Below are 203,003 nucleotides of genomic sequence, written 5' to 3'. Positions count from 1 at the left end.
GTCAACCGCCAGGGCATCCGGGCGAGCAAGCCGTTTCAAGAGGCGCAGTGCTACTTGAGCAACTTAACCCTCGATGCCCCTGAATTCCTAGAATTGATGGCAAATTGAAAATGGGTTGCACTGGGTCAAAGATGTCACCTTACACGAAGATGATCCGCCTCGACGGGGTGGGTATGCCCCGATTAGTTGGGCGATCTTCAATTCGTTCCTGATTACCCTTGCCCGTCGTTTGGGTTGCCGTACTCTCCCAGATTGCATTCGTCATCTAGCCAATCAAGTCCATCAGGTTTTTCGCTGGCTAACTTGAAACCACCCTGCCTTGTATCTTGAGAGAGTGGTAGACCGTCCCCCCTAAGATTCTTGAAATCGAGATTTAGCTAGGGTCACCACAGTGCTTAAACTCAGAACCACCTCGAATTATCGGCAGGGAACTGAGACCGTCTGAGTATCCCGTATGACGCAAGGTAGAGGAACCTCTGAGACTCCTGTCATCCCCTTCATCCTACTGAGAGCAATCTAGATGAGCGACCCTCTCCATTCAATTGGCATTGATGTGTGTAAACGGTTTCTGGATATTCATGTTTGTCCCACGGGCAAGTGCTGGCGCGTTCCCAATAGCATCGTTGGATTGTTATCGGTGCAGTCGCAGTTTCCCGAACCCGACAGCGTCAAGCGAGTCGTCCCAGAATCGACGGGAGGCTATGAACGAGAAGCGGCTTTGTGGTTGAGTCAAGCGGGCTACCCTGTGGGAGTGATTAATGCCCGTCAAGGACGTAACTTTGCTCGGGCGATGAATCAACAGGCAAAAACGGACAAAGTCGATGCTCAAGTTTTAGCGTTGTTTGGCGACAAGATTACCCCCGCTGTGCGACCTTTGGCGAGTGAAGCCCAGCAGCAACTCGATGATTTAGTCACCCGTCGTCGTCAGTTGGTGGACATTCTCACCGCCGAGCGCAATCGCATGGCTCTATTACGAGGAAAAGCGCAAGCGAACGTGGAAGGTCACATTGAATGGCTCACGGAGCAGATAAAAGAACTCGATGGCGAAATCGAAGCTCAAATTCAAGCCTGTCAAGCGTGGCGACACACTCAAGAATTAGTTCTGAGCGTGTCCGGTGTGGGAAAAGTCATGGCTTCCACGCTGGTTTCTGCCTTACCGGAGTTGGGCAAGCTGAGCCACAAGCAAATCGCTGCTTTAGTGGGCGTTGCTCCCTTTAACGATGACAGCGGGCAAATGAGAGGAAAGCGTCGGGTCTCGGGGGGGCGTGCCAACGTCCGACAGTTGTTGTTTATGTCGGCAATGGTGGCGGTTCGCTACAATCCTGTCCTGAAGGAGTTTTATAGTCGATTATTGCAGCGCGGTAAAGAGAAGAAGGTTGCCTTGGTGGCTTATATGCACAAGCTGCTCACCACTTTGAATGCAATCGTCAAGCAGGGTAAGGCTTGGGTGTCTCCTATCGCAGAGGCTGAAACCGAAAAAGTTGCCCTTTCCGCTTGACATTTACGATAATCGCTAAATCCCTCTCCCAAATTTGGGAGAGGGACTTTGAAATCCGGCTCCCCTTCTCCCAAGCTTGGGTTGGGGGATGAGGCAGGGCAAACGCGTGAAAACTGAATGGTTGAATAGGTAAGGCTTCTAGAATTGAGTATTTTTGCTTATCAACTTTTGAATCCTATGCCAGTCAACAACTCCAAAATTTTCATGCGTTCGCCCTGGGGGATGAGGGCATCTTCGGACTTTTGCAAGAAGTTTAATGAGACAATGGATGGCAAATTACTCACGAACTACTCCATTGTCAATTCAATCAACTTATGGAATCGCGATTCATACGAGCAGTCCTGACTTAGGGTTAGCGATCGACGATTTTGCAGGCGACGATCGTCATCGAGTTTGGCAATTAGGACGCGATCTTTCAACCCATCTTCACCCACTGCTATCCGATTTTTTGCAGCCACAGTCTTGGGCAGATTTGGCGTTTATCGCTGTCGCCACCGGACCGGGAGGCTTCACCGGAACGCGAATCGGAGTTGTAACCGCGAGAACTCTAGCGCAGCAGCTACAGATTCCGTTATTTGGGGTGTCGAGCTTGGCGGCGATTGCTCACTCGGCGCGTGAAGGCACGATCGCTGTTCAAATGCCAGCCCAGCGCGGAGAGCTATACGCCGCCATTTATCAAAATTCTTCAGTCGGGTTGACGGCTCTTTTTGCAGATGCTGTACTCACCTACGAGGCGTGGCAGCAAATTCTCGCGACCTGGAACACACCCTATCAGCTAATCAACGCAGAAGCCGAGCAGGGTGAGCGAGTCACAACGATGCTTAAACTCGCTCACCAGCAATGGGAAAAAGGACATCGCCCCGATTGGTCAGAGGTGCTTCCGTTCTATGGTCAGCACCCCGTCCAGCGTTAACCCTGTTTCTTAAAGCTGTCGAAGGTGTCTTCTACTTTGTTGACCAATTTGTCGATCGCAGTTTCAGCCCGCTCTTGATGATCGTTCTTAACGGTCTCCGAGGTGCGACTCGATGCGCTTGACGTATTAGCATTCGTCGATAGATTGGCTTTTGCAGGTTCGCCTGGGCTGTTTACGACATTGCGCTTGCCTTCATAGAGAGTCTTTTGCTTTTCACTAGGGCTATCAGGTGCACCAGGCGAGCCTGCTTGAGCCGCAGGAGCGATCGCAAAAAGCAGCAGACCCATCAACAAAACAGACACAACTACCCGACGAAAATGATTGAGAATTGAACGAACGCTAACCATAAAACTTATCCTTTTAGTAACTTAAAGCATCAACAATGCTACAAAGGATGTGCTGTGGCTACGTCTTTCTAGAGACGGGTTTTTATGACAGACCCTTATTCTCTGTGTTGTCTTCAGGCAAACCTGATTACCTCTGAAAGCTTTCAACGTTATGGTCAACTGATCAGCGCATCAGAGGATGGCAAAGTCTTTGATCAGCAGGATGCTCAATTAAAGATTCAAAACGGCATTCCCCGGTTTTATATCATGCGGCTGCACGATCGAGGTCGCAAGTTTCACCACATCACGCGTCATCGACACTGTACCCAATGTCTGGGTTCGCTTGAGGGAGAAGAATGGCTGATGGCAGTGGCGATCGGGGTGGACAATCGTCCTAGTTTAGAAAGCCTCAAAGCGTTCCGCATCCCCGGCAACTGCTTTATTAAGCTAAACGTAGATATCTGGCACGCCGGACCTTATTTTGACACCGATGCTGTAGACTTCTATAACCTTGAACTCAGCGACACTAACATCACTGATCACGAGACTTGCGATTTGTTAGAAACCTACAGTGTTGAATGTCAAATTGTTTAGCCAACTTTCATATCATCTAAAATCATCAAACCGTGGGTTTCTACCGTCAATGCGCCATGAACTTCTAATGCAACGCTGACTAAACGAGCTAACAGTTGCCAGTTAGAAATTCGACCCAGTAAAATGATGACTCTACCTCGTTGCAACACTCGCAGTTGCTCAAGTTCACTGGCTTCAAAGTGTTCTTCAAAAGCAAACACTACCCGTTTTACTAATCCACTATGGTCATATTCTCCGTCTAAACCCACTCGCTCAGGAGGAATCAGTCTAAAGAAGGGAACGGCAGGCTTAGAAGTGCGCTCTAGTTGTCGCATCGACTGAGCTGAGTTTAGCCGCGATGTCTGCACCCAGGAATTCATAGATTTTCAGGTTTCTAGAAAGGACGATCGGTTGATGCTTTCATTTATTAAAGATTTGGAAAAGATTTTCCACAATCCATCTCAAGATAGAGGTTAAAGGAGTATTTTCTAAGGGTATCTATCAATACGTTTTATCTATACACTAACGATTAATTTATTTTTTAGCGCCGTGTTAAATCTATCTTTCGTTACTACTCTATCAGCTATTTTTTGCAAAAGAAGTTCAACTAAAAACGTCACCTTTTCGGGTGATTTTCTTAGCTGAAGCTGGAGAAAGTTGCTTCTGAAAGACCGTTTATTAGCGCACAATTTGTTTCATATAGTCGCCCCAAAGTTGAGCCGCTTGCCCGCTATTTCCGCCCGTAGGAGCGTTGTTGTCATTGCCTAACCAAACGCCCGTCACCAACGACTGACTGGGCACATAGCCAATAAACCATAAATCAACGTTGTCGTTTGTGGTTCCCGTTTTTCCGGCTTCTCCTAATCCCAATGCGGCACTCCTTCCCGTCCCGCTTTGCACGACCCCTTGAAGGAGAGTCGTCATCGTGTCTGCCACGGCTGGTTCAAGAACCGTTTGATTTTGATCCCCATCTTTTTGAGCGTTATAGATCTCTCGACAGGTGTTGAGATTTTTGCGATCGGGGCAGTCATTACTATCTAAAATGCGGCTGATGGTGTGGGGACGATTGCGAATTCCGCGATTTGCCAGCACCGAGAAGGCTCCCGTCATCTCTAAAGGGGTGACTTCACTTTGACCTAGAACCAGCCCCGGCACTGGGTTTAACTTTGACTGAATGCCCATTTTCTGAGCCGTCTCGACGAGCTTTCCTAACCCGACTTCTTGAGCGATTCTCAGCGCGATCACATTTTCCGATCGTGCCACTCCGCTATACATATCCAGGCTACCGTCGCCGCCATGACAGCCCTCATAATACTGTCCGCTCCAGTTTAGCGGGGCACACGAATAGGCAGTGCTGGGTGAAATGCCTTGAGCGATCGCCGCCGTATAGGCGAAAATCTTGAAGGTCGAACCGGGTTGGCGATGTGCCTGAGTGACGCGATTAAATTCACTTTCTTGATAGTCATAGCCCCCGACCATTGAGCGAATCTCACCTGTTTTTGCATCGATCGTCACCAGCGATCCCTGAGAATATCCGGCACTGGCTCCGTTATTCGCGATCGCGCTTCGCAGACTCGTTTCGGCTTTGGTTTGCATCTGAGTATCAAGTCCGGTTTGCACAATGAAGTTGCCTTCTTGAGCAAGTTGGTTGCCCAGCAAATCTTCTAACTCGTTGAAAACCTGACTGTAGTAGTAAGGAGCGATCGTGCTTTGCAGTTCTTGGCGCGCTTTGGGGCTGATGTCAATTCGCGATCGTCGAGCGCGTTGAGCCTCTTCTTGAGAGACTGAACCTTGCTCTGCCATGCGGCTAATCACGCGATCGCGATATTCGATCGCGGCTTTATAGTTCCGCACTGGGTTAAAGCTGTTGGGTGCAGGCAAAATGCCGACTAGAGTGGCGGCTTCTGAGAGGCTCAGTTCCTTAGCAGATTTTGCAAAATAGAACTGCGCCGCGTCTTCAAAGCCATAGATGCCGCTGCCTAAATAGACTCGATTCAGGTAGGTTCGCAGCAAAAATTCTTTGCTATAGACGGTTTCGAGTTTTAGAGCCACGATCGCTTCTCGAATCTTGCGACCTGCCGAATCTTGACGACCGACATATTCGCTCAGCAGATTTCGGGCAAGCTGCTGAGTAACCGTGCTGCCTCCCTCACGAATCTCGCCGCCCCGAATGTTGGCGACCAGGGCGCGGAGGGTTCCGATCGGGTCTACGCCGAGATGCCAATAGTAGCGAGAGTCTTCAGATGCCATAATTGCTCTCGGCAAGTAGGGTGAGAAGTCTCTAAGCTGAGGCAGTTCAGCGTGAGTTTGGGTGCGAGGAGTGCGAAGGGTTTGTCCTTCTCTCGAAAACACCACAACCGGACCTTGAACCGATATCGGAAGCGGATAGACCGTAAATCGTTGCCACTCAAACCCGATCGCCAGCACCGCCAGCGCAGTTACACCACCGATTCCAAATAGCCCATATCGAATCGCCTGCACATACCAGGGACGGGGATCAACATATTGCAGCCGAACCGCCGCCGCTAGCTCTGGCGGACCGAGCGACAGCACATCGCCATCATAGAGCGTAGTCGATTTGAGTCTGCGCTTGCCGCGATAAACGCCGTTAGTCGAGTTTTCGTCTCTTAGCTCAAATCGAGTTCGCCCCAACAGCCCTAAAATCTTGTGCCGTCGCTGCCGATGTAGCGACAGATGCACCTGACTCACGACCGAATTTCGCACCACGATGTCGCAGGATTTAGAACTGCGCCCCAAGAGATAACGATCGCCCAACAGTGGAAATTTGTCTGCTGTGGGTGCATCTGCTTCTTGCAGCAAAAGCTCTGGCACTCGCGCATTGGGCTTGAGCCGCAGCTTTGAGAAGTTGATTTTGGTCAGCGTTTGCACCGCTTGGGTAAGGCTCCCCAAGAGGGTCTGCGATCTGCGGGGCGGAAGGGGCGGCTGAGTCATGCGGGGAGACGGCACAGGTAAAAATTCACGGGATGCTCACAAATCATTCTAGTCAATCATTGGAATCGGACGCGATCGTTTACTTCACGTCTCTGCATCCAATTCCTGACATTACTTATTAAAAGGATCGTGCTCGGTCAGCATTTTTTCGAGTTTGGCTTCATCAACTCTTGACACTAAGCGCTTTGACTCATAAACATCGCGGCTCGTTTTCGCCAAACTAAACGTCGAACCGACCGAGAACAAAACTCCCATTCCCATATAGCCTTTAACCCAGTCATTTGCAGGAAGATTGAGGATGCCAAGTGTGGTTGCTGAGGCTGAAAGCACGAAGGAAGCCCAGACTTGAATGATCCAAGCACTGGTTGGAGCCTCTTGATGAGTGCCGTATTTTTGCATGACTTTTTCTAGGTAAAGGATTGATCAATTTGAGCCGCAAAAGATTCTTTTAAATCTTTCTAGAACCGTATCAAATCTCTCCGTAGAAATCGCTAGAAATAGACACTATCCTGCTCTGGCACGTTGTCTATCATTATTCTTCCGACATTAGTAAGTCAAAAAATGATTGATTAAGTCTGACGATCGAGATTTTCTAAAAAATTGTTTGATCCCCGTAACGAGAGCTACTCAGATCCCTGACAAGGCTGATTAAACTGGTAAAAGTAAGTATGGTTAGGCGATGGCTCCTTTCGATCGGTTTCTGCTCAATTCTCGATCCATTCCTTACTAAGCTCAGAATCTTTCATAGACACCTAATGGATAACTCAACTGAACAGCCACCGAAGCATCGGGTCGTGATCATTGGCGGCGGATTTGGTGGACTCTACGCCGCAAAAGCCTTGCGCCACGCTCCTGTAGAGGTCACGCTCGTTGACAAACGCAATTTTCATCTGTTTCAGCCGCTTCTCTACCAGGTCGCAACCGGAACGCTCTCTCCCGCCGATATTTCCTCGCCATTGCGATCGATTCTCAGCCACAGCAAAAATACGAGCGTGCTGATGGAGGAGGTCGCAGATATCGATGCCGATCGCCAAGTTGTGACGCTGCGAGAGCAAGAATTGCCCTACGACACCCTGATTGTGGCAACGGGAGTCAGCCATCACTATTTCGGCAACGAGCATTGGAAAGACAGCGCACCGGGCTTAAAAACCGTCGAAGATGCCCTAGAAATGCGTCGTCGCATCTTTCTAGCGTTTGAAGCTGCCGAAAAGGAACCGGACCCCGAAAAGCGTAAAGCCTGGTTGACGTTTGTGATTGTGGGAGGTGGTCCGACGGGTGTCGAATTGGCGGGTGCGATCGCTGAACTGGCATACAAGACGCTCAGAGAAGACTTCCGCAGCATTGACACCACCGAAGCTCGAATTTTGCTGATTGAAGGACTCGATCGAGTGCTGCCTCCCTACTCGCCTGACCTGTCAGCAAAAGCAGAAGAAACGCTGACCGCGCGCGGCGTGACGGTGCAAACCAAAACCAAAGTCACCAACATTGCCGATCATATCGTCACGATCGAGCGAGAAACCGGAGTCGAGCAGATTCCATCTCGAACGATTCTCTGGGCGGCTGGGGTGAAAGCATCTGCGATGGGCGAAGTGTTGGCAAAGCGAGCCGGGGCAAGTCTTGACCGATCGGGGCGCGTCATCGTCGAACCCGATTTGAGTGTGCCAAACCATCCCAATATTCTTGTGATTGGCGATCTGGCGCACTTTGCTCACCAAACTGAAAAGCCTTTACCAGGGGTCGCTCCGGTAGCCATGCAGCAGGGTAAATATGTTGCAAAACTGATCCAAAAGCGCTTGAAAGAAAAAGTGATGCCCGCTTTCTCTTATTTTGAGGTGGGCAGTTTGGCAGTGATTGGGCAAAATGCGGCGGTCGTTGACTTAGGGTTCATCCGCTTTTCTGGAATCATTGCCTGGTTTGTGTGGGTGGTGGCTCACATCTACTTTTTAATCGAGTTTGATAGCAAGCTGATTGTGATGATTCAGTGGGGGTGGAATTATTTCACTCGCAATCGAGGTGCCCGACTGATTACTCTCCGAGATGCAGTAGGGCAACAGCCTGAAGAGGAACCGCGAGTCGCTGCTGAGCCAAAGATGTCTGTTGAGGTTTGACCTAATATTTGTTGAGACATTACTATTTCGCCGTTGAGAAAAACTTGAGGATAGTTTGAATATTTGTTAACTTTATTAAAGAAGCAGTAGAATGCTCCTCTGAAGCAACAACTATTTTTTGGGCATCATGTCTCAACAATGCGCCCCACTTCCTTTAAATTCACAGTCGTTAGAAGACCTAGAAACGGCTAATCTGCGGAATCAAATCAAGTCTCAACAGAAGTTAGTCACCGCGATCGAGCGGCGAGTCGGGCGATCGCTCACCTCGATTCAGACTCATTTGACCCAACTCAATCAATTGCTTCACGACTCGTCTGAGTGGCAGATTAACATCGCATCAATGGCAGCCGAGCTTCATCAGCTAGGAGATCTGCTTGCCGATGCCACCCTGCTGCAAAAAATAGAAGCTGGAAAAGTCAGCGTCCAGCTAGAAATTTTAGATTTGCGCCTGCTTTTAGACTGTGTGAGCCGTCATCTTCTTGCCCCTAAAGACCAGACCCCGCGCTTGATTTGCAAATTCCCTGCGGTTTTGCCATTTATTATTGCCGATCGAGACTTAATCGAGGAAGTGTTGGCTGATTTGTTAGGGCGATCGCTGAAATATTCTGACCCTGACTCGATGATCATTTTAGATGTCGCTTGTTGTGAGTCACAGGTGGTAATTAGCATTACGGCGCAGCGATTTGTTGCATTAGGTGAGCGCGATTATGCTCCAGAAATTGCCCTTTGTTGTAAACGCGTCGAAGTTCAAAATGGCGAAGTCACCTGTCAGATGGGGCTAGATGGCTCTACGCAAGTAACCATAAAGCTAGCGATCGCAGACTCGCGATCGACGTGTTCTTGAAGCAAAAAGAAGCCAGTCTTCTCTGATTCTCTGAATAATTGGCGAGTTCCTGAGTCTTCTACTGAGAAAGTCTAAGTGTCGACTTTTGACTAGAACTCTCAAGATTATGTAATGTCACACAGAAGACTTTAAAGAACTCGTAAACTCTTTGGAAGCTTCCAAAGAAATAGTTGAACTTATCGTAAATCAAAGAGTTTTATTGACGATTACTGAAGTAAATTAACGGAGTTTATAGAGACTTTTTATAGATTTGATGTCAAGAAGATCGAGGCAAAATTGTTAGTAAGTTCAGTATTTTCTCTCAAAGGAATTGCCCTATTGTTGCGCTCATAATGACGGTTGAAAGGTCAGCCATAGGAAAAATCCGAAACAATGAAACTCATCAATGTCTTTTACATTGCAGCATTAAGCACGATCGCAGCCCTGGGCTACTCAAGTTCTGCTCAAGCAATCTCGTTTAAGATCACCAGCGGCGCTCCCGGTTTGAACGGGGAAACAAATCAAGGTGCCTTCTCTGAATTTTCTAAGTTAAAAGAGACCACCACGATCGACTTCAACTCAGGCAGCGCGCCAACCGCTGGTTTTGCTAAATACTCGTTTGCAAACAACACAGGCGCTAGCAGCGTTCGGTCTGACCAGTGGGCACCTGCTGGCTCAACCGGGGAGCGAAATGGCTCCAAGTATCTGGCGGTTTTTAACGGCGATGCCGCAACCATCAAGCTAGACAAAACTCTCAACTATTTTGGGATCGACTGGGGCGCGGTGAGCGAGAACAACACGTTTTCCTTCTACCAGAGCGTCAAAGATGGCAAAGATGCATTGGTCAAGTCTTTCACCAGCGCCGACCTTCTCAACAACAAGGCTTTGTTCAACGCCTCGTGGCAAGGTGGACAGGGCAATGGCTACGTCCATTTCTACTCTGACAGCATCGCAGACAACTTTAACAAAATTGTCATTTCTCAATCCAGCACTGTCGGGGGCGGTTTTGAATCTGACAATCACTCGTTCCATCAGGGCACCGGAAAGTTTAATTTTGACGACAATCTGAAGGCGAAGTCGGTTCCTGAACCAGGCATCGTGTTGGGACTGTTGGCAACAGGCGGCATGTTTCTACGGAAACGCAGTCAGAAGCTTTCCCAGGAATAGGGTAGAGAAGCCTCTCAGCCAGACTAGATAACGTTTATTTAAGGTGCACCTCTTGCTAGGGGTGCATTTCTTTTTGGAGGCGGCTTTGAGATTAAGCCCCTATATGAGACAGCAGACGAAGCGATCGAGGGCATTGCCATCATTGCCTAACCCACCCCGTAGAGACGTTTCGATGAAACGTCTCCGCGAAATCCATAAAACTCAACCAAGAATTAGCCATTGACATCCATCAGCGCGATCGCCAATCATCTGCAAGAACGTCCGGCAGTGGCGATGTCACTTCAACTAAATTCTGTGTAGTCGGGTGTCTAAAGGTCAACTGCATCGCGTGTAGATGATAACCACAATCCCCCGGAACAGACAATTCACCCGTCTCTGAAGGCGTAAACGTTTTGGGGATGCCTCCGATCGTGTACAGCGGATCGCCCACTAAAGGATATCCCGCCGCCGCTAAATGAATCCGAATTTGATGCGGTCGCCCCGTCAGAATATTCACCTCTAACAGTGCGGTATCTGGATCGCGACGCAGCACTTGACAATCACTACGGGCAGCCAGTCCGTCAGCGTGGGCAGCATAGATGTAGCCCAAAACTGGATAGGGAAGTTTGCCGATCGGGTGCGTCACCGTGAAGCGATCGGGCATCGAGTGTCCAGTCACCAACGTGCGATAGATTTTTTGCATCTGCTGAGTTCGCATTTGATGGCTAAGAGATGCGCGGGCTTGGCTCGATCGTGCCAACAACACCAGTCCTGATGTGCCGCGACCCAAGCGATGGATTGGCATCGGCGTGTTGTGCGGATAGCGGTGCCGAAGTTGTCCTAATAACGTGTGTTCTAAAAATCCGCCGCCCGGTAAGACGGGCAGCCCTGACGGTTTGGAGACGACTAAAACATCGGCATCTTCAAGCATGATCTCAAAGGTGAGCGGCACGTCTGGCTCTTGCCAAGGCGGACGATTGTAGAGGAGCTGATCGCCTCGTTTTAAGAGCGTGTGCCCGATCGTTGCCGCTCCATTCAATAAAACCTCACCTGTTGCAATTCGGGTTTGCCATTCTGCACCATTAGAATGCCGATGGTGTTGCGTATAGTAGTCTAAAACCGTGCAGCCTGCTGTTGATTTACTGATTCGATCGCGATAGGTCCAGCCGTGATTCATCGCTTGCGTTTGCATAAGTAGGATATGGGAGCTTAGAAGTCAGAGAGGAATAACGGTCATCGAGCTGAACGATTTATTAGAATGATTCATCAACGCTATTGTCTTTTATTTAGAAACTTCTTCACAAGGATAAAAATGAGCAAGCAACCTGACATTGTGCGGCATTTAGAAAACTGGCAAGACGAAATTGAAAGTGCCTATCTCTATCGGGCGTTAGCCAAAGCCGAACCTAAACCCGCACTGGCTGAAGTCTACCGTCGTCTTGCCCTCACCGAGCAGTCTCATGCCCAAATTTGGGAAGATAAATTGCGTCAGGCAGGTTACCCCATTCCCAAACGTCGGATTGGTTGGCGCACTCGATCGCTAGCACTCTTTGCCCAGTGGTTTAGCCCTCAGTTTGTGTTGCCGACTATCAACGCGATGGAGCAAGTCGACAGCCACAGCTATGATGCTCAACCCGATGCCCACAATACCCAACTCCCCACTGAAGAACGCTCTCACGCTCGACTGCTGCAAGCCATCGCATCGCCCAGCAACGCCGGGATGGATGGCAACACCCTGGCTCAAATCGAAGGAAGACATCGCACCCTTGGAGGTAATTCTCTCCGCGCCGCCGTGCTAGGAGCCAGCGATGGGCTACTGTCTAACCTGAGCTTGGTGATGGGCGTAGCGGGAGCCAACCTTGCGAGCAAGTCGATCTTAGTCACCGGAATTGCGGGACTTTTGGCAGGGGCTTGCTCAATGGCGTTAGGCGAATGGCTCTCGGTACAGAGTTCTCGTGAGCTTTATGAACGGCAGATCGCGATCGAGCGTCGAGAAGTCGAAGAAGTGCCCGATGAGGAAGCAGAAGAACTCGCTCTTATCTACCAAGCTAAAGGACTTCCAGAAGCACAAGCAAAGTCTTTGGCGGCAAAAATGATGGCAAATCAAGCCACTGCTTTAGACACGCTTTCTCGCGAAGAGTTGGGCATTGACCCCGATGAGTTAGGCGGGTCAGCTTGGGCAGCCGCGATTACGTCGTTCTTTTTGTTTGCGATCGGTGCCATCATTCCAGTTGCCCCATTCATGGTTTTAACGGGCAGTCTTGCCGTTTATGTCAGTCTTCTATCGAGTGGGATTGGACTGTTTGTAATTGGGGCTGGAATCACTCTACTAACTGGACGCAGCATTCTCTATTCAGGAATGCGTCAAGTCGTGTTTGGCTTTGCTGCGGCAGCCATTACGTTTGGAGTCGGGCGATTGATTGGAGTGGCAATTCAGTAATCGCTCGTCCGTTGCAATTCGAGTTCGCTGTTCTGCTATCCCTTCGCACTAATCTGCAAAAGTTGGTTCCCCCCTTTCTGAAATTCGTAAGGCACCTGTTTAATCTGTATCGAGTAACCTTGTGCGGTTAATTTTTGCATAACAGGTTCTAGAAAAGGCGATGTTTCCCCAGTCATATTGACGAGTAAGGGAAACACTCGGACGATCGCAGCGACTCGACACATCTCGACGATCGACGCAAGGTGAAACTCAAACGATAACTGATCAGAGTATAGAAATAAGAAATGAGAACACAACGCTAAATCAAACTGCTGAGAATCAAACGGTAAATCAGGCAATGATTCATTCTGATAACGCCCTTGTTGCAGCCCTAATGGGAAATCGGCTAAAAATTGCTGCATCGCCGCCATGCGAATCTGTCCCAGTTTTTCAGGAGAGGGAATGGTTGTCCAGACAAAGCGATCGCGGTTAATCTCGGTGCCGTTAAGGACGACTGGATAAGTTTCATCAATCCGTTGAGAGATCTCATCGACTGAGAACTGATAAAGCGGATCGCACGAAATTACGGACTTGTCTTGTTGAGTCATCTCGGCATTAAAGCTGGCAGGACCGCCGCCACAGTCGAGAATTTTTGACTGCAACTCTGTCTCGGTGAGATCAAACATTCGACAATATTCTTCGAGCGATCGACCCCAAGGCACTACTTGTTCGAGTCGCATAAGTCTCTCTCTGTTAGGTCGGTTCTGGAACGAGAAGCCGTCCGGTATAGCCTGCTTTGCGATAGGACTCTAGCACGGTTTTGGCGATCTCAATTGCCTTGCCTTCAGTCACGAGTGCCACGCACGCGCCGCCAAATCCTGCCCCGGTGAGACGCGCCCCAAACACGTCAGGCGTAGATTGCAGAATCGATACGAGTCGATCGAGTCCGGCGATCGAGACTTGATAATCATCTCGCAAACTCGCATGAGAGTCATTCATTAAGTCTCCAAATCGAGCCGCCGTGATCCCTTGTTTAGCTTCTAACACGCGATTGTTTTCAGTAATGACGTGTCTCGCTCGTTTTTTTAGTAGTTCAGGTAGTGTTTCCAACTGTGTTATGTCGATGATATCTCGCAGTGCTTTGACTCCCAATTGCCTTGCAGCTTCTTCACATTCTGCGCGGCGTTGGTTATGGCCACTTTCTGCCAATGTTCGCGGAATGCCGCTATCGATTACGAGAATTTCTGAACCTATAGGGAATGGGAGCAGTTGACGATCGAGCGATCGCGTGTCCAAAAATAACAAATGTTGAGTATCGGCAAGACTAGATGCCATCTGATCCATGATGCCGCACTGCACACCCGCGTATTCAATCTCGGCTTGTTGAGCGAGTTGGGCGATGCGGATATCGTCAAAATCAAGCGAGAAGAGCGATCGCAGTCCTCGCAGAAAGGCGACTTCTAAGGCGGCACTGCTCGATAAACCAGACCCGATCGGCACTGAAGAATTTACATAAACATTCAGTGGTGGAACCGTATATTTAGCTTGCTCTACGACTCGGAGGCAGCCAAACAAATAACGCGCAAAGCTTTGAGGAGTCGGATCAGTCGTCGTTAAACTCACCAATTCTTCAAGCTCGTGAGAGTAGAAATGATGCTGACGATCGGGGCTAAAACCGAGATGCACGATCGTCGTTTGAGGAATTGCTGTCGGCAAGACAAATCCGTCGTTATAATCCGTGTGTTCGCCCAAGAGATTGACTCTGCCAGGAGCACTCGCGTTCACTCCGGTTTTCTCTAACGAATCGCAGAGCAACCTTAGCGTTAGGCTAATTTCTCTCGGTCGTAAATTCATGATGGGTTTAGTGATTCTTCTAGCGTTACCGATACTGACTGCAATTCTTTCGCTTTCTCTTCTGGAAGCGCATCATTCGCAAACATTCCGGCGGCGAGTTCAGTGCCCGCCAAATATTTAAGGCGATCGCTCGTTCGATAAGGCGGATAAAACTCGGCGTGAAGATGACATTCTGGATGGGGCTGACTATCGGTAGGAGCCTGAAACCAAGCCATCAAATAAGGAAACGGACGATTCCATAAACCATCAAACTTCAGAGTCACGGTTTTTAGAGCTTTTGCCAAACTCGATCGCTGCTCAGAAGTCAGATCCAAAAAACTCGCAGCGGGTTGGATCGGCGCAACCCAAACCTCATAGGGATATCGAGCGCAGACTGGGACAAACGCGATCGCCCATTCATCTTGATACAAAATTCGCCGATCGTCCTTGATTTCTCGCTGAATCAGATCGGCTAACAGTCCACGCTGATGCGTTTGATAATACGATCGCTGACACTCCAACATCTTGGCAGGCACAGGCGGCACAAACGGATAGGCATAAATTTGCCCATGCGGATGATTGAGCGTCACGCCCACTTCAACGCCCTTGTTTTCAAACGGCAACACATATTGAATGTGAGGATGCTGACTGAGCGCACGAGTCCGATCGCCCCAGACTTGCAGCAACAACTCCAGGTGACTCAGATCTAACGAACCGAGAGACGCTTGCGGATCTTGGGTAAAGACGACGACCTCACACGCCCCATTTGCCGGAAGCGTCTCCACAATCTCGATCGGAGCCGTCTCAACCTCTAGAGTCATTGACGGAAACCGATTATCAAACACCGCCACGTCATATTTCCCCGGCGGCAACTCGGTCGGAAAATTTGGATCAGTCGTCGGCGCGAGGGGGTTATATTCAGGCGGCGGCAAAAACGTGCGCCCCTGACGATGACTCGCATACGCCACCCATTCCCCTCGCAGAGGATGCCACCTTAAATGAGGGGTTGCCTTGATCGGCTCACTACCAGGGCTGGGAGCCGGAGTGTCCACTACAATGGAGCACCGACTGTATAGGGTGAGCCTCCGTCCATCCGGCTTGAGCAGTTCCTGGAAGTACATTTTCAGCCTCTGACCATGTTCCGGGAACGGGTGCCGTTAGTATAGCGCTGTCGTCGAGCCGTTCATCCCTACCCAGGGTGGCAGCCGCGATCGCGTCTAGCGGAAATTTGGGCGTACGATCGATATACAATAACCCGTTTGCCTCCTGAAAAGTATCGGTCAACTGCGTGTAGCAAAAGCCACTAAAGATTTCAACCCGATTTACCGCGCCCAGCAGTGACGCATAGCGATGCTGAAGATCGGACGTGTGACCGCCCTCATGTTCGCCTACAAACTGATGATTGACCCACACACGAGCGCGATAATCGACGGCTCCAAAATGCAGCAGCACTCGATTAGAGTCTTGACCTGGCTCTAAATCAAACGATCGCTCATACCAGCAGTTGGAATGGAACCCTGTATCGTGAATGCCGCTGCACTTAGATTCTGGCGCGAAGGGGACGACGATCGTCTGGTTCCATTCTGAGACATGGCTGGGTTGTTTCCACTGCCCATCATCGTCGTAGGCAAACTTCCAGTCGCCGTTGAGGTTGAGCCAGTTGCCACGCTGAAGCTGGGGACGAGGATAGGAGGTTTCGAGTTGTCGAATCATTGCGATCGCGCCCCGATCAGAAGGGCAAGCATTTTCTAGACATCTACCGAGTAATCTCATCGACTTGAACCTTCAAGATTGAGAGGATATTTTTTGAACGAACCATGGCGGCTCATCGCCCAGCAAGGGTCGCTCGGACGAATCTAAAAATCTGTACAAAGTTAGATACACCATGCAAACAGGTCTTAACGCCCAACTGGACATTAAGAACGGAGACAATCAGTGCCTAAAAACTTTTCTTACTTAGATCCTAGCTCAACTTACGCATCACTCTAAAGATAGAAAAAAGTTTATTTTTGTTCGGTCTACAAAAAACTTAGGGTCGTGGATTAAATAACTTCGGGAACTGTACAAGCCGGATTCGCCCTCCTCACGAAGTGGAGCAAAGCCCTTGCCTAACCCCGTTTGCTCCCTCTCCTTGGAGAGAGGGTTGGGGCGAGGTCAAATCCGGCTCTTAATTTAATCCACGATCCTGAGCGGCTTGTTTGGGTTTTTTGGATTGCGGTTGTTCTGTTGTGAGATCACCGCACCTGACTGGACTGAAGAGCGATCGCTCAGCATAGAGTTTTTTCTACTCACTTAATTGAGAATTAGTTGCAGTAGCTTTATTGACTTAAATTCCTAAAAAGCCTTACGATTCTTCTAGCTTCATCGTGAATCGATCGCAGCGACAAAAGGCACCATTCATCGTAGGATACGTCATGGTTTTAGGCAAAAAACGGCTGTTGGGCACAAGTGTGGGATTGATTGGGTTGAGCAGCTTGATGATTTCTTGTAGCAATAATGGCTTGGATATCGCGACACAACCTGCTGCACAATCTTCCCCGATACAATCACAAACCGTCAGCGAGCAAGCCACTCTAAAACAATTGAGGGTTGTTTTTCCGTCTCGGACGGGAAGTACAGAGGTTCAGCGCAAAGCCGATGCGATCGCAAAGCTCCTCTCAACCGAACTCAAAATGCCTGTTGAAGCGATCGTGGCAGACGACACCGCAGCCGTCGAAGCCCTAAAATCAGGTCGGGCTGAGGTGGCATTTTTGAGCAGTCGTCCTGCTCTCAAAGCTGAGAAGCTGGCAGGGGCAAAGCTTTACCTGGCAGAAGTGCGAAATGATTATTCGGGAGGGCATACCTACCGATCGGTGTTTGTGGTTCGCGATGATAGCGAGTTGCAAAAGAAAGGCGATAGCAAAGAGAATTTAGAGCAGCTAAAAGGCAAAAAAATGTCGTTTACTTCTCCTACGTCGGGTTCAGGCTTTATTTTTCCGGTCGGTGAATTGGTCAAACAAGGGCTGGTGCCCGATCGCGATCGCTTAAAGGGTTTCTTTAGCCAAGTCAGCTATGGTGGAAACTATGGCGGTGCCCTGCAAGCGGTTCTGCGGGGTCAGGCAGACGTGGCAGCCGTGTCTGAATATGCCCTCAAAGCTCCGTATATTACTGAAGGAGAGGGCAAGCGACTGCGAGTTTTGCATGAAATTTCTGGGGTGCCTGCTCACGGAGTAGCGATCGACGATCGGGTTTCTGAATCAATGCGCGCTCAGGTGATCGCGGCGCTGCAAACGTTGAACGAACCTGCAAATAATGCGTTGCTAAAAGCACTCTACAATTCAGATCGATTGATCAAGGTTGAACACGATTCGCATTTGGCACCCGTCAAGGAGGCGCTGCAAAAAGTGGGAATGGAATAGAAAAGCGATAGAGAACCCCACTTTGCAAGAAGGCACGAGATGAAAACTAACCGAGTCATGCAAATTCAGCCTTTGACTTCTTTGGCGATCGCTTGCTCAAATCTGCACTCGCCCTTTTTGGCGACGTTGAAGCGTCCGGCGTTGAATGGCGTGAACTGTGCGATTCGAGCCGGGGAGTTTGTCACCTTAGTGGGGTTAAATGGGGCAGGAAAATCGACGTTGCTGCGATCGCTGGTTGGCTTAGTGCCGATTCAAAAAGGCACCATTCACATCAATGGGGTAGCGGTCAGTTTCAAGTCATTGCGGCAGCGTCAAGAAGTTAGCATTCTGTTTCAGGGTGGCGGTTTGGTGCCTCAGCTCACTGCTCTAGAAAATGTGCTGTGTGGCAGTTTGGGGCAGCGATCGACCTGGCAGACGTTGACAGGATTTCGGCGCAGCGATCGCCTGCATGCCCTGCAACTGCTGCAAGAATTGGGATTAGACGCTCAAATTTACCAAAAAACCAGCCACCTGAGTGGAGGGCAACGGCAGCGAGTTGCGATCGCCCGAATCTTGATGCAATCGCCCAAAATTCTACTCGTTGATGAGCCGATTACAGGATTGGATGTGCTGGCAGCCACGCAAGTGATGGATGTTTTTTCTCAACTGCATCGGCAAGGCATCACGATCGTTTCTGTCTTGCACGACTTGACAATCGCAGCTAATTACGCCCAGAGAGCGATCGTTTTGAATGCAGGGCGCGTAGTTTATGATGGCATTTGTGAGAATTTGCCTGCTCATCTTTCTGTAGGCAGGTCATGAAGTTTTTTGCGTCTCGGTTCAAATCTGCCTGGTCAAAGCGGCTACTAATTCTAGGTGGGCTAATTCTCGTTTATGGATGGGCACTGCGAGGACTCAAACTCGACCTGGAAATGCTCAATCAGAGTGTGCCCTACACGATCGATTTCATCTCGCGATTGCTGCCTCCAGATTGGTCAGTCATTGATGTCGCTGTTAATGCACTCGTTGAGACTATTCAAATGTCATTGTGGGGAACGACGATCGGTGCACTCCTTTCTATCCCGATCGCGCTTCTCTCTGCCCACAATCTCACGCCTAGTTGGGTGCGCTGGATTGCAAATTTAGTGCAAAATGCGGTGCGTTCAGTGCCCTCGATCGTGCTCGGTTTATTTTTCGTTTCAGCGACAGGGTTGGGCGCGCCTGCGGGAACATTGGCATTGGGAATCTATACCATTGGCTATTTGGCGAAGTTATATCAAGAAGCGATCGAATCAGTCGATCCAAGCTCTATTGAATCGCTGCGAGTGAGTGGGGCTTCCTGGTTACAGATCGCTCAGTATGGAATTTTCCCCCAAGTGCTGCCGCTAGGATTGGGATATACCCTCTATATGTTCGAGTACAACATCCGCTCTGCCTCAGTGCTTGGGGTCGTTGGAGCTGGAGGAATTGGCTTTGAGTTGGTCAATTATATTCGAGGTTTTGAGTACAACAAGGCGACAACAATGATGCTGGTTTTGTTGGTTGTGGTCATCATGATTGATGGGGTCAGCAATCAGTTGCGGCGGCGATTAGAGACGCTGTGACCGGGTGATTGTGCGGTCAGACATCACTCAATAGACGTGTTGTAAACGTCTCTGCCCTCACCCTAGATCCCTCTCCTCATCTCTATTGTGTACACACAAGTCGGTTGATCGGTCACTGCCAAGATCTTTCGCCCCCTAAATCCCCTATTCTGAGGGACTTTGAGCCAGAAAAAGGTTCAAAGTCCCTCAGAATAGGGGATTTAGGGTGAGGGCAAAGACTTTTGCAAGAGGTCTATTGGAGTTGCCATGATTGAACGTTTTGATCTGCGTTGTCGATCTTCTCAATTTGAAAAGATGGCTTCTTTAATTTCACCTGACTTTCCAAACACCCGATCGGGCTTTTGATTCGATGAAACCATCAGCGATCCCGCATTTTCTGCCTGTAGAATGATTTGCTGGTTGGCTTTCCAAGTTCGGCGAGTTCCTTTCGATAAGGTGCCTTGAAACACCTGTGTTCCGTCTACCGTGATTAAGATCTGAGCGTGATCGATCGTCGAAATCGAAACCTGAACTGGCGAGCGAGGAACCGCGATCGTGGCACGCTGAACCGTGGGTTTTACAAAATGTTTGGGTGGGCGAGACGGTGGAGCGAGCGATCGAGACACGCTCATCATAAAGACTGGCAAACTCAACACAATCAGCGCTGCCGGAAATGACCAATTACTCACTCTTGACGGGTGATGTGAAGCAGATCGCTTCGCCATCTTTGATGTAGAAATCGATGAGATTCTGGCTAGCTGATCATTGAGAACGATCGGCGGAACCTCTAGATTCTCGACCCTGTACCGAGGAGTCATCTTTGGCGGAGATAAATCAGCGAGGACTGACTCTGCCGATCGATAGCGTCGATTCGTCGCACTTTCTAACAGTTTGTCCAAAACAGTTGCCAGAGCATTGCTAACAGGAGTAGTGACATAATCGCGCCAAATCCACCGCCCTTCGGTGCCGTCAAATAAGTCAAACGGCGACATCTGTGTCAGGAGATGAACGCACGTCACGCCCAGGCTATAAAGATCACTCGAAAATAATGCCTTGCCGCGAATCTGCTCTGGAGCCGTATATTCCGCACTGCCAATCATCGTCCCCGTTTTGAGCAGCGCCGTCCCGGTGGCAAATTTAGCAGCCCCCAAATCGACCAAAACAAGGGTTCGATCGTCATAGCGACGAATGATATTAGCGGGTTTTATATCGCGATGAATAACGTGATGATCGTGAATAAACTGCAAGACGGGCAGCAAATCTTGCAAGAGTTGATGAATCTGATCTTCCGTAAACGCCCCGCTCTCTAATTCTTGTTCTAACGTCTCTCCATCAATCCATTCTTGAACTAAATATTGGTGATTATCGCGTTCTAAATAAGCCAGTAATGTCGGAATTTGAGCATGATGTCCTAATTGCTTTAACCGTTTAGCTTCCTGCTGAAATAGCTGAGAGGCAGTTTTAAGAAGATTTGGATCTTGCTGTTGAGGAAAAAACTGTTTGATCACGCAGCGCGGTTTGAGAAGCTCTGCCTCATTCACCGCTAGAAACGTTCTACCAAATCCACCTTGGGCGATCGGACTCAGCGCCAGATAGTGATGCAATCGCAACGGCGAGCCGCAGTGATCACAGTCGGCACCATCAAGATTTTGCGGTTTGGCACAGGTGAGATTTAGGCAATAACTCATGGCAGCACCCAAACGTTAAAAAGACTGGATTTATCTAGATTCGTCTGGCGCGATCGCAATCCGTAGAGTTTAGCGATCGACTACTCTTTCTGCTGTTTCTCGATCGTCGCTTGTCTAAACCCCAGCACGACCAAAATATTAGAAAGCGTCAAAAACGATTCTGCGCTTCCATGCAGCCAGTCTACATTAGCCAACTGGTCGTGATAAGCCACCTGAGCATAAATGCCAGCAGGAATCGTAACGGCAACAAAAACCAGGGTCATATAGAAGCCGATTAGCGCTAGACGAGGCGTCGCTTTGGAGCGAGTTAGAAACCACAAAAATGCGAGGTAGGGAAACAGCGAGAGTCCGAATAGAGTTTCTTTAGTCATGGTTGAGCGGCTCTTGATGACCGGATTCTTGAGGTGATTTGTTGGACGATCGCCAAATCCACCAGCCTGCGATCGCTAATGTGCAATTTCCGACAACCGTCATCGCGGCTTGCACGGTCACGACCCACTCTAACGAGGCGGGGTTGTCGAAAAAATGCCAGGTGCAAGCACACATCGCGCTGACCAGAGCAGGCAACATCCCCAACGAGAGCGATCGCCACGCGAGATTTCCACTGACTTCGGCATAGCGCCAAATCAGCCAGATTGCCGCGATCCATTCAACAACGCTAGAAACATGAATCACCCAGGTCGGAATCGAGAGAACGTGCATAAAAGTTTGTGGAGTTAGGACGGGCGGCGATCGATCGTCGTTAGGATCGTGGATTAAATAACCTGCATTATGAACAGCCCTGCATGATGCTAACTTGCCTAACGGTCGCCCCCTAAATCCCCCAATCTGGGGGATTTAGAACTCTGGCTCCCCCAGATTGGGGGTTGGGGGGCGACCTCTGGGCATCACACGATAATAAACTCACGATCGCTATGAGATTTGAGGCAGCAAGGAAATAAAATTGTGTTCTTATCAGCTTAAGGTGAGTTGTCCCTACAAGCTTGATTCAAAACTCAAACCTTCTAACAATGGATAAGCGTCGTGCGGTGCTGTGTGGCTATTACGGCATGGGAAACGGCGGCGATGAGGCGCTGCTGGCTTCTCTGCTGCAAATGTTGCCTCCGCAAATCGAGCCTTTCGTTCTGTCAGGCAACCCTCAACAGACCCACGATCGCTATGGAGTTGCAAGCTGCGATCGTAAGTCCCTCATATCCGTCGTTCAAGCGTTGCGGCAGTCGGATATCTTCATCTGGGGCGGCGGTAGCCTAATGCAGGATGCGACCAGTTCACTCAGCCCTTTTTATTATGGCGGCTTGATGAAACTTGCCCAAGCGATGGGATTGACGACGATCGCGTGGGCACAGGGCATTGGTCCTTTAAATCGATCGCTGACTCGATCGCTGACGCAGCAAGTCTTAAAGCAGTGTGCCGGAGTGAGTGTGCGCGATCGCGCCTCTGCCACGCTGCTTCACGAATGGGGCATCTCGTCGGTGCTGGCTCCCGATCCCGTTTGGGCGATGGAGTCAGAAGCCGTACCGGGACTGTGGAATTTGCCTGCGCCCAGAGTTGCGGTGAATCTACGATCGCATCCGCTGTTAACGCCCGATCGAGTGACCGTTCTGACTCGCGCCTTAATTGACTTTCAAAAAGCAACGCAGGTCTGTTTATTGCTCTTACCCTTTCAAGCGAGTCAAGATTTAGCGATCGCCCAAGCCATTCAACCTCAGCTTCCAGGAGTGAGCAAAATTCTCGTGCTCGAAAACCCGCAGGAGTTAAAAGGCGTGTTTCGTGGGGTAGAAATGGCGATCGCGATGCGGCTGCATGGGCTGATTATGGCGGCGGCTGAAGGGTGTCGCTGTTTTGCGTTGAGCTATGACCCCAAAGTGAGCCGACTGATGGATGAGCTAGACATCCCAGGATGTGAGTTGGTAGATCTGCCGCTAGATGCGAGTCAGATTAGTCAAACCTGGCTAGAGATTTATGCAAACGGCGCAGCTCTTTCAGACGATCAGATTCATTCATTGGTCGATCGAGCCTTGATGCATCAAGAGTTACTGCAAGAAATCCTAAAAGAACCTAAAAGATAAAATATTTGCTTTGAAGATCTGATCAATCAAATTGTGTGGTAAAAGATTGTTTTATATTAAGTTTGCACTCGTTCTTTAAAACTGAAACTGATGGGCAGAAATCTTAGATAGATGGTTCAATTTTAAGCAACTGTCGGTATAACTAAGTCTGGAGAACTCAAACGTTGATTTGCGTCTCAAACTCTCAGCCAACCAGCGATCGTAAGGTTCCTTTCCTCTAGGGTAAACAGTGATGAGTGAAGCCGAAAATTCAAACAATAATCCCCGCTTGTTTGAGTCCGTTCCCCCGTCTGAGCCAGTCGAGCCAGACTCGCTTGCAGAAGAATGGACAACGGTTGATTTTCCCAATGCGCTGCCCGTGGACGAAATTCCTCACGCAACTCCTGAGAACCCCGACCAGAGTGAATTGCTGCAATCCCTGAGCGATCGTATCCAGGCATTAGAGCACCAAAATCAAGATCTTCACCGACAGAAAGACGATCTGGTTGGCGTGTTAGAAAAACAAGACCAAGAATTTCATGCCCAAGTCGCAAATTTAAACAAAGCGCTGCAACAAACTCGCAATATGCTGCGGCTAGAGCGACGACACTGGGAGTCACAATCGAGTCAAATCAAACGGCGATCGCACGAGCAAACTGCCCACATCGCCCAACAAACCCAAGAATTAACGACCACTCAAGAACAGGTTGTGAAGCTGTTTCGAGAGTTAGAGCACTCTCAGCAAACCGCTCAAAGACAGCAAATCTTAGTCGAGACGCTGACTGATCAGCTAGAAGCCAGTCAAGAACAAGTCGCTCAGCTAGAGCGAGAATGTGCCCTGACTCAGCAGCGCTACACCGACCAGACGCAGGTCGTGCATCAAACCGAGAACGCTTGTAGAGATCTGCGATCGCGCCTCCTTCGGCAGCAGCGTTACACGATGCAGTTTAAGACGGCTTTAGAGAAGTGTCTTGATGTTCCGGTTGCTAAATCGATTGATAGTTTAGATGACTTATCGCTCAACATCAGAGCAGAGCATTTCAAGCACGACCCGATCCATCGCCCCTCTGACCTGTTAGCGCCAAAAGCGCAACCTGTCCAGCCCTGGTCAGCCCAACCCGAATTTGCAGAACTCGACCCTCTGCTAGAAAACCCTCAACCCGACTATATTCCGTCTCCTTGGGATGAGGAACCTATCTTTGGCGAGAGTGACGATCGGGCATTCTATCAGGAGATTGATCACGCGCCTATGGCAGCGATCGAGGAGGAGTTATTTGAGCTTCCGGTTACGGATGCGCCCAAAATTAATCCGCCGATGGTGAGTTACACGATTCAGCGATCGACCCTCTCAGACTACGAGTCATCGCCTTCCCCCGAAATCCAATTATTTACGCCCGACGAATCACTGCCTGTTGAAACTCAGGAAGTAGAGTTAATGCACATAGATCAAACCTCACCTGCGATCGAACTCGATTTAGAACAAAAATTTGAGGATGCTCTGCAATCGTTTGAATCTGCGGCTGACCCTTTCGTCTCGGCGGCTGATTTTGCAGATTCACTTCAGGACGATCAGGAAATTTTGAACGAAATTCACGCGATCGAAGAGTCGGCTAACCCACAAGAGCCTGATTTGCTTGAGTCTGTGGCACCTCAATTGGACGCGATCGAGCAAACGTCATCTGAGTGGGCGCGATCTTCATCACCTTTTATCACGCTGCGATCGAGAGTGACTCACCACCCTATTCAAGAAGAGGGTGAAATGCCTCTAGTTACGAGTGGACCGTCTCCGATCGTCTATCCTCTCCGATCTGCTAAAAAGCTGAAGTCTCTTGCTGCTGTCGACTTGCCCTCTTTCCCACGCCGCAGCAATTAAACAAAAGTCTCCCAAGTTTGGGCAATACTGCGCTGAGTCCTCGACTATTCAAATTCATCTCCTCAGCTTCTGAGTGAACGAAGATCTCTATGCCGAAGAGGGATGATCTCGTTGAGCTAGACAGCTATGCTCTTGACGACTAAACAGATAGCTGAGAGCGCAGTAGCCGCACACGGAAACTATAAATATCGGAGACTAGCAGCAATGGATTGGGAAAAGGGGCGTAGAAGCACAAACGTTGAAGACCAACGCGGTAGAGGAGGAGTGTCTGCCCCCATCATTGGCGGTGGCATTGGGACGATCATCTTGGCGCTCGTGGTGACCTTCTTAGGAGGCGACCCCAGCGTCATTCTCAATCAAGGCAATCCGTCTGGCGATCGTCCGGTTCCTGCTGCACCGCAGTCTCGATCGCCTCGAACGACAGATGCGCCCCGAACCGATAAAATGTCTGACTTTGTGTCCGTCGTTTTAGCAGATACCGAGGATACGTGGAGCGATATTTTTAGACAAAGCGGTGGCAATTATGTGAAGCCAAAACTGGTTCTTTACTCAGATGTCGTGCGGTCTGCCTGCGGGTCTGCACAATCGGCAATGGGTCCTTTCTACTGTCCACGAGATCAGAAGGTCTACATCGATTTGAGTTTCTATCGTGACCTGAAGAATAAGTACCAGGCACCCGGAGACTTTGCTCAGGCTTATGTGATTGCTCATGAAGTAGGGCACCATGTCCAAAATCTACTGGGCATCTCTGACAAGGTACAATCCCTTCAAAGTCGCTCAAGTAAAGCAGAAGCCAATAAGCTATCAGTCAGGCTAGAGCTACAGGCAGACTGTTTTGCCGGGGTTTGGGGAAATCGCGCCCAACGATCGCGAAAAATCTTGGAGCAGGGTGATATTGAAGAAGCGCTCACAGCCGCCAGTGCAATTGGGGACGATAACTTGCAAAAACGCGCAAGAGGCTATGTGGTGCCAGAATCTTTCACGCACGGCAGTGCAGCCCAGCGAGTCCAGTGGTTTAAAAAGGGCATTCAGACGGGTAATCCAGAGCAATGCAACACCTTTGCAGGAACCAATCTCTAGATTAGGAGCTTTCCTTTAATGAATTTACCTATCTTCCTCCGAGGGTTCTGAACGTCAGAATCCCCCAGAATTGGAGGACTTGGGGCTTTCCAAGATTGGTAATTCCTTTGCCAGAAATCTCCTTACTGAGCACGCAGCCCGATCGGGTCGAAAAAGATCATCAACCCTTCTCGACTCGATTTTGATTTCTCTAAGGATCGTGGATTAAATAACCTGGAAGATTTGTGAGCGTCTTCTGCCCTCCTCACGGAGTGGTGCAAGCCCTCGCCAACCCTTCTCTCCAAGGAGAAGGGAGCGAGAGTCTTGTTCCCTCTCCTTGGGGAGAGGGCTAGGGTGAGAAGTTGCACTTTAATCAATCCATGTTCCTAAGAATCGCTAGCTTGTAACCTGACTTTCTCGCGTCGTCGCGCTTGGATCTGGATGAGACTCTGATAACTCAGAAACCAATCTACGCGCCGAGAACCTGGGCTTTAGCATCGCTTGTGGTTTACCCATGCCGTAAGTAATGGCGTATGCCTGAGACAACAGCCACAGCCACAAAGCCGGAAAACGCGGCTCTAACCAAGGCTGCACTTGATGCAAAACGCCAGGAAGCCAGCCTGCAAAAATCCAGCTTAACAAGGCGTTAAATCCAAAATTGAAATAACTGCCAAGCCAGCGAATCAGGTCTTTTGCGCCTGCCATTTCCCAGATCCACAGCAGCAGCATCGGATTTTTCCACGCCGCAATAATTGCCATCTGGTTAAACCGCAGCCACGTCACGCGGTCTTTGATAAACGCCTCCGCAATATCAGGCGGCTGAACGGCTAACACATCAAAAAACGTGTTGAGCATTGCATTCACCTGCTGCGGCGGCAGAGACTTGCCAGTGGGCACCATCATGCCCTTTGAGAATAGCCAAGTGACCGCAACGTTGCTTTGATAGGCACGAATCCGATCGAGCTGTTTTGCCTTTAATAAATCGTGCTTAAGAGCCGTATCGAGCAGATGAGTCATGCGCGTCAGGTTTCTCACGAGCGACCCGAACCCAGTAAACACAAGCGGCGACTGTAGCGAGGCTGCATCTCCGATCGCCATCAGTCGATCAAATGCCACATGGCGATCGCGATCGTTCACGCTGAAGTGACCCGGAATGTAGCCGAAGGTCGGCTTGCTCCACACCAACTCGTCCACGTCACAGCGGCGATATTCAGGAACGATCGTAAAGAAATCTTCATACATCTCCAGCAGCGAACCGGGGTTTTCGGGATGCACTTGATGATAGTGAAACAGATAAAACGTTAAGTCGTTGCCTTCTCCCGGAAATAGCTCCCAAATCAGTTGTCGCCCCCGTGAGATATCGCCGTGGCTGTTGAGAACATCCCCAAACTGAGAATCCCAAACTCCTGGCTCAAACCCGCCGCTAATCACGGCTCCAACTGTCGGACAAACACTATCAAAGGCGCGACCTCCGTTGAGTTGCCACGCGATCGGAGAAGCCGTTCCCATTGCGTCGATCAATAAGCGTCCTGTCACCTGCTTTTCACTTTGAGACGGCAAATGCTTCGCCTGAATCGTGACCTCATGAGCGCGAATGTCTGCCCTCAGAAACTCGGTTTCCTCCCAAATCTCGCCGCCACACTCGCGCAGTTTTTCACCGCAGAGTTTGAGCAGCTTATCGGAGTCGATCGCCACATTTAAAACCGTGGGCGTGTGCAGCACTCGCGCCTTTGCCTGAGGCGGATTGTTAGCATCAAAAAACTTATGAAATCCATCGACATATTCTCTAGCAATGACCCGATCGAACTCCGCCAGAGTAAAGAGCCCCAAATCAATCAAACTCTGAAACTCACTGCGAGAAATATTCCATTCGCGGTTCATCCGTCCAAAGGGCAAACGCTCGATCAACAGCACCCGATAGCCCAACCGAGCCATCACCGCCGCATGAATGATGCCGAGTGCGCCCCCCACATAAATTAAGTCGTAGGAGGGTAAGGAATAAGGAGTTTTCTCCTTCTCTCTAAAAATGACCTGCCTCGGCTGCTGCGGATTTTTTACACCTTCTCGCCAGCGCTGCTCCCACCAATAGACGCGGGTGAGGTCATATTCCCCATTGGGCATTTTTTGAAAATATTTGACCGTTTGCGGATAGGCGGCAGCTAGTGCCTCAAAAATAGTCTGCTTTGAGAGGTCAATTTGAGGCGGTGATGGATACTTTTCTGGAAAGTGTGTTCTAATCGCTTGGGTCAGGTGCCGCACAACCGATTTTTCGTGAGGCAGCGATCGCTCTCCCCACCGAAATACTTTGAGATAAGTGGTGCGTTGAAGCGTCCAAATGAAGACCGAAAGTTCGTCACTCGTCTCAAACTTTGAAGTTGTTTGGTTACCAATCCTGATGGTTTCTACTGAGTTTAGAGGAGTCAACCGCAGCCGAAACCCCGCTGCTGTCAGCACTTTCTCCCCTTTCTCAGGCTGATACTCTTGCTGAAGCCAGTGTATCACTTGATCTGAGTCTGGGGTAGGAACCTCTAAATAAAGAATCTCTTTCATTTGGGGGATCTAAACTCCGATAAATTTACTGAGGGAGAGGGGCTTGACAGGGGATCAAAATGCGATAGACTCCTGAATACCAAGCTTTCTAAAGAAACTTTACAACTCTCTCATAATTGACTGCAATTACAACGTCGTGTAACCCCGCTATGAACTATCCTATTCCAGCAAATCCCCAAGAAATCGCTGCACTTCAACAAAAACCCGTCAATGAAGAACTCATTGTCGCCGCGATCGCCGGGGTTGTGCAAATTGCGCGGGCAAAAGGGCAGTCTCTAGAGGAGTTGTTGTCAGAGGTTTTGGCAGATGACAGCCTGTTAGAGCAGGGGCAACGACGCTGGTTGAGCGAAATTGTCGCCCAGGCTTGGAAGCGGTTGCCTTAAAGGTCATATAAAGTCTAAAGTTTCCGCATAGGATCGGCGGAAACGGACAGACGATGGAATTGACGAATGAGACTCAAGTTTTAGGCATCGATCTAGGTGGAACGGCAATCAAGTTAGGGCGATTTGGGCGAGACGGCGTATGTCTACAATCTTTAACAGTTCCCACGCCCCAGCCTGCAACGCCAGAGGCTGTGTTAGTCACAATGGTAACTGCGATCGAGCAAATCGATCTCGATCGTAAAAGCCGCGCGATCGGTGTTGGAACCCCCGGACCTGCGGATGCAGACGGACGCATTGCACGAGTCGCCATTAATTTAGCGGGTTGGCAAAATGTCCCGTTGGCTGACTGGCTAGAAGCAAAAACCGGACGGATGACGGTGTTAGCCAATGATGCGAACTGTGCAGGGTTGGGTGAAGCTTGGCTGGGAGCGGGGCGATCGTTCCGCGACTTAATCCTGTTGACGTTGGGCACTGGGGTTGGCGGCGCAATTATTTTGAACGGCAACTTGTTTGTCGGGCGAGACGGCTCGGCGGGAGAATTGGGCTTGATTGCTCTCAGTCCGGCTGACGACGCGCCTTTGTGCAACAGTGGCAATCGCGGCTCTTTAGAACAATATGCTGCCATTCCAGCGATTCGTCGGCGCACGGGGCTAGAGCCTGACCAACTCGGCAATCTTGCCCAAGCAGGAGATCTTGACGCGCTGGAATTCTGGCGGCTCTATGGGCGCGATTTAGGAATCGGACTGAGTAGTCTAATTTATGTGTTGACTCCTGAAGCGATCGTGATTGGCGGCGGCATCAGCGCCAGTGCAAAGTTCTTCTTTCCAGCCATTTTGTCAGAAATCAATCGGCGGGTGCTGCCTAGCTCTCGTCAGGGCTTGCAGCTTTTGCCAGCAACATTAGGAAATCAAGCAGGCATGGTCGGAGCGGCAAAATTAGCTTTAGAGAGGTTAAAAAAATCGGGAAAAGTTAGTCGTTAAAGGTGTGCCCGGTGGTGTTCTCGACGTAATTCAAAATAATCTGATAAGTGTCTGGGTCTTTCTGCTGGTTGACCACGATCGTCATACTTTCATCGGGGACTCCAAACGCAACTCGACCCCTTGAGGTTTGAGAAAAGGCAGCAATGCGGTCTAGGTCAATGATATAGATGGTGCGATCGAAGGTCAGCTTGATCCAGAAAGCCACACAGTTTCCCCATAGTCTAGTCTTTCAGCATTCCAGATCTGCTGCAATTTCTCAAGCGCAGCGTTTGAAATTGATGAAATGACGTTGCAAGCAGTCCCATCAAAAAGCCCCTGAAAGGAAGCACCTTAGCAGGGGCAGACTGAAAGAGGCAAGTCTCCTTGAAGGACTGCCTCTGGAAATTAGACGCGTGCTGAAGCGGGTTGAGCCAACGCCTCTTTTAGCACCACCACTTTATCGGTTTGCTCCCAGGGAAGCTCAAGATCAGTGCGCCCAAAGTGACCATAAGCTGCCAAATCTTGATAAAAGCGACCGCCCCGCTCACTCGGCAACCCTCTCAGGTTAAACGTCTGAATAATGCCCGCCGGACGCAACTCAAAGTGTTGCTTGACCAACTCTAGAAGCTGATCGTCATCGACCTTGCCCGTGCCAAAGGTTTCGATCATGATGCTGACTGGGCGAGCCACGCCGATCGCATAGCTTAACTGCACTTCGCACTTGTCAGCTAACCCAGCGGCGACGATATTTTTCGCGACATAGCGGCAGGCATACGCCGCGCTGCGATCGACTTTCGTGGGGTCTTTGCCGGAGAATGCGCCGCCCCCGTGACGCGAATAACCGCCGTAGGTGTCTACGATGATTTTGCGCCCGGTTAAGCCAGAGTCGCCTTGAGGTCCACCAATCACAAACTTGCCTGTGGGGTTAACCAAAAAGCGCGTATTGGCATCGGGCTTAATCTTAATATCGCCAAATGTTGGCTCAACGACCAGCGCCCACAAATCTTCTTTGATTTTCGCCAAAATTGCGGCATCGTCAGTGATGTCGCCGATCGTCGCCGTGTGCTGCGTCGAGATCAGAATCGTGTCAATCCCAATCGGACGATCGTTCTCATAAAGAACGGTGACTTGGGTTTTGCCATCAGGACGCAGATAAGGCAGTTGACCCGTTTTGCGGACGGCTGCTAGTTTGCGCGAGATGCGGTGAGCCAAACTGATCGGCAACGGCATCAGTTCAGGAGTCTCATTGCAGGCAAAGCCAAACATAATTCCCTGGTCGCCTGCACCGATCGCATCGAGCGCTTCTTGACTGGATTCTTCGCGAGATTCGTGAGCCGCGTTGACCCCTTGAGCAATGTCGGGCGACTGCTCGTCAACGGCAATCAGCACCGCGCAACTGTTGGCTGAGAAGCCATTTTCAGCGCCCGTGTAGCCGATTTCTGCGATCTTTTTGCGGGCTAAATCGATGAAGTTAACGTGTGCTTTGGAGGTAATCTCACCTGTAATGAGAACCAACCCAGTGTTGACCACGACTTCAGCAGCCACGCGGCTTTTGGGATCTTGGGCTAACAGGGCATCGAGAATTGTGTCAGAAATCTGATCACAAATCTTATCGGGATGCCCTTCTGTAACCGATTCTGATGTAAAAAAATATCGTCGTGACAAGGAATTCTCCTCTTGACTAGATAAAGGGTAGAGACAGTCTAAATTGCTGGAGGAATTATATCACTCAGCTTTAGTCAGATGAGCAGCGATCGTGCCTCCTTAAGATCGCTGGCTTTTTGCCACTCATTTAGGGCGAACCTGATAGAGATCTGTGGTGGCATCCTAACAATTGCACGGTGAAGAGTGTTCTCTCTAAGAATCGCCTTATTGCAAAAGTGGGAAAAAATGCCCGACGGGTCCTTGACCTTTGCCGATGTTGAGGGAATAACCGAGGGCGCTCGTCACGTAATCTTTGGCTAATCGGGTTGCCTCGATCGTCGTTCTCCCCAGAGCAAGATTGGCGGCGATCGCCGCTGACAAGGTGCATCCTGTTCCGTGGGTGTTTTCCGTGTCCACCCTCTGGGTCTTCAGCGTTTCTAAGTGATTCCCATCGAACCAGACATCTACACCTCGCAGATCGCCTGTCATGCCGCCGCCTTTCACTAAGACTGCCTTGGCTCCGAGCTGATAAATGCGCTGCGCTGCTTCTTGCATAGCTTCTAGTGTGTCAATCTCTAGCCCACTGAGAATCTGAGCCTCATAGCGATTGGGCGTTAACACAACGGCGTGGGGAATCAGTCGTCGCAGCGTCGCGATCGCCACATCGTCAATCAGTTGTGCGCCTGTGCGAGACACCATCACCGGATCGACGACTAAATTCTGAATGTTGAGGGTTTCAATCTGTTCTGAAACAGCGGCGATAATCTCCTGATTGAGCAGCATTCCCGTTTTTGCTGCCTGTACGCCAATATCTTGGACAACGGCTTGCATTTGAGCCACCACTGCTTCGGCAGATAGCGCATCGACGCGGGTTACGCCCAGAGTGTTTTGCGCAGTCACACAGGTGAGGGCACTGGTTCCATGAACTTGATGAAACGCAAAAGTGCGTAAATCTGCCTGAATCCCGGCTCCGCCACCGCTATCTGAGCCAGCGATCGTTAACGCAACAGGGACAAGAGCAATTTTAGAAGTCATACACCGCCACTCAGGAGATTGATCACCATCCTAATCGGTTCTGCCAAGGCTGAGCAAGGCGATCGGGTCTGACAAGATTACGTCGTCTTTTTGAAGCTCAGGCTGAGATTGATTTTGCGCGGCGAGTCTTTGTTTTATACACTTCTTCACCCGCATAATAGAGCGAAATGTGGCGCACACCCAAGGTTTGACGAGCCGAGTCGAGTAGATGATCAGCATCGTCAATGATGCGATCGACCAGCCAAGGTTCGGGGCAGTGCACTCGCAGCGTGTCGTTGTTATCTAACTTGAGTAGGCAAAGACCCAACGTTTTTGGGAAGAGTTGACGCAGCCGCTGGATTCGATACTTTTCTAACAGGCGTAGATCTTGACGAGTTAACTGATGGGACATAGGAGCAACCCAGAAGTAATGTACAGATTGAACCCGATCTGCGATCGAGTCCATACTGTAGAATTTGGGATATTCTACTGACCCGCTCACTGCCAATATTCGTAGTTCTACTGAGTCTTGATTATGACTGCTTGATGAAGTTTTGTTGACCTACCTAAAGGAGGGTTTGTGGCTCGATCGAGGTTTTCTCTCGGTTTCAAAAAACCCTTGTCTTGTGAGAGATGCCTTTGAACATGGATCTTTAAGTCTGTTAAGCACTTAGATAGATTTTCACAGAACTCTCGACTACCAGAATGAGATGGCATGTATGGTAGAGTCTCGATCCCATTGGGTCGATGAGCGTCTAGAATTTCGTAAGAATTTAGGCGAATCGTTGGACTGATTGACTAAGAGATTGTTTGAGAATGAGTGATTCTAAAGAGATAAGAGTGCAGCGTCTGGCGTGGCTAGAAGGAATTCGTATTTTTGCAGCCGTAATGCTGCTGCTCTATCACTCTCAGCTATTATTTACTCACTATAGTTATACGCCTCAACCGACTGGACTGTGGAGCAATGGGCAACAGATTTTAAGCGCTGCTCATCATCTGGGTTCAGGTTTTTTTGCTCAACTTGCTAGCGTTCCTGTCTGGTTTGGCTTTCAGTTTGTAGACGTTTTTGTATTGATTAGTGGCTTCAGCTTAGTATTGTCGCTGAAGGGAAAGCCCTTAGAAATTAAACCCTTTCTCAATCGACGATCGCTGCGAATTCTTTTACCGTTTTGGACGGTAGCATGGCTAGCTTATCCTGTGCTGTGGGCGATCGGTAAAATTACGAATAGCTATGCACCCGATGCTTGGCACACCTTTGGAGGACTGACTTTTCCGCTGTTGTTTGATTACAGTGGAGGTGTGCTATTACCTACGAGCGGACCTTGGTGGTTTGTTCCACTGATCCTCAGCCTTACATTGGTCTTCCCATTACTGTGGCACTTTCTTCAGCGTTGGGGGGCGCGTAATCTATTGACGATTAGCCTTTTAATAACGCTAATCTACCGAGCTTTTGCAGTTTATGTCTTTGGTGGACATCCAACCTACATTATTCTGGATACGCCAAGCGATTGGCAACCTTTTCTTCCATTCATTGCAAAACTGAGCACTTTTGTGGTGGGAATGGTGGTTGCACAATCTTATTTACAAGGCAAAGGTGCAGTTTACTGGAAGCCTTCTAAAGCATTACTCGTCGGAATCCCAATTTATGGTCTTGGGTTTATCTGTCAGTTTTATCGATTTGGCTGGATTTTTTCTGATTTCTTAATCGCGATCGGGCTAACGCTCTGCTGCATGGTGATTTTTCGTTCTATTTCTAAAACGTTTCGGCTCCAGTCCATCATGGTTTGGCTAGGAATTCATAGCTATAGCTATTTTCTGATTCACAATTTCGTGGTCGGTCGAGTTATCGATCTACTGGTTCACGATCAGCTTGCGTTGTATTATCAATCCCTTCCCATTATGGCGATCGTGACTTTAGGTTTGGCAATCTTGGCAGACTCAGCAACTCCTTGGCTTCAGCGAGGAGCGATTGGTCTAGGGCGATCGCTCGATTCGATTTTGGTGCATACGTCTCAACAGCAAACTTGCGCGTTTAAAGTGGGCGATCGAGTTCACTATCGCGGTGGTGAGGGTTGGGAGGTTATCAAAGTCGAGCAGGTGATTCACGATGGGGCTTTTTATCTCTGCCAAATTTCTGATGGTCACAAAGCGCTTTGGGTCAACGAGAATGATCTTGAGCCAGATCTCGATCGCTCTAAACAAGCCAAAATCCATTAATTATGAATCCCTACTCTCAATTTCTGCTGCCTCGATTGTTAGATTGGGCAATGTCAGATCAGACGTTCTCGCAGTATCGCGGAGAGCTTTTATCTCAGGTCACAGGAGACACTTTAGAGATCGGGTTTGGGACGGGGTTAAATTTGCCCTACTATCCGTCTGATCTGCAAAAGTTAACTGCCATTGATGCAAACCCTGGCATGAGTGCGATCGCACAGAAACGCATCCGAGAATCAGGAATTGTCGTCGATCATCGAGTTTTAAATGGTGAAAGCTTGCCGATCGGCGATTGTCAGTTTGATAGCGTCGTCAGCACCTGGACTCTGTGCAGCATTGCCAAAGTCGAGCAAGCCCTGCAAGAGATTCACCGAGTTCTCAAGCCTGGAGGACGGTTCTTTTTTGTTGAACATGGGCTGAGTCGCGATGCTAAAACTCAGGTGTGGCAGCATCGTCTAACGCCGATTCAGAAAGTGATTGCCGATGGGTGTCACCTCGATCGAGACATCCGACAGTTGGTTGAGCGTCAGTTTGGGCAAGTGACGATCGACGAATTTCAACCACAAGATTTGTCCGCAGTCATCGGTTATTTTTACAAAGGGGTTGCTATTAAATAAATTTCTCAGATGCGTGTTGAAAATGCTGAACGGTTATGATTCTTGAAGTCGCAATTCTCACGATTAAATCAGGATTGAGCGGTGAATTTGAGACTGCTTTTAGAAAAGCCTCTCCCATCATCGCTTCAATGCCGGGATATTTATCTCACGATCTGAAAAAGTGCGTCGAGGTAGACGATCGCTATCTCTTACTCGTGCGGTGGGAGACCCTGGAAGCACACACGATCGGGTTTCGCCAATCCCCCGATTATCAAACCTGGAAACAGCGACTCCACTGTTTTTATGACCCGTTTCCCGTGGTGGAGCATTACACCGAGATTCTTGGATAAACTATTTAAGTAGTCAGAGAGCAAAAAACGATGCGGTTGGATGCCGGATGTGAAATCTTATTTGAAGCGAGTGCTCCAACGCCTTTAATTCTCATGCTCAGACCTCGAAGCGGGTTAGGACAATGGGTTTTTCGTGAAGAATATTTGCTAGAGCCAAGCGTCCCGATGGTGGAATATACCGACAGCTATGGCAATTTGTGTCAACGATTGCTGACTCCTCAAGGTGCGTTTCGAGTCCGCGCGATCGCCAGCGCAGAAACCGCCGACCAAATCGATGTCGCCCCAGGTGCCCCGTTCGTCCCGGTGCAATACGTCCCCGATGATGTGCTTCAGTTTTTGCTGCCGAGTCGCTATTGCCCCTCCGATCGCTTGGGTGATTTGGCGACCGAGATTGTGGGCGATCGGACTCCTGGATATGACCAGGTAGAAGCCATTCGAGACTGGATTCACACCCAAATTAAATATCAATATGGCACCAGCGATGCCTCGACTTCAGCCTATGAGACGGCGCACGATCGGGTCGGAGTCTGTCGAGATTTTGCCCATTTGGGAATCGCTCTCTGTCGAAGTCTCAACATTGCAGCAAGAATGGTCGTAGGCTATCTCTATCAGCTTGACCCAATGGATCTCCATGCGTGGTTTGAGGCATTTGTCGGCGAAATGCAAAGTGACACTCCGCAGGGGCGTTGGTTTACGTTTGATGCCACTCAATCACAACCGCGAGGAAATCGAGTCGCGATCGCCTATGGGCGAGATGCCGCCGATGTCGCTCTAGCCACCCAGTTTGGACCGTTGCAACTCACTGAAATGAGAGTGTGGGTTGAGCCTTCGACCTGAATCTAGTGACGCGATTCTGTCCTGTTCTCATAACACACTCAATAAAACTATCCACAAACTTTTGTATAAACTCGTTAGAATGGGATGCTGATGAAAACTCGATAGTGTTCTCCTTCAGCCCAATTTTTTCACCCCTCATCCCTCCTTGCTTATGTCCTTGCCTATTGTTGCTATCATTGGTCGTCCCAACGTGGGCAAGTCAACCCTCGTCAACCGTTTCGCGAAGGTGCAAGACGCGATCGTCTTTGATGAACCTGGCGTAACCCGCGATCGGACTTATAAAAACGCCTTCTGGGGCGATCGAGACTTCTTAGTCGTTGATACAGGCGGCTTGGTGTTTGACGACGACACCGAGTTTTTGCCTCTGATTCGTGAACAAGCCTTAGCAGCCTTGGCAGAGTCGAGCGCGGCGATCTTTATCGTGGATGGCAAAGAGGGCTTAACCACTGCCGACGAAGAAATCGCTCGATGGTTACGTCAACAGCCCGTTCCCGTTTTGCTGGCAGTCAACAAATGTGAATCGCTAGAGAGTGGGCTGACTCAAGCCGCCGAGTTTTGGAGTCTGGGCATCGGTGAACCCTTCCCGGTCTCTGGCATTCACGGCAACGGCACAGGCGAATTGATGGAGCAACTCCTAACTCATCTGCCTGAAAATAGTGAAATCGAAGAACCCCAAGAGACTCGCGTCGCGATCGTCGGTCGCCCCAACGTGGGCAAATCTAGCTTGCTCAACGCTTTTGTCGGAGAAAAGCGATCGATCGTCAGTCCGATTTCTGGCACGACGCGAGACGCGATCGATATGGTCGTCGAGCGTGGAGACAAGTCCTATCGCCTCATCGATACCGCCGGAATTCGCAAGAAAAAGAACGTCGAATATGGACCTGAATTCTTTGGCATCAACCGAGCATTCAAAGCGATCGATCGCTCCGACGTGGTGCTGTTTGTTTTAGATGCCGTTGATGGAGTCACCGAGCAAGACCAAAAACTTGCGGGACGCATCGCAGACGAAGGTCGCGGCTGCATTATCGTCGTGAATAAATGGGACGCGATCGAGAAAGACTCGACCACTATTTATGAATATGAAAAGCTGATCGGCAGTCGCTTGCACTTCCTCGAATGGGCAGAAACCATTTTCATTAGTGCCGAAACGGGTCAGCGAGTCGAGAAGATTTTTGAACTGGTCGATATTGCTGCCGAACAGCACAAGCGCCGAGTCAGCACCTCTGTAATCAACGAAGTGCTAGAAGACGCGGCTAGATGGCACTCACCGCCTACCACGCGCCAAGGTCGTCAAGGCAGAATCTACTATGGCACGCAAGTCAGCACCCGTCCGCCGACGATCGCGCTATTTGTCAACGATCCCACCTTATTTGGCGAAGCCTATCGTCGCTATGTTGAGCGGCAGTTCCGTCAATCTCTAGGATTTAAAGGCACGCCGATTCGTCTCTTATGGCGCGGCAAGAAGGTGCGCGAGATGGAACGCGGCAGTGTGAACCGAGCGATCAAGGTGAGAACAAAGGTCTAAGAGTTTAGCAAGTCTTAGACAACAGATTTCAATCTGAACTCTGAAATCTGATGTGAAATTCCTCAATCCAGAATCCAAACCCAAATGGATTTACTCCGATCGCTCCCCCTCGGTCTCTATCTAGAACACCCCATTACCTGGCTGCACCGACTTGATCCCCGCGTCAAGCTGGCGTGGCTGATGAGTTTTTTGGCGACTCCTCTGCTGGCAAGCCCAGAGTGGCGGATCTTTCTGGTGGCTTTTTTGGTGCTGCTCACTCTGTCGGCGATGATTCCTCTGCGAGTGTGGAAGCAGCAGATTGGGTGGCTGGCGCTGCTGGCGCTCTATGTGTTTTCGCTGGTGTCGATCGCGCCGGATGGTTTAAACGCCAATCATCAATCTCGACTGCCCGAAAACGAACTGGCATTTGTTCAGCAATCGAGTACGCTGTCTGCACCTGTGCCACCTCCCGCTTGGTATAACCCGTTTAACCTTGGCAAACCTACTGCTCAAAACGCGGCGACTGAAGCGCTTAAACGTCCTGATCTGCCTCAACCTACTGACTATCACTACGTCTTGCTGAAGCGAGGTCCGTTGACAGTAACGCGGCGATCGCTCGACCTCGCTATCCGGCTCAGCACCCTTTTATTCACCCTCCTCTACAGCACCAATCTTTATCTCCTCACCACTGCCCCTGAAGAAATCACTGCCGGAATCGAAGATTTAATGAGTCCTCTGCGACGATTTGGGGTGCCCGTTACCGAGATTGCGCTGACGCTGACGCTTTCCCTGCGCTTTATTCCTCTCGTGCTAGAGGAGTTTCAGAACTTAGTCCGATCGATTAAAACTCGTGCAATCAACTGGAAAAAACTTGGATTTCGTCGCGGCGTACAGGTTTGGATGTTAGTTGCAGAACGGCTCTTAGAAAACTTGCTGCTGCGGGCAGAGCAAATCTCTAGCGCGATGAAAGTGCGGGGGTTTACCAGCCCCGATCGTCACCGCGTTGAGTGGCATCAGTTGCGGCTTAAGCGAGCTGACTGGTTCGCGATCGCGGCATTAGCGCTGCTTTGGACGGCAAGATTTATCTAAATCGTGAACCGAGATGATCAAACCGATCGCCCTCTTCCCCTAAAATCAAGGATGAAGAATCAGCGATGATCTGCAATTTAGTGTTTCATCCCTCATTCCTCATCTCTTTTTTACGTCGCTTGGAGAACCGCAGTGGATTTAACTCGCATTCCCGCCCAGCCTAAGCCAGGTTTAATCAACGTCCTGGTCGAAATTCCCGCAGGCAGCAAAAATAAATATGAATTTGACAAAGATTTGAATGCCTTCGCGCTCGATCGCGTCCTTTACGCCTCGGTGCAATATCCCTATGATTATGGCTTCATCCCCAACACGCTGGCAGATGATGGCGATCCTTTAGACGGCATGGTAATTATGGATCAGCCGACCTTCCCCGGCTGCGTAATTGCGGCTCGTCCGATCGGGATGTTAGAAATGATCGATGGCGGCGATCGCGACGAAAAAATCTTGTGTGTTCCTGACAAAGATCCTCGCTATGTCAATGTCAAATCCCTCAATGATCTGGCATCTCACCGTCTGGATGAGATCGCCGAATTTTTCAGAACCTATAAGAATCTAGAGAAAAAAGTGACCGAAATCCTCGGCTGGCAGGATGTTGATAAAGTTCTGCCCTTAGTAGAGCAGTGCATCAAAGCCTATCGCCAATAGCCCACATCTCGCCTTAGAAGGCTCAAGAACTTCTTGAGCCTTTGACCTATCAATAAAGTTTGAATTCTGATTGAATTGGTAACAACGGAATCGAGATGGGTAGCATAAAGAATAACCAACCCAGGTTGGGCAACCGTTTCGATAAATGGTTGGAGTGTGACTTCGATCGTGAACCCTTCATCTAGCAGTTTGTGACTAATCCACAAATTTGACTAAAATGTTTCATCCAGACTGCTCCAAATCCAGCTCAGCAGACGCTCTTGAGACAAGTACAAATCTAGAAATGATTAATCCTTCAGAATTTGTGATTCAGTTTTGGGGCGTTCGGGGCAGCATTCCCGCTCCGGGAGGTGAAACCGTCCGCTATGGAGGCAACACTTCCTGTCTAGAGATGCGAGTTGGCGGTAAACGCCTGATCTTTGATGGAGGAACAGGTCTGCGGGTTTTAGGTCAGCACCTGCTAAAGCAGCCGCCTGTCGAAGCACACCTGTTTTTCAGCCATTCTCACTGGGATCACATTCAAGGATTTCCATTTTTTGTGCCTGCGTTTGTGCCAGGTAACTGCTTCCACATCTATGGAGGCGTGGCACCCAATGGCGCGACGATGAAGCAGCGTCTCAGTGATCAGATGCATCACCCCAACTTTCCAGTGCCGATGCAGGTGATGAAGTCTGATATGAAGTTTCACGATTTGATGCCGGGTGATGTCATTCAGCTAGACGATATTACCATTGAGACCGGTCCGTTAAATCACCCAAACTCGGCATTGGGCTATCGGGTGACGTGGCGGGGTCGCACTGCCGTCTATGCCACCGACACTGAGCACTATCCTGACCGCATCGACGAAAATCTGGTCTACCTGTCGCGCGATGCAGACGTTTTGGTTTATGACGCGTGCTACACCGACGAAGAATATTACGACCCCAAAACCCCCAAGATTGGCTGGGGTCATTCCACCTGGCAAGAAGCGCTGAAAGTCGCTCAGGTGGCGGGTGTCAAGAGAGCCGTGATGTTTCACCACGACCCCAGCCACGACGATGATTTTCTCGATCAAGTCGAGTCTGACGTGCAGGTGATATTCCCAAACAGTTTGTTGGCGAAGGAAGGCATGATCTTACCCGTCGGCTAGAAGCGGTTAAGACTTGACGGATGCTAAAGATTTAGTGACTTTGCAGATCTGACTGAGCTTTTGAGCCGCGATACCTTGAGTCAGAATGGCTTCAGCCTTGGCAAGCCCTGCGGTGAGATCGGGGCAAACGCCACAGCGCCACAGATAGAAACCGCCATTCCAGACTGCGGCCTGCGTTAGCTCAGAGGGCTTGCCTCCTAAGACGGCTTGCACTGCCACGCCCCAGTCGTGCGTCGAGGTTAAAGGGACTTCTTTTGCAGCAAACCCATAGTCGCGAGGAACGAGATTCTGCCGTTCAAACTCAGATGTGTGGATGCCGATGATGGCAGTGCGATCGCGCGGCAAGTCACAGCTTCCTTCTAACCCTTTGACGGTGGTGAAGTTCGTTGTTCCGCGTCGAGCAAAGGCATCGCGAAACATATTTTCAGTAGGCGGATGCACAAAGCCACAGACCACATGAGCGTCTCCTGCATAGGGCGACCACATCAGCTCTAATGTAGAAAACGGGGGACGTTTGCCAATTTGATCGCGATACGTCACCAGTCCCGATGCAAGCGGAAAGTGATTTGTCAAGTAAACAAATCCTAGCCCTGTTGTTTCTAAAACGCGCTGGACTTGATCGAGCGACAGCCGTTCCCAATGTACGCCCAATTCTTGCCAAAGCTCGATCAACGGCACGCCTTCTTTTGTGGGCATCCGATCGCCACCATGCAGAATCACAGACACGCCTGCACTCGTCAAAATCAGAGCCGTTAATGGGCTAATCGGAGCCGTGCGCGATCGACCATCGTAAGGCAAACACAGAACCGTGACGGGGTAGGCAGACTCGATCGGCTGAAGACTCGGTCCCAACTCTTGATAAGCGTCTAGCATTCCCGCCAGTTCTTCCCCAGTTGGGCGCTTGATGCGATGGGCAATCATAAACGCCCCAATCTGAGCCGGAGTTGCCTCTTGCAGCAGCATCATCCGAGTTGCCGCTTTTGCCTGGTCGCGGCTCAAATCTTCCCCGGTGTGAGGTCCACTGCCCACTTTTCGCAGTAGCTCTCTAAACGCATTGCTCATAATTTCTATCCAGCAACCTTAAGAATTTTGTTTCAGACGTTTATCTTTCCACGACTTGAGAAGAGACGTGCTTTACAGTTTTTGGCGACACTAAGGAGGGGATTACTACACTGGGCTGACGCATTAACTCATGCACTAGCGATCGAAAGCGATGAATCGGAGGAATTTGCAGCCGATCATGGGTCGTCACCAGCACAACCTGTCGAGTCAAGGTCGGGGCAGCCGTCGCTCGTGATGCCAACGTTGGGTCGAGATGAATGTCATGAATCGCGCCTTGAGGCAGCAGAGCAATCAGTTCTCCTTGACGAACGATGCCGCGAAATGCGTCTAATGTGTTGAGTTCTAGAACGGCGTTGAGGGCAACCCCCTGACGCTGAAACTGTTCTTGAACGAGTCGCTGCATTCCATAGCCATCTTTGAAGACGACTTGGGGATAGCGCACCAATTCTGTCCAGGGCACCGCGTCATACTGGGTAAGTGGGTGATTTGCCGCCATTAGAATTTTGACAGGCTCGTCATATAAGACATCGACAACCATTTCAGGACTATTAGTCAGAAAGCGGTTATTCATGACGATCGCCAGATCGACCAGCCCATCTTTCAGCACTTTGAGGGCACGATCGCTGCCTAATGATGTCACCCGCAACTGCACTTCTGGATGCTCTTTGCAAAACCGTTGCAGCACAGGCGGCAAGTGAAACGCACAGACCGAATGAATCGCCGCCACACACAGTTCGGGTTGCTTGCCTTCTAGCAAGTCTGCGAGTTCTTGAGTGGCGGTGCCCCACTCGTTCCAAATTTTGCGGGCGTGAGGCAGGAAGCGATCGCCCGCAATGGTCAATTTTGCTTGAGCCGTGCGGTGCAGCAGCGGCAGCCCAACTTCTGCTTCAAGTCCTTGAATCTGACGACTGATAGTAGATTGCGTCACATTACATTTTCGGGCGGCTTGTTGAAAGCTCCCGGTTTCTGCAACTGCGAGAAATGCCTGCAACTGCTCTAGACGCATGAACTTGTAGTGAGTGTGACACTTCCTATAGACCTTAACGAATTTGATTAAAAACTTTAGTAAGAGTTGATACAGGTTGAGGGTAAGGAATCGATGAGTTTGTCGCTCAAAACTTATCGCTAAACCTCACGATTCTTTAAAAGTGCCACTCTTCAAGAGCGATCGCCACACCGCGTCCCAGTTCTGAACCAGAGTGTTCACTTTGAAACAGTTGCTTTAGGCGTTGATGGGCGGCTTCAGGGGCGAGAGATTTGAGGGCAGCAATCACGTGCAGTCTGACGCTGACGTGGGGATCGGCAAGAAGATTAATTAACGGATTGAGCGCCGCCGGGTCGCCCAGTTGTTTTAGAGCGAGGGCGATCGCTTGTCGGGCTGAAGCCGATTGAGCAAAGGTGCCGTCTTGTTGCAATAAATCGAGCAAGATTTGGGTTGCCTGACGTTTTTGGTCGGGATGGTCAACTCGCCCCAACACCACCAAGATTTCTTGACAAACAGATGCCAGCGGGAGTTGGATCAGCGAGCGCTGCAAATTGTGCAGTGCGTCTGACGTGCCGATCCAGCCCAAGGCTCTGACAAGCTCGATCGCTAATGATTCCGGCGTGTTGAGAGATTGCAGCGTTTGAAACAAGACGCTGGTTGCCGCAGGGGTGCCTAACCGACCAAGGGCGATCGCGGTTTGTCTGCACACGTCTAGATTCAAATCGAGCAAGAGCGGACGCAGATGCGAGGCGAGATCCAGTTCTGTGACTTCGGCAGTGCAAAAGCCGAGTCCGATCACGGCGGCTCGTCTGACGGGTGTGCTCGGATCTCTAAGCGCCTGGATCAGAATTCTTGTAATGTCTGGGGTGTGGAAACTGCTGAGAGCTTCGATCGCCGTTGCTCGCACTTTAGCCTCTCGATCGTGAACAATCTCAATCAGCAAGGGCACTGTTGCAGGGTGACGAATCTGAGACAGGGTTTGAGTCGCTAATCGGCGCGTGTTGTCTTGATCGAGCAACGGGGTGAGAATCTCGATCGCGCTACTGCCCATCGCCGCGAGAGTGTTAACTGCCATCGCGTTCAGGTCTTCGTTGGTGGATGTTTTGAGCAGATCGACTAACGCGGTGACGACACTGGGATGGTTAAAGCTACTTAAGATTCGAATCGCGAACCACTGCGCCTCTGAGTCAGCGTCTTGATCTTGAAGCAGATCGAGCAGGGGGGCGATCGCGCCAACGCCAAAACTTGGAAAGAGTTTAGCGACATCCCATCGGTCTTGAAAGTCTCCAGACTCTAAACTCTGTAATGCTAGATCTAATAGAAGAGCGGATAGATCTGCATCAAAAGAGCAAGAGGAATAATCTCCGCTTAACAAGTGCTGGAGATGTTGATTGAGCAATGCCCAGTCTGCTCGATAGGCGGCGGTTTGAGCTTGCTGCAAAAGTTCAAAATGAGTTGGCTGCACGGTTCCTCGGCGGGTAATGACTGAACCGCTTACTCACAAAACTGTGGAGTACGCTTAAGTTTGCTTTTGCACATCCTAAACCAACTGCGGCGCGATCGGGCACTTTAACTAAGGAGTCTGGATTAAATAAAACCGGGATTTGCCTTCATCTTGGAGACAGGGCTTTACCGCTTCGTTTGAATCATCGGAAAACCCCCAAATCCTCAACTCGTGGGAGACTTTGACTCTCAGGTCAGGGCTGAAACGTTGATCTTGCTGTCTCAAAGTCCTCCGGAATGGGGAATTTAGAGGGCGAAGAAGCGGTGCAATTGTCGGAGGTGTTTAATCCACAATCCTAAGATGCCCGATCGTGTCGATAATCTCGGTCTAACCCGACGGGCTGCCTTTCTGCATCACTTCTTGCAGATGATGACGAATCTCTTAAACCGTTTTCATATCATCGTCTTTCAATCTGCGAAACAGCTTTACGCAAGGCTGAAAACTCATCTATACCGAAGTCGAAGCCGTCAATCCAACACTCAACTCGTTATACCTTTTTCACCAAAACCGAATTCCCTTCAATTTTCGCCAGGTAAGTCCCTAATGGCTTACGCGCCGGACCCTGAATCACCGCTCCATCTGCTGTGAAGGCGGCACTGTGACAGGGACACGCAAAAGATTTGCGCTCACTCTTCCACGCCACTAGACACCCTTGATGCGTGCAGGTCGGATTCACCGCCAGCACCGCAGTGGGCGTAGTCGGGCTGCGAACCACTAGCACCGGACCGATCGCAGATTGCTCACTCAAGATCTGATTATTTTTATCGAGATCGGCAACTGATCCGATTAACTGAAAGCCATCACTTTTGGCAACATTGATTGCAGTTGCACTCGGTAGAGCAGCCGAATCAGAGTTCTTAATGCAGCCAGCCAGCCCCGAAACAATCGCAGTCATCGCGACGGGCAGACGACTGACCGCCCAACCCAGCCCAAACCACGAGAGAAACGATCGACGATTCATAGGGTGCTCCTTACCGAAATTAGCGCAATGTGAAGTTTTATCCTAACAGCAGATGCAGCGCGAGCAGAACTCTCCCATTCGATGCTGAAATCGCATCATATCCATGCACAAACTTCATACTTGGAAATATTTAGTAACTAAATATACGAATCTCCCCTGTGATCTCGCCTACCTTGGCTTCATGAGCAAATTGTCAAGCCTTAAATGTACTGAAAGTTGAAATCTGTATGACGACTCGTTGACAGATTTAACTTTAAAGTTTGACTCACCTCGCAACAGAATTAGTTTCTTGATCGTTCGTGTTCAGCGCGGACACCCATTACCATCAGGCTCATCATGACAGACACCATTTCATCAGCCGTAACTCTCAATAAGTTTGAAAAATTGAAAGCCGAGAAAGACGGGCTTGCGGTGAGGGCTGAACTGGATTATTTTGCTCAGATCGGCTGGGAAGCGATGGATGAAACCGATCGTGACCATCGCCTCAAATGGATGGGGGTTTTCTTCCGTCCGGTGACTCCGGGCAAGTTTATGCTGCGGATGCGGTTGCCAAATGGCATTATCACCAGTGGACAGACGCGGCTGTTGGCAGAAATCGTGCAGCGCTACGGCGAAGACGGCTATGCCGATGTGACCACTCGCCAAAACCTGCAACTGCGCGGCATTCGGATCGAAGATGTGCCCGACATTTTTAACCGATTTGAGAAAGCGGGGCTGACCAGCATTCAGTCGGGAATGGATAATGTTCGCAACATTACGGGTTCTCCGGTCGCCGGGATTGATGGCGATGAACTGTTCGACACGCGTGAGTTGGCAGTTCAAGTGCAAGACATGATCACCAATCATGGTCAGGGCAATCCTGAATTTACCAATCTGCCTCGCAAGTTTAATATCGCGATCGCGGGCTGTCGAGATAACTCTGTTCACGCTGAAATCAACGACATCGCCTTTGTTCCCGCTTATCAAGACGGCATATTCGGCTTCAACGTTTTGGTCGGTGGCTTCTTTTCTGCCAAACGATGCGAAGCCGCCGTGCCGATGGACGTGTGGGTGACTCCTGGCGAAGTGGTCGCGATGTGTGAATCGATTCTCACGGTCTATCGCAATCATGGACTGCGCGCCAACCGTCAAAAATCTCGTCTGATGTGGCTGATCGACGAATGGGGCATCGAGAAGTTCCGCTCTGAAGTTGAGCAGGACATCGGACATTCACTGCGTCCGGCGGCTCTTAAAGATGAGATCCTTTGGGACAAGCGCGACCACATCGGAGTCTATTCCCAAAAACAACCCGGCTTGAATTATGTGGGGCTACACGTTCCGGTAGGGCGGCTGTTTGCCCAGGATATGTTTGACTTAGCGCGACTCGCCGAAGTCTATGGAAGTGAAGAACTTCGCCTCACGGTCGAGCAAAATGTGATCGTGCCCAACGTTCCCGACTCCCGACTCTCAGCATTGCTCGAAGAAGCGATCGTTGAGCGGTTTTCCCACAGACCCAACAATCTTTCTCGTGCGCTCGTGTCGTGTACTGGCTCGCAGTTCTGCAACTTTGCCTTGATTGAAACCAAAAATCGCGCCGTTGCATTGATTAAAGAACTCGAAGCCGAACTGACGTGCGATCGTCCCGTTCGCATTCACTGGACGGGGTGCCCCAACTCATGCGGTCAGCCTCAAGTTGCCGATATTGGCTTGATGGGCACCAAAGTCCGCAAAGACGGGCGCACGCTGGAAGGGGTAGACCTTTATATGGGTGGCACCGTGGGCAAAGACGCTCATCTGGGCACCTGTGTTCGGAAAGGCATTCCCTGTGAGGATTTGAAGCCGATTCTGCGAGATATCTTGGTTGAGCAATTTGGTGCTCATCTCACCGCAGAAATGCCTGTTGGTCAGCCTTCTCAAATTGAAGTGACTGTCGAAGACGAGTTACCAACCAGTCTTCAGTTTCTTCAGCAGTCTCAGAGTTCCGCCCCTGCAATCGCGGCTCCTGCCACGGTTCAGTTTGCAAAATCTGGTCAATCAGTCACCTCGATCGAAGGTGGCTCGATTCTAGAGATGGCTGAACACGCAGGAATTGACCTCGACAGTAGCTGTCGATCGGGAACGTGTGGCACCTGCAGGCAAACGCTGTTAGCAGGTGAAGTTCGATATGACGGCGACCCTGCCGCACTAGATGATGACGATCGCGCCGCTAGAACTATTCTGACGTGCATCGCTCATCCGGTGGGTCAGGTATCGATCGAGGCTTGATTGGTAATCAAGTCCATTTACCAGACTGTTAACCGGGCAGTTAAACGCTATTCTCGGCTGCCCATTGACACCGTTCCTCCTCACACGCTGCAAGTTCCCCCTTGCGGCAAATCAAACTCAGCGAAACCACTGGAATAGGATTAATGAGCAATCTCTCAAGACGGAACTTTATCATCACCGCAGGCGCGACCGCTGCCGGAACGCTGCTTGTTCATGGGTGCAGCAGCCCTAATAAATCTGCGACAGGTGGAGGCACTCCTAACGCGGTTCCGGCTGTGAATTCTGGCACGGCAGATGCGCCAGAAGTGACCACTGCCAAGCTCGGATTTATCTCCCTGACCGATTGCGCCCCGTTGGTCATCGCCAAAGAAAAAGGCTATTTCGAGAAGTATGGGATGAAAGATGTCTCAGTCACTAAGCAAACTTCTTGGGCAGTGACTCGTGACAACCTCGAACTCGGCTCTGACAAAGGCGGCATTGATGGGGCACACATTCTGACCCCCATGCCTTACCTGATGTCAGCAGGCAAGATCACCAAGGGCAACACGCCGCTGCCCATGTATATTTTGGCGCGTCTCAACCTCAACGGGCAAGGCATCTCGCTGTCTAACGACTATGCAGACTTGAAAGTTGGAGTAGATAGCTCATTGCTCAAGGCAAAAGTCGATGCGGCAAAGGCGGCTGGCAAAAAATTCAAGGCAGCCGTCACGTTTCCCGGTGGCACCCACGACTTGTGGATGCGCTATTGGTTAGCGGCAGGGGGCATCGATCCTGACAACGACGTGGATCTGGTCGTGATTCCGCCGCCTCAGATGGTTGCCAACATGGAAACCAAAACGATGGATGCGTTTTGCGTCGGTGAACCTTGGAACAGTCGTCTGGTCAACAAAAAACTTGGCTATAGTGCCCTGACGACAGGCGAAATGTGGAAGGGGCACCCCGAAAAAGCGTTCTCAATGCGGGCAGATTGGGTTGACAAAAATCCTAAAGCGGCGAAGGCGCTGTTGATGGCGATTCAAGAAGCTCAAGTTTGGTGTGATAAAGACGAAAATAAGCAGGAAATGTGTGAGATTGTGTCGGCTGATAAATACATCAAAGCTCCCGTAAAAGACATCATCGATCGCGCCAAAGGCAACTTTGATTTTGGCGATGGTCGCACCCTGCAAAACAGCGATTTGCTGATGAAATTCTGGCGGGATGGAGCTTCCTATCCGTTTAAGAATCACGATGCCTGGTTTATCACCGAAAGCATTCGCTGGGGTAAGTTTGCGGCGGATACCAACATCAAAGAGATGGTCGACAAAGTGAACCGTGAAGACCTGTGGAAAGCTGCTGCGAAGGCGATCGGGCAAGAAGCCGCGATTCCCAAAGATTCGTCGCGTGGGGTCGAGACGTTCTTTAATGGCACCAAATTTGACGCAAATGATACCGCAGGATATTTGAGTAGCCTCAAGATTAAGAAAGCGTAGTCAAGGCGTTAGGGGCACGACAAGATCATGCCCCTAACCAAAAGTTTTTGTTCTTGCATTCTCTGAACCCTCTGCAACTCCCTATGACTATTCATCCTTCCCTTCGTCCAGCGTCGTCGTCTGCGTTTGTTGAAACGATTCAAAAACACGCCAAACTTTTGATTCCGCCGATCGTATGTACGGCGGTGCTTTTAACGGTTTGGCAGTTGTTGTGTCTTGCGCCCGATACCAAGATGCCGGGTCCGATTCGGGTTTTGCAGCAAACCTATGAGTTGATTCTCAACCCGTTTTATGACGATGGCGGCACCTCTAAAGGGTTAGGCTGGCAGATTTGGATCAGTTTGCAGCGGGTGATGATCGGGTATTCGCTCGCGGCGATCGTGGGCATTGCCCTCGGTGTGTTAATCGGGATGAGTCAATTTATGCGGCGCGGTCTTGACCCCATGATTCAAGTGTTGCGGACGGTTCCGCCTCTAGCGTGGTTGCCGCTGGCGCTGGGCATTTTTCAGTCCAGCGACCCAGCCGCGTTGTTTGTGATTTTCATTACGGCGATTTGGCCGATCGTCATCAACACTGCGCTGGGCGTTCAGCAAATTCCTCAAGACTATAACAACGTTGCCAAAGTGCTGCGCCTGTCGGGGAGAGAATATTTCTTTAACATTTTGGTGCCGTCCACTGTGCCCTATGTGTTTGGTGGATTGCGAATTGGCATCGGCTTGGCGTGGCTGGCGATCGTGGCGGCAGAAATGCTGAAAGCAGAAGGCGGCATCGGCTTTTTTATCTGGGATGCCTACAACGCAGGCAACGAAAATAGCATGAGCGAAATCATTATTGCGGTGCTGTATGTCGGTTTAGTGGGCTTGGCGTTAGATCGACTGGTTAGCTACCTCGGTTCGCTGATTGTTTCAGAAAATTAGTTAACCCGATCGTTGGTGATTCTTCATTCTTCTCCTGCTATGTCTTTCTTTTTAGAAATCGACCACGTTGATAAAGTCTTTCCGCTCACAGGGGGCGGCAGCTATGTTGCCCTTAAAAACATTGAACTTCAGATTCGTCAAGGCGAATTTGTGACGCTGATTGGTCACTCTGGCTGCGGCAAGTCTACCCTGCTCAGCATCGTAGCGGGGTTGGACAAACCCAGCGTGGGCGGTGTAGTGCTAGAAGGGCGACAGGTGACCAGTCCGGGACCCGAGCGCATGATGGTGTTCCAAAACTATTCGCTGCTGCCGTGGCTGACCGTGCAGGAAAATATTGCCCTGGCAGTCGATAAAGTCTTAAAGCATTTGCCCAAAGACGAACGCAAAGGCATTATCGAGCAAAACATTGATCTGGTGGGGTTAAGACCTGCGGCACACCGTAAGCCCAAAGAGCTATCGGGCGGCATGAAACAGCGCGTCGCGATCGCTCGTGCTCTCGCCATTCGTCCCAAAATGCTGTTGCTCGATGAGCCGTTTGGCGCATTGGACGCACTGACTCGCGGCAATCTGCAAGAGCAACTGATGCGAATCTGCGAAGAAAGCCAGGTGACGTGTCTGATGGTGACGCATGATGTCGATGAGGCGCTGCTGCTGTCCGATCGCATCGTCATGCTCACCAACGGACCCGACGCTCACATCGGTCAGATTCTTGATGTCGCCATTCCTCGTCCTCGCACGCGAATGGAGGTCGTCAGTCACCCCAGCTACTATGCTCTGCGGAATGAGATCATTTATTTTCTCAATCAGCAAAAGCGAGACAAAAAGCGCAAAGTTAAAGAAACCGTCAAAGTGGCGATCGCTCGCAACGGGCTAGAAAAAGTCAATCTCGATATTGGGTTTATTCCTCTGACGGATTGTGCGCCGCTGATCATTGCTAAAGAGAAAGGCTTCTTTAAAAAGCACGGATTAGAAGAAGTTACGCTGCACCGCGAACCGAGTTGGAAGGCGATCGCCCAAGGCATCACCGAAGGACGATTAGACGCGGCGCAAATGGTGGCTGCCATGCCGCTAGGATTGACCCTCGGCATGAATGGCAAAGCGCCGATGCCCGTCCTCACCGCAATGGTGCTGTCGCGGAATGGCGATGCGATTACCATCAGCAAAAAACTTTACGATCGCGGTGTGAGATCTCTCGAAGATTTCAAACAGTTCATCACCCAAACGCCCGGAGAAACTCACACACTAGGCGTGGTGCACTCCGCGTCGATGCAGAATTTGCTGTTGCGCTATTGGCTGGCATCAGCAGGAATTGACCCCGATCGAGACGTAAATCTCGTCACGGTGCCGCCGCCTCAAATGGTGGCAGCGTTAGAAGCAGGAACTCTAGACGGCTTCTGTGTGGGCGAACCGTGGAATTCTCGCGCCGTTCAAGAAGGGTTGGGCGTGGTGCTGACGACTAGCCATGATTTGTGGACAGGACACCCCGAAAAAGTTTTAGGCGTGCGTGAAGACTGGGCAACTCAGCATCCTCAAACGCACCTCGCGCTGATGAAAGCTTTGCTCGAAGCGTGTGAATATTGCGACGATCGTCGCCACCGCGAAGAGATGCTCAATCTGTTGGCAAAGCCTGAATATGTTGGGGCTGACGTGAAATATATTCGTCCCGGATTCATCGATCCCTATAGTTATGGCGGCGATCGCAAACCCGAATCTCTGCTGCGGTTTAACCAATTTCACATCGACCAAACCAACTGTCCTCAGCGAGTCGGTGCCCTGTGGATTTTGACCCAGCTTGCTCGATGGGAGATCATTCCCGCCTTTCCTAAAAACTGGATTGAGATTCTCGATCGCGTCCGTCAAGTCGAACTTTATGGCGAAGCAGCGAGACAGGTTGGCTATCCCGGCACCGAGCCAAACCGCAATTCGTTCACATTGTTTGACGGGGTCGTGTTTAACCCCAATGACCCGATCGCGTATCTCAAATCTCTAGAGATCAGTCACGACATTCGCATCGAAGAAGTCTTGCTTGATGTGCCCAGCAATCGGATCAAAAGCGCTGCCTAACCCATTCTTATTCCCCCTTTCCTCCCTATGCAGACTCTAATCAACGAAGACTTTACTCCACAAACGCTTCAGCCCGATCCGTTTCTCGTCGTCGATAACCTGTCAAAGGTTTATCCGACTAAAAGCGGAGACTACACGGTTTTAGATCAGGTGAATCTCACCGTCAGTGAGGGGGAATTTGTCTGCGTCATTGGTCACTCTGGCTGTGGCAAAAGCACCCTGCTCGATATGGTGTCTGGCTTTCGGCAGCCTTCTAGTGGCGAGGTTCGCCTTCAGGGAAAACAGATTACCCAACCGGGACCCGATCGCATGGTCGTGTTCCAAAACTATTCGCTGCTGCCCTGGAAAACTGCCTTTGAAAATGTCTATCTGGCAGTCAATTCGGTTTACCCGGACAAGCCCAAAAAAGATAAAGAAGACATCGTTCACAAACACCTGGCGATGGTCGGGTTAGAAGAAGCAGCGAATAAGAAACCGGGGCAACTGTCGGGCGGCATGAAACAGCGAGTCTCGATCGCGCGTGCCTTAGCCATCTATCCGCAAGTGCTGATTCTAGATGAGCCGTTTGGTGCCCTCGATGCGATCACCAAAGAAGAATTGCAGGAAGAACTCTTGCAGATTTGGACTGAGCATCGTGTCACCGTGCTGATGATCACTCACGACATTGACGAAGCGCTCTTTCTTGCCGATCGCGTCGTCATGATGACCAACGGACCTGCCGCTAAGATTGGCGAGATTTTAGATATTCCCTTCCCGCGTCCGCGCATTCGCACGCAAATCATGGAAGACCCGCACTACTACACCCTGCGGAACCAAGCGCTCGATTTCTTATTTAGTCGCTTTGCTACCCATGATTAAGTTTGTGATTAAGTTTGCTCAAGACTGCGACCCGGAGACCGAAGCAGTACTAAGGCACACAGAAACGACGATCGCCTACGAGCAAAAATAGTGCCTACGTAAAACGAATCGACGGAGATCCCAAATCTGTGGATGGGCATTTGAGCGCTGTCATTAAGGAACGTGGATTTACTAATGCCGAGATCTTCGCCCTCATCCCCTAACCCTTCTCCCTGGGGAGAAGGGAGCTAGAATTCCGGTTCCCTCTCCTTTTGGGAGAGGGCTAGGGTGAGGGCGAGTCAACGTTGCAATGACCGACCTTATTTAATTCACGATCCTAAAGGACTTTTGGTATGACCCAACTTCCGTCCGCTCCGCCTTTTGATCGCACAGACCGCTTTCTTTGCTATTACATCAATGCCACCAGTCAGCTTCAGATGGCTCAAAGCACCAATCTTCCAAACTGGAGGTTTGAGCACCTGATCTTTCCAGGACAACGCCTGCTTTTTGAAGCCCCACCAGATGCCCTACTCGAAATTCATATCCACCGCGCAGCGGCTACGAGCCTTTTGGCTCAGATTTCCTGTCTGCAACTGCGGGTCTATGAAAAGATCGCTGCCTCCGCCGATCGTACCCCTGTCACCGAACGCTTATGATTGATTCGACTAAGACGCTGTGCCCCTATTGTGGCGTGGGCTGCGGGTTAGAAGCGCTTCCCCCCGCGCAGCTCGGCAAGGCAACCACGCGCGACAAGCAAGGCACTCCGATCTGGCAAGTGCGGGGAGATCGCGACCATCCCTCTAGTCAGGGCATGGTCTGTGTTAAAGGAGCCACGATCGCCGAGTCGCTGCATAAAGATCGCTTACAGTTTCCGATGATGCGAGAGTCGCTGGATGAACCCTTTCGACGAGTCAGTTGGGATGAAGCGCTCGATCGGATTCGCGATCGCATTCAAACCGTCCACCAAACTCAAGGGGCAGACGCTATTTGTATGTATGGGTCAGGTCAGCTTCAAACTGAAGACTACTACATCGCTCAAAAATTGATGAAAGGCTGCCTGGGCACGAATAATTTCGATGCCAATTCTCGTTTGTGTATGTCGTCGGCGGTGTCGGGCTATATTCAAAGCTTTGGGGCTGACGGTCCGCCCTGCTGCTATGACGACCTCGACGAAACCGATTGCGCCTTTATTGCAGGCAGCAACCTCGCTGAGTGTCACCCAATTCTCTTCAACCGCTTGCGGAAGCACCATAAACAAGACAGTAACGTCAAATTGGTAGTCATTGACCCGCGCTGCACTCCTACGGCTGAAGTCGCTGATCTGCATCTAGCCATCCAGCCCGGAACCGATATCGATCTCTTCAACGGCATCGGTCATCTGCTGCTGAAATGGGGCAAAATCGATGCTGATTTTGTAGATCGGCACACGTCTCATTTTTCAGACTATGCAGTGGTGCTTCAGCACTATTCGCCTGACGTAGTAGCACATCGCTGCGGCATCTCAGAGCAAGATTTAGAAACGGCGGCGAAATATTGGGGCGACTCAAAGCGAGTCTTGTCGATGTGGTCAATGGGTCTCAATCAATCAAGCGAAGGAACGGCGAAAGTCAGAGCGCTGATTAACTTGCATTTGATGACCGCCCAAATCGGTAAGCCTGGAGCGGGTCCATTTTCGCTGACGGGTCAGCCCAACGCGATGGGAGGGCGCGAAGCTGGAGGACTCTCTCATCTGCTACCCGGATATCGTCTCGTTAACAATCCGGCTGATCGGGCTGCGGTTGAGCAATTTTGGCGACTCGAACCCGGCGCAATTTCAGTGACTCCAGGGTTGACGTGCTGGGAAATGATTACAGGCTTAGAGCGGGAAGAAGTCGGAGTATTGTGGGTAGCTGCCACCAACCCGGCGGTGAGTATGCCCGACATTGAGCGCACCAAAGCAGCGCTGAAGCGATCGCCGTTCACCGTCTATCAAGATGCCTATTATCCAACCGAAACGGCGGCATATGCCCATGTGCTGCTTCCGGCGGCTCAGTGGAGCGAAAAAACTGGAGTCATGGTTAACTCCGAACGGCGCGTCACGCTCTGTCCCAAGTTCCGCAGTCCGCCGGGGCAAGCCAGAGCAGACTGGGCAATCTTCGCCGAAGTGGGTCGCCGTCTCGGTTTCACCAAGCAATTTGCGTTCAACACCTCTGCCGAAGTCTATCGCGAATTTGCTCAACTCACCCACGATCGCCCCTGTGATCAGTCGGGGATCAGTCATGCTCGTCTCCGTGCAGAAGGGGCGCTGCAGTGGCCGCTTTCTGGAACAGCAGAGAGCATTGGGATAAAAGATGCGCCGAGCATCAGTGCACGGGTAAAAGGCGCACGGATTGAAGTTGAAAAGCTCCAAGAGAAAAAGCCCATTCCTCAGCCTTCAGCCCTCATTCCTCAGCCTGTTAAACGGTTGTATACCGATCTCCGCTTTCACACACCAGACGGACGGGCACGATTTGCGGCTTATTATTCTCGCGGGTTAGCGGAGCCACCAGATCAAGGCTATCCCTACGTTTTGACGACGGGACGGCTCTATGGGCATTGGCACACGCTGACGCGCACTGGGCGGATTGAGAAAATCATGAAGATGCACCCCAACCCGTTTATTGAGATTCACCCTCGCGATGCGGCGGAGATCGGAGTCAAAAACGACGAATGGGTCGAAGTGCGATCGCGGCGCGGGTTTGTCAGGCTTCCGGTGTTGGTGACGAAAGCGATCTCGCCGGGTACTTTGTTTGTGCCGATGCACTGGGGCGCACTTTGGGCAAATCACGCTGAAGCGAATGCGTTGACTCATCCGGCTTGCTGCCCTGACTCAAAACAGCCCGAATTGAAGGCGTGTGCGGTGCAGGTGGTGCCGATCGATTCAAACGTCGCCGCTCAAAAAAGTGAACTGCTCACGGACGATGCGCTGATGCCATTGCTATCGATTCGGCTCTAAGTTTGCACAACCAATCAAAATAATGCAATATGTTAGTACTATCAAGCCAACTGAATACCACTTAATCAATGTCAAAAAAGAAGAAGTCTAGTCCGTTAGTGGAAGTTATAAATCTTAAACCAGGCAAATTCTCACAGGAGAGAATAGCTTATGAAGAGATCCACGTTCTCAAAAGAGCAAGAAGTCAGCTTTCTAATAACCAGATTGCTAGACTTACAAAGATTTATCCACTCACAGGCTCACTACTAAACGATACTCTTAATGACTGGATTAAAGGTTTTATATATGACTTTCACCCTGAAAGAGAAATTCTGATCTGGGAGCGGATAGCCTATGTTTTGACAAAACACTGTAATCAGTATAATTTAGCTTCTGATGAACGGAGAAACACTCTTGTCAGACTGATAGACCTTACTAATGGAGTTGAGTGTGAAGACAGGCTATCGAAAGAACTAGTCCTTCTATGGAAGAAAGCAGCAAAAGAGAACCTGGAGTTAGGAAAGTCTAAGTCTTTGAACCCTATCTCCGATAAGAATCTTACTGACAAAGAAATTAGTATCAATCCTTGGCATAATATTGATCATGTCAAACTAGTCTCTGCTTATCAGAAATCTATAAAGTCACTTGAGTTAAGTTTAGAGGAAAAAGATGATGTTCTTGTAAGATTAGTCCGTCTAATGGAGGGAGAGGAGCCTCAGGATTTTCTTTCCAAGAAGCTACAGTACCTACTGACTACGAATAATAAAGATTCTAAGGGGCGTAAAGGACAATCTAAATTTCGACAAGCACTAATCAAGGTTTACCAAGGAACGTGTGCTATCACAGGTTGCGATGAAGAGTCAGCGTTGGAAGCGGCTCATATCATTCGCTACTCGGATGCTGGAACAAATCATCCTTCAAACGGAATGCTATTACGGGCAGATATACATACGCTCTTCGATAAGAGTTTGCTTTCAGTTAACCCTCAAAATTACGAAGTTATAGTTTCTCCCAAGCTATTAGGCACTAGTTACACTGAGCTTAATGGTAGGAAAATAAAAATTCCAAAAGAAGATAGTGTCAAGCCTAGTTTGAATGCTATAAGTCAACATTATCAATCCTTTCTACAAAACAATACTCCGGACATTTTTTGAGGCAGAGGCTGAAACCCGCATTCCACCGTTGGTATTTGCCTCAGTGATGATGCTGAAACCCGCATTCCACCATTGGCGATTTAAAATTGTCCGGACTGTTGACAAAACTGTTGGGAAGAAATACATGAACAGCAGGTGGTTGAACACCTCAGCGAAAAGAACGGAAGATAGATTTTAATATTGAATTCTGAGTTCAATGCAATGTGCAATTCATTAACACCGATTGAAATGAATATACTTAAATATGCATAGATGTTGAAGGCGGGTTTGTGACAAAACTAGAGCCGCTCTGTACAAGCGATTTACAAAGGACTTTTATGAGTGGAAGCATAAGGAATTTCCTACGTTATCAACATTCTCGCCAGTCGGGATCACAACGAAATTGCTGATTACTTTGACGAAAGTAGTCTCGAAGCAGGCGATCGCTTCTTTAGTGCTTTCAATAGCAAATGTCAACAACTCGTTGTTTCCCCCAATAGTGGTAAAAGCTATAGAGCAATACACCCCGACCTTCGAGGGCTGTCTCTAGAAAGCTATGTCATTTTCTACAGAATTTTGGATGACGGTATCGAAATCTTGCGGGTTGTAAGTGGTCGTCGTGACTTTCCAACTCTTTTTGAGGAGCCTAATTGAATCAAGCGCTTTCCTGCGATTCTAAAACCGTGGGTTGAGTGTTTGGAAACCCTAGAACGAACGCAGCAGCATAAGAACCTGAGGATGTAGAACGTCTATAGAGCTTTGCCGATCGCTAACCTGCAAGATTGAGATGTCACGAATCTTACCGATCGGTTGATGCTTGTCCCCTTTGACGAGTATTCTCACAGCATTGATTTGGCTTGAGAAATCTTATGCGGCTGTTGATAAACTTTGTTAAACGCACGCGCGACTGTCTCAAAGACCAAAATTTTCTGCATGGATTAGAAAGCATTGAGAGTGTAGTCTCAAAAGTGCTATCGATCCTGATGGTGTTGGTGACGGTCTTTGCCGTCTTTGATCTCAGCGTTTTTTTGGTGCAAGAGTTGTGGAGTGAACTGACTTCACCTAATCACACGCGATTTAGTGAAACCCTGTTTAAGATATTTGGACTGTTCTTAAATATTTTGATTGCGCTAGAGATTCTAGAAAACATCACCGCCTATCTTAAAAAGCACGTCATTCAAGTTGAGCTAGTGATCGTTACGTCATTAATTGCAGTGGCTCGAAAGATTATTATTTTAGATTTAAGCAAAACGTCTGGGGTCGAAGTCATTGGGTTAGGCGTTGCGATTTTCTCGCTGTCTGTGAGCTATTGGATTGTTCGTCGCGCTAATCTTAAACAGAATTAGTCATAGGATTCACCATGTCAGAATTTTTTCAATTTGAAGCAGATTTTGTAGAGTCCTTGCGCTGCGTTCCGATGCAGGTTCGGCTTAAGCTTGATGCTTGTGGCGTGAAGCTAAAACTTCCGCAGTGGAATAAATTTAATCAGGACGATCGCCAACTTCTAGTAGACACTCCGTGCGAGACAGATTCTGAAGCGGCTGATTATCGAGATCTCCTACATCACATGATTTTGCAGCGCACTGGAGACACGGCAACCGATTTAGCGATCGACCCTCACCCCGATTGGGAAGACGTGACGGTCATCCCGGATAGTGTGCAGGAAAAAGCGCAAGACGTGGGCGTTACGCTGTCGCAAACCCAGTGGGCATCGCTGACTCTGTTACGGCGATTCGCGTTGATCAAATTGAGCCGTTCTGGACATGAGAACACTAATTTTTTGCCTGCGTTAAGAGAATTTCATTTAGCTTGAGCCTCTGGAGGAGCTTCTCGCTTGCCAACAAAATCCGCTTCCGCCTCAGACTCTAAGCGAATTTTGCCCTTAATCGCGCCCTCTGTCATGGTGCTTTGGATCTGCACTTTAGGAACTGGGGCAGCTTTTTGACACTCATCTAGGTGAGAAGGAACCCCCGATAACGTCAGTTGATCGCGATCGAGCATTCCCGTCAGCGACGATTTTTTCTTGGAAGCGGTGAGGGTTTTGCTCGTTTCATCTGCGTTTAACAACGAGCCACTGAGATAGATTCCTGACTGCTGAATCGTGAGAATTAGGGCATCTGCTTTTAAGCATCCGGGCAAGCTTTGAGCCGCAATGCGATATCGACCCTCTAGCTTATTGGGTGCTTTGAGATTTGCCTCACCATAGGCAGTGGCAAAGCTAAAGAGCGCAACCACAAACCCGATCGAGCCTGCATAAAACGTGAAAGATTTGAGATTAAATTTCATGATTCGCGTCCACTCATTGACTCAATTCCAGGACTTTCTAACACCGAGTTTAAGTGCGAAGCAACCTGATTATATCGGCGCGTAATCAGCAGCGACGAACGACATCGCACCGCCAACTCATCGGCATAGCGTCCGAGAGTTTGACGATCGAGTCCCCATTCTCGACTGGCACCTGCGATCGTGAGGTCTGCCATTCTAGAGGCATCTACCACCGCCAAAATCGGACTTTCTGCCTCCACGATCGGCATTGAGATGCGATCGACAACGTTCTGCGGCAACCGTTCCATCAGATCATAAAACTCATAGCTCAACTCGCTGGGCGGCTGGTCGCCCGTTGCCATTCGCAAAATGGTGAGGTGACTATTTTCGCGATTGATCAGCATTCTGAGCGCCAGTTCTAGCCCCAAATCGGTGTGAACATTAGACACATAGGGAAGCAAAAGACTGTCGAGCTTTGTGGTTTGGCGATCGACATACACCGCGACATCGACCGGAGACGTGCTGAGAATCTGCCCAACTCGCCCCCCTAAGCGATTGCTGCTAAACGCTGGACGGTGCCAGCCGACCAGCACCAGATCGACCTGATCGCGACTGGCAATTTGGGCAGTGGCTCTCGCCACATCATTTGAGACTTGAATGATCGGGCGCACTAAACTCTGATGCTCAGGTGGCTCAATGCTTTGCACTAGCTCGTCGAGTTGCATCTGTCGTTGAGCAATTAAGCGATCGGCTTCTACAGGTGTGCTTTCATAGCCATAATCTTCGTTTAGCTGAATCAAGCTGAGCGGCGACACGATCGCGGGTTTGTGCTGTGGTTGCAGCGAGACATTGCCGACTGCGATCGCCATCGCTAACTGAATTAAGCCTTTCTGACTGCTGGGATTCGCAATCGGCACCAAAATTCGATAAGACGGTTCGCGATCGTCTACCACAGGTTCGGCACTGTTTTGACGAATTTGCTGTTTTGGATACGTTAACTCTAGCAATGGTGAAGTCATAAACGTGGTGACTAACGCCATAATCACCAGCATGGTAAAAAGCAGTGGCGAAATCACTCCCAAACTTAATCCAATGTTGAGGACGATCAATTCCGTCAGTCCGCGAGTGTTCATTAACCAAGCCAATGCCGCAGACTCTCGTTTGTCGATGCCAGACACTCGCGCCGCCACATAAGTTCCGACATATTTGCCAACGATCGCGACCGCTACCACAATTAAACACAACGTCCACAATGTCGGGCTGTTGAGTAGACCGACCTGAGTTCTCAAACCACTGTAGGCAAAGAAGATCGGCAGTAAAAACGTCAGCACAAAATCTTCTGTTTTTTGGGCTAATTCTCGCGTCAGCCCTTCGTGTTTGGGCATCACCGCCCCAAACAAAAACGCCCCAAAAATCAGGTGAATTCCAATCAACTCAGTAATCAACGCTGAGATCACGACCCCCATGTAAATCAGCGCGACTACAGTTTGATTGAGCTTGCGGGCACGATCGTAATAAGACGATAAATAACCCAGCAGTTTGCGTCCCACCGTTGCCATCAAGCCGATATAGATGATCGACTCCACGATCGTCGGCAATGCCCCTGCCATCGAATTGGTGCGAGTGACCGCGATCGCCAACGCCAAAAGACACCAAGCAGTCACATCATCGACTGCCGCGCAGGTCAGAGCCAACGTCCCCAAGCGACTATTTTGTAAGTTATTTTCAGTAATAATTCGTGCCAGCACTGGGAACGCCGTAATCGACATCGCTGCCCCTAAAAACAACGCAAACGCTGTAAATGACACGCCATCATTTGACACTTGCGGGTAGAGCAACAACGCTAGTAACGTCCCCAATGAGAACGGGACGAGAATGCTGATATGGGACACCAGCACCGCCACGTCTAAGCCCTTTTTAAGATATTTTGGATCTAACTCTAACCCAATTAAAAACATAAAAAAGATCAGCCCGATTTGAGACAGCACCCCCAAATAGGGAATCGTCTCTGGCGTAAAGAGTGCTGCTGCTGCATCAGGGGAGATCGCGCCAAATAGCGACGGTCCGAGCATAATGCCCGCGACGATTTCGCCAATTACCAACGGCTGTTTGATGCGCCGAAACGCCAACCCTATCAGTCTAGAGAGACCGATGATAATCAAAACTTGAATCAGAACTTGAACCACGGGATCGAAGTGCATGATAGTAGACCTGAGATTTCAATTCGATAAGTTGCGTCCTCGCCACGTCCAGCCCCAGCCTGTTTCGGTTTTAATGATTGAGACGATCGCGATCGCGCTCACCAATACGCCACCGATGCCGCTTAACCACCAATAGTCAGGTGGAATGTTAGAGAATTTTTGAACGAGACGACGCAGATTATAGTGCAGGACGATCGCAGCCAGTGCAAGCACAATCGGACTGAGATCCCACCAGTGAATCGGGAAAAAGATGATCTGAACGATCACGATCAGCAACCCTAACCAGGGCACGGTGAAGACTAAAAACGTCACGAAGGCACTATAGAGGGTTTGCCGAAGATTGCAATGTGAGCCGATGTACCAGTTTTTTGTCCAGCCTTCCCAGAGAGCGGCGATCGATCGATACATTCTCACGTCTGCCATCTCATGACCCAAGCCATACCAGAGGATTAGCCCGTGTTGCTTAATGCGTCGCCCTAGCTCTACATCTTCGACCACTTCATTGGCAACGGCTCGATGCCCCCCTATCCGCTCGTAGGCACTGCGCCGAAACAGCATAAACGGACCCACCGCAAACACCGCCTCACTTTTTGGATCGCAAACCTCTGCAAAGCTATACGAAGCCGCAAATAAACTGGCGATCACGGGCTGCGCTAACCACTCGCCCAAACAACCGCACACGATCGTCATCCAAAAGGTCAGCAAGTCTACTTGCTCTCGTTCGGCGACGGCAACGGCGGTCTCGATCGCGCCTCGTTTAAGCTGTACGTCTGCATCAATGAACAGCAAAAAATCTCCGTTCGTCAGAGCAGTCACCTGAGCACACGCCCAATTTTTGCCCACCCACGTTTCACCTGCGGGGCGGGGTTTTCCTGCCAACACATTTAGTCGAGGATCTGAAATGGCTTGTACGATCGCCAGCGTTTCATCAGTGGACTGATCATCGACGACCCACACCTCTAACCGTTCAGAATCAGAACTGCTGAGGACTGCATCTACGCAACTCTGAATATTTTCAGCTTCGTTATAGGCGGGAATGATCACCGAAACGGAAGGCAAATCGGGTAGCGCTCGATCGGCAAAAATTGGGGCAATCACCCTCGCCTCTGATAGATGCCGACGTAGATTATCGGCAAAAATTCGTAAAGCAATCAGCGAACTGATGAGTGCAAAGAGTAGCAAAAAAACCACGGCTTACCCCAAAATCTCTCTGATGTTGCACCAACCAAGCGACTCAGTATAGCGCGGGTCTTGTGCGAATCGACTCCCCTCTCACTGACTCTTTTTGAGGGATCAACGTTTATGTGCGAGAGGAATTGGAATCATTGCGTATAATCTGAACAGGAAACTTGATAAGTCTTGCGCTGCTTCCTGCGATCGTGCCGCTCCAGTAGTTTAGTAAAACGATTTAATGATGCCCCGGATACTCGTCATCGACGATGACCCCGCTATCTCAGAATTAGTTGCTGTCAACCTTGAAATGGCTGGCTATGATGTCACTCAAGCAGGTGATGGCATTCGGGGTCAGGCGTTAGCATTGCAAATTCAGCCCGACTTGATCATGCTCGATCTGATGCTGCCCCAAGTGGATGGATTCACCATTTGTCAGCGACTTCGCCGCGACGATCGCACCTCTGATGTCCCTGTGTTGATGTTGACGGCGTTGGGGCAGACGCAAAACAAAGTTGAAGGGTTTAACGCAGGCGCGGACGACTATTTGACCAAGCCCTTTGAGGTTGAAGAACTGCTAGCGCGAGTTCGGGCACTGCTGCGTCGCACCGATCGCATTCCCCAAGCTGCAAAGCACAGCGAAATTCTCAGCTATGGTCCGCTCGTGCTGGTGCCAGAGAGGTTTGAGGCGATTTGGTTTGGCAAAACGGTCAAGCTGACTCACTTAGAATTTGAACTGCTGCACTGCTTGCTTCAGCGTCACGGTCAAACCGTTTCTCCGAGCGAGATTCTTAAAGAGGTGTGGGGTTACGATCCCGATGATGATATTGAGACGATTCGAGTTCACGTCCGGCATTTGAGAACCAAGCTGGAGCCAGAGCCGCGTCATCCTCGCTTTATCAAAACCGTCTATGGGGCTGGCTACTGTCTAGAACTGCCTAGCACAGACGATATTGAAGCAAATGTAGAGTCTTCTGTCGCGGGTTGAGAATCGTGGAGAAAAGGGCACAGTGAGGTCGATCGCTCCTTGCAGGGTATGTTGAATGCCAAGTCTTTATACTGAAATCGAGATTAACTCGACAAAATCTAACGTCTGGCGTATCTTGTTCCAAAAAGATCGCTGGAAATATTGGAATACCTTTTTGTATGACTGCAATTCTAATCAGCCATTTGTTCAAGGTCGGGAGACGGTGCTGTCTCTGTGCCGGGTTCCGGGCGAAGAAGCCATTGAGTTCCAGCCTTTAATCACGATCGTTCAGCCAGAGTTTTGTTTGCAGTGGGTTTCGACGATTCCAGGTTTTCGCAACGAGCACGTTTTTGAGTTGCAGGATATTGGCAGAAATCGCACAAAATACATCCATCGAGAAAACTTCTCAGGCGCATTAAGCAAGATGTTTTTGCCCTTTATTCGGCGCGATGAACAGCAGGGAATTCAGCGCATGGCATGGGAATTGAAACAATATGCCGAACGATCAAGTCAGCGTTTTTGCGATTAAAAGAGGGATTGATTCGGAATGTATGTAAAACAAATCCCATCAATCGGGAAATACCTGCGGCGAAAACATCGCCCAAAGTGCTTCGTAATAGGGTTTGAAATAGGCAGATTGAGCCGGGCTGAGATGCGTACTAATTTCACCGTTAAGCAAGTGAAGCATTTGCCGCACGATTTCCCACCGCACTTTCAAACGGGGGTACAGCATGACGCACAGCGGAAAAAGCTCTTGCTGGACAGCACTAACGCTGTTTTCCAAGATGCAAACCCACAAATACACCTGAAACATTTCGGTGTCGCGCAGGCTAGAAACGCGAACGTTAACATCTCCCAATCGCCCTGAGTGAGATTGGTAAGTGGGGTTGACTCGCGCCACCCGATCAACCACTCGGTTAGCGATCGGGCTACAGAGCGGAATGAGACGCTGTACGGTTTGCAGGGCTGGAGCAGAATAGTCGTGTTGAGCGGCGGCATCATAGGCACGCTGAAGCGGCATATAAAGATGGTCGTCAATCACCTTAAAGTATTGACTCAGCAACGGTCGAGCAGCGATCAGAGCCAGATTGAGCAACATCTGTCCGCTGTAGTGAAACTGCATACTGATGAACCCAATCACTCTAGGGTCGATCGCCGTATGCTTCCGCCGGATTTCACCAAGGTTTGGCGCAATCAGCCTAGAGAGCCGGAACGGTTCTAATTGTTGAGCATAGGCAGAGAGCGTGATCTCGTAGACCTCGTGAGCATCTTTTGCTACAGCCCAGGGGTCAATCAACTGATGATCAATTTGGTGTCGGATGAGTTCTCTGGCGAGCAGCGCTTCGGTTTGTGTCCAGGCTTGAGCGCTGGTTGTGCGAAGGACTTGCCTAAGTGAATCTGCCGTTTCTGCTGCCGTTTCGCTCTGGCTAATCGTAGATTCAATGTCGTCCTGGTTGTCTAGATTTTGCAAATATTTCTTAGCCCATGCTTCTGAGAAATTCTGGCTTGCTGGTGCGGATAGAGCGCGATCTCCTAATTGCACACTTCTGATCATTTCTGGCTGCATTTGCTTTTGTGTTATAAAAATATACGTGTCAACTCAAACAATACAGATGTAAAAAAAATTATGTAACTGTGATAACTCGGAGGACTTTACAGCTTTCTTAATCAAAGAACCCAAGCGAGAATTGTTGTAATACCAATCGAATCCCAGCCTGCATAGAACCAACCTTTGTCAAAAACGGTGATCAAACACCTTGTTTCGTGCAGCTTCACAGAGAAATTAGTATAAGAAAAGAATAGAAGTCTGACATCTGTTGCGTAACTTTCTGTTCCGTTGCTATTCATCTTCCCGTACCCGAACTGGGTTTTGTTACTAAAAAAGGGATGAGCCATAAGCCCATCCCCAAAGAGGCGAATTCTTCACCTCAACTCGCTGCCTCTGTGTTAGAAGTTCATTTCAGCCGCTTGAACTTTCTCAACCTGCTTCTTCTTCAGCACCAGAATGATTTGAGTCAAAGTACACATCGCAAAGAATGCCATCAGTCCTTTAATGCGATTGGGGCTTTGCAGCACGATTTCTTTGTCAACCTGACCAAACCCGCCCACATTGGGGTTGTTGGTCAGCGCATCGCCCGACTTCACATCCTGACCTTCTGCGACGAGCAGTTCAGGACCTGGAGGAATCGTTTCATCAATGGTCTTGCCATCAGCCTCTTTAATCGTGACAGTGAAGCCGCCCTCTTCAGTCTTGCTGATTGCGGCAATCTGACCCGTTGCAGACGCGTTATAAACGGTGTCGTTGCTCTTATCGCCTGTGGGGTAAACCTGACCTCGACCGCGATTGCCGCCGACGTGGACGGAGTACTTGCCGAAGCGAATTGACTTATCGCTCTTGGGGTCAGGAGACAAAATCGGGAAGGTGATTTCCTGATATTGCTCACCTGGAATCGGACCAACCACTAGAATATTGGGCTGATCGTCGCTATAAGACTGAACATACAGTTCGCCCATCTTTTCTTTCATTTCGTCAGAAATGCGGTCTTCAGGAGCCAGCTTAAATCCTTCGGGCAACATCAGCACTGCGCCAACGTTTAGCGGACCCTTGCTGCCATCCCCCTGGATTTGCTGAATGCTCGTATCGTAGGGAATCTTCACCACCGCTTCAAACACAGTGTCAGGCAACACAGACTGAGGCACTTCAACTTCGGTTGGTTTAGCCCCTAAGTGACAGTTGGCGCAGACAATTCGCCCCGTTGCCTCACGAGGATTTTTGTAAGCTTCTTGGGCATAGTAAGGATAAGCAGACGCGGCTTGAGGCAGAGCAAGGCTCCCTGCCAGCAAGACGGTAATGGCAACGATCGCGATCGCGACCTTTTGAGTCACAGTTTGAGCGCTACGCAGCCACATCGACGATAAAAAGCTTGTTCTCATCTCTAGCAATAAAAGGGATAACAAAGGAAGAAGGGGTCAGGATACTAAAACCTGAATTACGCCCACCAGGGCTTTTCGTCGGTGCGAAAGTCGGTCTCAGTCCAGGGAGTGAGGGCGACTTTGTTGTCTTCGACGTTGGCATGTGCCAGGGCAAGAGACAGAGGAGCCGGACCGCGCACAACCTTTCCGGTGCTGTCATATTGAGAGCCGTGACAGGGGCACATAAACTTGTTCTCGTTGGCGTTCCACGGAACAACGCAGCCCAAGTGGGTGCAAACCGCGTTAATGCCGTAGTTTGTAATGGTCTTATCTTCTTGCACAACCAAGTAAGTAGGGTCGCCTTTTAAGCCTTGCACGAGGGAGTGATCGCCCGCCGGGTGGCTCGTTAGATAGTCGGTGAGAACGATGTCGTTACCCAAAGCATCTTTAGCGGTGACACCCCCAGAGCTACTGCCGCTCGATGGAGGAATAAAATATTTGATGACTGGATAGAGGGCACCAGCAGCGACCAGTGCCTCAGAGCCAAACATCAGAACGTTCATAAATTGACGACGACCCATGCTGGGAACGTCATCGGCAGGTCCAGTTAGTTGAGCCATGTCTACACTCTAGAGATATCGGGGATGATTGCGACAAATCACACAGATTGACGATCAGAACTTATCTGAAAGTTCTGGGTTTAGATCTAGTTACCTACACAAGCGACGATCGCTGGTTTCACAAGAGCTTTCTAGAATCAAAAAATGCTAGAAAACCTTCTGAAGCAGTCGTTTGTAGCCTTTTGTGGGTGTATTATACAAACTTTAACATTAGCAATCATAGCGAACCGTTAAAGCCGTAAATTTATACGAAATGTTACAAAATCTTGGGCGATCGCGATCATGACCGGACACGACCTACGACAGCTTCTGATCGATAAGTGGGGTCACTCTTACGATATCCAAGTCCGGCGGACTCAGGGCAAGATTTTTGTGCAGGTGATGTGGAAGTATTTAGAACAAGCGTCGTTTCCCTTATCTGAGGCAGACTACGTCGCGCATCTCGATCAGGTTGCGGGCTATATCGACGCGTGGGGCGCAGTTTCGCAGGTGCAAACCTATATCGAGAAAACTCGTGAGCGTCCGCGCTTGGGTAAGGCGGTGAATGTTCCGATCGATTTAGGCGAACGCGCTTCGGAGTGGCTTTTAGAAGACTTTTAGCGTCATCGTGCTTTGCGTTCGGTGAGTTCGTTTAAGCCTTCTCCAAACAGCGACAGTCCGACGACCATCAACGTCATTGCCAATCCTGGAAAGAAGGCAGTCCACCAAATTCCTCCCGTCGAGAGGGCATCAAGTGCCTGACGCAAATCGTGTCCCCATTCGGCAACTTCATCGGGTAAACCCAGTCCTAAAAATCCCAAACCTCCGAGGGTGAGAATCGCGTCTGCGGCGTTGAGCGTAAACAGGACAGGCACACTTTGAATCACATTCAAAAACAAATAGCGCGATAAAACTCGCCAGGTCGAAGCGCCCATCGCCTGTGCAGCTTCGATAAACAGTTCGGTTTTGACGCTGACCGTTTGGTTTCGCACGACTCGATAATATTGTGGGACATAGGCAATGCTGAGGGCGATCGCCGCATTAAATACGCCTCGCCCGACCACAAATGCCAGAGTCACGGATAGCAACAATCCCGGCAACGTGTAGATCGTATCCATAAAGAAGAGGAGGATACGATCGAGCTTTCCGCCCAGATATCCACTCACCATTCCCAACGGCACACCGATGATTAAGCTGAGTGCGGTCGCTAAAATCACCACCTGAATTGCTGCCTGAGTGCCATAGAGCGTTCGTGAAAACACGTCATAGCCTAAGCCAGTCGTCCCAAACCAATGCGCCGCCGACGGAGGTTGGTGAGGCAGATTGTCGAGAAACTCGATCGGACTTTGCAGCCAGCCTAACCCTTGAAATGCTGGAGCCAGCACCGCGATTCCAACAAACACCAACGTCAAAAGCGTCCCAACCTGCATCATTTGCAATGACAGGCTAGGACGCTCTGAAAAATTTAACGATCGCAGGCGAGGAAGATTGAGAGACATGAGGGAGGAGTGAGTAAGAAGCCTCAATAGTAGAAGACTTCACCCAAAACTCAAAACTCCTGTCTCCTTCTTAGAGGTTGCTCTCGATCAATTCTCGATATTGACTCTTTTGCTTTACGCCTTTGACCTCAGCAACAATGCCTTTGTGCTTGAAGAATTGAATCGTTGGAGTGCCCGTCACCCCTGCTGACTCGGCAATATCAGGGTCTTTGTCGATGTCAATTTCGACGAAGTGAATGCGACCGTCAAACTCATCGACGACTTTGTTGAAAATCGGCTTGAGCGTGTGGCAAGGACCGCAGTCAGGTGAGACATATTTGACGACGATTAAGCGATCGCTCTCGTGATAGAGCTTTCTCAACGCCAGTCCGCCCTGGTGACGAGTGGCGGCGACATCAAACTCAGCGCTGGGCTTGATTTCCTCAATGTGCGTGGGTGTCTCTTCGGCGGTTTGTTGAGCGTGAGTTTTAGCAAACTCTTGCACCAAGCCGTTGAAGGATAGCCAACGTTCTGCCAGCATCGCTGCCATACATCCGGTTCCAGCCGCGCTGATTGCTTGACGAAATTCGTGGTCTTGCACGTCTCCAGCCGCAAATACGCCTTCGACGCTGGTTTCGACCGATCCGGATTTGGGGACAATGTAGCCAACGTCATCGAGATCTAGCTGACCTTTAAAGAGAGAGGTGTTGGGCGTGTGCCCGATCGCATAAAACAGCCCTTTGGCATCAATGATGCGTTCTTCCCCGGTTTTAGTATTTTTGACCTTCACCCCAGTCATGTGCTCGTCGTTGCCTACGACATCAACAGGTTCTGTGTTCCAGTGAACGGTGATTCTGGGATTGGACAGAACGCGATCTTGCATGGCTTTGCTGGCGCGCATTTTATCCGTTCTGACAATCATGTGAATGTGATCGCCATATTTGGTCAAATAAATCGATTCTTCTGCCGCAGTGTCGCCGCCACCAATCACGACCAGCGTTGCGCCTCGAAAGAGAGGAGTTGCCCCGTCGCAAATGGCGCAGGCTGAAATGCCTCGGCTCCAAAACTGACGTTCTTCAGGAAGCCCTAGCCGTTTGGCGGTAGCACCTGTGGCGATCACGATGCTGTGGGCGAGAACTTCTCGATCGTCAGACTTAATCACAAACGGACGCTGACTCAAATCAACCGAGGTGACATCTTCCATGTGTAGCTCTGCCCCCCAGCGCATGGCTTGCGCTTTCATTCGATCCATCAGTTGGGGACCTGTGATGCCTTCAGGAAAGCCCGGAAAGTTTTCAACTTCGGTGGTGGTCATCAACTGTCCACCAGGCAACCCTCCCGCTTGAAAGCCCTCAAACATCAGAGGCTTGAGGTTTGCACGACCTGCATAGATAGCTGCCGTATATCCAGCCGGACCAGAACCGATAATGACTACATTCTCTACGGTTGGGGTTGCCATAGGGTATAAACAAACTCATAACGACTACGTTTAGTATATCGCAAAATAGTGGGTTCTCGTCAAGTCAGTCAGAGGATGCAATGCTCTTTGCTCTGTTTGAGTATCTGGCTCGATTAACCTGTAAATCTTTGCCCTCACCCCAGCCCTCTCCCACGGGAACTGCGGTGTACAAACAAGTCTTTGTCACTTCGGTTGAGTCGGCTTCAGCCCCCTAGATCCCCCATTTTGGGGGACTTTGAGAAGAGGAGGCTGGGGTTCGATCGCGTTGACGATCTGCTGGAGAACACTACTTAAATCTGACATCACTTCTTGGTTATCAAACCGGATGACTCGATAGCCCAGATGATTCAGTTTCTCAGTTTGGGCAGCATCATACTCCCTTTGCTGATCATGAACTGCGCCATCGAGTTCAATGACAAATCGATGCTGAGGACAATAGAAATCGACAATAAAAGACTCGATCGGATGCTGAGTGCGAAACTCCCAGCCGTGCAGTTGACGGTTTTTGAGAGCGTCCCACACCATCTTCTCAGCCGGGGTCAGGTTTTGTCGAAGCTGTCGAGCCGCCGCAATGAGGTTTGGAGTTGTTCCACGAATGCGCTGAGAATTCATCGAGCGAATTGAAGACGACTTCTCCAAGCGTGCCCACCGCTTCCCAGTTGCTATCTTTTTTAAAGTCCCCCAAAGTGGGGGATTTAGGGGGCGAAGAACCTCAGCCATGACCGATCGAGCAACTTGTGCACACGGTAGCCCTAAGGAGAGAACAAGAATTCTAGGGCTGGCGAGGGCTTCGCTCCACTTTATGAGGAGCAGATCGTCGCCTCTAACTCTTATTGGATCGAGGGTTTGAGAAATCAGGAAGATTTTTAGAGACGAGTGATATGAAAGGTGAAAGAACTGGGCAAGTTAGGTTCAGCGTTAGAAGCTCATCCACCCGCACCCTTTAGGAGACACTCTTTCCATGAAATCTGAACTCAAAGCAAAGTTTCTGCAACACCTCGTCGGCAAAAAGAAAGATCAAGGTTTCACCCTGATCGAGCTATTGGTGGTCATCATCATCATCGGCATTCTGTCTGCAATCGCGCTGCCTTCTTTCTTGAACCAGGCAAACAAAGCCAAGCAGTCTGAAGCCAAGCAGTATGTGGGAACCCTGAACCGCACTCAACAAGCTCGCTATTTGGAAAAGAGCAACTTTTCATCTGACTTCAATGGTTTGGCAAACCCCGTTCCAGCAACAACTTCTAACTACGATTACACGCTTCAGGCAGTTGCCACTGATGCTACTAGTGTGATCAACTATGGCACCTCCAAAGCGAAGGCCCTAAAGTCTTATAACGGCATGGTCGCTATCTCGGTTGTGAAAGAGGCTAGTGACGCAACCACAACGGCTGTTTTGTGTGAAGCAATCACGCCCGACGCTAAGATATTAGCAGACCCAAAACCACCTGCTGCTGGAACTTCTGCACAACCAACGTGTGATGCCACCGCGAGAGATATGAGCAAAGGTTGATGACAGCACAATCAAGTTGCAATGATCTAGCCTGAGCGCTAAGTTTCAAAATTTTAGAGAGTGGGTGGGTAGATTTCTATCCACTCATTTTTTTGCGTGTTACGTCGCTTTATCTTGCGTCCATACTAAAGCAACCCTTTCGATCAAGCCCCCACGACAATGACTTCTACCAACTCTACCGAAGCGTTAACCTCCTGGCAATTGCAAGCTAGCCAATATCTAGCGCAAGCAAATTATGCTCAAGCTGCCCAACTCTACGAACAAGCGATCGAGTCCAACCCCGAAGAGCGATCTTATTATTGGCAGTTAGGCTTATTGCTGCTCTTGCAAGGTGAAGAAGCCGAAGCCCAAACCACCTGGCTGTTTGCGATGTCGGAAGGTGAACCTGATCAGGTTGAACAATGGGTCGCTGAGTTAGCGCAAGTGTTGCAAACCGAGGCAGAGAGACGCGAGGCTTTGACAGACTACTCAACCGCGTGGGCAATCCGTCAACATCTGCGCGAAGTGTCTCCTAATCTCATTTATAACGTTCTGCAACTCTTGCAGCTTTCGATCGAGCTTGATCTCTACACCGATGACACGCTTGAAGAGTTGGAGTTGCCGCAATCGCTTCAAGGAGTAGAGGTCAATTCAGAGTTTTTGCTACACGTTTTAGAAACTGTTTTATATCACGCCGCCCCTACGCCGTCTCTGCTCAAATTTGCTGAGGGTTGCATCAGCTTAGTTCCTGATACTCACGCCTTGATGCAGGTTTTGCTGCCCGCAGCGATTCGATTTGCTCACAGTAAGATGAGTGGTGCATTTGCAGCCGATCTGGTTGAGGCTTATCTCCGCTTTGACCCTGACAGCATCGAATTTTTGGGTCACTTGTCGCTTTTTTATCACAACGCAAAACAGTACGATCGCAGCATCCAAGTCGGTGAGCGTCGATATGAACTCACAAACTACTTACCCGAAAAGATTTTTTCTAACCATTTAATCTTGCGGGGCTTGCTTGGTGCGGGTGGCTATTGGCAAGAAGCGCTGAAGATTGCTGAGAGGCATGAGTCTTTGTTGCAGACTTTGGTTGAGCAACAGCCCACCGATGTACATTCTGTTAGTATCTCTCGGCTGCTCAACTCGTCTTACTATTTGGTCTACTTCTACGATCAGCCACAGCGCTGGCGCACCCTCGAAAATCAAGTCCTCGAATATTGTCAAAAAAATATTCAACTCAACGCCGCCAACAAGGGCAGAAACTATCAGCACTCAATCCGCGATCGCGCCCCCAAGCGTCTTAAAATCGGCTATTTGTCTCACTGCATGGCAACGCATTCGGTCGGCTGGCTTGCTCGGTGCCTATTGCAGCACCATGATCGCGATCGCTTTGAACTCTATGGCTATTTTCTCAGCTATCGAAAATTTCACGATCCCTTGCAAGAGTGGTATGTGAACCAATTTGAACACGTCCACAAAATTGAAACGGTCGGTCTAGGAACCAACTTAATGATCGCGACCCAGATCCATGAAGACGAAATTGATATTCTCATCGATCTTGACAGCATCACCCTCGATCTAACCTGTGAGATTTTGGCACTCAAGCCCGCCCCCGTTCAAGCAACCTGGCTCGGTTGGGATGCATCAGGTTTACCCGCGATCGACTATTTCATCGCCGACCCCTACGTTTTGCCAGACTCCGCCCAAGATTACTACAGTGAGAAAATTGTTCGGTTGCCTCAAACCTATATTGCCGTCGATGGTTTTGAAGTCGGCATTCCCACGCTACGACGAGAACATTTAGAGATTCCCAATGATGCGATCGTCTTCCTCAGTGCCCAGCGAGGCTACAAACGACATCGCGACACCGTAAAGCTGCAAATGCGAATTCTTAAGCAAGTTCCCAACAGCTACTTCTTAATTAAAGGACTCTCAGACCAGGAATCGATCAGCAAATTTTTTGCAGAAATCGCTGAAGAAGAGGGCGTATCAAGCGATCGTCTCCGATTTTTGCCTGATGACCCATCGGTTGAAATTCATCGCGCTAATTTAGCGATCGCCGATGTGGTGCTAGACACCTTTCCCTACAATGGCGCAACCACAACCCTCGAAGCCCTTTGGATGGAAATCCCATTAGTGACGCGAGTCGGAGAACAATTTGCCGCTCGAAACAGCTACACGATGCTGACCAACGCCGGACTCACCGAAGGCATCGCCTGGACAGATGACGAATATGTCAATTGGGGAGTTCGTTTAGGAACCGATGCGGCGCTCCGGCAGCAAATCGCCTGGAAGTTGAAGCGATCGAAACAAACTGCCCCACTTTGGAATGGCAAACAATTTACTCGCGAGATGGAAAAGGCTTACGAGCAAATGTGGGCAACCTATTTAGCAACGTCAGAATCATCAGCCGAACTGAGTGAGCGATCGTGATGAATTCAGCAACACCGTATTTCACTCAAGAGTAATCAAGATGACTAAAACTCTCAAAATCTTAGTGCTCACCAATCTTTACCCGCCGCAAGTTTTAGGAGGATATGAACGCTCGATCGCAGACTTTGCCCGACTGTTGCAACATCGTGGTCACACCGTTTTAGTGTTGACGAGTGACACGCCCCAGTTTTCTGCATCTCACGTCAGTCTCTATCCTGATCCGCCTGTCGATCGTTGTTTGTCGCTCATGGGTGGGTGGTCCTCTGAAGGAGCAAGCTGGTTTGACCATCAGCGCGTAGTGAGTGCGAGGCAGCAAAATCAGGCGGTGCTCAAACACCACTTAGACCACTTTCAGCCCGATGTTTGTTTAGCAGGTAATCTGCGGTTTGTGCAAATGGAAGCAGAGAGTTTAGCACTATTGCTCTCTCGTCATGTGCCCGTGGTTCACTATTTGATGAATGCTCAAGCCGATTATTCGCCTCAGCACACGCCCCAATCGCCCCTTTACCAGCCCATCACCTGTAGCGATTGGGTCACGGCAAGCCTTCAGACGTTAGGCTACTCGACCGCTACAACACAAACTATTTATCCTGGTGCCGATGTCGATGCCTTTTATCAAGCCGAGCTTCCGCCGCGCGATCGTCTTCGCATTGCCTACGCCAGTTTAGTCACCGCATACAAAGGGGCTGATGTTTTAGTCGAAGCGCTCTCTCTACTTCACGCGGCAGGAATTGAATTCACCGCCACGATCGCCGGGGGCACGTTTCAACCAGAATTTGTTGAAGCTTTAAAGCAATTTGTGGAATCAGAAGGACTCCAAGAATCCGTTCACTTCCCAGGAGCATTGTCTCGTCAAGAACTGATTCAACTCTATAAAACTCATAATGTTCTGGTTTTTCCTTCTCGATTTGAGGAGCCATTTGGAATCAGTCAAATTGAGGCAATGGCAGCAGGACTCACTCTCGTCACCAGTGGCACCGGAGGAGCCAAAGAAATCATCGCCGAATCTGGCACCGATGGACTAATCTTTGAGTCTGAAAACCCATTTGATCTAGCCGATAGTTTGTCTTCTCTGCCAACAGACTTGGCACGCTGGGAGGCAATTACTCGAACAGGTCAACAACGAGCAATGTCTGAATTTAGTCAAGCTAAAGCAGTTGATAAGTTAGAGGCTATTTTCATAGAGTTAGTCAATCTGAAGAGTGCAAAACTTGCGACTAAACGATACAAAATTGGTTGCTACTCTATTCTTCTGCCGATCGACCATCGCTTAGATCACTATCAAGCAACTTGGCACAGATATGATACTGCTTTAGGCTATATTTCCCAGGCAGTTTTTGATAAATATCCCCAATCATCTGCGATCGACATTGGGGCAAATGTCGGCGATAGTGCAGCACTCATCCGCAGTGGTCGGGCAGTTCCAGTCCTATGCGTTGAAGGAAGTCCTGAGTTTGTTGAATGTCTGAGACGCAATGCTTTGCAGATCGGAGACGTTGAAATTGATGAGTGTTTTGTTGGCACTGATGGGGAGATCATTAATTTTGATTCAACTCTCAATCACGGAGGAACTGCCTCGATCGTCAATGCTCTTACTTCCAGCAAAGGTGAGCGAGTTGCAATGAAAAGCCTGAACACAATCATTCAAGATCACTCCAGATTTAAGGATGCAAAACTTCTCAAAATAGACACCGATGGCTTTGACTTCTCAATTATTAACGCCTCGGCTGACATTATTTCTGCATCTCGTCCAGTTCTCTATTTTGAGTATGATCTGACCTTTAAACCAAACGCTGAAGCTGAAGCGATCGAGGCTATTAAGACACTGTTAAAAATTGGCTACGAACACTTTCTGATCTATGACAACTTTGGAAACTATTTGATCAGCCTTTCTAACCGAGATCATGAAAAATTCGTTGACCTTAATTCTTATTTGATTTCTAACCGCAGAAGAAGTGGAACACCCGCAGTTTATTACTTTGATGTGTGTGCATTTACCAATGATGACAGCGACTTATTTGAGACCATTCGGAACAGGGAAACCGACCACAGCGATTTAGTCGATGCATAGCAGAATCGCCTCTATCCTCCCTAGTCAGTAGCCACGAGTCAACGCAAAATCGTATACTGATCTAGCCTCTTTGCCAGGGATGTGACTTTTGGGAATCGATCTTCGCAGTTACGTGTATCTCGACAACTTGCAGCCCCAACACGCTGCTTATCTCGGCACCGAGGCACTGGGCTTTTTACCCCTGCCCGGAGATGCCTCCCTCTGGATTGAGATTTCTCCCGGCATCGAAATTAACCGCATCATGGACGTGGCGATGAAATCAGCCGTGGTGCGTCCCGGTGTGCAAATGGTCGAACGTCTGTATGGGCTGCTCGAAATTCACGCCAGCAATCAGGGCGAAGTCAAAGCCGCAGGTCGAGCAATCCTAGACGCGATGGGCGTTCGGCAAAACGAAGGTCTCAAGCCGCGGGTGATTTCTAGCCAAATTATTCGCAACATCGATGCCCATCACACCCAACTGATCAACCGCACCCGACGCGGCAACATGATTCTGGCAGGGCAAACCCTCTACGTCTTTGAAGTCGAACCCGCCGCCTTTGCCGCCCTCGCCGCCAACGAAGCCGAAAAAGCCGCCTTCATCAACATTTTGCAAATCTCGGCGGTGGGCAGCTTTGGGCGACTCTATCTCGGTGGCGCAGAGCGAGACATCATGGCAGCATCTCAGGCAGTGGTGGCAGCGATCGAGAACGTCGCTGGGCGAGAGCATCCGACCGAGATGCGAAAGGAATAGACATGGCATCAAGGCATCTCAAGCTATTGCAGCAAGGGGCAGTGGCGTGGATTGAATGGCGATCGCTCCATCCGCACAGTTACCCTGACCTCAGCGAAGCCGACTTAAAGGGCGCAAATCTCCGAGGCGCAGATCTTAATCACGTCAACTTAAAAAAAGCTGATCTGTCCTGGGCAAAGCTGATTGCTGCTAATCTCAATGGCGCGATTCTCAATCAGGCAACGCTGCTCAACGCTGAACTAATCGATGCAACCCTCCAAAAAGCGGAATTAGTTGATGCTAGTTTAGTTGCTGCTGATTTGAGCGGCGCAGATCTCAGCGATGCCAACTTGATTGGAGCAGATCTGAAGGGAGCTAACTTCGATCGAGCCGATCTAACCAGAGCCAATCTGATCGGCACTGAGCTTCGAGGCGCAACCTTTCGAGAAGCTGATCTCAGCGAAGCAGATTTGAGACGAACCGACCTCAGCGAGGCAATGCTGCTCAATGCTAATTTTGCCCATGCAAATCTCAGCAACGCCAATCTCTATGAAGCCGAACTGATGGAGGCGCATCTCTATCATGCCGATTTGCAAAAGGCAAACTTGATGCGATCGCACCTCAGAAACGCCTATTTATTTGCAGCCAATCTCAGCGCAGCCAATTTATCGAGTGCAGATCTCGCCTGGGCAAATTTGAGTAAAGCGACCCTCGCAGGTGCAGACTTGACCGGAGCAAATCTCAGAGGTGCAAACCTAACCGGGGCAGATTTGACGGGAGTGATCTTGACGACTGCCTGTTTGAGGGGCGCAAATTTAAGCAGAGCCAATCTCACCGATGCCAACCTTACCGATGCTGATATTCGGGAGATTAAGCGCCACAGAACAATTTTCAGTAGAACGATTATGCCTGATGGCTCGTTTCAACTCTAGAAACCATAGAGAGCGATCAGGGTCGCTAATGCTAATCAAAACTTAAAAGGGCGAACGAGGGGACTCGAACCCCCGGATGGTGGTACCACAAACCACTGCCTTAACCACTTGGCTACGCTCGCCATCACAGTTAGTACTATAGCATTCAAGGGGACAAGTCAGCTAGATCTTTTAGGACGAGAACAAAATTTGTCCGATCGCGTCTAAGATCGTGGTTTCGCGTGAGGCAGCCGATTGTCTAACGCTTGTGGAGTGGGGATTGACCGCTATGAAGATAGTCAACCTGGCAGCAGGACTGATTGGAGTGGCGCTACTGGGAATAGCCGCAACCTTGGCGCTGACTAACCCTAAACAGGAGGCGTTTGAAGCGTTTGCAGTTCAGCGCATTCGAGAAGACGCTTGCAAAAAAGCGCCCTTGGGGTTGGCAAGCCAATGTCCAAAGTTTGTAGACGACAATCAGTCTGAGATCAAAAAGGTGATTACTCGCAACACCGATCGCCAAGATTATCTCGTGTTTAGCTTCTATCAAACTGACCTATCAGTGCGCGCGATCGTGCCCGATTTAGCCTTTCTTCCCGGAATGCCGACCTACCACTTTGAGACCGTCGGCTTGTTTGGAAAATTCTATCTCTACGAAGCCAAACAAAAGTAATCAAACTCTTTTATTGTCCAACTCTCGCCAGCATTGCTCCTAGCTGAACGAAGACGACTCCTAAAGCGGCACTGCCCAGCCAGTAAAGACCTGCGGCTGAAAAGTTTTGAGTTCTCAGCAGATTGAGGGTGTCTAATCCATAAGTCGAAAAGGTGGTGTAGGCACCTAAAAATCCAGTGGTCAACATTAGCCGAACTTCAGGAGATGTCGGCTGATCGACAAACCACGTTGCCAGAAATCCCATTAAAAAACAGCCGCTTAAGTTAATCAAGAAAACCCCGTAGGGAAATGCGATTCCGAAGCGCTGAATCGACCAGATGGTTAAGTAATAGCGGCACAAAGCACCCGCGATCGCGCCGAGACTAATGGCGATCGGCACTCGAATCGCCGGATCTTGCAGCATTGAATATCGTCCTTTTGTCAAGGGAGTTTGACCTCTACAATAAAGGGTAGTTTGTTGAAGAAGGCTATGTTTCAAACCGATCCGCCACGATCGCCCAAAGACTATTTGCCAACCATGTATGACCTGCCCAGCGAGAACCCGGAGGAACCTGGCTTGCCCGACGAGTTTCATTTGCTCCAGCCTCGCTTGCTTGAAGAAACCTTTCTTCCGCCCGACTATCTCAGCGAAGATGTCTTTACGGGCAGTGATCTCAATCTTTACTATGATGTGCGCCATACAGGTTGGTATAAACGCCCCGATTGGTTTGGAGTTGTGGGCATTTCTCGACTTTATGAACAGCGCGATTTGCGTCTGAGCTATGTTAGTTGGCAAGAAGGAGTCAACCCGATCGTGGTAGTCGAGCTACTCTCACCAGGCACCGAACGAGAAGATTTAGGGCAAACCTTGCGAGACGTTGACCAACCGCCAACTAAATGGGAAGTTTATGAACGGGTTCTCCGCATTCCCTACTACATTGTGTTTAACCGTTACACCGATGAGCTACAGGTGTTTCGTCTCGAAGGTGGAAGCTATAGCAAGATTGAGGCAACGCCACCCCGATTTTGGTTTGAAGAACTGCGGTTAGGGCTGGGATTGTGGGAAGGCACTTATCAGGGCATTGAGCGGCAGTGGTTGCGCTGGTTCGACGCGTTGGGTAATTGGATTCCTACACCTTTAGAGCGGCAATCAGATCTCGTTGAGCAAGAACGACAACGGACAGAGCGACTAATCGCCCAGTTACGATCGCTCGGCATCGAACCCGATCTTTAATCGATCGAGAACTCCTTTAAAGTGGGCACTCCCTCTAAAAAAGACCCCATTAATAACAAACTCGTTTGGGTGTCGAGAGTTCCTGTGATTTTGACACCGGACGATCGCTGAAACTCCCGCAAGGCTGATTTAAAGTCTTGAGACTTCTGCTGGAAGTAGCCCAGGCGCTTGAGATAATCAGCGGCTTGAATGTTTGTTAATAACAAAATCTCGTTCGGTCGGAAAATCGGCACGTATTGCTCTCGCCAAATTCGGGCGAATTCAGTCCGATCGAGCACATAAATTTTGCCACTGGATGGATCGCCGATCGCCGCTTTATCTGCGTTCATTGCCAGCAGTGCCACCGCGTGGGAAAGTTTGCGATCGCCGTCGATCAGCCAAACGCCCAACACCCCCGGACGGTTGATTTGACGCATCTGCTCCCAGGTTGGGGCGAGTTCAACCCCGTTGAGATTAAATCCACGGGCTGCCAAAATCACTTGCGGCATCGTTGTGCCCATACGACTCGTGCCCGCCAGCTTTGCGACACTGGTTTCGGTGGCTTCTTTGATGCCCCATCGCTGCAAAACCGTCGCTAATGCAGACGGGGCACAGCTACTCATTGAGGTTTGCTTAAAGACTCCGTTGGGCTGCAAGTTGTTGAAGAGATCGTCGTGAATCGGAGCCAAAAAATAAGCTTCGGTTGTGGTGAATCCGCCGACTCCGATCGCCCCAAGCAACAGCACCGTGAGAATTTGCTTACGAGCGGTTTGTGCCACGATCGTATAGGCGACTCCACAAAACCCGATCAGCATGATGCGCATAATCGTCCAAGTGGTCTGCATTCCATAGACGCGCCAGGTCAGAGGAAAGATTTGCATTTGGGGAATGTTGAGTGCCAAAACGAGAAAGGCGACGTAGATGCCAATAAACAGCAGCGCGGCTGCATTATTTTTCCCTTTAAACAAGTCATTTGCCGTTGCCCCTTGTCGCAAAAGCAGTCGCCCGATCGTCGTGCCTCCCCGAAAGCAGAAGATGCCTAACCCCAGAGTAACGATCGCTTCTAGCAGCATTAAAATCTTTCCCAACGTGCTTCTGTCGCTAGTCTACCCATTGCAACAGGCTGGCTAGAGGGGGAAGGTGTCCTAGTTTTGTCAAACTCGTGGTTAGGTCACAACCGCTTGTAACCCAGACAGCTATTCGAGCGAAACGCTCAATTTGAGACCGATCGTGCTTTGAACCTGAAGTTTTCAGCTTTGAACTCGAACGATCTCATTTTGAACTTAAAACTTTGACCTCTGAACTCGAACGATCGACCTTTGAACTCAAATTTTCCAGTTCTGGACTCGGACGATCGTGCTTTGAACTCGAAACTTTGACTTCTGAACTCGGACGATCGTGCTTTGAACTTGAAGTTTTGAGCTTTGAACTCGAACGATCGTGCTTTAAACTCGAAATTTGCGGTTGGAGATCGACAGAATTGAACTGACAAAAGCAACCATCCGCGTTTATACAATACCTATTGCCTCCGAAGAATGACGCTCTAAGCTTGTAAATGAGTGTCATCACATCTGAATCGGCAGTGAAGTTTCTCCAGGTTGAATCAGTTGCCGTTTTGAGGCGTTGAGAAACTCAATGCTCACAGGTTCTCCCGCTTCGTCATAGCTGACAATCACACCACCCGGTTCAGAGATGGCGTTGACTGGAGGCGTTTCCCGCAGAATCAGGATCAGAATATCGGCATCAGCGCTGTATTGCATTCTCATAGTGATTCCTGCCAGTAGCGTTTGACTTGATTTGTCCAGTAAAGGGTAAGGATGCGCTTCGTTGAGCCAATTTCTACATAGGGAACGCGCAGTAAGCCGTTACCTCTTCTTGATTGGGCAACGAGAATGCCTTCGTCATCAGGAATCATTTGTTCTGGATTGATCACCACTGCTTCAACCTCTTGTCGAGTGATGCCGAGTCGCTGTTCCCACTGCTGCTGTCGTTCTTCTGCGTGTTGTGTCCAGACAATTTCCATGCTAGTCGAGAAAGATTTTTTGAGAAGGGACAACGATCGCTCTTTAGCCAGGAAGGAGGAAATTGTCTTTTTTGGTAGAAGTGGTTTGTTTTAACGCTTTGAGATCCTTCAAAAAGCTTGGCAGATACTCAACATTCACGGTTGTTCCAGTTCGTTAAGCGCTTCTGCCAGACTCATCGGCAGTTCATCGCGTACTTCCACGATCGCGCGGTAAAGCCCCTCGTCTTTTAGAGCATTGAGCAATTTTTGGTAGTCAGCGATATTGATAATGACTTTGCAAATCTTTCCTGACGCATCGGTGATGAATTCTTGGGCAAACGGATAGTCGCTGGCTGGAATCGTCATGGCTGCTTTAGGATGACATCTCAACTTCCATTGTACGGATAGAAATTCTCTGCCATTGTTCGGCAGTTAAGCAAGGCGGGAGACAAAAGGATGAGATGAGATTCCAAATACCCGCTCACGATCGTCACTCAACTACGCCATAATTGAAAGGTTTTTGCGCGTTGTCAGCAATGCTTGTCCATTGAAAGCGTTGATCTGCCCACGATCGTTAGACTAAACTCATAGTTTCCGATTCATCCCTCATCCCTCATTTCTCCCTATGCGTAGCTACTATTGCGGTCAACTCCGAGCCAGCCACATTGGAGAGACAGTGACTCTTTATGGATGGGTCGATCGTCGTCGGGATCATGGGTATGTGATTTTCGTCGATTTGCGCGATCGCAGTGGCACCGTTCAAATTGTCAGCGACCCCGAACGGACTCCGGGTTCTTATCAAACCGCGGGTGATTTGCGAAACGAATATGTGATCAAGATTGTGGGACGGGTTACTAAGCGCCCTGATGAGTCGTTAAACCCTAAAATTGCGACGGGCGAGATTGAAATTTATGCCGACGAGATTGAAATTCTCAACGCTGTTCGCAAACAGTTGCCGTTTCAAGTCTCGATGTCTGATAACGAAACGGTGCGAGAAGATTTACGCCTGAGATATCGCTATTTGGATTTGCGCCGAGAGCGGATGAGTCGTAACTTACAACTGCGTCATCAGGTGATCAAATCGATTCGTCGCTATCTAGAAGATGCTGAAGGGTTTATCGAAGTCGAAACCCCAATTTTGACGCGATCGACTCCCGAAGGTGCCAGAGATTATCTCGTTCCGTCGCGGGTGAATGCGGGTGAATGGTTTGCGCTGCCGCAGTCGCCGCAATTGTTTAAGCAGATTCTGATGGTGTCGGGCTTCGATCGCTATTATCAAGTCGCTCGCTGTTTTCGCGACGAAGATTTGAGAGCCGATCGTCAACCCGAATTTACTCAACTCGACATGGAAATGAGTTTCATGTCACAAGAAGAAATTATTCACCTGAACGAGGGGTTAGTCAGTCACATCTTCAAAACCATTAAAGGCGTTGAGATTCCGACTCCGTTTCCTCAGCTAACCTATGCAGACGCGATGGATCGCTACGGCTCTGACAAGCCTGATACGCGCTACGGATTAGAGCTAGTAGACGTGTCGGATATTCTCAAAAATTCTGGCTTTAAAGTCTTTGCTGATTCGGTCGCGAAGGGCGGCATTGTCAAAATTCTGCCGATTCCGGGTGGAAATGATGCCGTTTCTAACGTGCGAATCAAGCCGGGTGGAGACTTATTTAAAGAAGCCGCAGAAGCCGGGGCGCGAGGATTGGCGTATATTCGAGTCCGTGAAGATGGCGAAATTGACACGATCGGAGCCATCAAAGACAACCTGACCGACGAGCAAAAACAAGAGCTTCTCACCCGCACCGGAGCCAAACCCGGACATCTGCTCTTATTTGGGGCGGGAGACACGATCACGGTGAATAAAACGCTCGATCGCCTCCGTCAAGCCCTGGCACGCGAACTAAACTTAATCGATTCCGACAAGATTAATTTGCTGTGGGTGACCGACTTCCCAATGTTTGAGTGGAACGCCGACGAGAAGCGACTGGAGGCGTTACACCATCCCTTTACCGCACCCAAACCTGAAGAGGCACACGATCTCAAAACGGCTCATGCTCAGGCATACGACCTGGTGTTTAACGGCTTTGAAGTCGGCGGCGGCAGTGTGCGGATCTATCAGTCCGATCTGCAAGCAAAAGTGTTTGAAACGATCGGGCTATCGGTCGAAGAAGCACACAACAAATTCGGCTTTCTGTTAGAAGCGTTTGAGTATGGCACCCCTCCGCATGGCGGCATCGCCTATGGACTCGATCGCTGGGTGATGCTGCTGGCAGGCGAAGAATCGATTCGAGATGCGATCGCGTTTCCCAAAACTCAACAGGCTCGATGTTTGCTGACGAGTGCGCCTTCTAGCGTCGATGACAAGCAGCTTAAAGAGCTACACGTTTCGTCAACTCATAAACCTAAACCGGGAGCCTCTTAGCCAGATTTATCTAGATCTCACCCTGACATCTCCAGCCAGATTGAGCACAATAGTCATATGCTGGAGATTGTTTTGATTTGCGCGATCGGGCTGATTCCGCCACTTCTGTCTTTCGTGTTTTTTAGAAAGATGCAGATGAGGGCACAATCTCGATTACGGGCTGCTGTACAAGCCGCAGAACGCAGACAAATTCAGCGTCTTTTGTCGTTGCCTGCTGACTATCACTATGTTGAAGGCGTGGGTGCCCTGATTGGGGATTCGACCTGTCGCTATAATGCCCGTTCTGCTCAGATTCGCTGTGCGGTCAACCCGTCTGGTCCGTGTAAGGAGTGCCCCTATTATGAGTCGATCGCATCGCCTACAAACCCCTCATAGCGGCTATCACTGGGATGGAAGCAGTCGCCTATTTTTTGAGGGTTGGTATTATCGCGTCACGCTGCCAGAGTGTGGTCAGACATTTGCGTTTATGTATTCGATCGAAGACCCCACAGGCAATCAACCCTACAGCGGGGGTGCGGCTCAAATTTTGGGTGCCAATGATGAATATCTCTGTCGCACCTTCCCCAATGTGCAGCAGTTTTGGGCATGGCAAGACGCGCTGGGCTTGGGTCACTGGGGAAAATCTCAACATTCAGAAGCTGGATATCTGGAGGCGGCGGAGTTCGATCGTCAGATCCAAGAAGGCTATCAGGCAACGGCGACTTGGCATCAGGGCAAACTCTATGAGCCAAACGGCAACTCGGCAGAATGGCAGTATGAGATTACTCCCGTGTATGGCTGGGCGAGTTCTGAGCAATCACAGCAGTCAACAGCCGGATGGATGTCTTCGCTACAAATTTTTGAACCGGGTTGGCAAGTTCTGATGGCGCACGGGCTAGCAACGGGCTGGATTGATTGGAACGGGAAGCGATATGAATTTACTAACGCCCCTGCCTATGGTGAGAAGAACTGGGGAGGAGCCTTTCCGCAAAAGTGGTTTTGGTTAAACTGCAATAGTTTTGACAACGAACCGGATCTGGCACTGACAGCAGGCGGCGGTAGACGTGGAGTTTTATGGTGGATGGAGTCGGTCGCAATGATTGGCGTTCACCATCGCGGCAAATTTTATGAATTTGTGCCCTGGAATTCTGAAGTGAGTTGGTGTATTAGACCGTGGGGCTATTGGCAAATGGATGCCAAGAATGCAGATTATACAATCACGCTCACAGGCACGACTGATCTACCCGGAACGCCGCTGCGTGCGCCAACCGCTCAGGGGCTAAGGTTTGTTTGTCGAGATACCATGTTAGGAAAGGTAACGCTGGAGTTGAGAACGCGTCACAGCAACGAATTAATTCTGAAGGCGACGAGTTCTCTCTGTGGTTTGGAGACGGGTGGTGAACCTTGGGATGGGGTCTGGCAAGCAAATTGTGGATGGAGTATCTGATAGGAGCAAAATCAATGAATTTTGGTGTTGCTGAATCGATCCATGAAGCACAGATTTTACCCTCACCCTAGCCCTCTCCCTAATGGAGAGGGGACAAGAGTTCTGGCTCTCTTTTCCCTGGGGAGAAGGGTTGGGCAAAGCTCTCGCCACACTTCGTGAGGAGGGCATTTCATATCCGTATTCAGCAACGTCTAAATTTTCTGTTGTTTTAGCATTCACGATCCGACACATCGAACGACGTTCATTTGCATTGCATCTGACACAAAGCATACGCCTCCAAACTTGTTTAAGATTGGATTCAAGTTTTCAATCACGGCATCAATCTGCTCAGTAGAGCAAAAAGCAATCACATACACATTATCTAAGCTCGAAAAATCATCAGACACTGTGCCCCGTAAACTTCTTCCAGCCACATTCCGAATCACGGTGTAGCCCGGAACGCCTGATTTTTCTAGCCCTTTCAGAATTTTATTGAGTTCGATCGAACTCGCCATAATCTCGATGCGTTTTACGACTTCCATGATTAGCTCCAGAATAAATTGATTCCATACAAATAGAGCGGAATTCCTACCAAAATATTGAATGGAAAAGTGACTGCGAGAGCCGTCGAAATATATAAACTAGGGTTGGCTTCAGGAACGGTGAGCCGCATCGCAGCCGGAACGGCAATGTAAGACGCACTTGCACAGAGAACGGCAAACAACAGCGCATTTCCTTGCGGCATTTGGATGAGTTTGGCGATCGCGATGCCAATTCCAGCGTTAAAAATCGGGGTCAAAATCGCAAACGCAATCAAAAACACGCCCGCCTTCTGCAAGTCTTGAATTCGTTTAGCGGCAACCAATCCCATATCTAGTAAGAAAAAGGTGAGTGCTCCATAAAATAAGTCTTGGGTAAAGGGTTTCAACACTTCTTCACCATGCTCTCCGGTCAAGATGCCGATGATGATGCTGCCAAACAACAAAAACACCGAGCCGTTAAAAAATGACTCGCGCAAGATTTCGCCCCAATCGAATTCTTGACCATCTTGGTTGACTGCAAACACTTTCACCAAGATTAAACCCACCACGATCGCGGGTGACTCCATCAATGCTAAGGCTGCCACCATATATCCGTCAGAGGCAATGTTGAGCTGATCGAGAAATGAGCCAGCCGTGATAAAAGTGACCGCACTGATTGCGCCATAAGTCGCGGCGATCGCGGCTGCATTATAGGGATCTAATTTGATCCGTAAGATAAAAAATGTGTAGATTGGCACAACACAAGACATCAAAATCGCTGCTCCGATCGTTAAAAATACATCCTGAGTAATGCCACTTTTGGCTAATTCTGAACCGCCTCTAAACCCGATCGCGATCAGCAAATATAACGAGAATAATTTTGGAATGGGAGCGGGAATTTCGAGATCAGATTTGACTAAAACAGCCAGCATTCCTAAAAAGAAGAATAGAACAGGCGGATTCAAAAGGTTGGAGACAACTAGGCTGACATTCATTCACATCTCCCGATCGTGGATTCAGGTTATAAATCTGTAGATTACAGCACTGAGTCACGCTGATTGAGATTTGGGGTGGCGATCGCGCCCCATTTTTTTGCTGGGCTGTTATAATTCGCTTGGTTTGGGGCTGTAGCTCAGATGGATAGAGCGAGCGCCTCCTGAACGATTTGGGCACCGTCGAGGAAACTCTGCGCGTGAATGTGATCAAACTCGGTGAACCCTAAAAGGTGAGGCAAAGATTTTAAGCAATCTGCTGTCGCACTTCATGGAAATACCGAGCCAAGCCTAGATGAATTGACTGATTTACAAAGATGGACATTTCATTTAGGAAGGTGTAGAGACTAGATGGTCACCACCTACGAGCGACTGCTTAGGGTGAAGGGATAGTCCAGAGAGTGGGGAAACTCACACCAATCTGAAGCGCTAGGCCGCGCGTTCGAGCCGCGCCAGTCCCGTTTGTTAATTAAAGCTCCTGAAAGCCGACTGGTCTTCAGGAGCTTTTTGTCGGTTGACGTGAGTTCGGGGAGTTTTCGCGCTGCGATTCTGCCCCGCCCGTGACTGTAGGTCTGGGCTAACGGTGCGAAACCCGTTGAAACGGGTTGAATCCAGATTTCATTTCAGTCCCTTTAGTGGACTTCGCACGGTTAGCCCGGATTCTCAATCCAGGGCGGTTGAACAACGAAGCGCAAAGACTCTCGAACTCACGTTTTGTTGGCGCGATAGAAAGGACGCTTGACCACGATCGCCCCATAGCGTTTTCCTCGAATCTCGACTTCGAGAGATTGACCGATCTGAGCCAGCCCGATCGAAACATAAGCCAGCGCGATCGGATATCCCACTGTCGGAGCGAGAGTGCCGCTCGTGACGATGCCCACTTTTTGACCGTCATGCAGCACTGGGTAGTTATGACGCGCAATGTTGCGACCCTGCATTTGCAGCCCAACAAGCCGTCTAGTGACACCAGATCTTTTTTGCTGCTCAAGCACCGATCGACCGATAAAATCGCCTTTGGTATCGAGATGCACGAGCCAGCCTAATCCGGCTTCTAAAGGCGTGGTGGTGTCATCGATGTCTTGCCCATAAAGCGCCATTGCCGCCTCTAGTCGCAGAGTGTCACGGGCACCCAACCCGCAAGGAGTCACACCGGAGGCGAGGAGCGATCGCCAAAGCTCGATCGCGACTTCTGGGTCAACCATCACCTCAAATCCATCTTCTCCGGTGTAGCCTGTGCGAGCCAGAAAGCTGGGTTGACCCAAAACATTCGCCTCCAAATGTCCAAACGCTTTAATCGGAGCGAGGTCAGCATCGACAAACGCTTGCAGATGACGAACTGCGTCAGGTCCCTGCACTGCAATCAACGCTTTAGACAAAGAGTAATCTTCAAAGCTGATTTGCGTGCGATCGAGATGGTCGATCATCCAGGTTTTATCTTTGAGCGTCGTGGCGGCATTGACAATAATCATCCACCGTTGATCCCCATCCAAATCAAGTCCTTGGTAATAAAAAATCAGATCGTCAATAATTCCGCCCTGCGGATTGAGCAAAACGGTATATTGTGCCTCACCCCTCTTCAAACGACTGAGATCAGACGGCACCAAATTCAGAATTTGGCTCAAAACATCTTTACCCTTGAGCGCAAACTTACCCATGTGAGAGATATCAAACATCCCCGCCGCCGTGCGAACCGCCTGATGTTCTTGCCCGATGCCGCTAAACTGCACAGGCATCTCCCACCCTGAGAAACCAGTCATGCGGGCTTTGAGTTCAACCGCAAGCGCAAAGAGCGACGTTCGAGCTAAAAGGTCTGAAGAGTCGATGGAGTCAGTCACAGCGCGATCGTCCTTTTTATCCCTAAAGTAGCAGGGAAAAAGAACTATCTTCTGTTCCCGTTGATCCCCACTTGACAATCTTCTTTCTTTTACCCCTTGTCAACAGCACCATACAGACAGACACTATTGATGGGAGTTGAAGTGGCAGCAACGAGGTTTCTTTGTGAAAAAAGTTTTAGCAATCATTTTAGGTGGGGGAGCCGGAACTCGCCTATATCCCTTAACGAAGCAACGTGCAAAGCCTGCGGTGCCCCTCGCTGGGAAATATCGCTTAATTGATATTCCAGTTAGTAATTGCATCAACTCAGAAATCTTTAAAATCTACGTTCTCACACAATTTAACTCTGCCTCCCTCAACCGACACCTCACCAGAGCCTACAACTTTTCGTCTGGGTTTAATGATGGCTTTGTTGAAGTGTTAGCTGCTCAACAAACTCCCGAAAATCCGAACTGGTTTCAAGGCACTGCCGACGCGGTACGTCAATATTCGTGGCTGTTTCAAGAGTGGGATGTTGACGAATATCTCATTCTCTCTGGCGACCACTTATATCGGATGGACTATCGCAAGTTTGTGCAGCGTCACCGCGAAACGGGGGCTGATGTCACGCTCTCAGTCGTGCCGATGGATGAGCGTCACGCCTCTGAGTTTGGGTTGATGAAGATCGACAAAGCGGGGCGAGTCATCGACTTTAGCGAAAAGCCCAAAGGGGATGCGCTGAGGGAGATGCAGGTAGACACAACCGTTTTGGGGCTGTCTCCCGAACAAGCGAAGGAAAGCCCCTATATTGCCTCAATGGGCATCTATGTCTTTAAGAAAGAGGCATTGATGAAGCTGTTGCGGCAAGACCCCGATCAAACCGACTTTGGAAAAGAAATTATTCCAAATTCTGCCAAGACGCACAACCTTCAGGCGTTCTTGTTTAACGACTATTGGGCAGACATTGGGACGATCGAAGCCTTTTATGAGGCAAATTTAGCGCTGACTCAACAGCCAAATCCCCCGTTTAGCTTTTACGATGACAAAGCTCCGATTTACACTCGTCATCGCTTTTTGCCTCCTAGCAAATATTTAGACTGCAAAATCACGGAGTCATTGATTGGCGAAGGCTGCGTTCTCAAAGACTGCCGAATTAGCCATTCGGTATTAGGGGTGCGATCGCGCATTGAGGGAGGAGCCACGATCGAAGACACGCTGATCATGGGGAGTGACTTCTATGAAGACTACGCTGAGCGGGAATCAGGACTTGCCTGTGATGATTCCCAAGTTCCGTTAGGAATCGGCAAAGACTCGGTGGTTCGGCGCGCCATTATCGACAAGAATGCTCGAATTGGCTGCAACGTTCACATCGTCAACAAAGATCGAGTCGAAGAAGCTAATCGAGAAAATCTAGGGTTCTATATTCGCAGTGGCATCGTGGTGGTATTGAAGAATGCACTGATTGCAGATGGCACGGTGATTTAGGCAGAATACAGAATTAAGAACGAGAGATAAAGCAGACATTTTGGTTTCACCTCTCATTTTTTAGGGTGAATTCGATGAGAACTCTCGCTTCGGTGTTCACCCACCCGTGACTGAAAGTCCGGGCTAACGGTGCGAAGTCCGTTTCAACGGACTGAACGCCTCGAACCGTCTGCTAGTCCCCTTTAGTGGACTTCGTTTTGTTAGCCCGGACTTTCAGTCACGGGCGGGGCAGAATCGCAGCGCGAAAAATCATCGAACTCATTTTTTTAGGCGATCGCCAACTGAGGGCGTTGAATCTCATAAACCTGACGACCGATCGCTTCGGCAACGGGTTTTACACTGCGAACTAAATTCACCATATCGTCGAGAGTCAGAGCTTGGCGGGCATCCGAGACAGATTTATCAGGCTCTGGGTGACACTCAATGATTAGACCATCGGCACCACAGGCGATCGCGCCACGAGACAGATCGGCAATCAATTCGCGCTTCCCGGCAGCATGGCTGGGATCGACGATCACAGGTAAGTGAGTAATTTGTTTTAGAGCAACGACGGCTCCGAGATCCAGCACGTTGCGCGTGTAGGGGTCAAAGCTGCGAATGCCGCGTTCGCACAAGACGACGTTTGGGTTGCCGTAACTCATGATGTATTCGGCTGCCATTACAAATTCTTCGATCGTCGAAGCCAGTCCTCGTTTGAGTAAAACGGGCTTGTTTGCCTGCCCGATCGCCTTCAGCAAATCAAAGTTTTGCATATTGCGACTGCCAATTTGCAGCATATCTGCACAGGCGGCGATTTCTTCAATTTGCGAAATCGCCATCACTTCGGTGACGATAGGCATCTCATAGCGTTTGCGAACCTCTGCCAAAATTTCTAGCCCCTCTAATCCCATCCCCTGAAAGGCGTAGGGCGATGTGCGAGGTTTATAAACACCGCCCCGCAATGCCTGTACGGGAGCAAACTGTAGGTGTTGGGCGACGGTTTCCATTTGCGTCAGGCTTTCGACCGTGCAAGGACCGCCGATGATGACGATTTTTTGTCCCCCGATCGCGACGTGATCAGAGAGATGAACGATCGTATTTCGATGAGACTCAGACTTGACGACTAACTTTGCATCTTTCATGGAATGACTCCTAAACAATAAAAAAGCCCGAAACCGATGGGTTCCGAGCGGGACGAACGGTTGCACGATCGCTTCACCCAGAACTGAGTGTTCCAAAATTAAAGCTAAATCGCCAGAAGCTAAGGTGAAGCATGAGAGGAAGAAGAGATTAGGACATTAAAAAACCGCAGAGGTTAATCTGCGGTTCACCGGGGCGCTCACAACGAACGACATTCACCCCAAGTGAACCGCGTCGCGCCAAAAAAAGAAAAATGTGTTGTGAGACATGAAAATGCGTCGCTCGAAAACTGATTACTTTGAACTTAACAGAGAGATTAGGGTGCGTCAAGTGCTCAATCGAGCACTTGACGATGAAAAGACACCTCAACACAACCGCTAGTCGCTGGCTAATTCGTTGATATTTCGCGACAAAGTTTTGCTGTCGCTCATTCAACGAATTATTCAGTGACCAGTTCCGCAAGTTCGAGCCAGCGCTCTGTCGAGGTTTCGATCGCACGTTCCAACTCTGCCATTCGCGCCGAAAGTTTTTCCACCGCCGAGAAACCGTCAGGCGGATTGCGATGCAGCGTTTTCTCAATCTCGACTTTCTCAGCTTCCAGTTGCGGAATTTGAGCTTCCAATGTTTCAAACTCTCGCTTCTCTTTATAAGAAAGCTTTCGAGTTTTGGTCGCTGTTGCTACCGCAGGCTGAACACTTGGTTTGACAGATTTCTGACTCGTCGCGCCTATTTTTTCCGCGTCTTCTTCGGCTTTTTTATAGTCTAGATAAATTGAGTAGTTACCAGGATATTGGCGGATGTTGCCACCCGGTTCGAGTGAAAAGATAGTGTTGACGGTGCGATCGAGAAAGTAGCGATCGTGCGACACCACAATCACACAGCCATTAAAATCCTCTAAATACTCTTCGAGAATCGCCAGCGTTTGCACATCTAAATCATTGGTCGGCTCGTCCAAAATTAAGACGTTGGGCGCACTCAGCAAGACTTGCAGCAAGAATAATCGTCGTTTTTCACCTCCAGACAGTTTGTGGATGGGCGAATATTGCTGACTGCCAGGGAATAAAAACTTCTCCAACATCTGAGACGCTGTGATTACCGTCCCGTCTGCCAAAGTGACTAATTCGGCGGTTTCTTTGAGGTAATCAATGACTCGCTGATCTTGATTAAGTGAGTTGAGCAAATCTTCTGAATGCTGATCAAAATATCCGATGTGAATCGTGCTACCAATCTCCACCGTGCCAGAGTCGGGAGCCAATCGCCCTGTCACCAGATTCATCAGCGTCGATTTTCCGGCACCGTTTGCACCGATGATGCCAACTCGATCGTCCGGGCTAAATTCGTAAGTGAAATCTTTGATCAGAACTCGATCGCCAAATGATTTTGAGACATTCGTGATTTCGATGACTTTCTTGCCAATTCGCCGACCTGCTGTGGCAATCTCGACTTTTCCGTTGTCTTGTTTAAACTCGCGATCGCGCATCTCATGAACACGATCGATGCGGGCTTTTTGCTTCGTGCTTCGGGCTTTGGGTCCGCGACTCAGCCATTCCAATTCGCGACGCAACACGCCCTGATGTTTGCGCTGTGTGCTAGCGGCAGACTCTTCGGCGAGGACTTTTTTCTCTAAGTAGTAGGAATAGTTGCCAGAGTAGGCGAAGAGGTCGCCGCGATCGATCTCTAAAATGCGATTAGTGACGCGATCGAGAAAATAGCGATCGTGGGTGATCAGCAACAACGCACCTCGATAGCGATTGAGATAGCTTTGCAGCCATTCGACTGACAGCGCGTCCAAGTGGTTAGTCGGCTCATCCATCAGCAGCATATCGGGCTGAGACAGCAAAGCCGTAGCCAGAGCAATCCGTTTTCGATAGCCGCCTGAGAGGTCACCAATTCGAGCGCTAAGATCTTCAATTCCTAGCTCGGTGAGAATAATTTTGGCGTTGGTTTCCAGTTCCCAGGCTCCGGTCGAGTCCATTTTTTCAGACACTTCAGAGAACCGCGCCATAATTTGGTTCTGGTCGCCTTGCCCGTGAGCTAATTTGTCAGAAAGCTCTTCATATTCGCGCACCAGTGCCATCTGCTCGCCACTATCGGCAAACACTTGCTCAAGCACCGTATGATTTTCATCAATTTCGGGCTGCTGGGGCAAATAAATCAATCGCGCACTCGGATTAACGAGCCGTTGCCCCGCGTCGATCGACTCCAATCCCGCAATCATTTTAAGCAGCGTTGATTTGCCCGACCCGTTGGTGCCAATCAGCCCCACCTTATCGCCTTCTTCAACCGTGAAGCTGGCATCTCTCAGCAATTCTTTAATGCCGAAGTCTTTTTTAATCGATCGTAAGGTAAGCAGACTCATGCAATTTTGGGTTGGAACCGTTTATAAGTGCACGTTAGCACTTCACGATCGTAACGTGGAAACGATCGCAAGCCAATCTCTTTTGACAGTATCGGCTCAGATGCAGGACTCAGCGCTTAAAATTAGACCTCCTGTACGAATACGCTCTCACCCTAGCCCTTTCCCCAAGGAGAGGGAACAAGAGGTTTTAGCTCCTTTCTCCTTTGGGAGAAGAGTTAGCGAGGGCTTGCCCCACTGCGTGAGGAGGGCTGTCCAGATTCACGCAGGAGATCTATTGAACTCTGAGAAGTCCGGTGTTCTCTCTTAATCTGCGATCGTTGAGCGTTATGAAGCTTCAAAAACTCCCATTAATTCTGCTGTTTAGTGCCGTCCTTTTAGGGGGATTCGTCTATTTTTCTGAGTTGAGAAAAGAGTCTCAGCCGCCAGCCGCCAAGACCGACAGCAAATCTATCTTTGCGCTCAAGGAAGACGATGTTCAATCCTTTACGATTCAAACTCTGAAACAAACGCTGAAATTTGAGCAAATTCCGATGGCAATTCCGGCGGGGCAAGCTGGACTTAAAAAAACGTCGTCTTGGCAGATGATCGCACCTCAAAAAACGACGGCTGATGAAGCAACGGTGGCATTTTTGCTAAATTTGATGGCAACTGCAACGAGCGATCGTAGCCTCCCGACTCCGATTTCTCGCAAGGCTGAGTTTGGGTTAGAGCCGCCTTTTGCGACGATCGAGGCAAAGACCAGCAATCAAACCCATCGACTGATTTTGGGCAAACCGAATTTTAATCGTCAGTTTCTCTATGCACTCGCTGACCCGGTAGAAAATCCTACTCAAGATCTAGCAGTGTTGCAGGTGTCGATCGAGTTTCAGAACGCGCTCGATCGTCCCCTCTCTGACTGGAAACAAGTTAAAGAAAAGCCCAAACCATCCCCTAGCAGCACCCCACGGCTGAAGTAGGTGGGTTTTGTGGGTTCTCGAACTTCTATAAAGGCTACAGAGTTTTCATCACTGGTACTGATTTGGGTTGGAGTCGCGATCGCCTTGACAATCTCCAACTTTAGTCAGGCGTTGAGTGAGCAGAACCGCGCTAGCATAATTTTTCAGTAGCATTTATATGGGGCAGTCTAAATTGAAGCAAAATCCAGAGAACCTTGAAGTGAAGAGAACCACGTTGTTCGATCGCACGTTTCGAGACCGTGAAGGCAAGATTGTAATTGCTCAAATGCCAAATTTACCAATTCTGGTTTGGCTGGCAGCGACCTTGCTTCAACTCATACTTCCAAGTGGCAACCTCCACACAGGATTGAATCTAGTAGCATTCGGCGCGCTGTTTACTTGGGCATGGCAGGAACTATTTGAGGGGGTTAACTACTTCCGTCAGTCGCTCGGCTTAGTGGTGCTAGTGGGCATGGTCGCGCTCAGACTCAACTTTGGTTGAGCAGAATCAAAACATTTGCCGATCGCTACTCTCGAAGCTGGGATCGCCATTCTTAAACACCCTGCTGTCCGCGAGGTCTCTTACCACAGAAAGCGATCGTCACATCCAGCAATCGCGGCGATCCTGAAGAACTTTTGACAAAAAGTTGAATCCTTTTAAAGTGAAACTTCAGCAAGTTTAGATAAATTTGCTTCTGAGCATCTGAAAATGTAAAATTTTATATAGGTTTTAGCAGAATTATCTCGATTCTTCCGCGATCGCTCCCGATAGTCCTCACGGTTGACCGAGAATATAGTCAACTAAGGGTGCCACGCGATGACAACACTAAATGACTCTGACTCAGACTCTCCGATCAGAATTCTTCTCATTGAAGACAATGAATCCAATCGACGTTTGATGAGTGATTATCTGATCTATTGTGGGTTTGATGTGTTTGGGCTAGAAGAGGGCACTCAGCTTGCCGCGACAATAGAGCAGTTTTGCCCTCAAATTATTTTGTTAGATCTAAAACTACCGACGATCGATGGCTATGCGCTGCTAGAACAACTGCAACAACAAGATGATTGGAAGCAGATTCCGACGATCGTAGTGTCAGCTTATGCTTTTCAGCGAGACCAGCAGCGCGCTCTTGAGCTAGGTGCCTGTCGCTATTTGGTGAAGCCGATTCGACTTTCGCAGTTGACTGATGTGATTCGCGAAGAGCTTGCAAAGTCCTCTCCATAAATTTTTGCCTGCATCAAGTGTCGTTTGAAGAAGCTAGGAGTAGGTGAATTCTTCCGTTACACGAGGTGCAGCTAATTTGCCCTCCTCTTTGGGGCGAAGCCCTGACAACCCTTTTCCCCAAGGAGAAGAGCTTTCGGGCAGTTCCAGTTCCCTCTCCCGATAGGCTACCGTGTACATACAAGTCCTCATAGATTCGTTTGAGTCGGCTTATGCCCCTAAATTCCCTACGTCACTTGCTTCAAGTCGGGGAACCCGCCCAACGCAGTGACTCATCAAAATTGGGGGACTTTGAACGAGATAAATGGCTTGACCTCTAAAACCTCGTTTTATCTCAAAGTCCCCCAGACTGGCAGGGCTAATTTAAGGTCGAGAAAGAAAATCTTTACCCTTTATCTTGCGTTAAGGCATCATTCTGATGCTGAACGAAGACTCAAGCTTGTAGATTTTATCTGGTGACAACTAATTAGCCCTGCCAGACTGGGGGATTTAGGGGGCGAAGATCTCGGCGATGACGGGATCAGAAGACTTGTGTGTACACAGTAGCTTCCGATAGGAGAGGGCTAGGGTGAGAGCATGTGGATGTTTCAAGAAAGTTGCATATCGCGTTCCGTTACTCGTAGACTTCCCTCATTTGGTTTATATCAGCTTGCGTCCCTCAAGTGGGACGAGAACCACTAGCGTTATCTCTCTTACTGGTGATGAACGTTTCAATTACTCTACTGAGGTCTTTTACAGTATTTCCTGATTCTGAAATTTGCATCTCTAGCGCAGAGAGCAACAATGTCGCGGTTTGCAACTGGTTAAGCGCAGTCTCTAATTTGTCGTAAGTTTGAGTCTCGAACTCATCTATTTCCATGTAAGTGCGTAGTAGCAAGTAAAAATTGATACTTAGAATATAGCCAATACGGAAAAACAAGAGAGATAGTTGGGGAGTTTAGTGGTTTAAAATTTAAGATGAAGGTGTGAATATGAAGATGAAGTCTTTAAACCAAAGGCAGTTTTAAGTCGATTCAACTCACTAACTAAGACCGCTCGATCGCCACAATTAAACCTGAAACGGCTATCAATTCCTCAAATCACTGTGACATTAACGAACAAAACAGTTCCTTTAATTCAAGATCCCGATCGCCTCGAAGGACGTATTAAAGAGATTCCCCAAGAACCGGGAGTCTATTATATGCGCGACAGTAGCGATCAGATTCTCTATATCGGTAAATCAAAACGGCTGCGATCGCGCATCCGGTCTTACTTTAATGGGCACGACACCCGACCTCGAATCGCCTTAATGCTGCGTCAGGTGGTCGAAGTCGAGTTTATCGTCACTGACACCGAAGCCGAAGCGCTGGCGCTAGAGGCGAATTTGATTCGGCAGCACCAGCCCCACTTCAACGTGCTGTTGAAGGACGACAAAAAATATCCTTACCTGTGTATCACTTGGTCAGAAGAGTATCCGCGCATTTTCATCACGCGCAAGCGGCGGATGGGCAAAGAGCGCGATCGCTATTACGGTCCTTATGTTGACTCTCGCACGCTGAGAACAACGCTGCATCTGGTCAAGCGAATTTTCCCGCTCCGTCAACGTCCTCAGCCGTTGTTCAAAGACCGTCCCTGTCTCAATTATGATATTGGGCGCTGTCCGGGGGTGTGTCAGGCGATGATCACCTCTGAGGAGTATCGCAAGACAGTGCAGAAGGTGGCGATGATCTTTCAGGGGCGGACGAGTGAGCTAGAAGAGACGCTAGCAGTTCAGATGGAGCAAGCCTCTGAAGCGCTTAACTTTGAGCACGCGGCTCGTCTGCGCGACCAGATTATCGGACTCAAATCCCTGGGTGCCGAACAAAAAGTCGCCCTACCAGATGACACGATTTCACGCGACGCGATCGCCCTGGCAGCAGACGAGACGCACTCCTGCGTGCAGCTTTTTCAGATTCGGGCAGGTCGTTTAGTGGGGCGACTGGGATTTGTGGCAGACTCTCAGTCGGGCGAACCGGGAGCGATTTTGCAGCGAGTGTTAGAAGAACACTATCAGAGCGTCGATCCGGTGGAGATTCCGGCTGAGATTTTGGTGCAGCACGAGTTACCTGAGACTGAGATGCTGGCGGAGTTTCTCACTCAGTCAAAAGGACGCAAAGTGTCGATCGTCGCTCCTCAGCGCCAGACGAAGGCAGAATTGCTGGAAATGGTAGAGCGCAACGCTGGATATGAATTGGCAAGAACGCAGCGATTTGCCGATCGCAATGCTCAAGCCACGCTCGACTTGGCAGAGATTTTAGACTTGCCAGAGTTGCCACGTCGGATTGAAGGCTATGACATTTCTCACATTCAAGGCTCTGATGCCGTGGCTTCTCAGGTTGTGTTTGTCGATGGCTTGCCTGCCAAACAGCACTATCGCCACTACAAAATCAAGAATCCCAAAGTGATGTCGGGTCACTCAGATGACTTTGCGAGTATGGCAGAGGTGATTAGTCGCCGTTTTCGTAAATATGCGGCGGCAAAAGCCAGGGGTGAGCAGATGAGCAGCGAGTCTTCAGTGTTGAAGTCGCACACGTCTGCTTATGCGGATTTTCCTGATTTGGTGATGATTGACGGCGGCAAAGGACAGCTTTCGGCGGTGGTAGCAGTGCTGCGAGAGATGAATTTGCTAGAAGATGTCAAAGTCGTGAGTTTAGCCAAGCAGCGAGAAGAGATTTTCTTGCCGGGTGAATCACTGCCGTTAACCACGGAGGCAGACCAGCCTGGAGTCCAGTTATTGCGGCGATTGCGAGATGAGGCGCACCGATTTGCGGTGAGTTTTCATCGTCAGCAGCGCAGCGATCGGATGCGGCGATCGAGCCTCGATGAGATTCCCGGATTGGGGCATCACAAACAGAAGCAGCTTTTGGCGACTTTTCGCTCGATCGATTACATCCGAGAAGCCTCGCCTACTCAATTGGAAACAGTTCCCGGAGTGGGTCCGCGTTTGGCACAGCAGATCTACGATTATTTTCATCCCAGTCAGCATGTGAGCGGTGAAAGTGCCGATGAGCAGCCGTCTGTTTCATAAAACTGCAATCTTGCAGCCTTCTGTGTTCTGGGTGAGGTAGCAGTATGAGCATCATCTAAAGTTCGGTATTCGGCTATCTCGAAGTTCTAGAAGCCTTGTCAGTAGGGCTGTGTAGGCTAAAAATGTAAAAAATGTAATACGCTATTGACATTTAGTACATTAATTGCCATTATGAGATGTAGGGAGAGGGCTGGTAAACATGAACAGAAGTTTTAAGCAAATCCCAATGTCGGAGCTAAGGATCAAACTGCCAAAGCTCAGGCGACAGGTTCAATCGGGTAACTTACGCATTGTGTGTACTCACTACGGAGAAGTTGCAGCTTTCCTGCTTCCACTTCAAGATGTTGATGCTCTTAATTCTGAAGAAGAAATTAGTATTCAGAAAACCGAAGAGATTCCCCTGACCGAGTTCCGTGACCAGTTAACTGAGGCGTGGGAGAGGCTTTTAGGAGGTACGGATTGTATCTACTTAACATTTCATAAGAGACGAGTTGTTGCGTTTGTATCGCCTCGTTTCACTCATTACCTCTCATTGCCTCTGATTGGTGATGCAGACAAAGTTTTGTTTTTTCATTCTGAAATTCAGATCTGACCTATTTAAACTTAAGGAGTTTGATGAAGTGTACAAGTTTACGTATTTCGATACCCAAGTTAAATCGATGCTTTCTGACAGGGGTGCATTTTGGGACACTGAATTAGAACAAGAGCTTTCTCCTGTTCTAGAGATTCTTAAGAAATTTGGTGAAGTAGAAGGAGCTAGTTGCGGAGTCAAACCAGGTGTTACAGGATTAGTCTATGAACTCAAGGGACGGACTTTTCAGATTACTTACACTGTCGATGTCGATATTGCCAAGAATAAGAAAGAGATTAGATTCTATGAGTTCCGACAGATATCCCACGCGATAGATTGGAAGACGGCTTTAGATCAAGATCTTCGTAGTAGTGAGGAGAAGCCCGTCTACATTCCTCAAATTGGCGATCCACACAAACTTATTAAGACTGTTGAATTAATTCATTGTGGAATCAACACTCCGAAAAGCTTGGGTGTTGCGTTTGGTAGTGGCGCAAAGAAAGACAAAGATTTGGCAAGGAGAGGCGACTATCTTGGACGACCTGTTATGGAGATTGGTCTTGCTAGCAGATGTCAAATCAAGAAGCAGCCTGCAAGCATTTACGTTTTGAGTGATCGAGGTAAACGAATCGCGCAGAGCGATGACCAAGGAACTCGTGAACGTCTTCTTGCTGAAGCATTGTTGGGTTTCTACCCAATTCAACTGATCATTGAGGAGACAACTCGTGGCAACAAAGAACTCACCAAAGAGTTAATTCAAGAGATTATTTCTCTGGTTAGTTTCGGTGATTGTGGAGGGACTACAAATCCTCGTAGAGCTAGTTCCTTACGAGCATTAGTGAATTGGGTGACACGGTGGGCAGGCATCCCAATACGGCGAGAAGGCAACGATGGTGTTCAACTCTACATTCCTTATATCTATGCAGACTAAACAGTACGATTTTGAAACTCAGTGGAAAATTGGTCAAGAGGGTGAAACGTTCTTAGACCAATGGTTATCTCCTACATATAAAGTACTTAATGTCTCTGAAGATATGAAGTATCAGCAATCGGGGATAGACCGAGTGGTTACTCGGTCAGACGGATCAGTAATCACGATTGAGTACAAATTTGACATCGCTGCTAAACGGACAGGTAACCTTTTCTTTGAGACCATCTCGAATGACAAAGAGCTAATTCCGGGGTGGGGCTGGAGTTCACAGGCAGATTACTGGATTTTCCTGATACCAGAGCAAGAAATTCTCGTCTTCAAACCAGGAAAGTTGAGGGCATTGGTTTGGGAACTACAGAAATCTCTCAAAGAAAGAAGTGTGTCCAATAACGGATACAACACACTTGGTTATCCAATGCCATTGACTCAAGCTAGAAAAGTCGCCTTTCAAATCAAGACACTTTACCTGGAGAAGCTTTGAAATGCTGGGCTGGTTTGAATGCTGATTTATCTATTGAATTGATGTTGAGGCAGGCTAATGCTAAACGTAACGATCGATGAAATTCAACGCGATCCCCTAAAATACCTGCATCAAGTAGAAGCAGGTGAGACTCTCGTCATTGTTAGGTCTGATAAGCCGGTAGCTTTGCTGTTGCCCGCAGGGGCAAACGCTGAACTTAGACCTATTTCTAGCAGTAAACAACTGCGACCATTTGGTTTGTGTGCAGGCGAGTTTACCGTGCCGGATGATTTCGATGCTCCTTTGCCGGAAGATCTTCTCAATGCATTTGAGCAACAGTCCGGACAATTTTAAATCGCCAATGGTGGAATGAGGGTTTCAGCATCATCACTGAGGCAAATACCAACGGTGGAATGCGGGTTTCAGCCTCTGCCTCAAAAAATGTCCGGAGTATTGTTTGAGGGCAAATGAGGATTTTGCTAGATACGCATATCCTCTTGTGGTTTATCCAATCAGCGTCATGTGGCAGGACAGCCCAACTTCACCACAATAAAAAACGATCGCTCCAAACTAAAGAACGATCGCTCTAAACAAAACGAGTTATGGATTAGTTTTGCGGATTGGTCGGAGACTGATAGTAAATCTTTGAGCCGTTATCTGAAACGAAATGACACGCCAGATAAGATCGGAAAAACCCTTTCCAGATCGGTTCGCTCGATTTGCGATAGTAGCCGCCCAACACTGGCTTGATCGCCTCAGTTGCGGTCTTGAGATGATAGTGAGGCATATTCGAGAAAATGTGGTGTGCCACATGAGTGCCGATGTCATGATGAATCGGGTTGAAGATGCCATAGTCACGATCGATCGTAGACAACGCGCCCTTCAAAAAATACCAGTCGTCGCCGCGATACCAGGGAATATCGTCTTCGGTGTGATGGAGAAAGGTTACCAGATCCAACCAGACGACAAATCCGACATAGCCCATCAGATAATATTTCACCAAAAACAGCAACCCGTGCTGGTAGGTTAAGACGCTCAAAAAGCCGATCATCAGAATCAGGCAAACCGTGCTGGTGATCACACCGTTCCGTTCTGATGGCTTGAAGATGGGGCTGCTGGGCATAAAGTGAGAGCCTTGTTTGCCAGGAGAGCGACGAAACAGATAGAGCGGATATGCCAACAGCGGCAGATAAAAGCGCGCTAGTTTCTCTACATAACCCATCTGCTCATATTGGCTTTCAGTCACTGGATACCAGCTTTCGTCCGTCTCGATATTGCCTGTGTTGGCGTGGTGAGTGCGGTGGCTGATGCGCCAACCGTGAAAGGGCACCAAAATTGGCGTGTGCGACAGGTGACCGACCAGATTATTGAGCCATTTGTGCTTTGAGAATGAGCCGTGTCCGCAGTCGTGACCGACCACAAAAAGCGCCCAAAACATCGTGCCTTGAGCGAACCAGAATATCGGATAAAACCACCAGGAATCAAGATAAGCGGCTAGGGCATATAACCCTGCAAGGATTCCGAGATCGAGAAAAAAGTAGGAGAGCGATCGCCAGGTCGATGGCACAAAACAAGAGTCTGGAATCGCCGATCGGACATCTTTAAGGGTAAAGGGAAGCTCACCTGATTGTAGAGAAGGGTCTACTACTGGAAGCGAATCGGACGGGATGGAGTAAACTTGCACGTATTTTTTGGTCTAACGGAAACTTAGTTAGCTCGGTTATTTTAACGTTTAGACGTGTCCATAATTACATCCGAAGCTCAATTTTGTAAAGAAATCTCAACAGCATGTCTAACCCTTCGCAGATGTGCTAGAAAAATTGCATTTATTGTGAAACTACTGAGAGATTTGGTTTGATAAAATATTCGCAGTGTTGCAAGCAGATTGACCGAGTTTTTTTGCTCGATCGTTGCGATAAATTGCAAGACTTCAGCGAGTTCGGTTATATGTCGATTAGAGAAGCGAGAATAGGAATCCGTTCACGTTAGACCAGGAATATTCTCTGTGACCATTTCCGATCCACAACTGCCTTCTGACCTAGGATCAATCTCGCCCGTGACTGACTTATGGCGACAAGGAGAACTGGTCGAAGTTGACATCACCGACATTACCGAGGGCGGCGATGGCGTTGGTCGGTTCGGAGAGCGCGTCGTCTTCGTTCCCGATACCGTCACAGGCGATCGAGCGATCGTTCGTCTGATTCGCACCAAGCCGACTTACGCCAACGGCAAAGTTCATGAGCTTCTAGAACGCTCTCCTCACCGCATTAGACCAAGTTGCATCGTTGCCGATAAGTGTGGCGGCTGTCAGTGGCAACACGTCGATTATGACTATCAGCTTGAGGCAAAACGCAATCAAATCGTCCAAGCGCTAGAGCGAATCGGCGGGTTTAAAGGCGTAGCGGTCGATGCGGTGCTGAATGTCTCAGAGCCGTTAGCCTACCGAAACAAGGTGACTTACCCACTCACCCGCTCTGCGACTGGACAGGTGCAAGCCGGATATTATCAGAAGGGCAGTCACCAGCTCATCAACCTCAATCAATGTCCGATTCAAGACCCGCGATTGAATCCGTTGTTAGCAGAAGTCAAGTTAGACATTCAAAAACGCGGCTGGGGCATCTATGACGAAAAGCTTCATCGTGGCAAAGTGCGTCACCTGAGCTTGAGAATCGGACGACACACCGGAGAGATATTGCTAACCCTTGTGTGCAAAGATGCGAACTTGGTGGGGTTGAATGATCAGGCTCAAGACTGGCTCGATCGCTATCCCAACCTCGTCGGAGTCTCGTTAAACGTGAACGGTGCCAAAACCAATGGCATCTTTGGCAAAGAAACCCGCTGCATTGCGGGTCAACCTCACTTACACGAGCGATTTTTGGGCTTGAAGTTTCAAATTCTCCCCGACACGTTCTTTCAGGTGCACACTGAGCAAGCCGAAGCTCTGATGAAAGTGATTTTGGATCAGTTAGATCTGAAAGGCACCGAGACTTTTGTGGATGCCTATAGCGGTATTGGCACCTTGACCTTGCCGATCGCTAAAAGAGTCAAGACCGCGATCGGGTTAGAAGTGCAGCCCGAAGCCGTCGAGCAAGCCTGCCGCAACGCCGAACTCAATCAGCTCGAAAATGTCACCTTCCTGACTGGGACGGTCGAGACGGGTTTACCTGCCTTAGAGATCGAACCTGATATCGTCCTTTTAGATCCGCCGCGCAAAGGCTGCGATAGCTCGGTGATCGAGACACTTCGCCTCATGAAACCGGAGCGTATCGTGTATGTAAGCTGCAATCCGGCGACGCTTGCTCGTGACCTCAAACTCTTCTGCGTCGATGGCGAATATGAGCTTCAGCGTGTCCAACCTGCTGACTTTTTTCCGCAAACTGCCCATATTGAGTGTGCTGCCTTCTTGAAGCGTACCGAAGATAAGGTGTAGGGTGAATGATCGTCAATTCCACTGCATTTGTGATGAAGTTTAGCGAAATCATTGAGAAACTTGGCTCTTCGGTCGTGGCTCATAGTTTGACTCTCGACTCAGATAACGATCCTGAAATTGGGGGCGTTGCAGCGATCGACGACGCGACTCCCAACACGATCAGCTATGCAGAAAGCAATAAGTTTGCTGTGTTGATCGGCTCGACTGCCGCAAGTGCTCTTATCCTTCCGCCCAACGAAGACCTACACGCTAAAGCTGACGCTCGTGGCATTGCCTGGGTAGCGGTTCACCATCCGCGACTCGCTTTTGCTCAAACGATCGCGCTTTACTATCAGCCATTTAAACCTGCGCCTGTGATTCACCCCACGGCAGTCATCGATCCCAGTGTCCAGATTGCCGAAGAGGTCTCGATCGGGGCGAATGTCGTCATTCAATCTGGGGCAAAAATTGGTGCGGGTGCGGTCATTCATCCTAATGTTGTGATTTATCCTGACGTGCAGATTGGCGATCGTACTGTCTTACACGCAAATTGCTCGATTCAAGAGCGCACTCGCATCGGGGCGGACTGTGTAATTCACTGTGGTGCGGTCATCGGCTCCGAAGGGTTTGGGTTTGTGCCGACTCGCGAGGGCTGGCTCAAGATGGAGCAGTCTGGCTGCACCGTGCTTGAAGATGGCGTTGAAGTAGGCTGCAATTCTGCGGTCGATCGCCCCGCAGTGGGTGAGACTCGCATCGGTCGCAACACCAAAATTGATAACCTGGTGCAGATCGGTCACGGCGTAAAAGTTGGAGAAGCCTGCGCGTTTGCCTCCGGGTGCGGACTTGCAGGCGGCACTCAAATCGGCGATCGCGTCATTCTTGCTGGGCAGGTCGGCGTTGGCAATAATGCCAAAATGGGAGACGGCTCAGTTGCCTCTGCCAAAGCGGGCGTTCTAAAAGACGTGCCTCGTGGACAGACCGTCTCAGGCTACCCCGCGATCGAACACAAGGTTTTTCTTAGAGCGGCTGCCATGTATCACCGCTCATATGAGATGTATCTCTCGGTCAAGCAAATTAAAAAGCATTTAGGCATCAACGATTAGGTCATTTAGATTCTTATCAGACTAAAGCACGAAAAATCATGGATGCTTTGACCTTAAATCTAGACACGGTGAACCTGACGGACGATCAGTTCTATGAATTGTGTCGTCGCAACCAAAACTTTCGCTTTGAACGCACTCAAACAGGAGAACTGATCGTTATGCCCCCCGTAGGAGGAGAAAGCGGCAGACGAGAGGCTGACTTCATCATTGATTTGGGTATCTGGAATCGGCAAACAGGTCTAGGATTCGTCTTCAGTTCTTCCACTGTCTTTAAACTCCCAAACGGAGCGAATCGGTCACCCGATGCCACTTGGATTCAGCGCGGCAGATGGGAAGCTTTGACCCCGACTCAGCGCCGCAAGTTTCCTCCGATCGCGCCCGACTTTGTAATATAGCTACCGCCACATAGGTTAGGACAGGGACATTTTTGGCAGCACGCGAAGCACACTACCAAAAATGTCCTAAGCAAAGTGGCGATGGCTATAGAACTGCGATCGGCAACTGACCATCTTCCAGACTTGCAAAACAAGATGCAAGAATATCTAGACAATGGGGTGCAGTTGGGTTGGCTGTTCAATCCTCAAGATCAGCAAGTAGAAATCTATCGGGTCAGTTACCCCGTTGAAGTTTTGAATCTTCCAGTTGACGTATCTGGTGAAGGTGTCCTACCTGGATTGGTGTTAAAGCTTGATCGTTTCAGCGACTAAAGAGCAGTCTAGCTACACCATAATTGAACCGCAAGCGCGTCCAACGGTTGATGCGAGAGATGGGATTATTTGTCATCTACCCTAAACCCACTACGAGCAAACCCCGCCCGGAGCACCGAGTCTATCCCTACTGACTGAGAGATAAAGTCGAGCTAAATAATGGCGATCCAGATTTTGTTTTTTTGAGGCAACAAACGTTTCTAACTCGTCCAGTTCTCCGACTTCTGGCACGGTGTCTGGGTCGCAGCAGTCTGGTAACTGTCCTCTGACTTGCTTGGGTCAAGAGAGCACCGGGGTATAAAGTAACGCGTCAAAAACTCCTAGTTCAGCGCAGCAGCTAGGAGTAGTTTATTCAACACAGTTCAAGTATGCTAAAAACGAATTATCTTCTGAGCATCTATGAAGACGGATACCCGATCGTCGGCACTACATCGGTTACGATCGCTGGCTCACATTTTAGACAATGCTATTCCAATTCCTGGCACCCCTTATCGGATTGGAATTGACCCGATCGTGGGCTTACTTCCCGGTGGTGGAGATTTAGTGATGGCGGCGTTTTCGGTCTACATTGTGTGGGAATCGGCTCGTTTGGGGTTGCCGCGATCGACCGTGACGCGGATGGTTTCAAATTTGGTGTTTGACACCGTGATTGGATCTGTCCCGGTAGCGGGTGATTTGTTTGATGTCACTTGGAAAGCCAACAGCAAAAATGTCCGTCTGTTAGAAGCTCACCTTGATTCACCTCAGCATCAAAAAAAGGTAAGCCAAGGATTTGTGTTGCTGTTGCTGTTTGGGTTTCTAGCGCTGGTGATTGGCATTGCCGCTCTCAGCGTTTTTGTGATTGCGTTCGTGTGGAACGCGATCGTCCGATGAACAAAGACAGATGTGCAATAATGATTCGGCTGTCATTCAAGCATCCCGATGGTTCAAGCTCCTCAATTTCCGGCAAACCTTGCTCCGTCTGACTCAGAGACGCTTTTAGATCTCGGCTTTCAGTTGCCCGACCCCGAAGACGAGCAGATTTTAGACCTCGACTTTCAGCAGCAGATTGAGAAGGCATGGCAGGTGTGCGATCGCGTTGACCTGCAAACCGATATCTGGCGCGGACGCATTCTCAAAACTGTGCGCGATCGTGAAAAAAAACGCGGCGAAGGGCGAGGTGTTGGCTTTCTCAACTGGCTCAAAGATCGCGAAATCAGCAAAAGTCAGGCATATAGCTTAATCGAGTTAGCCAACAGTGCCGACACGCTGTTAGAGAGCGGCTGTTTAGAACCTGAAGACGTAAATCAGTTCACGAAACGGGCATTTGTCGAAACGGCGCAAGCTGCCCCCGAAGTGCAGCAAATGATCGGAGACACAGCCCGAAAAGGCGATCGCATCACGCGGCGAGAAGTCCGGCAACTCTCAGATGACTGGACGGCAATGACTTCTGATTTGCTGCCTGTTGAAGTGCGCGAAAAAGCTGCCGATCAAACGATCCCGACTCGCTATTTGGCTCCGTTGGTCAGACAATTAGAAAAGCTGCCAGAGTCTCATCAAGTCTCTATTCGAGACACGGTGGCTCAAAATCCCGATGTCGATACGCTCAAGCAAGTCACGTCAGAAGCTCGATATCTAACGCGCTATTTAGAAGCGGCGACTCATGTTCAAGCATTGAGCAACGACTCCCTAGATTTAGAACTGGCACTTGAGGAAGCGCTCCGTCTCGGCTGTCTCAATTCGACCGCAGAATTAGTCAGTCAAGCCGCGCAGCTAGAGCAAGCGATCGCCAAACTCTACACGACTTGGAAACGGATTAATACGCTGTCCGATCGAGTGTATGTCGATACCGGAGCCAGTTCTCCCCATTTAAGAACGCTCTTAAGCTGTCTTAATGGATTGACAAGTAACTCGATCGAGTTCTGTCTGGGTGATCCCAAAGGTGAAGGCTTTTCGCGTACAATTCGCCTGCAATTAGAGGATGACCAGCAATTATCCGAAGTTGGCACCTGGGAATAATTCACTGTCATTCATTAGCGAAACCGTTGTCGAATTCTCTCCCACAAATAACGCGGATTTAACCAGCGTCGATATCGTTCAGCAACCTCTTTGCCAACGACCAAAATGCCGATCCAAAAGATCACTTCAGCACTTCCTATCAAGATGGGAATGAGAACTGCTTTTTGCCCGATCGATAATGCCAAAAAAGGCAAAGCTGCTACAGCAATCCAAGGCAAAAACGACACTAATATCAAGCCAATTCCTATTTTTCTCATCTGTTAATTCTTAATCCCAGTGGTTGCAATGCCGCGAATTAACTGACGCTGACCTAACAAAAACAACCCAACCACCGGAGTGGTAGCAATCACAACCGCCGCCATCATCAGCGTCCAGTCGTTGGTGAACTGCTCCTGAAATCCTGCCAGTGCTAGTTGCACGGTCTGTAATTCTGGACGTGTAGTAAACACGAGTGGTTTAAACAAATCGTTCCACTCGCCGATAAACGTAAACAGAAACAGCGTTACTAACGCAGGACGCGCCAATGGCAACATCACTCGCCAGAGAATTTGTAATCGATTTGCGCCATCGAGCATCGCGGCTTCTTCAAGCTCGATCGGAATCGTTTGAAAGAACTGCTTGAGTAGAAAAATTCCGAATCCATTCACCGCTGTCGGCAAAATCAACGCCCCGTAAGTATTAATCAAATGTCCCCATTTCAAAACCAAAAAAATCGGAATCACCAAAATTTGAAACGGAATTACCAGCGTCGTCAAAATAATCAGCAATAACCCCTGCTTGCCTCGAAACTTGAGCCGCGTCAGCGCATAACCCGCCAATGCTGACGTGACAATCTGGAATGCCGTCACCGCCAGCGCTACAAATGTCGAGTTTGCAAACGCCAGCAAAAAGCCGCCTCGCTGCCAAGCCTGCCGATAATTCTCCCACGACCAGCCCCCCGTCTCTGACCTAAATGAAGTCATCACCACAACGCCCAGAGGCAATAGCACTAACCCTGCCCCAATTAGCAGCAAGACTAAACTAATTAGATTCAAGAGTTTATCTGGGTCGGAGGAATGAGGTTTGACCCTTGATTGGGTGTTGAGGGACTGACGATCGGAACTTCCTGGCAGCATAAGCTTCAGTGAATAAAACAAGCGAAGGATTTCTCTATAGGAAAACGCATCTTCACAGGCTACACTAACGCTGAACGACTCAGAGTTAAAAGTCTGGCATTTTAGCCCTCAACTGTACAAAATGGAGCAGAATTTAACGATTCTCATCTTCATCCTTGACTAGAGACGGTAAAGTGTAGATTGGGCGCACCGCGTTGGGCAACCTTTTTTTAGACCCCTCACAGCACCCAGACCGATTTGTGACGACGTATTCATGACCAGGAGACTACTGATCTATGCCCCAACTTGAGGCGATTCAAGACCTTGACTTCCACAGCGAAACCTATAAAGACGCTTATAGTCGCATCAACGCGATCGTGATCGAAGGCGAACAAGAGGCACACGAAAACTATCACAGTCTGGGCGGGTTGTTGCCTGACCAAAAAGATCAGCTCGTCGGCTTGGCAAAAATGGAGAGCCGTCACAAAAAAGGGTTTGAAGCCTGTGGTCGCAACCTTAAAGTGACTCCAGATCTGGAGTTTGCCCGCCAGTTCTTCTCGCCGCTACACGAGAATTTTCAAACGGCAGCAGCAGAGAACAAGATTGTCACCTGTCTTCTGATTCAGTCTTTGATCATTGAGTGCTTCGCGATCGCTGCCTACAACATCTATATTCCCGTCGCCGATGACTTCGCCCGCAAAATCACCGAAGGCGTAGTCAAAGAAGAATATCTGCACCTCAACTTTGGTGAAGAGTGGCTCAAAGCAAACTTTGAAACCTCAAAAGCCGAACTTGAAGAAGCCAATCGGGCGAACCTGCCGATCGTCTGGAAAATGCTCAATCAAGTCGATGCCGACGCTAAAGTCCTTGGCATGGAGCGAGAAGCCCTCGTTGAAGACTTCATGATCCAATATGGCGAAGCGCTCAATAACATCGGGTTCACTACCCGCGACATCATGCGAATGTCAGCCTACGGACTAGCAACCGTCTAAAGGTTTCAGAGGTCAGGATGCTGTTTTACTGAAATCGCTTCCTGACTTCTCATCCCTTCATCAATATCCACCTCATCTCAGCCTCACCCGCAGGCTACATAATATTTGTCGATGTTTGGTTTAATTGGTCATCTCACGAGTTTAGAGCACGCTCAATCGGTTGCTAGAGAGTTGGGCTATCCTGAATATGCCGACCAAGGGTTGGATTTTTGGTGCAGCGCTCCTCCGCAAATTGTTGACAACATCACTGTCACCAGCATTACTGGGCAACAGATCGAAGGCAGATACGTCGAGTCTTGTTTTCTGCCAGAAATGTTAGCGACCCGTCGCATCAAGGCAGCTACCCGCAAAATTATTAACGCGATGGCACACGCCCAAAAGCACGGCATTAACATCACCGCTTTAGGTGGATTTTCATCGATTATTTTTGAAAACTTCAACTTGAGTCAGATTCGCCAAGTCCGCAATGTCATGCTGGAGTTTGAGCGCTTTACCACGGGCAACACGCATACGGCTTACATTATCTGTCGTCAAGTTGAGCAAGCCTCAAAACAGTTGGGGATTGACTTGTCTAAAGCAACGGTTGCCATTTGTGGAGCGACAGGCGATATCGGCAGTGCGGTGTGTCGCTGGTTAGACAAACGTGCCGATGTTGCCGAATTGCTGTTGATTGCTCGCAATCAAGAACGCCTAAAAGACCTGCAAACCGAGCTGGGTCGCGGTAAAATCATGGGCTTAGAAGAGGCACTACCTCAAGCAGACATCATCGTCTGGGTTGCCAGTATGCCCAAAGGCGTCGAGATCAATCCAGCCATTCTCAAGCAGCCTTGCTTGCTGATCGACGGTGGCTATCCCAAAAACTTGGGGACGAAGGTGCAGTATCCCGGTGTCCATGTTCTCAATGGCGGCATTGTGGAACATTCGCTGGATATTGATTGGCGAATCATGAGCATTGTCAATATGGATGTGCCTGCGCGTCAACTCTTTGCCTGCTTTGCCGAGTCGATGCTGCTAGAGTTTGAGAAGTTGCACACTAATTTCTCTTGGGGACGCAATCATATTACCGTTGAGAAGATGCAGCAAATCGGTGAGGCATCTGTCAAACACGGTTTCAGCCCGTTGTTAATTTAGAAAACCTCTGTAGAGACGTTCCAGTGGAACGTCTCTCTGCTATTGGGTAAACCCGCCATCTATCCCAATCATTCATATAAATTTGATATTTAAATCTTAGGTTTCTGCTGTTGTTCTGAATAGTCAGCAAAAGGGGTTGAGCGAGATTTTAAGTTTTGCAGGCGAGACAGCACTTCTGGGTGAATCGGCTCTAAAGAGTGTCTCTGCTGACTCATAAAAAAGAAGAACTCGATACTTCCTAGACAAACTCGATCGCCATCCTTCAAATGATGACGTTGCTGAACTCTATCGCCATTGACATAAGAGCCGTTCATGCTGTTGAGGTCGATGAGATGAAATCCTTCTGCATCGTAGAGAATGACAGCATGACGGCGAGATAATTTACGATCGCCAAGACATAAAGCCGCTCCTCGATTTCGCCCAATGGTCCACACGTTTTGAGATTGCAACAGCATTTGTGAGATATCTTGCAGCAGATTAGTAATCAAATAGACTTGTCTGCTTTGTGAGATACCTTGAACATATTTCAGCTTTCTCTCGATCGTCGATAAATGCGGAAACTCAGCTTCAGGAATTGGGTAGCCGTTCAGCATTAACGTTTGCGCTTTTGCTGCACCGCCCTCATCGTGATCTTGATCCTGATCGCTCCAAAAGGCTTGCTTTTCTGAAGATGAGTCAACACCTTGAGGATCTGCTAATGAAATTTCAGGCGTTGGGTGATTAGAAGGCTCTGGTGCGGCTGACTCTAAATTCATAAGGAAATTTCTTAGAACGGGGCAGTTGAGGCTTGCTGACTCGCTTTGTGGAGCGCGATCCAGTCCTAGAGTTCCCGCATAAATTCGATTTATCCCTCATCTTCAGAGCTTGATGAAGCACTGGGCAAACACTCGGAAAGTCCTACACTAGAAAGTAAAACTTTTTTCACCGGACTTTTTTAGCATATGAATGACTCTCTCGATCGCACACCCATTGAAGATCTTCACCTTTCGATGAAGACACTCGGCTCTCTCAAACGAACTCAAATTCAAACGATCGGAGATTTGATGAATTACACCGAGGAAGATCTCAAAATTCTCGATCAAGAATCTGGCGAAGAAGTCATTCATGCTCTTCAAGAACGGTTCGGATTGACTCTTCCTGAAAACGATTTGCAGTAATTAAAAACTCGGTTGCCCATCTTTCACACGTTTTATACTAAGGTCTGATTCCTCAATCTCCAAGCAAGATTTAGTATGCAAACAACGCCAGCCGCTCCATCCAAGTCATTTCCTCAACCGCTCGATCGGGTCGCTCTAGCAGTCATCCTGATTTTGAGTGTGTTGATTGGGCTGCTGGTGTTGAACGGCGATCGCAGTGCTCCACGAGTCCGTGATTTTACCTGGCAAAACAAGCAGGTTGGCGCAGACGACAGTGCCTTTGTCTTTACATTCAGCCGCCCGATGGATCACAGCAGCGTTGAGCAAAATCTACAAATCGAGCCACCCTTACCCGGAAAAACAAGCTGGGCAGGGCGACGAATGGCTTACACCCTGAATACCCCTGCTCCTTACGGCACGTCCTTTAAAGTCAAGCTGCAAAATGCTCAAGACCGCTTTACCCAAGAAGGCAGCAATCGCGCCAGTCTCCAGCCATTTGTCGGAAGCTTTCAGAGTCGCGATCGTGCATTTGCCTACATTGGAGTGGATCGAGACGAAGCAGGACGGCTCATTCTCTTCAATTTGACAAAGCAGGAGAAAAAGATCCTGACTCCCCAAAATCTGGTGGTGATGGACTTTAAGCCTTATGCCCAAAGCGATCGCATTCTTTTTTCTGCCATCGATCGTGCCGATCAGTCTCAATCGTTAGTGGATCAAAAACTCTACACCGTCACCACTGGAATCTCGATCGAGGCTCCGGCTCAACTGGGTGATGCCCAAAAATCTGACTGGGAGTTTTTTAACCCAGCCCAGCCTTCACCGACTCAGTCGTCAGGACAAGTCGATCTAGTCCTTGACAATCAGAATTATCAGAATCTCAAGTTTGACTTATCTGCCGATGGAACCGTCATTGTGGTGCAGCGAGTTAACCGCAAAAATCCCAATAACTTTGGACCGTGGATGATTCGTCAAGGCTCTCAGCCTCAGCCTTTAGATAACAAGCAACCTGGCGGTGAATTTCTGATTACACCGGATAGTTCATCTTTGGCGATCGCTCAAGGACAAGGACTTGCCCTCATTCCTCTACAGCCCCAAGCTGACCCTCTAGACTTTCTGCCCAAATTTGGTATGGTACTAAGTTTCTCTAAAGATGGCTCCAGTGCTGCGATGGTGAAATTTAACACCGATTACACTCGATCGCTGTTTCTTGTGACCAATCAGGGCGACTCAAAAGAAATCTTTAAAACGACAGGCTCGATCGTCAGTGCTCAGTTTGACCCCACTGAGCAGATTCTCTATTGTCTGCTGACAAACCTTATTCCCGGTGCCACCTATCAAGAACAACCTTACATTGCCGCGATAGACCTCAAAACTGCTGTTACTCAAGGCGGCGCAGAACGTGCTCTGTATCCGATGGTGCTGTTGCCCAAACAGCGCGACATTCAGCTCAGCCTTGCTCCCGACGGGTTAGCGCTGATTTTTGATCAGACGAATGGCGAGGCTCGATCGCTTGACAGCAAACCAATGGTTAACAGCCGTCTCTGGCTCTTGCCCCTCACTGGAGATTTAACTGCTAAAGTCCAGCCTGAGGCGTTGCCCATGCCTGGGTTTCATCCTCGTTGGCTTCCTTAAGCATCTTCTTTGCTCAAAATTTATCAATCCATTGAGTCATCCTGCTTAACAATGGTTAGAATAGTTGGTACAATTCGATACTTATAAGGTAGCTAACCTAGCAAGACCTTGAAAGGCTTACAAACTTATAGGAACGCTTTGCACAATGGCTAGATTTATCGATGCCCCACTTCAAGATCCTGACCAATGCCGATTTGATTGTGCCCTTCACCCCTCTGCCCAGCCGCTGCTTTGATTCAACCCCTGCAATCTATCGAATCGAGCCGCTTTGACCTTTCCCCACCTTGAATGAATGATTGCGATCGCAACCCTCCTTCTAAATAAACAGGCTCCCCCGTTTTATTCCTTAAGCAAAAGCCTGTCTTCAGCTAGAACCCTTTCCGCTCGTTCTCACGTTAGTTTAGGGATATGAGTAGACACCTTGTATCAAAGCTAGCGATTTTCGGTAGGAAAATCAAATGAGTAATCCTGCAACCCCAAAATCTAGGGAATCGCAGTCTCAAAATGCAGTTTTTAAGAGTCATTTGCTCAGGAGAAGCAACATATGCTACACCGCAAGATTTATCAACTCTGTTGCGATGGGCGAGAAGTCTGGATTTTCTTGCGGGATCAGCAACGCTGGATTGAACGCGCCAAGATTCTTGATATCGAAGGTGATCTAGTCACGTTGCGTTATGAAACCGAAGAAGACGACGAAACTTGCTCTTGGGAAGAGATGGTTCGTTTAGAAAGCATCGGTGCTGTCACCCAAAAGCTTGCTTCTGTGCCCAAAGGCAATGTTGATCCTCTGGTTTCAGACGACTGCCCCGAAGCAGAACAGCTGCCCAAACGTCGTTACCCAGAGTCAAACCCAGATTAGTTATCGAGAGGGATGGAGTCAATCTTCATCCGTCTTCAATTTGATGATTTGCTGTAAATCGTTTTATCCTCTTTCCGTCAGGCAGGATCAACGATACAGATAAAAATCAGCGGTTCGCCGCCACTATTGTCAATAAACCGTCTTGCATTCGACGGAATATAGATAGCACTTCCCGACTCTACGGTTTGGGCTTCTTCGTCGATGTGCATCTCCCCTCTGCCCGTGAGAATGTAGTAGACCTCAGACATGTTCAACGTATGGGGAGTGGAGGTTTATCCGATTCAAACGATCGCGTGTGCCAAGCTATATCTCGAATCCAACGGGTGCTTATCAGAGTGAAATAGCTTCCGCAAGAGCGTTTCGCCCCCCGCTACAAACTCTGGACAGTCGTCAAGTTTTTGTACAAACACCGCGATCGTCCCTACAGTTCCAAATCCTCTTCTAAAACCTTAGTAGGAAGTGGGAGTCGGATCATAATCAGGACAGTGAATGGCATCTTCAGACAGCGCGAGCGAAGGATGAACCGTGCATTTAAGTCCATAATCACCCGTAAAATATCGACAGTTCGCGCACGGAATTTGGTGAAGGTGTCTCGCGTGGCTCACCCCTTCAAACATCATTGAAACTAAGCTCCAGGCACCAAGAATCACAAACAGCCAGGCGAACACAAAGCAGATCGGCACCAAAAACGGCTGAATGGCGTGAACCAGAGGATACAAAAGTTGAAACATGGCTGTGCGACCGTCAACATAGATGGGTATTCTAGATTCAATATTAATGGTCTGCTCCACGATCGCCGACTTGCTTAAGAGCTATTCAGATATCATTACAGTCTGTAACCTCTGACAGACTTTTAGAGTGCGATCGTGACGTTTATCCTTGCCCCGGTAAAACAAAGGACTTTATGCGAGTTTCTCTTTCTTCCACCCCTGCTCAATCTCAGCAAGTCAAACAGCAGCTTGCCAACCCTGAAGATTCCCTCTCTTATGAGTTGGGCAAAGCCGTCCAGGAGTTGCCGCCGCTCTACACCCGCATTCTGGCAGGCACGGTGACAGTGATCGTGTTCGGCACAATCGGGTGGGCGCATTTTAGCCAGATTGATGAAGTGGCGATCGCGCAGGGCAAGACTGTTCCCTCAACCGAAGTGCGACCCATTCGATCGGTTGGGGTCGGCAGCGTCTCACAAACCAAAGTCAAAGCGGGAAGCGTCGTCAAAAAAGGCGATGTTTTGGTCGAAATCGATCCAGGAGCCAGTGAGACGAATGTTGCCAGCTTAGAGAAAGAGGTTCAAAAGATTCAAGAAGACGTGAATCGACTGGAAGCAGAAAGCCGGGGGCAAACGGTGGCAGGGGGGAATCTAATCCAAGACCAACTTTTAAATGCACGGCAGCGAGAATTTACTGAAAAGCAAGCGGGAGCCACAGCCGAAGCAAACCGTCAACTCTCGACTATCAACGAGGCACAAACTCGGTTAGAGCGATATCAAGAAAATTTAGTCAACGCTCAGACGACGCTGCAAAACACAAAAGCCAGTCTCGCTACGGCTCAAGAGCGAGAGAGAAGTCTTCGCACGTTGATTGCTAGCAATGCCGTTCCTCGGTTGGATTATCTTAACGCCGTTGATCAAGTCACCAGCGCCAAAAATCAAATCAATGAGGCGGAAGATAAAATCACCTCTCTTGCGAAAGAAGCCGAAGCCCAGCAGGCTCGAATTCGTCAGGCACAGCAAGCGTTTGAGTCGGCAAAAAGCACGGCTCAGGGCTTGGCTCCTCAGCGTCAGGGTGAGATTCTCACTCAACTTAACCAGCGCCGCGAGGAATTGTCGAAAAAGCTCGGTGAAATTGCTGTCGCTAAAAAGCAGCAGTCTGACAAAGAAACGGTCACTGCTCCGTTTGATGGTACCGTTTACAATCTTAAGGTCACCCAAGGTCCTGTACAGCAAGGCGAAGAGTTGCTCTCGATCTTGCCAGCAAATCAAGATTTGGTTTTAGAGGTCAAAGTTCTCAACCGGGATATTGGCTTCATTCGTCCTGAAATGAATGCGAAGGTCAAGCTGACCACCTTCCCCTATCAAGAATTTGGCGTAATCGAGGGCGAAGTGCTTCAGATTAGCCCCGATGCCGTAGTCGAGAAAGATGAAAACGGTCGTGATATGGGTCCTGTCTTCCTAGCGAAGGTGCGGCTTAACAAAAATGCGGTCAGCGTGCGAGGTCACGATGTTGAGTTGACTCCTGGCATGACGGGGGTCGCTGAGATTGTCACCCGTAAAAAGTCGATTCTTAGCTTCCTGCTTGAGCCTGTCACCAAAAAGTTCAGTGAGGCGTTTTCAGTTAGATAGATAACAAGTGTGAAGATTGAAGGTAAAGGGTCAAGGCTAGAGATTTAAGATCTAAGCTAGAGAGGGCACGAAAAGTTATCTTCAATCTAGTTTTTCCGCCGAACTTTTGACGCTTCACTACTCCCTGCAAAAGAATCTGTTTAACAGAACGTAATGTTCCCAATTCTGCGCTATCATTGAGATCAACGTGACAAAGCGATTGCGCGTATCTATATCCATCAGGCAACAGACACGGTGGATGTGAAGCGAGGGGGAAGCCGTCGCACTGGCGATCGCCGCGGTTTAGTTTAACACCAACCTTTCTTCACTTATTTCACCAGGTTTTTCATGGGCAACAAGCCAACCATTGCCATTTCTCATCTAGGCTGCGAAAAGAACAGAATTGATACCGAGCATATGCTGGGTCTGCTAGTACAAGCGGGCTATGATGTCGACGCGAACGAAGAACTCGCAGATTACGTCATCGTCAATACGTGTAGCTTCATTCAGGCAGCGCGCGAAGAGTCTGTACGGACGCTGGTAGAACTTGCAGAATTAAACAAAAAAATTGTGATCACGGGCTGCATGGCGCAGCATTTCCAAGAGCAACTGTTAGACGAAATTCCTGAAGCCGTAGCGCTGGTTGGGACAGGCGACTATCACAAAATTGTGGACGTGATTGAGCGGACAGAATTGGGAGAGCGAGTCACCGAAGTCTCGCAGGAACCCACCTACATTGCAGATGAAACGACTCCTCGGTATCGCACTACAACTGAAGGAGTTGCTTATCTCAGAATTGCAGAAGGTTGTGACTATCGTTGCGCCTTTTGCATCATTCCCCACCTGCGCGGAGACCAACGATCGCGCACGATCGAGTCCATCGTCACTGAAGCCAACCAGCTTGCCTCAGAAGGCGTTCGAGAGATTATCTTAATCTCTCAAATCACGACGAACTATGGATTAGATATCTATGGGGAACCCAGGTTGGCAGAACTAATCCGGGCGCTGGGAGCAGTAGACATCCCCTGGATTCGGATGCACTATGCTTATCCCACGGGCTTAACGCCCAAGGTGATGGCAGCGATGCAAGAAACGTCCAACGTTCTGCCTTATTTAGACTTGCCCCTTCAGCACTCCCACCCAGAGATTCTTCGATCAATGAATCGTCCCTGGCAGGGTCGGGTAAATGACGGCATCATTGAGCGCATCAAATTAGCGTTACCCGATGCTGTGCTGAGAACCACTTTCATCGTGGGATTTCCCGGTGAAACCGATGAACAGTTTGAACATTTACTGCAGTTTGTTCAACGTCACGAGTTCGATCATGTAGGGGTCTTCACCTTTTCCCCCGAAGAGGGAACTCCTGCCTACGAGTTGCCCAACCAGTTACCGCAATCGGTAATGGATGCCCGTCGCGATGCCTTAATGCAGATTCAGCAACCGATTTCTCTTAGGAGAAATCGATCGCAGATTGGCAAGGTTGTCGATGTTTTGATTGAGCAAGAAAACCCGGAGACGGGTGAGTTAATCGGTCGGTCTGCCCGCTTTTCGCCAGAGGTGGATGGACTGGTGTATGTCCAGGGTGAGGCATCGCTAGGGGCACTCGTGCCCGTGGCGATCGTCGATGCCGATGTTTACGATCTGTATGGGAATGTTGCGACCGCAGCAGACTTGATGCAGACCTCTTTAGTGGCGACTCGATGAGGATTCCGATGTCTGTAGTTTTACTGAAAGCGATTTGAGATGCGTCGTTTTTGACGACCTTCTCGCCCACACGTTTCGCATGTTTATCGCGCCTTTCCCGATGGTGTAAGCCCAGGGCTGACCGTGCCTGAGTTTTATCAGGACATCCTGATCCTCTCATCGAGTGATGGCGCATGACCTTTGACCTATTAGGAGCATTCAATGACCCTTTCTTTCCAAAGCCTTGGACTTTCTGAAGCTCGCGTTCGCAACTTAGAAGAGTTGGGCTTTACTGCCCCGACCGCGATTCAAGCCCAAGCCATTCCTCACCTACTGGCTGGTCGCGATGTGGTCGGTCAAGCCCAAACTGGAACAGGCAAGACCGCTGCGTTCGCTCTGCCTATCTTGGAGCGGATTGATCCCAAAAATCCTGCTGTACAGGCACTGATCCTCACCCCGACTCGTGAGTTGGCGATGCAGGTCTGTCAGGCAGCCCGTACGTTTGTGGACGACAAGCGCGTCCAAGTCTTAGCAATCTATGGTGGACAGTCGATCGACCAGCAAATTTCTCGCCTCCGCAAAGGATCTCAAATTGTCGTCGGCACACCAGGACGAGTGATTGACCTTCTCAGCCGTGGCGATCTAAAGCTCAATCAGTTGAGCTGGATGGTGCTAGACGAAGCCGATGAAATGCTGAACATGGGCTTTATTCAGGATGTCGAGAAGATTCTGAACCAGGCACCTGTTGAGCGTCAAACTGCTTTCTTCTCCGCCACGATGGAGCCTTCGGTTCGTAAGCTAGTGACGAAGTTCCTGAGATCACCCGTGACGGTGACGATCGAGCAGCCTAAAGCTGCCCCGAATCGCATCAATCAGGTCGCCTACACGATTCCCCGCGGTTGGACGAAAGCACGGGCACTGCAACCCATCCTAGAGTTGGAAGATCCTGACACGGCTCTGATTTTTGTGCGGACTCGTCGCGCGGCTGCCGAACTGACCAGTCAACTGCAATCCGCTGGACATAGTGTGGATGAGTATCACGGTGATCTCACCCAGACTCAGCGCGAACGGCTGTTACTGCGGTTCCGTCAGCGTCAAGTGCGCTGGGTCGTTGCAACTGATATCGCCGCACGAGGCATTCACGTGGATGACCTCACTCATGTGATCAACTACGATTTGCCTGACAGTGTTGAAAGCTATGTTCACCGCATCGGTCGGACTGGACGTGCAGGCAAAGAAGGTACGGCAATCTCGCTGGTTCATGCCCTTGATCGTCGCAAACTGCGCGATATTGAGAACCATGTGCGTCAGCGTTTAGAGATTCGCAATGTGCCAAATCGCGCCGACATCGAAGCTCGTTACCTCGATAAGCTTCAAAGTCAAGTGCGTGATGCGTTGACGGGTGAGCGGATGGCTTCATTCTTGCCGATCGTGGCGCAACTTGCAGAAGAATTTGAACCTCACGCGATCGCAGCGGCGGCTCTGCAAATGGTCTACGACAAGACTCGTCCTTCTTGGATGGCTTCTGGTAGTGATCCTGTTGCGGATGACGCTCCTCGTTCTCGCGGTGGTGGCGGTGGCGGCGGTTCTGACAAGCCCAAGCCTGTCAAGCGGGTAAAGACTTCTGCTAATTCTAACTAGTGTAAATGGCAGTGAAAGATAGTTAATGTTAGTGGGCTGAGGAGATTCCTTAGCCCGCTTTTTATTTGGAAATTCTTTGAATGCGGTCGTGATTGCGAAATTGTGCGGAGACATTCCGGTGGAACGTCTCTACGGCATCGGGTATTTTAGGGCTATCGGTTCTACCATCTCTAATAAATGCTTGACAGCGTAGACTATTTCTAAGGGGCAATATGGTTTGGCGATGTAGGCATCGGCTCCTTGCTTTAAACCCCAATAGCGATCGAAGTCCTCATCTTTAACAGTACACATCATCACGGGAATTGCCTTTGTTCGGGGATCGCTCTTGATCCAGCGATACAGTTCGTAGCCATTCATTCGCGGCATCACGATATCGGTGATCACTAAATCTGGACGATGGGTCTGAATCTGCTCGATCGCTTCAACGCCGTCGATCGCTTCAATGACTTCAAACCCACTGCTTTCCAGGCATTCTGAGAGGATTACCCGAACCATCGTACTATCATCAACGACTAAAACTGCACTCATAGACGCTTGTGCCAGCTCTTACACGGGACTGCTTCTTCTTAACTTACTATTCAGTCAAGCGTTCTAGGTTCCGGAGCTTTTCTGTAGCTAGAGCGTAAAGAGAGCCTCAATCGGTGATAAGTTTTGAACTTTGAATAGTGAGTGGAGATTCTCAACTTAAAGATCGCCGCTTATCACTCGTGAACTTTTTAGCGTCGATCGCGCGTTATTAAATCAAGTTTAGTGAATTCGTCGGGATCAAGTGACCAGCCCAAAGCTCCGGCGTTCTGTCGAGCTTGATCAGCGTTTTTAGCACCGGGGATCGGAATCACGTTGCCTTGAGTAATCAGCCAGTTAAGCGCAACTTGAGCAGGAGTTTTATCGTGCTTTTGTCCAATTTCTCGCATCAGATTGAGGACAGGAGCAAGTTTTTCTAATCCCTGACGGCTGAAGCGAGAATCGAGCTTTCGGGCACCTGTCACCGAGTCTGCATTCTCAGGCGTATATTTTCCTGTTAATAGCCCCTGCGCCAAGGGACTGTATGCCAAGATCTTTACTCCCAAATCACGAGCAGTATTGAAAATGCCGTTTGTTTCAATTTGGCGAGTAATTAGTGAATGACGAACCTGATTGACCGCTAAAGGAACCCCTTTTGCCGCCAAATATCCGTGAGCTTCGCGCATTTGTTCAGCCGAATAGTTGCTGACTCCGATCGTCGCAATTCGCCCTCGCTTCACTTCTTCTGCCAATGCTTCCATCAAAGTTTTCTTACTCATGAAAAAGTCGAACGGCATATGAACTTGATAAAGCGCAATTTGCTCAATCTGAAGCCGCTTCAGGCTATCTGATACCGCTTCGTGAACTGACTGCGCTGAGAATCGCCACGGCAGCGGCATATATTTTGTAGCAATTTGAATCGGGCGATCGGTTTGCTTCATAAACCGTCCCAACAGTTTTTCTGATTCGCCTAAGCCATAAATTTCTGCTGTATCAAAGAAATCAACTCCAGAAGCAATCGTGGCATCAAATGCTTCTTTGACTTGAGCTTCGCCATAGTCTTTGCCATAGCTCCAGAACAATGAGTCGCCCCATTGCCATGTGCCAATGCCAAGTGGCGGAATTGTGGGCAAGTTTGCGCCGAAAGAAATGAACTGCACCATAAAAACCTAATCTTATTTGAGAGCTTAACGTCTCTTAGTGTAACGATTCATCACAAGTGATGCGTCTCTCGATCGTTACAAATCCACACGCGCTCCTCAATCCGCTCGATCGCCTTTATCCTAAAAATGAGACACTGATCTGTCGTGACTTCTGCAATTTGAGAAAAACTATGGCGACTAGCGATGTTCCTAATCCAGAATGGGTGCCGTCTGAGCCGATGAAGCCTTTACCTAAGCTGGGCTTGTTCACAATGTTTCGGCTGGGTTTGTTTCAAATGGGGTTGGGGATGCTGTCACTGCTGACGCTGGGCGTTCTCAACCAGGTGATGATCTCGGAACTCAAGGTGCCAGGAACGATCGCGGCTGGAACGATCGCAATGTATCAGTTTGTGGCTCCGGCTCGAATCTGGTTTGGGCAAATGTCTGACTCTAAGCCGATTAGGGGCTATCACCGCACGGGCTACATCTGGGTTGGCATGACGCTGCAGGCGGTGTGTCTATTTCTCGCTGTGCAAGTCGTCTGGAAACTCGGTGCCAGCACTGCTGCTATGGGCTGGACGACCCAAAGCACGGCTTGGGCAGCGTTACTGGCTCTGATGTTTGGGCTATATGGGCTGTGCATTAGCGCGAGTTCGACTCCGTTTGTAGCGCTCCTGGTTGATATCACGGACGAAGATCAGCGATCGAAAGTCGTCGGCATTGTCTGGTCAATGCTGATGGTCGGAATTGTAGTCGGCGCGATCGTGGGGCAAAAAATGCTGACTGGATTGACTCCCGACACCTTGCAACCATTCATAAATCGTCTATTTACGGTCTTCCCGATCTCCGTCATCGGTCTCACATTTCTGGCAACATTTGGAATTGAGAAAAAATATTCTCGCTATGCCTCGCGATCGCATCTAGTTGAGCGAGAAGACCAAATTACGTTGGGCAGAGCCTTTAAAGTCTTGACAGCCAGCCCTCAGACGGGAATCTTTTTCTCGTTTTTGCTGGTGATGACGATCAGCTTGTTTCTCCAGCAGCCCGTGTTAGAGCCTTATGCCCGTGAAGTGTTTGGGATGACGATCGCCGAAAGCGCGGGACTCAACAAATATTGGGGATATGGCGTTTTGGCAGGAATGAGCCTCGGCGGATTTCTGATCGTGCCTCGTATTGGCAAGCAGCGTGCCGCAAAACTAGGCTGTTTGTTGACGAGTGCTTGCTTTCTGCTGATCATCACATCCGGCTTGACACAAACCCAAATGTTGCTCAAAAGTGCGGTGATTTTGTTTGGTTTATCGTCAGGTGTGCTGACCAACAGCGCAGTCAGTCTAATGCTGGATCTCACTGCCGCAGAAACCGCAGGAACGTTCGTCGGAGCTTGGGGACTCGCTCAAGCCTTGGCTCAAGCCAGTGCAACTCTGGCAGGAGGCGCGATTCTCGACTTGGGACGGCGGCTCTTTCAGCAGCCCTTTCCGGCTTATAGCTTGGTGTTTGCGTGTGAAGCGCTGGGCATGATTTTGGCAGTGGTGCTGCTGGCGCGAGTCAGCATTCAAGAATTTAGAACCAGCTCTGAGAAAGCGATCTCCGCCGTTCTTGAAGCCGAACTGGACTAGCGACTGAATTAAGGCGTTAGGCACCATTACGAACGGCAACAAATAGTAGAAAGCCCGCAGACGCGACAAATGCAGTAAAGGTCACAGAGATGCCTAGCACACGATACTGGAACTGCTCATTCTCCTGACTAACCCCGTACATATGAGAAAGCCTGCCTATCAGAAGACACAATCCCACTCCATGTATGACAGCAGACGGCGCTCCTTGGGTCTCAGCAAGATAAAGCAAAAGCAGCCCAAATGGCACATATTCGGCAAAATTTGAATGCACGCGGATAGCGCGCAGCATTTTTTTGTCCCCGCCGTCACCAATGGCAATCTTGAGGCTACGCCGCAATCTTAGTATTCTGACGCTAAGCCCCACGAAGAGTAAGGCGAGAATTGCAGCATAAGTCGAAGTAATGTTCATGTGTGAAAAATCTATTGAACGATCGCAGCAACATCAGAACGATTCACTAGATACCCATCTTCCATGTAGATAATGCGATCGGCAAGATCTAGAATGCGGTTGTCGTGGGTCACGAGTAGGATGGTGCAACCTTGCTCTCTGGCGAGTTTTTCCATAATTTCTACTACATCTCGTCCTGACTTTTTATCGAGTGCAGCCGTGGGTTCATCTGCCAGAATAATTTTAGGCTGACTGACTAGGGCACGAGCGATCGCGACCCGTTGCTTTTGTCCACCTGATAGATCGCTTGGAAAGTAGTCCATTCGATTTTCTAAGCCCACCGCGCTCAAAACAGTCCGAATGCGAGTATCGGCAGCGGTGGCAGTTACTTCTTGAATTTCTAATGCCATCTCAATATTTTGATAAGCAGTCAGGAAGTTTAATAGATTGTGCGCTTGAAAAATAAAGCCAATATTGCGACGAGCCAGAGTCATTTGTTCTTTAGTGGCATGAAGCAACCCTTGCCCCAGGATAGTTAAGTCTCCCTCTTGAACGGATCGTAAACTTCCCATTAGCGTCAGCAATGTAGTTTTACCCGAACCCGATGGTCTCGTCATGATGATGATTTCGCCACGATCGATTTGCAGATTAATATCAAACAAAACCTGCTTTCTTAGAGAACCTTGACCATAGTAATGATTTAGATGCGCGATCGAGATTGCAGGTTTAGATAGACTTGTGACCATGCTCAACTCCTAAAAAATATCAGCAGGATCAGCCGTTTGCAGCTTACGCACTGCGATCGCAGCCGAAAGCGAACTCATAATTGCGGTGAGAACAAAGACAAACACAATTCGCCCCAAATCCATTGCCATTGGCAGCATGGTCACGAGGTTAGTAATTCGATAGATACCTAATGCGATCAAGGTACCGGGAATAAATCCGAATGCTGCTAGGATCAAAGCCTCTTGAAACACAACAACGAGGAGATAGCGATCGCGAAATCCCATCGCTTTGAGGGTGGCATATTCGGGCAAATGATCGGTCACATCGCTGTAAAGAATTTGGTAAACGATTACAGCGCCAACAATGAAGGCAATCACCACACCCAAATCAAAGGTATAGCCTACTGGAGTACTCGCATTCCAAAAGGCAACTTCTGCTTTTTTATAGTCGTCTCTGGTCATAACTTTGACATCGCTTGGCAAGCGCGATCGCAGTTCTGCTAGAACCGCTTGGACATCAGCATCAGACTTAAGCTTAATCACGCCTACATCAACCAGTCCCCCTTGACGAAAAGGAGCCATGCGTAAAAAGTTGATATCGCTTGTAACCAAATAAGCATTGATGCCAAACGTGGGGCTGAGTTTGAACAAGCCCTGAATTTGAACTTGGCGTTCATTGATTTCGGTGGTGATTGCTTCGCCTGCCTGAAACCGTTGAGCGATCGCGCCAAATTCTCTGCGAGACCCCTGATTAAACAAAGCCGTATCGGCTGGCGTAGTTTCTCGCGGTTGGTTTCGACTCCCGGAATGTTTAATACCTGATGTTCGGGATTGATTCCAATGGCATAAATGTCCCAAATCTCTTTGTTCTCAGGATTCCGCCACTGAATCGAATTTAAGTAAATCGGACTGACCGATGCAACCCCTGTGATGCTTGCGGCTTGATAGAGTCTGCGTTCTGTGAATAGATCGAGAGAAATCAGCGATCGCGTTCGGCTACTCATCATCACAATTTCGCCGTTCAAGCTATGGTGAAATTCCACTGCACTGCTGAATAAAGCACCTCGAAAACCCATTTGCAGAAACATCAGCACATCAGCAAAGCTAATTCCCGCGATCGCCACGATTAAACGCGCTCGTTCTTTGCGTAACTGTAGCCAGGAGAGAAACAGCGGTTTCTTTTTAGAAGTGATTTTAGTCATGTCATTGCATTAGGAGTTGACATTGATTAATACTTGAATACTCAAATTGGTTAATCCCGCAACTCGACGGCTAGAGGCTTCATCCAACAGCGCTTTCACTTCCACAACCAGCGCATCAAACTGTGCTGCCGGATCGGTGTTCAACACATCTTTCTTGTTAATCTCTAACCCCACTTCGACCACCTTGCCTCGCAGCACCTCTGGAAAAGCATTGTTCTTGCTGATCGCGGTTGCAGTTTGTCCAACTCGAATGCGGCTGATATCCAACTCATACACTTCTGCCACCGCCACCATTTGCCGAGTTTGACCCAGACTGACGATGCCTTGAGTGCCCACAAGTTCTCCAGGGCGAATGTGAATTTTAAGGACTTGTCCATCCTGGGGCGATCGCACTGTGACCAAATCCAGTTCCGCCTGTGCCCGTGCCACCCTTGCTTGTGCCGCAGAGACTTGCGATCGTGCCACGTTCACATCCACCGGACGCACCTCCGCAATTTGGTCAAGCGTTGCCTGTGCTTCGGAAGCCTGCTGCTGCCGCGATCGCTGAATCCGAATCAAATTTGCCTGTGCTTCGTTTAACTGTTGCCGGACTGTATCAGCGGTCAATTGCTTCCCATCCCGCAAAGAGGCAGAAACGGCTCCGTCAGTATAAAGCACCTGATATCGCCTAGCCTCCAGTTCTGCATTGTTCAGTTCTGCTCTCAGACGGGCGATCGTGGCTTCCTGAGCTTCAGTTTCAGTTTGTAATTCCACCTGCTGGCGATCCACCACTCGCGACTGCGCCCGAATTTGTCCTGATTTCGCACCCGCTTCCACCTGACTCAACTGGGCTTGAGCCACCTTGACTTGTTCCTGAGCTTCCTGAAGTGCTGTCTGTCGCCGCGCAGCAGTGTCCAGAACGGCTATCACATCGCCTTTGCGAACTCGTTGACCGTGAGTGACACGAAGGGTTTCGACTCGTGCCCCCTCCGCAGCAGTGGGCGCAAACACCTGAATCACTTCGCCCTGTGGCTCCAACCGCCCCAAAGCAGATACCGTTGCGATCGCAGGTGCACCGCTCACCACAGCCGATGATTGCTGATTCGGACGGCTGATGCCCACTCGATACGCTACACCACCCACCAGCAGCAAGCAGCCGACCCCCAGCATGGCGATTAAAGGCGATCGCCCTTTCGATTTCCAAGGAATATTGATCATGCTTAACTCCATTTTTTGAATACAAAAAATTGGATACAAAAACTAAGGTATACTGAACCAATTGAATCAGTCAAGTATTTTTAGACATGGCACTCAAGCACACAATTCTGGCGTTCCTGTCTCGTCAGCCGATGAGCGGCTACGACGTTGCCAAAGAATTTGCCGAAGGATTTGGCAGTTGCTTCTGGAAAGCCAGCCAGCAGCAGGTTTATGCCGAACTGACCAAGTTAGAACAGCAAAGCAACGTTACTTATGAAGCGATTCCCCAACCGGGACGACTCGACAAAAAAATCTATTCCATCACCGATCTTGGGCACCAAGAACTGCTCGATTGGTTGACCAAACCCTGTGAACCTAGCGCCATTCGCGAAGATTTAGGAGTGATGGGTTTAGCGGGTCATTTGGTTTCTTCTCAGGTCGTCACCCGCGAGATTGAACGGCGGCGGCAGCTACACCTTAAAATGGTGCAACAGGTAAAAAAATTAGATGAGCATTTTGCGAAGCATCTGAGTTCGCTAGATTTGAAAGATCTCTACATGCATCTTGTGATTCGTCGCGGCATTCGCTATCAGGAAGAGTGGGTGGCTTGGTGTGACGAGGCACTGGCAGCGATCGGGCAAGCTGTAGAGCGATAGGCAATTGCGAAGAGAAAAGGGGCGATCGCCAATACTCTCACAGACCGCCCTGACTGAGAACTTGGAATATTTGGTTCCGAATATTGACGATTAGTTCTCAACTACTGCCCTAATTGGACTTCTTACAATGACTGACTTTTGGACACAAATCCTTGATTTTGCTCAAACGACCACTGAGCGAGTCGGCACACAGCTTCTACAAGATTATGGGCAGGCGCAAGCGTCTGAAAAATCAGACGGGAGTTTGGTGACGAAATCAGATCAATGGGCAGATCAAGAATTACGCAATGCGATCGCTCAAACATTTCCAACTCACGGGGTCTTGAGTGAGGAAACTGAGCATATTTTTCCCGCTCAAGACTGGTGCTGGGTGATCGATCCTTTAGATGGCACAACAAATTTTGCGAGAGGTCTGCCGCTCTGGGGAATCTCGCTTGGCTTGCTCTATCAAGGAACTCCAGTTTTTGGATATGTGCATTTTCCACCGTTACGGCAGTCCTTTCATGGGTTTTGGCAAGGCTCATCGGGTTTGACGATGCCAACAGGAGCCTTTCTCAATCACAATCCCATTCACGCCAGTCCAGATCCCTTGACGAGCAATCACTTCTTCAACTTGTGTGCCCGAAGTATTTCGGTGCTTAAAAATCCCGTTCCTGCCAAGATTCGGATGTTAGGAGTGACGACTTATAGCTTTTTGACCGTTGCGGCTGGAGCAACCCTCGGAGGAGTCGAAGCCACACCAAAAATCTGGGATATCGCGGCGGTGTGGGCGATCGTGCAAGCCGCTGGTGCAGTCTGGTATCCGCTCGAACCTAATCCTATTTTTCCGATTCAAGTTGGACAGAATTATAGTCAGCGATCGTTCCCAACTTTAGTGGTTAGCCGATCGGATTTGTTGCCTGTATTTGAGCCGTTGGTAAGCTCGATCGGAAGCCGCTGATCTTCATTAATCATGACGGACACGACACTGCCCCACTTCAAATTAAGGTGCGTTTGAGCATTGGCTCGATTTGCGGCAACTTCAACCCAGCCGTGACTCCCTACCAAAGCCAGAATTTCTCCAGGCTCACTCTCTGAGTAGGTTGCTTGACCTGAATAAATCGAGTTCTCTATTCTGACGCTCCAAGACTTTCCGGCAACGTCACTTCCTGGAATCGTGGTGATCAAATTGCCAAAATGGTCGATCGCTTGAATCACTCCCTGAACCGTGCTTCCCGTCCGAATCAGATCTGGGATTGGCAACTGCACGATCGTACTCAAATCAATGCCAGTCCCCAGTTCTTGAAGCGGCACTCCGCTTGTCAGATGTGCCCCAGCCGCAGCAAAAATATCGCGTCCGTGAAAGGTTGTGCTGGGCGACGAGGTGCGCCAATAGCTGGGATTAGTCAACTCGACAGCCGCGATCGCCCCTTGTTGACTCAGAACACCACTCACTAAACCATTATCAGGCGCGACCAAAAATCCTGACTCAAGTTGAATGGCGATCGCGCGTCGTTGACTTCCCACACCGGGATCGACGACCGCCACATGCACCGTTCCGACTGGGAAGTAGGGATAAGCACTCATCAAGTGAAACCGAGCCGTCGCAATATCTTGAGGGGGAACGTGATGCGTTAGATCAATCACCGTGAGAGAAGAATTGATCTGAGCGATCGTTCCTTTCATCACCGCTATGTAAACATCACTTGTGCCAAAATCACTCAGCAGCGTCAGAATCATGACGATTTCCTATGGCTCTAATAATTAGTTTTTGTAGTGTAAGCTACCGTTTAGGTTTTTGATGTTATAATTAGAAGACATAGTGACTCAGCACAAATAATCTCTTGGAAATGTCCGATATGAACAGAAGTCGTCAATCTCACACACAAACTGCAACCACCCACCGCGAAAATCTGCAAAAAAACTTGCAGCGTCGGATGGAAGCCGCCAGAGATAGAGGAGACGAAAACCTTTTGCGGATGCTAGAAGCAGAAGCCAACTACATTAAGTAGTGAACGTCTCCATCCTCAAATCTTGCTCTTGTTCAGAATCTGACAAAAGGTACAGACTTACAGTTTGTACCTTTTTGCATTGAATGCTTAATTTTTCTACCCACCTGATTTCTGTATACTTAGTTTTAAGTTTTATGAACCGATATCGGTAGCGAATTATTTCGATTACGGAGAACGTGGATGAAAGTCGCAGTAATAGGGGCAACTGGGTTTGTGGGCAGTCGTTTAGTAGAGCGATTGACGGCTGAAGGACATCAAGTCATGGTCTTCACCCGCAATGCTCTAAAAGCGGAACAGGTTTTCCCAAAATCTGCTTATCCCAATTTAGAGATCATTGCTTACGATCCGATCGACTCTGGTGCATGGCAAGACTCGATCGCAGGCTGTGATGGCGTAGTCAATCTGGCAGGAGAAGCGATCGCTGAAACTCGCTGGACTCCAGAGCGCAAGCGATCGTTAATGGATAGTCGCCAGCTCACGACTCAAAAGCTGGTCGAAGCCATTGCCAAGGCAAATCCCAAGCCGTCTGTGTTGGTGAATGCATCGGCGATCGGGTTTTACGGCACGAGCGAGACTGCCACCTTTGACGAAACCAGTTCTCCGGGCAACGACTTTCTAGCAGAAGTTTGCCAAACCTGGGAAGCCGAAGCTAGCAAAGTTAAAGAAAGCGGCGTTCGTCTCGTGATTTTGCGGCTTGGAATTGTTTTAGGAATGGGTGGGGCATTAGGCAAAATGCTTACGCCCTTTAAGCTGTTTGCGGGAGGTCCGATCGGCAGTGGCAACCAGTGGTTCTCCTGGATTCATCGAGAAGATTTGGTGAGCTTAATTTTGCGGGCATTGACTCGACCTCAGATGGAAGGCGTTTTTAACGCTACGGCTCCAAAGCCCGTCCGTATGGCTGAGATGGCAACCGCACTAGGTCAAGTGCTCAGTCGTCCGTCTTGGCTGCCAGTGCCCAGTTTCGCCCTGGAAGCGATGTTGGGAGATGGCGCTAAAGTAGTGCTTGAAGGTCAAGAAGTGTTGCCCAAGAAAACTCTAGCCGATGGATTTGAGTATCAATATCCAATCATTAAGCCAGCCTTAGAAGAAATTTTGAGCTAGTCTCATCAGCTTGTCAGAGTTGCTCAAAATTTTGTTATCTTGGCAAAGCAACACGAACGCCCTGCCTGCAAAAGGATCAATTCAAACAGAACCATGCAAACCAAGAAATTAGAGCTACTGTTATTGGCGGGATGTTCTTGCCTTTTCACAATACTTTGCCAGCCGATCGCCCAAGCGGTCACGGCTCCTACTGGCACAGAGACGATCCTGCAAATCTCTGCCCAGCTAGAAGGCTTGTATTGCAGGACTAACTTTCAGAGCAACTTTGGAGCTAAGGCAAATAAGCAAAGCTCTTAATGTCAATTTAGCCCTACTTTTTAGAACCGTGGTGTTCACAAGGTGGGGCAGAGATTGATTTATCTAACCATCCGGATGCCTGTTGCAACCTTAAAAGCGCCTCTTCTGGCTGGTCTTTGAGCAGAAAAATCAACGCAACGGCAGCTTGCTCGCGAGATCGAGCCAGTCGATTTGACTTGAGTTGATGCCAATCGCGATCGTTGATGCTTAACTTTTCGGTCAATGCCTGCGCTAACTCAAACGCACTGAACTCAGAAAGCTTAGTGGCTGCGGCTGGGTTAGAGGCTTCTGTTTGAGATTGAATCATGGGTGAAGTCCGACATAGAACGCAGCTTGAACGGAATGGGTAAAATGGATCGGTCTACCCGTCACTCCTACTCTACTACGCTTGAATGCAGCCATCCCAAGACCCCGATCGTTTATCCACAAAACCAGACTCCGATGAGTCAGAGCTAACCTTTGAGCAAATTCTTGAAACCGTAGAGCGATCGCTCCAAGAACTCAAAGAGCGTCATGCCCAAATCGAACACGATCAGCCGCTTCAAAAAGAGTTAGAAGCGCGATCTCAAACGGTGCGATCGCAGCTTCGTCAAAGCAAATCGTCTAGCCTTAAATTAGAATTACGAAAGATCGAGACGCAGCTAGAAGAGCTAGAGTTCAATCTAGAAAGCCGTTTATTTTCGTGGGCTGGCTTTAAAGAAGTCTTCTGGCAAGCCGTTCGATTTGGCGGACTTGGTATTGTGGTCGGCTGGTCGTTGGCTTTTTATACTTTAAGGCATCCGACTCCTAGCCCCAAAAGTTCGACTCCGCAGACCTTAACCCCCTAAACCCCTCATGACACGACGGATCTCAGAACTGCTACGCACCGGACAACCTGATGAGTTAGTCACGATTAAAGGCTGGGTTCGCACCAAGCGAGAGCAAAAAGGCTTCTCGTTTATCGAGGTGAACGATGGCTCGTCGATGGCAGGTCTGCAAGTGGTGATGAATGCTGACCTACCGGATTATGAATCTGTGGTCAAACGACTGAGTACGGGAGCGTCAGTTGAGGTGTCAGGAGTTTTGGTGCCGTCTCCAGGCAAAGGGCAGCGCATTGAGGTCAAGGCAGATTCTGTCATCGTCTATGGTGAAGCCGACGCAGAGACTTATCCGCTGCAAAAGAAACGTCACTCGTTTGAGTTTTTGCGGGAGATTGGGCATCTACGATCGCGCACCAACACGCTGGGAGCCGTCTTTCGAGTTCGCAATGCTTGCTCAATGGCGATCCATCAATTCTTTCAAGAACAGGGGTTTATCTGGGTTCACACGCCTATTCTTACGGCAAGCGACTGTGAAGGGGCAGGTGAAATGTTTGCGGTCACCAGTTTGGATCTCAAAAAAGTTCCCTTAACTGAGAATCAATCGGTTGACTACAGTAAAGATTTCTTTGGCAAACCGACTTATTTAACCGTGAGCGGACAGCTAGAAGCCGAAATTATGGCAACGGCATTCAGCAACGTCTACACGTTTGGTCCAACGTTTCGCGCCGAAAACTCTAACACGTCGCGCCACCTGGCAGAGTTTTGGATGGTCGAGCCAGAAATGGCATTCTGTGATCTCGAAGGAGACATGGATTTAGCCGAGGCGTTTCTCAAATACATCTTTTCCTATGTGCTGGAGAAGTGCCCTGAAGATATGCAGTTTTTCAACGATCGCATTGATAACTCAGTTCTCACAACCGCCGAAAACATCATTCAAAACGAGTTTGAGCGGGTCACTTACACGAAGGCAGTCGAGCTTTTATTAAAGAGCGATCGGACGTTCGAGTATCCTGTCGAGTGGGGCTCAGATCTGCAATCTGAACACGAGCGTTTCTTAGCCGAAGAACTCTTTAAAAAGCCTGTGATTGTGACTGACTACCCGACGCAGATCAAGGCGTTCTATATGCGGTTGAACGAAGACGAAAAAACCGTTCGTGCGATGGATATTCTTGCGCCTAAGATTGGGGAGATTATCGGCGGCTCTCAGCGAGAAGAACGGCTTGACGTTTTAGAACGCAGAATTCAAGCGCAAGGCTTGGACGTAAAAGACTATTGGTGGTATTTGGATCTGCGACGATATGGCACCGTTCCCCACGCAGGATTTGGGTTAGGATTCGAGCGTCTCGTGCAGTTCATGACCGGAATGAGCAACATCCGCGATGTGATTCCATTCCCTAGAACTCCGCTAAATGTTGAGTTCTAAGCCACAAAAAACCTGGAGAGTAATCAAGTTACCTCCAGGAAGATTGTCAAATAAAACGAGCTGTGAGAACTACATCAAGCCGAGTTGCTCTAAGATGCCCTTGCCCGTCATTAACTCGGTGGCGAATCCGATCGCGATTCCTAACATGGCTAGGCGACCATTCAATGACTCAGCGAATCTGGTAAAGCCGATTTTGCCTTCTTGCTTTTCCATCTGAATTGCCTCACTCAAAAGATACATTTCTTTAGACAAGTTAACGCTTATTAAACCATTTAGCAACAATCTGCCTGACCTCAAGGCTCTACGAATGAGACACTATATCTCTAAGTCACCGTCATTTTGATTTGTCATGTCAGATCCTCAAGCGATTAGTGCGGCGGTTGCAGCGCTCTACAACACTTATCCATTTCCACCAGAGCCATTACTCGACGAGCCACCTCCGGGCTATAACTGGCGCTGGAACTGGTCAGCCGCCTACAATTTCTGCACTGGGCAAGCACCGAAACGACACGATATCCGTATTTTAGATGCAGGCTGCGGCACGGGTTGCGGCACTGAATATCTGGTGCATCTCAATCCTGACGCGCAGGTGACAGGAATCGATCTGAGTTCGGGGGCGTTGGCGGTTGCGAGAGAGCGATGTCAGAGATCGGTCAACGATCGGGCAGAGTTTCATCACCTCAGCCTCTATGATGCCAACCAGCTTCCTGGCAAATTTGATCTAATCAACTGCGTGGGCGTATTGCATCACTTGCCCGATCCGATTCGCGGCATTCAATCTCTAGCGACAACACTCGCACCTGGCGGGATCATGCACATCTTTGTCTATGCAGAATTGGGACGCTGGGAAATTGGATTAATGCAGCAAGCGATCGCCCTCTTGCAAGGAACTCAAAAAGGCGACTATCGAGATGGCGTAAAAGTCGGTCGTCAGATCTTCGGGACATTGCCTGAAAATAATCGGCTGGTGCAGCGAGAAAAAGAACGCTGGTCAATGGAAAATCAGCGAGACGAATGCTTTGCCGATATGTATGTCCATCCTCAAGAGATTGACTACAGCATTGAGACGCTGTTTCAACTTATTGATGCGTCTGGGCTAAAGTTTTTGGGCTTCTCGAACCCTCGGCAGTGGACGCTCGATCGCTTGTTAGGCAAAAATTCTGACCTGATTGAACGGGCAAAAGGATTGAGCGATCGCCAACGCTATCGCCTGATCGAACTCCTCGATCCCTCCTCGGTCACTCACTACGAATTCTTCTTGGGGCGCGGCGAATTGCCTTTAGCCGATTGGTCATCTGACGACACGCTGCTTAACGCCATTCCTGAGCGCAGCCCCTGCATGGATGGTTGGGCGAGTCGCTGTTTATTTAACTACGACTATCAGATTGTGAATCTGTCAGAGCCAGAATTTGAGTTTATGAAAGCCTGTGACGAAAATCAGGGACGGCGCACGATCGCAGAAATCCTATCAGCGGTGCCCTTGGAATTGGAGAATGTCCGATCTCTGCAACAGCAGCAGCTAATTTTGCTGACTCCAAAAACCTGACTATTGTTCGTCTGGGTCAATGCCCATCGATCGCAGCCGTTCTCTCAGTCGCTCGTTTTCTCGTCGCTCAAGGTCTGCTTGTTCATCGGTTGCAAGGTGACGATCGCCCGTTTGGTCATACCAATACAAAACTTCTTGTTCGATTTGACCAAACGATCTCACAAACCGCCCAATTCCTAACCCAATTTCCGGCATCCAGTAAGGCTCTCCAATCTGCAACTGATAGCTGCCGTTGACGAGCTTATAAACCTCAAACGGCTGATGCCCGTCCCGTCGCCAATAGTCGGGATTGGAAATGACGTAATACAACACGCCCAAGTCAGCATAAATCTTGACTTTCTCCTCGTATTCGCCGCCGGGTGTCCACGACACAATTTCCAAAGCCACGATCGGAACCACGTTGTTTTCTTCCCAAACGACGTAGCTCTTACGTGACTTACCCTGTTTCTTTCGATCGACACCCAAGCTCAAAAAGCTGTCGGGCACCACGGGAACTCTGGGACTTATCCCTGTGGTGTGATAAATGCCCATGTCTACGCCAAAAAACCAATCAACGCGATTTGCCCAAAGGGATTGCAACAAGAACAGCAAAAAATTGGGGATAAAATTCTGATCTTCGTTATCCACGGGGGTATCGTCTGAGCAAGGCAACTCGGCACTGGTGGGCAGATTTTGCAGATCGGACTGGATCATCTCAAAGCCCTGAATGCGACGTGAAATTATTGTAAGCGATCGCTACTTTTCACTCATTTCAAACTCGCCTGACATTAAGTATTATTACCTGTGCATGGTACGATAGCTATTGGCTAAACGAGCCGTTGTGACTGCATTAGGCTTCGATCGGGTCTAATGGCTATCATGGCAATGTTGCCCTACTTCATGGATCGCACCTGCTATGGAGGACATCTCACCGCCTGTTTCTGAGTCATCAGAACCCAGCGACTCAATGCAAGATTTCTATCGACTCCAACAAGAGTTGTTAGCGATCACCCTCATCCTGACGGGTCTAATCTTTTTCCCGGTTTGGTACTTCTACTCCTTTAATATCGCTCTCAATTATTTACTTGGAGCGTGCACAGGTGTGGTTTACTTGAAGTTGTTAGCAAGAAATGTTGAGCAGCTTGGTAACCAGAAAGACAAATTAGGCAAGTCGCACATCGCCATTTTTGTTGGGCTGATTATTGTCGGCACCCAGTGGAATGGTCTGCACGTCTTACCTGTTTTTTTAGGATTTTTGACTTACAAAGCGGCGCTCATCGTCTACACCTTGAAAACCTTGCTCAATTCCAGTGATTGAGTTTGTCACAGAATTTTCACTCCTTAGAATCTGGGGAAAGCCGCCTGAACTGAAATGCTAAATTTCATCGTCGCTCCCAACTCGTTCCATCTCGCTAGTCTAGAGGTCGGTCATCACCTCTACTGGCAGATTGGCAATTTAAGGGTTCATGGGCAAGTTTTTTTGGTGTCCTGGTTTGTGATTGGGCTGCTCGTGATTGCCTCACTTTTGGCAACTCGAAATGTTCAACGCGTGCCAAGAGGCATTCAAAACTTGATGGAGTACGCGCTGGAATATGTCCGTGAGTTGTCAAGAAACCAGCTTGGCGAGAAAGATTACCGTCCCTGGGTGCCATTCATTGGCACACTGTTTCTGTTCATCTTTGTCTCTAACTGGTCAGGAGCGCTGATTCCCTGGAAGCTGATTAAGCTACCAGAGGGTGAACTCGCTGCCCCAACCAACGACATCAATACAACGGTGGCACTGGCATTGCTCGTGTCGCTGGCGTATTTCTACGCGGGCTTTAGTAAAAAAGGTCTGGGCTACTTCGCGAAGTATATCCAACCCACGCCGATTTTGCTGCCCATCGCCATTTTAGAAGATTTCACCAAGCCCCTCTCCCTGAGCTTCCGTCTGTTTGGCAACATCTTGGCGGATGAATTAGTGGTGGCGGTTCTTGTCCTGCTCGTGCCTCTGTTTGTGCCGCTGCCTGTGATGCTGCTGGGTCTGTTTACCAGCGCAATTCAAGCCTTGGTGTTTGCAACTCTTGCAGCCGCCTACATTCATGAGGCGATCGAAGGTCATGGTGAAGAGGAACACGCCCCGTAGTTTCTCCTGTCCATCGTTTTGACTGTGTTTAGGGTTCGCCCCATTTGGTATCGAACCCCTGTTTGTCCTGTTTTCAACCCAAAGGAAAATCACTATGGATCCCATCGTTCAAGCTGCTTCCGTTTTCTCTGCCGCCCTTGCTATTGGCTTGGCTTCGATCGGACCTGGTATCGGTCAAGGTAACGCTGCGGGTCAAGCAGTCGAAGGTATTGCGCGCCAGCCCGAAGCAGAAGGCAAAATTCGCGGCACGTTGCTGTTAACCCTCGCGTTCATGGAATCGCTGACCATCTACGGTCTGGTGATCGCGCTGGTGTTACTGTTTGCAAACCCCTTTGCAGTATAAGAGTCAAGAGTTTTGGGTTTTGAGTTCTGGGTTACGGAATTCAAAACTCAAACCTTAAACCTTCTGAAATTGTCTTGCACTTTTCTCACCCTCACTCAAGATAATGTTTGACTTTGATGCGACCCTGCCCCTGATGGCAGTGCAGTTTCTGCTTTTAGCCGCGATTTTGAATGTGGTGTTTTATAAACCACTGACTAAGGCTATTGAAGATCGGAGCGACTACATCCGCAGCAATGAAGCGGATGCGCGGGAGCGTCTCGCGAAAGCTGAAAATTTGGCGAAACAATATGAGTCTGAGTTAGCCGAGACTCGCAGACAATATCAGGCGACGATCGTGGCGGCTCAAGCAGAGGCACACACGATCGCCGCTCAAAAAATTGCCGAAGCTCAACAAGAGGCTCAGTCTCAGCGAGAAGCCACTCAAAAAGAGTTAGATCAGCAAAAGCAAGCTGCGATGCAAACGCTAGAGCAGCAGGTCGAATCGCTGAGTCGTGAAATTCTAGATAAGCTTTTAGCTGGAGTTTGATGGGGTTGTTAACAAAAAACCGTTAGCGCCTTTAGGATTATCAACCGCGCAGTTGTGGATAACGTCATGGAAATTTTTTTGCGACTCGCTGCCGGAGCCACATTACTCGGCTCTGAAGCAGCAGAAGCAGTGGGAAAGGGCGGTTTCGGGGTCAATTTTGACATCCTAGAAACCAACCTGATCAATATCGCTGTCGTGATTGCTGTCGTCGTTTATCTTGGTCGCAAGTTTCTGGGTAAGATTTTGGGCGATCGAACGGCAGCGATCGAAACTCAAATCAAAGAAGCAGAACAGCGCAAACAAAGTGCTGCTTCTGCTCTTGCCTCGCAGCAACAGAAGTTAGCGCAAGCGCAAGCTGAAGCCGCTAAAATTCGCGCATCTGCTGAAGAGGGTGCCAAATCAGCGAGAGCCGCCATCTTGGTGAAGGCTGAACAGGACGTGACCCGGATGCGAGAAACGGCGGTTCAAGAGCTTGGCTCTGAGCAAGAGCGGGTGATCAATGAGCTACGTCAGCGCATTGCATTGATGGCAATGCAGCGTGCAGAAGGTGAGCTTCCCGATCGTCTGAATGATGACTTGCAGAAGAGATTAGTCGATCGCAGCATTGCACTACTGGGAGGAGGTTCCTGATGAAAGACAGCATTCTGACCGCTCAAGTCTTGGAACCCTATGCTCAAGCGTTGATGTCACTGGGTCAGTCCAATAATTTGACCGAGCGCTTTGGTGAAGATGTCGCTGCAATCTTGTCTAGCTGGAACGAATCACCCGATCTGCAAGCCTTTCTCGGCAGTCCGTTGACGAAAGCTGATGCAAAAAAAGCTGTTTTAGATCAGGTTTTTGGAGAGCAGATCCATCCGTTTACAAAGAGCTTTTTAATGCTGTTGGTTGACAAGCGACGGATTCTGTTTTTAGACGGCGTTTGCAAGCAGTATCAGTCACTTCTAAGAAAGCTGAATCAAGCAGTGTTAGCTGAAGTGACTTCAACGGTCGAACTCAACGACGATCAGAAAAACACCATTCGCGAACAGGTGAAGTCGATGACTTCGGCGCGTCAGGTCGATCTCGAAACTCGGATCGACAGCGACCTCATCGGTGGTGTCATTATCAAAGTTGGTTCTCAGGTGATTGACGCAAGCTTGCGCGGTCAACTGCGGCGTATTTCTCTCCGTTTAAGCAGTGCAACCTAAGAAAGGTGAAGGGCTTCAAACTTTCTGAAGCCTAAGCCCAAGCTCGATTTCCGCATTCTCCTTCATCCTTCAAAAGAGGTTCCAATGGCAGCAATTAGACCAGACGAAATTAGTAATATTATTCGCCAACAGATCGAGAGCTACGATCAGGGCGTTAAGGTTTCCAACGTGGGCACCGTGCTTCAGGTCGGCGACGGCATCGCCCGGATCTATGGTCTAGAAAAGGCGATGTCCGGTGAGTTGCTCGATTTTGAAGATGGCTCAGTCGGCATCGCGCTCAACCTAGAAGAAGACAATGTGGGCGCGGTCTTGATGAGTAATGGACGCACCATTCAAGAAGGCAGCAGCGTCACGGCGAGCGGCAAAATCGCGCGGATCCCGGTTGGAGAGGCGATGGTGGGTCGTATTGTAGATGCGCTGGCTCGTCCGATCGACGGTAAAGGCGACATCCAAACTACTGAGTTTCGTTTGATCGAATCTCCCGCCCCTGGCATCATTGAGCGCAAATCGGTGTACGAGCCGATGCAAACGGGCATCACCGCGATCGACACTATGATTCCGATCGGTCGAGGGCAGCGCGAATTAATTATTGGCGATCGTCAAACGGGCAAAACTTCTGTTGCAATAGACACGATTCTCAACCAGAAAGGCGAAGACGTGATCTGCGTCTATGTGGCGATCGGGCAAAAGGCTTCGACTGTTGCTAGCATCGCAGACGTGCTGCGTGAGCGTGGCGCGTTAGATTACACTATCATCGTTGCGGCAAACGCAAACGACGCAGCGACGCTGCAATACCTTGCTCCTTACACGGGCGCATCGCTGGCTGAGTACTTCATGTATAAAGGCAAGCACACGCTGGTCATTTATGATGACTTGTCTAAACAGGCACAGGCTTATCGTCAAATGTCTTTGCTGTTGCGTCGTCCGCCCGGTCGTGAGGCATATCCTGGCGATGTCTTCTATCTCCACTCTCGCTTGCTAGAGCGTGCGGCAAAACTCAGCCCTGAATTGGGTGAGGGCAGCATGACAGCATTGCCGATCGTCGAAACTCAAGCGGGTGACGTGTCGGCTTACATTCCGACAAACGTGATTTCGATTACAGACGGTCAAATCTTCTTGTCGTCTGACCTCTTCAACTCTGGTCTACGTCCCGCCGTGAATGCAGGTATTTCGGTGTCGCGGGTCGGATCGGCGGCGCAAACCAAGGCGATGAAGAAAGTCGCAGGTAAAGTGAAACTGGAGTTGGCTCAGTTTGCGGAACTCGAAGCGTTTGCTCAGTTTGCGTCTGACTTGGATAAAGCGACTCAGAACCAGCTTGCACGCGGTCAACGTCTGCGCGAATTGCTGAAGCAGTCTCAATACTCTCCGCTGTCGGTAGGCGACCAAGTGGCAATCATTTACGCGGGCATCAACGGCTATTTGGATGACATCCCCGTTGAGAAAATCACCGACTACGCGAAAGGATTGCGCGACTATTTGGCAACCAGCAAACCCAAATACGGCGACAGCATTCGCACGACCAAAGCCCTCAGCGCTGAAGCTGAAGGCATGTTGAAGGAAGCGATCGCTGAATACAAAAAGACCTTCCTAGCCGCCGCGTAAACCTGCTTTGGAGTTTGGATTCCGGGTACTGACTCTCTAGAAGTCCAAACTCCAAACCCTAACCTTGGTCAAGATTATGGCAAACCTCAAACTCATTCGAGACCGCATTCAGTCGGTCAAAAATACCAAAAAGATTACGGAAGCGATGCGGCTCGTAGCGGCTGCAAAGGTGCGTCGCGCTCAGGAACAGGTGATTGCCACCCGTCCTTTTGCCGATCGGCTGGCACAAGTGCTTTATAGCCTGCAAATCCGTCTGCGATTTGAAGAAGCGAATCTGCCGCTCTTGAGAAAGCGCGATGTCAAGACCGTTGCATTGCTGGTGATCTCCGGCGATCGGGGTCTGTGTGGCGCATACAACTCTAACGTGATTCGTCGCGCTGAGATTCGCGCTAAAGAGCTGCAAGCAGAAGGGCTGAACTACAAATTTATTGTGGTGGGTCGCAAATCGGCTCAATATTTTCAGCGTCGCGAGCAGCCAATTGAAGGCACTTACATTGGGTTGGAACAGATTCCGACAGCGGCAGAAGCGTCGCAAATTTCGGATCAGTTGCTGTCTTTATTCTTGTCGGATACGGTCGATCGGGTTGAGCTTGTCTATACTCGATTTGTCTCACTGATCAGTTCTCGTCCGGTGATTCAAACGCTGCTGCCGCTTGACCCTCAAGGGCTAGAAGTGCCAGACGATGAAATCTTCCGATTGACGACTCGTGGTGGACAGCTTCAAGTCGAGCGGGAGAAAATGACCGCGCCGACTCAGAGCAGTTTCCCACAGGATATGATTTTTGAGCAAGATCCGGTGCAGATTTTAGATGCGCTGCTGCCGCTGTATCTCAATAATCAACTGCTTCGGGCGCTGCAAGAGTCTGCGGCAAGTGAACTCGCTGCCCGGATGACTGCGATGAACAACGCTAGCGAAAACGCGTCGGATCTCATGAAAGAATTGTCGCTGACTTACAACAAAGCCCGTCAGGCGGCGATTACTCAAGAGATTTTAGAAGTGGTGGGCGGTGCTGAGGCGTTGAACTAACCTCAACCAAGTTTGCAACTAAGTAATGCTATGCGTCTGAGTTTCTCAGGCGCATTTTTATGAGCGATCGTTCGGCTAGACCATCCTGTCCTCGGCTTAGTGGTTCCAGTCTTTCTACGGGCTGGTTGGCTGCGCTCGATCGCCCGTGAGCAGGGAGATAGTACGGATTCTTTGTCGTCTGCCCAAAGTTCTCATAGCAAAACTTGAGTACTTCTCGTGAGGGGTGATTGATTTCTGTATTCCACAATGAGATCAAATCGAAGGAACGCAGGTCGAAACGGTTAAGCAACTAGGGGGCAACTAAGTTTGTTTGACAATGTTCGGTTCAACGCGTCCTTCGATGGAATGCCTGACTCCGGGGGCTTTTAGGGGTCAGGCAATTTTTTATTTAAAGTAGTTTTTCCAGCCCATAGACCAGGCTTTTGAGCGGAATCACCTTGCGAATCGAGAGCAGCACTCCGGGCATATAGCAAGCCCGATCGCTGGTGTCGTGGCGCAGAGTATAAATTTGTCCAGGGGCACCGAAAATCACTTCCTGGTGGGCGATCAATCCCGGCAATCGAATGCTGTGAATCCGAATGCCTTCTTCTGCCTGTCCGCCTCTCGATCCGGGAATTTTCTCGGTCTCCTCGACGGTCGGCACATTAAAAGTTTTGCCCATCTCCGCTAACATCTGAGCCGTCTGCACTGCCGTCCCACTCGGAGCGTCTGCTTTTTGATTGTGATGTAGCTCAATAATTTCGACGTGATCAAAATATTGAGATGCCTGAATCGCTGCTTGCTGGAGAAGCACCATCCCGATCGAGAAGTTAGGAATCATCAAACATCCTGTACTCGCTTTGTCGGCAAAGATTTCTAACTCGTGAATCTGTCCAGCACTCAGCCCAGTTGTGCCAACTACAGGGCGAACTCCGTAGGCGATCGCCGATCGCACATTGCCATACACTGAGTCTGGGTGAGTCACATCCACAACTACGCCCAACTCTTTTTCTTGAGACAGCATCGCCATCATCGACTCGTAGTCATTGGTAATCGGCACTTCTAACGCACCGCAGCCAACCACCTCGCCAATATCCTGCCCGTTAAATTCTGGGTTTCTTGCCACGGCTCCAATCAGAGTCATGTCACTCGCTTGAGATACCGCTTTGACAATTTCGCGCCCCATCTTGCCCGTGGCACCGTTCACCACAACCGGAATCTGACTCGCCATAATTTAGAACCGTTTTGAATGACCTAGAGGCATTTTAGGATCAAGCGATCGGGTTTTGCTTGGTTCCATCTAAGATTCCTTTTAAACCACCAAGTGCCTCCACGTTCAGGACTCAGAGTGGTTTACAATGGAGTACGCTGATTAAAACTTCTTTGATTTTGCAGGTAATCTCGTGACTTTTACGACAGAAGCTACTTCTCAGAATGGACGTACCGCGGTGCCCGCTCTTCGTCGCCGTGCAGTTTTTCCCTTTACGGCGATCGTCGGTCAAGAAGAAATGAAGCTGGCATTGCTCCTCAATGTCATTGACCCCAAAATTGGCGGGGTGATGATTATGGGCGATCGGGGCACTGGCAAATCGACGACCATTCGGGCGTTAGCCGATCTGCTGCCAGAGATCGAAGTCGTCGCAGATGACCCGTTCAACAGCCACCCCAGCGATCCTGAGATTATGGGCGATGCGGTGCGGCAACTCGTCGAGAAGGGTGCAGAAGTCCCGGTGACGAGAAAAAAAGTGATGATGGTCGATCTGCCGCTAGGAGCTACTGAAGATCGGGTTTGCGGCACGATCGACATCGAAAAAGCCCTTTCTGAAGGGGTAAAAGCGTTTGAACCTGGCTTGCTGGCGAAGGCAAATCGAGGCATTCTCTACGTCGATGAGGTCAACCTCTTAGATGATCACTTAGTAGACGTGCTGCTCGACTCTGCTGCATCAGGTTGGAACACCGTTGAGCGAGAAGGCATCTCTATTCGGCATCCGGCTCGATTTGTGCTGGTCGGCTCTGGCAACCCTGAAGAAGGAGAACTGCGTCCGCAACTGCTCGATCGCTTTGGAATGCACGCTGAGATTCGCACCGTCAAAGAACCTGTGCTGCGAGTTCAAATCGTCGAGCAGCGAACGGACTTCGACCAAAATTCTCAAGAGTTTTTAGAAAACTATCAGCCCCAGCAGATTGAACTGCAAGAGCAGTTGGTGAATGCTCAAGAACGATTGAAGTCGATCGAGATTGACTATGATCTTCGAGTCAAAATTTCTCAAGTCTGCTCAGAGTTAGATGTGGATGGACTGCGCGGAGACATCGTCACCAACCGGGCTGCGAAAGCGATCGCTGCCTTTGAAGGTCGCACCGAAGTCACCATCAACGATATTCGTCGCGTCGCCACTCTCTGTTTACGTCACCGTTTGAGAAAAGACCCCATGGAGTCGATCGATTCTGGCTACAAAGTCGAAAAGGTGTTTAACCAAGTCTTTGGTTTGGAGGCATAGAGGTAAGGGCAATCCCTCTGTGATTGCCTTCAGCTAGTAGACACTTAATCATCCAACGACGATAGCGCAAACTTAGACGGCGGCTGGTCAATTTTTGCCGCAGTCGATAGCTTGTGCAAAAATTCTTGTGCCATCGTTGCAAATGCTTTTGCCCCTGCTGTATTAGGATTTGCTAATACGACAGGTGTAAATGTATCCACCGCTTTAGACACATTCACATCGGGCGGAATGCGCGTCTTAAACAGTTTTGCTTCACTAAAATCTTCGTTTAATCGTCGCATTACCTGACTATAATAGCGACTCGAAAACACATTCCCTGACAGCGAAAATGCAATCCCTAATAGATTAGGACTGATGGGAGTATCGGCTTTGTGCGTCTCTTTGAGCTTGGTAATCCGTCTTTCCAAGAGTTGGATACCGATTAAAGATAGCGGTTCTGGTTTAGCTGGAATTAAGTAAAAATCGCTGGCAAGTAAAGCACTCCGCGTAATTAAGTTATATCCGGGCGCACAGTCTAAAATAATCAGATCATAGTCTTTGCTAATCGGCTGCAAAATACTTTGAATCAGCGTTTTCTCAAAATTATTCCAGACTTGCTCAAAGTTTGTTTGACCCTGACGAGTCGCAGTTTGGTGTAACATCTCGGACACCATAAATTCGTCGTAGAGATCAATGTCTCCCGGCAACAAATCTAACCCTTTGACGTTGCAAACATAAGAGCGAATCGCTTCTGGCACGGTGGTTGCAAGTTGCTTATCTGCCAGGATCGATCGCTTGATTAAATACCGCAGCGTTCGTCTTTCATTTCTAATCTTGGCAAAGTCTGCGGGTGTCATCAAACTGAGAGTGGCACTAATTTGGGTATCTAGATCCACAATCAAAACTTTCTTGCCGTGGTTTTTTGCGAGACAGGTTGCAAGATTGACGGTGAGCGTCGTTTTACCAACCCCACCCTTCATGTTTGCGGTTGCGATGATAAATGCCATACGCGATATCCTCTCGTTGGTGATCCCTGTTAGCCGCAGCCTCGATTAGGCACTTCATGATACTACTTTGCACTCCAGTCAGAAACTTTGTCTGAGCAAAATTTCTTGATGATGCCTGTTAAATTGATCGAGCTTCTGCTGTCTACGAAAACCAGGTGCTAGGCTGAAGGCAGACTCTAAAATTAGAAGACTGAATATCTGTGACTGCATCTGTTTTTGCGGCTGAACGCTTACTCTTTAACTCTGCGACTCCACAAGCAGACGCAATTCCGCTGATCTTTGCGTTTCCCAACGAATATAGTGTGGGAATCACGAGCCTGGGCTATCAGGTGGTTTGGGCAACTCTATCGGCACGCAGCGATCTGCACGTCAGTCGTTTGTTTACAGATGTTCATGAATCGTTGCCATCGCAGCCAGAGATTCTCGGCTTCTCAATGTCCTGGGAACTCGATTATGTCAACATTCTCGGCTTACTGGAATCGTTGGGGATTCCGATCCGATCGCGCGATCGTACCCATCATGCGATCGTCTTTGGCGGCGGACCTGTTCTCACGGCTAACCCCGAACCCTATGCAGATTTTTTTGATGTGATGCTGCTGGGCGATGGCGAAGTTTTGCTAGATGCCTTTATTGATGCGTATCAAGAAGTTCGACACGCCGATCGTCAAACTCAGTTGCGACATTTAGCGCAAGTTCCTGGTATCTACGTCCCCAGTTTGTATGCGGTGACTTATAAAAGTCCGGATGGCGCGATCGAGCGAATCGAGCCGATCGACTCCACGATTCCCGCCCGCATCGAAAAGCAAACCTACCGCGGCAACAAGCTTTCAGCCTCTACGGTCGTGACTGAAAAAGCCGCTTGGGAAAATATTTATATGGTTGAGGTGGTGCGAAGCTGCCCCGAAATGTGCCGCTTTTGCCTTGCCAGTTATCTGACGTTGCCCTTTCGGATTGCGGACGTTGAGGAGTCGTTGATTCCCGCGATCGAACGAGGTCTGCACGTCACCGATCGTCTGGGGTTACTCGGTGCATCTGTGACGCAACATCCAGAGTTTGAGAGCTTGCTAGACTATCTCAACAAACCTCAGAATGACTCTGTAAGAGTCACTATTGCCTCAGTTCGGACAAATACCGTGACTGAGAAGCTGGCGCGAACATTGACGAACCACGACACCAAATCAATCACGATCGCCGTTGAAAGTGGCTCCGATCGGCTGCGGCAAATCATCAACAAAAAGCTGACCAACGACGAAATTATTCAAGCCGCCATCAACGCAAAGGCGGGTGGACTGAGCGCCATTAAGCTCTACGGAATGGCAGGCGTTCCGGGCGAGGAAGCAGAGGATCTCGAACAAACCGTCGCTATGATGCGCGAGGTTAAAAAGGCGGCTCCCGGTCTGCGGCTCACCTTGGGATGCAGCACGTTTGTTCCTAAAGCCCATACGCCTTTTCAGTGGTTTGGGGTCAACACTCAAGCCGAAAAGCGACTCCAGTTTTTGCAAAAGAAACTGCGTCCTCAAGGCATTGATTTTCGTCCCGAAAGCTATAACTGGTCTGTGATTCAGGCATTGTTATCGCGGGGCGATCGTCGCCTCTCCCACCTGCTAGAACTGACCCGACACTATGGCGATTCGCTGGGTAGCTATCGCCGCGCTTTTAAAGAACTGCGGGGACAGCTTCCTGAAATGAGCTTCTACGTCTACGATACTTGGTCACTGGAGCAGGTTTTGCCCTGGAGCCATCTTCAAGGACCGCTGCCCCAAGCCACGTTACAAAAACATTTGGGGACGGCGATCGAACAGTTCACTCAGCTCCCACCGGAACTTCAGATTGCAGCCTGTTCGTGACGGTTTGCTTGAGAATCCTCTTTCGCTTTAAAGTCGCTCCTGCTCCTAAACACGCACCTAACGCCAAAAGCCCCACAACGGGCGATGATTCTGGAATCGATTTAGATTTCAGCACCGAGTAGGCATACTCGCCGAGGATCTCGTGCCCTCTTGTAGTCGGGTGCAGTGGGTCCCAAAACAAATAGTTTGGCGCGTCTGTAATGGGATTGCAAGGAGTAGAAGGCGGTGGAGCGGTCGGAAAGAGCAGCGTAGCGGGTAAACACTGCTCGGTTACATTAGTGAGTCCAAAGCGGCTAGGATTGGCGATCGTTTGGTTAACCAGATCATTCACATCTAGAGGAATGATGTTAACGCCCAACGCTGAGGGTAAAACACTCAAGGTTTGAGCCAAAGCCGTGTTGTGAGCACCACTCAAAAAACTCAGCCCCTGAGAACGAGTCGCATCTTCCCGTGTCAACGGAAGCTTGCCGAGATCGGGCAGGTTGGCGATCAAGAAGTTCTTGGCTCCACTACTCGCTAGTTTTGTGACGGCTGTGTTGAGATTGACGATCGCGCTTCCAACGGTTTCTTGAGGGTCTGTGAGGTTGGGATTGAGATAATCGTTTGCTCCTGCCCACAAAATGTAGAGAGCCTCTTGATCAGGAGCCGGATTCTGACTTTGGAACGCAGTAATCTGCTGCTGCAAGCCTGGTAGCTGAATTCCTAACAACGGCGCTATCAGTGGATTCAGACCATTTTCTTGCCCTGTGGTTGCGCCACCATAGGCAAAATCATTACTCGTATCGACCCTGAGACCCAAATCTTTCGCAAGATATTCAACCCAAATAGAACCGTTGGAAAAGCGGCCATTCGCGTATCCAACCGACAAACTTCCATCAGAAGCAGGAAGAACTGGAGGCGGAACGAATCCTCCTGTGTCTCGCAGCACGTTTCCAACATCAGAGAGGCTATCACCAAACACGTATAGATGGCTAAAGCTGGCTGCTTCGGCTGCTTTGGGCAGCGAGATTAGAGCCGAGATCGGCAACGTCAGTGAAAGAACGATCGATCGCTCCAAAGAAACGTTGAATAGAGACACAGATTTTCTCCTGTGAGTTTCAAACAACTCGGATACTCACTTTAATTACGCCAAACTTTCTCTCCCTACGGATCGTTCTTCACGAAATCTTTACTAAAAATGGCTAAGTTGAGCGATCGACAACTCTCCATAAACGTCAATTTTTGCATCCTTAGATTTAAAAACAAAGAAGAAAGCAACAGTCTCTACAATAGGTAAAGTCCCGTTCCACGTAATTGGTTCATCGTCTACCGTGATTCCCAGCTTGCTTTCTAACCTCACAGGCAGTTCGCTCCAGACATTGGGCTACCAAATTGGAGTCGTTTTAATTTGGTTAGCGATCGTCGGCTTACTCGCAGAAGGAGCCAGTCGCTTTGGCAACGCCGGGGCTGAAGTGATTCGCAAAGTCGTTCACATGGGCACCGGAAACGTGATTTTGATTGCGTGGTGGCTTAAAATCCCTTCGTGGGTGGGGGTTTCGGCATCGATTTTGTTTAGCGCGATCGCCCTTGTGTCTTACTATGTACCGATTCTTCCTAACATCAACAGCATTGGGCGCAAAAGCTTCGGCACGTTCTTTTATGCGGTCAGCATCGGTGTGTTAGTTGCCTGGTTTTGGTCAATCAATCTGCCGCAGTATGCAGCGTTGGGAATTTTGGTGATGACGTGGGGCGATGGGTTAGCGGCTCTCATTGGCAGGCGTTTCGGTCGCCACACCTACAAACTTTGGGATATGCAAAAAAGCTGGGAAGGCTCAGGAACAATGGCATTGGTCAGCTATGCCGTCAGTCTCTCCATCTTGCTCGGAACGGTGGGCAACGTCTGGCAAATCTGGCTCATCTCTCTAGCCGTTTCCCTGGTGGCAACCGGGCTAGAAGCCTTTTCAAAATTTGGGATCGACAACTTAACGGTTCCGATCGGCAGTGCCGCGATCGCCTTCTTCCTGAGTCAACAGTTACTCCCGTGACCTCGATACGCCCAAAGGGTGAGAGACCGATCGCACCGCTACCGATAGACTGAAAAAGTTCGCCATTCTTTAAGGAAACTTTATGTTCGTCATAGAAGTCGCTTGTTTCAGGACTTGAAACCATTCCCCTCAAGCTCAAATCGCCTCTTATTCTGTAACTATGACCTCTATCGTGAAGCCCCCCAGCCCAGCCCCTCATTGGGGAAACCTGTCTCTAACCTCTCAGCCAGAACCTGACCAATTGGAAAATATCAAAGCCCAGTTGGATCTCATCTTGCTGGCACTAGAAGCGATCGCGGGCATCAGTTCTGAGGCAATGCTGCAAGCGGCGGCTGATCTGGGTCTAGAATCGGTCGTTGCCGATCGGGTTTCTCTTTGGCGATTACGTCAGTCCAGTCCATTAAGAAAGGGTCAGGGCGGACGCAAAAAACTTGATGTTGAAGAAGCACGGGCACTCTCGCTGATCGTCTGTCACCTGGCAAAGCAGCACAATGAGTTAGTTCGTCGATCGGTCGCTCTATTAGAACAGCTTGCCGAACAGAACAAAGAGCCTCACCAGGCTTCTCTGCTAGGAAATTATTTAGATGCGTTTCACAACACCTATCAAGAGCGTATGGAAGACGGCGAAACGGTTCCAACCGACGTTCTTACTCATCTGGCACTCAAGCTTTTAATCGACCTTCTGTTTTACGGCAGTCAGAATGGAGTTCGGCGACTCTGGCTAACTTTATTGGAGCGATCGATTCATTCCCAACCTGCTCACGCCTAATTCTCTTTGCCCTATTCCACTTTTGAACCCATGTCCTTCTCCAACTCAGTGACTCGACGCTACACGCCGCCCACCTGTACGCTTGAAATCTCCGCGAAGGACTCGCCCCTCACGCGCTGGATGGGTCGCTCGGCGTTAAAACATCTGCGCTTTAAACTCAGCTTCGACGATCCGCGAGTCAGTGAAGATCGTTGGATCACGGTGCGGGGCGATAGCACTCAATTGGAGTCTCTCTCCCAAGTTGTCACAGCCTACGTTCAGCAATTTCTCAGTCAATCCACCGCTCTCCTTAACGCGGCTCACTTAGGTACTCCCTCAAATCTGAGTCAGTCAGCCACCGCTTCAACGTTGAGCGTGCTGTCTCGTCCCGCTTCACAAGACGCAGACTCCGCTGAGACAAACCCCGCTCGAATTTCCATTCAGCCAAGCGGCATCCTGTCTCACGAACTATTTTTGGGAACCCTGGCAACCGAAGCGTCGGGAGCATCAATTCGCTTAAGTGCCGTGCAGCTCGCAGATCTGGCAAGCGTCTTGGATGAATATGCTGCCGATGTGACGGCACTCCCAAATCTCAATCGTCCCGCTTGGGCAACTCCTCAGTGGACGAGTCTCGCTGCCACCGCTCTGATCGCAGTTGGGCTGACTGCCTCAGTCTTGCGGATGCTCGATCGTTCCTCTCAAACTCAAACCGTTGCCACCAGCAGCCAAGGAGCCAGCAGCAGCGATCAGCGTCTCGCCGTTCAACCGTTGCCCAGCAGTCCCAGTCCTAGCCCGTCTGCCCTTTTACCAACGGCTCCCCCTCCGCTCATTTCGTTAAATCCCCCTGCTCCCTCCACCACTACAGCCCCTTCAGCGACTGGGACTTTGCCCAAAATTACAGTCCTGCCTGCTCCTCCTGCTAACTCTGTCCCCGTAGAGCCACCCCCCGGACTTACAATTCAGCCTGCACCATCGGGCGATCGTCCATATCTCGTGTCTCCTGTGCCCAACAGCCTCAGAGCAGGCAGTGCTAAACGCAGTGCTCCAAATTCGTCTGCGGCGAGTCAAAGTGCCGCTGAAGAACGAACCGCGATCGCGCCAAGTAGCACAAACGGCACGAATCGTGCTGACTCAAGCCGTTCTCTTGATAGAGACAGCACTGCCTTTGACAAGATTCCTCAAGTCGCTGAAGTTAGGCAATTTTTTCAGAAACGTTGGCAACCTCGCCCAGAGCTAACTGAAAAGCTACAGTACATTATTACGCTTAACGCTGATGGCTCGATCCGAAACATGGACGCGCTTAATCAGGCGGCTGGCGACTATATCGATCGCACCGGAATGCCGCCTTGGAATGAACCGTTTGTTTCACCGCTTAAGGGCAGAAATAGCGCTGTGATTCGAGTCGTCCTTAGCCCAGATGGAACGGTTCAAACCTTCCTACAGTCGGGCAGTGGTCAATAAAAAATTCGAGACACTTTGTAAATGCCTCGAATTCACCAACTACCAACCACTGCTAGTAAACTTCTACCGAAAGCACAAAGTTCGCTGCCTTGGTGGATGACACTTCGAGCACGTAGTCGCCGTCCATCCGCAGTCTTCCTTGCCAGTCTCGCGACTGGCTACCACCGCCGATGCGTTGACCATTCGGAGCGATCGCGCTAAAGTTCACGTCTCCTTCTGATACTTTCACCGCTATAATCTGCCGACTTTTCGCTTTTAGCAAATATTGACGCTTGTGATTGGCTTGAACCTTACCTGTTACGGTCGTTCCTGATTTGCCACGATCAAACTTGACTCGCTGCACATCTGAATAGTCAGACCGACTGAGTGGCGTGATGGAAATATCTAGAGAATAGGTTCCATTCCCCATCACCTGAATCGTATATTGCTCAGTTGCCGGAAGTTGCCCTGTCCAATTGCGTGTCTGATAAGCAGATGTGTCAATGCCCTGCTGGTTTGCTCGCAACACGTTCATTACGACTCCAGACGATCCCTCTAGCGTAGCGGTCATAAGCTGCCCTTGAGAGGCTTCTAGAGTGTAGGGCTTTGAGTCACTCTGCAAACTACCAGATACCACAGTCGAGACTCCGCCAGCGAGAAACTCAAGTCGCTGAGGCTGAGTGTTACTAATGGACATCTCGCTGCTGGTCTTGCTTGCCTCTATGCTGATAGCTTGCTGAGTCGAACCTAGCGGTGGGCTGACCTTAAACACGTGTGCGCCAATGCCTGTCATCACTAAGAGACTGGCTGCAAGCGCTGACTTTACCCCAATTTTTTTTACTTGAGGTCGTTTAAGCTGAGAGGATGTTCTCTTCTCTGGCAGTTGCGGAGAACAAGCATCTTCCTGATGATTGGTCGCCATATGCAACTGAGTTTTGATAGTGGTGTTTGTCGGTGAGCTAGCGTTATCGCGTGAGGCAGGGGCAATTTCTCGATCGCCTGGTTGAGTCAGCGAAGCCATCATCGGGTTGAGAAGTGTGCTTTGCATTGCCTCTTCCATCAAAGGCTGCAAGTCTGCCCACGCTCCTCGCGCTGATTGATAGCGATCGCTCGGCTGCAACGTCACCATTTTTTGCAAAATCAGAGCTAGTAAGTCACTAATTTCGGCGTAAGGTTGCCACTGCCACGCCAGGGTTTGGCAATCTAGCAGCACTTGAGGCTCACGACCTGTTAGCATCACCAAAGCAGTGGCACCCAGCGCATAAAGGTCACTGTGAGGGGAAACGTTTCCAGTTTGCAACTGTTCGGGGGGCGCGTAGCCCACTTTGCCGACACGAGTAATATTCGACACGATGGGCCAATGACTTGCCGCTTCTTTCACGGCTCCAAAGTCAATTAAAAAAGGCAGTTCTACCGATGGGGTTTCACTAATAGGTTGACCAAACAGTTGCTCTAACCCTTGATCTGAACTTCCGAGAATAATATTTTCGGGAGAGATGTCGCGATGCACAATGTCGCGATCGTGGAGATAGCTCAGAACAGGGAGCAAGTGATTGAGGAAATACAGCACTTCTGTCTCAGAAAACGTTTGTCCTGCTTGTTTCCGTGCTTGCAGCAAACTCCGGTAGGTCTGCCCTTTCACAAAGTCTTGCACCAAAAATAAGCGTTGCTCATCTTCGAACGCTGCCCAAAACCGGGGGATTTGAGGATGCTGAATCTGGTAGAGCGTACTAGCTTCGCGTTGAAACAAGGTTTTGGCTTTCTCGACTAACGCATCATCTTGGTAGGGAACTGTAAACTCCTTCAAAACACACGGTTCGTTAAAGCGTTCTTGGTCGATCGCCAAGTAGGTTCGCCCAAAACCACCTTGACCCAAGACTTGCTTGATCAGATACCGTTGTCGGAGCAAGGTTCCTAGAGAGATAGAAGATGCCTTTTCAATTTGCATAGCTTCGGAGAACAAAAAGAGCGTAGAGGGAGCACCTCCTGTAGCGATTGTCACTCAAGATTTCTCTAAATACATACGGGGCGTGACCCCTTATCGGGTTCACTCTTATCTCTCAGAAAGCCTTTGGTGTGAGGAAATTCTATTTTGTGACCTAGATGACTCAAAGTTTTACATCCTGAAATTCTTATTCACACTTAGTTTCTATAAGCAAGAAGACTGGTTCAGTAAACAGAGTTAGTATTCAATAGTCTTTTGGAAGAGTTGTGGATCGCTTCATCCCCTTAAATCACTCTCCAGACAGAAGAATCCCTAAACACAGGTCGAGTATAAATTATTGTAAAGATGATTGATGCCTCTGCATCACTTGACTGCAACAAGAAGTTAAGCGAGACTTAGTACTACACTCTCGGTTGCGCTCATAAAGTTGTTAACTTCTGTGACGCTTTAGCTTACAGTGAGTCGATTGCTGAAGGTTTAGCAGAGTGTGAGAAAGGCAAGGATTTGCTTCGCCCTGCTTACATCAGCAGTTGAGTCTTTTATACCAACCCTTTGTAGAATCGAGAGTATGGAAACGCTAGAGTTTGTGATCTACCCAGACGGTCGAGTGCAAGAGCATGTTACGGGCATCGTTGGGGCTTCTTGTGCAGAGGTGACAGCAGCGATCGAGGCACAACTCGGTCAAGTCTTAACCCAAGAGCAAACATCTGAATATTTCGCGCAAGCCGTCCAGCAATCTGCAACAGTCACGACTCAAGTGACTTCTAGCAATTGGTAAGCTTTTTCACTTTGTAAAGTTTTAGATGCGTTAACAATCACCATGTCACACTTTAGCCAAATCAAAACTCAAATCCGTAATCTATCCTCGTTGCAGTCTGCTTTAAACGACCTTGGCATTGATTGGAAATCGGGTCCTCGTGAAGTTCGAGGTTATAAAGGTCTAACTCACACCGCTGAAGTGGTAATTGAGCAAGACAACGGCTACGACATCGGGTTTGCTTGGAATGGTCAATCCTACGAACTCGTTTCTGATCTGCAATTTTGGAAACAAGACAGCACGGTTGATCGCTTTCTGAGCAAAGTGACTCAGCGCTATGCCTATCACACGATTGTCAGTGAAAGCGCTCAGAAAGGGTTTCAACTCACAGAGCAAAAGCGTAGTCAAGATGGCTCCATTCGTCTAGTTTTGCAACGCTGGAGCGCGTGATGTCTGCGTCGCAAATGCCTGAACCGTCAGGCGGTTCTTTGCCCACGGACAGGACAGGATTTGAACCGGAATTAGGTGGTTTTTTGCGCGATGCCGAAGCCCGATCGGGGTTTGAACCGGAACTGGGCGGTGTCTTTAGACAAAAGGGTGTCTATGTGGATGAGCTAATCTGCATTGGCTGCAAGCACTGTGCTCACGTGGCGCGCAATACCTTCTACATTGAGCCTGACTACGGACGTTCTCGCGTCGTTCGTCAGGATGGAGATTCGGAAGACTTAGTTCAAGAAGCGATCGAGACGTGCCCAGTTGACTGCATTCACTGGGTTGATTACACAAACCTGAAGCAGCTAGAAGACGATCGTAAATATCAGGTGATTCCCGTCGTTGGGTTTCCGGTCGATCACGCAATGGTTGCAACGAGTCGGCGTAAACAAAAGATGAAGTCGAAAAAGAAGGAAAGCTAGTCTTTGGATACTTTCTAAAGCTGAGGCTCTCGCAAGAAATTACGGGAGCCTTTTTTGATCCTCTGGTTTCACAGCTTCAGGCGCAATCTCTTCAGCCTCCTCCTCATTGAGGATTAAGGTTTGAGTCACAAACGGTAAGTAAGCTCCTTTAAGTCCTTTTTTAATCCGCTCAGGAGTTTCTTCAAAAACGACAAAAAGTGGATAAATTTTGGCAGCACCTTCGCTGAGAATGTGCTGATAGCGAGGAGGCATCACCCACTCATAGTCTTTATCCAGCAGAATTTGAATCCGTCGCCAGCGACCCAAGAGGTCAGAAAAATCTTCTTCAGGTTGATGAATAAAGATAAAAATTTCGCGACCTGTTTTGATTTTCCACTCTGGATCGCACAGGACGATCGCGACTTCACAAGGCAGCATCAATGACTCAACCGTTGTAATGTTCATGTGACCACTGGCAGAAGCAGATGAGTGACGCAGTTTGACGATCGGCAGTGGAATCGTGATCACACTTTCCTCAGACCTTCGCATACTGGGCAACATTTCTAGATAAGCCCGATAGTGCTTGAGCAGCGCGATCGCTTCAGCAGGTTGGCTATAAGCGGCTAGCAGTTCTTCGTAGTGAGATTTTTGAATTGACATAACGTTTCGCTTTCAGTCAAAAAGTCAGAAGCTAGGACTGAATCTTGTCTAACTCCTGACCTCGCGTTGTTTAAAGTTCTCGGCAGCTTTAGCCAAGCTTCTCGAACACTTTGAACATCGGTAAATACATCGCCAGTAGAATACTTCCGACCATGGCACCAATAAACAAAATCATGATCGGTTCCATAATGCTGGTTAGACCTTTTACTGCCTGTTCGACCTCATCTTCATAAAAGTCAGCGACTTTCATCAGCATTTTGTCGAGTTCTCCGGTTTCTTCGCCGATGCTCATCATCTGAATCGCCATCGGCGGAAACACTTGTTCTTTCTGCAAGGCAATGCTGATCATGCCGCCTGTTTGAATCTCTTTTCTAGCTTCGTCGATCGCGTTAGAGATAATTTGATTTCCAGCGGTGTCTCTAACGATTTCTAAACACGTCAAAATCGGCACACCAGAGCGAGTCAAGGCTCCAAACGTTCGACAGAAACGAGCCGTCGCCGTTTTTTGAATCAAATCTCCAAACAGGGGCATATTCAGAAAGAACCGATCCATCGTCTCTTGCCCGACCCGGGTCTTGTAATACTGCCTGTAAGCAAAGACCACCACAGGAACCAAAATAATCAAAATGATTACATTAGGGCTGCGGAGGAAATTACTGATGCCCAGCATTGCCAGGGTGAATGCAGGTAATTCTATCCCGATCGTCTGAAAAATCCCGGCAAAGATCGGAATCAGAAAGATGGACATCGCCATAAAAATGATGAGTGCGAGAGAACCCACCACGACAGGGTAAGTCATCGCTGACTTAATCTGGTTCTGTAAGCGGGCAACATCTTCTAGTAGTTTAGCGAGACGATCTAATACCTCATCTAGAACCCCGCCCACCTCGCCAGCCTGCACCATGCTAGTGTAAAGCCCATCGAAACATTGCGGGTGTTTACGCATAGCTTCAGAAAGATTAGTGCCCTGCTGAACATCGGAGCTAATTTCCATCAGCGCTTTCTTGAGCTTTGGGTTTGTGCACTGATCAGCAAGCACTCCCAGACCGCGAACCATAGCTACACCCGCATTCACTAGAACCGCAAACTGGCGCGAGAAGACTGCTTTGTCTTTAACGGATACCTGAGCGGTCGCAGTTTTAAACTTTCCAAGGTCGAAGATGTTATTGGGGTCAAAGCTTTCACTTTGTTTTAGTTCTTGGACGAAGAATCCCTGGTCTCGAAGGGTCGATCGCGCATCTCCAAGAGAGTCAGCGACCAGTTTCTCTTTCTTGGCATTTCCTTTAGCATCTCGGACACGGGCAACATAGGTAGGCATAGCTCGGAATCTAAATGAAGAGTGAAGCGCTGATTTGCAAACTGTAAGCCAGGTTTTGGCGTGGTCATGAGTCAAGATGACTTCAGCCTCGTGCACTGGCGATGAGAAAAGCCGACAAACAGAACGTCTTTAACGTTTACCTGCGACAGCGGGCGTTCCCCCAATAAGTCTTTGAAGCTCGTCTGGTCGTGAGGTTTTGGACATTGCTGCTTCAAAAGTAATCTGCCCAGCTTTATACAGATCCGCCAGCACCTTTTCTAGCGTTTGCATTCCTAGTTTTCCTCCGGTCTGAATCGCAGAATAGATTTGAGCAGTTTTGCCTTCTCGAATCAGGTTAGAGATTGCAGGAGTAATGACCATGAGTTCTTGCGCCATGATTCGACCGTATTCGCCAGGTTTAGGACTTTTCTTGGGCACCAATGTTTGACTAAACACCGCCACCAGAGAGTTAGATAGCTGCACTCTGACTTGGGTTTGACGTTCAGCCGGGAACACATCAATCATTCGATCGACCGTCTGAGAAGCCGAGCTGGTGTGTAGAGTTCCAAAGACCAAGTGACCTGTTTCAGCCGCAGAGATGGCAAGCGAAATGGTCTCTAAGTCACGCATCTCACCCACGAGGATAATATCAGGATCTTCCCGCAAAGCTGCCTTGAGCGCATTCGCAAAGCTTTTAGTATCTTCACCGAGTTGACGTTGGTGAACCAAGCTCTTAACAGGCTCGTAGACAAACTCGATCGGGTCTTCAATGGTTAGAATATGCTCGGCTCGTGTGCGGTTGATCAAATCGACCATCGCGGCAAGCGTCGTCGTCTTACCAGAACCCGTCGGACCCGTGACCAAAATCAAGCCTCTAGGCTTTTCTGACATTTCTCGCACGACATCGGGAAGTCCAAGTTTTTCAAAGTTGGGGATTTTAGAACTCAGTGCCCGCAAACAGGCTGCATAGGTGCCCCGATCTTTATAGACGTTGACCCGAAAGCGTGCCAGACCTCGCACCCCGTAGGAGCAGTCTAGCTCCCAGTTTTGCTCTAGGTTCTTGCGCTGAGTGTTATTCAACATGCTGAAGATGAGGCGCTGACATTCTTCAGCATTGAGCACCTGATCGCCAATGGGCTGGAGGTGTCCACTGATCCGGAAATAGGGCGGCAACCCAGCGGTTAGGTGCAAGTCAGACCCTCCCATCTCGATCAGTTGCTCCATCAGGTCTTCAATCATCAACTCCATGCGGTTTGCTCCTTGGTACTTGGGGATGGGTTTTTAAGTCAGTTTTTGGAATTTAGTCTACCCAGCGATCGCCTCCGTGCCATCACAGAATCTGTGAATCGCGATCGGCTAGTCACTTATTCCTGAAATCGTGAGGTCGTGCAGTAAGAGCAATCTAACCACTCTTGCTGCATCTCTGCCCCACAGCATCGGCAGGTCAGCGAACTCTTGCGTTTAGCCCGAAGTTCTGCCTCCAGTCCAGTATCTGTAAAGGTGACTCGCTCGATTTCCTCAAAGGTCGTCAGACCAGTACGCACCAAGTTCAAGCTGTAGGCAAGTAACGTCTGCATTCCTTCTTCAACGGCGGTTTCTTTGATCCGTTCGGTGGGTGCCCCTTCGGTGATCAAGGCTTGAATTCGTTCGGTGACTTTCATGACCTCATAGACTCCCAAGCGCCCTTTATAGCCGCCGCCGCCGCACTTCTGACACAAGGTTCCGCTAGCTCGTGCTTGCTGAATCTCTTGGAGTTGCAGCGTGTTGGCTCTAAACAGCGTCAATTGAGAATCGCCAGAACTCGATAAGCCAAATCGCGCCAGTTCCTCTGTGGTTGGCGTGTAGGGCTGGCGACACTCATCGCACACGCGCCGGACGAGACGTTGTGCGACGACACCCAGCAGCGCACCTGAGATCATAAAGGGTTCAACCCCCATTTCATCGAGTCGGGCGATCGCGCCTGCCGCGTCATTGGTGTGCAGAGTGGTTAAAACCAGGTGTCCGGTTAAGGCAGCCTCGATCGCGGTCTTCGCCGTTTCGCGGTCACGGGTTTCACCCACAAGAATTACATCGGGATCTTGCCGCAAAAAGGCTCGGAGGACGGCTGCAAAGTCCATTCCTTTTTCACGGAGAACCTGAACCTGAGTCAAACCGGGGAGCGAATACTCGATCGGGTCTTCTACTGTACTGATATTTACACCCGGATCGTTCCGTTCAGCCAAGGCAGAATAAAGAGTAGTGGTTTTGCCAGAGCCTGTTGGACCCGTCACTAGAAGCAACCCAAAAGGACGGCTGACCATCTCTTGAACAGTTTCGAGGGAGACTTGATCAGTAATCAGCTTATTTAACCCCAACTGCGTTACAGCATTATCGAGAATCCGTAGAACAACTTTTTCGCCGTAGCGACTCGGAAGCGTACTGACTCGGAAATCCACCTTACGACCGTCGTAAATGCGGCGAATTCGACCATCTTGAGGAACTCGTCGCTCTGCAATATCTAGTAGCGCAATAATTTTGAAGCGGGCTGTGACGGCTGGAATGACCTTCTTGGGAAAGGGGGCATCAAACGCTTCTTGCAGCACGCCATCTTTCCGAAAGCGGACTCGCAGCACTTCTTCCTGTGGCTCAACGTGAATATCTGACACGCCCATTTGCAGCGCTTTGATCAAGATTTTGTTGACCAGAGCAATGATGGGTGCAGCTTCTGCATCAGAGGCATCAAGATCGACTTCAGAAGCGTCATCGTCGAGACTTTCTCCCAAAGACTCTAGCCCTTCAAGTTCAGACTTGACATCGACTTTCGACTGTTGCTCTACCTGCTTCTGGAGTTCTAACGCGTTGTCACGGTGTTGTGACATCAAGCGCTGATAGTCTTCTAATGTGATGACCAATCGCTGGAGGCTCAAGCCTTTCGGGCGCAAGATTCGGTTCAAATCGTCTTGGGCAGCCAGGTTATCGGGGTCAACCATCGCCACTAGAACGAAAGGCGGTTGTGCGTCGCTTTGGGCAAGCGGTAACAACTTATAGAGCTTACAGGTCTCAATCGGAATCAACGTCTCAATCAGTTGACTCATTTGATTTGCTGAGATTTGGCTAATTTCTGGGTCGAGTGACTCTACCCCATAAAGAATCTTCAGTTCAAACAGTTGCTGCTTCTTATATTGACGAAGGAGATCTGGCGGCAGCGGCAGCCCCTTGATTCTCTCTAAGGCAGTCGCTAGAGATTCGCCTGATCTGCGGCTCTCAGCCAGTGCTTGGCTTAACTGCTCGTTATCGACAAAGCCAGACTGAATCAGCTTGTTTCCAAACGGAGAAAAATGATTTTGGACAATTAAAGCGCGGCGCTGAGAAGAAGAGTTAGTCATAGCTGATGAATGAAGATCCCCTTATAAAAGATTCCCAAAAGACTTAAGAAAGACGCATTACGCATTTCATCAGGACGATCTCGGTGCGTGCCGTTGATTCAAACGCTTCATCTATGCCTAGAAACATTTGATGTCAACTCGGTGAAACCTACAGTAGCGGCAACTCTAACAGGGAACGATCGAAATACAGAAGCTGGTACCGATGATAGCTGGTGTAGATGGCTCGCGGCAGAGTTTTTTGCGACTATCTTTAGATAATCTTTTTTGAGTCTTCACATCCCTCAAACTCAGCCTTAGCTAACCTGTCTATTTCTTCTGGTGAAATTCGGTCAAGATGCTCTCATCAGGATATGATGCTTTACGTTTGGCAGGTCGCAGAAACCTAGCATCCTGGAGCCGATTAGATAGGATGGAAGGAAGAAGCCTTAGCCAAGGCGATCGTTGAAAATGGGGATAAGCGCACAATGACTGAAGAAAATCAGCTAGAAGAAACTCAAGCCTCAGCAACCTCTTCTGAAGGGGTACCCGTGTCAGACCCTGAGACGACTGCTCAAGGTTCTGAGATAGAGCTAGGAGTCGAAGGTGCTCTGCCTAAAACTACGGTGGAAGACGACACCGATTATGAAGCCGCCTTCATGGACCTCCGGGCAACCTTTGCCGCAAAGGAGCGAGAACTAGAGGTTCTTAAAGCGCAAGTAGAAGACCGCAACAACCAATATGTGAGAATTGCGGCAGATTTCGAGAATTTTCGTAGACGAACTCAGAAAGAGAAAGAAGACTTAGAGCAGCAAATTAAGTGCTCGACGATCAACGAGCTGCTGCCCGTGGTTGACAACTTTGAGCGGGCACGATCGCAGATCAAACCCCAAACCGATGGGGAAATGAACATTCACAAAAGCTATCAGAGTGTTTACAAACAACTGGTTGATTGTCTGAAGCGAGTTGGAGTGGCTCCGATGCGATCAGAAGGGAAAGAGTTTGATCCTAATCTTCATGAAGCGGTCATGAGGGAAGCCACTAACGAACATCCAGAAGGTACGGTGGTCGAAGAACTTGTGCGGGGATATATGTTGGGCGATCGCGTTTTAAGACACGCTATGGTCAAAGTTGCAGCACCACCAGAAGAGGGGGCAGAGTCTACATCGTTAGAAACGGCTGAATGATCCCCACGTCAAGAGATTGTAGATTTATTGCTGCTGAATGAAAGCCCGTGCTACGCTCAAAATCAATTCCACCAGGGCTTGCAGTTTATTTGATTTGCGGCGAGAACGTTACAAACATTTTGAGATAGGGAATCATTCGGATCAAGCAACTGAACGGGTGAATACTTTCGTAGATCACTACGCAAATTCCACGCATTGGCTGCATCAATCTATCAGATCTGCATTCATCTCGCATAATCTTATCAGCGCTAGCTATGGGAAAAGTCATTGGTATCGACTTAGGCACGACAAACAGTTGCGTCGCTGTCTTAGAAGGCGGTCAGCCTGTTGTCATTTCTAACTCTGAGGGTGGAAGAACGACCCCCAGCATGGTTGGCTTTGGCAAGGCGGGCGATCGTCTAGTGGGGCAACTAGCCAAACGTCAATCTGTCACAAATGCTGAAAATACGATCTTCAGCATCAAACGCTTTATCGGTCGCCGTTGGGATGACACCCAGACAGAGCGCTCTCGCGTTCCTTATAACTGCGCCAAGGGTAAAGACAATACGGTTGATGTGCAAATCCAAGAGCGCAACTACACTCCGCCGCGAGAGCGCAACTATACGCCGCAAGAGATCTCAGCGATCATTCTTCAAAAGCTGAAGCAAGATGCCGAGAACTATCTAGGGGAGGCAGTGACGCAGGCGGTAATTACTGTCCCTGCTTACTTTAGTGATGCTCAACGGCAAGCGACCAAAGACGCAGGGACGATCGCTGGACTTGAAGTTTTGCGAATTATCAACGAGCCGACGGCTGCTGCCCTTGCCTATGGATTAGATCGACCGGATCAAGAACAATGCGTTCTAGTCTTTGACTTGGGAGGCGGCACATTCGACGTGTCAATCCTTCAGCTAGGAGACGGGGTATTTGAAGTCAAGTCAACCTCCGGAAATAACCATCTCGGCGGCGATGACTTTGACGACTGCATTGTTCAGTGGATGATGAAAGCATTTCGGCAGCAAGAAACCATTGACCTGTCCATTGACAAAATGGCGCTGCAAAGGCTGCGAGAGGCAGCAGAAAAAGCCAAAATTGAGCTTTCTGGTACGCTCAATACGACGATTAACCTGCCGTTTATTACCGCCGATGACACGGGTCCCAAGCATCTAGAGATGGAGCTGACGCGTGCCAAGTTTGAAGAACTCGCCAGTGCCCTGATTCAAAGCACGATCGAGCCGATGGAACAGGCACTCAAAGATGCAGAACTGACCATTGATGGCATCGATCGTATTATCCTAGTCGGCGGCTCTACTCGCGTCCCATCAGTTCAAGATGCGCTGCGCAAGTTTTTTAACGGGAAAGCGCCCGATCGTTCTGTCAACCCAGATGAAGCGGTGGCGCTAGGGGCAGCTATTCAAGCAGGAGTCTTGGGTGGAGAAGTGCAAGACTTATTGCTGCTTGATGTAGCACCGCTCTCTTTGGGGATCGAAACCTTAGGGGAAGTCTTTACCAGAGTCATTGAGCGCAACACTACGATTCCAACGAGCAAAACTCAAGTTTTCTCCACAGCTACTGACGGGCAGACCTCTGTTGAGATTCACGTCCTTCAAGGTGAACGGGCAATGGCAAAAGACAATAAGAGTCTCGGTAAATTTCAGCTAACCGGAATTCCGCCAGCCCCGCGAGGAGTCCCTCAGGTTGAAGTGGCATTCGATATTGATGCCAACGGGATTCTCAAAGTCTCTGCCCGCGACAAAGGGACGAATCGCGAACAGAGTATTGAGATTTCCAATACAGGCGGCTTGAGCGGCAGCGAAATCGAGCGGATGAAACAAGAGGCAGAAGTCTTTGCCGAAGAAGATACTCGGCGGAAATACCGCGTCGAGCTGAGAAACAAAGCGGACGGCTTGTTTGCCAGCTATGAATCGACGATGCGAGACAATGGCGAATTTATCAGCGACAGCCTCAAAGAGCAGGCAAACGAAAAAGTTGATGAACTCAAGAACGCGATCGCGAACCCAAAAATCAGCATTGAGGATCTGACTCAGAAAGTAGACGCGCTGCAACAAATTTTGTTTGCGATCGGGGCGGCTGTTTATGGGGGTCTAAACCAAGACCGCGAAGACTCCGGTGAACCGTCAAGCAATGGGGCTTCTAAAAAGCCTTCTCCCAACAGTGATTTCGATTTCGACAACGATGCAACTATGCCAGCAAATTTTGAGAATGATGCTACGATCACTGCTGATTATGAAGCAGTGGATTAAGCAAGCGGATTAAAATATCCGCTCAGAGTTTTTGCAGTTCGCCAAGGCTCCTGATCGCATCCGTTCGCTAGATTTCTTATATAAATGCTAGATTTAGGTCTGAAGCCGTAGTTTTGACTCAGCCGAAATCGCGGTCTATGAGAAGTCTGAGAACCTAGCCCCTCTACCCCTGACACAGCGTTCTATGGCTCGTGACTATTATGAAATTCTAGGTGTCGCTCGCGAAGCAGACAAAGAAGAAATTAAGCAAGCCTATCGTCGTTTAGCGCGAAAATATCATCCCGATGTCAATAGCGAGACGGGAGCCGAAGAGCGGTTTAAAGAAATTAATCTGGCTTATGAGGTGCTTTCAGAACCAGAAACCCGTGCTCGATACGATCGCTTTGGTGAGGCAGGAGTCGGCTCGGCAGCAGGTGCGGGCGGGTTTCAAGACATGGGCGATATGGGAGGCTTTGCAGACATCTTTGAAAGCTTCTTTAGCGGCTTTTCGGGAAGCGCTCCTGGCGGTCAGCAAACTGCACGTCGTCGAGGCGGTCCGGTTCGGGGCGATGACCTGCGGCTAGACCTCAAGCTAGATTTTCGAGAAGCGGTTTTTGGCGGCGAAAAAGAGATTCGGATTAGCCACTTAGAAACCTGCACAAACTGTAGCGGTTCAGGTGCAAAGCCTGGAACCCGTCCGCACACCTGCTCGACGTGTTCTGGAGCAGGTCAGGTTCGTCGAGCCACGCGTACGCCGTTCGGTAGCTTTACTCAAGTTTCTGTTTGCCCAACCTGTAATGGAACGGGACAGGTGGTTGATGAAAAGTGTGAAGTTTGCGGCGGCGATGGGCAGCGCCAAGAAACCAAGAAACTCAAAATTACGATTCCTGCGGGGGTCGATAACGGCACTCGCCTGCGGGTTTCGCAAGAGGGAGATGCAGGACAGCGAAACGGTCCTGCTGGCGATCTGTATGTCTATTTGTTTATCAACGAAGATGCTGAATTTCAGCGAGAGGGCATCAACATTCTGTCTGAGATTGAGGTGAGCTACCTACAAGCCGTCTTAGGGAGTCGTCTAGAGATCAATACGGTAGATGGAACTGAGGAACTGGTGATTCCTCCTGGAACGCAGCCTAATACAGTCCTGACGTTAGAAAGTCGCGGTGTGCCCAAGTTGGGCAACCCGGTGAGCCGTGGGGATCATTTGATTACCATTTCGGTGGATATTCCGACTCGTATCAGTGTTGAGGAGCGAGAACTGCTAGAGAAACTGGCAAAAATCCGAGGCGATCGAGTCGGCAAAGGTGGGATTGAAGGTTTTTTCGGTAAGGTGTTTGGCGGATGAGTAATGCTTCTGACGTGCAGATGGATTTGCGCGGAACCCCTTGCCCAATTAATTTCGTTCGCACCAAGCTGCGCCTTGAACAAATGCAGCCCGGTTCTTTGCTGGAAGTTTGGCTCGATCCCGGTGAGCCGATCGAGCAAGTTCCTGACAGCTTGACGATGGAAGGGTATCTCATTGAAGCGATCGAAGACCGATCGGGGTTCTTTGCTGTGAAAGTTCGGTGCTAGTCTTGGAAGGTTTTTTGTGATGAGTGCTGACTCAGAAGACCTCACCCCTGTGTCTAGTGAAATAATTCCGCAAACCTCAGATGTATTGTTGGGCAAGGTTCTGGCGGTTCAGGCAAATTATTATTGGGTGCGGGTTGAAGGGGAGCATCCAAAATCGATGCTGCTATGCACTCGCCGATCGCTGTTGAAAAAAATCGGTCAACGCGTCATGGTGGGCGATCGAGTTCGCGTCGATGAGCCAGATTGGATTCAAGGAAGTGGGGCGATCGCGGAGATTTTTCCGCGCCGTTCTGTGTTGGATCGCCCTCCGATTGCTAATGCCGATCAGATTCTTTTAGTGTTTGCGCTGTCAGAACCGACGATCGAGCCTTATCAACTGAGTCGATTTTTGACTAAAGCAGAGTCAACAGGCTCAGAAGTTTGTCTGTGCCTCAGCAAAAGTGACTTAGCCACGTTGGAAGAAAAGCAGCATTGGGCAGAGCGTTTGGCTGAGTGGGGCTACTGTCCGCTTTTTATTAGCGTCCGCCAGAGAATGGGTCTGTCGGAAATTAGCGATCGTCTCAGTCAAAAGATTACAGTCGTCGCAGGTCCGTCTGGTGTTGGCAAGTCGAGTTTAATCAATCAACTGATTCCAGCCGCAAATTTGCGAACTGCGGCAGTATCAGGAAAGTTAGCCAAGGGTCGCCACACCACGAGACACACTGAGCTATTTGAGTTGCCAACTAGCGGACTGCTGGCAGACACTCCTGGATTTAATCAGCCTGACTTAGACTGCGCTCCAGAAGATTTAGCAGATTATTTCCCAGAGATTCGGCAGGGATTAGCGGTGGCGAGATGTCAATTTAACGATTGCACACATCGCGATGAGCCGGGATGTGTAGTGCGCGGCAACTGGGAGCGCTATGAACACTATCTGACTTTTTTAGAAGAAGCGATCGTCTTTCAAGCCCACCTTAATCAGCAGTCTGACCCAGACGCGGCAATGAAGCTGAAGTCTAAGAAGGGTGAGGCACAGTATGAACCCCGTCTAGACACGAAGAAGTATCGGCAGGAGTCACGGCGGACTCGGCAGCAGTCGCTTCAGTCACTTAAGAATGACATCGATCGTCTGATGGAAAGTGATGAAGATGAAAGCGACTCAGGGAATTAGCCAAGTTATCGTCGGGTACTGGATGCGGAAATTCTGAAGAGATTAAGTGCTAGAGATGGGAAATTAGACGCTGGAGAGGTATTCTAATCAGGGATTCAAGGTGATTATCATGACCTGGACACGACCTGACGATCGACAACCCGATCAACTCCGACCTGTCTCATTTGAGCGACAATTTACCAAGTTTGCAGCCGGATCGGTGCTGGCAAAGTGTGGCGATACGCAAGTTTTATGCACCGTCAGCATTGAGCCGAAAGTACCCAAATTTCTCTTTGGTAAGGGGGAAGGGTGGCTGACCGCAGAATATCGAATGTTGCCCGGTGCCACGCCCGAACGCCAATCGCGAGAGTTTCTCAAACTGTCGGGTCGCACTCAAGAGATTCAGCGTTTGATTGGGCGAAGTCTGCGATCGACGCTCGACATGAAAGCTTTGGGCGAACGCACCATTACGATCGACGCTGATGTTTTGCAGGCAGATGCTGGGACACGCACAACTGCGATCACAGGGGGATTTGTTGCGCTTCAAGATGCGATTCATGAGTTGTTAGAGTGCGGGGAACTGCTGCGATCGCCGATCGTGCATCAAGTGGCTGCCACCTCAGTTGGGCTAATTCAAGATCAGGCGTTTTTAGATCTGAACTATGATGAAGATGTGATCGCAGATGTAGACTGCAACATCGTGATGAATGACTCGTTTGGTATTATTGAAGTGCAAGGAACGGCTGAGGGAAAGAGTTTTAGCCGTCAGCAGCTCGACCAAATTATGGATCTTGCTGAGAAAGGAATTCGAGAATTATTTGCGCTACAGCGTCAAGCTCTTGAGCAATAGGGTTGCGGATTTTTCAAGAACAGGGAATCATAATAGATAGATGAAGATTAAGTCTTGCGAGTTTTAACCCTTCAAATATACTGATTTAGCTTGGACATGTCTCACCAAGATCATCTGACGGTTAACAGTGATCTAACGGTCCTCAACTCTGTGCAGAAGTGGTTTGAGAAATTTTGGTTGCGGCATCACTCGTCGATCGCACGGCGTGACCATCAGCTATATCGTCTGAACCTCGCTTTAGCTGAGGGGTTTACGAACGCAGTTCGTCATGCTCACTCTGGGCTATCAAGAGACACGTCGATCGAGATTCAAGTCATGATGGATGACGATCGAATGGAGATTCGCATCTGGGATTGGGGACAACCATTTAACCCCGATAATCTTGAAGAACCCAAACCAGGAACGCTGCGAGAAGGTGGCTATGGCTGGTTTTTGCTGCGACGGCTGACTGATCAGGTGAGCTACGATCGCCAGGGGCAACGCAACTGCTTACTCATTGTCAAATACACCACTAAAAGCGGATGACTACTCACCAATCTTCGCCTGAGACTGCCAAAACTTCTGATTTTCAGACCGCGATCGAGGTCGTAGAAGCTCTACCGCTAGAAGATCAAGAAATTCTGCTGGACATTCTTGCTAAACGCCTGAGACATCAGAAACGAGATGAATTTGTCGCATCTATTAAAGAAGCGCAAGAAGAGTATGCTAAGGGAAATTTTCGCAGGGGTTCGGTGGATGACTTATTAGCGGAGCTAGACAGTTGCCCAGACTAAACTGGAGTCCGAAATTTGCTAGAGAATATAAGCGGTTCGCTCGTCGCAATCCTCAACTCCGACCTTTAATTGAACGAACGTTACGGCTCTTGGCTGAAGATCCTCGTCACCCTGCTCTACGAACTCATAAATTGAAAGGGGAGTTGGCTGATGTTTGGTCATGCTCCATTGACTACAACACTCGCATTTTGTTTGAGTTCGCTGAAGATTCTGAGTCGAATGAGATAATCATTGGGCTTCTGAGGTTAGGCGTTCACGACGATGTTTACTAAACGCAAATCGCCCTCTGCTGTTAGTTAGCAAAGAGCGATCGCCATCCAAAGATTGAGAAGTTACGGATTCAGGATTTTAGAAACCGTCAGCACGTCTTTGTCACCGCGACCAGAGCAATTGATCACAAGGCGAGGGCTGCCCGTTAGTTGAGGACAGAGCGTATCGAGGTAAGCGATCGCGTGTGCCGTCTCTAGAGCAGGAATAATTCCTTCTAGCTGCGACAATTGCTGGAAGGCATCTAACGCTTGCTGATCGGTTACGGCATAATATTCGGCGCGTCCAAGCTCCATTAAGAAGCTGTGTTCGGGACCGACTCCTGGATAATCTAGCCCTGCGCTGACCGAGTGAGGCTCAATCACCTGACCGTCTTCATCTTGCAGCAGATAGCTCATTGCCCCGTGCAAAACGCCGACTCGTCCTTTTGTAAGAGTTGCCGCGTGTTTTTCGGTTTCGACTCCGTGACCTGCCGCCTCGACTCCGATTAGACGAACCGTTGGCTCGTCGATAAACTCGTGGAACAGCCCGATCGCGTTCGATCCGCCACCCACACACGCCAAAAGAATGTCTGGCAAGCCGCCCCACTTCTCGTACGCCTGAACGCGAGTCTCTTGACCAATCACCGCATGAAAATCGCGCACCATCATCGGATAGGGATGCGGACCTGCAACCGAGCCGAGAATGTAGTGCGTCGTCTCCACATTCGTTACCCAATCTCGAATCGCCTCAGAACACGCATCTTTGAGCGTCCCTGTGCCCGATGCAACGGGGCAAACTTCTGCGCCCATCAACCGCATCCGAAAGACGTTGAGCGACTGCCGCTCCATATCGTGTACACCCATATAGATGATGCACTTCAGCCCAAATCGGGCGCACACTGTTGCGGTTGCTACCCCATGCTGCCCGGCTCCTGTTTCAGCAATGATGCGCTGTTTGCCCATCCGTTTGGCAAGGAGAGCTTGAGCCAGGGCATTGTTAATTTTATGTGCCCCGGTGTGGTTCAAATCTTCTCGCTTGAGATAAATTTGGACACCTGTGCCATCGGGTCGAGCGTAATGCTCAGTTAATCGCTCCGCAAAATAGAGCGGACTGGGGCGACCCACATAGTCGCGTAAAAGTCCTTGAAGCTCTTGCTGAAAGTCGGGTTCATTGCGATATTGCTGATAGGCTGCTTCTAGCTCAAATAGAGCAGGCATCAAGGTTTCAGGGACATACTTCCCGCCAAACTTGCCAAATCTGCCGAGAGAGTCGGGTCGGCTTTGAGGTGAAGAATCTGCTTGGAGACTGCGAGGAAGCGGTGTAGTCGTCACGATCGCTAGATGAGGATAGAGAACACCCTTTATTATAGAGGTCGGCAGTTTTCTTGTTCTCACTATGGCAGTTTCAAAGCGCAAATCTTCCCAGTCTGGTGATTCCAAGGATCAGATCGTCTACTCTGAGTTTGGCAATAGCCACTCAGAGGCATTACAGCGAGGTGTTCCTGACTTGCTGCCCAATCAGCAGAATTTGAGAGTGCAGGTGTCTCGCAAAGGTCGGGGTGGCAAAACCGTGACTGTGATTACTGGATTTCAAGGAAAAGCCGAAACGCTGGCAGATTTGCTGAAAAAGCTCAAAAACCAGTGCGGAACAGGGGGCACCGTTAGAGAAGAGACGCTAGAGATTCAGGGCGACCATGCTCAAAAGCTGTTGCAAATCTTGGTGCAGTTGGGCTACAAAGCAAAAGTTAGCGGTGGTTAAACAAAGTCGCTTCTCAATACTAAAATGTTAAATCGCTATCGTTGGCAGTTCCGATCGCTCTGTCTATTTGTTTCTCTACTGACGTTTGTTGGAGTCTTTCTATCGAAGGCTCCGCCATCTTTATCTCAGACTCGATTTGCTGATATTCAAGGTCATTGGGCGCAACCCTGCATTGAGGCGCTGACCAAACAGAAGATTATCAACGGCTATTCTGATGGGACGTTTCGCCCCAACAATCCCGTGACTCGTGCAGAGTATGCGGTTCTGCTCGTCAATGCCTTTCCGGGAGTGGTAAATGCGACGCTTCCGGGTAGAGACCTTCAGTTTCGAGACGTTCCTCAGAGCTACTGGGCGTTTGGTGCGATTTATCAAGCCGTAACTGCCTATTTTTTCTCTGGCTATCCTGATAAGACTTTTCGACCGAATCAAAAGATTCCTCGTGTTCAGGCGTTGGTTGCCCTTCCTGCCTATCGATCGCAAAAGCCCGTCGCTGAAACGCTGGCTACCTTCACCGATTCTCAAGCCATTCCTGCTTATGCAAAAGACGCGATCGCGGGTGCCGTTGAGCAGCGAATCGTGGTTAACTATCCCAATGTCAAACAGTTTAACCCCAATCAGCCTGCAACACGGGCAGAGATCGCCGCTTTTCTGTGTCGAGCCTTACCCGGAACAGCAAACCTCGTGCCAGAGCAATATGTAGCAGGACAGCCAAAGACAGCGCTGAGTGAGATTCGTGGGGTTTGGCTGACGAATATTGATAGCGATGTGATGTTTAGTCGCGATCGGCTCACCAAAACCGTTCAAGAATTGGCAGACGCAAATCTCAACACTCTTTATCCCGCTGTCTGGAACTGGGGTTATACCTTGTATCCCAGCCAGACGGCTAAACAGGCGATCGGGGTTGCCTACGATCCGCGACCTGAAGCGGTGGGGCTGACCGATCGAGATATGCTCAAAGAATTTGTAGAACAGGGACACCAGCGCAAATTGAGTGTGATTCCGTGGTTTGAGTTTGGGTTTATGGCACCCGCCGACTCAGAGCTGGCGCGACTGCATCCTGATTGGTTGACGCAGCGATCGGACAAAACGCAAGTCTGGCAAGAAGGCAAATATTCGCGCGTTTGGCTCAACCCGTTTAAGCCAGAAGTGCAGACCTTCATTTCTAATTTAATTTTAGAACTGGTTAATAATTACGATATCGATGGGATTCAGTTTGATGATCATTTTGGATTGCCGTTTGAGTTTGGCTACGATGACTTTACAGTTGCACTTTATCAGAAAGAAAACGCCGGAAAATCTCCTCCAGCCAATGCCCAAGATCCAGCTTGGACAAAGTGGAGAGCCAATAAAATTACGGCATTCATGACGCAGGTTTTTGAGTCTATCAAAGCTCGAAAGAATCACGTTTTGATCTCTCTATCGCCCAATAATTACAATTTTTCTTATACTCACTCGCTGCAAGATTGGCGCGATTGGGAGCAAAAAGGATTGCTAGAAGAGTTGATTTTGCAAGTCTATGGAGACAGTCTTGCAGGATTTGCAGATGAACTGATGCGTCCTGAAGTGCAGGCTGCCCGATCGCATATTCCTACCGGAGTCGGCATTCTAACTGGATTGAAAGATCGTCCGATCGCCTTTAAACAGATTCAGGATCAGGTTCAACTGGTTCGCGATCGCCAGTTTGCCGGAGTCTCGTTTTTCTTCTATGAAACAATGTGGAACTTATCAGGAGAGACAGTGAGCGATCGCCGTTCTGCCTTCGCAAAACTATTTTCAACTCCGCTCTATCGACCCAAATTCCCACCTGATTAAAGATTTTTACGAAATTTATCCTCCTATCGCTGGATTCATCTCTAGAATCGATTCAGTATTTGGGAGTCATTTTCGTCATGACCGCAGCCACGCCCTCTACCACCCGCACCTATGACATTATTTGCTTTGGAGATGAAGTCCCCGGACTGTTAGCGATCGTCAGTGCCGCGCGCGAGTTTCGCCGTCGCATTGGCAAGAATCCTCGCACGCTGGTGATGTTTAAGGGCAACTCGCCCGATGGAGTGGGTGGGCACTTAGTTCGGGGAGGGTTGGCATATCTCGATCGCTCCCATGTTCCCCCAGAGGTGCGATCGGCACTCGGCTTATCGACGTTTGGCGATCCTGCCACGCTGTATAAAGAATTTTTGCAGCGATCGGGCGTGACCGAAATTGCTCTTGACCCGCGCAAAGCCGACGCTGCTCTGCGAAAGATGTTGAGTGAGGCGGGCGCAGACATCATCAGCAGAATCGAGATTCAATCGGTGATCAAAGACGGCACTAGAATCGCGGGAGTTTTGCTGGACAACGGCACCACGTTTTTAGCCAAACAATTCATCGATTGCACCGTGAATGCAGAATTAGCTCAAGCTGCTAGAGTTCTCAAGCTGCAAGGCTTTGGGACGTTTGGCTTACCTGAATCAGAACTGCCCGTCACGCTAATTTTTGAAACGGAAGGACTAACGATCGCGCGTCTGCAACAGGTTGAGTTGGCGTATCTCAAGCGGTTCACAAACTCCAACGATGCAGAGGCTCAACGATTGATCCAGATTGCGGCTGGCTCCGATCCCAGTTTAGTAGCGTGGTTTAAAAAAGATCTGGTAGATGAGCGAGGTGCCTTAAAAGTAATGCGGGTTGGCTCTGATCATATTGATGTTCGCTGCAAAGCGCTGTCGATCGCCTATCACGCCTATCGAGGCAACCGATTTTCGCTCTCTGCGAGTGGTGCCATTCTTGACGCAGGCAATATCGCCATTCTGTCGGGCGGTAGACTCTCTTGGAATGCCCTATTATGCAACGTTACAGGCTCTCAAGCCGAAGCGATCGCTAGAGCAGATTCAAAGCCCACTGCGGCGATTTTGGAGGAAATGTCCTTTGTCGATCGCTTCATGAAAAGTCTAGGTGCGACGATCGTCCGACCTGCTAAAGAGCTTTATATTCGTCATGCTGGGAATGTGACCGGAGTCGTTGAGCCGTTGAGCGGTGCCCAAATGCTCGAAGGAGGAACGTTTGCTGGTGAAGCGATCGGGACGTTTGGCTATCCCTTAGACGTGCGAGGCGGCATTGACGGGTTAGGCGCAAAAGCCGCCGCAAAAGGCTTTACCAGCATCAGCTTTCACAAACCGCCGCTCTTTAATATTGGAATTCGCCACGCCTTGCTAAAATCGGTTCCCAATCTAGCGGTAGTCAGTCCTGCGTCAGGCTTTGATGGCTATGCGTGTGCGGCAGGCAGAATTGTCGAATTTAACGCAGCAGTCGGTCAGGGCATCGGCATTGCTGCAACACTGGCGCTGACGACTAATCGCGACCTGGCAACGATTTCTAATCTCGAAGTCAGACAAGTGCTGGCGCAAACGAAACAACTGCCGCGTATTTATGGCAAGAGTTACGCGATCGAAGCCTCCCGTCTCCGAGAATTTGAGAAGATCATGATTGCATAGGGGAACGATCGAGTCTCCGTAAAATCCCGTAGTCTTACCGTCTTTTCACGGAGACGGTTTGTAAATGGTTTAATTTGTTTTTCCAAAAGCTCGATAACTTTCACTGAAGACGGGATAAATAGAAGGAAGCTAATTGTTTTGATTTGCCCCTTTGTTACCTTTAGCTAAAAATCTTGTATGTCCCCCAACAAACTGCTCCTAAAATTTGCCCTTCGGCACCCGATCTGGGTCGGTTTGACGATCGTTTTGGGGTTTTCAGGCGCGTTGTTTAATGGGGTCAGCACCGTTCTGGTAGTTCCCGTAATTTTGGGGTTTTTGGGGCAAGATGCCAGTCTCAAAGGAGCGCCTCCCGTCCTGAAGCCGATCTTTTCACTCTTGAGCGGCGGAAATAACTCGAATCTGTTGCTGATGATGGGCGTAATCCTAGTCGCGATCGCCCTTAAAAATGTCACCACTTACGCCAGCACATTGGCATCAAGTCACTTATCGCGATCGCTGGTGAATGAGATTCGTCAAGACGGGCTAACACTCCTATTGGAAGTCGATTTAGATTTCTATGCCAAAACCAAAATTGGGGATTTAATCAACCGTCTCGGTGGTGAAGTTGGGTCAGCCGCCAATGCAATTCGGATTGCGATTCAGCTATTGACCACCGCGATTACTATTTTAGTCTTTGTGACGTTGCTGCTTGCAATCTCGTGGCAGTTGACCATCGCATCAACCGCGCTGTTGCTGTTTGTGTCGGTTGCCAATCACTACTTTGTAGTCAGAGCTAAACGATTTGGACAGCAGCTCTCTGATTCCTCACGCGATTATTCTATTCGGCTGCTAGAAGTTCTTAACGGAATGCGGCTCGTTAAAGCAACGGGCAACGAATCGCGAGAATACGGACGGTTAAAGGATTTGATCCACGATCGTGAGCAGGCAGAATTTCGATCTCAAGCCAACACGGCACTGATTGCACCCGTGAATGAGATGGCGGGAATTTTAACGGTGCTGGCGATCGTCATTCTGGGTCGAATGTTTTTTGCGACTCAGCTTGCATCGCTATCCACAGTGCTGCTGACTTATTTGCTGATTCTGTTTCGTCTGCTGCCGTTTGTGTCACAGCTTAATGGCATTCGAGGCGGATTTGCAGGAGCGGCTCCGAGCGTTGCGGTGGTGCATGATTTTCTGCGGCGTGACAACAAACCGTTTATGCAGCAGGGCACTCAGCCTTATCAGCGTTTGCAAGAAGGCATCCGGTTTGAGGGCTTATCGTTTGCTTACCCCGGTCATGACAGCTTGGTGTTAAACCAGATCGATCTGTGGCTGCCCAAAGGAACGACATTGGCGTTGGTCGGTTCATCAGGGGCAGGCAAGTCTACGATCGCGGATCTGCTGCCCAGATTTTACGAACCTATTCAAGGACGCATCACGATCGATCAGCGCGATCTCCGCGAGTTGGATGCGCGATCGCTGCGTCAGTCGATGGGCATCGTCAGTCAAGATACGTTTCTCTTTAACGACTCAGTGCGAAATAACATTGCCTATGCGTGTGAGAACGTCACCGATGAGCAAATTGTCGAAGCTGCAAAACGCGCTAATGCTTACGAGTTTATTGTCAATCTGCCTCAAGGGTTCGACACGCCGATCGGCGATCGCGGCGTGATGTTATCGGGTGGTCAGCGTCAACGTCTAGCGATCGCTCGTGCTTTGCTGCGTGACCCCGATATTCTGATTTTGGACGAGGCAACGAGTGCGCTTGACACCGTTTCTGAGCGACTTGTGCAGCAAGCTCTCGACGAATTGAGCCGCGATCGTACCACGCTGGTGATTGCTCATCGTCTTTCAACCGTTCAGAAGGCGGATCAGATTGCCGTGCTCGATAAAGGTCAAGTTGTCGAAGTGGGCACCCACGAGAGCTTATTGCAAAAACAGGGACTCTACGCCCGTCTTTACGCGATGCAGTTTTCAGACCATGAACAGCCGATTCATCACCAGCAAGTGACTACCCCTCATGACTTTCGCACGTCGCTCGACTCGATGATTGGGGCGCTGCAACTGGTAGTTGATGGAGTAATTGACGATCCTCAAGAGCAGACAGAATTTACTCAAAGCGCTTATCACTCTGCCCTGCATTTGCTGAAGAGTCTGGACGCGATCGAGCACATTAACCAGCATTCAAACGCAGAATAGAGGAGATTATTTTGAAAAAACACTATCTTTTCTTCTCAAATCATCTGTCGCTCAAGCCAGACACGGCTCACGAAATTCACGATGTTTTGTGTGCAAATGCTGCTGCAAATCTGGGTTATTCGTCGGTGTTAACTTATCCCGATCAAACATTAGGGAAATTTAATCCGATCGCGTGGGCAGATCCGTTTAAGCTACAGAAACCTAATCAGCGATTTGCAGAGTTTTATGACACTCAAGACTATTTAAAGATTGCTCCTTTACCGATGCCGTGGTTCAGCGATCGTCACTCTAGCAAATTCACAAATTCCAGCACGATCGCCTGTAAGTATTATTTTCCAGTTCACATTTTGCCAAAGACTCAACTCGTTCAGACTCGCAACTGGAACTTTGCGAAAGCGGCGGTTAAAAACGAGATTCCGGTGATCTACGAATCTCACTATTATCAAGAAACTCCGTTTGAGAAAGCGATCGTGTCGAGTCCCTGGTTTCAAGCTGCGATCACACAATCGACTCTGACACGAGAAAATTTAGTGCAGTGCGGAATGCCACCTGAAAAAGCGGTTGCCCTTCATAACGGGTTTGAGCGATCATTCTTAATTAGACAACCTCAAGAGGCTGAACATTGGCGGCGAGAGCTATTAAAAGATGGACGGAATAAACTGGTAGTCTACTCTGGTGCGTTGTACAAATTTAAGGGAGTTGACCTATTAGTCGAAGTTGCTAAAGAGTTACCTGAGATTCAATTTGTGGTGACTGGTGGAACAGAGTCTCAAGTCAGTTCCTACCGAGAACTTTCTCAACAAAAAAGTGTTGGAAACATCACGTTCTTAGGCTGGATCTTGCCTCGTCAACGGTTAGTGAGTTTATTTCAAGCGGCTGATATGCTCGCTCATCCTCACTGCTCTGGAAAGGAAGCCGATTTTACAAATCCGGTTAAGTTCTTTCAATATATTGCATCTGGAACCCCCATTGTAGCTACTGCAATCGTGCCTCTTCTAGAATTCAAATTGCCTCACTTAGCAATGGATTGGTGTGAACCAGATAATTCAATACAGTTCTCAGATTGTCTAAGATTTGCCCTCAAAAAATATCCTAGAAAAATTGAAGGATACGCAGAAAATATTGAATTTGGAAAACAGTTTTCTTGGGAAAATCGTATTGAAAAGATTCTGAGTTACGTGGATGAAAGACTGCGACCTAAGACCATCAATTTAAACGAATAGATAGATGACTAAAAAGATTGTTGGAATGATTAGTAGCTATACAGGACTGACTCCTAGTCCGGTTGATTGGCTTTGGCAACAAACGCCTCATCCATTTGGAATGTGGGACAGGATTCAAATGTTGGCAAACGCTGAAAAGCCAGATTTTTTGCTGCTTTATAACTTTAATTCTTTTCCAGAAACGCCTCAAAATGTGAATTGGCTTAACGCACAACGTAAGCAGAAATGCAACGACGAGGAAATACGATCGCTGCATTCTAAATTGCGTGGAATTCCTAAAGAACGCACGATCTTTCTTATGCGAGAACCGCCCTTAGAAGAAATAGTACAAAAAAATATTGACTTCTACGAAAAAGCAAAGCCTTATTGTGGCTATATTTCTGGACCTGATGACTTTGCCCCCATTCCAGACTATATGCCTGCAATTTGGTACTTAACGAATCCTTTTCACGACTTAGCAAAACAGCATTCTCCAGAGAAAGTGAAGCCCTGTAGTTGGATCACATCAGGCATTAGCCGAACTGTCAATCATCGCAAGCGATTAGACTTTTTGAGACTGCTGCGATCGAGCGATCTTGATGTCGATTTCTATGGGCGAGATCTGCCAAATTGGGCAAACTCAAAAGGCGCGATCGGGAACAAATGGTATGGCATGGCTCCCTATTATTACAATCTGTCGATCGAGAACTATGCCGACAATAATTGGTATGTCAGCGAGAAGCTGTGGGATTCTCTCCTATCCTGGTGTTTGCCCATCTACTATGGAGGTTCAGCAGCCGACAAACTGTTGCCTCCAGGGAGCTATTTGCGGCTCCCTAGCTTAGATGAAAAAGGCTTAAATTACATTCGAGAAGTGACCGCCACACCTGACGCTTGGTATGAAGCAAAAGACGCGATCGCGGAAGCAAGACAAATCATTTTACACAAGTTAAATTTAATGGAATGGGTGTCAAATTTCTCTAAGAATTTTTTGTAATTTGATGATGAAAAACGGTATTTACATACTCGCAAACGATGTTGTTTATGACCAGCTTGTAGCGCTGTTAAACAGCATTGAGTTAAATGCGGGAGGTCACTTTCCAGTCTGCATCATTCCCTATGACGATCGCTTAGATAAAGTTCGTCAAGAAATTCAAACACGAGATAATGTTTCTCTATTTGAGGATCAAAGCTGTATCGATCGCTGGGAAAACTTTGCGCGAGAAGTTTGGCAAGCTCATCCAGTCGTCAAAAGCACTTGGCAAAAAAACGGCATTTTTGATGTTTACAGAATGGGAATGCACCGTCGCTTTTGTGCATTTGAAGGAATATTTGAAAACTTTATTTATCTAGATGCCGATATTTTAGTTTTAGGCTCGTTGAAACCGATTTTTCACCAGTTAAGTCAATCGGATTGCGTGGTTTATGATTTTCAATATAAAGATCCTGCTCATGTCTATAGTGTAACGTCTGAAAAGCTGCTAGAAACCTTTACTCAACGTCGGGTTTGTTCAGAAGTTTTTTGTGCTGGCTTATATGGATCAAAACGGGGAATATTTAGTCAAGAACACCTTGATCAACTGCTCAAAACCTTAGCCGATGGAGAATCAGAACTTCTCTACTCCAACGCTCCTGATCAGACGATCGTGAATTATATGATGATGCGATCGAACTACTCGATCTACAACTTTGCTTTAGAATTGCCTTCCGACGAAAGCACAGGATGCTGTGTTACGTCACCTCACTTTAAAGAACGGGAGCACTTACTTTACGATCGGGGCAATCGCCTCACTTATTTACACTACATTGGGTTGGCATCGAGTTTATTTAGTCGGGTTTGTGAAGGAGAAAAGATTGACTTTCCCTATCGAGATATTTTTCTGCACTACCGCTACTTACACGAGCCTGACAATCGACCCAGGCTCCAGCAATCTTCGCCTAGTGTGATTAGCCGACTAATGCAAAAACTTAAGTCTGTTAGACAAGGAATCTCATTATGAGTCGTGGCATTTACATTACAGCAAACGATAAAGTCACAGATCACGCGATCGCTCTAATTAACAGCATTCGAGTGCATGATTTAGACACGCCGATCGTGCTGATCCCCTATGATGACAACTATCACCAAGTTGCAGAAATTCTCAAAGAACGGCATGGGGTGCGCGTTTATGAGGATTTAGAGTTTATAGATCGCTTATCAAATCGATTACACGAAATTTTTGGCGGTGATTTTTTTGCTCGCCCAAATCAGTTTCGGAAGCAAGCCTGTTGGTTCGGTGAGTTTGACGAGTTCTTATATATCGATACCGACATTGTTGTATTTGAGAAGCTAATTGACAATCTAGATTACTTTTCTGAATGCGATTTTCTCTCCTGCGACTATCAGCACTTAGGGGGCATCAATAATGTATTTACCCCTAAAGTGATTAAAGATGAAATCTTTAATCAAAATGAACTTAGAGATATTTTTAACGGTGGCTTCTGGGCATCTAAAAAAGGGTTGATTTCTGAGCAAGATCTTTACGATACGTTTTCAGAATGTGCGGCTCATCCTGACTATTTTGATTTTTCTCAAAAGACATCTGATCAGCCAATCATTAACTACATGATCCTCAAGCGCATTGCCCGACGGTTTAATATTGTTCGTAGACCCAAAGGCGCACCTGGAAACTGGGCTGGCAGTTCGCACTTTTTGGTGGATGGCGATCGCTTAATTGACCCCACCGTTGACCAACCCTTGCAATATCTACACTGGGCTGGCATTCGCATTCAGCCTGGTTGCCCTTATTGGCAGATTTGGGAACATTATCGTTATCTTCACGAACCGAAGCCGATCGAACCGCCACAAGTGGTTAAGAAATCGAGCATTTGGCAACAGTTTGTGAGCAAAATAAGCCGTTAGGTAACAACCATTTCATCAGAGAACTATGGTCACGAATATTGTCACAGGCGCAGCAGGATTTATCGGCTCTCACTTAGTAGACACTCTGCTGAGTCAAGGGGAACGAGTCATCGGCGTTGACCAATTCAACGATTATTATGATCCCCTGCTGAAGTGGAAAAACGTTGCGGGCTTCATGCAGCATCCAAACTTTAGGCTGGTCGAAGCTGATATTCAACTTTTAGATTGGCAGATGCTCTTAGCCGACGTGGATGTGGTTTATCACCAGGCGGCTCAAGCAGGAGTGCGCGCCAGTTGGGGAGCCGGGTTTCGCTCATACACCGAGCGGAACATCAACGCGACTCAAGTGATTTTAGAAGCCGCGAAAGATGCCAAGCAGCTCAAACGATTTGTCTATGCTTCAACGTCATCGGTCTACGGCAATGCAGAAACGCTGCCAACTTACGAGACGATCGTGCCTCAGCCTGTTTCACCCTATGGCATTACTAAACTAGCGACAGAGCGGCTGTGTGACCTCTATCATCACAATTTTGGCGTTCCGGTGTGCTCGTTGCGCTACTTTACGGTTTACGGTCCGCGCCAGCGTCCTGATATGGGGTTTCACAAGTTCTTTAAGGCGGTGCTAGACGATCGACCCATTACGATTTATGGCGACGGACAGCAGACCAGAGACTTTACGTTTGTCAGCGACGCGATCGCCGCTAATCTTGCCGCTGCAACCGTTGAAGCCGCGATCGGAGAAGTCTTTAACATTGGCGGCGGCAGTCGAGTCGTACTCAAAGAAGTGATCGACACAATGGAAACGATCGTCGATCGTCCGATTCGGCGCGAACACATCGGGGTGGCGATGGGAGATGCCCGACACACCGCAGCCGATGTCACCAAGGCACGAACGATTCTCAATTACCAGCCCAAAGTGGCGCTGACCGAAGGGCTGATTCAAGAATGGGAATGGGTGAAGAGGCTTTATCAATAAGAGAATCTCTCAGCCTGTAGGGTAGATTCTCTGTCCGGTAGTTGGGTCAAAGAGAAACAGGCGATCGAGATCCAAACTCAGAGGCAACCGATCGCCAGAAATCACCCGCAAATCGGGGCTGACTTGCACGTTTAGCGTGATTTGTGGCGATCGTTCTTCCGTCGGCAGTTTTACGCGAATGAGCGTTTCTCGTCCCAACGGCTCGACGACGCTGACCTCAGTGATCAAGTGAGCATCCTCGCTGACTCGAATGTGTTCTGGACGGATGCCCAAATCGAAATGCTGTCCGGCATGAAGCGAGTCGCCTAGAGTTGAAGGACAGGGAATCTTTTGTCCCTCAAGGTGAAAGGAATCGCCTGTATAAGTGACAGGCAGAATATTCATCGGCGGATTGCCCAAAAAAGTGGCAACCATTCGGTTGGCAGGGTGAGCATAAATGCTTTGGGGTTCTCCAATCTGCTGAATTTTGCCTCGCTCCAAAATGACAATCCGATCGGCAAGGGTCATCGCTTCTACTTGGTCATGAGTGACGTAGATCGTGGTGATGCCGACCTGTTGATGCAGTTGCTTAAGCTCTGAGCGGGTGCCATCTCGCAGTTGAGCATCGAGATTAGACAGCGGTTCATCGAGAAGAAACACCTGGGGCTGACGGGCGATCGCGCGTCCTAATGCGACTCGCTGCTGCTGCCCACCCGATAATTGACGCGGCTTACGGTTTAACAGGTGAGTAATATCTAAAATCCGCGCCATCGTTTCGACGCGCTCCTGCTGGGTTTTGGTATCTGCTCCGCGCATCTTCAGCCCAAAGGCGATGTTCTCAGCTACCGTCATGTTCGGGTAGAGCGCGTAGTTTTGAAACACCATCGCCACATCCCGCTGACGAGCCGGGACTTGATTGACCAGCACCTCTCCAATGTATAAGTTGCCCGATGTCGCCGATTCTAGCCCCGCGATCGTTCTCAAAATCGTAGACTTGCCGCACCCAGACGGACCGACCAACACCCAAAACTGACCATCTGGAACCTCAAAGGTGATGTCTTCGATCGCCACAGCCTGACTAAATCGTCGCGTGATGCCGTCTAATTGGACACTTGCCATAAAACTAGCCCGTCGATTTCACCCTCTAGACAGTAGACTATTCACTTTCAGGAATCAATAACTGGGGTGGAGTTACAACCACTGGGGTGGCAGTCAGACACCTACTGAGTTAAGGCAATGGTAGAGTTGCAGAAACGTTGCGCTGGTAGCGATCGACTCGATGGGGCAATACATTTTCAAGCGTCTACTCGGTTTGGTGCCTGTGCTGTTAGGAATTACCCTGGCGGTGTTTTTGCTGCTGCGATTTATTCCGGGCGATCCGGCGATCGTATTAGCAGGTGAACGGGCAACTCCAGACCAGATTGCAGCCCTGAGAGAACAGCTTGGACTAAATAAGCCGTTGCTATTTCAGTATTTTGCTTTTCTAGGGAACCTGTTGCAGTTAAATTTTGGCAATAGTTTAATCAGTGGCATTCCCGTGATCGATGAAATTCGGACTCGGTGGACCGCAACGTTTGAGTTGGCGATCGCCGCGATGCTGATTGCAATCACGATCGGAATTCCCGCAGGCGTGATGGCGGCGGTTCGCAAAAATCGCTGGCTCGACCAAGTGCTGATGGCGGGTTCGCTTTTAGGAGTCTCGATTCCGGTTTATTGGCTGGGGCTGCTGCTCGTCTATTTGTTTGCAGTCACGCTCAACTGGTTGCCACCCAGCGGACGTATTGGCATCGAAAGCGGACTCAACTTTCAGCCCATTACAGGCTTCTATGTGCTGGATTCGCTGCTCAGGTTAAATCTGCCTGTCTTCAGCGATGTGGTGTCTCATCTCGTCTTACCCGCGTTGACGTTGAGCACGATTCCGTTTGCGATCGTCGCCCGCATCACCCGCAGCGCCATGCTCGACGTGCTAAATCAAGACTACATTCGCACCGCAAAAGCCAAAGGAGTGCCCGATCGACTCGTAATTTTTCGTCACGCTCTCAAGAATGCGCTGCTGCCGATTAACACCACGATCGGGCTACAGTTTGGTACTCTGCTAGGAGGCGCAATTCTCACAGAGACCATCTTTTCGTGGTCGGGCATCGGCTCCTGGATCTATGACGGAATTCTGGCAAGGGATTATCCGGTCGTGCAAGGCGGAGTTGTGTTTATTGCCGTTGTGTTTGTCGTGATCAATCTGCTAGTAGACCTGTCTTACGCTTGGGTTGATCCGAGAATTCAGTATCGCTAATTCAGATTGATGGAACTCCAACCACAGGCAATCCAACGGTTTAGAAAATCGCTCTCTGGCAAAATCGGACTGGGGCTGACGATCGCGCTTGTTCTCCTAGCTTTGCTGGCTCCTCTCCTGCGACCCTACAATCTCGCTGCCGACCAAAGTTATGTCACCCGATTAATTGCGCCTAGTGCGGCTCATCCGTTTGGCACGGATGGATTGGGGCGTGACCTACTGACCTTGGTGTGGTACGGCATCCGAACATCGCTGCTGATCAGTTTAGTGTCGGTTGGCTTTGGGACAGGCATCGGCTTGGTTTTGGGAGTGATGGCTGGATACTTTCGCGGTTGGTTAGACACGATCGTCGGCTGGCTCACCGATATTTTGCTGGCGTTTCCGTCGATTTTGCTGGCGATCGTGATTGTCACCGTAACGAGTCCGAGTTTGCAAAGTGTGATTATTGCGGTAGGAATCGTGCAAATTCCGATTTACATCCGCCTGACCCGCAGTGTGGTGCTGTCTCTGCGAGAACAGGAGTTTGTGCAAGCTGCCAAAGCCCTGGGCGCAACTCCATTCTGGATTATTTGGCGGCATATCTTACCCGCAAGTCTCTCGCCGTTAGTCGTGCAAGCGACTCTTTCGATCGGCACCGCCACCCTAGAAGCTGCCGGACTTGGATTTCTGGGATTGGGGGCGCAACCTCCCACCCCAGAGCTAGGAACGATGCTGGCAGACGCGTTTAAGGGAGGCTATGCGCTCTCGGCTCCGTGGACGACGATTTTTCCGGGATTGGTGATCACCCTGATTGTGCTGGCGTTTAATCTGTTGGGCGACGGGCTGCGAGATGGGTTAGATCCTCGATCGTGATATCCAGTTGAAACGATCAAATTTGACTACAGTAGAAGAAGGCACCTTCTGTTTTGAACGGTTCTCGATCGTAAATTGACCATGAATAAAGCCTCAATGGATTCACTGCTACAAGACTTAAAAAACGCTGATGAAGAAGTCCGTGACCAGGCAACTGAAGAGCTTTGGCGTATCTGGTTCAACCAAAAAGGAACCTCTGGCTTTCAAGCGTTAGAGCGTGCCCAGAGGCTGCTGGAATCGGGAGAAATCACTCAAACTGAAGCGGTTTTGACCGATCTGATTGAAGCAATGCCCGATTTTTCAGAAGCGATCAATCGTCGAGCCGTGCTGTATTTTTTGACTGGAGACTATCAGAAAGCGATCGCCGATTGCCAAGCCGTGATTTGCCTTACCCCCATTCACTTTGGGGCACTGCACGGATTGGGGTTATGCTACGCCGCTTTAGGGGATTATCAAAAAGCGATTCAGGCGTTTCGAGAAGCGCTTAAGATTCAGCCGTTCGCGATTCAAAATCAGCGATTAATATTAGAATGCACAGCCAAACTAAGTTAGTGCTTAGTCATTTTTATTATGCTGAACACGCTTAATTCACTGTTAGGTCGTCACCCCGAACAGATGAAAGCCAACGTAGAAATCTACACCTGGCAAACCTGTCCGTTTTGTATGCGAGCCAAACTGCTGCTGTGGTGGAAGGGAGTCGATTTTATCGAACACAAAATCGATGGAGATGAAGTCGCCCGATCGACGATGGCAGACCGCGCCAACGGCAAGCGCAGCGTTCCCCAAATTTTCATCAATGCTCAACCCATCGGCGGCTGTGACGATATTTATGCGCTCGATCGTCAAGGGCAACTTAATGTCTTACTCACTCAGCCTGCTTAATTTTCTCATCCTGTCTCTGATCCCCAATCTTTTTTCTCAACTTGGCAAACGTCCAGTCAAGCGAGAGAATGGAGAACTGTCACCCACAAGGTCTTGTTGTGAACAACGTCCGCACCGTTTCCGATACCAAACGTGCTTTTTATAACACCCACACGCGTCCGGTAAACTCTATTTACCGTCGAGTCGTCGAAGAATTGCTGGTGGAAATGCACTTGCTCACCGTCAACGTGGACTTCCGCTATGACCCGATTTATGCGTTGGGTGTGGTTACGTCCTTCGATCGCTTTATGCAAGGCTATCGCCCCGAAGTCGATAAGTCTTCGATCTTTAACGCCATTTGTCAGTCGTTAGGCGACAACCCTCCCAACTATCGGGGCGATGCCGAACACCTGATCTCACTCGCCTCACAGCACCCCTGGGAGCAGTTGCTGTCACAGTCGTCTGATATCCCCGAAGCGCATGACCTTCGCAATCATCTTCAAGCGATCGTCAACAATCCTAAGTTCAAATACAGTCGGCTGTTTGCGATCGGGCTGTTGACGCTCATTCAAACCGCCGATCCGGCGATCGTTAAAGACGAAGCCAAACGGACAGAAGCCGTCAAGCAAGTCTGCTCACTGCTGAATCTGCCCCAAGACAAGCTGCAAAAAGACTTAGAGCTTTATAGCAGCAACTTAGAAAAAATGATCCAGGCTCAGATTGTGATGGAAGATCTGATTAAAGCCGATCGTAAAAAGCGGGAAGAACGCGCCCAGGCAAAAGCAGCCTCTACGGAAGCAGCAGTGTCTGAACCGCCCAAAGACGAAGCGACCTCTGGTTCTTAATCGTCAAAAATTCTCATCGGGTGGGCGTTACGTCCGCCCTTTTTTGTGCCCTGGACGAGATGCACGATCGCACTAAAAATTTAGATCGATCTTTAAAGACGAGGTTCAAATTCAAAGTGTGTTGTGTGACTCTAGCAGCTTTCAAGAAGTTGAGTACACCAACCCTTCATCAATCTAGCTCTGCCTATGAGGGATTTGTAACAAGGCAGCACCAACTGTTAGACAAGCAACAACTCAGGGTACTCCAAGAGAACAAACGATTCTGAGTGTCAACAATGGGTAGCCTTGCAAGTTCCTTGACAGATCCTTCTCCAACTCAGCCAGACAAACCGCCTGCTTTCACCAAACACTCACTCAATGTAATGGAAGTCTTAGTGAGTGAGGAAGTCGAGAACCAGCTCAATGCCTTGCCTCACAAGATTGCCCGCCAAGTGAACCCGGCTGAGGTCACTGCTTTTACGCTCAATCGGCTACCTGCTTTGTATGCGACAAGCAAACGCGGTTGGCAACGTCAATGGAAGCGAGGCAAGGGAGAACTACACGCACAGATTGCTACAGCCGTGCGTCAAGGAATTGTAGCTGTGCAACGCGATCCGCTTCATTCCGACAGTCCTCTCACCTTTGCAGAGGCAGATATGGCTCAAGTTGCCCTGGGAGAATTGAAACATTTACTGCAATGTGAGCAGTTGTCGTGGCAGAATCTGCCGAGCGTGGTGAAGCTGGCATTGATGGACACGCTTCGAGGAAAAATTACATGGAATGCGCAGCGTAGCGAGATCTTCGACTGGGAGGAGCACCCTCACCATCAGAGTTAGCGAGGCTGCTTGCGGGAGTGAGTAGCCCCTCGAAACAGGTCAGCATCCTTCCGCCACACTACGCGATGTCCTTTTAACTCAGGGCAAGCGCGATATGTAAAGTATTCTTGCGGCAAAAACCGAATCGAGTCTTGATCGAGGGTGCCAGCAATATCCGGCAAAAATAGATCTAGGAACTCACTAAAAAATGTGGTGAGCAGTTCTTTGAAGAGGCGTTTACCCCGTTGGGGAACTGCGAAGTAACGTGGTCAATCATGAAATTCCTGCAAATCACCGAAAAATGAGTGTGTGATTAAAAAAAGGGTGGACACGATCGCGTCCACCCTTCACAGTCTTTAGTGATATCTAACGTTAAGGCGCTAGAGCATTGCCGCGAATTAGACTCCCGATCGTCTTGGCAGTAATTTTTAACTGCACGAAAGGATTGGCAGGAACCACGGTCTTGTAGAGATAGCTATCAAACGTCAGCTTTTGAACGTCGAGGTCAGAGCACATCTCGACAAAGGCTTCACGAGTCGCATCAGAGCGATAGAACACCGTTTGCAGAATGTCGAGCACTTTGTAAGTGATGCCATACTGACGATCCCACCGCTTGATGTAAACCTTGAGGTCTGCCTCAGTCGGGATCTTGCTGCCGTTTTCAGAAAATTCTACGATCGCTTCTGCACACATTCGGGCAGACTTGGCTGCAAAATAGATGCCTTCACCGGATGATTTTGTCACCGTCCCGGCGGCATCTCCGACGAGGGCAACTCGACCGACGACGCGGCGAGGTCTGGGATGTTCAGGAATCGGGTGTGCTTCGACGCGGATGATTTTGCCCCCGCGCAGTTTTTCGGCGGCTCTGGTGCGAATGCCAGCCTGGAGTTTTTTGATATCGGCTTTGTTGGGCGACATCGTGCCTGTGCCGACCGCAACGTGATCATATTTAGGGAAGACCCAAGCGTAGAAGTCAGTCGAGACATCATCGCCGACATACATTTCCGCGAGATCTTCGTAATATGCCATCTTGTCTTCGGGCAGACGAATCCGCTCTTGGAAGGCGATCGCATAGCGATAATCACCCGCATCAATGGCTTTGGCGACGCGAGAGTTTGCGCCGTCTGCACCGACCACGAGATCGACTTGCAGCGTTTTGGCGGTTCCTTCTAGGCTGCCGTCAGAGTGATCGGCATAGTGCAGCGTGTAGGCTCCTTTGCTGCTCGTCGGAATTTCTAGCTTGTGCATCGTGCCATTGATCAGCACCGCACCATAGGAAATCGCTCGATCTCGCAAAAAGCCATCCAGCACTTCACGACGGCACATGCCGATATATTCTTCGTTCTTGAGGGTGCCCCCGATGTTGACTTCTACATTGGATGGAGAAATCATCTTCATCTTTCGCACCTTGCGATCGATGATGCGATCGGGCAAGTCAAATTCGCTCACCATACAGAGAGGAATCGCACCACCACAGGGCTTTACGTTATCGAGTTTGCGCTCGATCAAAAACGTTTCGATTCCTGCTTTTGCTAAGATCTCAGCCGCAGACGACCCAGCCGGACCTCCACCAACCACCGCAACCCTCAGTACCAAAAGTTTTCTCCCGTTCTCTAAAAGCTACGAAATGAATGGTATCACGGCAATTTGGTTGGATTGGTATTACTCTCACTAATTTGAAACAGAGCTTAACAAATGCGGCTTTCGAGGTCGAAATTCAGATTCAAATCGCAACAATTTAAACTTAGGAGTCAGGCTCTTGAAGCTGATTTCTAAGTTTGAGCGAGTTTCGCTCCCAAAAAACACCATCGGCTAACCCCTGAATGGTTTGCGATGAGTCTGCAAGCTCTAATCTACGTTCAGTCAGAAGACAATACTCTTCACTGAGGTCAATGCCTAGATAGCGTCTGTCCAGTTTCTTTGCCACGACAGACGACGTACCGCTGCCGACAAACGGATCAAACATGACATCCCCTGGATTGGAACTCGCTAAAATCAGCTTCGCAATCAGCTTTTCACTTTTTTGCGTCGGGTGATCGGTGTTTTCAGACATTGACCAAAACGGGATCGTGATATCAGTCCACAGGTTAGAAGGATGGGTGTCTCTCATGTTGCCGTCACCCGTGAGTTGCCAATCTTTGGGAGTTCCTTCTGAAGTGCGGTAGGGAGCCATCACTTTTCTTCGCAGCTTTACGGACTCAACGTTAAACGTGTAGCGGTCTGAAACGGTGCAAAACCAGATATCTTCGCTGGCGTTCTTCCAGTTTGTTTTGGCACCGCGACCCTTTTCTCGCTCCCAGGTGATGCGGTTTCGCACGATGAAGTGCTCGGCGGCGACTGCAAAGATCGATGTTGAGGAAAACCAGTCACCGCAGATGTAGATCGATGCAGTGGACTTGAGAAGAGGCTTGAGCGCACTGATTACTTGATTAAGCCAGATGGTATAGTCTTCGACCGATCGCCGAGCAAATCTCAGCCCATGAAAGGATTTCGCCAGATTATAGGGCGGGTCTAATATCATCAGGTCTATAGAATTTTGCGGCAGCAGATTTACTAGCTCTAAGCAATCTCCCTGAAGGGTTCCGATCGGAAGTTCTAAAAAGTTTCCCGATACAGACGGAATGAGACGCGATCGCAAGCGACCCCGATCCTGCTCTGTGAGTTCTAAGCTGCGATTTCGCGGCGATCGTACTTTGCCATTTTGAGAGTCTTCGTCCGTCATCCGTTCAAACCCTGAGTTTTTAAAAAAGCGCAAAGGTACGTTGAATTTTTTCTAACGCTTGAGGAACTGCATTTCAGTTTATTTATACAGAGTATGGTTCGTAATCTTTTTTGGATCTAGCTAGACTAGCATTGGCTAACTCAGTAAATCTTCGTAAAGCTTTCGTAGTTTGCTAAAATCTCTCGTTAAAATAATTTTACGAGGACTACTGAATTGTTGCTCTATTCGACGGTGTTACCCATGATAAGTGCCTTTTCAGACCGCTTTTTCAAAATGACGATCGCCACCGGGCTGTTTTTTGGCACATTAGGAGCCTATTCCTCCCCTCAGCGTCACAGTGTTTCTACGCAACATTCTCACGCTAGGTCAGCTTCCCTTATGCAGCCGATCGTTGGGTCTGCTCTGAGAAATGCTTTAAGTTGGACAGCCGCTGCAAGCGTAAAGTTTAGCCCAATTCCCAACCCAGAACCGTCTGGAACCGGGGGAACTGGAACTCGCTAGAGTGTAGGTCATGCTTGAGAAACCAATTGCAGTCAAATCCTCAATAGCGCGCAGTTCTTAGCGTCTGAGTCTTAGGGGTGGAGTGCGGATTCTGCTTTTGAGCGCCACGCTTGACGAACTAGAGAGAAAGAGGGGCACAGGTCGCTTTTTGATAGATAGTGAAAGGAAAGCGATTACCCCTTTGGGGAACTGCGAGGCAATCGTGCAAACTGACCGAGAGGGGAACCTGTGGCTTCGCATTCTGACATCGATCTCGCACCGTTTATTGATCATGCCCTACTAAGTCCGATCGCCACGCCTGAGCAGGTTGAGCAGTGGTGTGAAGAAGCCGATCGGTTTAAATTTGCGGCGGTGTGCATCAATCCTATTCATGTCCGGCAGGCAGTCGAATATCTCAGCAACAAAAGTCCGAAAGTCTGCACGGTTATCGGCTTTCCATTAGGGGCAACGACTTCTGCGGTCAAGCTTTATGAAGCTCAAGAAGCCACCGAAAATGGAGCCGACGAGTTAGATGTTGTGATCAACTTGGGCTGGCTCAAAGCCGGAGACGTTGAAGCAGTGCATCGAGAGATCGCTGAGATTCGAGACGCAACCGGACTGGTGATTAAAGCCATCTTAGAAATGTCGCTGCTCACCGACGACGAAAAGCGCATCGCCGCCGAGATCTGCATGGATGCCGGAGCAGACTTTCTCAAAACCAGCACAGGCTGGAACGGCGGAGCCACGATCGCCGATGTCAGAATGCTTAAAGAACTCACCCACGATCGAGTCGGAATTAAGGCTTCTGGAGGAATCCGCACGGTCGATCAAGCTTTAGAGTTAATTATCTCAGGTGCAACTCGACTTGGCACCTCTCGCGGACCCGATTTGATTCGTCAACGCGATACCCTAGATAAGGCGTAAAGAATTCAGCGATGAGTCGAACCTACAAAGCGATCGGAATTAACCTTAAAAGTACGCCGCTCGGCGAGGCAGATCGGATTCTGACTGTCTTGACGCGGGAGTTTGGGCTGATTCGTGCGGTCGCGGTGGGTGCGCGCAAGCAAAATTCTAGACTAGGCGGACGGAGTGGATTGTTTGTGGTTAACGATTTGCTAATTGCCAAAGGGCGATCGCTCGATAAAATCACTCAGGCAGATACGCTGGAATCTTACCCTAAGCTGGGAGGAGACCTCAAAAAGCTCACCGCTGGGCAATATCTAGCAGAGTTAACGCTTCAGCAGGCGTTGAGCGATCAGCCTCAAGAAGAGTTGTTCTATCTGCTCAACGAGCATCTGGGCAGACTGGAGCGATCGCCCTCTTCCCACGTATTGGCACACCTCAGTCATGCCGTGTTTCAGCTACTCGTCTTAGCTGGAATTGCGCCTCAAGTTCATCAATGTTGTGTGACTCAAACGACTCTCAAACCTAATTTAGCCGATTCTAGTTGGCAAGCCGGATTCAGCACGGTAGGCGGTGGGGCAGTCACGTTAGACACATTAGAGGAGCTTCAAATTCAAGATGGGGGCAAACCAACGGGGAAGTATATTCCCTCGCACCACTCAAAGAAAGCTCGACTCAACACGCCGATTAGCGCGATCGAGCTTTCTCTCTTGCAAGAGCTTACCTCCCCAGAATTGCCTCAAGAATGGGTTGCCTGCGAAGAAGCCTGGTTTGCGATCGAACGTCTGCTGCGCCATTATGCCCAATATCATTTTGATCAGCCCATCCGCTCTGCTGTTTTGATTGATAGCTGTTTTGCTCCTGCCCCCTTCTCCGAGCCGTCTGCTTAACCATGATGCGATCTCATCCGTCTGATTATCTCCTGATGTCTTCTCCTAACTCGCCTAACCGCCCCTATCCATCGGTTCCAGACCCATGGCGAAGTGGGGCTGATGGAGTCAGTTTTCCGAGCGATCGTTTAAGTGAAGAGAGAGATGTAGCCATGCTCAGAACTCAAGAGACTCCCGCTGATGATTTTAACGAGTCTGATCAATCCATAGCTGAACCAATGGCGCACCCCAATTCAGTTGCCCAAAATGGAGCAGGAAAGCATCTGTCAAACGGCACGATCGCAGGGTTATTGCCCACTACGGAGCCTTCTGACGCGCCTCTCAGCGAAACCCTTGAGTCAGATTTGCCTCAAGATGAAGATGAGCAAGGCTTTGCACCCGTGCTTAAAAACCGTAACTTTTTGACGCTGTGGGCAGGGCAGGTTTTTTCACAACTCTCAGATAAAGTTTATTTGGTGTTGATGATCGCGCTGATTGAGAGCCGCTTTCAGGCAGAAGGTCAGACGATTAGCGGCTGGGTGTCGTCGATTATGATTGCCTTCACGATTCCGGCGGTGCTGTTTGGCTCAGTTGCCGGGGTGTTTGTCGATCGCTGGTCTAAAAAAACCGTTTTGGTTGCCACCAATCTGCTGCGAGGTGCACTGGTTTTCGCGTTGCCTCCTTTATTGTGGGTGTCTCACGATTGGACAACGGTGCGAAATCTGCCCGTCGGCTTCTGCATTATGTTGGGCATCACCTTTTTAGTGTCCACGTTGACTCAGTTTTTTGCCCCCGCCGAGCAGTCTGCAATTCCGCTGATTGTTGAGCGTCGCCACTTGCTGTCTGCTAATTCGCTTTACACGACGACGATGATGGCATCGGTGATCATCGGCTTTGCAGTCGGTGAGCCACTCTTGGCACTAGCAGACACATTATTTGGTCAACTCGGCGGCTTTGCCGGAGTCGGTAAAGAAGTGCTGGTGGGCGGCGGCTACGCGATCTCCGGACTTCTCCTGGTGGTGCTCAAAACAGGGGAGAAATCAAAAACTGTGATGGTGGACGGCGTTGAGGTTGCCGCAGAAGAGCCTCACGTTTGGGAAGATATCAAAGATGGGTTGCGCTATTTGGGCAAAGAAGTCCACGTCCGCAGTGCCCTGATTCAGCTCGTAATTTTGTTCTCAATTTTTGCAGCATTGGCAGTGCTGGCGGTGCGCTTGGCGGAGGTGATTCCAGAAATTAAATCGTCTCAGTTTGGCTTTTTACTTGCCGCTGGCGGGGTTGGGATGGCAGCCGGAGCCGCACTGTTAGGCACCTTTGGGCAGCGTTTTGCTCACGCTCGATTGGGGTTATATGGCTCGATCGGTATGTCAGTCTCCCTGATCGGACTTGCTTTTTTCTATCATCACCTGTGGGCATCGCTGCTCTTGATCGCCACCCTAGGAGCCTTTGCGTCTCTGGTGGGCATCCCAATGCAGACGACGATTCAGCAAGAAACGCCAGAAGCCATGCGGGGTAAAGTGTTTGGGCTGCAAAATAATGCAATTAACATTGCTTTGAGTTTGCCCTTAGTCTTAGCAGGCGTGTCTGAAACCCTGTTTGGACTACGAGTCGTGTTTTTAGCACTTGCCGCACTGACGATCGCAGGAGCCTCATTAACCTGGTATATTTCCCGTACAACGATTTCTAAATCAGGTAGTTAGTGGTTAGAGGTTAGTCGTTTATTGCCCCAAATCTACCCCTAACGACTAATCGCCAATCATTAATCCTTTTAACACTAAACCCCGAATGCACATCGCTTGGCTAGGCAAAAAAACGCCATTTTGTGGAAACGTCACTTATGGTCGAGAAGTCACGAATGGGCTGCTAGAACATGACCATCAAGTCAGCTTCTTTCACTTTGCCCAAGAGGAAGCGGCTCCTGATAACTGGCCTGACATTCACGAAGTTCCGATTCCGTTTCTCTATAAATCTCAGATTTACACCGTCCCTAATTGGAAGTCGAGTAAGGTGCTGACTCAAGCGCTGCAAGAGTTGTCGCCCAAACCTGATGTAGTACACGCCTCACTTACGCTGTCTCCGCTCGATTTCTTATTGCCAGAAATTTGCCAGAAGCTAAATCTGCCCTTAGTTGCGACGTTTCACCCCGCCTTCGATCGCAAGCGGCGCAACCTGACATCGGGCACTCAACACTTGATGTATCAGCTTTATGCTCCGTCGTTGGCGAAGTACGATCGCATCATCATTTTTTCGCACATTCAGCGAGATATCTTGATCAAGTTGGGCGTTCCTGCCGATCGGATTGCGGTGATCCCCAACGGGGTTGACACCACGAAATATTCTCCCGGTCAATCAGATTTTAAAGAGAGATTGGGTGCCGATCGAGTGTTTCTCTATCAAGGTCGCATTGCACCTGAGAAAAATGTAGAGTCCCTTTTAAAAGCCTGGAAACAAGCAAACATGGGGGAAAACAGCAAGCTCGTGATCGTCGGCAATCATGGCACGTTAGCTTCATCGCTGGTTCCCTTTTATGGCGAAGAACACGGCATCATCTGGCAAGGATTCATCGCCGACGAGCAAAAGCGCATTGAGATTCTCAGAGGAACGGATGTGTTTGTCTTGCCTTCTCTCGTCGAGGGGTTGTCTCTCTCGCTGTTAGAAGCGATGGCGTGTGGCGTGGCGTGTGTTGCTACCGATGCTGGGGCAGATGGAGAAGTGCTAGAAAACGAAGCAGGAGTAATCATCCCCACTCAGGGGGTGACTTCTCAACTCAAATCGCTGCTGCCTCAACTGCGCGATCATCACACTTGGACTGCGATGCTAGGACGAAAAGCGCGACAACGAGCCGAAGAACGCTACACCCTTAGTCGTAACATTACTCAACTGGTCGCTCTCTATGACGATTTGCTAGAGCAACACCACGATCGCAAAAGCCGCATTCGCATTCCGGTTAAAGCTCCGGCTCAATGGCACTCTTCAACGCTAGATTTTCTTCAAGGTCGATCGGTTGTCTCAGATAAAAAAGGAGACTTTTGAACCGTTAGCCCTTTGCCCAACGCCAGTTTGGGCGATTCCATTCATAAATGCCTTGAATCTCGTATTCGCTGCCGTTCTCAAATCGGACGGTGCAGTGAGTGCTGACTTGACTCTCAACCAAGTTGTCTCCGCTGAGAGGGCTGTGAGTTTCAGTGATGCCGATGACGACTCCTGAAAACCACTCTCGGCTACACGGTCCGGTGTCTTGCACCCACTCCCACAAGCCGTTTGAGAGTTTAATCCGATCGCCCACTTTCAGCCGCAGTGACTCTTCTTCATAGTCAGCCAAATTAGCTGAGGTCACGGTTTCTAACCACTGAAGCCCATAGGCATCTCGAATAAATTGGACGTTGCCGGAGGCTCGATCGTGCAGCCAATCATTCAGTAGGGCTACCTTCCAGGATTGGTTTTGCTGCTCCTGGGCTTTGATGAACTGAAACAGTGCCTGACGTTGCTCAGGAGCCAGGGCAGCTAACGGGTTGACCTCTAGAGACGGAGGATTTGATGAATCACAAAGCCGTTCTTTGAGCACCGCCGACAAAATCTGCTGTTGATTCTCACTCAAAGAATAGCCAGCCGTTTCACACTGACGAAAGGCAGTTTGCAGAGCTGCTTCAATCTCAGCTTGGGTCATGGGCAAACCGATAAAGGGAGCGTGGCGAGTCCTACACCTGTCACTCCCAATTATGGCAGAAGTCGTGTTTGACTTACACCGTTTCTGATGGAGCTAGAATCGCGATCGCCCCGTAAGCAGTTTGTAGCCACTCACCAAGGTTGCAAAGGCGATCATAAAGTTCCAGAGGCTAGTGGGCTGGAGAAATACGCCACCACTTAGGAAGACGAGTAAGATTCCTGAACCTAATAAAATCCAGCCCAAGTTTCCAGTTTCTCTAGGAAAGCACAGCAAAGAAACGACCCCTCCCGTAACACACAAAACCGAACCCGTTGCAGGCAAGCTTCGCCAGAAATAGGGAGAGTAGTAGGTAGAAAACATGATGTCTTTCCCTAAAAAATAAAGCCCTGCCACTACCAAGAGAATTCCTAATAATTTGCTCATCGTTTCCTAAAAGACTACCCTCAGATTTTTGTTTCTCAGTCTGAATTAGACATCAGCTTGAGTCTCTTGGAATCCGGATTAACGCTTAGGATTGCTCTGGAAGGGAAAGCGCTAGTTGATAAATTTGACGACGCGGAAGTGATGTTTGTTGGGCAAGCTGGCGACTGGCATCAGAGCGAGAAAGCCCCTGATTGAGAAGGGTTTGCAGTTCGGATCTCAAGGCGGATTCTGATAAGACAACCTTTACAGCTTCAGCACCTGCGACAACGATCGTATATTCTCCTTGAGGCTCTCGTTTGACGTAAAGCTCGATCGCTTCAGCAGTCGTTCCTCGCCAAAATTCTTCGTGCAGTTTGGTCAATTCTCGCGCTAAGGTGATTTTGCGATCGCCACCCAACACATCCGCTAAGTCTTGCAGCGTGGCTCTCAATCGATGGGGAGATTCATAAAAAACGATCGTCCGAGATTCAGATTGTAGACTTTCTAAATGAGTGCGACGCGCTTGACTTTTTGCGGGTAAAAATCCTTCAAAGATGAAGCGATCGCTGGGCAAACCCGATGCACTTAACGCCGCGATCACCGCACTCGCTCCAGGAATCGGAACCACGGTAAATCCTTCTTCAGCACAGGCTTTCACCAATTCATAACCCGGATCAGAAATTCCGGGCATTCCGGCATCACTGACGAGAGCGATCGCCAATCCTTGCTGCAATTTTGCCACTAGCTCCGGGACGCGAATCATACGATTGTGTTCGTGATAGCTAATCTGAGGCGTTTTGATTTGAAAGTGATGCAGCAACTTTCCGGTATGTCGAGTGTCTTCAGCCGCGATGAGATCGACCGTTTGCAAAATTCGCACCGCCCGAACGGTCATATCTTCGAGGTTGCCGATCGGGGTGCCAACAATATAGAGTGTTCCAGCGTTTGCATCCATGTCGCGATCGTAGCCTCTAGAAACCATGAGAAAACACGGACTTTTTATCGGAATGGTGACGCTGGATCTGATTTATCTCGTCGATCAGGTTCCAGCCTGCAATCAGAAAATCGCGGCGCTCAATTCCACGATCGCGGCGGGCGGTCCAGCAACCAATGCTGCCGTCACATTTAGCCATCTAGGAAACGATGCCACACTTTTAGGAGCTGTGGGTGCCCATCCGATCAATCATTTGATTTTGGCAGATTTGCAGCAGTGTAGGGTGACGATCGCCGATCTCGATCCGACTCGATCTGATTCGCCTCCGGTGTCCTCGATTCTCGTGACTCAATCCACAGGCGAACGGGCGGTTATCGCAATGAATGCTGTCAAGTCTCACGGTGACGCAATTTTGCCTAGTTTAGAAGGGGTTGATATTGTCTTGATTGACGGGCATCAACTAGAGGCGAGTGTGGCGATCGCGCAGCAAGCCAAGCAGAAAGGAGTGGCGATCGTCATGGATGGCGGTAGCTGGAAAGTCGGCTTCGATCGGGTGCTGCCTTTAGTTGATTACGCCATTTGTTCTGCAAACTTCTATCCGCCCGACTGTCACAGTTCTGAGCAAGTCTTCGATTATTTGTCTCGGTGGGGAATTGATCGGATTGCGATTACACGGGGGGGAAACTCGATCGAGGTCTTCAATTCAGGAGTGAGAACTCAAATCGAGGTGCCCAACGTTCAGGTGATGGATACGCTCGGTGCGGGTGACATTTTTCACGGTGCCTTCTGCCATTTTATTTTGCAGACTGACTTTTTGAGCGCGTTGAGTGAGGCGGCTAAAGTTGCGGCTAACTCCTGTCAGTGTTTTGGCACTCGTGACTGGATGCTGACAACAGATGAATCATAGTCAGTGTTGATGTGCAGCACTAAAGCGATCGAGTTTAAGTTCTATCGCAATTAGGCAACGTAGACTTCGGTGGAGAAAAAGCAAATCCAAACAAAAATCGGCGTTGATGAATGCAGATATGAAATGCCTTCCTCATGAAGTCCACCGTGTACACACAAGTCTTTCGATCAGTCATTGCTGAGATCCTCGCTCCCTAAATCCCCCAATCTGGGGGACTTCAAGCTAAAATTCCGGGTTCAAAGTCCCCCAATTTTGATGAGTCACTGCCTTGGGCGGGTTCCCCGGCTTAAAGCAAGTGACGTAGGGGGATTTAGGGGGCTGAAAGCCCTGAAACGCAGCGACACAGACTTGTGTGTACACCGTAGCCTCGTGAAGTGGGGCAAGCCCTCGCCAACCCTTCACCCTGGGGAGCAGGGAGCCAGAACTCTTTTCCCCTCTCCATTAGGGAGAGAGCTAGGGTGAGGGTAAAATCTGTGCTTCACCGATCGATTCAGCAACGCCTGTATTTCTTAGGAGTTAAGACTTTCTCTAAGTTTGACAGCTTGTCTTTTGACGAAAAGAAATGAGCAGGACAAAATATTCACAACTGAATCACCGTACATCTGTTTAAGAGGTGCGTGCTCAGCAACAAGTTTCATTCCTCCCGATTTCCCTTTAGGAAGTTTGGGGGATGTTCCTACATAGAAACTTTTAGAGCCACATCATTAATGATCTGGTCATGAAGGAATTAATGCCAATAAGAACGCTGCTCACAGCAATTTTAATCACGCTTGCGCTAGTGTTCATTCCTTTGAGTCAGCCTGCTTTTGCAGATGCTGACATCGCTACAGGTGCAAAGGTCTTTGCGGCAAATTGCGCGTCGTGTTACAGACAAAAAAAGGGCAAACCTTTTTCGCCCTCGCTCATGTGTTGAGGTCAGGGTTCAGTTGTTTGAGTTTGACGCATCTAAGTCGGTTTCAAACCACTCAATTAAGTTGCAGCTTTGAAGGAGGACGGCGCTTTCTGGTATCAGAAAATCTTGTAGCTTATAAACTTGCTGAAGAATTGCCAGTTCTCGCCCATACTCTTGTTGAATCATGGCAATATTGGAGTCAGATTGGGTAGCGATCGAGGCGGTTTTTAGCAGGTGCAGCGCCATGTTGATGCTAGATAAAGGATTGCGTAGCTCTTGATAGAAGTGGTTGAGCAATCCATCGCGGGAGGAAGAATGGTTAGTTTCGACGGCTAGCTGCTGAGAAGAATCAGGACGAAAAGCCCGATCGGGGAGTTGAGTTTGAGTGCTTGCAGTCTGCTTGTTATATCGCTCTAAGAGCGCCGCCTGCTTTGCAAGCCGACCTGAAATGGCACCTAGCAGCTCTGTGGCAGTACACGGTTTGGTGAGATAATCGTCTGCGCCTAACTCCATCCCATAGCGGATATCTGCCTTTGCGCCTCTGGCAGTGAGAAAAATGAAGGGAATATCGGCTGTGTTGGTCGATTGGCGGAGATGGGTCAAGACCGAGTAGCCATCCAAATCAGGCATCTGCACATCGCAGAGAATCAAGTCTGGGTGGTTGTCGCGGGCAAGCTGTAGCCCAACGTTACCGTTTTCGCCTCCAATCCCGCTAAAGCCTTCTGCTTCTAGCAGATCTAAAATCGATTCTCGAACCGTTTGCTCGTCTTCAATGACTAAAATTTTCTTCATAAGTTAACGGGTAGTGCTTCAACGGTAGCGTGACTATAAAGGTCGTTCCTATCTCAACTTCGCTGATTACTTCGATCGTGCCGCCGTGTAGATCAACACACTGTTTGACAATCGATAATCCTAGCCCTGTTCCAGGAATAGTCTTAACATTGCTGGCACGATAGAAAGAATCGAACAGCCGCGATCGGTCACTTATTGGAATCCCAATCCCGCAATCTTGAACGCGGAAAACAACATCTTTATTACTATAAATTAAGTTAAGTTCTACATTCTTGCCCTGTTGAGAATACTTAACTGCATTCGATAACAAATTGGTCAAGATGTGACGCAAAAGATTTTCGTCTAAGCATGGAGAAGACGAATTTTCTAACAATAAAAAATTTGTGTGGCTGTGAGAAAACTGGATGGAGCAATGCATCGCTTGACTTAGCTGCAGTTCGTCAATAATATCCTTACAAAATTGGAGAAGGTCAATCGGCTGAGGGTCAAACGGTAAGTTTCCTGATTCGGTTTCTCCGATCGTTAAAACATCATTCAATAATTGACTCATTCGCCGCACTGATATTTTGATGCGCTGCAAATATCCATGCTTTCGCTCGGCTGAGAGTTCAGAGTCATAGCGCTCTAAAAGCTCAGTCGAGAAAAGAATCGCATTCAGAGGATTGCGGAATTCATGGGAGACCACAGAGATAAATCGCGATTTGAGTTGATTGAGTTCTTTCTCTCTTTCAAGCGCTAACCGAATGGCACCTTCGGCTTTGTGGCGAGAAAGAGCAATCTCGATCGTGGTAATCAACTCCCGATCTTCAAAGGGTTTGAGAATATAACCAAACGGCTCGGTAATCTTTGCGCGCTGTAAGGTATTTTCGTCCGCGTGGGCGGTCAGATAAACAACCGGAAGATTGAACTCTCTGCGAATTTTTTCGGCGGTTTCTACGCCATCTATTTCACCGCGCAGACGAATATCCATCAGCACTAAATTAGGCACATATTGAGCCGTTAGATCGAGTGCCTCCTCTGCACAAGTTGCGATCGCAATTACGGTATAGCCTGCATTAACCAAACTATTTTGAATATCTAAAGCAATGATGCTTTCATCTTCAACAATGAGAATATTGGTGGTTGACATCTAACCCTTCTGTTTTTGCTCGGCAAACGTGATCTTAAATGCAACTCCACGATCGCGCTCTAAATCGATGGTGCCATGTAGCTGTTTAGTGAGGCTACACACTAGCTGTAAGCCTAAAGATTTTGTGTTGCGGAAATCCAAATCTATTGGGAACCCTGAACCGTTATCTTGAACGATGAGCGTATAGCAATCTTCAGTTTCAGAAAAGAAATGAATATTAATTTCTCCTGTTTGACCTGCTGAGAACGCATATTTCAACGAGTTTGAGATTAGCTCGTTAATGATCAGTCCACAGGGAATAGCAGTATCGATGATGAGACGCACATCTTTGACGTTCAGATTGAGTTTAACCATTCGCGAATGCACTGAGTAAGAGCGAAATAAATCAGTTGCTAGACTATGGATATACTCCGCGAAATTGCTTTTGGCTAAATCCTCCGATTGGTAAAGCTTTTCGTGAATGAGTGCCATCGCTCGAACGCGGTTTTGACTTTCTTTAAACACCTCTAAGATGCGATCGTCTTTAATATACCCAGCTTGCAGTTTGAGCAAACTAGAGATGACCTGAAGATTATTTTTGACTCGATGGTGAATTTCTTTAAGCAGCACCTCTTTTTCTTCGAGCGACGCACGAATTTGATTTTCTGCCCGCTTGCGATCGGTGATGTCCACGACTGAGCCGATAATCTCGACAGGTTGCCCTTGATCGCGCAGCAGTTTCATGCCGTCTCGCAGCCAGCGATAAGAGCCATCTTTGTGAAGAAATCGATATTCACAGGTGAGTTGCCCAATCTCAAAGAGTTGAGAGACGTGCTCTAGCACCCTGCTTAAGTCATCGGGATGAATCCGATCGAGCCAGAAGCGGGATTCTTTCAGGTATTGCCAAACTTCATAGCCTAATTGCTGAGTAATATTTTCGCTCACAAATGTGCAGGAGCGGTTGCGATTTGGATGGCAGGTGTAGATGACTGATGGATTGGACGAGAGCAGATACTTTAGACGTGCCTGAGTCGCAATCAGCGCTTTTTCCGCCCACTTACGATCGGTGATGTCTCGCTGCAAGGCAACATAGTGAGTCAACGCTCCATGATCGTCCAAAATGGGCACTAGATTGAGATCGACCCAAAACTCAGAGCCGTTTTTGCGGTAGTTGACTAGCTCTATCTGAATCGATTTTTGATCAAGCAGCGCCTGACGAACTTTGTTGAGTTGAGCACGATCGCTTTTCGGTCCTTGCAAAAGGCGAGGAGTTTTGCCGATGACTTCCTCTGGCGCGTAGCCTGTTGATGCTATAAAAGCAGCGTTGACATACGTGATTTGAGGATTTTCAGGGTCGCCAGTCGTGATGATCACAGAATCACGTCCGTTGACGACGACTGACTCAAATAGACGCAGACGCTCTTCGGCGCGTTGACGTTCTTGCTGGGCTTGCGTTTCTTGAAGGACGATCGAGAGATAATCAGCGATAGTGATCCCGTTTAGGTTCAAGATCAACTCTCTTTCTGCGCCATTGAGAACTTGATGAGCCGCCTGAAGCATATCGGGGTGATCTTTATATAAGTCAAAGATAGACCGTCCGACCACTTCACCTGATTTGAGGTTCATGGCTTCTAGCCCTTTGCCTTCTGAGAGGATAAAGATGCCATCGCGATCGAGGGCATATAAAATCGTTGGCGGGTTGGTGACAACGGTTCGCAGCAGTTCTTCTCGCTTGGCGAGGGCGGCTTCTGTGCGCTGATATTCTAAAATGGTAGGCTGGTCAATCGCTGGGGTTGTTCGTTCGAGAAAGCGAACTTCAGATTCGGCTCGCTGACGCTGTTCTCGCTCCCAAGTTAGCTGCTGTTGAAGCAGGACGATCGTGGCATTTACGTCTGATATGCCCGATCGTAGCTGCGTCGCTAACTCAGGGTTGTGATTAGGGACGGTCTTGATCCACTGGTCGATCGTCTGTTGAAGTGTGACCAATGGGAATGTTGATACTCCCCATGCCTAAAGGCGAGGGGATTCTTGAAGAGTCCACAAGCGAACCTTCAAAGGCGTTAACAAAGCGCCCCTACTGACTCCCTCAAGGCATAGCCCTAAAGTTGTCGCTACTTTTCGCAAGATGTTTGCCGCACCGTTGCAATCAGCATTGATGTACTGATTGTTTTGAGTGCGGTACAAGCCACGTTTAACTCGTCTGCCTGACTCCTTCCACCCTTCGGGTTTCTCACCGATTTTAGGCAGGAAATCATCATCCACAAACGAAGCCTTAGACGTATAGCTTTCTTCCGTCTCAACGAATCGAATCCCGTGCTGTTCGCACAGTTGCGAGACTCTCTCTTTGAGTCTGCCCGTGGGAATCTGGACAAACTTCTGATTGGTTTTAGCACCCATATTGGCACCGTCTTTCTGCCCTCGATTCCAGCCAAACACGACGGTGCCGATTCTGTTCTCAAGACAATGATTGATCACCTTTCTAGCCGCTTTATTGACCGCATCCCTAACCTGACGATTGCGTTTCTCAGTGATGGCAGCTAATCGCTTAGACCAAAAACCTTGAGGCTGATTCTCTTTGAGGGTGGCAACTTGCTTGTTATAAAACTGATTCAGACTCTTAAGATGCAAGCCATCCACCATGAACGAAGTGCCTACATTTGAGATACAGGTTAGCCAGTTATTCAAGCCGTGATC

202 protein-coding genes, 1 tRNA gene and 2 pseudogenes are annotated in these 203,003 nt (G+C 49.3%); 127 read left to right on the top strand and 78 right to left on the bottom strand.

The features are described from left to right. The first annotated feature begins 115 nt into the window (after positions 1-115). The 3 genes from A8707_RS27815 (at position 116) to tsaB (ending at position 2,411) form a co-directional block, all read left to right on the top strand. A complete protein-coding gene (locus tag A8707_RS27815; protein WP_156518320.1) occupies positions 116-307 on the top strand; it encodes a hypothetical protein in 192 nt (63 codons plus the stop codon). A gap of 213 nt (positions 308-520) precedes the next feature. Continuing rightward, positions 521-1,498, top strand: a complete 978-nt coding sequence (locus tag A8707_RS02405; protein ID WP_068814751.1) for an IS110 family RNA-guided transposase — start codon at positions 521-523, stop codon at positions 1,496-1,498. 268 nt (positions 1,499-1,766) lie between these two features. Further along, entirely contained in the window at positions 1,767-2,411 is a 645-nt protein-coding gene (gene tsaB, locus A8707_RS02400) for a tRNA (adenosine(37)-N6)-threonylcarbamoyltransferase complex dimerization subunit type 1 TsaB (RefSeq protein ID WP_068814749.1), read from the top strand. Here the strand turns inward: tsaB and A8707_RS02395 are convergent. Then, positions 2,408-2,758, bottom strand: a complete 351-nt coding sequence (locus tag A8707_RS02395) for a hypothetical protein (protein WP_068814748.1) — start codon at positions 2,756-2,758, stop codon at positions 2,408-2,410. The two genes, tsaB and A8707_RS02395, sit on opposite strands and share 4 nt — an antisense overlap. Before the next feature lie 84 nt (positions 2,759-2,842). Between A8707_RS02395 and A8707_RS02390 the strand changes: the two genes are divergently transcribed. Beyond that, positions 2,843-3,331: an ureidoglycolate lyase gene (locus A8707_RS02390; protein WP_068814746.1), complete on the top strand. Its 489-nt coding sequence runs from the start codon at positions 2,843-2,845 to the stop codon at positions 3,329-3,331. Here the strand turns inward: A8707_RS02390 and A8707_RS02385 are convergent. From A8707_RS02385 to A8707_RS02375, 3 genes are all read right to left on the bottom strand, one after another. Further along, a complete protein-coding gene (locus tag A8707_RS02385; protein ID WP_068814744.1) occupies positions 3,328-3,690 on the bottom strand; it encodes a hypothetical protein in 363 nt (120 codons plus the stop codon). The two genes, A8707_RS02390 and A8707_RS02385, sit on opposite strands and share 4 nt — an antisense overlap. A gap of 298 nt (positions 3,691-3,988) precedes the next feature. Further along, positions 3,989-6,262: a PBP1A family penicillin-binding protein gene (locus A8707_RS02380; protein ID WP_068814742.1), complete on the bottom strand. Its 2,274-nt coding sequence runs from the start codon at positions 6,260-6,262 to the stop codon at positions 3,989-3,991. 111 nt (positions 6,263-6,373) lie between these two features. After that, positions 6,374-6,661, bottom strand: a complete 288-nt coding sequence (locus tag A8707_RS02375) for a YiaA/YiaB family inner membrane protein (RefSeq protein ID WP_068814741.1) — start codon at positions 6,659-6,661, stop codon at positions 6,374-6,376. 356 nt (positions 6,662-7,017) lie between these two features. Here A8707_RS02375 and A8707_RS02370 point away from each other — a divergent pair, with 356 nt between their 5' ends. From A8707_RS02370 to A8707_RS02360, 3 genes are all read left to right on the top strand, one after another. Next, on the top strand, positions 7,018-8,370 hold the full coding sequence (locus A8707_RS02370) for an NAD(P)/FAD-dependent oxidoreductase (RefSeq protein ID WP_068814740.1): 1,353 nt from the start codon (positions 7,018-7,020) through the stop codon (positions 8,368-8,370). Positions 8,371-8,497: 127 nt separating this feature from the next. After that, positions 8,498-9,214, top strand: coding sequence for a histidine kinase (locus A8707_RS02365; RefSeq protein WP_068814739.1), 717 nt, complete (start codon positions 8,498-8,500; stop codon positions 9,212-9,214). 372 nt (positions 9,215-9,586) lie between these two features. After that, entirely contained in the window at positions 9,587-10,360 is a 774-nt protein-coding gene (locus tag A8707_RS02360) for a PEP-CTERM sorting domain-containing protein (RefSeq protein ID WP_068814738.1), read from the top strand. Positions 10,361-10,589: 229 nt separating this feature from the next. On the opposite strand, the gene A8707_RS02355 is transcribed toward A8707_RS02360, so the two are convergent. Continuing rightward, on the bottom strand, positions 10,590-11,516 hold the full coding sequence (locus A8707_RS02355; RefSeq protein WP_068814785.1) for an RluA family pseudouridine synthase: 927 nt from the start codon (positions 11,514-11,516) through the stop codon (positions 10,590-10,592). A gap of 135 nt (positions 11,517-11,651) precedes the next feature. On the opposite strand from A8707_RS02355, the gene A8707_RS02350 reads away from it, so the two are divergent. Next, on the top strand, positions 11,652-12,779 hold the full coding sequence (locus A8707_RS02350) for a VIT1/CCC1 transporter family protein (protein WP_068814735.1): 1,128 nt from the start codon (positions 11,652-11,654) through the stop codon (positions 12,777-12,779). Between the two features lie 35 nt (positions 12,780-12,814). Here the strand turns inward: A8707_RS02350 and A8707_RS02345 are convergent, their stop codons facing one another. Genes A8707_RS02345 through A8707_RS02330 form a run of 4 tightly spaced genes read right to left on the bottom strand, consistent with a single transcriptional unit; the run spans position 12,815 to position 16,364 of the window. After that, positions 12,815-13,498: an SAM-dependent methyltransferase gene (locus A8707_RS02345; RefSeq protein WP_068814734.1), complete on the bottom strand. Its 684-nt coding sequence runs from the start codon at positions 13,496-13,498 to the stop codon at positions 12,815-12,817. 13 nt (positions 13,499-13,511) lie between these two features. Next, positions 13,512-14,612 carry a galactokinase gene (galK, locus tag A8707_RS02340; RefSeq protein WP_082906192.1) on the bottom strand — a complete coding sequence of 367 codons (1,101 nt, stop codon included), beginning with the start codon at positions 14,610-14,612 and terminating at the stop codon, positions 13,512-13,514. Continuing rightward, on the bottom strand, positions 14,609-15,643 hold the full coding sequence (gene galT, locus A8707_RS02335) for a galactose-1-phosphate uridylyltransferase (RefSeq protein ID WP_231947901.1): 1,035 nt from the start codon (positions 15,641-15,643) through the stop codon (positions 14,609-14,611). Before galT ends, galK begins: the two co-directional genes overlap by 4 nt. Next, on the bottom strand, positions 15,615-16,364 hold the full coding sequence (locus tag A8707_RS02330; RefSeq protein WP_068814728.1) for a sugar-binding domain-containing protein: 750 nt from the start codon (positions 16,362-16,364) through the stop codon (positions 15,615-15,617). The genes galT and A8707_RS02330 overlap by 29 nt, the downstream gene beginning before the upstream one ends. A gap of 641 nt (positions 16,365-17,005) precedes the next feature. Between A8707_RS02330 and A8707_RS02325 the strand changes: the two genes are divergently transcribed. From A8707_RS02325 to phnE, 3 genes are read left to right on the top strand one after another with little or no spacing between them, the layout of a single operon-like run. Next, entirely contained in the window at positions 17,006-17,989 is a 984-nt protein-coding gene (locus A8707_RS02325) for a phosphate/phosphite/phosphonate ABC transporter substrate-binding protein (RefSeq protein WP_068814725.1), read from the top strand. 39 nt (positions 17,990-18,028) lie between these two features. Beyond that, positions 18,029-18,790, top strand: a complete 762-nt coding sequence (locus A8707_RS02320; RefSeq protein WP_231947900.1) for a phosphonate ABC transporter ATP-binding protein — start codon at positions 18,029-18,031, stop codon at positions 18,788-18,790. Continuing rightward, positions 18,787-19,572 (top strand): phosphonate ABC transporter, permease protein PhnE, encoded by a 786-nt coding sequence (phnE, locus tag A8707_RS02315; RefSeq protein WP_068814720.1) that lies wholly within the window; start codon positions 18,787-18,789, stop codon positions 19,570-19,572. The genes A8707_RS02320 and phnE overlap by 4 nt, the downstream gene beginning before the upstream one ends. Positions 19,573-19,853: 281 nt before the next feature. Here phnE and A8707_RS02310 read toward each other — a convergent pair whose 3' ends face one another. The 3 genes from A8707_RS02310 to A8707_RS02300 form a co-directional block, all read right to left on the bottom strand. Further along, positions 19,854-21,239 (bottom strand): protein kinase domain-containing protein, encoded by a 1,386-nt coding sequence (locus A8707_RS02310; RefSeq protein ID WP_068814717.1) that lies wholly within the window; start codon positions 21,237-21,239, stop codon positions 19,854-19,856. 80 nt (positions 21,240-21,319) lie between these two features. After that, entirely contained in the window at positions 21,320-21,610 is a 291-nt protein-coding gene (locus A8707_RS02305) for a DUF3593 domain-containing protein (protein ID WP_068814714.1), read from the bottom strand. Next, a complete protein-coding gene (locus tag A8707_RS02300; protein WP_068814712.1) occupies positions 21,603-21,941 on the bottom strand; it encodes a DUF2499 domain-containing protein in 339 nt (112 codons plus the stop codon). Before A8707_RS02300 ends, A8707_RS02305 begins: the two co-directional genes overlap by 8 nt. Positions 21,942-22,249: 308 nt before the next feature. On the opposite strand from A8707_RS02300, the gene csaB reads away from it, so the two are divergent. From csaB to ypfJ, 3 genes are all read left to right on the top strand, one after another. Next, on the top strand, positions 22,250-23,308 hold the full coding sequence (gene csaB, locus A8707_RS02295) for a polysaccharide pyruvyl transferase CsaB (RefSeq protein WP_068814710.1): 1,059 nt from the start codon (positions 22,250-22,252) through the stop codon (positions 23,306-23,308). A gap of 232 nt (positions 23,309-23,540) precedes the next feature. After that, a complete protein-coding gene (locus A8707_RS02290) occupies positions 23,541-25,160 on the top strand; it encodes a hypothetical protein (RefSeq protein ID WP_068814707.1) in 1,620 nt (539 codons plus the stop codon). A gap of 204 nt (positions 25,161-25,364) precedes the next feature. Continuing rightward, positions 25,365-26,240, top strand: coding sequence for a KPN_02809 family neutral zinc metallopeptidase (gene ypfJ / locus A8707_RS02285; protein ID WP_068814705.1), 876 nt, complete (start codon positions 25,365-25,367; stop codon positions 26,238-26,240). Between the two features lie 375 nt (positions 26,241-26,615). Here the strand turns inward: ypfJ and A8707_RS02280 are convergent, their stop codons facing one another. After that, a complete protein-coding gene (locus A8707_RS02280; protein WP_068814703.1) occupies positions 26,616-28,769 on the bottom strand; it encodes an NAD(P)/FAD-dependent oxidoreductase in 2,154 nt (717 codons plus the stop codon). Between the two features lie 149 nt (positions 28,770-28,918). On the opposite strand from A8707_RS02280, the gene A8707_RS02275 reads away from it, so the two are divergent. Together A8707_RS02275 and A8707_RS02270 are read left to right on the top strand one after the other, a co-directional pair. Continuing rightward, positions 28,919-29,152 (top strand): hypothetical protein, encoded by a 234-nt coding sequence (locus A8707_RS02275; protein WP_068814701.1) that lies wholly within the window; start codon positions 28,919-28,921, stop codon positions 29,150-29,152. A gap of 53 nt (positions 29,153-29,205) precedes the next feature. After that, complete coding sequence (locus tag A8707_RS02270; protein ID WP_068814700.1) at positions 29,206-30,132, top strand: ROK family protein; 927 nt, start codon at positions 29,206-29,208, stop codon at positions 30,130-30,132. Here A8707_RS02270 and A8707_RS02265 read toward each other — a convergent pair. The 4 genes from A8707_RS02265 to A8707_RS02250 form a co-directional block, all read right to left on the bottom strand. After that, complete coding sequence (locus A8707_RS02265) at positions 30,122-30,337, bottom strand: hypothetical protein (RefSeq protein ID WP_068814698.1); 216 nt, start codon at positions 30,335-30,337, stop codon at positions 30,122-30,124. The genes A8707_RS02270 and A8707_RS02265 overlap by 11 nt on opposite strands. Before the next feature lie 179 nt (positions 30,338-30,516). Further along, positions 30,517-31,776 (bottom strand): methionine adenosyltransferase, encoded by a 1,260-nt coding sequence (metK, locus tag A8707_RS02260; protein WP_068814696.1) that lies wholly within the window; start codon positions 31,774-31,776, stop codon positions 30,517-30,519. A 204-nt stretch (positions 31,777-31,980) separates the two neighbouring features. Further along, positions 31,981-32,790 (bottom strand): bifunctional hydroxymethylpyrimidine kinase/phosphomethylpyrimidine kinase, encoded by an 810-nt coding sequence (gene thiD, locus A8707_RS02255; protein ID WP_068814694.1) that lies wholly within the window; start codon positions 32,788-32,790, stop codon positions 31,981-31,983. A 97-nt stretch (positions 32,791-32,887) separates the two neighbouring features. Beyond that, positions 32,888-33,181 carry a hypothetical protein gene (locus A8707_RS02250; protein WP_156518319.1) on the bottom strand — a complete coding sequence of 98 codons (294 nt, stop codon included), beginning with the start codon at positions 33,179-33,181 and terminating at the stop codon, positions 32,888-32,890. Positions 33,182-33,585: 404 nt separating this feature from the next. Here A8707_RS02250 and A8707_RS02245 point away from each other — a divergent pair, with 404 nt between their 5' ends. From A8707_RS02245 to A8707_RS02210, 8 genes are all read left to right on the top strand, one after another. Continuing rightward, positions 33,586-34,986 (top strand): acyltransferase family protein, encoded by a 1,401-nt coding sequence (locus A8707_RS02245; protein ID WP_068814690.1) that lies wholly within the window; start codon positions 33,586-33,588, stop codon positions 34,984-34,986. 2 nt (positions 34,987-34,988) lie between these two features. After that, entirely contained in the window at positions 34,989-35,600 is a 612-nt protein-coding gene (locus A8707_RS02240; protein ID WP_068814687.1) for a class I SAM-dependent methyltransferase, read from the top strand. Positions 35,601-35,635: 35 nt separating this feature from the next. Next, the gene (locus A8707_RS02235) at positions 35,636-35,929 is read left to right on the top strand and encodes an antibiotic biosynthesis monooxygenase family protein (RefSeq protein ID WP_068814685.1); all 294 of its coding nucleotides are present in this window, start codon (positions 35,636-35,638) and stop codon (positions 35,927-35,929) included. Positions 35,930-35,959: 30 nt separating this feature from the next. Then, positions 35,960-36,766: a transglutaminase domain-containing protein gene (locus tag A8707_RS02230; protein ID WP_068814682.1), complete on the top strand. Its 807-nt coding sequence runs from the start codon at positions 35,960-35,962 to the stop codon at positions 36,764-36,766. A 151-nt stretch (positions 36,767-36,917) separates the two neighbouring features. Beyond that, positions 36,918-38,291: a ribosome biogenesis GTPase Der gene (gene der / locus A8707_RS02225; RefSeq protein WP_068814681.1), complete on the top strand. Its 1,374-nt coding sequence runs from the start codon at positions 36,918-36,920 to the stop codon at positions 38,289-38,291. Positions 38,292-38,375: 84 nt separating this feature from the next. After that, complete coding sequence (locus A8707_RS02220; protein WP_068814679.1) at positions 38,376-39,359, top strand: energy-coupling factor transporter transmembrane component T family protein; 984 nt, start codon at positions 38,376-38,378, stop codon at positions 39,357-39,359. A 132-nt stretch (positions 39,360-39,491) separates the two neighbouring features. Then, positions 39,492-40,004, top strand: coding sequence for an inorganic diphosphatase (locus tag A8707_RS02215; protein ID WP_068814677.1), 513 nt, complete (start codon positions 39,492-39,494; stop codon positions 40,002-40,004). A gap of 283 nt (positions 40,005-40,287) precedes the next feature. After that, complete coding sequence (locus tag A8707_RS02210; RefSeq protein ID WP_068814676.1) at positions 40,288-41,133, top strand: MBL fold metallo-hydrolase; 846 nt, start codon at positions 40,288-40,290, stop codon at positions 41,131-41,133. A 6-nt stretch (positions 41,134-41,139) separates the two neighbouring features. On the opposite strand, the gene A8707_RS02205 is transcribed toward A8707_RS02210, so the two are convergent. The 4 genes from A8707_RS02205 to A8707_RS02190 all read right to left on the bottom strand — a co-directional run bounded on the left by A8707_RS02205 (position 41,140) and on the right by A8707_RS02190 (position 45,645). Then, complete coding sequence (locus tag A8707_RS02205; protein ID WP_068814675.1) at positions 41,140-42,195, bottom strand: anthranilate phosphoribosyltransferase family protein; 1,056 nt, start codon at positions 42,193-42,195, stop codon at positions 41,140-41,142. A 40-nt stretch (positions 42,196-42,235) separates the two neighbouring features. After that, positions 42,236-43,201, bottom strand: coding sequence for a LysR family transcriptional regulator (locus A8707_RS02200; RefSeq protein WP_068814674.1), 966 nt, complete (start codon positions 43,199-43,201; stop codon positions 42,236-42,238). Between the two features lie 136 nt (positions 43,202-43,337). Next, positions 43,338-44,645 carry a HEAT repeat domain-containing protein gene (locus A8707_RS02195; protein WP_068814672.1) on the bottom strand — a complete coding sequence of 436 codons (1,308 nt, stop codon included), beginning with the start codon at positions 44,643-44,645 and terminating at the stop codon, positions 43,338-43,340. Between the two features lie 526 nt (positions 44,646-45,171). Beyond that, positions 45,172-45,645 (bottom strand): QcrA and Rieske domain-containing protein, encoded by a 474-nt coding sequence (locus tag A8707_RS02190; RefSeq protein WP_068814670.1) that lies wholly within the window; start codon positions 45,643-45,645, stop codon positions 45,172-45,174. Between the two features lie 336 nt (positions 45,646-45,981). Between A8707_RS02190 and A8707_RS02185 the strand changes: the two genes are divergently transcribed. The 11 genes from A8707_RS02185 (at position 45,982) to A8707_RS02140 (ending at position 59,075) form a co-directional block, all read left to right on the top strand. Further along, positions 45,982-47,889: a ferredoxin--nitrite reductase gene (locus tag A8707_RS02185; RefSeq protein WP_068814668.1), complete on the top strand. Its 1,908-nt coding sequence runs from the start codon at positions 45,982-45,984 to the stop codon at positions 47,887-47,889. Positions 47,890-48,032: 143 nt separating this feature from the next. Further along, positions 48,033-49,358 carry a CmpA/NrtA family ABC transporter substrate-binding protein gene (locus tag A8707_RS02180; protein ID WP_068814667.1) on the top strand — a complete coding sequence of 442 codons (1,326 nt, stop codon included), beginning with the start codon at positions 48,033-48,035 and terminating at the stop codon, positions 49,356-49,358. An 83-nt stretch (positions 49,359-49,441) separates the two neighbouring features. Next, positions 49,442-50,275, top strand: coding sequence for a nitrate ABC transporter permease (gene ntrB / locus A8707_RS02175; protein ID WP_068814666.1), 834 nt, complete (start codon positions 49,442-49,444; stop codon positions 50,273-50,275). 39 nt (positions 50,276-50,314) lie between these two features. Beyond that, the gene (locus tag A8707_RS02170; protein WP_068814664.1) at positions 50,315-52,339 is read left to right on the top strand and encodes an ABC transporter ATP-binding/substrate-binding protein; all 2,025 of its coding nucleotides are present in this window, start codon (positions 50,315-50,317) and stop codon (positions 52,337-52,339) included. A gap of 27 nt (positions 52,340-52,366) precedes the next feature. After that, positions 52,367-53,197, top strand: a complete 831-nt coding sequence (locus tag A8707_RS02165; protein ID WP_068814662.1) for a nitrate ABC transporter ATP-binding protein — start codon at positions 52,367-52,369, stop codon at positions 53,195-53,197. A 332-nt stretch (positions 53,198-53,529) separates the two neighbouring features. Next, the gene (locus A8707_RS02160) at positions 53,530-53,832 is read left to right on the top strand and encodes a DUF1830 domain-containing protein (protein ID WP_068814660.1); all 303 of its coding nucleotides are present in this window, start codon (positions 53,530-53,532) and stop codon (positions 53,830-53,832) included. After that, positions 53,829-56,150 carry a molybdopterin oxidoreductase family protein gene (locus tag A8707_RS02155; protein WP_068814658.1) on the top strand — a complete coding sequence of 774 codons (2,322 nt, stop codon included), beginning with the start codon at positions 53,829-53,831 and terminating at the stop codon, positions 56,148-56,150. Before A8707_RS02160 ends, A8707_RS02155 begins: the two co-directional genes overlap by 4 nt. 68 nt (positions 56,151-56,218) lie before the next feature. Further along, the gene (locus A8707_RS02150; protein ID WP_068814657.1) at positions 56,219-57,283 is read left to right on the top strand and encodes an HNH endonuclease; all 1,065 of its coding nucleotides are present in this window, start codon (positions 56,219-56,221) and stop codon (positions 57,281-57,283) included. A 336-nt stretch (positions 57,284-57,619) separates the two neighbouring features. After that, on the top strand, positions 57,620-57,916 hold the full coding sequence (locus tag A8707_RS26655; RefSeq protein ID WP_074382450.1) for a type II toxin-antitoxin system RelE/ParE family toxin: 297 nt from the start codon (positions 57,620-57,622) through the stop codon (positions 57,914-57,916). Positions 57,917-58,131: 215 nt separating this feature from the next. Further along, a complete protein-coding gene (locus A8707_RS02145; protein ID WP_068814656.1) occupies positions 58,132-58,608 on the top strand; it encodes a phosphate-starvation-inducible PsiE family protein in 477 nt (158 codons plus the stop codon). A 14-nt stretch (positions 58,609-58,622) separates the two neighbouring features. Then, positions 58,623-59,075, top strand: a complete 453-nt coding sequence (locus A8707_RS02140) for a nitrate reductase associated protein (RefSeq protein ID WP_068814655.1) — start codon at positions 58,623-58,625, stop codon at positions 59,073-59,075. On the opposite strand, the gene A8707_RS02135 is transcribed toward A8707_RS02140, so the two are convergent. The 3 genes from A8707_RS02135 to A8707_RS02125 are packed head-to-tail and all read right to left on the bottom strand — an operon-like array spanning position 59,063 to position 62,919. Then, entirely contained in the window at positions 59,063-59,548 is a 486-nt protein-coding gene (locus A8707_RS02135) for a hypothetical protein (RefSeq protein WP_068814651.1), read from the bottom strand. The genes A8707_RS02140 and A8707_RS02135 overlap by 13 nt on opposite strands. Then, positions 59,545-61,728, bottom strand: a complete 2,184-nt coding sequence (locus tag A8707_RS02130) for a cation:proton antiporter (RefSeq protein WP_068814649.1) — start codon at positions 61,726-61,728, stop codon at positions 59,545-59,547. Before A8707_RS02130 ends, A8707_RS02135 begins: the two co-directional genes overlap by 4 nt. An 18-nt stretch (positions 61,729-61,746) precedes the next feature. Beyond that, entirely contained in the window at positions 61,747-62,919 is a 1,173-nt protein-coding gene (locus tag A8707_RS02125) for a glycosyltransferase family 2 protein (protein ID WP_068814647.1), read from the bottom strand. A 220-nt stretch (positions 62,920-63,139) separates the two neighbouring features. Here A8707_RS02125 and A8707_RS02120 point away from each other — a divergent pair, with 220 nt between their 5' ends. After that, entirely contained in the window at positions 63,140-63,886 is a 747-nt protein-coding gene (locus A8707_RS02120) for a response regulator transcription factor (RefSeq protein WP_462686384.1), read from the top strand. A 55-nt stretch (positions 63,887-63,941) separates the two neighbouring features. Beyond that, entirely contained in the window at positions 63,942-64,394 is a 453-nt protein-coding gene (locus A8707_RS02115; protein WP_068814646.1) for an SRPBCC domain-containing protein, read from the top strand. Between the two features lie 39 nt (positions 64,395-64,433). On the opposite strand, the gene A8707_RS02110 is transcribed toward A8707_RS02115, so the two are convergent. From A8707_RS02110 to petC, 3 genes are all read right to left on the bottom strand, one after another. Beyond that, complete coding sequence (locus tag A8707_RS02110; RefSeq protein WP_068814644.1) at positions 64,434-65,432, bottom strand: hypothetical protein; 999 nt, start codon at positions 65,430-65,432, stop codon at positions 64,434-64,436. A 380-nt stretch (positions 65,433-65,812) separates the two neighbouring features. Further along, the gene (petA, locus tag A8707_RS02100) at positions 65,813-66,799 is read right to left on the bottom strand and encodes a cytochrome f (RefSeq protein WP_068814640.1); all 987 of its coding nucleotides are present in this window, start codon (positions 66,797-66,799) and stop codon (positions 65,813-65,815) included. A 56-nt stretch (positions 66,800-66,855) separates the two neighbouring features. Then, positions 66,856-67,398, bottom strand: a complete 543-nt coding sequence (gene petC / locus A8707_RS02095) for a cytochrome b6-f complex iron-sulfur subunit (RefSeq protein WP_068814639.1) — start codon at positions 67,396-67,398, stop codon at positions 66,856-66,858. A gap of 282 nt (positions 67,399-67,680) precedes the next feature. On the opposite strand from petC, the gene A8707_RS02090 reads away from it, so the two are divergent. Then, positions 67,681-67,998 (top strand): DUF3067 family protein, encoded by a 318-nt coding sequence (locus tag A8707_RS02090; RefSeq protein ID WP_068814637.1) that lies wholly within the window; start codon positions 67,681-67,683, stop codon positions 67,996-67,998. Positions 67,999-68,000: 2 nt separating this feature from the next. On the opposite strand, the gene A8707_RS02085 is transcribed toward A8707_RS02090, so the two are convergent. From A8707_RS02085 to A8707_RS02075, 3 genes are all read right to left on the bottom strand, one after another. Next, entirely contained in the window at positions 68,001-68,876 is an 876-nt protein-coding gene (locus tag A8707_RS02085; protein WP_068814631.1) for an ABC transporter permease, read from the bottom strand. A gap of 70 nt (positions 68,877-68,946) precedes the next feature. Beyond that, positions 68,947-70,314, bottom strand: a complete 1,368-nt coding sequence (gene trxB / locus A8707_RS02080; protein WP_068814629.1) for a thioredoxin-disulfide reductase — start codon at positions 70,312-70,314, stop codon at positions 68,947-68,949. A 183-nt stretch (positions 70,315-70,497) separates the two neighbouring features. Then, the gene (locus tag A8707_RS02075) at positions 70,498-70,926 is read right to left on the bottom strand and encodes an endonuclease domain-containing protein (RefSeq protein WP_231947899.1); all 429 of its coding nucleotides are present in this window, start codon (positions 70,924-70,926) and stop codon (positions 70,498-70,500) included. Between the two features lie 349 nt (positions 70,927-71,275). On the opposite strand from A8707_RS02075, the gene A8707_RS02070 reads away from it, so the two are divergent. From A8707_RS02070 to A8707_RS02050, 5 genes are all read left to right on the top strand, one after another. Further along, positions 71,276-71,824, top strand: coding sequence for a type IV pilin-like G/H family protein (locus A8707_RS02070; RefSeq protein ID WP_068814627.1), 549 nt, complete (start codon positions 71,276-71,278; stop codon positions 71,822-71,824). Positions 71,825-71,983: 159 nt separating this feature from the next. Next, positions 71,984-74,233 (top strand): O-linked N-acetylglucosamine transferase, SPINDLY family protein, encoded by a 2,250-nt coding sequence (locus A8707_RS02065; RefSeq protein ID WP_068814626.1) that lies wholly within the window; start codon positions 71,984-71,986, stop codon positions 74,231-74,233. Positions 74,234-74,273: 40 nt separating this feature from the next. Further along, the gene (locus A8707_RS02060; RefSeq protein WP_068814624.1) at positions 74,274-76,304 is read left to right on the top strand and encodes an FkbM family methyltransferase; all 2,031 of its coding nucleotides are present in this window, start codon (positions 74,274-74,276) and stop codon (positions 76,302-76,304) included. 88 nt (positions 76,305-76,392) lie between these two features. Continuing rightward, on the top strand, positions 76,393-77,034 hold the full coding sequence (locus A8707_RS02055) for a hypothetical protein (protein WP_068814623.1): 642 nt from the start codon (positions 76,393-76,395) through the stop codon (positions 77,032-77,034). Positions 77,035-77,036: 2 nt separating this feature from the next. Further along, the gene (locus A8707_RS02050; RefSeq protein ID WP_068814618.1) at positions 77,037-77,945 is read left to right on the top strand and encodes a pentapeptide repeat-containing protein; all 909 of its coding nucleotides are present in this window, start codon (positions 77,037-77,039) and stop codon (positions 77,943-77,945) included. 49 nt (positions 77,946-77,994) lie between these two features. Here A8707_RS02050 and A8707_RS02045 read toward each other — a convergent pair. Next, positions 77,995-78,067 (bottom strand) — tRNA-His (locus A8707_RS02045). A 146-nt stretch (positions 78,068-78,213) separates the two neighbouring features. Between A8707_RS02045 and A8707_RS02040 the strand changes: the two genes are divergently transcribed. Next, complete coding sequence (locus tag A8707_RS02040; RefSeq protein WP_068814780.1) at positions 78,214-78,597, top strand: DUF4359 domain-containing protein; 384 nt, start codon at positions 78,214-78,216, stop codon at positions 78,595-78,597. 10 nt (positions 78,598-78,607) lie between these two features. Here the strand turns inward: A8707_RS02040 and crcB are convergent, their stop codons facing one another. Beyond that, on the bottom strand, positions 78,608-79,021 hold the full coding sequence (gene crcB, locus A8707_RS02035) for a fluoride efflux transporter CrcB (protein ID WP_231947898.1): 414 nt from the start codon (positions 79,019-79,021) through the stop codon (positions 78,608-78,610). Positions 79,022-79,066: 45 nt separating this feature from the next. On the opposite strand from crcB, the gene A8707_RS02030 reads away from it, so the two are divergent. After that, a complete protein-coding gene (locus tag A8707_RS02030; protein WP_068814614.1) occupies positions 79,067-79,810 on the top strand; it encodes a Uma2 family endonuclease in 744 nt (247 codons plus the stop codon). Here the strand turns inward: A8707_RS02030 and A8707_RS02025 are convergent. Continuing rightward, positions 79,807-80,877 (bottom strand): cysteine peptidase family C39 domain-containing protein, encoded by a 1,071-nt coding sequence (locus A8707_RS02025; RefSeq protein ID WP_197484579.1) that lies wholly within the window; start codon positions 80,875-80,877, stop codon positions 79,807-79,809. The genes A8707_RS02030 and A8707_RS02025 overlap by 4 nt on opposite strands. 203 nt (positions 80,878-81,080) lie before the next feature. On the opposite strand from A8707_RS02025, the gene A8707_RS02020 reads away from it, so the two are divergent. Beyond that, the gene (locus A8707_RS02020; RefSeq protein WP_068814609.1) at positions 81,081-81,278 is read left to right on the top strand and encodes a hypothetical protein; all 198 of its coding nucleotides are present in this window, start codon (positions 81,081-81,083) and stop codon (positions 81,276-81,278) included. Positions 81,279-81,354: 76 nt separating this feature from the next. Here A8707_RS02020 and A8707_RS02015 read toward each other — a convergent pair whose 3' ends face one another. From A8707_RS02015 to A8707_RS02005, 3 genes are all read right to left on the bottom strand, one after another. Beyond that, positions 81,355-81,555, bottom strand: coding sequence for a DUF2283 domain-containing protein (locus A8707_RS02015; RefSeq protein WP_082906191.1), 201 nt, complete (start codon positions 81,553-81,555; stop codon positions 81,355-81,357). After that, a complete protein-coding gene (locus tag A8707_RS02010; protein WP_068814605.1) occupies positions 81,552-81,812 on the bottom strand; it encodes a DUF4258 domain-containing protein in 261 nt (86 codons plus the stop codon). The genes A8707_RS02015 and A8707_RS02010 overlap by 4 nt, the downstream gene beginning before the upstream one ends. Before the next feature lie 135 nt (positions 81,813-81,947). Then, positions 81,948-82,157 (bottom strand): hypothetical protein, encoded by a 210-nt coding sequence (locus tag A8707_RS02005; RefSeq protein WP_068814603.1) that lies wholly within the window; start codon positions 82,155-82,157, stop codon positions 81,948-81,950. A gap of 259 nt (positions 82,158-82,416) precedes the next feature. On the opposite strand from A8707_RS02005, the gene aspS reads away from it, so the two are divergent. From aspS to A8707_RS01990, 3 genes are read left to right on the top strand one after another with little or no spacing between them, the layout of a single operon-like run. Next, on the top strand, positions 82,417-84,213 hold the full coding sequence (gene aspS / locus A8707_RS02000) for an aspartate--tRNA ligase (protein ID WP_068814601.1): 1,797 nt from the start codon (positions 82,417-82,419) through the stop codon (positions 84,211-84,213). A 57-nt stretch (positions 84,214-84,270) separates the two neighbouring features. Continuing rightward, the gene (locus A8707_RS01995) at positions 84,271-84,588 is read left to right on the top strand and encodes a DUF6464 family protein (RefSeq protein ID WP_068814599.1); all 318 of its coding nucleotides are present in this window, start codon (positions 84,271-84,273) and stop codon (positions 84,586-84,588) included. Beyond that, positions 84,554-85,639, top strand: coding sequence for a tocopherol cyclase family protein (locus A8707_RS01990; RefSeq protein ID WP_068814597.1), 1,086 nt, complete (start codon positions 84,554-84,556; stop codon positions 85,637-85,639). The genes A8707_RS01995 and A8707_RS01990 overlap by 35 nt, the downstream gene beginning before the upstream one ends. A 215-nt stretch (positions 85,640-85,854) precedes the next feature. Here the strand turns inward: A8707_RS01990 and A8707_RS01985 are convergent, their stop codons facing one another. The 3 genes from A8707_RS01985 to gcvT form a co-directional block, all read right to left on the bottom strand. Further along, positions 85,855-86,160, bottom strand: a complete 306-nt coding sequence (locus A8707_RS01985) for a P-II family nitrogen regulator (protein WP_068814596.1) — start codon at positions 86,158-86,160, stop codon at positions 85,855-85,857. Between the two features lie 2 nt (positions 86,161-86,162). Then, positions 86,163-87,134 (bottom strand): sodium-dependent bicarbonate transport family permease, encoded by a 972-nt coding sequence (locus A8707_RS01980; RefSeq protein WP_068814595.1) that lies wholly within the window; start codon positions 87,132-87,134, stop codon positions 86,163-86,165. 704 nt (positions 87,135-87,838) lie between these two features. Continuing rightward, positions 87,839-88,966, bottom strand: a complete 1,128-nt coding sequence (gcvT, locus tag A8707_RS01975) for a glycine cleavage system aminomethyltransferase GcvT (protein WP_068814594.1) — start codon at positions 88,964-88,966, stop codon at positions 87,839-87,841. 163 nt (positions 88,967-89,129) lie between these two features. Between gcvT and A8707_RS01970 the strand changes: the two genes are divergently transcribed. Continuing rightward, on the top strand, positions 89,130-90,428 hold the full coding sequence (locus tag A8707_RS01970) for a glucose-1-phosphate adenylyltransferase (RefSeq protein WP_068814593.1): 1,299 nt from the start codon (positions 89,130-89,132) through the stop codon (positions 90,426-90,428). Positions 90,429-90,694: 266 nt separating this feature from the next. On the opposite strand, the gene aroF is transcribed toward A8707_RS01970, so the two are convergent. Next, positions 90,695-91,615 (bottom strand): 3-deoxy-7-phosphoheptulonate synthase, encoded by a 921-nt coding sequence (aroF, locus tag A8707_RS01965; protein WP_269452646.1) that lies wholly within the window; start codon positions 91,613-91,615, stop codon positions 90,695-90,697. A 371-nt stretch (positions 91,616-91,986) separates the two neighbouring features. Further along, positions 91,987-93,906 (bottom strand): ABC-F family ATP-binding cassette domain-containing protein, encoded by a 1,920-nt coding sequence (locus A8707_RS01960; protein ID WP_068814591.1) that lies wholly within the window; start codon positions 93,904-93,906, stop codon positions 91,987-91,989. 326 nt (positions 93,907-94,232) lie between these two features. On the opposite strand from A8707_RS01960, the gene A8707_RS01950 reads away from it, so the two are divergent. The 8 genes from A8707_RS01950 (at position 94,233) to A8707_RS27810 (ending at position 101,425) form a co-directional block, all read left to right on the top strand. Next, positions 94,233-94,862 (top strand): DUF4340 domain-containing protein, encoded by a 630-nt coding sequence (locus tag A8707_RS01950; RefSeq protein WP_068814589.1) that lies wholly within the window; start codon positions 94,233-94,235, stop codon positions 94,860-94,862. A gap of 199 nt (positions 94,863-95,061) precedes the next feature. Continuing rightward, positions 95,062-95,343, top strand: a complete 282-nt coding sequence (locus A8707_RS01945) for a hypothetical protein (protein ID WP_231947897.1) — start codon at positions 95,062-95,064, stop codon at positions 95,341-95,343. Positions 95,344-95,658: 315 nt separating this feature from the next. Continuing rightward, a complete protein-coding gene (locus A8707_RS01940) occupies positions 95,659-96,066 on the top strand; it encodes a response regulator (protein WP_068814587.1) in 408 nt (135 codons plus the stop codon). Positions 96,067-97,147: 1,081 nt separating this feature from the next. Then, positions 97,148-99,109 carry an excinuclease ABC subunit UvrC gene (gene uvrC / locus A8707_RS01930; protein WP_068814585.1) on the top strand — a complete coding sequence of 654 codons (1,962 nt, stop codon included), beginning with the start codon at positions 97,148-97,150 and terminating at the stop codon, positions 99,107-99,109. A gap of 199 nt (positions 99,110-99,308) precedes the next feature. After that, positions 99,309-99,701 (top strand): type II toxin-antitoxin system Phd/YefM family antitoxin, encoded by a 393-nt coding sequence (locus A8707_RS28855; protein WP_197484578.1) that lies wholly within the window; start codon positions 99,309-99,311, stop codon positions 99,699-99,701. After that, a complete protein-coding gene (locus A8707_RS01920; RefSeq protein WP_068814584.1) occupies positions 99,658-100,611 on the top strand; it encodes a DUF7226 domain-containing protein in 954 nt (317 codons plus the stop codon). Before A8707_RS28855 ends, A8707_RS01920 begins: the two co-directional genes overlap by 44 nt. After that, positions 100,601-101,092: a hypothetical protein gene (locus A8707_RS01915; protein WP_068814583.1), complete on the top strand. Its 492-nt coding sequence runs from the start codon at positions 100,601-100,603 to the stop codon at positions 101,090-101,092. Before A8707_RS01920 ends, A8707_RS01915 begins: the two co-directional genes overlap by 11 nt. Positions 101,093-101,149: 57 nt before the next feature. After that, positions 101,150-101,425, top strand: coding sequence for a type II toxin-antitoxin system Phd/YefM family antitoxin (locus tag A8707_RS27810; protein WP_068814582.1), 276 nt, complete (start codon positions 101,150-101,152; stop codon positions 101,423-101,425). 253 nt (positions 101,426-101,678) lie between these two features. On the opposite strand, the gene A8707_RS01905 is transcribed toward A8707_RS27810, so the two are convergent. Continuing rightward, complete coding sequence (locus A8707_RS01905) at positions 101,679-102,755, bottom strand: DUF3474 domain-containing protein (RefSeq protein WP_082906189.1); 1,077 nt, start codon at positions 102,753-102,755, stop codon at positions 101,679-101,681. Positions 102,756-103,076: 321 nt separating this feature from the next. Between A8707_RS01905 and rlmD the strand changes: the two genes are divergently transcribed. From rlmD to A8707_RS26650, 4 genes and pseudogenes are all read left to right on the top strand, one after another. After that, on the top strand, positions 103,077-104,501 hold the full coding sequence (rlmD, locus tag A8707_RS01900) for a 23S rRNA (uracil(1939)-C(5))-methyltransferase RlmD (protein ID WP_331711662.1): 1,425 nt from the start codon (positions 103,077-103,079) through the stop codon (positions 104,499-104,501). 5 nt (positions 104,502-104,506) lie between these two features. Further along, a complete protein-coding gene (gene lpxD, locus A8707_RS01895; RefSeq protein WP_331711661.1) occupies positions 104,507-105,583 on the top strand; it encodes a UDP-3-O-(3-hydroxymyristoyl)glucosamine N-acyltransferase in 1,077 nt (358 codons plus the stop codon). Between the two features lie 38 nt (positions 105,584-105,621). After that, a pseudogene (locus A8707_RS01890) lies at positions 105,622-106,290 on the top strand (Uma2 family endonuclease). 23 nt (positions 106,291-106,313) lie between these two features. Then, on the top strand, positions 106,314-106,424 hold the full coding sequence (locus A8707_RS26650) for an IS3 family transposase (RefSeq protein ID WP_156518318.1): 111 nt from the start codon (positions 106,314-106,316) through the stop codon (positions 106,422-106,424). A 34-nt stretch (positions 106,425-106,458) separates the two neighbouring features. Here A8707_RS26650 and A8707_RS30535 read toward each other — a convergent pair. Next, a pseudogene (locus A8707_RS30535) lies at positions 106,459-106,566 on the bottom strand (IS1 family transposase); the annotation flags it as partial. A 123-nt stretch (positions 106,567-106,689) separates the two neighbouring features. On the opposite strand from A8707_RS30535, the gene A8707_RS01885 reads away from it, so the two are divergent. Both A8707_RS01885 and A8707_RS01880 read left to right on the top strand, forming a co-directional pair. Further along, on the top strand, positions 106,690-107,163 hold the full coding sequence (locus tag A8707_RS01885; protein ID WP_068814581.1) for a DUF4112 domain-containing protein: 474 nt from the start codon (positions 106,690-106,692) through the stop codon (positions 107,161-107,163). Between the two features lie 48 nt (positions 107,164-107,211). Continuing rightward, positions 107,212-108,288: a hypothetical protein gene (locus A8707_RS01880; RefSeq protein ID WP_068814580.1), complete on the top strand. Its 1,077-nt coding sequence runs from the start codon at positions 107,212-107,214 to the stop codon at positions 108,286-108,288. Between the two features lie 14 nt (positions 108,289-108,302). Here A8707_RS01880 and A8707_RS01875 read toward each other — a convergent pair whose 3' ends face one another. Together A8707_RS01875 and A8707_RS01870 are read right to left on the bottom strand one after the other, a co-directional pair. Further along, positions 108,303-108,545: a transporter suffix domain-containing protein gene (locus A8707_RS01875; RefSeq protein WP_068814579.1), complete on the bottom strand. Its 243-nt coding sequence runs from the start codon at positions 108,543-108,545 to the stop codon at positions 108,303-108,305. 3 nt (positions 108,546-108,548) lie between these two features. Beyond that, positions 108,549-109,403 (bottom strand): carbohydrate ABC transporter permease, encoded by an 855-nt coding sequence (locus A8707_RS01870; RefSeq protein WP_082906187.1) that lies wholly within the window; start codon positions 109,401-109,403, stop codon positions 108,549-108,551. A gap of 275 nt (positions 109,404-109,678) precedes the next feature. Here A8707_RS01870 and A8707_RS01865 point away from each other — a divergent pair, with 275 nt between their 5' ends. Then, entirely contained in the window at positions 109,679-110,374 is a 696-nt protein-coding gene (locus A8707_RS01865) for an aldehyde oxygenase (deformylating) (protein ID WP_068814578.1), read from the top strand. 111 nt (positions 110,375-110,485) lie between these two features. After that, positions 110,486-111,505 carry a long-chain acyl-[acyl-carrier-protein] reductase gene (locus tag A8707_RS01860; RefSeq protein ID WP_068814577.1) on the top strand — a complete coding sequence of 340 codons (1,020 nt, stop codon included), beginning with the start codon at positions 110,486-110,488 and terminating at the stop codon, positions 111,503-111,505. Positions 111,506-111,594: 89 nt separating this feature from the next. Here the strand turns inward: A8707_RS01860 and A8707_RS01855 are convergent, their stop codons facing one another. Further along, complete coding sequence (locus tag A8707_RS01855) at positions 111,595-112,260, bottom strand: FHA domain-containing protein (protein ID WP_068814576.1); 666 nt, start codon at positions 112,258-112,260, stop codon at positions 111,595-111,597. A 186-nt stretch (positions 112,261-112,446) separates the two neighbouring features. On the opposite strand from A8707_RS01855, the gene A8707_RS01850 reads away from it, so the two are divergent. The 3 genes from A8707_RS01850 (at position 112,447) to A8707_RS01840 (ending at position 115,132) form a co-directional block, all read left to right on the top strand. Next, a complete protein-coding gene (locus A8707_RS01850; RefSeq protein WP_068814575.1) occupies positions 112,447-112,662 on the top strand; it encodes a DNA-directed RNA polymerase subunit alpha C-terminal domain-containing protein in 216 nt (71 codons plus the stop codon). 75 nt (positions 112,663-112,737) lie between these two features. After that, positions 112,738-114,273, top strand: a complete 1,536-nt coding sequence (locus A8707_RS01845) for a hypothetical protein (RefSeq protein ID WP_068814574.1) — start codon at positions 112,738-112,740, stop codon at positions 114,271-114,273. Positions 114,274-114,817: 544 nt separating this feature from the next. Then, the gene (locus A8707_RS01840; RefSeq protein ID WP_068814573.1) at positions 114,818-115,132 is read left to right on the top strand and encodes a DUF6679 family protein; all 315 of its coding nucleotides are present in this window, start codon (positions 114,818-114,820) and stop codon (positions 115,130-115,132) included. Between the two features lie 77 nt (positions 115,133-115,209). Here the strand turns inward: A8707_RS01840 and A8707_RS29435 are convergent, their stop codons facing one another. Then, positions 115,210-115,386: a cupin domain-containing protein gene (locus A8707_RS29435; RefSeq protein ID WP_269452644.1), complete on the bottom strand. Its 177-nt coding sequence runs from the start codon at positions 115,384-115,386 to the stop codon at positions 115,210-115,212. Between the two features lie 195 nt (positions 115,387-115,581). Beyond that, positions 115,582-115,863: a hypothetical protein gene (locus A8707_RS01830; protein WP_068814572.1), complete on the bottom strand. Its 282-nt coding sequence runs from the start codon at positions 115,861-115,863 to the stop codon at positions 115,582-115,584. 173 nt (positions 115,864-116,036) lie between these two features. Here A8707_RS01830 and A8707_RS01825 point away from each other — a divergent pair, with 173 nt between their 5' ends. From A8707_RS01825 to A8707_RS01815, 3 genes are all read left to right on the top strand, one after another. Further along, entirely contained in the window at positions 116,037-117,470 is a 1,434-nt protein-coding gene (locus A8707_RS01825; RefSeq protein WP_068814571.1) for an HlyD family type I secretion periplasmic adaptor subunit, read from the top strand. Between the two features lie 327 nt (positions 117,471-117,797). Next, positions 117,798-119,153, top strand: coding sequence for a 30S ribosomal protein S12 methylthiotransferase RimO (gene rimO, locus A8707_RS01820; protein ID WP_068814570.1), 1,356 nt, complete (start codon positions 117,798-117,800; stop codon positions 119,151-119,153). 201 nt (positions 119,154-119,354) lie between these two features. Further along, on the top strand, positions 119,355-120,773 hold the full coding sequence (locus tag A8707_RS01815; protein WP_068814569.1) for a DEAD/DEAH box helicase: 1,419 nt from the start codon (positions 119,355-119,357) through the stop codon (positions 120,771-120,773). A 129-nt stretch (positions 120,774-120,902) separates the two neighbouring features. Here A8707_RS01815 and A8707_RS01810 read toward each other — a convergent pair whose 3' ends face one another. After that, the gene (locus A8707_RS01810) at positions 120,903-121,301 is read right to left on the bottom strand and encodes a response regulator (protein ID WP_068814568.1); all 399 of its coding nucleotides are present in this window, start codon (positions 121,299-121,301) and stop codon (positions 120,903-120,905) included. Positions 121,302-121,489: 188 nt separating this feature from the next. After that, positions 121,490-122,440 carry an aldo/keto reductase gene (locus A8707_RS01805; protein WP_082906186.1) on the bottom strand — a complete coding sequence of 317 codons (951 nt, stop codon included), beginning with the start codon at positions 122,438-122,440 and terminating at the stop codon, positions 121,490-121,492. Positions 122,441-122,610: 170 nt separating this feature from the next. On the opposite strand from A8707_RS01805, the gene A8707_RS01800 reads away from it, so the two are divergent. Next, positions 122,611-124,035, top strand: coding sequence for a BCD family MFS transporter (locus A8707_RS01800; RefSeq protein WP_068814567.1), 1,425 nt, complete (start codon positions 122,611-122,613; stop codon positions 124,033-124,035). A gap of 16 nt (positions 124,036-124,051) precedes the next feature. Here the strand turns inward: A8707_RS01800 and A8707_RS01795 are convergent, their stop codons facing one another. From A8707_RS01795 to A8707_RS01780, 4 genes are all read right to left on the bottom strand, one after another. Further along, a complete protein-coding gene (locus A8707_RS01795; protein WP_068814566.1) occupies positions 124,052-124,444 on the bottom strand; it encodes an MAPEG family protein in 393 nt (130 codons plus the stop codon). A gap of 11 nt (positions 124,445-124,455) precedes the next feature. Further along, positions 124,456-125,169, bottom strand: a complete 714-nt coding sequence (locus A8707_RS01790; RefSeq protein WP_068814565.1) for a DevA family ABC transporter ATP-binding protein — start codon at positions 125,167-125,169, stop codon at positions 124,456-124,458. 9 nt (positions 125,170-125,178) lie between these two features. Beyond that, positions 125,179-125,907 (bottom strand): ABC transporter permease DevC, encoded by a 729-nt coding sequence (devC, locus tag A8707_RS29430; RefSeq protein ID WP_231947895.1) that lies wholly within the window; start codon positions 125,905-125,907, stop codon positions 125,179-125,181. Between the two features lie 452 nt (positions 125,908-126,359). After that, positions 126,360-127,547, bottom strand: a complete 1,188-nt coding sequence (locus A8707_RS01780) for a biotin/lipoyl-binding protein (protein ID WP_231947894.1) — start codon at positions 127,545-127,547, stop codon at positions 126,360-126,362. An 86-nt stretch (positions 127,548-127,633) separates the two neighbouring features. Here A8707_RS01780 and A8707_RS01775 point away from each other — a divergent pair, with 86 nt between their 5' ends. Together A8707_RS01775 and A8707_RS01770 are read left to right on the top strand one after the other, a co-directional pair. Further along, positions 127,634-128,182: a PadR family transcriptional regulator gene (locus A8707_RS01775; protein ID WP_068814564.1), complete on the top strand. Its 549-nt coding sequence runs from the start codon at positions 127,634-127,636 to the stop codon at positions 128,180-128,182. Between the two features lie 127 nt (positions 128,183-128,309). Then, on the top strand, positions 128,310-129,122 hold the full coding sequence (locus A8707_RS01770; protein WP_068814563.1) for an inositol monophosphatase family protein: 813 nt from the start codon (positions 128,310-128,312) through the stop codon (positions 129,120-129,122). Here A8707_RS01770 and A8707_RS01765 read toward each other — a convergent pair. Next, on the bottom strand, positions 129,035-129,901 hold the full coding sequence (locus tag A8707_RS01765) for an SAM hydrolase/SAM-dependent halogenase family protein (RefSeq protein WP_068814562.1): 867 nt from the start codon (positions 129,899-129,901) through the stop codon (positions 129,035-129,037). The two genes, A8707_RS01770 and A8707_RS01765, sit on opposite strands and share 88 nt — an antisense overlap. A 119-nt stretch (positions 129,902-130,020) precedes the next feature. On the opposite strand from A8707_RS01765, the gene pirA reads away from it, so the two are divergent. The 3 genes from pirA to A8707_RS01755 all read left to right on the top strand — a co-directional run bounded on the left by pirA (position 130,021) and on the right by A8707_RS01755 (position 131,571). Beyond that, positions 130,021-130,173, top strand: coding sequence for an arginine synthesis PII-interacting regulator PirA (pirA, locus tag A8707_RS28850; RefSeq protein WP_197484577.1), 153 nt, complete (start codon positions 130,021-130,023; stop codon positions 130,171-130,173). Between the two features lie 180 nt (positions 130,174-130,353). After that, on the top strand, positions 130,354-131,274 hold the full coding sequence (gene thyD / locus A8707_RS01760) for a thylakoid membrane protein ThyD (protein ID WP_068814561.1): 921 nt from the start codon (positions 130,354-130,356) through the stop codon (positions 131,272-131,274). Positions 131,275-131,367: 93 nt separating this feature from the next. After that, positions 131,368-131,571 carry a hypothetical protein gene (locus A8707_RS01755; RefSeq protein WP_068814560.1) on the top strand — a complete coding sequence of 68 codons (204 nt, stop codon included), beginning with the start codon at positions 131,368-131,370 and terminating at the stop codon, positions 131,569-131,571. 13 nt (positions 131,572-131,584) lie between these two features. On the opposite strand, the gene A8707_RS01750 is transcribed toward A8707_RS01755, so the two are convergent. Beyond that, positions 131,585-131,878 carry a DUF6439 family protein gene (locus A8707_RS01750; RefSeq protein ID WP_068814559.1) on the bottom strand — a complete coding sequence of 98 codons (294 nt, stop codon included), beginning with the start codon at positions 131,876-131,878 and terminating at the stop codon, positions 131,585-131,587. Between the two features lie 85 nt (positions 131,879-131,963). On the opposite strand from A8707_RS01750, the gene A8707_RS01745 reads away from it, so the two are divergent. Both A8707_RS01745 and asnS read left to right on the top strand, forming a co-directional pair. Next, positions 131,964-132,398: a sll0565 family protein gene (locus tag A8707_RS01745; RefSeq protein ID WP_068814558.1), complete on the top strand. Its 435-nt coding sequence runs from the start codon at positions 131,964-131,966 to the stop codon at positions 132,396-132,398. A gap of 7 nt (positions 132,399-132,405) precedes the next feature. Continuing rightward, positions 132,406-133,794: an asparagine--tRNA ligase gene (asnS, locus tag A8707_RS01740; protein ID WP_068814557.1), complete on the top strand. Its 1,389-nt coding sequence runs from the start codon at positions 132,406-132,408 to the stop codon at positions 133,792-133,794. A gap of 69 nt (positions 133,795-133,863) precedes the next feature. Here asnS and A8707_RS01735 read toward each other — a convergent pair whose 3' ends face one another. Then, complete coding sequence (locus A8707_RS01735; protein ID WP_068814556.1) at positions 133,864-134,007, bottom strand: high light inducible protein; 144 nt, start codon at positions 134,005-134,007, stop codon at positions 133,864-133,866. Positions 134,008-134,143: 136 nt separating this feature from the next. Between A8707_RS01735 and A8707_RS01730 the strand changes: the two genes are divergently transcribed. After that, positions 134,144-135,340, top strand: coding sequence for a class I SAM-dependent methyltransferase (locus A8707_RS01730; RefSeq protein ID WP_068814555.1), 1,197 nt, complete (start codon positions 134,144-134,146; stop codon positions 135,338-135,340). Here A8707_RS01730 and A8707_RS01725 read toward each other — a convergent pair whose 3' ends face one another. Continuing rightward, the gene (locus tag A8707_RS01725) at positions 135,341-136,033 is read right to left on the bottom strand and encodes a Uma2 family endonuclease (RefSeq protein ID WP_068814554.1); all 693 of its coding nucleotides are present in this window, start codon (positions 136,031-136,033) and stop codon (positions 135,341-135,343) included. It abuts the gene before it with no gap. A gap of 202 nt (positions 136,034-136,235) precedes the next feature. Between A8707_RS01725 and A8707_RS01720 the strand changes: the two genes are divergently transcribed. From A8707_RS01720 to A8707_RS01685, 8 genes are all read left to right on the top strand, one after another. Further along, positions 136,236-136,637, top strand: coding sequence for an ATP synthase subunit I (locus tag A8707_RS01720; protein WP_068814553.1), 402 nt, complete (start codon positions 136,236-136,238; stop codon positions 136,635-136,637). Between the two features lie 54 nt (positions 136,638-136,691). After that, entirely contained in the window at positions 136,692-137,444 is a 753-nt protein-coding gene (gene atpB / locus A8707_RS01715; RefSeq protein ID WP_068814552.1) for a F0F1 ATP synthase subunit A, read from the top strand. A gap of 94 nt (positions 137,445-137,538) precedes the next feature. Further along, positions 137,539-137,787 (top strand): ATP synthase F0 subunit C, encoded by a 249-nt coding sequence (gene atpE / locus A8707_RS01710; RefSeq protein WP_068814551.1) that lies wholly within the window; start codon positions 137,539-137,541, stop codon positions 137,785-137,787. Positions 137,788-137,890: 103 nt separating this feature from the next. After that, on the top strand, positions 137,891-138,313 hold the full coding sequence (locus A8707_RS01705; protein ID WP_068814550.1) for a F0F1 ATP synthase subunit B': 423 nt from the start codon (positions 137,891-137,893) through the stop codon (positions 138,311-138,313). Positions 138,314-138,379: 66 nt separating this feature from the next. Further along, on the top strand, positions 138,380-138,943 hold the full coding sequence (locus A8707_RS01700) for a F0F1 ATP synthase subunit B (protein WP_068814549.1): 564 nt from the start codon (positions 138,380-138,382) through the stop codon (positions 138,941-138,943). Continuing rightward, entirely contained in the window at positions 138,943-139,500 is a 558-nt protein-coding gene (gene atpH, locus A8707_RS01695) for an ATP synthase F1 subunit delta (RefSeq protein WP_068814548.1), read from the top strand. The genes A8707_RS01700 and atpH overlap by 1 nt, the downstream gene beginning before the upstream one ends. Before the next feature lie 84 nt (positions 139,501-139,584). Next, the gene (gene atpA / locus A8707_RS01690) at positions 139,585-141,102 is read left to right on the top strand and encodes a F0F1 ATP synthase subunit alpha (RefSeq protein ID WP_068814547.1); all 1,518 of its coding nucleotides are present in this window, start codon (positions 139,585-139,587) and stop codon (positions 141,100-141,102) included. Between the two features lie 76 nt (positions 141,103-141,178). Continuing rightward, positions 141,179-142,129 carry a F0F1 ATP synthase subunit gamma gene (locus A8707_RS01685; protein ID WP_068814546.1) on the top strand — a complete coding sequence of 317 codons (951 nt, stop codon included), beginning with the start codon at positions 141,179-141,181 and terminating at the stop codon, positions 142,127-142,129. 388 nt (positions 142,130-142,517) lie between these two features. Here A8707_RS01685 and dapB read toward each other — a convergent pair whose 3' ends face one another. Further along, on the bottom strand, positions 142,518-143,339 hold the full coding sequence (dapB, locus tag A8707_RS01680) for a 4-hydroxy-tetrahydrodipicolinate reductase (protein ID WP_068814545.1): 822 nt from the start codon (positions 143,337-143,339) through the stop codon (positions 142,518-142,520). A 172-nt stretch (positions 143,340-143,511) separates the two neighbouring features. Here dapB and bchI point away from each other — a divergent pair, with 172 nt between their 5' ends. Then, positions 143,512-144,606, top strand: coding sequence for a magnesium chelatase ATPase subunit I (gene bchI, locus A8707_RS01675; protein ID WP_068814544.1), 1,095 nt, complete (start codon positions 143,512-143,514; stop codon positions 144,604-144,606). Between the two features lie 44 nt (positions 144,607-144,650). Here the strand turns inward: bchI and A8707_RS01670 are convergent, their stop codons facing one another. Beyond that, positions 144,651-145,592: a ParA family protein gene (locus tag A8707_RS01670; RefSeq protein WP_068814543.1), complete on the bottom strand. Its 942-nt coding sequence runs from the start codon at positions 145,590-145,592 to the stop codon at positions 144,651-144,653. Positions 145,593-145,792: 200 nt separating this feature from the next. On the opposite strand from A8707_RS01670, the gene A8707_RS01665 reads away from it, so the two are divergent. After that, positions 145,793-147,439 carry a B12-binding domain-containing radical SAM protein gene (locus A8707_RS01665; protein WP_068814542.1) on the top strand — a complete coding sequence of 549 codons (1,647 nt, stop codon included), beginning with the start codon at positions 145,793-145,795 and terminating at the stop codon, positions 147,437-147,439. On the opposite strand, the gene A8707_RS01660 is transcribed toward A8707_RS01665, so the two are convergent. Then, positions 147,396-148,517 (bottom strand): SGNH/GDSL hydrolase family protein, encoded by a 1,122-nt coding sequence (locus A8707_RS01660; RefSeq protein WP_197484576.1) that lies wholly within the window; start codon positions 148,515-148,517, stop codon positions 147,396-147,398. The two genes, A8707_RS01665 and A8707_RS01660, sit on opposite strands and share 44 nt — an antisense overlap. Positions 148,518-148,749: 232 nt before the next feature. On the opposite strand from A8707_RS01660, the gene A8707_RS01655 reads away from it, so the two are divergent. The 3 genes from A8707_RS01655 to A8707_RS01645 all read left to right on the top strand — a co-directional run bounded on the left by A8707_RS01655 (position 148,750) and on the right by A8707_RS01645 (position 151,672). After that, positions 148,750-149,463 (top strand): diacylglycerol/polyprenol kinase family protein, encoded by a 714-nt coding sequence (locus tag A8707_RS01655; RefSeq protein WP_269452642.1) that lies wholly within the window; start codon positions 148,750-148,752, stop codon positions 149,461-149,463. 160 nt (positions 149,464-149,623) lie between these two features. Further along, complete coding sequence (locus A8707_RS01650; protein ID WP_068814541.1) at positions 149,624-150,232, top strand: DUF3038 domain-containing protein; 609 nt, start codon at positions 149,624-149,626, stop codon at positions 150,230-150,232. Between the two features lie 30 nt (positions 150,233-150,262). After that, positions 150,263-151,672 carry a DUF4335 domain-containing protein gene (locus A8707_RS01645; RefSeq protein WP_082906184.1) on the top strand — a complete coding sequence of 470 codons (1,410 nt, stop codon included), beginning with the start codon at positions 150,263-150,265 and terminating at the stop codon, positions 151,670-151,672. 52 nt (positions 151,673-151,724) lie between these two features. Here A8707_RS01645 and A8707_RS01640 read toward each other — a convergent pair whose 3' ends face one another. Next, a complete protein-coding gene (locus tag A8707_RS01640; RefSeq protein WP_068814539.1) occupies positions 151,725-153,599 on the bottom strand; it encodes a serine/threonine protein kinase in 1,875 nt (624 codons plus the stop codon). A gap of 565 nt (positions 153,600-154,164) precedes the next feature. Here A8707_RS01640 and A8707_RS01635 point away from each other — a divergent pair. The 3 genes from A8707_RS01635 to A8707_RS01625 are packed head-to-tail and all read left to right on the top strand — an operon-like array spanning position 154,165 to position 155,267. Then, a complete protein-coding gene (locus A8707_RS01635; protein WP_068814538.1) occupies positions 154,165-154,374 on the top strand; it encodes a DUF2997 domain-containing protein in 210 nt (69 codons plus the stop codon). 42 nt (positions 154,375-154,416) lie between these two features. After that, positions 154,417-154,803 (top strand): DUF1257 domain-containing protein, encoded by a 387-nt coding sequence (locus A8707_RS01630; protein WP_068814537.1) that lies wholly within the window; start codon positions 154,417-154,419, stop codon positions 154,801-154,803. Further along, the gene (locus tag A8707_RS01625) at positions 154,803-155,267 is read left to right on the top strand and encodes a ferredoxin (protein WP_231947893.1); all 465 of its coding nucleotides are present in this window, start codon (positions 154,803-154,805) and stop codon (positions 155,265-155,267) included. The genes A8707_RS01630 and A8707_RS01625 overlap by 1 nt, the downstream gene beginning before the upstream one ends. A gap of 39 nt (positions 155,268-155,306) precedes the next feature. Here the strand turns inward: A8707_RS01625 and A8707_RS01620 are convergent, their stop codons facing one another. From A8707_RS01620 to A8707_RS01605, 4 genes are all read right to left on the bottom strand, one after another. Further along, the gene (locus A8707_RS01620) at positions 155,307-155,906 is read right to left on the bottom strand and encodes a hypothetical protein (protein WP_068814536.1); all 600 of its coding nucleotides are present in this window, start codon (positions 155,904-155,906) and stop codon (positions 155,307-155,309) included. Between the two features lie 88 nt (positions 155,907-155,994). Next, positions 155,995-157,224 carry a type II secretion system F family protein gene (locus A8707_RS01615; RefSeq protein ID WP_068814535.1) on the bottom strand — a complete coding sequence of 410 codons (1,230 nt, stop codon included), beginning with the start codon at positions 157,222-157,224 and terminating at the stop codon, positions 155,995-155,997. A 129-nt stretch (positions 157,225-157,353) separates the two neighbouring features. Beyond that, complete coding sequence (locus A8707_RS01610) at positions 157,354-158,451, bottom strand: type IV pilus twitching motility protein PilT (protein ID WP_068814534.1); 1,098 nt, start codon at positions 158,449-158,451, stop codon at positions 157,354-157,356. A 116-nt stretch (positions 158,452-158,567) separates the two neighbouring features. Beyond that, positions 158,568-160,568, bottom strand: coding sequence for a GspE/PulE family protein (locus tag A8707_RS01605; protein ID WP_068814533.1), 2,001 nt, complete (start codon positions 160,566-160,568; stop codon positions 158,568-158,570). A gap of 464 nt (positions 160,569-161,032) precedes the next feature. Here A8707_RS01605 and grpE point away from each other — a divergent pair, with 464 nt between their 5' ends. The 9 genes from grpE (at position 161,033) to A8707_RS26645 (ending at position 168,549) form a co-directional block, all read left to right on the top strand. Next, positions 161,033-161,731, top strand: a complete 699-nt coding sequence (gene grpE, locus A8707_RS01600; protein WP_068814532.1) for a nucleotide exchange factor GrpE — start codon at positions 161,033-161,035, stop codon at positions 161,729-161,731. A gap of 254 nt (positions 161,732-161,985) precedes the next feature. After that, positions 161,986-163,974: a molecular chaperone DnaK gene (gene dnaK, locus A8707_RS01595; protein ID WP_068814531.1), complete on the top strand. Its 1,989-nt coding sequence runs from the start codon at positions 161,986-161,988 to the stop codon at positions 163,972-163,974. 184 nt (positions 163,975-164,158) lie between these two features. After that, a complete protein-coding gene (gene dnaJ, locus A8707_RS01590; RefSeq protein ID WP_068814530.1) occupies positions 164,159-165,298 on the top strand; it encodes a molecular chaperone DnaJ in 1,140 nt (379 codons plus the stop codon). After that, positions 165,295-165,525, top strand: a complete 231-nt coding sequence (locus tag A8707_RS01585) for a sulfurtransferase TusA family protein (RefSeq protein ID WP_068814529.1) — start codon at positions 165,295-165,297, stop codon at positions 165,523-165,525. The genes dnaJ and A8707_RS01585 overlap by 4 nt, the downstream gene beginning before the upstream one ends. A 19-nt stretch (positions 165,526-165,544) precedes the next feature. After that, positions 165,545-166,675, top strand: a complete 1,131-nt coding sequence (gene rsgA, locus A8707_RS01580; protein ID WP_068814528.1) for a small ribosomal subunit biogenesis GTPase RsgA — start codon at positions 165,545-165,547, stop codon at positions 166,673-166,675. A gap of 109 nt (positions 166,676-166,784) precedes the next feature. Then, complete coding sequence (gene rph / locus A8707_RS01575; protein ID WP_068814527.1) at positions 166,785-167,504, top strand: ribonuclease PH; 720 nt, start codon at positions 166,785-166,787, stop codon at positions 167,502-167,504. A 96-nt stretch (positions 167,505-167,600) separates the two neighbouring features. Continuing rightward, on the top strand, positions 167,601-168,029 hold the full coding sequence (locus A8707_RS01570) for an ATP-binding protein (RefSeq protein WP_068814526.1): 429 nt from the start codon (positions 167,601-167,603) through the stop codon (positions 168,027-168,029). After that, the gene (locus tag A8707_RS01565) at positions 168,026-168,277 is read left to right on the top strand and encodes a hypothetical protein (protein ID WP_068814525.1); all 252 of its coding nucleotides are present in this window, start codon (positions 168,026-168,028) and stop codon (positions 168,275-168,277) included. The genes A8707_RS01570 and A8707_RS01565 overlap by 4 nt, the downstream gene beginning before the upstream one ends. Next, on the top strand, positions 168,265-168,549 hold the full coding sequence (locus A8707_RS26645; protein ID WP_074382448.1) for a type II toxin-antitoxin system RelE/ParE family toxin: 285 nt from the start codon (positions 168,265-168,267) through the stop codon (positions 168,547-168,549). The genes A8707_RS01565 and A8707_RS26645 overlap by 13 nt, the downstream gene beginning before the upstream one ends. 60 nt (positions 168,550-168,609) lie before the next feature. Here A8707_RS26645 and trpB read toward each other — a convergent pair whose 3' ends face one another. Further along, positions 168,610-169,920 carry a tryptophan synthase subunit beta gene (gene trpB / locus A8707_RS01560; RefSeq protein ID WP_462686383.1) on the bottom strand — a complete coding sequence of 437 codons (1,311 nt, stop codon included), beginning with the start codon at positions 169,918-169,920 and terminating at the stop codon, positions 168,610-168,612. 1 nt (position 169,921) lies between these two features. On the opposite strand from trpB, the gene A8707_RS01555 reads away from it, so the two are divergent. The 9 genes from A8707_RS01555 (at position 169,922) to A8707_RS01515 (ending at position 181,012) form a co-directional block, all read left to right on the top strand. Then, entirely contained in the window at positions 169,922-170,284 is a 363-nt protein-coding gene (locus A8707_RS01555) for a translation initiation factor (RefSeq protein WP_068814524.1), read from the top strand. A gap of 24 nt (positions 170,285-170,308) precedes the next feature. Continuing rightward, on the top strand, positions 170,309-172,096 hold the full coding sequence (locus A8707_RS01550; protein WP_068814523.1) for a glycoside hydrolase family 10 protein: 1,788 nt from the start codon (positions 170,309-170,311) through the stop codon (positions 172,094-172,096). 77 nt (positions 172,097-172,173) lie between these two features. Beyond that, positions 172,174-173,754, top strand: a complete 1,581-nt coding sequence (locus tag A8707_RS01545) for an FAD-dependent oxidoreductase (protein WP_068814522.1) — start codon at positions 172,174-172,176, stop codon at positions 173,752-173,754. Positions 173,755-173,931: 177 nt separating this feature from the next. After that, entirely contained in the window at positions 173,932-175,932 is a 2,001-nt protein-coding gene (locus tag A8707_RS01540) for an ABC transporter ATP-binding protein (protein WP_068814521.1), read from the top strand. Positions 175,933-175,943: 11 nt separating this feature from the next. Next, a complete protein-coding gene (locus A8707_RS01535; RefSeq protein ID WP_068814520.1) occupies positions 175,944-177,155 on the top strand; it encodes a glycosyltransferase family 4 protein in 1,212 nt (403 codons plus the stop codon). Between the two features lie 4 nt (positions 177,156-177,159). Further along, positions 177,160-178,131 carry a glycosyltransferase family 10 domain-containing protein gene (locus A8707_RS01530; protein WP_068814519.1) on the top strand — a complete coding sequence of 324 codons (972 nt, stop codon included), beginning with the start codon at positions 177,160-177,162 and terminating at the stop codon, positions 178,129-178,131. 4 nt (positions 178,132-178,135) lie between these two features. Beyond that, a complete protein-coding gene (locus A8707_RS01525) occupies positions 178,136-179,134 on the top strand; it encodes a glycosyltransferase (RefSeq protein ID WP_231947892.1) in 999 nt (332 codons plus the stop codon). After that, entirely contained in the window at positions 179,131-180,036 is a 906-nt protein-coding gene (locus A8707_RS01520) for an Npun_R2821/Npun_R2822 family protein (protein WP_068814517.1), read from the top strand. The genes A8707_RS01525 and A8707_RS01520 overlap by 4 nt, the downstream gene beginning before the upstream one ends. A gap of 25 nt (positions 180,037-180,061) precedes the next feature. Next, positions 180,062-181,012, top strand: a complete 951-nt coding sequence (locus A8707_RS01515; RefSeq protein WP_068814516.1) for an NAD-dependent epimerase/dehydratase family protein — start codon at positions 180,062-180,064, stop codon at positions 181,010-181,012. 9 nt (positions 181,013-181,021) lie between these two features. Here A8707_RS01515 and A8707_RS01510 read toward each other — a convergent pair whose 3' ends face one another. Continuing rightward, entirely contained in the window at positions 181,022-182,110 is a 1,089-nt protein-coding gene (locus A8707_RS01510; RefSeq protein WP_068814515.1) for an ABC transporter ATP-binding protein, read from the bottom strand. Between the two features lie 160 nt (positions 182,111-182,270). Here A8707_RS01510 and A8707_RS01505 point away from each other — a divergent pair, with 160 nt between their 5' ends. The 6 genes from A8707_RS01505 (at position 182,271) to A8707_RS01480 (ending at position 186,654) form a co-directional block, all read left to right on the top strand. After that, positions 182,271-183,281, top strand: a complete 1,011-nt coding sequence (locus tag A8707_RS01505) for an ABC transporter permease (RefSeq protein ID WP_068814514.1) — start codon at positions 182,271-182,273, stop codon at positions 183,279-183,281. 9 nt (positions 183,282-183,290) lie between these two features. Continuing rightward, positions 183,291-184,133, top strand: a complete 843-nt coding sequence (locus A8707_RS01500; protein ID WP_068814513.1) for an ABC transporter permease — start codon at positions 183,291-183,293, stop codon at positions 184,131-184,133. Positions 184,134-184,214: 81 nt separating this feature from the next. Beyond that, positions 184,215-184,685 (top strand): tetratricopeptide repeat protein, encoded by a 471-nt coding sequence (locus A8707_RS01495; RefSeq protein WP_068814512.1) that lies wholly within the window; start codon positions 184,215-184,217, stop codon positions 184,683-184,685. Positions 184,686-184,703: 18 nt separating this feature from the next. Beyond that, positions 184,704-185,015, top strand: coding sequence for a glutaredoxin 3 (gene grxC / locus A8707_RS01490; RefSeq protein ID WP_068814511.1), 312 nt, complete (start codon positions 184,704-184,706; stop codon positions 185,013-185,015). Between the two features lie 98 nt (positions 185,016-185,113). Further along, positions 185,114-185,839 (top strand): photosystem II biogenesis protein Psp29, encoded by a 726-nt coding sequence (psb29, locus tag A8707_RS01485; RefSeq protein ID WP_068814756.1) that lies wholly within the window; start codon positions 185,114-185,116, stop codon positions 185,837-185,839. A gap of 275 nt (positions 185,840-186,114) precedes the next feature. Beyond that, complete coding sequence (locus A8707_RS01480) at positions 186,115-186,654, top strand: late competence development ComFB family protein (protein WP_068814510.1); 540 nt, start codon at positions 186,115-186,117, stop codon at positions 186,652-186,654. Here the strand turns inward: A8707_RS01480 and A8707_RS28845 are convergent. The 3 genes from A8707_RS28845 to A8707_RS01470 all read right to left on the bottom strand — a co-directional run bounded on the left by A8707_RS28845 (position 186,651) and on the right by A8707_RS01470 (position 189,355). Next, entirely contained in the window at positions 186,651-186,815 is a 165-nt protein-coding gene (locus tag A8707_RS28845) for a hypothetical protein (RefSeq protein WP_197484574.1), read from the bottom strand. The genes A8707_RS01480 and A8707_RS28845 overlap by 4 nt on opposite strands. A gap of 190 nt (positions 186,816-187,005) precedes the next feature. Beyond that, entirely contained in the window at positions 187,006-188,229 is a 1,224-nt protein-coding gene (gene chlP / locus A8707_RS01475; RefSeq protein WP_068814509.1) for a geranylgeranyl reductase, read from the bottom strand. A 148-nt stretch (positions 188,230-188,377) separates the two neighbouring features. After that, complete coding sequence (locus tag A8707_RS01470; protein ID WP_068814508.1) at positions 188,378-189,355, bottom strand: DNA-methyltransferase; 978 nt, start codon at positions 189,353-189,355, stop codon at positions 188,378-188,380. A 213-nt stretch (positions 189,356-189,568) separates the two neighbouring features. On the opposite strand from A8707_RS01470, the gene A8707_RS27800 reads away from it, so the two are divergent. From A8707_RS27800 to A8707_RS01450, 5 genes are all read left to right on the top strand, one after another. Continuing rightward, positions 189,569-189,856, top strand: a complete 288-nt coding sequence (locus tag A8707_RS27800) for a hypothetical protein (protein ID WP_231947891.1) — start codon at positions 189,569-189,571, stop codon at positions 189,854-189,856. 228 nt (positions 189,857-190,084) lie between these two features. Then, positions 190,085-190,759 carry a deoxyribose-phosphate aldolase gene (gene deoC, locus A8707_RS01465; protein WP_068814507.1) on the top strand — a complete coding sequence of 225 codons (675 nt, stop codon included), beginning with the start codon at positions 190,085-190,087 and terminating at the stop codon, positions 190,757-190,759. 11 nt (positions 190,760-190,770) lie between these two features. After that, positions 190,771-191,628 carry a DNA repair protein RecO gene (gene recO / locus A8707_RS01460; protein WP_068814506.1) on the top strand — a complete coding sequence of 286 codons (858 nt, stop codon included), beginning with the start codon at positions 190,771-190,773 and terminating at the stop codon, positions 191,626-191,628. 2 nt (positions 191,629-191,630) lie between these two features. Further along, positions 191,631-193,307, top strand: coding sequence for an MFS transporter (locus A8707_RS01455; protein ID WP_231947890.1), 1,677 nt, complete (start codon positions 191,631-191,633; stop codon positions 193,305-193,307). Between the two features lie 85 nt (positions 193,308-193,392). Continuing rightward, positions 193,393-194,640 carry a glycosyltransferase family 4 protein gene (locus A8707_RS01450; protein WP_068814505.1) on the top strand — a complete coding sequence of 416 codons (1,248 nt, stop codon included), beginning with the start codon at positions 193,393-193,395 and terminating at the stop codon, positions 194,638-194,640. Between the two features lie 4 nt (positions 194,641-194,644). Here A8707_RS01450 and A8707_RS01445 read toward each other — a convergent pair whose 3' ends face one another. From A8707_RS01445 to rsmI, 3 genes are all read right to left on the bottom strand, one after another. Next, positions 194,645-195,274 (bottom strand): hypothetical protein, encoded by a 630-nt coding sequence (locus A8707_RS01445; protein WP_068814504.1) that lies wholly within the window; start codon positions 195,272-195,274, stop codon positions 194,645-194,647. 93 nt (positions 195,275-195,367) lie between these two features. Then, positions 195,368-195,697 carry a hypothetical protein gene (locus A8707_RS01440; RefSeq protein ID WP_068814503.1) on the bottom strand — a complete coding sequence of 110 codons (330 nt, stop codon included), beginning with the start codon at positions 195,695-195,697 and terminating at the stop codon, positions 195,368-195,370. A gap of 85 nt (positions 195,698-195,782) precedes the next feature. Then, positions 195,783-196,658, bottom strand: a complete 876-nt coding sequence (rsmI, locus tag A8707_RS01435) for a 16S rRNA (cytidine(1402)-2'-O)-methyltransferase (protein WP_231947889.1) — start codon at positions 196,656-196,658, stop codon at positions 195,783-195,785. Here rsmI and A8707_RS01430 point away from each other — a divergent pair. Beyond that, positions 196,657-197,517 carry a PfkB family carbohydrate kinase gene (locus A8707_RS01430; RefSeq protein ID WP_068814502.1) on the top strand — a complete coding sequence of 287 codons (861 nt, stop codon included), beginning with the start codon at positions 196,657-196,659 and terminating at the stop codon, positions 197,515-197,517. The two genes, rsmI and A8707_RS01430, sit on opposite strands and share 2 nt — an antisense overlap. 922 nt (positions 197,518-198,439) lie before the next feature. Here the strand turns inward: A8707_RS01430 and A8707_RS01420 are convergent. The 4 genes from A8707_RS01420 to A8707_RS01405 all read right to left on the bottom strand — a co-directional run. After that, positions 198,440-199,201 (bottom strand): response regulator transcription factor, encoded by a 762-nt coding sequence (locus tag A8707_RS01420; RefSeq protein ID WP_068814500.1) that lies wholly within the window; start codon positions 199,199-199,201, stop codon positions 198,440-198,442. After that, a complete protein-coding gene (locus tag A8707_RS01415) occupies positions 199,179-200,330 on the bottom strand; it encodes a hybrid sensor histidine kinase/response regulator (RefSeq protein WP_068814499.1) in 1,152 nt (383 codons plus the stop codon). Before A8707_RS01415 ends, A8707_RS01420 begins: the two co-directional genes overlap by 23 nt. Then, a complete protein-coding gene (locus A8707_RS01410; RefSeq protein ID WP_068814498.1) occupies positions 200,331-202,295 on the bottom strand; it encodes a PAS domain S-box protein in 1,965 nt (654 codons plus the stop codon). It abuts the gene before it with no gap. Between the two features lie 24 nt (positions 202,296-202,319). Then, positions 202,320-203,003, bottom strand: a 684-nt coding sequence (locus tag A8707_RS01405; RefSeq protein WP_156518316.1) for an RNA-guided endonuclease InsQ/TnpB family protein, incomplete at its 5' end; no start/stop codon positions are given.

This window comes from Phormidesmis priestleyi BC1401, assembly GCF_001650195.1.
Lineage (GTDB): Bacteria > Cyanobacteriota > Cyanobacteriia > Leptolyngbyales > Leptolyngbyaceae > Phormidesmis_A > Phormidesmis_A priestleyi_B.
Note: the sequence above shows the minus strand (reverse complement) of the source record. Positions and strands in the feature narration are given on the sequence as shown.

Excerpts from the sequence above, each read along its gene's own strand:
- A8707_RS01430 (WP_068814502.1), top strand. The coding sequence starts at position 196,657 with ATGAGAAAACACGGACTTTTTATCGGAATGGTGACGCTGGATCTGATT.
- A8707_RS01985 (WP_068814596.1), bottom strand. The coding sequence starts at position 86,160 with ATGGAAGTCGTAAAACGCATCGAGATTATGGCGAGTTCGATCGAACTC.
- A8707_RS02170 (WP_068814664.1), top strand. The coding sequence starts at position 50,315 with ATGTCTTTCTTTTTAGAAATCGACCACGTTGATAAAGTCTTTCCGCTC.
- A8707_RS01620 (WP_068814536.1), bottom strand. The coding sequence starts at position 155,906 with ATGTCAATTCAAAAATCTCACTACGAAGAACTGCTAGCCGCTTATAGC.
- A8707_RS02030 (WP_068814614.1), top strand. The coding sequence starts at position 79,067 with ATGTTTCAAACCGATCCGCCACGATCGCCCAAAGACTATTTGCCAACC.
- petC (WP_068814639.1), bottom strand. The coding sequence starts at position 67,398 with ATGGCTCAACTAACTGGACCTGCCGATGACGTTCCCAGCATGGGTCGT.
- A8707_RS02390 (WP_068814746.1), top strand. The coding sequence starts at position 2,843 with ATGACAGACCCTTATTCTCTGTGTTGTCTTCAGGCAAACCTGATTACC.
- A8707_RS01865 (WP_068814578.1), top strand. The coding sequence starts at position 109,679 with ATGCCCCAACTTGAGGCGATTCAAGACCTTGACTTCCACAGCGAAACC.
- der (WP_068814681.1), top strand. The coding sequence starts at position 36,918 with ATGTCCTTGCCTATTGTTGCTATCATTGGTCGTCCCAACGTGGGCAAG.
- A8707_RS02245 (WP_068814690.1), top strand. The coding sequence starts at position 33,586 with ATGAGTGATTCTAAAGAGATAAGAGTGCAGCGTCTGGCGTGGCTAGAA.
- A8707_RS02145 (WP_068814656.1), top strand. The coding sequence starts at position 58,132 with ATGCGGCTGTTGATAAACTTTGTTAAACGCACGCGCGACTGTCTCAAA.
- A8707_RS02235 (WP_068814685.1), top strand. The coding sequence starts at position 35,636 with ATGATTCTTGAAGTCGCAATTCTCACGATTAAATCAGGATTGAGCGGT.
- galK (WP_082906192.1), bottom strand. The coding sequence starts at position 14,612 with ATGAATTTACGACCGAGAGAAATTAGCCTAACGCTAAGGTTGCTCTGC.
- A8707_RS01800 (WP_068814567.1), top strand. The coding sequence starts at position 122,611 with ATGGCGACTAGCGATGTTCCTAATCCAGAATGGGTGCCGTCTGAGCCG.
- dnaK (WP_068814531.1), top strand. The coding sequence starts at position 161,986 with ATGGGAAAAGTCATTGGTATCGACTTAGGCACGACAAACAGTTGCGTC.
- A8707_RS01700 (WP_068814549.1), top strand. The coding sequence starts at position 138,380 with ATGGAAATTTTTTTGCGACTCGCTGCCGGAGCCACATTACTCGGCTCT.
- A8707_RS02005 (WP_068814603.1), bottom strand. The coding sequence starts at position 82,157 with ATGACGATTCCAGCCAGCGACTATCCGTTTGCCCAAGAATTCATCACC.
- A8707_RS02405 (WP_068814751.1), top strand. The coding sequence starts at position 521 with ATGAGCGACCCTCTCCATTCAATTGGCATTGATGTGTGTAAACGGTTT.
- A8707_RS02270 (WP_068814700.1), top strand. The coding sequence starts at position 29,206 with ATGGAATTGACGAATGAGACTCAAGTTTTAGGCATCGATCTAGGTGGA.
- A8707_RS01470 (WP_068814508.1), bottom strand. The coding sequence starts at position 189,355 with ATGACGGACGAAGACTCTCAAAATGGCAAAGTACGATCGCCGCGAAAT.
- A8707_RS01500 (WP_068814513.1), top strand. The coding sequence starts at position 183,291 with ATGGAACTCCAACCACAGGCAATCCAACGGTTTAGAAAATCGCTCTCT.
- A8707_RS01450 (WP_068814505.1), top strand. The coding sequence starts at position 193,393 with ATGCACATCGCTTGGCTAGGCAAAAAAACGCCATTTTGTGGAAACGTC.
- A8707_RS02010 (WP_068814605.1), bottom strand. The coding sequence starts at position 81,812 with ATGGAAATTGTCTGGACACAACACGCAGAAGAACGACAGCAGCAGTGG.
- A8707_RS01705 (WP_068814550.1), top strand. The coding sequence starts at position 137,891 with ATGTTTGACTTTGATGCGACCCTGCCCCTGATGGCAGTGCAGTTTCTG.
- A8707_RS02355 (WP_068814785.1), bottom strand. The coding sequence starts at position 11,516 with ATGAATCACGGCTGGACCTATCGCGATCGAATCAGTAAATCAACAGCA.
- A8707_RS01635 (WP_068814538.1), top strand. The coding sequence starts at position 154,165 with ATGGAAACGCTAGAGTTTGTGATCTACCCAGACGGTCGAGTGCAAGAG.
- A8707_RS02130 (WP_068814649.1), bottom strand. The coding sequence starts at position 61,728 with ATGCACTTCGATCCCGTGGTTCAAGTTCTGATTCAAGTTTTGATTATC.
- A8707_RS02085 (WP_068814631.1), bottom strand. The coding sequence starts at position 68,876 with ATGTCTCTCAATCTTCCTCGCCTGCGATCGTTAAATTTTTCAGAGCGT.
- A8707_RS01545 (WP_068814522.1), top strand. The coding sequence starts at position 172,174 with ATGACCGCAGCCACGCCCTCTACCACCCGCACCTATGACATTATTTGC.
- A8707_RS01420 (WP_068814500.1), bottom strand. The coding sequence starts at position 199,201 with ATGAAGAAAATTTTAGTCATTGAAGACGAGCAAACGGTTCGAGAATCG.
- A8707_RS02135 (WP_068814651.1), bottom strand. The coding sequence starts at position 59,548 with ATGAAATTTAATCTCAAATCTTTCACGTTTTATGCAGGCTCGATCGGG.
- A8707_RS01440 (WP_068814503.1), bottom strand. The coding sequence starts at position 195,697 with ATGAGCAAATTATTAGGAATTCTCTTGGTAGTGGCAGGGCTTTATTTT.
- A8707_RS01980 (WP_068814595.1), bottom strand. The coding sequence starts at position 87,134 with ATGAATGTCAGCCTAGTTGTCTCCAACCTTTTGAATCCGCCTGTTCTA.
- A8707_RS01415 (WP_068814499.1), bottom strand. The coding sequence starts at position 200,330 with ATGTCAACCACCAATATTCTCATTGTTGAAGATGAAAGCATCATTGCT.
- A8707_RS02185 (WP_068814668.1), top strand. The coding sequence starts at position 45,982 with ATGACAGACACCATTTCATCAGCCGTAACTCTCAATAAGTTTGAAAAA.
- grpE (WP_068814532.1), top strand. The coding sequence starts at position 161,033 with ATGACTGAAGAAAATCAGCTAGAAGAAACTCAAGCCTCAGCAACCTCT.
- A8707_RS01885 (WP_068814581.1), top strand. The coding sequence starts at position 106,690 with ATGAAGACGGATACCCGATCGTCGGCACTACATCGGTTACGATCGCTG.
- A8707_RS01505 (WP_068814514.1), top strand. The coding sequence starts at position 182,271 with ATGGGGCAATACATTTTCAAGCGTCTACTCGGTTTGGTGCCTGTGCTG.
- A8707_RS02140 (WP_068814655.1), top strand. The coding sequence starts at position 58,623 with ATGTCAGAATTTTTTCAATTTGAAGCAGATTTTGTAGAGTCCTTGCGC.
- A8707_RS02155 (WP_068814658.1), top strand. The coding sequence starts at position 53,829 with ATGATTGATTCGACTAAGACGCTGTGCCCCTATTGTGGCGTGGGCTGC.
- A8707_RS01525 (WP_231947892.1), top strand. The coding sequence starts at position 178,136 with ATGATGAAAAACGGTATTTACATACTCGCAAACGATGTTGTTTATGAC.
- A8707_RS02350 (WP_068814735.1), top strand. The coding sequence starts at position 11,652 with ATGAGCAAGCAACCTGACATTGTGCGGCATTTAGAAAACTGGCAAGAC.
- A8707_RS02325 (WP_068814725.1), top strand. The coding sequence starts at position 17,006 with ATGGTTTTAGGCAAAAAACGGCTGTTGGGCACAAGTGTGGGATTGATT.
- A8707_RS01720 (WP_068814553.1), top strand. The coding sequence starts at position 136,236 with ATGGAGGACATCTCACCGCCTGTTTCTGAGTCATCAGAACCCAGCGAC.
- A8707_RS02210 (WP_068814676.1), top strand. The coding sequence starts at position 40,288 with ATGATTAATCCTTCAGAATTTGTGATTCAGTTTTGGGGCGTTCGGGGC.
- lpxD (WP_331711661.1), top strand. The coding sequence starts at position 104,507 with ATGATCGTCAATTCCACTGCATTTGTGATGAAGTTTAGCGAAATCATT.
- A8707_RS02300 (WP_068814712.1), bottom strand. The coding sequence starts at position 21,941 with ATGCACGTTCTCTCGATTCCGACCTGGGTGATTCATGTTTCTAGCGTT.
- A8707_RS01765 (WP_068814562.1), bottom strand. The coding sequence starts at position 129,901 with ATGATTCTGACGCTGCTGAGTGATTTTGGCACAAGTGATGTTTACATA.
- A8707_RS02395 (WP_068814748.1), bottom strand. The coding sequence starts at position 2,758 with ATGGTTAGCGTTCGTTCAATTCTCAATCATTTTCGTCGGGTAGTTGTG.
- A8707_RS02375 (WP_068814741.1), bottom strand. The coding sequence starts at position 6,661 with ATGCAAAAATACGGCACTCATCAAGAGGCTCCAACCAGTGCTTGGATC.
- A8707_RS01810 (WP_068814568.1), bottom strand. The coding sequence starts at position 121,301 with ATGAGTGCAGTTTTAGTCGTTGATGATAGTACGATGGTTCGGGTAATC.
- ypfJ (WP_068814705.1), top strand. The coding sequence starts at position 25,365 with ATGGATTGGGAAAAGGGGCGTAGAAGCACAAACGTTGAAGACCAACGC.
- A8707_RS01730 (WP_068814555.1), top strand. The coding sequence starts at position 134,144 with ATGTCAGATCCTCAAGCGATTAGTGCGGCGGTTGCAGCGCTCTACAAC.
- A8707_RS01685 (WP_068814546.1), top strand. The coding sequence starts at position 141,179 with ATGGCAAACCTCAAACTCATTCGAGACCGCATTCAGTCGGTCAAAAAT.
- A8707_RS01615 (WP_068814535.1), bottom strand. The coding sequence starts at position 157,224 with ATGCCTACCTATGTTGCCCGTGTCCGAGATGCTAAAGGAAATGCCAAG.
- A8707_RS02115 (WP_068814646.1), top strand. The coding sequence starts at position 63,942 with ATGCCAAGTCTTTATACTGAAATCGAGATTAACTCGACAAAATCTAAC.
- A8707_RS01650 (WP_068814541.1), top strand. The coding sequence starts at position 149,624 with ATGACCTCTATCGTGAAGCCCCCCAGCCCAGCCCCTCATTGGGGAAAC.
- A8707_RS01645 (WP_082906184.1), top strand. The coding sequence starts at position 150,263 with ATGTCCTTCTCCAACTCAGTGACTCGACGCTACACGCCGCCCACCTGT.
- A8707_RS01870 (WP_082906187.1), bottom strand. The coding sequence starts at position 109,403 with ATGCTGCCAGGAAGTTCCGATCGTCAGTCCCTCAACACCCAATCAAGG.
- atpE (WP_068814551.1), top strand. The coding sequence starts at position 137,539 with ATGGATCCCATCGTTCAAGCTGCTTCCGTTTTCTCTGCCGCCCTTGCT.
- A8707_RS02305 (WP_068814714.1), bottom strand. The coding sequence starts at position 21,610 with ATGACTAAAGAAACTCTATTCGGACTCTCGCTGTTTCCCTACCTCGCA.
- A8707_RS01775 (WP_068814564.1), top strand. The coding sequence starts at position 127,634 with ATGGCACTCAAGCACACAATTCTGGCGTTCCTGTCTCGTCAGCCGATG.
- grxC (WP_068814511.1), top strand. The coding sequence starts at position 184,704 with ATGCTGAACACGCTTAATTCACTGTTAGGTCGTCACCCCGAACAGATG.
- thyD (WP_068814561.1), top strand. The coding sequence starts at position 130,354 with ATGAAAGTCGCAGTAATAGGGGCAACTGGGTTTGTGGGCAGTCGTTTA.
- atpB (WP_068814552.1), top strand. The coding sequence starts at position 136,692 with ATGCTAAATTTCATCGTCGCTCCCAACTCGTTCCATCTCGCTAGTCTA.
- A8707_RS01745 (WP_068814558.1), top strand. The coding sequence starts at position 131,964 with ATGCAGCCATCCCAAGACCCCGATCGTTTATCCACAAAACCAGACTCC.
- A8707_RS01445 (WP_068814504.1), bottom strand. The coding sequence starts at position 195,274 with ATGACCCAAGCTGAGATTGAAGCAGCTCTGCAAACTGCCTTTCGTCAG.
- A8707_RS02075 (WP_231947899.1), bottom strand. The coding sequence starts at position 70,926 with ATGAATTCTCAGCGCATTCGTGGAACAACTCCAAACCTCATTGCGGCG.
- A8707_RS02220 (WP_068814679.1), top strand. The coding sequence starts at position 38,376 with ATGGATTTACTCCGATCGCTCCCCCTCGGTCTCTATCTAGAACACCCC.
- A8707_RS01625 (WP_231947893.1), top strand. The coding sequence starts at position 154,803 with ATGTCTGCGTCGCAAATGCCTGAACCGTCAGGCGGTTCTTTGCCCACG.
- A8707_RS02070 (WP_068814627.1), top strand. The coding sequence starts at position 71,276 with ATGAAATCTGAACTCAAAGCAAAGTTTCTGCAACACCTCGTCGGCAAA.
- A8707_RS02160 (WP_068814660.1), top strand. The coding sequence starts at position 53,530 with ATGACCCAACTTCCGTCCGCTCCGCCTTTTGATCGCACAGACCGCTTT.
- A8707_RS01630 (WP_068814537.1), top strand. The coding sequence starts at position 154,417 with ATGTCACACTTTAGCCAAATCAAAACTCAAATCCGTAATCTATCCTCG.
- tsaB (WP_068814749.1), top strand. The coding sequence starts at position 1,767 with ATGGCAAATTACTCACGAACTACTCCATTGTCAATTCAATCAACTTAT.
- rsgA (WP_068814528.1), top strand. The coding sequence starts at position 165,545 with ATGAGTGCTGACTCAGAAGACCTCACCCCTGTGTCTAGTGAAATAATT.
- A8707_RS01830 (WP_068814572.1), bottom strand. The coding sequence starts at position 115,863 with ATGTTTCAACTTTTGTATCCTCTGGTTCACGCCATTCAGCCGTTTTTG.
- phnE (WP_068814720.1), top strand. The coding sequence starts at position 18,787 with ATGAAGTTTTTTGCGTCTCGGTTCAAATCTGCCTGGTCAAAGCGGCTA.
- A8707_RS02380 (WP_068814742.1), bottom strand. The coding sequence starts at position 6,262 with ATGACTCAGCCGCCCCTTCCGCCCCGCAGATCGCAGACCCTCTTGGGG.
- A8707_RS02040 (WP_068814780.1), top strand. The coding sequence starts at position 78,214 with ATGAAGATAGTCAACCTGGCAGCAGGACTGATTGGAGTGGCGCTACTG.
- pirA (WP_197484577.1), top strand. The coding sequence starts at position 130,021 with ATGAACAGAAGTCGTCAATCTCACACACAAACTGCAACCACCCACCGC.
- A8707_RS02360 (WP_068814738.1), top strand. The coding sequence starts at position 9,587 with ATGAAACTCATCAATGTCTTTTACATTGCAGCATTAAGCACGATCGCA.
- A8707_RS27810 (WP_068814582.1), top strand. The coding sequence starts at position 101,150 with ATGCTAAACGTAACGATCGATGAAATTCAACGCGATCCCCTAAAATAC.
- A8707_RS01990 (WP_068814597.1), top strand. The coding sequence starts at position 84,554 with ATGAGTCGATCGCATCGCCTACAAACCCCTCATAGCGGCTATCACTGG.
- A8707_RS02180 (WP_068814667.1), top strand. The coding sequence starts at position 48,033 with ATGAGCAATCTCTCAAGACGGAACTTTATCATCACCGCAGGCGCGACC.
- A8707_RS01670 (WP_068814543.1), bottom strand. The coding sequence starts at position 145,592 with ATGGCATTTATCATCGCAACCGCAAACATGAAGGGTGGGGTTGGTAAA.
- A8707_RS01840 (WP_068814573.1), top strand. The coding sequence starts at position 114,818 with ATGCTACACCGCAAGATTTATCAACTCTGTTGCGATGGGCGAGAAGTC.
- A8707_RS01920 (WP_068814584.1), top strand. The coding sequence starts at position 99,658 with ATGCAGACAAAGTTTTGTTTTTTCATTCTGAAATTCAGATCTGACCTA.
- atpH (WP_068814548.1), top strand. The coding sequence starts at position 138,943 with ATGAAAGACAGCATTCTGACCGCTCAAGTCTTGGAACCCTATGCTCAA.
- dapB (WP_068814545.1), bottom strand. The coding sequence starts at position 143,339 with ATGGCGAGTCAGATTCCGGTTGTGGTGAACGGTGCCACGGGCAAGATG.
- csaB (WP_068814710.1), top strand. The coding sequence starts at position 22,250 with ATGGATAAGCGTCGTGCGGTGCTGTGTGGCTATTACGGCATGGGAAAC.
- A8707_RS01995 (WP_068814599.1), top strand. The coding sequence starts at position 84,271 with ATGCTGGAGATTGTTTTGATTTGCGCGATCGGGCTGATTCCGCCACTT.
- A8707_RS01565 (WP_068814525.1), top strand. The coding sequence starts at position 168,026 with ATGACTACTCACCAATCTTCGCCTGAGACTGCCAAAACTTCTGATTTT.
- A8707_RS01860 (WP_068814577.1), top strand. The coding sequence starts at position 110,486 with ATGTTTGGTTTAATTGGTCATCTCACGAGTTTAGAGCACGCTCAATCG.
- trxB (WP_068814629.1), bottom strand. The coding sequence starts at position 70,314 with ATGGCAACCCCAACCGTAGAGAATGTAGTCATTATCGGTTCTGGTCCG.
- petA (WP_068814640.1), bottom strand. The coding sequence starts at position 66,799 with ATGAGAACAAGCTTTTTATCGTCGATGTGGCTGCGTAGCGCTCAAACT.
- A8707_RS02120 (WP_462686384.1), top strand. The coding sequence starts at position 63,140 with ATGATGCCCCGGATACTCGTCATCGACGATGACCCCGCTATCTCAGAA.
- A8707_RS02240 (WP_068814687.1), top strand. The coding sequence starts at position 34,989 with ATGAATCCCTACTCTCAATTTCTGCTGCCTCGATTGTTAGATTGGGCA.
- A8707_RS01530 (WP_068814519.1), top strand. The coding sequence starts at position 177,160 with ATGACTAAAAAGATTGTTGGAATGATTAGTAGCTATACAGGACTGACT.
- A8707_RS02320 (WP_231947900.1), top strand. The coding sequence starts at position 18,029 with ATGAAAACTAACCGAGTCATGCAAATTCAGCCTTTGACTTCTTTGGCG.
- rimO (WP_068814570.1), top strand. The coding sequence starts at position 117,798 with ATGGGCAACAAGCCAACCATTGCCATTTCTCATCTAGGCTGCGAAAAG.
- A8707_RS02200 (WP_068814674.1), bottom strand. The coding sequence starts at position 43,201 with ATGCGTCTAGAGCAGTTGCAGGCATTTCTCGCAGTTGCAGAAACCGGG.
- A8707_RS01585 (WP_068814529.1), top strand. The coding sequence starts at position 165,295 with ATGAGTAATGCTTCTGACGTGCAGATGGATTTGCGCGGAACCCCTTGC.
- A8707_RS02275 (WP_068814701.1), top strand. The coding sequence starts at position 28,919 with ATGAACTATCCTATTCCAGCAAATCCCCAAGAAATCGCTGCACTTCAA.
- A8707_RS01795 (WP_068814566.1), bottom strand. The coding sequence starts at position 124,444 with ATGAACATTACTTCGACTTATGCTGCAATTCTCGCCTTACTCTTCGTG.
- A8707_RS01555 (WP_068814524.1), top strand. The coding sequence starts at position 169,922 with ATGGCAGTTTCAAAGCGCAAATCTTCCCAGTCTGGTGATTCCAAGGAT.
- A8707_RS02165 (WP_068814662.1), top strand. The coding sequence starts at position 52,367 with ATGCAGACTCTAATCAACGAAGACTTTACTCCACAAACGCTTCAGCCC.
- A8707_RS01950 (WP_068814589.1), top strand. The coding sequence starts at position 94,233 with ATGAAGCTTCAAAAACTCCCATTAATTCTGCTGTTTAGTGCCGTCCTT.
- A8707_RS01540 (WP_068814521.1), top strand. The coding sequence starts at position 173,932 with ATGTCCCCCAACAAACTGCTCCTAAAATTTGCCCTTCGGCACCCGATC.
- A8707_RS28855 (WP_197484578.1), top strand. The coding sequence starts at position 99,309 with ATGAACAGAAGTTTTAAGCAAATCCCAATGTCGGAGCTAAGGATCAAA.
- A8707_RS01515 (WP_068814516.1), top strand. The coding sequence starts at position 180,062 with ATGGTCACGAATATTGTCACAGGCGCAGCAGGATTTATCGGCTCTCAC.
- A8707_RS01770 (WP_068814563.1), top strand. The coding sequence starts at position 128,310 with ATGACTGACTTTTGGACACAAATCCTTGATTTTGCTCAAACGACCACT.
- aspS (WP_068814601.1), top strand. The coding sequence starts at position 82,417 with ATGCGTAGCTACTATTGCGGTCAACTCCGAGCCAGCCACATTGGAGAG.
- A8707_RS02110 (WP_068814644.1), bottom strand. The coding sequence starts at position 65,432 with ATGCAGCCAGAAATGATCAGAAGTGTGCAATTAGGAGATCGCGCTCTA.
- A8707_RS01915 (WP_068814583.1), top strand. The coding sequence starts at position 100,601 with ATGCAGACTAAACAGTACGATTTTGAAACTCAGTGGAAAATTGGTCAA.
- A8707_RS02345 (WP_068814734.1), bottom strand. The coding sequence starts at position 13,498 with ATGCGACTCGAACAAGTAGTGCCTTGGGGTCGATCGCTCGAAGAATAT.
- A8707_RS02190 (WP_068814670.1), bottom strand. The coding sequence starts at position 45,645 with ATGAATCGTCGATCGTTTCTCTCGTGGTTTGGGCTGGGTTGGGCGGTC.
- A8707_RS01825 (WP_068814571.1), top strand. The coding sequence starts at position 116,037 with ATGCGAGTTTCTCTTTCTTCCACCCCTGCTCAATCTCAGCAAGTCAAA.
- rsmI (WP_231947889.1), bottom strand. The coding sequence starts at position 196,658 with ATGGTTTCTAGAGGCTACGATCGCGACATGGATGCAAACGCTGGAACA.
- A8707_RS02060 (WP_068814624.1), top strand. The coding sequence starts at position 74,274 with ATGACTAAAACTCTCAAAATCTTAGTGCTCACCAATCTTTACCCGCCG.
- A8707_RS01735 (WP_068814556.1), bottom strand. The coding sequence starts at position 134,007 with ATGGAAAAGCAAGAAGGCAAAATCGGCTTTACCAGATTCGCTGAGTCA.
- A8707_RS01880 (WP_068814580.1), top strand. The coding sequence starts at position 107,212 with ATGGTTCAAGCTCCTCAATTTCCGGCAAACCTTGCTCCGTCTGACTCA.
- A8707_RS01610 (WP_068814534.1), bottom strand. The coding sequence starts at position 158,451 with ATGGAGTTGATGATTGAAGACCTGATGGAGCAACTGATCGAGATGGGA.
- A8707_RS02280 (WP_068814703.1), bottom strand. The coding sequence starts at position 28,769 with ATGAAAGAGATTCTTTATTTAGAGGTTCCTACCCCAGACTCAGATCAA.
- A8707_RS02310 (WP_068814717.1), bottom strand. The coding sequence starts at position 21,239 with ATGAGTTATTGCCTAAATCTCACCTGTGCCAAACCGCAAAATCTTGAT.
- A8707_RS02230 (WP_068814682.1), top strand. The coding sequence starts at position 35,960 with ATGCGGTTGGATGCCGGATGTGAAATCTTATTTGAAGCGAGTGCTCCA.
- A8707_RS01510 (WP_068814515.1), bottom strand. The coding sequence starts at position 182,110 with ATGGCAAGTGTCCAATTAGACGGCATCACGCGACGATTTAGTCAGGCT.
- A8707_RS01850 (WP_068814575.1), top strand. The coding sequence starts at position 112,447 with ATGAATGACTCTCTCGATCGCACACCCATTGAAGATCTTCACCTTTCG.
- A8707_RS01725 (WP_068814554.1), bottom strand. The coding sequence starts at position 136,033 with ATGATCCAGTCCGATCTGCAAAATCTGCCCACCAGTGCCGAGTTGCCT.
- A8707_RS01605 (WP_068814533.1), bottom strand. The coding sequence starts at position 160,568 with ATGACTAACTCTTCTTCTCAGCGCCGCGCTTTAATTGTCCAAAATCAT.
- A8707_RS02015 (WP_082906191.1), bottom strand. The coding sequence starts at position 81,555 with ATGAGAATGCAATACAGCGCTGATGCCGATATTCTGATCCTGATTCTG.
- A8707_RS01855 (WP_068814576.1), bottom strand. The coding sequence starts at position 112,260 with ATGAATTTAGAGTCAGCCGCACCAGAGCCTTCTAATCACCCAACGCCT.
- A8707_RS01750 (WP_068814559.1), bottom strand. The coding sequence starts at position 131,878 with ATGATTCAATCTCAAACAGAAGCCTCTAACCCAGCCGCAGCCACTAAG.
- ntrB (WP_068814666.1), top strand. The coding sequence starts at position 49,442 with ATGACTATTCATCCTTCCCTTCGTCCAGCGTCGTCGTCTGCGTTTGTT.
- thiD (WP_068814694.1), bottom strand. The coding sequence starts at position 32,790 with ATGACTTCTAAAATTGCTCTTGTCCCTGTTGCGTTAACGATCGCTGGC.
- dnaJ (WP_068814530.1), top strand. The coding sequence starts at position 164,159 with ATGGCTCGTGACTATTATGAAATTCTAGGTGTCGCTCGCGAAGCAGAC.
- A8707_RS01570 (WP_068814526.1), top strand. The coding sequence starts at position 167,601 with ATGTCTCACCAAGATCATCTGACGGTTAACAGTGATCTAACGGTCCTC.
- A8707_RS01755 (WP_068814560.1), top strand. The coding sequence starts at position 131,368 with ATGCAAACCAAGAAATTAGAGCTACTGTTATTGGCGGGATGTTCTTGC.
- A8707_RS01780 (WP_231947894.1), bottom strand. The coding sequence starts at position 127,547 with ATGATCAATATTCCTTGGAAATCGAAAGGGCGATCGCCTTTAATCGCC.
- recO (WP_068814506.1), top strand. The coding sequence starts at position 190,771 with ATGAGTCGAACCTACAAAGCGATCGGAATTAACCTTAAAAGTACGCCG.
- A8707_RS02290 (WP_068814707.1), top strand. The coding sequence starts at position 23,541 with ATGAGTGAAGCCGAAAATTCAAACAATAATCCCCGCTTGTTTGAGTCC.
- A8707_RS01520 (WP_068814517.1), top strand. The coding sequence starts at position 179,131 with ATGAGTCGTGGCATTTACATTACAGCAAACGATAAAGTCACAGATCAC.
- A8707_RS02090 (WP_068814637.1), top strand. The coding sequence starts at position 67,681 with ATGACCGGACACGACCTACGACAGCTTCTGATCGATAAGTGGGGTCAC.
- A8707_RS01640 (WP_068814539.1), bottom strand. The coding sequence starts at position 153,599 with ATGCAAATTGAAAAGGCATCTTCTATCTCTCTAGGAACCTTGCTCCGA.
- asnS (WP_068814557.1), top strand. The coding sequence starts at position 132,406 with ATGACACGACGGATCTCAGAACTGCTACGCACCGGACAACCTGATGAG.
- A8707_RS01455 (WP_231947890.1), top strand. The coding sequence starts at position 191,631 with ATGATGCGATCTCATCCGTCTGATTATCTCCTGATGTCTTCTCCTAAC.
- A8707_RS01940 (WP_068814587.1), top strand. The coding sequence starts at position 95,659 with ATGACAACACTAAATGACTCTGACTCAGACTCTCCGATCAGAATTCTT.
- A8707_RS01550 (WP_068814523.1), top strand. The coding sequence starts at position 170,309 with ATGTTAAATCGCTATCGTTGGCAGTTCCGATCGCTCTGTCTATTTGTT.
- A8707_RS02250 (WP_156518319.1), bottom strand. The coding sequence starts at position 33,181 with ATGTCCCATCAGTTAACTCGTCAAGATCTACGCCTGTTAGAAAAGTAT.
- atpA (WP_068814547.1), top strand. The coding sequence starts at position 139,585 with ATGGCAGCAATTAGACCAGACGAAATTAGTAATATTATTCGCCAACAG.
- A8707_RS02385 (WP_068814744.1), bottom strand. The coding sequence starts at position 3,690 with ATGAATTCCTGGGTGCAGACATCGCGGCTAAACTCAGCTCAGTCGATG.
- A8707_RS01845 (WP_068814574.1), top strand. The coding sequence starts at position 112,738 with ATGCAAACAACGCCAGCCGCTCCATCCAAGTCATTTCCTCAACCGCTC.
- A8707_RS02330 (WP_068814728.1), bottom strand. The coding sequence starts at position 16,364 with ATGAGATTACTCGGTAGATGTCTAGAAAATGCTTGCCCTTCTGATCGG.
- A8707_RS02365 (WP_068814739.1), top strand. The coding sequence starts at position 8,498 with ATGTCTCAACAATGCGCCCCACTTCCTTTAAATTCACAGTCGTTAGAA.
- A8707_RS02205 (WP_068814675.1), bottom strand. The coding sequence starts at position 42,195 with ATGAGCAATGCGTTTAGAGAGCTACTGCGAAAAGTGGGCAGTGGACCT.
- A8707_RS01805 (WP_082906186.1), bottom strand. The coding sequence starts at position 122,440 with ATGGTGCAGTTCATTTCTTTCGGCGCAAACTTGCCCACAATTCCGCCA.
- A8707_RS01815 (WP_068814569.1), top strand. The coding sequence starts at position 119,355 with ATGACCCTTTCTTTCCAAAGCCTTGGACTTTCTGAAGCTCGCGTTCGC.
- A8707_RS01960 (WP_068814591.1), bottom strand. The coding sequence starts at position 93,906 with ATGAGTCTGCTTACCTTACGATCGATTAAAAAAGACTTCGGCATTAAA.
- A8707_RS02065 (WP_068814626.1), top strand. The coding sequence starts at position 71,984 with ATGACTTCTACCAACTCTACCGAAGCGTTAACCTCCTGGCAATTGCAA.
- A8707_RS01875 (WP_068814579.1), bottom strand. The coding sequence starts at position 108,545 with ATGAGAAAAATAGGAATTGGCTTGATATTAGTGTCGTTTTTGCCTTGG.
- A8707_RS02150 (WP_068814657.1), top strand. The coding sequence starts at position 56,219 with ATGTCAAAAAAGAAGAAGTCTAGTCCGTTAGTGGAAGTTATAAATCTT.
- A8707_RS02370 (WP_068814740.1), top strand. The coding sequence starts at position 7,018 with ATGGATAACTCAACTGAACAGCCACCGAAGCATCGGGTCGTGATCATT.
- A8707_RS02050 (WP_068814618.1), top strand. The coding sequence starts at position 77,037 with ATGGCATCAAGGCATCTCAAGCTATTGCAGCAAGGGGCAGTGGCGTGG.
- A8707_RS01495 (WP_068814512.1), top strand. The coding sequence starts at position 184,215 with ATGAATAAAGCCTCAATGGATTCACTGCTACAAGACTTAAAAAACGCT.
- A8707_RS01790 (WP_068814565.1), bottom strand. The coding sequence starts at position 125,169 with ATGGTCACAAGTCTATCTAAACCTGCAATCTCGATCGCGCATCTAAAT.
- rph (WP_068814527.1), top strand. The coding sequence starts at position 166,785 with ATGACCTGGACACGACCTGACGATCGACAACCCGATCAACTCCGACCT.
- A8707_RS01480 (WP_068814510.1), top strand. The coding sequence starts at position 186,115 with ATGGGTAGCCTTGCAAGTTCCTTGACAGATCCTTCTCCAACTCAGCCA.